Origin of the sequence: Alistipes senegalensis JC50, assembly GCF_025145645.1 — a bacterium.
Taxonomy (GTDB): Bacteria; Bacteroidota; Bacteroidia; order Bacteroidales; family Rikenellaceae; genus Alistipes; species Alistipes senegalensis.
On the sequence record NZ_CP102252.1, the window covers coordinates 3,574,757 to 3,805,442 of the forward strand.

The 230,686-nt window shown below is 59.6% G+C and carries 173 protein-coding genes, 4 tRNA genes, 1 other RNA gene and 2 pseudogenes (2 of these 180 cut by a window edge); 83 read left to right on the top strand and 97 right to left on the bottom strand.

The window, feature by feature from the left end; translation table 11 throughout:
* Window positions 1–1,703, bottom strand: the 5' portion of a protein-coding gene (locus NQ519_RS14270; RefSeq protein WP_227901085.1) for a DUF5689 domain-containing protein. Its footprint begins 412 nt before the window's first position; the window shows 1,703 of its 2,115 coding nt (coding positions 1–1,703); the start codon lies at window positions 1,701–1,703; the stop codon falls past the left edge of the window.
* A 21-nt stretch (window positions 1,704–1,724) separates the two neighbouring features.
* Window positions 1,725–2,840, bottom strand: coding sequence for a hypothetical protein (locus tag NQ519_RS14275; protein ID WP_019150483.1), 1,116 nt, complete (start codon window positions 2,838–2,840; stop codon window positions 1,725–1,727).
* Between the two features lie 310 nt (window positions 2,841–3,150).
* Between NQ519_RS14275 and NQ519_RS14280 the strand changes: the two genes are divergently transcribed.
* From NQ519_RS14280 to NQ519_RS14290, 3 genes are all read left to right on the top strand, one after another.
* A complete protein-coding gene (locus tag NQ519_RS14280) occupies window positions 3,151–4,845 on the top strand; it encodes a DUF6377 domain-containing protein (protein ID WP_044118614.1) in 1,695 nt (564 codons plus the stop codon).
* Window positions 4,845–5,756 (top strand): endonuclease/exonuclease/phosphatase family protein, encoded by a 912-nt coding sequence (locus NQ519_RS14285; RefSeq protein ID WP_161603976.1) that lies wholly within the window; start codon window positions 4,845–4,847, stop codon window positions 5,754–5,756. The genes NQ519_RS14280 and NQ519_RS14285 overlap by 1 nt, the downstream gene beginning before the upstream one ends.
* A 112-nt stretch (window positions 5,757–5,868) precedes the next feature.
* Entirely contained in the window at window positions 5,869–8,085 is a 2,217-nt protein-coding gene (locus NQ519_RS14290; protein WP_019150480.1) for a sodium-translocating pyrophosphatase, read from the top strand.
* Between the two features lie 57 nt (window positions 8,086–8,142).
* Here NQ519_RS14290 and NQ519_RS14295 read toward each other — a convergent pair whose 3' ends face one another.
* From NQ519_RS14295 to NQ519_RS14350, 12 genes are all read right to left on the bottom strand, one after another.
* A complete protein-coding gene (locus NQ519_RS14295; protein WP_019150479.1) occupies window positions 8,143–9,513 on the bottom strand; it encodes an MFS transporter in 1,371 nt (456 codons plus the stop codon).
* Window positions 9,514–9,534: 21 nt separating this feature from the next.
* Complete coding sequence (locus tag NQ519_RS14300; protein ID WP_019150478.1) at window positions 9,535–10,326, bottom strand: S1/P1 nuclease; 792 nt, start codon at window positions 10,324–10,326, stop codon at window positions 9,535–9,537.
* A 19-nt stretch (window positions 10,327–10,345) separates the two neighbouring features.
* Window positions 10,346–11,278 carry a glycerophosphodiester phosphodiesterase family protein gene (locus tag NQ519_RS14305; RefSeq protein WP_019150477.1) on the bottom strand — a complete coding sequence of 311 codons (933 nt, stop codon included), beginning with the start codon at window positions 11,276–11,278 and terminating at the stop codon, window positions 10,346–10,348.
* Between the two features lie 3 nt (window positions 11,279–11,281).
* Entirely contained in the window at window positions 11,282–14,992 is a 3,711-nt protein-coding gene (locus NQ519_RS14310) for a BACON domain-containing protein (protein ID WP_019150476.1), read from the bottom strand.
* 12 nt (window positions 14,993–15,004) lie between these two features.
* Window positions 15,005–19,240 carry a DUF4886 domain-containing protein gene (locus tag NQ519_RS14315; protein ID WP_044118613.1) on the bottom strand — a complete coding sequence of 1,412 codons (4,236 nt, stop codon included), beginning with the start codon at window positions 19,238–19,240 and terminating at the stop codon, window positions 15,005–15,007.
* 18 nt (window positions 19,241–19,258) lie between these two features.
* A complete protein-coding gene (locus NQ519_RS14320; protein WP_227901084.1) occupies window positions 19,259–21,715 on the bottom strand; it encodes a PL29 family lyase N-terminal domain-containing protein in 2,457 nt (818 codons plus the stop codon).
* A gap of 19 nt (window positions 21,716–21,734) precedes the next feature.
* Entirely contained in the window at window positions 21,735–25,049 is a 3,315-nt protein-coding gene (locus NQ519_RS14325; protein WP_019150473.1) for a PL29 family lyase N-terminal domain-containing protein, read from the bottom strand.
* A gap of 32 nt (window positions 25,050–25,081) precedes the next feature.
* Window positions 25,082–26,836 (bottom strand): RagB/SusD family nutrient uptake outer membrane protein, encoded by a 1,755-nt coding sequence (locus tag NQ519_RS14330; RefSeq protein WP_019150472.1) that lies wholly within the window; start codon window positions 26,834–26,836, stop codon window positions 25,082–25,084.
* A 19-nt stretch (window positions 26,837–26,855) separates the two neighbouring features.
* Entirely contained in the window at window positions 26,856–30,359 is a 3,504-nt protein-coding gene (locus NQ519_RS14335; protein ID WP_227901083.1) for a TonB-dependent receptor, read from the bottom strand.
* A 226-nt stretch (window positions 30,360–30,585) separates the two neighbouring features.
* Entirely contained in the window at window positions 30,586–31,578 is a 993-nt protein-coding gene (locus NQ519_RS14340; protein WP_026076462.1) for a FecR family protein, read from the bottom strand.
* Window positions 31,579–31,705: 127 nt separating this feature from the next.
* Window positions 31,706–32,263 carry an RNA polymerase sigma-70 factor gene (locus tag NQ519_RS14345; protein ID WP_019150468.1) on the bottom strand — a complete coding sequence of 186 codons (558 nt, stop codon included), beginning with the start codon at window positions 32,261–32,263 and terminating at the stop codon, window positions 31,706–31,708.
* Window positions 32,264–32,439: 176 nt separating this feature from the next.
* Entirely contained in the window at window positions 32,440–33,486 is a 1,047-nt protein-coding gene (locus tag NQ519_RS14350; RefSeq protein ID WP_019150467.1) for a DUF2776 family protein, read from the bottom strand.
* A gap of 189 nt (window positions 33,487–33,675) precedes the next feature.
* Between NQ519_RS14350 and NQ519_RS14355 the strand changes: the two genes are divergently transcribed.
* Window positions 33,676–34,263 carry an HAD family hydrolase gene (locus NQ519_RS14355; RefSeq protein ID WP_019150466.1) on the top strand — a complete coding sequence of 196 codons (588 nt, stop codon included), beginning with the start codon at window positions 33,676–33,678 and terminating at the stop codon, window positions 34,261–34,263.
* A gap of 67 nt (window positions 34,264–34,330) precedes the next feature.
* On the opposite strand, the gene NQ519_RS14360 is transcribed toward NQ519_RS14355, so the two are convergent.
* Complete coding sequence (locus tag NQ519_RS14360; protein WP_044118611.1) at window positions 34,331–37,606, bottom strand: TonB-dependent receptor; 3,276 nt, start codon at window positions 37,604–37,606, stop codon at window positions 34,331–34,333.
* A 341-nt stretch (window positions 37,607–37,947) separates the two neighbouring features.
* Here NQ519_RS14360 and NQ519_RS14365 point away from each other — a divergent pair, with 341 nt between their 5' ends.
* Both NQ519_RS14365 and NQ519_RS14370 read left to right on the top strand, forming a co-directional pair.
* Window positions 37,948–39,030, top strand: coding sequence for an AI-2E family transporter (locus NQ519_RS14365; protein ID WP_019150464.1), 1,083 nt, complete (start codon window positions 37,948–37,950; stop codon window positions 39,028–39,030).
* Window positions 39,031–39,162: 132 nt separating this feature from the next.
* A complete protein-coding gene (locus NQ519_RS14370) occupies window positions 39,163–41,019 on the top strand; it encodes a biotin/lipoyl-containing protein (protein ID WP_026076461.1) in 1,857 nt (618 codons plus the stop codon).
* A gap of 83 nt (window positions 41,020–41,102) precedes the next feature.
* Here the strand turns inward: NQ519_RS14370 and def are convergent, their stop codons facing one another.
* Window positions 41,103–41,711 carry a peptide deformylase gene (gene def, locus NQ519_RS14375; RefSeq protein WP_019150462.1) on the bottom strand — a complete coding sequence of 203 codons (609 nt, stop codon included), beginning with the start codon at window positions 41,709–41,711 and terminating at the stop codon, window positions 41,103–41,105.
* Between the two features lie 56 nt (window positions 41,712–41,767).
* Window positions 41,768–41,841: transfer RNA gene (locus tag NQ519_RS14380), tRNA-Met, on the bottom strand.
* Between the two features lie 134 nt (window positions 41,842–41,975).
* Between NQ519_RS14380 and NQ519_RS14385 the strand changes: the two genes are divergently transcribed.
* Complete coding sequence (locus NQ519_RS14385; protein ID WP_019150461.1) at window positions 41,976–42,659, top strand: potassium channel family protein; 684 nt, start codon at window positions 41,976–41,978, stop codon at window positions 42,657–42,659.
* A gap of 15 nt (window positions 42,660–42,674) precedes the next feature.
* On the opposite strand, the gene NQ519_RS14390 is transcribed toward NQ519_RS14385, so the two are convergent.
* Together NQ519_RS14390 and mscL are read right to left on the bottom strand one after the other, a co-directional pair.
* A complete protein-coding gene (locus tag NQ519_RS14390; RefSeq protein WP_019150460.1) occupies window positions 42,675–44,051 on the bottom strand; it encodes a sulfatase-like hydrolase/transferase in 1,377 nt (458 codons plus the stop codon).
* A 171-nt stretch (window positions 44,052–44,222) separates the two neighbouring features.
* The gene (gene mscL, locus NQ519_RS14395; protein WP_019150459.1) at window positions 44,223–44,708 is read right to left on the bottom strand and encodes a large-conductance mechanosensitive channel protein MscL; all 486 of its coding nucleotides are present in this window, start codon (window positions 44,706–44,708) and stop codon (window positions 44,223–44,225) included.
* 168 nt (window positions 44,709–44,876) lie between these two features.
* On the opposite strand from mscL, the gene NQ519_RS14400 reads away from it, so the two are divergent.
* From NQ519_RS14400 to NQ519_RS14425, 6 genes are read left to right on the top strand one after another with little or no spacing between them, the layout of a single operon-like run.
* Window positions 44,877–46,328, top strand: a complete 1,452-nt coding sequence (locus NQ519_RS14400; RefSeq protein ID WP_019150458.1) for a sodium:solute symporter — start codon at window positions 44,877–44,879, stop codon at window positions 46,326–46,328.
* On the top strand, window positions 46,318–49,311 hold the full coding sequence (locus NQ519_RS14405) for a golvesin C-terminal-like domain-containing protein (RefSeq protein WP_026076460.1): 2,994 nt from the start codon (window positions 46,318–46,320) through the stop codon (window positions 49,309–49,311). The genes NQ519_RS14400 and NQ519_RS14405 overlap by 11 nt, the downstream gene beginning before the upstream one ends.
* Before the next feature lie 30 nt (window positions 49,312–49,341).
* A complete protein-coding gene (locus NQ519_RS14410; protein ID WP_019150456.1) occupies window positions 49,342–49,791 on the top strand; it encodes a GatB/YqeY domain-containing protein in 450 nt (149 codons plus the stop codon).
* A 1-nt stretch (window position 49,792) separates the two neighbouring features.
* Entirely contained in the window at window positions 49,793–50,701 is a 909-nt protein-coding gene (locus NQ519_RS14415; RefSeq protein WP_019150455.1) for a transporter, read from the top strand.
* Window positions 50,698–51,891 (top strand): MFS transporter, encoded by a 1,194-nt coding sequence (locus NQ519_RS14420; RefSeq protein ID WP_026076459.1) that lies wholly within the window; start codon window positions 50,698–50,700, stop codon window positions 51,889–51,891. Before NQ519_RS14415 ends, NQ519_RS14420 begins: the two co-directional genes overlap by 4 nt.
* Window positions 51,881–52,543 (top strand): CatB-related O-acetyltransferase, encoded by a 663-nt coding sequence (locus NQ519_RS14425; protein ID WP_019150453.1) that lies wholly within the window; start codon window positions 51,881–51,883, stop codon window positions 52,541–52,543. The genes NQ519_RS14420 and NQ519_RS14425 overlap by 11 nt, the downstream gene beginning before the upstream one ends.
* Here NQ519_RS14425 and NQ519_RS14430 read toward each other — a convergent pair.
* From NQ519_RS14430 to NQ519_RS14440, 3 genes are all read right to left on the bottom strand, one after another.
* The gene (locus tag NQ519_RS14430) at window positions 52,502–52,867 is read right to left on the bottom strand and encodes a DMT family protein (RefSeq protein WP_019150452.1); all 366 of its coding nucleotides are present in this window, start codon (window positions 52,865–52,867) and stop codon (window positions 52,502–52,504) included. The two genes, NQ519_RS14425 and NQ519_RS14430, sit on opposite strands and share 42 nt — an antisense overlap.
* A gap of 6 nt (window positions 52,868–52,873) precedes the next feature.
* Window positions 52,874–53,533: an HAD family hydrolase gene (locus NQ519_RS14435; protein WP_026076458.1), complete on the bottom strand. Its 660-nt coding sequence runs from the start codon at window positions 53,531–53,533 to the stop codon at window positions 52,874–52,876.
* 62 nt (window positions 53,534–53,595) lie between these two features.
* The gene (locus tag NQ519_RS14440; protein ID WP_019150450.1) at window positions 53,596–56,088 is read right to left on the bottom strand and encodes a DUF5686 and carboxypeptidase-like regulatory domain-containing protein; all 2,493 of its coding nucleotides are present in this window, start codon (window positions 56,086–56,088) and stop codon (window positions 53,596–53,598) included.
* A gap of 82 nt (window positions 56,089–56,170) precedes the next feature.
* Between NQ519_RS14440 and ybaK the strand changes: the two genes are divergently transcribed.
* Window positions 56,171–56,662 (top strand): Cys-tRNA(Pro) deacylase, encoded by a 492-nt coding sequence (ybaK, locus tag NQ519_RS14445; RefSeq protein ID WP_019150449.1) that lies wholly within the window; start codon window positions 56,171–56,173, stop codon window positions 56,660–56,662.
* An 11-nt stretch (window positions 56,663–56,673) separates the two neighbouring features.
* Here ybaK and rfbB read toward each other — a convergent pair whose 3' ends face one another.
* The 9 genes from rfbB to NQ519_RS14490 form a co-directional block, all read right to left on the bottom strand.
* Window positions 56,674–57,732: a dTDP-glucose 4,6-dehydratase gene (gene rfbB / locus NQ519_RS14450; protein WP_019150448.1), complete on the bottom strand. Its 1,059-nt coding sequence runs from the start codon at window positions 57,730–57,732 to the stop codon at window positions 56,674–56,676.
* Window positions 57,729–58,589, bottom strand: coding sequence for a dTDP-4-dehydrorhamnose reductase (rfbD, locus tag NQ519_RS14455; protein ID WP_019150447.1), 861 nt, complete (start codon window positions 58,587–58,589; stop codon window positions 57,729–57,731). The genes rfbB and rfbD overlap by 4 nt, the downstream gene beginning before the upstream one ends.
* On the bottom strand, window positions 58,586–59,149 hold the full coding sequence (rfbC, locus tag NQ519_RS14460; protein WP_019150446.1) for a dTDP-4-dehydrorhamnose 3,5-epimerase: 564 nt from the start codon (window positions 59,147–59,149) through the stop codon (window positions 58,586–58,588). The genes rfbD and rfbC overlap by 4 nt, the downstream gene beginning before the upstream one ends.
* On the bottom strand, window positions 59,146–60,027 hold the full coding sequence (rfbA, locus tag NQ519_RS14465; protein WP_026076457.1) for a glucose-1-phosphate thymidylyltransferase RfbA: 882 nt from the start codon (window positions 60,025–60,027) through the stop codon (window positions 59,146–59,148). Before rfbA ends, rfbC begins: the two co-directional genes overlap by 4 nt.
* A gap of 178 nt (window positions 60,028–60,205) precedes the next feature.
* Entirely contained in the window at window positions 60,206–61,789 is a 1,584-nt protein-coding gene (locus NQ519_RS14470) for an ABC-F family ATP-binding cassette domain-containing protein (RefSeq protein WP_019150444.1), read from the bottom strand.
* A gap of 200 nt (window positions 61,790–61,989) precedes the next feature.
* On the bottom strand, window positions 61,990–64,437 hold the full coding sequence (locus tag NQ519_RS14475) for a heavy metal translocating P-type ATPase (RefSeq protein ID WP_019150443.1): 2,448 nt from the start codon (window positions 64,435–64,437) through the stop codon (window positions 61,990–61,992).
* 95 nt (window positions 64,438–64,532) lie between these two features.
* Window positions 64,533–65,060, bottom strand: a complete 528-nt coding sequence (locus tag NQ519_RS14480; RefSeq protein WP_019150442.1) for a helix-turn-helix domain-containing protein — start codon at window positions 65,058–65,060, stop codon at window positions 64,533–64,535.
* A complete protein-coding gene (locus NQ519_RS14485) occupies window positions 65,060–65,701 on the bottom strand; it encodes a nitroreductase family protein (protein WP_019150441.1) in 642 nt (213 codons plus the stop codon). Before NQ519_RS14485 ends, NQ519_RS14480 begins: the two co-directional genes overlap by 1 nt.
* A gap of 89 nt (window positions 65,702–65,790) precedes the next feature.
* A tRNA-Lys gene (locus tag NQ519_RS14490) sits at window positions 65,791–65,863 on the bottom strand.
* A 221-nt stretch (window positions 65,864–66,084) separates the two neighbouring features.
* Between NQ519_RS14490 and NQ519_RS14495 the strand changes: the two genes are divergently transcribed.
* The 7 genes from NQ519_RS14495 (at window position 66,085) to NQ519_RS14525 (ending at window position 75,102) form a co-directional block, all read left to right on the top strand.
* Window positions 66,085–67,275 carry a saccharopine dehydrogenase family protein gene (locus NQ519_RS14495; RefSeq protein ID WP_019150440.1) on the top strand — a complete coding sequence of 397 codons (1,191 nt, stop codon included), beginning with the start codon at window positions 66,085–66,087 and terminating at the stop codon, window positions 67,273–67,275.
* A gap of 341 nt (window positions 67,276–67,616) precedes the next feature.
* Window positions 67,617–68,015 (top strand): hypothetical protein, encoded by a 399-nt coding sequence (locus NQ519_RS14500; protein WP_019150439.1) that lies wholly within the window; start codon window positions 67,617–67,619, stop codon window positions 68,013–68,015.
* Window positions 68,016–68,210: 195 nt separating this feature from the next.
* On the top strand, window positions 68,211–69,350 hold the full coding sequence (nspC, locus tag NQ519_RS14505) for a carboxynorspermidine decarboxylase (RefSeq protein WP_019150438.1): 1,140 nt from the start codon (window positions 68,211–68,213) through the stop codon (window positions 69,348–69,350).
* Between the two features lie 19 nt (window positions 69,351–69,369).
* The gene (locus NQ519_RS14510) at window positions 69,370–70,662 is read left to right on the top strand and encodes a cysteate synthase (RefSeq protein ID WP_026076456.1); all 1,293 of its coding nucleotides are present in this window, start codon (window positions 69,370–69,372) and stop codon (window positions 70,660–70,662) included.
* Between the two features lie 20 nt (window positions 70,663–70,682).
* Window positions 70,683–71,783, top strand: a complete 1,101-nt coding sequence (gene pelA, locus NQ519_RS14515) for a pectate lyase (protein WP_019150436.1) — start codon at window positions 70,683–70,685, stop codon at window positions 71,781–71,783.
* Between the two features lie 205 nt (window positions 71,784–71,988).
* Window positions 71,989–73,977, top strand: a complete 1,989-nt coding sequence (locus tag NQ519_RS14520; RefSeq protein WP_019150435.1) for a TonB-dependent receptor — start codon at window positions 71,989–71,991, stop codon at window positions 73,975–73,977.
* A 246-nt stretch (window positions 73,978–74,223) separates the two neighbouring features.
* The gene (locus NQ519_RS14525; protein ID WP_019150434.1) at window positions 74,224–75,102 is read left to right on the top strand and encodes a DMT family transporter; all 879 of its coding nucleotides are present in this window, start codon (window positions 74,224–74,226) and stop codon (window positions 75,100–75,102) included.
* A 38-nt stretch (window positions 75,103–75,140) separates the two neighbouring features.
* Here the strand turns inward: NQ519_RS14525 and NQ519_RS14530 are convergent, their stop codons facing one another.
* Together NQ519_RS14530 and NQ519_RS14535 are read right to left on the bottom strand one after the other, a co-directional pair.
* A complete protein-coding gene (locus NQ519_RS14530; RefSeq protein WP_019150433.1) occupies window positions 75,141–75,977 on the bottom strand; it encodes an endonuclease/exonuclease/phosphatase family protein in 837 nt (278 codons plus the stop codon).
* Window positions 75,977–77,140, bottom strand: coding sequence for a MalY/PatB family protein (locus tag NQ519_RS14535; RefSeq protein ID WP_026076455.1), 1,164 nt, complete (start codon window positions 77,138–77,140; stop codon window positions 75,977–75,979). Before NQ519_RS14535 ends, NQ519_RS14530 begins: the two co-directional genes overlap by 1 nt.
* A 131-nt stretch (window positions 77,141–77,271) precedes the next feature.
* On the opposite strand from NQ519_RS14535, the gene NQ519_RS14540 reads away from it, so the two are divergent.
* The 8 genes from NQ519_RS14540 (at window position 77,272) to NQ519_RS14575 (ending at window position 87,274) form a co-directional block, all read left to right on the top strand.
* Window positions 77,272–78,606 carry a sigma-54-dependent transcriptional regulator gene (locus tag NQ519_RS14540; RefSeq protein ID WP_019150431.1) on the top strand — a complete coding sequence of 445 codons (1,335 nt, stop codon included), beginning with the start codon at window positions 77,272–77,274 and terminating at the stop codon, window positions 78,604–78,606.
* Window positions 78,607–78,999: 393 nt separating this feature from the next.
* On the top strand, window positions 79,000–79,080 hold the full coding sequence (locus NQ519_RS14545) for a potassium-transporting ATPase subunit F (protein ID WP_044118610.1): 81 nt from the start codon (window positions 79,000–79,002) through the stop codon (window positions 79,078–79,080).
* A 28-nt stretch (window positions 79,081–79,108) separates the two neighbouring features.
* Window positions 79,109–80,800, top strand: a complete 1,692-nt coding sequence (gene kdpA / locus NQ519_RS14550) for a potassium-transporting ATPase subunit KdpA (protein ID WP_026076454.1) — start codon at window positions 79,109–79,111, stop codon at window positions 80,798–80,800.
* A 14-nt stretch (window positions 80,801–80,814) separates the two neighbouring features.
* On the top strand, window positions 80,815–82,857 hold the full coding sequence (gene kdpB / locus NQ519_RS14555) for a potassium-transporting ATPase subunit KdpB (protein ID WP_026076453.1): 2,043 nt from the start codon (window positions 80,815–80,817) through the stop codon (window positions 82,855–82,857).
* A 15-nt stretch (window positions 82,858–82,872) separates the two neighbouring features.
* Window positions 82,873–83,442, top strand: a complete 570-nt coding sequence (locus tag NQ519_RS14560; RefSeq protein ID WP_083870986.1) for a K(+)-transporting ATPase subunit C — start codon at window positions 82,873–82,875, stop codon at window positions 83,440–83,442.
* Window positions 83,443–83,769: 327 nt separating this feature from the next.
* Window positions 83,770–84,420, top strand: coding sequence for a hypothetical protein (locus tag NQ519_RS14565; protein WP_019150426.1), 651 nt, complete (start codon window positions 83,770–83,772; stop codon window positions 84,418–84,420).
* A 4-nt stretch (window positions 84,421–84,424) separates the two neighbouring features.
* Window positions 84,425–85,552 (top strand): sensor protein KdpD, encoded by a 1,128-nt coding sequence (locus NQ519_RS14570; RefSeq protein WP_019150425.1) that lies wholly within the window; start codon window positions 84,425–84,427, stop codon window positions 85,550–85,552.
* A 3-nt stretch (window positions 85,553–85,555) separates the two neighbouring features.
* The gene (locus NQ519_RS14575) at window positions 85,556–87,274 is read left to right on the top strand and encodes a sensor histidine kinase (protein WP_019150424.1); all 1,719 of its coding nucleotides are present in this window, start codon (window positions 85,556–85,558) and stop codon (window positions 87,272–87,274) included.
* 58 nt (window positions 87,275–87,332) lie between these two features.
* Here the strand turns inward: NQ519_RS14575 and NQ519_RS14580 are convergent, their stop codons facing one another.
* From NQ519_RS14580 to NQ519_RS14590, 3 genes are read right to left on the bottom strand one after another with little or no spacing between them, the layout of a single operon-like run.
* Window positions 87,333–87,887: an IbrB-like domain-containing protein gene (locus tag NQ519_RS14580; protein WP_019150423.1), complete on the bottom strand. Its 555-nt coding sequence runs from the start codon at window positions 87,885–87,887 to the stop codon at window positions 87,333–87,335.
* Window positions 87,832–89,148, bottom strand: coding sequence for a DUF3440 domain-containing protein (locus tag NQ519_RS14585; protein ID WP_019150422.1), 1,317 nt, complete (start codon window positions 89,146–89,148; stop codon window positions 87,832–87,834). The genes NQ519_RS14580 and NQ519_RS14585 overlap by 56 nt, the downstream gene beginning before the upstream one ends.
* A complete protein-coding gene (locus NQ519_RS14590; protein WP_019150421.1) occupies window positions 89,145–89,552 on the bottom strand; it encodes a hypothetical protein in 408 nt (135 codons plus the stop codon). Before NQ519_RS14590 ends, NQ519_RS14585 begins: the two co-directional genes overlap by 4 nt.
* A gap of 380 nt (window positions 89,553–89,932) precedes the next feature.
* On the opposite strand from NQ519_RS14590, the gene NQ519_RS14595 reads away from it, so the two are divergent.
* On the top strand, window positions 89,933–93,085 hold the full coding sequence (locus NQ519_RS14595; protein ID WP_147513166.1) for a SusC/RagA family TonB-linked outer membrane protein: 3,153 nt from the start codon (window positions 89,933–89,935) through the stop codon (window positions 93,083–93,085).
* Window positions 93,086–93,097: 12 nt separating this feature from the next.
* The gene (locus tag NQ519_RS14600) at window positions 93,098–94,921 is read left to right on the top strand and encodes a RagB/SusD family nutrient uptake outer membrane protein (protein WP_019150419.1); all 1,824 of its coding nucleotides are present in this window, start codon (window positions 93,098–93,100) and stop codon (window positions 94,919–94,921) included.
* Window positions 94,922–94,973: 52 nt separating this feature from the next.
* Here NQ519_RS14600 and NQ519_RS14605 read toward each other — a convergent pair whose 3' ends face one another.
* The 4 genes from NQ519_RS14605 to NQ519_RS14620 form a co-directional block, all read right to left on the bottom strand.
* Complete coding sequence (locus NQ519_RS14605) at window positions 94,974–96,764, bottom strand: glycoside hydrolase family 15 protein (protein WP_019150418.1); 1,791 nt, start codon at window positions 96,762–96,764, stop codon at window positions 94,974–94,976.
* Complete coding sequence (locus NQ519_RS14610) at window positions 96,754–99,030, bottom strand: bifunctional alpha,alpha-trehalose-phosphate synthase (UDP-forming)/trehalose-phosphatase (protein WP_019150417.1); 2,277 nt, start codon at window positions 99,028–99,030, stop codon at window positions 96,754–96,756. The genes NQ519_RS14605 and NQ519_RS14610 overlap by 11 nt, the downstream gene beginning before the upstream one ends.
* A 173-nt stretch (window positions 99,031–99,203) precedes the next feature.
* Window positions 99,204–100,160 carry a PorV/PorQ family protein gene (locus NQ519_RS14615; protein ID WP_044118609.1) on the bottom strand — a complete coding sequence of 319 codons (957 nt, stop codon included), beginning with the start codon at window positions 100,158–100,160 and terminating at the stop codon, window positions 99,204–99,206.
* Window positions 100,161–100,173: 13 nt separating this feature from the next.
* Window positions 100,174–102,891, bottom strand: a complete 2,718-nt coding sequence (locus NQ519_RS14620) for a S8 family serine peptidase (protein ID WP_019150415.1) — start codon at window positions 102,889–102,891, stop codon at window positions 100,174–100,176.
* 197 nt (window positions 102,892–103,088) lie between these two features.
* On the opposite strand from NQ519_RS14620, the gene NQ519_RS14625 reads away from it, so the two are divergent.
* The 7 genes and pseudogenes from NQ519_RS14625 to NQ519_RS14655 all read left to right on the top strand — a co-directional run bounded on the left by NQ519_RS14625 (window position 103,089) and on the right by NQ519_RS14655 (window position 111,384).
* Window positions 103,089–106,070 (top strand): SusC/RagA family TonB-linked outer membrane protein, encoded by a 2,982-nt coding sequence (locus NQ519_RS14625; RefSeq protein WP_227901081.1) that lies wholly within the window; start codon window positions 103,089–103,091, stop codon window positions 106,068–106,070.
* Between the two features lie 3 nt (window positions 106,071–106,073).
* Entirely contained in the window at window positions 106,074–107,486 is a 1,413-nt protein-coding gene (locus NQ519_RS14630) for a RagB/SusD family nutrient uptake outer membrane protein (RefSeq protein ID WP_019150413.1), read from the top strand.
* Window positions 107,487–107,491: 5 nt separating this feature from the next.
* Window positions 107,492–108,175: a DUF4843 domain-containing protein gene (locus NQ519_RS14635; protein ID WP_019150412.1), complete on the top strand. Its 684-nt coding sequence runs from the start codon at window positions 107,492–107,494 to the stop codon at window positions 108,173–108,175.
* A gap of 39 nt (window positions 108,176–108,214) precedes the next feature.
* Complete coding sequence (locus NQ519_RS14640; protein WP_019150411.1) at window positions 108,215–109,744, top strand: hypothetical protein; 1,530 nt, start codon at window positions 108,215–108,217, stop codon at window positions 109,742–109,744.
* Window positions 109,744–110,038: pseudogene (locus NQ519_RS14645) on the top strand (hypothetical protein); the annotation flags it as partial. The gene NQ519_RS14640 and the pseudogene NQ519_RS14645, both read left to right, overlap by 1 nt.
* Before the next feature lie 289 nt (window positions 110,039–110,327).
* Window positions 110,328–110,696, top strand: a complete 369-nt coding sequence (locus NQ519_RS14650; RefSeq protein ID WP_147513165.1) for a hypothetical protein — start codon at window positions 110,328–110,330, stop codon at window positions 110,694–110,696.
* Window positions 110,697–110,802: 106 nt separating this feature from the next.
* Complete coding sequence (locus tag NQ519_RS14655) at window positions 110,803–111,384, top strand: hypothetical protein (protein ID WP_019150408.1); 582 nt, start codon at window positions 110,803–110,805, stop codon at window positions 111,382–111,384.
* Window positions 111,385–111,638: 254 nt separating this feature from the next.
* Here the strand turns inward: NQ519_RS14655 and NQ519_RS14660 are convergent.
* The 4 genes from NQ519_RS14660 to NQ519_RS14675 form a co-directional block, all read right to left on the bottom strand.
* Window positions 111,639–111,712: transfer RNA gene (locus NQ519_RS14660), tRNA-Asp, on the bottom strand.
* 55 nt (window positions 111,713–111,767) lie between these two features.
* Window positions 111,768–112,304, bottom strand: a complete 537-nt coding sequence (locus NQ519_RS14665; protein WP_019150407.1) for an RsmD family RNA methyltransferase — start codon at window positions 112,302–112,304, stop codon at window positions 111,768–111,770.
* Entirely contained in the window at window positions 112,295–112,909 is a 615-nt protein-coding gene (locus tag NQ519_RS14670) for a DUF3822 family protein (protein ID WP_227901080.1), read from the bottom strand. Before NQ519_RS14670 ends, NQ519_RS14665 begins: the two co-directional genes overlap by 10 nt.
* Window positions 112,887–113,522 carry a hypothetical protein gene (locus tag NQ519_RS14675; RefSeq protein WP_019150405.1) on the bottom strand — a complete coding sequence of 212 codons (636 nt, stop codon included), beginning with the start codon at window positions 113,520–113,522 and terminating at the stop codon, window positions 112,887–112,889. Before NQ519_RS14675 ends, NQ519_RS14670 begins: the two co-directional genes overlap by 23 nt.
* Before the next feature lie 48 nt (window positions 113,523–113,570).
* Between NQ519_RS14675 and NQ519_RS14680 the strand changes: the two genes are divergently transcribed.
* The 3 genes from NQ519_RS14680 (at window position 113,571) to mutS (ending at window position 118,435) form a co-directional block, all read left to right on the top strand.
* Entirely contained in the window at window positions 113,571–114,986 is a 1,416-nt protein-coding gene (locus NQ519_RS14680) for an ATP-dependent DNA helicase (RefSeq protein WP_026076451.1), read from the top strand.
* Complete coding sequence (locus NQ519_RS14685; protein ID WP_019150403.1) at window positions 114,979–115,554, top strand: uracil-DNA glycosylase family protein; 576 nt, start codon at window positions 114,979–114,981, stop codon at window positions 115,552–115,554. Before NQ519_RS14680 ends, NQ519_RS14685 begins: the two co-directional genes overlap by 8 nt.
* A gap of 217 nt (window positions 115,555–115,771) precedes the next feature.
* On the top strand, window positions 115,772–118,435 hold the full coding sequence (gene mutS, locus NQ519_RS14690) for a DNA mismatch repair protein MutS (RefSeq protein WP_371173663.1): 2,664 nt from the start codon (window positions 115,772–115,774) through the stop codon (window positions 118,433–118,435).
* 148 nt (window positions 118,436–118,583) lie between these two features.
* On the opposite strand, the gene NQ519_RS14695 is transcribed toward mutS, so the two are convergent.
* The 4 genes from NQ519_RS14695 to NQ519_RS14710 form a co-directional block, all read right to left on the bottom strand.
* The gene (locus tag NQ519_RS14695; RefSeq protein WP_147513164.1) at window positions 118,584–119,024 is read right to left on the bottom strand and encodes a hypothetical protein; all 441 of its coding nucleotides are present in this window, start codon (window positions 119,022–119,024) and stop codon (window positions 118,584–118,586) included.
* Window positions 119,025–119,451: 427 nt separating this feature from the next.
* A complete protein-coding gene (gene udk, locus NQ519_RS14700; protein ID WP_019150400.1) occupies window positions 119,452–120,072 on the bottom strand; it encodes a uridine kinase in 621 nt (206 codons plus the stop codon).
* A gap of 75 nt (window positions 120,073–120,147) precedes the next feature.
* Window positions 120,148–122,106, bottom strand: a complete 1,959-nt coding sequence (gene gyrB, locus NQ519_RS14705; RefSeq protein ID WP_019150399.1) for a DNA topoisomerase (ATP-hydrolyzing) subunit B — start codon at window positions 122,104–122,106, stop codon at window positions 120,148–120,150.
* Window positions 122,107–122,215: 109 nt separating this feature from the next.
* A complete protein-coding gene (locus tag NQ519_RS14710) occupies window positions 122,216–122,959 on the bottom strand; it encodes a cell division ATP-binding protein FtsE (RefSeq protein WP_019150398.1) in 744 nt (247 codons plus the stop codon).
* 225 nt (window positions 122,960–123,184) lie between these two features.
* On the opposite strand from NQ519_RS14710, the gene NQ519_RS14715 reads away from it, so the two are divergent.
* From NQ519_RS14715 to NQ519_RS14740, 6 genes are all read left to right on the top strand, one after another.
* Window positions 123,185–126,382: an ATP-binding protein gene (locus NQ519_RS14715; RefSeq protein ID WP_026076450.1), complete on the top strand. Its 3,198-nt coding sequence runs from the start codon at window positions 123,185–123,187 to the stop codon at window positions 126,380–126,382.
* 97 nt (window positions 126,383–126,479) lie between these two features.
* Window positions 126,480–126,883: a transfer-messenger RNA gene (ssrA, locus tag NQ519_RS14720) on the top strand.
* A 220-nt stretch (window positions 126,884–127,103) separates the two neighbouring features.
* Entirely contained in the window at window positions 127,104–128,273 is a 1,170-nt protein-coding gene (gene purT, locus NQ519_RS14725; RefSeq protein WP_019150396.1) for a formate-dependent phosphoribosylglycinamide formyltransferase, read from the top strand.
* Between the two features lie 54 nt (window positions 128,274–128,327).
* The gene (locus tag NQ519_RS14730; RefSeq protein ID WP_019150395.1) at window positions 128,328–129,461 is read left to right on the top strand and encodes an acyltransferase family protein; all 1,134 of its coding nucleotides are present in this window, start codon (window positions 128,328–128,330) and stop codon (window positions 129,459–129,461) included.
* Window positions 129,462–129,483: 22 nt separating this feature from the next.
* The gene (locus tag NQ519_RS14735; RefSeq protein WP_019150394.1) at window positions 129,484–129,924 is read left to right on the top strand and encodes a peptidylprolyl isomerase; all 441 of its coding nucleotides are present in this window, start codon (window positions 129,484–129,486) and stop codon (window positions 129,922–129,924) included.
* Between the two features lie 4 nt (window positions 129,925–129,928).
* The gene (locus NQ519_RS14740) at window positions 129,929–131,077 is read left to right on the top strand and encodes an acyltransferase family protein (protein WP_019150393.1); all 1,149 of its coding nucleotides are present in this window, start codon (window positions 129,929–129,931) and stop codon (window positions 131,075–131,077) included.
* Between the two features lie 121 nt (window positions 131,078–131,198).
* On the opposite strand, the gene NQ519_RS14745 is transcribed toward NQ519_RS14740, so the two are convergent.
* The 9 genes from NQ519_RS14745 to NQ519_RS14785 form a co-directional block, all read right to left on the bottom strand.
* Window positions 131,199–132,386 carry a pyridoxal phosphate-dependent aminotransferase gene (locus NQ519_RS14745; protein WP_019150392.1) on the bottom strand — a complete coding sequence of 396 codons (1,188 nt, stop codon included), beginning with the start codon at window positions 132,384–132,386 and terminating at the stop codon, window positions 131,199–131,201.
* A gap of 103 nt (window positions 132,387–132,489) precedes the next feature.
* Window positions 132,490–134,154, bottom strand: a complete 1,665-nt coding sequence (locus NQ519_RS14750) for a putative transporter (RefSeq protein ID WP_026076449.1) — start codon at window positions 134,152–134,154, stop codon at window positions 132,490–132,492.
* An 89-nt stretch (window positions 134,155–134,243) separates the two neighbouring features.
* The gene (locus NQ519_RS14755; protein ID WP_019150390.1) at window positions 134,244–134,942 is read right to left on the bottom strand and encodes an LrgB family protein; all 699 of its coding nucleotides are present in this window, start codon (window positions 134,940–134,942) and stop codon (window positions 134,244–134,246) included.
* The gene (locus tag NQ519_RS14760; RefSeq protein WP_019150389.1) at window positions 134,935–135,306 is read right to left on the bottom strand and encodes a CidA/LrgA family protein; all 372 of its coding nucleotides are present in this window, start codon (window positions 135,304–135,306) and stop codon (window positions 134,935–134,937) included. The genes NQ519_RS14755 and NQ519_RS14760 overlap by 8 nt, the downstream gene beginning before the upstream one ends.
* Before the next feature lie 33 nt (window positions 135,307–135,339).
* Complete coding sequence (locus tag NQ519_RS14765) at window positions 135,340–135,498, bottom strand: FeoB-associated Cys-rich membrane protein (RefSeq protein WP_019150388.1); 159 nt, start codon at window positions 135,496–135,498, stop codon at window positions 135,340–135,342.
* 3 nt (window positions 135,499–135,501) lie between these two features.
* Complete coding sequence (gene feoB, locus NQ519_RS14770; RefSeq protein ID WP_019150387.1) at window positions 135,502–138,024, bottom strand: ferrous iron transport protein B; 2,523 nt, start codon at window positions 138,022–138,024, stop codon at window positions 135,502–135,504.
* A gap of 107 nt (window positions 138,025–138,131) precedes the next feature.
* On the bottom strand, window positions 138,132–139,520 hold the full coding sequence (locus NQ519_RS14775; RefSeq protein ID WP_019150386.1) for an efflux transporter outer membrane subunit: 1,389 nt from the start codon (window positions 139,518–139,520) through the stop codon (window positions 138,132–138,134).
* Window positions 139,517–142,654: an efflux RND transporter permease subunit gene (locus NQ519_RS14780; protein WP_019150385.1), complete on the bottom strand. Its 3,138-nt coding sequence runs from the start codon at window positions 142,652–142,654 to the stop codon at window positions 139,517–139,519. The genes NQ519_RS14775 and NQ519_RS14780 overlap by 4 nt, the downstream gene beginning before the upstream one ends.
* A gap of 4 nt (window positions 142,655–142,658) precedes the next feature.
* Entirely contained in the window at window positions 142,659–143,768 is a 1,110-nt protein-coding gene (locus NQ519_RS14785; RefSeq protein WP_019150384.1) for an efflux RND transporter periplasmic adaptor subunit, read from the bottom strand.
* Between the two features lie 165 nt (window positions 143,769–143,933).
* On the opposite strand from NQ519_RS14785, the gene NQ519_RS14790 reads away from it, so the two are divergent.
* Window positions 143,934–144,107 (top strand): histone H1-like protein Hc1, encoded by a 174-nt coding sequence (locus NQ519_RS14790; RefSeq protein WP_019150383.1) that lies wholly within the window; start codon window positions 143,934–143,936, stop codon window positions 144,105–144,107.
* A gap of 54 nt (window positions 144,108–144,161) precedes the next feature.
* Here the strand turns inward: NQ519_RS14790 and NQ519_RS14795 are convergent, their stop codons facing one another.
* The 4 genes from NQ519_RS14795 to NQ519_RS14810 form a co-directional block, all read right to left on the bottom strand.
* Window positions 144,162–145,877, bottom strand: a complete 1,716-nt coding sequence (locus NQ519_RS14795; protein ID WP_019150382.1) for a phosphoethanolamine transferase — start codon at window positions 145,875–145,877, stop codon at window positions 144,162–144,164.
* A gap of 13 nt (window positions 145,878–145,890) precedes the next feature.
* Entirely contained in the window at window positions 145,891–147,084 is a 1,194-nt protein-coding gene (locus tag NQ519_RS14800; RefSeq protein WP_019150381.1) for a BamA/TamA family outer membrane protein, read from the bottom strand.
* Between the two features lie 6 nt (window positions 147,085–147,090).
* The gene (locus NQ519_RS14805) at window positions 147,091–147,609 is read right to left on the bottom strand and encodes a hypothetical protein (RefSeq protein WP_019150380.1); all 519 of its coding nucleotides are present in this window, start codon (window positions 147,607–147,609) and stop codon (window positions 147,091–147,093) included.
* A 103-nt stretch (window positions 147,610–147,712) separates the two neighbouring features.
* On the bottom strand, window positions 147,713–148,126 hold the full coding sequence (locus NQ519_RS14810) for a DoxX family protein (protein ID WP_019150379.1): 414 nt from the start codon (window positions 148,124–148,126) through the stop codon (window positions 147,713–147,715).
* A gap of 50 nt (window positions 148,127–148,176) precedes the next feature.
* On the opposite strand from NQ519_RS14810, the gene NQ519_RS14815 reads away from it, so the two are divergent.
* On the top strand, window positions 148,177–148,665 hold the full coding sequence (locus NQ519_RS14815; RefSeq protein WP_026076447.1) for a low molecular weight protein-tyrosine-phosphatase: 489 nt from the start codon (window positions 148,177–148,179) through the stop codon (window positions 148,663–148,665).
* On the opposite strand, the gene NQ519_RS14820 is transcribed toward NQ519_RS14815, so the two are convergent.
* Complete coding sequence (locus NQ519_RS14820; protein WP_019150377.1) at window positions 148,643–149,524, bottom strand: PorV/PorQ family protein; 882 nt, start codon at window positions 149,522–149,524, stop codon at window positions 148,643–148,645. The two genes, NQ519_RS14815 and NQ519_RS14820, sit on opposite strands and share 23 nt — an antisense overlap.
* Window positions 149,525–149,806: 282 nt before the next feature.
* A complete protein-coding gene (fabG, locus tag NQ519_RS14825; protein WP_019150376.1) occupies window positions 149,807–150,553 on the bottom strand; it encodes a 3-oxoacyl-[acyl-carrier-protein] reductase in 747 nt (248 codons plus the stop codon).
* A gap of 309 nt (window positions 150,554–150,862) precedes the next feature.
* Here fabG and glyA point away from each other — a divergent pair, with 309 nt between their 5' ends.
* From glyA to NQ519_RS14840, 3 genes are read left to right on the top strand one after another with little or no spacing between them, the layout of a single operon-like run.
* On the top strand, window positions 150,863–152,143 hold the full coding sequence (gene glyA / locus NQ519_RS14830) for a serine hydroxymethyltransferase (RefSeq protein WP_019150374.1): 1,281 nt from the start codon (window positions 150,863–150,865) through the stop codon (window positions 152,141–152,143).
* Between the two features lies 1 nt (window position 152,144).
* Window positions 152,145–152,825, top strand: a complete 681-nt coding sequence (locus NQ519_RS14835; RefSeq protein WP_019150373.1) for a DUF2461 domain-containing protein — start codon at window positions 152,145–152,147, stop codon at window positions 152,823–152,825.
* 1 nt (window position 152,826) lies between these two features.
* Window positions 152,827–153,768: an alpha/beta hydrolase family protein gene (locus NQ519_RS14840; RefSeq protein WP_019150372.1), complete on the top strand. Its 942-nt coding sequence runs from the start codon at window positions 152,827–152,829 to the stop codon at window positions 153,766–153,768.
* A gap of 76 nt (window positions 153,769–153,844) precedes the next feature.
* Here the strand turns inward: NQ519_RS14840 and glmS are convergent, their stop codons facing one another.
* From glmS to glmM, 5 genes are all read right to left on the bottom strand, one after another.
* The gene (gene glmS, locus NQ519_RS14845) at window positions 153,845–155,689 is read right to left on the bottom strand and encodes a glutamine--fructose-6-phosphate transaminase (isomerizing) (RefSeq protein WP_019150371.1); all 1,845 of its coding nucleotides are present in this window, start codon (window positions 155,687–155,689) and stop codon (window positions 153,845–153,847) included.
* A 122-nt stretch (window positions 155,690–155,811) separates the two neighbouring features.
* Window positions 155,812–156,594, bottom strand: a complete 783-nt coding sequence (locus NQ519_RS14850; RefSeq protein ID WP_019150370.1) for an inositol monophosphatase family protein — start codon at window positions 156,592–156,594, stop codon at window positions 155,812–155,814.
* Window positions 156,595–156,600: 6 nt separating this feature from the next.
* Entirely contained in the window at window positions 156,601–157,965 is a 1,365-nt protein-coding gene (locus NQ519_RS14855) for a dipeptidase (RefSeq protein ID WP_026076446.1), read from the bottom strand.
* Between the two features lie 4 nt (window positions 157,966–157,969).
* Complete coding sequence (locus NQ519_RS14860) at window positions 157,970–158,413, bottom strand: copper resistance protein NlpE (RefSeq protein WP_019150368.1); 444 nt, start codon at window positions 158,411–158,413, stop codon at window positions 157,970–157,972.
* Window positions 158,414–158,424: 11 nt separating this feature from the next.
* On the bottom strand, window positions 158,425–159,813 hold the full coding sequence (gene glmM, locus NQ519_RS14865) for a phosphoglucosamine mutase (protein WP_019150367.1): 1,389 nt from the start codon (window positions 159,811–159,813) through the stop codon (window positions 158,425–158,427).
* 112 nt (window positions 159,814–159,925) lie between these two features.
* Here glmM and NQ519_RS14870 point away from each other — a divergent pair, with 112 nt between their 5' ends.
* The 7 genes from NQ519_RS14870 to NQ519_RS14900 are packed head-to-tail and all read left to right on the top strand — an operon-like array spanning window position 159,926 to window position 166,272.
* Window positions 159,926–160,807 (top strand): nucleoside phosphorylase, encoded by an 882-nt coding sequence (locus tag NQ519_RS14870; protein ID WP_026076445.1) that lies wholly within the window; start codon window positions 159,926–159,928, stop codon window positions 160,805–160,807.
* 33 nt (window positions 160,808–160,840) lie between these two features.
* Window positions 160,841–161,965, top strand: coding sequence for a DNA polymerase III subunit beta (dnaN, locus tag NQ519_RS14875; protein WP_019150365.1), 1,125 nt, complete (start codon window positions 160,841–160,843; stop codon window positions 161,963–161,965).
* A gap of 10 nt (window positions 161,966–161,975) precedes the next feature.
* Window positions 161,976–162,743: a 3'-5' exonuclease gene (locus NQ519_RS14880; RefSeq protein WP_019150364.1), complete on the top strand. Its 768-nt coding sequence runs from the start codon at window positions 161,976–161,978 to the stop codon at window positions 162,741–162,743.
* On the top strand, window positions 162,740–164,566 hold the full coding sequence (locus tag NQ519_RS14885; protein WP_019150363.1) for a LysM peptidoglycan-binding domain-containing protein: 1,827 nt from the start codon (window positions 162,740–162,742) through the stop codon (window positions 164,564–164,566). Before NQ519_RS14880 ends, NQ519_RS14885 begins: the two co-directional genes overlap by 4 nt.
* Before the next feature lie 7 nt (window positions 164,567–164,573).
* Window positions 164,574–165,227: a redox-sensing transcriptional repressor Rex gene (locus NQ519_RS14890; protein WP_026076444.1), complete on the top strand. Its 654-nt coding sequence runs from the start codon at window positions 164,574–164,576 to the stop codon at window positions 165,225–165,227.
* Window positions 165,220–165,804: an FAD synthase gene (locus NQ519_RS14895; protein ID WP_019150361.1), complete on the top strand. Its 585-nt coding sequence runs from the start codon at window positions 165,220–165,222 to the stop codon at window positions 165,802–165,804. The genes NQ519_RS14890 and NQ519_RS14895 overlap by 8 nt, the downstream gene beginning before the upstream one ends.
* A gap of 54 nt (window positions 165,805–165,858) precedes the next feature.
* Window positions 165,859–166,272 (top strand): acyl-CoA thioesterase, encoded by a 414-nt coding sequence (locus NQ519_RS14900; RefSeq protein ID WP_026076443.1) that lies wholly within the window; start codon window positions 165,859–165,861, stop codon window positions 166,270–166,272.
* A gap of 118 nt (window positions 166,273–166,390) precedes the next feature.
* Here NQ519_RS14900 and htpG read toward each other — a convergent pair whose 3' ends face one another.
* Complete coding sequence (gene htpG / locus NQ519_RS14905; protein ID WP_019150359.1) at window positions 166,391–168,451, bottom strand: molecular chaperone HtpG; 2,061 nt, start codon at window positions 168,449–168,451, stop codon at window positions 166,391–166,393.
* A gap of 224 nt (window positions 168,452–168,675) precedes the next feature.
* Here htpG and NQ519_RS14910 point away from each other — a divergent pair, with 224 nt between their 5' ends.
* Window positions 168,676–169,203, top strand: coding sequence for a nitroreductase family protein (locus NQ519_RS14910; RefSeq protein ID WP_019150358.1), 528 nt, complete (start codon window positions 168,676–168,678; stop codon window positions 169,201–169,203).
* 40 nt (window positions 169,204–169,243) lie between these two features.
* Here the strand turns inward: NQ519_RS14910 and NQ519_RS14915 are convergent, their stop codons facing one another.
* Genes NQ519_RS14915 through dnaE form a run of 3 tightly spaced genes read right to left on the bottom strand, consistent with a single transcriptional unit; the run spans window position 169,244 to window position 174,409 of the window.
* On the bottom strand, window positions 169,244–170,236 hold the full coding sequence (locus NQ519_RS14915) for an aldose 1-epimerase (RefSeq protein ID WP_019150357.1): 993 nt from the start codon (window positions 170,234–170,236) through the stop codon (window positions 169,244–169,246).
* Window positions 170,237–170,238: 2 nt separating this feature from the next.
* A complete protein-coding gene (gene trxA / locus NQ519_RS14920) occupies window positions 170,239–170,553 on the bottom strand; it encodes a thioredoxin (RefSeq protein ID WP_019150356.1) in 315 nt (104 codons plus the stop codon).
* Window positions 170,554–170,596: 43 nt separating this feature from the next.
* Window positions 170,597–174,409 (bottom strand): DNA polymerase III subunit alpha, encoded by a 3,813-nt coding sequence (dnaE, locus tag NQ519_RS14925; RefSeq protein WP_019150355.1) that lies wholly within the window; start codon window positions 174,407–174,409, stop codon window positions 170,597–170,599.
* A gap of 158 nt (window positions 174,410–174,567) precedes the next feature.
* Between dnaE and NQ519_RS14930 the strand changes: the two genes are divergently transcribed.
* The gene (locus tag NQ519_RS14930; RefSeq protein ID WP_019150354.1) at window positions 174,568–174,777 is read left to right on the top strand and encodes a putative signal transducing protein; all 210 of its coding nucleotides are present in this window, start codon (window positions 174,568–174,570) and stop codon (window positions 174,775–174,777) included.
* Window positions 174,778–174,876: 99 nt separating this feature from the next.
* On the opposite strand, the gene NQ519_RS14935 is transcribed toward NQ519_RS14930, so the two are convergent.
* The 10 genes from NQ519_RS14935 to NQ519_RS14980 all read right to left on the bottom strand — a co-directional run bounded on the left by NQ519_RS14935 (window position 174,877) and on the right by NQ519_RS14980 (window position 185,819).
* Window positions 174,877–175,617: an energy transducer TonB gene (locus tag NQ519_RS14935; RefSeq protein WP_026076442.1), complete on the bottom strand. Its 741-nt coding sequence runs from the start codon at window positions 175,615–175,617 to the stop codon at window positions 174,877–174,879.
* Complete coding sequence (locus NQ519_RS14940) at window positions 175,614–176,354, bottom strand: shikimate dehydrogenase family protein (RefSeq protein WP_019150352.1); 741 nt, start codon at window positions 176,352–176,354, stop codon at window positions 175,614–175,616. Before NQ519_RS14940 ends, NQ519_RS14935 begins: the two co-directional genes overlap by 4 nt.
* Window positions 176,355–176,357: 3 nt before the next feature.
* Window positions 176,358–177,299, bottom strand: a complete 942-nt coding sequence (locus tag NQ519_RS14945; RefSeq protein ID WP_026076441.1) for a polyprenyl-phosphate transporter — start codon at window positions 177,297–177,299, stop codon at window positions 176,358–176,360.
* Between the two features lie 228 nt (window positions 177,300–177,527).
* Entirely contained in the window at window positions 177,528–177,824 is a 297-nt protein-coding gene (locus NQ519_RS14950; protein WP_019150350.1) for a DUF3276 family protein, read from the bottom strand.
* 105 nt (window positions 177,825–177,929) lie between these two features.
* Entirely contained in the window at window positions 177,930–179,501 is a 1,572-nt protein-coding gene (locus tag NQ519_RS14955) for a S41 family peptidase (protein ID WP_019150349.1), read from the bottom strand.
* 37 nt (window positions 179,502–179,538) lie between these two features.
* On the bottom strand, window positions 179,539–180,879 hold the full coding sequence (gene hisS, locus NQ519_RS14960) for a histidine--tRNA ligase (protein ID WP_019150348.1): 1,341 nt from the start codon (window positions 180,877–180,879) through the stop codon (window positions 179,539–179,541).
* Window positions 180,880–180,918: 39 nt separating this feature from the next.
* Window positions 180,919–182,595 (bottom strand): energy-dependent translational throttle protein EttA, encoded by a 1,677-nt coding sequence (gene ettA, locus NQ519_RS14965; RefSeq protein WP_019150347.1) that lies wholly within the window; start codon window positions 182,593–182,595, stop codon window positions 180,919–180,921.
* Window positions 182,596–182,744: 149 nt separating this feature from the next.
* Window positions 182,745–183,866, bottom strand: coding sequence for a glycosyltransferase (locus NQ519_RS14970; protein WP_227901078.1), 1,122 nt, complete (start codon window positions 183,864–183,866; stop codon window positions 182,745–182,747).
* A 180-nt stretch (window positions 183,867–184,046) separates the two neighbouring features.
* Window positions 184,047–184,625, bottom strand: coding sequence for a rubrerythrin (gene rbr, locus NQ519_RS14975; RefSeq protein WP_019150345.1), 579 nt, complete (start codon window positions 184,623–184,625; stop codon window positions 184,047–184,049).
* Window positions 184,626–184,736: 111 nt separating this feature from the next.
* The gene (locus NQ519_RS14980) at window positions 184,737–185,819 is read right to left on the bottom strand and encodes a CapA family protein (RefSeq protein WP_019150344.1); all 1,083 of its coding nucleotides are present in this window, start codon (window positions 185,817–185,819) and stop codon (window positions 184,737–184,739) included.
* Between the two features lie 37 nt (window positions 185,820–185,856).
* Here NQ519_RS14980 and NQ519_RS14985 point away from each other — a divergent pair, with 37 nt between their 5' ends.
* On the top strand, window positions 185,857–186,771 hold the full coding sequence (locus NQ519_RS14985; protein ID WP_026076438.1) for an EamA family transporter: 915 nt from the start codon (window positions 185,857–185,859) through the stop codon (window positions 186,769–186,771).
* 3 nt (window positions 186,772–186,774) lie between these two features.
* On the opposite strand, the gene NQ519_RS14990 is transcribed toward NQ519_RS14985, so the two are convergent.
* Together NQ519_RS14990 and NQ519_RS14995 are read right to left on the bottom strand one after the other, a co-directional pair.
* A complete protein-coding gene (locus NQ519_RS14990; protein ID WP_026076437.1) occupies window positions 186,775–187,077 on the bottom strand; it encodes a DUF4491 family protein in 303 nt (100 codons plus the stop codon).
* Window positions 187,078–187,280: 203 nt separating this feature from the next.
* Window positions 187,281–188,618 (bottom strand): DcaP family trimeric outer membrane transporter, encoded by a 1,338-nt coding sequence (locus NQ519_RS14995; protein WP_019150341.1) that lies wholly within the window; start codon window positions 188,616–188,618, stop codon window positions 187,281–187,283.
* A gap of 278 nt (window positions 188,619–188,896) precedes the next feature.
* Here NQ519_RS14995 and NQ519_RS15000 point away from each other — a divergent pair, with 278 nt between their 5' ends.
* The 6 genes from NQ519_RS15000 (at window position 188,897) to NQ519_RS15025 (ending at window position 196,083) form a co-directional block, all read left to right on the top strand.
* Window positions 188,897–190,054, top strand: a complete 1,158-nt coding sequence (locus NQ519_RS15000; protein WP_019150340.1) for a metallophosphoesterase — start codon at window positions 188,897–188,899, stop codon at window positions 190,052–190,054.
* Entirely contained in the window at window positions 190,045–191,121 is a 1,077-nt protein-coding gene (locus tag NQ519_RS15005) for a dihydrofolate reductase family protein (protein ID WP_019150339.1), read from the top strand. Before NQ519_RS15000 ends, NQ519_RS15005 begins: the two co-directional genes overlap by 10 nt.
* 110 nt (window positions 191,122–191,231) lie before the next feature.
* Window positions 191,232–192,686 (top strand): TolC family protein, encoded by a 1,455-nt coding sequence (locus tag NQ519_RS15010; RefSeq protein ID WP_019150338.1) that lies wholly within the window; start codon window positions 191,232–191,234, stop codon window positions 192,684–192,686.
* Between the two features lie 12 nt (window positions 192,687–192,698).
* Window positions 192,699–193,688, top strand: a complete 990-nt coding sequence (locus NQ519_RS15015; RefSeq protein WP_019150337.1) for an HlyD family secretion protein — start codon at window positions 192,699–192,701, stop codon at window positions 193,686–193,688.
* A gap of 3 nt (window positions 193,689–193,691) precedes the next feature.
* Entirely contained in the window at window positions 193,692–194,870 is a 1,179-nt protein-coding gene (locus NQ519_RS15020) for an ABC transporter permease (RefSeq protein ID WP_019150336.1), read from the top strand.
* Between the two features lies 1 nt (window position 194,871).
* The gene (locus NQ519_RS15025) at window positions 194,872–196,083 is read left to right on the top strand and encodes an ABC transporter permease (protein ID WP_026076435.1); all 1,212 of its coding nucleotides are present in this window, start codon (window positions 194,872–194,874) and stop codon (window positions 196,081–196,083) included.
* A gap of 149 nt (window positions 196,084–196,232) precedes the next feature.
* On the opposite strand, the gene NQ519_RS15030 is transcribed toward NQ519_RS15025, so the two are convergent.
* The 6 genes from NQ519_RS15030 to mazG form a co-directional block, all read right to left on the bottom strand.
* Window positions 196,233–199,220, bottom strand: a complete 2,988-nt coding sequence (locus NQ519_RS15030; RefSeq protein ID WP_026076434.1) for an outer membrane beta-barrel protein — start codon at window positions 199,218–199,220, stop codon at window positions 196,233–196,235.
* Window positions 199,221–199,452: 232 nt separating this feature from the next.
* Window positions 199,453–199,920, bottom strand: a complete 468-nt coding sequence (locus NQ519_RS15035; RefSeq protein WP_019150333.1) for a hypothetical protein — start codon at window positions 199,918–199,920, stop codon at window positions 199,453–199,455.
* Window positions 199,921–200,068: 148 nt separating this feature from the next.
* The gene (locus NQ519_RS15040) at window positions 200,069–200,830 is read right to left on the bottom strand and encodes a LytR/AlgR family response regulator transcription factor (RefSeq protein ID WP_019150332.1); all 762 of its coding nucleotides are present in this window, start codon (window positions 200,828–200,830) and stop codon (window positions 200,069–200,071) included.
* On the bottom strand, window positions 200,827–202,134 hold the full coding sequence (locus tag NQ519_RS15045; RefSeq protein WP_019150331.1) for a histidine kinase: 1,308 nt from the start codon (window positions 202,132–202,134) through the stop codon (window positions 200,827–200,829). Before NQ519_RS15045 ends, NQ519_RS15040 begins: the two co-directional genes overlap by 4 nt.
* Before the next feature lie 10 nt (window positions 202,135–202,144).
* The gene (locus tag NQ519_RS15050; RefSeq protein WP_019150330.1) at window positions 202,145–202,678 is read right to left on the bottom strand and encodes a gamma carbonic anhydrase family protein; all 534 of its coding nucleotides are present in this window, start codon (window positions 202,676–202,678) and stop codon (window positions 202,145–202,147) included.
* Between the two features lie 79 nt (window positions 202,679–202,757).
* Window positions 202,758–203,534, bottom strand: a complete 777-nt coding sequence (mazG, locus tag NQ519_RS15055; RefSeq protein ID WP_019150329.1) for a nucleoside triphosphate pyrophosphohydrolase — start codon at window positions 203,532–203,534, stop codon at window positions 202,758–202,760.
* A gap of 73 nt (window positions 203,535–203,607) precedes the next feature.
* Between mazG and NQ519_RS15060 the strand changes: the two genes are divergently transcribed.
* Window positions 203,608–205,767, top strand: a complete 2,160-nt coding sequence (locus tag NQ519_RS15060; RefSeq protein WP_019150328.1) for a beta-N-acetylhexosaminidase — start codon at window positions 203,608–203,610, stop codon at window positions 205,765–205,767.
* 71 nt (window positions 205,768–205,838) lie between these two features.
* Here NQ519_RS15060 and NQ519_RS15065 read toward each other — a convergent pair whose 3' ends face one another.
* Window positions 205,839–206,510, bottom strand: coding sequence for a hypothetical protein (locus NQ519_RS15065; protein ID WP_147513163.1), 672 nt, complete (start codon window positions 206,508–206,510; stop codon window positions 205,839–205,841).
* A gap of 218 nt (window positions 206,511–206,728) precedes the next feature.
* Window positions 206,729–209,194: a phenylalanine--tRNA ligase subunit beta gene (gene pheT / locus NQ519_RS15070; RefSeq protein ID WP_019150326.1), complete on the bottom strand. Its 2,466-nt coding sequence runs from the start codon at window positions 209,192–209,194 to the stop codon at window positions 206,729–206,731.
* Between the two features lie 335 nt (window positions 209,195–209,529).
* Here pheT and NQ519_RS15075 point away from each other — a divergent pair, with 335 nt between their 5' ends.
* Window positions 209,530–210,891 (top strand): TrpB-like pyridoxal phosphate-dependent enzyme, encoded by a 1,362-nt coding sequence (locus tag NQ519_RS15075; protein ID WP_019150325.1) that lies wholly within the window; start codon window positions 209,530–209,532, stop codon window positions 210,889–210,891.
* Window positions 210,892–210,937: 46 nt separating this feature from the next.
* Here NQ519_RS15075 and NQ519_RS15080 read toward each other — a convergent pair whose 3' ends face one another.
* From NQ519_RS15080 to lysA, 3 genes are all read right to left on the bottom strand, one after another.
* Window positions 210,938–211,513: a YdeI/OmpD-associated family protein gene (locus NQ519_RS15080; protein WP_019150324.1), complete on the bottom strand. Its 576-nt coding sequence runs from the start codon at window positions 211,511–211,513 to the stop codon at window positions 210,938–210,940.
* Window positions 211,514–211,535: 22 nt separating this feature from the next.
* Window positions 211,536–212,438 (bottom strand): DMT family transporter, encoded by a 903-nt coding sequence (locus NQ519_RS15085; RefSeq protein ID WP_019150323.1) that lies wholly within the window; start codon window positions 212,436–212,438, stop codon window positions 211,536–211,538.
* A gap of 120 nt (window positions 212,439–212,558) precedes the next feature.
* A complete protein-coding gene (lysA, locus tag NQ519_RS15090) occupies window positions 212,559–213,722 on the bottom strand; it encodes a diaminopimelate decarboxylase (RefSeq protein WP_019150322.1) in 1,164 nt (387 codons plus the stop codon).
* A 117-nt stretch (window positions 213,723–213,839) separates the two neighbouring features.
* On the opposite strand from lysA, the gene lepA reads away from it, so the two are divergent.
* From lepA to NQ519_RS15110, 4 genes are all read left to right on the top strand, one after another.
* Window positions 213,840–215,630 (top strand): translation elongation factor 4, encoded by a 1,791-nt coding sequence (lepA, locus tag NQ519_RS15095; protein WP_019150321.1) that lies wholly within the window; start codon window positions 213,840–213,842, stop codon window positions 215,628–215,630.
* Window positions 215,631–215,635: 5 nt separating this feature from the next.
* Window positions 215,636–217,543 carry an AMP-dependent synthetase/ligase gene (locus tag NQ519_RS15100; protein WP_019150320.1) on the top strand — a complete coding sequence of 636 codons (1,908 nt, stop codon included), beginning with the start codon at window positions 215,636–215,638 and terminating at the stop codon, window positions 217,541–217,543.
* A gap of 65 nt (window positions 217,544–217,608) precedes the next feature.
* Window positions 217,609–217,681, top strand: a tRNA-Gly gene (locus NQ519_RS15105).
* Window positions 217,682–217,961: 280 nt separating this feature from the next.
* Window positions 217,962–219,203 (top strand): site-specific integrase, encoded by a 1,242-nt coding sequence (locus NQ519_RS15110; RefSeq protein ID WP_019150319.1) that lies wholly within the window; start codon window positions 217,962–217,964, stop codon window positions 219,201–219,203.
* Window positions 219,204–219,999: 796 nt separating this feature from the next.
* On the opposite strand, the gene NQ519_RS15115 is transcribed toward NQ519_RS15110, so the two are convergent.
* Together NQ519_RS15115 and NQ519_RS15120 are read right to left on the bottom strand one after the other, a co-directional pair.
* Window positions 220,000–220,758, bottom strand: a complete 759-nt coding sequence (locus NQ519_RS15115) for a LytR/AlgR family response regulator transcription factor (RefSeq protein ID WP_019150317.1) — start codon at window positions 220,756–220,758, stop codon at window positions 220,000–220,002.
* A 5-nt stretch (window positions 220,759–220,763) separates the two neighbouring features.
* The gene (locus tag NQ519_RS15120; RefSeq protein ID WP_019150316.1) at window positions 220,764–221,816 is read right to left on the bottom strand and encodes a sensor histidine kinase; all 1,053 of its coding nucleotides are present in this window, start codon (window positions 221,814–221,816) and stop codon (window positions 220,764–220,766) included.
* 230 nt (window positions 221,817–222,046) lie between these two features.
* On the opposite strand from NQ519_RS15120, the gene NQ519_RS15125 reads away from it, so the two are divergent.
* From NQ519_RS15125 to NQ519_RS15165, 9 genes and pseudogenes are all read left to right on the top strand, one after another.
* Complete coding sequence (locus NQ519_RS15125; RefSeq protein ID WP_019150315.1) at window positions 222,047–222,472, top strand: hypothetical protein; 426 nt, start codon at window positions 222,047–222,049, stop codon at window positions 222,470–222,472.
* 218 nt (window positions 222,473–222,690) lie between these two features.
* The gene (locus tag NQ519_RS15130; protein WP_026076433.1) at window positions 222,691–223,227 is read left to right on the top strand and encodes a GNAT family N-acetyltransferase; all 537 of its coding nucleotides are present in this window, start codon (window positions 222,691–222,693) and stop codon (window positions 223,225–223,227) included.
* A 12-nt stretch (window positions 223,228–223,239) separates the two neighbouring features.
* Window positions 223,240–224,338 (top strand): annotated as a pseudogene (locus NQ519_RS15135) (efflux RND transporter periplasmic adaptor subunit).
* Entirely contained in the window at window positions 224,335–227,502 is a 3,168-nt protein-coding gene (locus tag NQ519_RS15140) for an efflux RND transporter permease subunit (RefSeq protein ID WP_019150312.1), read from the top strand. The pseudogene NQ519_RS15135 and the gene NQ519_RS15140 overlap by 4 nt, the downstream one beginning before the upstream one ends.
* Window positions 227,503–227,507: 5 nt before the next feature.
* Complete coding sequence (locus tag NQ519_RS15145) at window positions 227,508–228,857, top strand: efflux transporter outer membrane subunit (protein WP_026076432.1); 1,350 nt, start codon at window positions 227,508–227,510, stop codon at window positions 228,855–228,857.
* Window positions 228,858–228,971: 114 nt separating this feature from the next.
* A complete protein-coding gene (locus NQ519_RS15150; protein ID WP_019150310.1) occupies window positions 228,972–229,571 on the top strand; it encodes an RteC domain-containing protein in 600 nt (199 codons plus the stop codon).
* 384 nt (window positions 229,572–229,955) lie between these two features.
* Window positions 229,956–230,099, top strand: coding sequence for a helix-turn-helix domain-containing protein (locus NQ519_RS15155; RefSeq protein ID WP_371173655.1), 144 nt, complete (start codon window positions 229,956–229,958; stop codon window positions 230,097–230,099).
* 15 nt (window positions 230,100–230,114) lie between these two features.
* The gene (locus tag NQ519_RS15160) at window positions 230,115–230,435 is read left to right on the top strand and encodes a helix-turn-helix domain-containing protein (protein WP_019150309.1); all 321 of its coding nucleotides are present in this window, start codon (window positions 230,115–230,117) and stop codon (window positions 230,433–230,435) included.
* A 76-nt stretch (window positions 230,436–230,511) separates the two neighbouring features.
* Window positions 230,512–230,686: the start of an ATP-binding protein gene (locus NQ519_RS15165; RefSeq protein ID WP_019150308.1), read on the top strand. Its footprint extends 2,831 nt past the window's final position; the window shows 175 of its 3,006 coding nt (coding positions 1–175); the start codon lies at window positions 230,512–230,514; its stop codon lies off the right edge, out of view.

A 230,686-nucleotide genomic window follows, 5' to 3' on the forward strand; every position in this document is an offset into this window, starting at 1 on the left:
GTGTCCCACAGCAATTTATGGCCCCATGAGGCGCTGTTGAGCGTTTCTCCCTCCTTCGCCGAGTTCGCGCGGTAGGCGGACCCGATCGCCAGCCATCCGTAATGGCTCAGGAACGAGAGTCCGGAACCGGTCGAGGCGGGCCAGCAATGGGCTTTGCCCTCCTCGTTCGCCGGATGCGGGTACTGGGGGTACGCATAGGCGCGGGCGTCCTTGCCGTCGGGGCACCACTCCACCGCGATAGCCGAAAAGGCATTGGCGTCCGACTCCTCCAGTGCGATGTCCTGCCGCGTTACGTTGCGGATCTGATAACGGCCGATGTCGCCGTCCTTGACGAAGAAGGTGCAGGGTTCGTGCACGATGATGCCGGAGATCGTCCCTTCGCCGTCGGGCATCTCCTGGAACCGGTAGTCGCATCCGTGGTTGGTCATCAGGTGGATCATGTCGCCGTGACGGTCGAGTACGACCGAAGGGTAGTACATGTTGTAGTTGTTGACGTAGTTGATGTGCACGGGCATGAAGCGCTGGGTGCGGACGGCCATCTGGCAGCGTTTGAGCGTCACGAAGGTGTAGATGTCGGCGTCGGTCAGCTGGTCGATGAAACGGCGTTTGACGGGCACCTCTTCGGCTGTTCCCGCCGATTTGGTGATGATGTGGTCCTGCGTCACGCCTTGGAGCGTGTATCGCTCGGGGTCGCTCCGCTTGGTCAGCGTCAGCCCTTTGCACCAGAGTTTGAGTTTGTCGTAGCGGCTCAGGTTGTTTTGGCCGGCATCGGTCGTGACGAGGGCGATACCCAGCGAGGCGTCGGCGTTTTGCAGATAGGCCGTGCGGTCGTTGAGGGTCATGTCGGGTTTGGTCGCGGCCTTCGGCATCGGACTTCCGGCCATGTTGGGCGAGGTGTGGTCGCTTACGACCGTGCCGCTCACGGCGATGTCGCCGTCGATCGTGATCTCGCCTTCGGCCTCCGCGATCAGACTGCGCAGGTCGGCGAACGTCACCTCGCGGGTGTCGCTCGTGCCGCCCGGAATGCCCTGCCGGATCGTGCAGCAGGCCAGGTGCTGTCCGCCCCAGTCGTCCTCGAACTGCAACTGAATCCGGGCCTCACGGCTCTCGAACGCCGTGTTGTCGGCGATTCTGAACAGGAGACTTTTGTAATCCCCGGCGTATCGGATGCTGTCGATCCACTCCGTGTCCGATTCTCCGTATGTGACCTGACGGGCGATTTTCGAGAATTTGGAGATGGGAATGTTGGTGTCTATCGCAATGGAGTCGATGGTTCCCACCGACGAGAACTGCCTGTCCCCGTCCGAGAATTGCAGGAGCGGGGCTGTGCCGTACTGCATCAGGTACACCGTGTCGATCGCCTGCTGCGTGCCGGAGGCGATCAGGACGGTCCCTTTGCGCGGAAGCGTGTTGTTGGTTTTGTAGCTGACGGTGAACGCCCCGTCCATTTCACCGCTGTCGGCTCCGTCGATCGAGACCCAGAGTCGGGTGTCGGGCGTAAGCCGCACCTGCCACGCGCTGTTGGCTTTGACCCGGACGGTGCGCGAGCCGGCGTCGCTGGCGACGTAGAGTGTCCTGCTGCCGCCTTTCGAGCCTACGACCGGCTCGGTATCATCGTCGCTGCACCCCCCCCCTCCGAGCAGTAGTACGGAGACCGCGAGGGCGCATATCGGACTGAAACGCTTGGTAAAAAAGTTTTTCATGGTATCTGTTGCGGTTAGGTTTTATTTCCCCGATTCGTTCTTTTGCTGCTCCCAGGGCAGGCCCCCGAAAAGGTCGTCGTAGTCGTACCACCGGAGCCTGAAAATGTAGAAATCGTCGATAAAGATGCGGGTGTTGCCCGACTCCATGACGTAGTCGCCGGCCATGAGTTCGATGCGGGTGTTGCTCGTGAACGTGTTTTTGGGGTGCGAGACGACGATGAACTCCTGCCGGGAATTCTCCCACATGCTCTCCGGCAGCTCTTCGTCCGAGGGATCGAAATGATTCAGAACGAGTTTTTTCGAAGTCGCACCGTCGAGGAACTGCCCGCCGCCCTTGACCGTTACGGTCAGTTCGTTGGCGTCTTTCGTGCCGTCGGCCGCCGCATAGGCTATGGCGTTGAACCGGACCAGGACCGCCGTGTCCGACCGGATTTCCGGCTTGTAGGGCGACAGCAGGTTGGCCCCGTGTCCGAGGTCGTCGCCCAGCCTGACGTAGCCGTTTTTGCCGTAACAGTGGGCCGTGCCCTCCTCTTCGGCGGGGGTCGATTCCCAGCCTTTGTCTTTCTGTTCGGCGGTCCAGCCGGAGATCGCCGTTTCGCCGCGGGTTTCCAGCGGGTTGGCCGAGCCGTATTTCAGCCAGTCGAAATCGCCTTCGACGCGGGCCGGGAATCCCTGTACGATCGGAATGAAATCGTTCAGGTATTCGACCTCGGTGTGCAGCGAGATGCAGCCTTTTCTTTCCTTATAGGTGCCGGGATGCGGGGCCGCCTTGCAGAGCAGGCGGGAGATGCCCGGCAGGTAGTCGTGTTCGATCTTCACCAGTTCGAGCCAGGCGGGGGCCGCCGCTTCCCCGTTGTCTTCGTCCTCTTCGAACTCCACGGTCGCGGTGAAGGGTACGTTCGTCCTGACGTAGATTGCATTGCAGCCGTTCTCCGGCGAACCGTTGACGGAAAAATGGAGGATGTCGGGTTTCCTGTCGAATTCCGGAGTGTCCGACCATTCGATGTATTCCCTGCGGGAGTAGTCCTTGTCATCGTCGCAGGCGGTGCCCAGCGGGATCGCGGCGGTCAGCAGCAGGACCGCGATCGGCGATGTGACGCTCCTTTTGGGGATTTTCCGGGGTAGAATTGTTCTCATAGTGTTTTAAGGTTAATTGTTCTGAATCGATTCTGAATTTTTTTTGTAATTTTAGGGCAGATGTCGGAAATTTTTCATTACAAAGATACGCCTTTCTAAATTCGCGGAAAGCCCCCGATCGGAAATTGTAAATGATTGTAAATGTTAATGTATTCGATGTCAGGCGATTGCTGTTTTGCACCGTGGTGCATTATGTAAATCGGGAAACTGTATTGTTTTGCTTTTTAATGCTTTTGTAACATATGGTACGGATTTGTAATTTGTTTTTATATTATTTAAGTATTAGTTTTGTGCTAAACCGAAACCTGAAATGAAAATAATCCCATTCGCTGCAATCTTGCTCTCCGCCTTATCGGCGTTTCCGGTTTTCGGTAACGACGAAGCCGGATTGCAGGAGTTGTTCCGCCGGCTCGACCGGGCGATCGCCCATAGCGGGGAGTATGCCGCCCGGCGCGAAGTCCGTATCGACTCGCTCAAAAACGAACTGGGCCGCGAAGAACTTCCGCTGCGCACGTGTTTCGACCTGACCGAACAGCTCGCCGACATTTACAGTTCCTATCAGAGCGACTCCTCGCTGCTCTACTTCCGGCGGGGCCTTGAACTGGCCGAACGGATCGGCGATAACGATCTGACCATGCGCGCCCGTTCCTCGATCGCGCTGTGTTACAGTCTGGGAGGCCGTTTTTACGAGGCCGAGGAGATACTGAACGCCATTTCCGATACGGTGAGCGTCAGCCGCCGGGCCTTGCAGTCGTATTATGTGGCTCAGCACCGCAAGAACCGGGAACTCTGCTACCTGACCGAGCCCGGGGCGCGGCGCGATGTCTTCCGCCTGCGCGAACATTATTACGCACGGCGTGCGGCGGAGATCGGCGAGGACACCTTCACGCGGCTTTACTACGGTTATATGGATGCGATTCTTCGGGAAGACTGGCCCGAGGCGACGGCTCTGTGCGACAGTCTGCTGATCTCCCTGCCGTCCGATTCGCACGAGTACGCGAAGGCGGCCAACCACAAGGCGCAGCTCGAACGAAGGGCGGGCCGTCCCGATCGTGAATTGGCGTGGTTCGTGTGTTCGGCCCTGGCCGATATTCAGTCGGCGGTGCGCGATCACGGCTCGTTGTGCGCCGTTTCCGAAAAACTTCTCGATCGGGGGGATGTCGAGCGGGCCATGAACTATATCCGTGTGGCGATCAACGATACGCGCTTTTTCAACTCTCCGAGCCGTTCGTGGCGTGACATGGCCATCCTTCCGCAGATCGAGTCGGCGTACAGCGAGCGCAACGCCCGGTTGCACACGATGTATATCGTGCTGATATGCGTCGTGCTGCTGTTCTTCGTATCCGCCGCTGCCGCGGGGCTGTACGTGCTGTCCCAGAACCGGCGGCTTTTCGCCGTGCAACAGACTCTCCGCGAGTCGAACGACAAGTTGAACGAACTGGCCCGGAGCCTGCGCGAAACGAACGGCCGGCTGAGCTGCCAGAACATCCGCATCGCCGATGCCAACCGGATCAAGGAGGTCTATATCGGCGGATTCCTGCAAACCATCTCGGAATACATCAACAAGCTCTCGGCCACCTATCAGCATGTCAATAAAATGTTGCGCGACGACCGGATCGCGGAGCTTCGCCGCGAGTATGCCCGCAGTAATATCCGCAACGACGAACTGAAGGAGTTCTACGCTCTTTTCGACAAGACTTTTCTGGGGCTTTTCCCCTCCTTCATCGACGAGATGAACGCTTTGCTGGACGCCGAAGCCTGCACGGAGGGGCGCCGCGACGGGGAGCTCACCACCGTTCTGCGTATTTATGCGCTGATCCGTCTGGGCATTGCCGATACGGCGACCATCGCCGCCTTGCTGCATTGTTCGATCCGCACGGTCTATAATTACCGCTCCTTCGTCCAGCGCCACGTGCGTCCGGAGGTCGGCGATCTGGAACAACGGGTGCAGCTGATCGGCATCAACGGAAATTCCGACCATTCAACTCAAAATCCTGCAATATGATGACACGCAATCTGAGATTCGCAGCCCTGCTGTTGCTGGCGGGCGTTTTTGCGGCCGCCCCGGCCGTGCAGGGCGCCCGGCCCGGAAAGAAAAAGGCGCAGACGGTGCGCCTGATGGACTACAACATCGCCGACGGCATGTGGTACGACCAGTATAACCGTTACGACCGCTTCGTCGCGTGGGTCCGGACGCAGGACCCCGATGTTTTCGCCATCTGCGAAGGCGCGACGCATTGGAACGAGCACAAAAAGACCGTCAGCAAGGAGCAGATGCCGCGCTACCTGCCCGACAGCCTGCACCTGCTGGCCGAACGCTGGGGGCATCCCTATACCGCGATAGGCCCCTATCAGGACAACTATCCCGTGGCCTTCACCTCGAAATACCCGATCGAGGTGGTGCAGCGCATCGGCGAGGGGCTTTCCCACGGCGCCCTGCACGTGAAGATCAACGGCGTCAATTATGTCGTGCTGCACCTTTGGCCGCAGCGCTATTCGATGGGCGACAAGACCCGCAAGGACAACGGCGGCGAGGCTTTCCGCGTGGAGGAGATGCGCCGGATTCTCGATGCCACGATCCTCAATCCGAAATTCGCCGGTGAGAAACACTGGCTGATGATGGGCGATTTCAATTCGCATTCGCCGCTCGACAAACCGTTTCACGGCACGCGCAACTATGATGTGCACGATCTCGTGCGCAGCGCCTACTCCCACGACATCGTCGGCGATTGGTTTTCCGGGGAGTTCGTGCCCTCGACCACGGGCGGAAAGGCCCGCATTGATTTTATCTATTGCACGGACGGGATCTGGGACGGCGTGAAACGGGTCGAAACCGTTCACGACGCTTTTACCGACAAGGCTTCGGACCACCGTCCGATCGTCGTGGAGTTCCGTACCCCGAAAAAGACGAAATGATGCCTGTTCCGGCACTTTTTGTATCCCGGGCGTTGTTACGGTCGGGATATTTTTATATATTTGTTTCTGACTGCGACTGAAACGGAACCAACCAATCAAACTACTTTGCGATATGAACATTCCTTCGATTTTCTGGATCGTACCTGCCGCATCCGTCGTCGCCCTGGCCTTCGCCTGGCTGTTTTACAGCCTGATGAAGCGCGAGGACGAGGGTACGGAGCGCATGCGTGAAATCGCCGGGCACGTGCGCAAGGGCGCCATGGCCTATCTGCGTCAGCAGTACAAGGTCGTCGGCATCGTCTTCGTCGTGCTGGCGCTCTTCTTCGCCTACCTGGCCTACGGAGCCGGGGTGCAGAACGGCTGGGTGCCCTTCGCCTTCATCACGGGCGGATTCTTCTCGGGACTGGCCGGCTACTTCGGTATGAAAACCGCCACCTACGCTTCGGCCCGCACGGCCAATGCCGCACGGCAGTCGCTGGACCGCGGTCTGAAAGTCGCTTTCCGCAGCGGCGCGGTGATGGGTTTGGTGGTCGTGGGTCTCGGACTGCTGGACATCTCGTTCTGGTACGTGATTCTGACCTGGTTTGTCGATGCCGCAGGGCCGCAGAAACTCGTGGTCATCACGACGACGATGCTGACTTTCGGCATGGGCGCCTCGACGCAGGCCCTGTTCGCACGTGTCGGCGGCGGCATCTACACCAAGGCGGCCGATGTGGGCGCCGATCTGGTGGGCAAGGTCGAGGCGGGCATCCCCGAGGATGATCCGCGCAACCCCGCGACCATCGCCGACAACGTGGGCGACAATGTGGGCGACGTGGCCGGCATGGGCGCCGACCTTTACGAGAGCTATTGCGGCTCGGTGCTGGCCACGGCGGCGCTGGGCGCTGCGGCCTTTGCGTCGGCCGGCTCCGAAGCCTTGCAGATGAAAGCCGTGCTGGCACCGATGCTGATCGCCGCAGTGGGCATCCTGCTCTCGATCATCGGCATCTTCCTCGTGCGCACGAAGGAGGGGGCCACGATGCGCGAACTGCTGCACTCGCTGGGCGTGGGGGTGAATTTCAGTTCGCTGCTGATTGCTGTCGCCACCTTCGGCATCCTCTACCTGCTGGGCATCGGGAACTGGGTGGGGTTGTCCTTCTCGGTCATCACGGGCCTCGTGGCGGGCATCATCATCGGGCAGGCCACGGAGTATTTCACCTCGCACTCCTACAAACCGACGCAGAAGATCGCCGGAAGCGCCCAGACGGGACCTGCCACGGTCATCATCGCCGGGATCGGTTCGGGCATGATCTCCACGGCCGTTCCCGTCATAACCATCGGTGCGGCGATCGTTCTGGCCTATCTCTGCGCCATCGGCTTCGACGTGCAGAACATGATGGCTCCGCAGAATATGTCGTTGGGACTTTACGGCATCGGTATAGCCGCCGTGGGCATGCTTTCGACGCTGGGCATCACCCTCGCCACCGACGCCTACGGTCCTATCGCCGACAATGCGGGCGGCAACGCCGAGATGAGCGGTCTCGGCCCCGAGGTTCGCAGGCGCACCGACGCCCTCGATGCTTTGGGTAACACCACGGCCGCCACGGGCAAAGGCTTCGCCATCGGTTCGGCGGCCCTGACGGCCCTCGCGCTGCTGGCCTCGTATGTCGAGGAGATTCGCATCGGACTGATGCACAACGGCGTGACGATGCTCGAAATGTCCGACGGGTCGATGCGCTTCATTCAGGACGCCTCGATCCTCGATTTCATGGAGTACTACCGCGTTTCGCTGATGAATCCCACGGTGCTGGTCGGCGTGTTTATCGGCGCGATGATGTCGTTCCTCTTCTGCGGCCTGACGATGAACGCCGTAGGCCGTGCGGCTCAGAGTATGGTGGAGGAGGTGCGCCGCCAGTTCCGGGAGATCAAGGGCATCCTTACGGGCGAGGGAACTCCCGACTACGCCCGCTGCGTCGAGATTTCGACCCGCGGAGCGCAGCGTGAGATGTTGTTCCCGAGTTTGCTGGCCATCATCGTTCCGGTTGCCGTCGGCCTGATCTTCGGCGTGGCGGGTGTCATGGGGTTGCTCGTGGGCGGTTTGAGTTCGGGATTCGTGCTGGCGGTCTTCATGGCCAACGCCGGCGGCGCCTGGGACAACGCCAAGAAGATGGTCGAGGAGGGTCATTTCGGTGGCAAGGGTTCCGACAGTCACAAGGCTACGGTCGTGGGCGACACCGTGGGCGATCCTTTCAAGGATACGTCGGGGCCGTCGCTCAATATCCTCATCAAGTTGATGTCGATGGTTTCGATCGTGATGGCGGGGTTGACGGTCGCTTATCACCTGTTCTGACGGTTCCGCATAAAATGCCGGGAGCGCAGTTTCACAACTGCGCTCCCGGCATTTTCGTTATACTTCGGTCGGTTTCTTTCGGTTCATCAGCGGCAGCAGAAACGATATTATTGACGCTGTAATCCAGAATACGGCCACAGGTTCGAAGTCGTAGTGTTTGGCGCCATCTGCCGTTACGGTAATGTTCGCATCTATGAGCCATCCCGACGCGACATCCTGAATTCCCGCAGCACAGTAGGAGGCTATCCCCACCACTCCCAGCGCGGCCCCCGTCGCCTTTCTCGGCACGATGTCCACGGCCATGAGTCCTCCGAGGAAACAGATCAGCACTCCGATGGCTATTCCGAACAGGACCATCGAGAGGACATTCACCCACATGGCATTTCCTCCGTACAAGAACAGCGCCAGGGCCAGGGAGTTCAGTATGCCGAACAGCAGGGCGGGAATCTTTCGGTCTCCCTTGAAGAGTTTGTCCGAGAACCATCCCGAGAGCACGGTTCCGAGTATTCCCAGCAGGGCGTTTATCGAGACCACGGATATGGCCTCCACATCCGAGTATCCCTTGGCCTCTTGCAGGAACAGCACTCCCCATCCGTTTATGGCATAGCGGGATATGTACATGAACGCGCTCGCCGCCGCCAGCACCCATACCGCCGGGGTGCGGAGCACTTGTTTTTGAATCTCCCGTACGGATTTGTCCGCTCCCGGCGCTGGTTTCTCGTGGGCCAGGGCTTCTACGGGCGGCAGTCCTTTGGATTCCGGGGTGTCATGGAGCCAGCAGAGGACGATCACCACACCGATTGCTCCCGCCACGGCCGATCCGAAGAATCCTGCCTGCCATCCTGCGAATGTCACGATGGAGCCCACGAATAGGAATGAGAAGAATTCTCCGAGATTGTGGCTCGCCGAGAAGAATCCGTAGTAGGTTCCCCGTTCCCGGAGGGGATACCATCGCGAGAGGGATATGATGGCCGGGGGCGCTCCCATGGATTGTGCCCAGCCGTTGATCCCCCACATCACGGCGAACGTCACGAATATCACTGCCGTGGGAATTACGGAATGCGCCAGCCCCAGCAGTCCCATCAGGGCGTTCACCGCCGCCGAGAGGATGAGTCCCGTGGCCATGAAGCGTTTGATGTTGCAGTAGTCGGCAATGAATCCGTTTACGAATTTCCCGACGGCATAGGCGAACAGGAGTGCCGATCCGATCACTCCCAGTTGGGATGCATCGAGCGCTCCGCTGTCGAGAATGGGTTTCTTCATGACATTGAGACTCGTGCGGCAGACATAGTAGAGACTGTATCCGAGCGTCGCCGCCGCGAATGCCTGCAAACGCAGGCGGCGGTAGTATTTCGAGCGCGCGTCGGCATCCATCTCGCGGGCCGGGGCCGGGGGACTGATGCGGTAGAATTCCGTGAAGCGGTTCATGGGGTTCGGATTCGTCGTTGTTTAATCGAAAAGATCGTTCAATATGCGGGCGAGACGGTATCCGGCCTTTTGAATCTGGCTCTCGACCAGCGGCAGCGCCTTGTTCAGGAAATCCTGCCCCAGCCGTTCGTCGGGTTTGGCCCATTCGAACTGCACTTCGCAGCACACGGCGGCATCGTGGAGCCAGTCGCGGGGCGTTCCGGAGGCGATGGCCTGCCGTTCGGCTTTGGAAACCCGGTCGAGTTCGTCGGCCCATTCGCTGACGGACCAGATGCGTGCGGTGGTGATGATCTCGTTGTCCCAGACGCTGTGAACGTAGAATTTGTGCGGTTTGTGGTACTTGTCCTCGAACAGTACGTCGTATTTCATGTCGTGGGTCGTGTATTTGATGTGCGCCGGGCAGTGCATGTCGCCCACCAGGTGAATGACGTATTTGAGGTTGACAGCCACGGCCGAGTCGGTGAGACTGCGGTAGTTTTTCAGGTTTTCGACGGCCAGTTCCAGTCCGTAGATGGCGTTGCCCCGTTTCGGGTTCAGCAGCTCGTCGGTATAGCGGAGTCCGGCATCGACGGGCGCTGTGTGCCAGCCGTCGGTGAAGGCGTATTCGGGGGTCTTGCGGTATTCGTCCATCCATTTGGCGTAGTAGACGACGGAGTGTCCCCCGAGGTATTTTTCGATGCGTTTTTTAGCTCTCTTCGTCAGGTTGCGCTCGGCGATTTTGGCGATGGTTTCGTGCCCTTCGCGTCCCCATCCGAAAACGGGGCCGGCCTGAAGGAATCCGGTGCACAACAGCAGGAACAGTAATTTTTTCATAGCGGTCGATGGTTTGGGGTTAATCGTGGAGTCCGCGCGAGCGGAGATAGGAGATCAGCAGTTCGGGACGGTCGGTCTGGATCATGGTGGCACCCATATCGACGAGTTTTCCGTAGACGGCGGTGGGATCGCCCTCGAAAGCCCTGTCGTCGTCCAGTCCGCCGCAGAGCGATGCCCAAAGCGAGTTGACCCAGAGTTTCGAGCCTCCGGCGACGACTTCCCGCATGCAGGTTTCGACCTCGGGTGCCGGGCGGTCCCAGCAAATTTCATAGGCCAGCGGCACGATGCCTTTCTCGCGGTATTCGGCGAAGAGCGCTTTGCCTTGGGGCTTGAGGATGTCGATGATGGGCATGTACATCATGTTGCGGGGGTGTTCGGCGAATTTCGCGGCCACGATTTCGGGCGCGCGCTTGCCTTTGATGAGAATCTGCTCCGTGACGCCCAGCTCCTCGGTGATGGCCAGTACGAGGTCGTAGTATTCGTAGCCTTGGTCGATGTTTACCACGATACGGTCCTTGCAGACTTTGAGTGCTTCGCGCAGCGTCGGCATCCGCAGGCTGTCGGTGACGACGTTGTGAGCCCGGCGCAACTTGCAGCGGCGGATCGAGTCGTAGGTGATGTCGCGGACGCGGCCCTTGCCGCTGGTTGTGCGGTCGATGGTGTGATCATGGCAGAGCACCAGCACGCTGTCTTTGGTCAGTTTCAGGTCCAGCTCCATGATGTCTACGCCCATGCGGATCACCGATTCGATGGCCGGAATCGAGTTTTCGGGGTAGTTGCGCCAGTCGCCGCGGTGCGAAGCGACGAGGACTTTCCGCGAGGAGGGGTTGTGGATTTCGGCCACGATGGCTTCGGCGCGGTTGGCCGCAGTCGGCATCCCGGCCTGTTCCCCGCAGGCGGCTCCCGAAAGAGCCGCTGCGAAGATCAGCAGTTTGTTGATTTTTCGTATCATAGGTTATCGTTGGATTAAGTATTCGTTTTCATGTCCCAGTACGACCTGCTCGGCGACGCTGCGCAGGTAGGCGGCCTTCGATGCCTCGATGCCGCAGTCGGCGGGTGAGCTGCCGAACGCCTCTCCGTAGAGCACGAGGTAGTTGACGCAGGCTTTCAGATAGGCGCCGTAGACCGACTGGTGCTTGTTGTCGGTGTGGTAGAGGTTGATGCCCGAAGAGCCTTCGCGCACGATACGGAACGCCACGCCGATCGGCGATACCCACGTTCCGGCGGCTTCGGCCATGGCGTGTGCGCCTTTGGCGTTGTAGTTTTCGAAGGTTGCGAAGTCGGTGAATCCGCCGTAGCTGCTGGCCGAGAAGGTCCAGGTCTGTTCGAGAATGACTTTGCAGGAGGCCGATTTCGCCCGGATCTTGTTTGCCAGAGCCGTGCAGTTGGAGGCTATCGACGCTGTGCCGTCGCGCCCGTAGGTCGCGGGATTCTGGCTCTGGTCCTGGATGAAGGCGTAATCGTAGCCTCCGATGTCGATGGCGTCGGTCGAGAACGACAACTCCAGATGCTGCCCGAAATTCTGCGAACCCTTGAAGTGCCCTTTGACATTGAGGTAATGCCCCTCGTTCCAGGCGATTTCTTTGAGCATCCACGCCGGATTACTGTAATAGGAGAACGAGTTGCCGAGGCAGAGCACCTTCTTCGTGTCGCCCGGGATCGCCGTGCCGAGGTTCTGGACATAGGAGCCCGAGAATCCGAACGGCGGCAGCAGACTCGCCGAACTGCTCGCCGAGATGTTCTGCGTGCCTCCCGCGCAGGTGTAACGTCCCACGGCGCGGCAGCGGATCTGCACTGCTCCCTCGACGGGATCGGCGAACCGGACGGTCTGCATGACGCTGGCGTGCTGGTAGCCGCTTCCCGTGGCTGTGCCCGAGCACTTGTAGGTGTAGCGGATCGAAGGGTCTTCGGGTGCGGTGAGCAGGTCCTCTTCGACGCTCTTCCAGACACCTCCGTCGAGATACTCCACGATGAAGTATTTGGGCGAATTGGCCTCGCCGGCCATCGTGGCGTCGAATTCGACGGCCGTGCCGGCTTCGAGCCGCTTCACGGGCAGGGTGTAAAGCCAGTAGTCGCCCTCGACCATCGTCGAGACGGCGGGCTTGTAGGAGTTGACCGTGCGGGTGAATTCTCGTCCGGCATTGGCCTCGCCGCGCACGACGGATATGTAACCTGAGCTGCCCGAGGTGGCCGGGAGCATGTTCGACACGCTCCACGGGGTATTGTACTGTCCGACAGTCGATGCCGAGAAGATCCACTGGCTCGGGAAGGCCGGGTCTGCCGCCTCCTGCGTGACCGATACGGTCGCCGTCTGCGTCAGGTCCGTGGAGGCGAAGGTAACTGTTGCGGACCGCGGCTCGGTCTGCGGGTTCACGTCGGCCGTGATGCGGATTTGCTGGACGTAGGGGCTTTTCGTGCCCGCTGCGAGCGGCGTGTCGTTCAGGTCGGTGACCTTCACCCATTCGCTGCCGCCCGTGCTTACGGTCCAGTCGTAGTCGGCGGCCGAGAGGCTCACGACGGCGGCGTCGGTTCCCAGGGCGTTCAGTCCGACCGATCCGGGAGCGACGCAGAAAGTCGCCTCGGCGGGAGTGGTCGATCCGGCAGGGTAGTAGAGGATGTTCTCCCGCGTGACGTTGACAGCCGCAGCGCTGTGGGTCCCGAGGTAGTCCATGTAGTTGTCGGCATTGATTCCGACCATGACGTAATTGCCGTCGTTGTAGGTTCCCACGTCGCCCTGCGCGATGCAGTTGCGGAATACGGCGGCCTTGTTGCACTGCCCGAAGAAGCTGCCTTTGTATTTGTTGTTGTCACGGTCGGAGATGACGCGGCCGTAGTTCTCGCATCCCACGAACTCGTTGTCGTCGTGGTTCACGAGGCACACGATGCTGCCGCAGCACCCTTCGTTCTTGCAGATCACGTCGCCGCGGTTCACGACCTTGGTGAATTTGGCGCCTATGCCCGTGATGCAGGTGATGTTGCCGATGCGGGCGCCGCCTGCGGTGGCGAACTCGTTGAAATTGTTGCCGTAGTTGGCGCAGTCGGTCAGGTGGGTGTAGCGGTTGGCCGCCGCGACGATGCCCGATGCGCGGCCGACTTTGGTGGTGAGGTTGCCGCGGTTGACGCAGGCGGTGAACGCGACGGCGTTGGCCGAGCTGGCGTGGTTGGTGCTGAATCCGCAGATGCCGCCGATCTGTACGCCGGTTGCATCGCTCTTGCTGTTGCCGCCGTTTTCGGCCGTAAGGTCGGCTTCGTTGGTCAGACAGTCGAGCACGACCCCTTCGTTGGCGAACGCGAGTCCGATCATGCCCATCGTCATGCGGACGTTGCCCGCCGAGCCGTCGAACGACATCGGGGCTTCGTTGGTGACGTTGCGTACGGCGGCGTCGTAGACCAGTCCGGCGAGGATGCCGCAGTCGGTGGCTTTCGATGCCGTGATTTCCAGCGAGCAGGAGGAGTCGAAGACGAGGTTTTCGACGACGGCTCCGGGACCCAGTGCGCCGAAGAGTCCCCAGGCGCGGTTGGGGGTTGCGTTGTCGCACACCATTCTGAAATTGCTGATCGTGTGATCCTGCCCGTCGAAGAAGCCCGTGAAGGAGCGTCCTGAGCTGATCGTGAGTGCGTTGCTGGCCAGTGCGAAGGTCGCGTCGCCGATCGGCGTCCATGTTGTGACGCCCGTCATGTCTATGTCGTCGAGCAGTACGACGACGCCCTCCTCGTTCTGCCACGGGGCGAGGGTTTCGCCCGCGTTGACCGCTGCGGCGAACTCCACGAGGTCGTCGGCCGTCCAGATGCCGCCCGGAGGTGCGAAAGCGTAGAGCGCTTTCGCCAGATGGCGGGCCGAGAACACACCGTCCTTTTCGTAATAGGTGCGGATACCCGATTTATAGACGTTTTTCGTGTAGGTCTTGTCATCGGCGGTTGTCAACGTGAGTTTCAGTCCGGCCGGGGAGGTGAAGCGTCCAACGGGGAATTTGATGGTCTGGGGCTTGGTCAGATTGGCTCCTTCGGGAAAATCCAACGTCAGCTTCGTGCCGGTCCCGTCGGGTGCCGGGGTGAGGGCGAGCGTCGCGGGATCGACCGTGCCGGTGAAGGTCAGCCAGCCTTCGAAACCCTCTTCCGAGGCGGGTTCTACGGTGATCGACCGGGCCGGACTGTCCAGCTCTCCGGCGTCGATGCGCAATTCGACAACCGAGAAGATGTTGCGGAACGAGACGTGTAACGCCCCGTCCGAGAGGTTGTTTTCGAGCGGCGTGCCGACCAGCGGCGCGCAGGCCGTGTTGACCTGTTCCGCACCCTGGAACGAGATCGTGCGCCGGGCCTCCACGCCGACCGTGCCTTCGGCGGTCGTGGCGGGGTAGTAGGCTGTCAGCGGCTTGGACGCATCGTAGGAGGCGATGCCCGCTTCGCTGGTGAAGGTGGTCGTGGTGCCGGCTTCGGCGGCGGTGTATTCGTAGGCAGCGCCGTCGTATACGACCGTGATGCGGTCGCCGGCTTCCCACGTGCTCTTGCCTTCGTTGATGTCGGTGCGGGTCGCTGCCGTGCAGGCGGCTTTGATGATCAGCCCCGACGAGGCGGGAAGCGGGGCCGGGTCGGTGATTTCGGGGTCCCGGGTGCAGCCGGCGAGCAGCAGCGCCGCGCTTAACAGAATGATATGCAGTTTTTTCATGTCGGTCGGGATTTACTCTTTGTTCTTGTCGTCGTCGAATTCCGTATCCTCGATGCCGTTGTCGGGCTTCTTCTGGTCGATGTCCGACATGTCGGTCACGGCGTAGGGCGTTGCGAGGGCATAGCGTGCCGCCTGCAAGGCTATCGGGGCGTTGGCATCGGTGACGGGCGTCGAATAGCTGCCCGCCGTGGAGTTCGAGGTCGTGTAGCGGAACGTGTTGCCGTCGAGCGTCACGCTTCCGAATGCCGGAGAGATCAGTTTCTCGAAGACGGCGCACGAGGCGGCGTAACGCGCGATGCCGTAGTCCATGTGGTATCCGTCGCGGGTCATGTCCATCGAGTTCTGGAGCTTCGACGTGCGGAGGTTTTGCAGGACGGTTCCCGTGGCGATCACATCGTCGAACGAGACTTCGGCCATCACCTTTTTACCCTGCGCGACGATGGCGGCGTACATGTCCGCCTGCGACGAGGCGAAATTGTTGACGATCACCGTCTGCTGCGAGTAGCTGACGATCGCCGGGTCGCCGTAGGCTTGCGAGAGGATATAATAGAACTTGGGCATGGCTCCGGTCTGCGTCGATTTGACATTGTCGATCAGTCCCTGAAGGGCCTCCTTTTCGGTCGAAGTCCACGACCATGCGTTGACCTTGCCGGTGTGCTCCTGGATGGTCACGATGTCCCATCGGTCCGATGCGGCGACCTCTTTGATCGTCTTGTTCATCAGTTCGGTCCACCCGGCGGCTCCCGGGCCGCACTCGTAACAGCGGTAGTCGTTCACGGTGGCGAATCCGTTGTTGTACTCGGGGACCGTGCGGCCTCCGTAGTACATGTGCGTCATCTTCACCTTGTCGAGACCTGCGGCTTTCAGCATGCCGGGCAGATGCTCCACGGCGTCTTTCGTGAAACTGTTGCCGATGAAAAGGATGCGCAGTTCGGCATCGCCGCCCGTACCGCCCCCGCCCGTGCTGCCGATTTGGTAGACGATGTTCGTGAGCGTCGATTTGTTCGAGCCCTGCTTGCCCAGGTAGTTGGCCTGATCGGCTTCGGCGTAGGAGTCGAAGACGGGCGCGCCGTTGTTGTAGGTGCCGACTTTGCCGCCTGCGGTGCAGTCGGTCCATTGCGCAACGCCGTTGTTGTAGGCCCAGAAAACGCCGCGGCTGCCGTCGCTGAGGATCGTGCCGTAGTTGGCGCAGTTCTCGAACGTGGCGGTGTTCGATATCGACGTGATGCCGCCGCAGCGGGCGCCGGTCGTCGAGGTGAGGTTCCCGTAGTTCGTGCAGCCGCTCATCGACGAACCCGTGCCCATGTTGCAGGTGATGTTGCCCAGACGCCCGGCGTCCTCCTTGGGGCATGTGTTCATCTGGTCGCCGTGGTTGACGCAGTTGGTCAGCTGGGTGTAGCGGTTGGCTGCGGCGACGATACCCGATGTGCGGCCCGTCGCCGAGGTCATGTCGCCGTAGTTGATGCAGTCGGAGATGATGACTTTCTGCTGCGACGACCCGTCGTTGGAGGAGAATCCCACGATGCCGGCGATGTGGTAGCCCGTGGCGCCTCCGGCGGTGTTGTTGTCGCGGTTTTCGGCCGTGATCGCGCCGTTGTTGTTCACGTTGTCGATCGTGACGCCCGCCGTTTCGGCGAAGGCCGTGCCGATCAGGGCCATCGTGATGCGGACGCTGCCCGCCGTGCCCTGAAAGTGCATCGGTGCGCTGCTCGTGATGTCGCGCACGGTGGCGTCGTGGACCATTCCGGCCACCACGCCGTTCGACGAACCTGCCGTGGCCGTGACGGTCAGCGAACAGCCCGTGTCGAACGAGAAATTCTCGACCACGGCGCCCGGGGCCAAAGCCCCGAACAATCCGTATGTCGCGCCCGCCTCGCTGCCCGCGGCGACCATTTTCAGGTTGCGGATGCGGTAGCCCTGCCCGTTGAAATGCCCTGCGAAGGGCGTTCCCGTGAGGGTGAGTTTGTTGCTTGCAAGTTCGAAAGCCGCCTTGCCGATGGGGGTCCACTCCGTGATCGCCGACATGTCGATATTGGTCAGCAGGCACACTTCGCCGTCCTCGTTCAGCCATTCGTCGAGCGATTCTCCGGCGTTGACTGCCGCTGCGAAGGCCACCAGATCGTCGGCGGTGCGGATGCCCTTGGCCGTCGAGATGTCGCCTCCGTATTTGGTGTTGGTCACCTTGTCCTCATTGCCCGTCTTGATCAGGCCGATGTAGTCCATGTAGTTGGTTTCGTCGATCTGCACCATCACGTAGTTGCCGCCGTTGTACGATCCCACACCGCCTCCGGCGGTGTTGTTGTCCAGTTTCGCGCCGTTGTTGATGTTGGCCACGAGCGTTCCGCGGTAGGTCGTCAGGTCGGCGATTACATTGCCGTAGTTGGCCGAGTTGAGGACCTCGCTGTCGGCGGAGTTGGTCAGGCAGACCAGGCCTCCGGCGTGCGTCTTGGCGTTGGTGGCTACGATGTCGCCGTAGTTGGTGCAGCCGTCGACCACCGACGAGGTGCCGAGGATACAGGTGATGTTGCCCAGGCGTCCGCCGCCCGATTCGCCGTAGGTGTTCAGCATGTCGCCGTGGTTCTCGCATTCGGAGACGACCGTAAAGGTGTTCGCTGCGGCCACGATGCCCGAAGCGCGGCCCGTCGAGACGGTCATGTCGCCGTAGTTCGCACAGCGTGTGATGAGGTTTCTGAAAGTCGATGTGCGCGAGGTGTTCGAGACGCCCGCGATGCAGCCTGCCTGCGTCGAGGTGAACCCGTTGGCGCTGGCGGCTCCCGGCACGGCCTTCATGGCACCGTAGTTCTTCAGCCCGATGAGTTTCGTGACGGTTTCGTCGCTCGTGCCGGCTCCGTAGACGAAGCCTACGAGGCCCATGGTCATCAGTTTGTTCGAAGCGCCGTTGCCCAGACACTCCATCGGGAGGTAGCTGGTGCACTCCTCGATCGTCGATTCGACGCTGGCTCCGGCGATGACGCCCGTCGAGGTGACGCCGTTGCCCGAGACCTTGAACGACCCCGTGTCGCCGTTTTCGGCTCCCAGCACGAGGTTCTTGACTGTCGCGCCTTTCAGCACGCCGAACAGGCCGTATGCTTGGTTGTCGCCCGTGAGCGCCGCTTCCATTGTGAGGTTGCGCAGAGCGTATCCCTGCCCGTCGAACGTCCCTTCGAAGGCGGCTCCGGAAGGGGTGGACGCCGCCGTGGTGGCGGCGAACGTGCCGTTGCCGATGGGCGTCCACTGGGCAACGTCTTTCAGGTCGATGTCGTTCATCAGCACGGCGGTCATCAGCTGTGCGCCCGTGCCGGCGTTGACGTCGGCGGCGAACTGCACCAGTTCGGCGGCCGTCCGGATCTCGATGCGGTCGCTCGCGGCCTTTGCGAAGAAGACCGGGCGCAGCACCGTGTGCTCCATCATGTCGTAGGCCACCGCGATCAGGTGTCCCGCGCTGAATCCTGCCGGGAACGTGACGACGATCTGCTGCTGCTCCTTGTCGAGCGCGGCTTCGATGCCCTCGGCTGCGGCGATGCCGACCAATGCGTCGGCGGCGTGTTCGCCGTGCAGCGTGTATTTGACCGTCATCGGGGCGGATGTATCGACCACCGTGGTGTTGATCGCCGTCGAGAGCGTGAGGTTCAGCACCTGCTGGATGGGCAGCGTGATGACCTCCCCGTTGCCGAGCGTCAGCGACAGATTGCCGTTGGCGTCGCGGGCGATGCTTTTGAACAGACAGCTTTCGCCGTCGTTGGCCTCGATCGGGCGCCCTGCGGCGTCGTTCAGCCGTTCGCCGTTGACGGTCCAGAATCCCTGTTCATCGACCGACACCACGGGGGTGTGGCCGCTTACGGGAATCCGTTCGCCGTCTTTGTCCAGCAGCGGCGCGGTCTGTCCGTCGGCCGTCACCGTCCAGTAGTAGAGACCGCTTTCCGCATCGGGCTCCACGCCCAGCAGCGGAACGTTGAGCATCTGGTCAACGGTGGCCAGCACGACGCTCTTCTCCTCGTCCTTGTTGTCCTTGTAGGTGATGATGCAGTTGCCTTCGGAATCCTGCGTCATCGCGGTGATGACGTTGCCCGAGGTCAGCTCGCTCAGGTCGGCGAGCTGCTCGTTGAGCGATGCGATGCGGCTTTGGAGCCTGGCGATCCGCTCCTTGAAACCGTCGATGCGGCCGCCGAGTTCCGAATCGTCGTAGTCGCTGCAACCTGCCGCGAAGGTGACGGCGGTCAGAAGCAAGAAATATAGGAATCGTTTCATGAATGTCTGGATTAAGCGTTAGTAGTTCTGCGACGGATCGAAATATTCGCTGTTGCGGTAACACAGAGCGTTGTCGTTCGTGGCTTCGGGGGCGCCGCTCGGGTTGTCCTTGTAGGTGTCCCATTCGCCGACGCGGCCGCCCTTGGCGCATTGCGTGACGAGCCCCTTGGCGCTGTAACCGCAGGCCCATCCGGGACCGTGCTGCGGCGCTCCTGCGTCGTAGGTGATGTTGGCCAGGATCGTGCCCTTGTTCACGCAGCCGACGATCGTGGCCTGGTTGTGGCCCACGAAACCGCCCGTGCGGCATCCCAGCTGCGAGAAGACGTTGCCATTGTTGGTGCAGTACTCGATGCGGATGTTGTTGTTCGTCACCGTACCGCCTACCAGACCGCCCATGCGCTTGTAATTGTAGTAGTCCCTGCTGCCGCCGTACTGGCCCGCGGCGTCGTCCTGCACCGTGCCGTTGTTGACCGAGTTGCTGACCGCAGTGCCGTTCTCCTCGCTCGTCGAACCGCCCAGCGTGCCGACCAGTCCGCCGCCGCGTCCCGTCGGGGCGCTCACTTCGCCGTTGTTGGTGCAGTAGTCGATCTTGATGCCTGCGCCGAGCGTGAAGGCGCAGATACCGCCGACGTTCATGCCCGTGCCGCCGTTGGCCGTGTTGGTGATGCGCCCGGTCTTCACGTCGCCGTTGTTGACGACGGCGTCGGCTTTCGTTTCGCCGCCGATGACCGTGGATTTGGCGCATCCGGCGATGCCGGCGAGCATCATCAGCGTCGCGTCGGGGTTGTCGCCCGTGAGGATGACCGAAACGTTGTTGGTGACGGCGGTGATCGTCGAACCTTCGGCGTATCCTGTCAGCGCACCGACGGCCACGACGTTCGGACTGGCGCCCGTGACGGTGATTTGGTCGCCCGCGGCGCCCAGCTTGAGGTTCTTGACCGTGGCGCCCTTCAGCGCACCGAACAGGCCGTGGAGGTGGGTCGCCTCGCTTTCGGCGTCGAAGGTCCACTGAATGCCGCTGATCGTGTGGCCCTGACCGTTGAATACGCCCGAAAACGGGTTGACCAGCGTATTGTATGAGGGCGTTCCCGTGGCTTTGCCCGCTCCGATCGGGGTCCACTCGGTGAGCCCCGAGAGGTCGATGTCGTTGAGCAGCACCACTTCGCCCGAGGCGTTCTCCCAGCGGCTCGTGCTGCCGCCGGCGTTGACCGCTTTGGCGAAAGCCACCAGGTCGGCGCCCGTTGCGATGCCCGGTTCGGCCGGAGTGTCGGGAATGACGGGCGACTGGCGCACGCCGAGCGTCACGGTCACGCCGTAGGGACGGTTCGAGAAGGTGATCGACCCTTTGCGGTCGGCGCCGCTGTCGTTCTCATAGTAGTCGGCCACGAACGAATGGGTCGTGGTGACCATCTGCACGCGCGTCGCAGGGGCGGGTTTGAGCCACGACTGGCACTCCTCGGCGATCGTCACGTCGTATTCGATGTCGGCCGAGACTTTGATGTCGAACTCCGTGAATTCGCCTTCGAGCGTCACCTCGGTTCCGGTTCCGAACTGCGGGTCCCACGTCGGGGGTGCGATCTGGGCCGTTCCGTAGGTGAAGAAGAGGGGCTTGAGCACGGTGTTGCCTCCGGCTGAAACCAGGATGACCGTGTTGCCCTCTTCGGCTCCCTCGTCCAGTTTCACCGAGATCGTGCGGGTGTACTTGTCGATCTCGACCGTCACGTTCCAGGCCGTGAAATAGTCCACATACGCCTCTTCGGCTTCGCTGCCCGACACGGTGTATTTGATGTAGGCCGGAGCCGAACGGTCGGGGACGGCCGTCACGGGGGCGGCGTCGAACGTGATGCTCAGGGCCTCAAATACCGGAATTTCGAACGAACTGCCGTCGGCGAGCGTGAAGCGGACCATGCCGCTTTCCTCGTCGGTCTCGACCTTTTGGAACAACGTGTTGCTCACGTCATTGGCAAGCACGGGCTTTCCGTCCTTGCCCGTGAAACGCTCGCCGTTGACCGTCCAGAAACCCTCGGCGTCGATGCCCATCGTAGGCGACACGCCGCCTACGGGCATCATCTCTCCCGCAGCGTCCAGCAGCCATTCGTAGGTCTCGCCGTTGTCCGCGGTCGTGCGCCAGTAGAGTTTTCCGTCGGAGAACTCCCCGGCCCCGACGATCGGCGCGGTCACCACGTCCTTCTGCGTGGCGAGGGTGACGGTTTTCGTTTCGCCGCCGTGATCGCGGTAGCAGACGACGTAATTGCCCTTGTCGTCCTGTTTGAGGTAGGAGATGAAGCTGCTGTTGACGAGCGCCGTGAGCGAGTTCATTTCGTCGTTGAGTTCCGCGACGCGCTTTTCGGCCGCCGTAAGCTCCTGCTCGATGGCGTCGATGTTTTTCCGCAGCTCCCCGTCGTCGTACTCGTCGCATCCCCAGAGGAGGACGAAACCGGCGGTAAGCAGTATGATGTTCAATAACTTTCTCATTGTTCTCTCGTTTTAAGGGTTACTGTTTGATCCGCACGTGCATGTAGTTCATGCAGCTGCGTTCGCCTTTCGAGTCGGAGGGTTTGTTGACCACTTTGCCCGCGCCGTCGGTGTAGAGCCACACGGTCGTCGAACCGCCGCCGTCGAAACGGGTTACGTTCCAGCAGCCGAATTTCTGGGCGATGCGGACCATTTCGTAGAACTTCACGCCCATCGAAACCCAGTCCTGACGGCCGTCGATAACGAAGAAGTGGATTTTCGTTCCGGCCTGGTCCACGCCCACGTACGTCATCGGGTCGTAGACCGACGAGGAGAGGTTTTTATCCACGCCGTCGGCCAGCAGGTGGTACATCGTAGAGTTCTGCGTGACGATGGGTTTCGTAACGCCGTCCACCGCCACGTCGGCGCGGATGCGGAGCGTCGAGCCCACGGAGAGTTTCGCGGCGAACGCTTCGGCGGTGGCTCCGGTGAGCTGCACGGCCCATTCGTCGAGGGTCGTGAGGTAGGGTGCCTCGGCGAGTTCCGTCGTGCGGCCGTCCTCGATGCGGGTCACGGTGGCTTCGAACCAGCCGTCGTTGACCGTCATGGGGTTCCCCGAGGTGTTCTTCGCAACGACGTAGAGCGCTTTTTTGAGCAGCGGGTTGGTCAGCGACGGGGTTCCGGGGTGGGGCGTCTTCTTGTAACGTGCGGTGTAGAGGTTGGCTTCCTGCGAGACGCTGCCCAGACGCAGGATCGTGTCGTTGATCGAGTAGTACTCGTACTCGGTGCCGCCGACCTCGATCTTGCCCGTGAATACCTTCTTGCCGCAGCTTGCCGTGCGGTCCCTGAAGACGGTGAAAGCGTTGGCATGGTTGGTCAGCGACGTGCGCACGGTCTTGTTGTTGACGAAGTCGGGGCGTCCTTCCTCGATGTGCAGGCCGCGGGGGAATCCGTCGTGCGAGTTGAAGAAACCGGTGTTGAATCCGGCGACGATGTTCTGCCCCTCGGCGCGCTTGCGGGTGCAGTTCTCCGAGAGGGTTTCGCGGATATTCTTGCCGTTGTTGCCGTTGTTGTTGCCGTTGGGGTTGGGCACGATGTCGTCGGCCATCGAGGTTGCGATCTCCACGGCGTCGTTTGTCAGGTCCACCTCCAGTACGTGCATCTTGCGCGGCAGGTTGGTGAATTCGTAGTAGGTGTATTTTACGCCCGGGTGGAGCTGGACGGTCTGTTTGGACTCCCAGTCGTAGTAGGCCGGCAGCGACCAGTCAACGGTGTTCTCCTCGGTGTCGTAGTTCGACTGTTTGTGGCAGACGGCCGTGGTGTGCATGGCCGCGGGGGCCGTTGTCGGAGCGTCCTTGTAGGTGTCGTAGTCGCCGACGAAGCCGTTTCCGATGCAGCCCTTGATGAGCGATGCGCTCTGGTTGTAGCCGCAGGCCCAGCCGGGACCGTGCAGGTTCGAACCGTCGGTCGTCACGTTGCCGATAACGGCCCCGGTGTTCTTGCAGTTGCGGATCGTGCCGAGATTGTGGCCCGAGAAACCTCCCGTGCGGCATCCCAGGCGGGTGATGACGTTTCCGGCATTGGTGCAGTTCTCGATGATGCAGCCTGTCGTGGTCGAACCGCCGACCAGACCTCCCATGCGCTTGATGCCGTATTGGTCCTTCTGTCCGGCGTACTGCCCGGCGGCATCGTCCTCGACGAGGCCGTTATTCTGCGAATTGGCGATGGTTCCCTTCTCGAAGGTTCCGGCCAGCCCGCCGCCGCGTCCCGAAGGTGCGTTCACCCGTCCGTTGTTGGTGCAGTAGCCTATGAGATTGTTCTCCGCCGATTTGATGTAGGCGCAGATGCCTCCCACCTGCATGCCCGTCCCGCCGTTGGCGGTGTTGGCGATGGGACCCGTGGTGATGTCGCCGTTATTGACGCACGCCGCCGCTGCGGAGGTTCCTCCGATGGTCGTACCGGTCATCTGCCCGGCGATTCCCGCGAGCATCACCAGCACTCCGGCGGGGTCTTCGGCCTCGAACGAGATCGAGACGTTGTTGGTCACGTTTTCGATCACCGATTCCGTGGCGAACGCCGCCACACCTGCTACGGCCGTGCCGGCTCCGGCGGTTCCCCGGACGGTGAGCTTGTCGCCCTTGGCGCCGACCGTGAGGTTCCGGACGGTGGCCTGGTTCAGCACGCCGAACAGACCGTGGGCCGTCGATTTCGCGGCGTCGGCCGTCCAACCGATGTTTTTGATCGTGTAGCCCTTGCCGTCGAATTTGCCCGTGAAAGGATTCTCGGCCGTACCGATCGGCGTCCATTCCGTCGTGCCCGTCATGTCGATGTCGCCCAGCAGCACCACGTCGCCGCTCTCGTCGCGGTAGCGGTCGTAGCTGCGTCCGGAATTGACGGCCTCGGCGAATTTGCGCAGGTCCTCGGCGGTCTTGATGCCGTAGTATTCGGGCTTCGCGCTTTTGGCCGCGAGGTGCACGACGCGGATCAGGACGTTTTCCTCCGTGTCGCAGAGCATCACGGCGAAACTGCCCTCTTCGAACGCATCGCCGAAGGTGACGGCGATGGTTCCGGCAGCGGTGTCGGCCGCGGCCGCGAGTTTCTCGGTGCGCATGATTTTGAGGATCGTTTCGCCGGCCTTCTCGCCCGTGATCTCATAGCCGATCGTGAGCGGCTGCGAGGCGTCCTCGACGACGTATTCGTCCCCGAGCACCGTGTCGCCGACCTTGAAGACGATGTTGAAGGCGTCGAAGACCGGAGCCGACACCGTCGAGCCGTCGCCCAGCGTGAAAACTGCGTTGCCGGCGGCGTCGCGCGAAATGCCTGTGATGAGCGATCGTTCCTTGCCTTCGGCTTTCAGCGGACTGCCTGCCGCATCGGTCAGCCGACGGCCGTTGACGGTCCAGTAACCCTCCTTATCGACGGCCACTTCGGGCGTGCGTCCGGCGACGGGGATTTTGGCCCCGTCGGTGTCTTTCAGAAAGTCGGTTTTGCCCCCTGCGGTGGTCGTCCAGTAGAGCACGCCGCCCTCCTCCTTCGTGCCGAGGATCGGCGCAGTGGTCACGTCGTTCTTCGTGGCGACGGTGACGCTGTGTTCGACGTTGTCGGCGCCTTTGTAGCGGACGACGTTGTTGCCCTCGGCGTCCTGCGTGATCGAGGTTACGACCCCGCCGTTGACGACGGACGCGAGCAGCCGCACCTGGCTGTTGAGTTCGTCGGCCTGTTTTTCGAGTTCGGTGAGCTGGTTGTATATCTCATCGACGCCTTTCCACAGCGCGGAGTCGTCGAAGTTGTCGCTGCACCCGCCCGCGAAGAGGAGGACCGATGCCAGAAGCGTTGTTATCATGGTTCGTTTCATTGCCGTTTGTTTTTTCGTGGTTGCAAAAAGCATCAGTCGAAATTGGTGCTGTCGGTCCATCCGGGATTCTGGGTCAGCAGTCCGCCCGTCAGCACGCGCTGGTCGGCCGGAATGGGCCACAGGTAGTCGCGTTCTTCGTTCCAGGTGTATTTCAGGGCGTTCCACGCCACGACGTAGCCGCGGTTGTCGGCGGCTTCGGAGAGGATGATGTCCGAGCCGATTTTCAGTACCGTCAGTCCGTCGGCCGGGGTGCTGGTCTGCTGTGTGGCGTAGAGTTCCAGATCGTTTTTGCCGTCGCCGTCCATGTCGTAAAGGCCCGGGCCGGGGAAGTAGATGCCGTGGTAGGGTGCCGTTTCGTTGACCATCTGCGCACCCTCTTTCCAGCGGAACATGTCCCACATGCGCTGGCCTTCCATGACCATCTCCACGGTGCGTTCGCGGCGGATTTCGAGAATTACGCCCGTGTTGGCGCTCTTCGTGACATTGGGGTAGCAGGCCAGGAGGAACGGATCGGGATTGGCGTTGGCGGCCTCCATGTCGAGTCCGCCCATGCCGGCGCGTTCGCGGATCTTGTCGATCGAAACGGTCAGGTCGTCCTGCGTCAGCGTGCCCAGCTCGGCCTTGGCTTCGGCATAGTTGAGATACACCTCCGCCGTGCGGAACAACGGCCAGTCGGACGTGCCTTTCGAGGCACCGCTGTGGGCCGCCGTCGAGACGAATTTGATCGGCTCGTAACCCGTCATCGCGGTCATGTCGTTCGGCGTGGCTGCGCTTTCGCCCTTGGCGACGTATCCCGGGCAGAGCACCGTTTGCGCCATGCGCGGATCGCGGCCTGCGGTCTCTTCGGTGTAGAACATCGTTTCGTGGCCCTCCTTTTCGGTGAAGCGCGAGCCGTCGGCCATCAGATAGTGGTTCATGAAACGGCGCGTGAAGCCCGTCGCCGCATTGCGGATGTTGAACTGTACGCTGTGGGCGAGGTTCAGCCCCTCGAAATTGTAGAGACGGGCCAGAATGACTTCGCTCTGCTTGGCGTCGTCGCTGCAAAAGAGGTCGCGGTAAGGCTCCGTGCCCTCCTTGTAGAGCGAGTATCCGCTTTCGGCGATGAACGTCGCCGCGGCGTCGGCGGCCTGTTGCAGGTATTTGTCGGCGTCGGGCAGGCCGCGGTACTTACGCCACGTGCCTTCGTAGAGTGCGGCGCGCGACTTGAAGGCCAGCGCCGCCCAGCGGGTCACGCGGGCTACGTCCTTGTCGCGCGGGAGCATGTCGATCGCGTCGTCGAGGTCGGACATCACGTGGTCCATGATGATGCCGCGATCCTCGCGGGGCTTTTTCAGCAACTCTTCCTCCTCGGAACCGATCACCGTGTCGTACCAGGGCACGTCGCCGTAACGGCGCACCTTCACGTAGTAGAAATAGGCGCGGAAGAAATAGGCCACGCCGTCGTATTTGGTGCGGGCCGCCTCGTCGGTGCAGTTGTGGGAGTTTTGCAGGTAATAGTTGATCTTGCGCAGGGAAGTCCAGGTCCAGCCGCTTTCGTCGGAGGCCATGCGGGTTCCCGAGATCACGTCGCCCATGCTCTTGTCCACCATGTCGTCGGCGTTGAGCCCCGAGGCACTGTCGGGGGAGTCGAGCAGCGTGTAGAACTGATTGGTCCACAGGCGGAGGTCCACTTCCGACTGGAAATAGGTCTGCGGGGTGACCTTGTCTTCGGGAATGAGGGTCAGGTCGCAGCCCGAGCAGGCGGCGCCCAGCAGCAGGGTCGCCAGTATTTTGTGCAGTGTTTTCATCTGTCGTTCTCTTTATGCGTTAGAAGCTGATATCGACGCCTACCGAGAGGGTTTTGGGATAGGCGTATCCCGTTCCGGAGTCCTTCTTGCTGGTGCTCGACGATCCGGCGAGTTCGGGGTCGATGGTCTTGTTGTGCCGTTTCAGCGGCGACCAGTAGCAGAGGTTCTCGCCCGAGAAATAGACGCGGGCGCGGTCGATGCCGATCTTGCGTGTGAGTTTCTGCGGCACGGTGTAGCCGACCGTGAGGTTTTTCAGCCGCAGGTAGGCGAGATTCTGGATGTAGCGGTCGTTCGTCTCGCCCAGCGAGCCACCGGCATAGGCGTTGTAGCCGCGCGGACGGGGGAAGTAGGCGTTGCGGTTGTCCTCGGACCAGCACTCCGAATAGAAATCCTTGTGGATGAACGACGTGGGCGGGAATGCGTAGGGGCCCCAGAAGTCGTAGGACGCCTGCCCGGCGGCCGGATACCAGTCGCGGCGCCCGATGCCCTGGAAAAAGGCCGATACGTCGAAGCCCATCCAGTTGAATCCCACGCGGAACGAGTAGTTGTAGCGCGGCAGCGAGTTGCCGATGATGCGCTTGTCGCCCGGATCGTCCACCGTGCCCGAGCCTTCGGAAATCACGTTGTCGCCGTCGAGGTCGGCGAAGCGCACGTCGCCCGCCCGAAGGTAGTTGCCGGCCGGGCCCTTGCACTGATACACGCGGTTGTTGACCGCCTTGTCGTCGATCCTGGCCTGGTATTCGGCCGCTTCGCGGTCGGTCTTGAACAGTCCTTCGACGTGATAGCCCCAGATTTCGCCCAGCGACTTGCCTACGTAGTGGTCCGAGATCAGCCGGTCGGGGTTGTGGTATTTGGTGATCTTGGTGATGTAGTCGCCCACCGAGGCCGATACGTTGTAGGAGAAGGGGCTTCCTGCCAGCTGGAATTCATCCTGCCAGCTCAGGGTGATCTCCCAGCCCTTGGTGCGCAGGTTGGCGCAGTTGGCCTTCGGGGTCTTGGCGCCGAAAACGTCGGGCAGGGTGAGCGAGGTGGTGAGCATGTCCTTCGTGTCGCGGATGTAGTAGTCGCCCGTGAAATTGAGACGGCCGTTGAGCACTCCCACGTCGAGTCCCACGTCGTAGGTGGTCACGGTCTCCCACGTAAGTCCCGACGACAGCGGATCGGAGACGTTGGCGTAATAAGCCTTTTCCAGTCCGTCGAAGGTGTAGCTCATCTGGTTGTCGGTGCTGATCTGCTCGATGTAGGCGTATTCGGATACCTGCTGGTTGCCCAGGCTGCCCACCGAAAGACGCAGTTTGAGGTTGTTCATTACGTCGCGTACGGGCTCGAAGAACGACTCTTCGCTGATGCGCCAGGCGGCCGACGCCGAGGGAAAGAATCCCCAGCGGTGGTCGGGCTCGAAGCGCGACGAACCGTCGCCGCGGGCGCTCGCCTCGAAGATGTAACGCCCTTCGTAGTCGTAGTTCACGCGGCCGAAGAATCCCAGCGTGCGGTAGGCCAGGATTTCCTGTGAGAGGGTGATGGGGCCCGTCGCCACGGTGAACGAGTCGATGTTGTCGCTCGACAGGTCGGTCTGCTTCACGTCGAGCGACGTGGAACGGTAATCCTCGTACTGGCCGCCGGCGGTGGCTTTGAAATGGTGGCCGCCCCACGAATTCTCGTAGGTGCCGTAGATGTTGACGTTGTGGCCCTTGTAGCCGTAGTGCACCTCGCGGTAGGAGTTCTCGACCGATCCCGAGGTGAAGGTCTCCATGACGCCCTCCTGACGCGAGTATTCGAATGTGTTGTTGCGGTATTTGTAGAGCCGGTCGCGCTGGCGGTAGTCATAGGCCGCCGTGAGGACGAGTTTTTTGGCGATCGTGATGTCGAACTGGTTCGAAAGCGTCAGGTAGCGGTTCTCTTTCGAGTTCTTCGAACGGTCGGCGGTCATCTGCCCGCCGCGGCCGGCGCCGATCGGGGAGTTCTTGCCCAGCTGGTTGACGTACTGGACGATCGAGCCGTCGGGATTGTAGGGGAGGAATGCGGCGCAGATGTTCGATTGCAGGGCGTTGATCGTTCCCTCGTAGTCGTAGTGTCCGCCGTATTTGTAGCCCGAAGTGTCGAAGCTGATGTTGTTCGAGTATTTCAGCCACGGGGTCATCTGGGCCGAGACCTTGGTGCGGAAAGCGTAGTCGGTGTACTTGTCCTTGTTGATGTTGAACATGCCGTACTGCTGGTAGAAGCGGCCGCTGGCGTAGTAGGTCACCTTGTCGGTTCCGCCCGAGAGCGAGAGGTTGTGCTCCTGCTGCGAACGCACGCGGTTGTAGAAATAGCCGTACCAGTCGAAATTGCCGTAATAGTAGTACTTGCCGTCGTCGCCCACTTCGACCCACGGTCGGTCGGGATGTTCCGTGCGGTCGTTGCGGCGGTCGTAGAGCTTTTGCAGGCCGCCGTTCTCCTCGGTGTAGCGGAAGATGTTCATCGTGCCGTCCGACGAGTCGTTCATAAACTGGTTGACGATGCGCACGTGGTCGTAACCCGTGTCGATGAAATCGGTCGAGGTGGTGTTGCTGGCCCAGCCGAAGCGGCCGTTGTAGGTGATGCGCGCGCGTTCGCCCTTCTTGCCCGCCTTGGTGGTGATGAGCACCACGCCGGCCGATGCCTTGGCGCCGTAGATGGCGCACGACGAGGCGTCTTTGAGCACCGACACCGATTCGATGTCGTTGGGGTTGATCTGGCTGAGGCTCACCTCCACGCCGTCGGCCAGCACGAGCGGCGAACCGCTGTTGAGCGAGATCGAACCGCGGATGTTGATGGCGTAGGACGATTCGGGGGAGCCCGTTCCGAAGGTGATGTTCACCGAGGGGTCGGCGCCTTGCAGGGCGTTGGCGGCCGAGACCACCGGACGGGCGTTGAGATCCTTGCCGCTGATGGTCGCCACGGCGCCCGAGAGGTTGGCCCGCCGCTGCGTGCCGTAGCCCACGACGACCACCTCGTCCATCAGGTTGTCCGACTCTTTCAGGACGATTTCAAGCGGAGAATTTCCCCCCCCCTCCTTGACTTCCACGATCTGGGATATGTAACCCAGGTAGGAGACGTTGAGCTTGGCGGGGAATTTCATGTCCGCCAGTTCGAAATCGCCGTCCACCCCCGTCAGCGTACCTTTCTGGGTGCCCACGACGGCCACCGTCGCGGCGATGATCGGCTGTCCTTTGATGTCGGTCACCCGTCCGCGCACGGTGTTCGGTGCGGCGGCCGGCTTGGACGCTGCCGAGGGTTGTTTCTTGGTGACGGAGATGCGGTGTCCGTCGATGGTGCAGGTCACCTCCTGCCCGGCGAATACCTGGTCGAGGACTTCGCGGATGGTGGCGTTTTTGGCCGAAACGGAGATGCGTTTGGTGAGGTCCACCTCGTCCGAACTGACGATGATGGAGTAATTTTCCGTACGGTTCAGCGTGGCTATGGCCTCCTGAACGGTTACGTTCTTCAATTCGAGGTTGATTCTCTTCGTCTGGGCGAAAACCCCGGCGGGGCTGAGCAACATACAGAGAATAACCAGATAGAGGAGTCTCGCAAAGCGAGTTCCCCGACGATTGCAGTCGTTTCCCATGATAGGTTTATTTAAGGTTCGAGTTTAAGGCGGGTATGCCGGGATCGGTGGCATCCGGGCGGGTCACAGAGAAGGAACAGAAAAAGGAGGGCGGTGGGGCGGTCAGTCTTTCATAGGCATTTCGGGTTTGTGTGTGAGGTTCGTTTTTCGGCGTAAAAGTTTAGCGGGATCGGTTCGACGAGAGGTAGATGACTCCGTCGCGGCGCAGAATCTGCATCTTGCGATCGGAATTGATGGCGGAAAGTATCTGGTCCAGATTCTCGTTGTTGGTGAAATAGGCGAAATAACGGGCTTGGGCGAGCGCTTCGTCGAGGATGACGATGTGCGTGCCGAACAGCCGTTCGAGGTCCGAAGCGATGTCGCGCATGCGCAGGTTGAAGAAATGGATGGCCCGGTCGTCGGCGAAGGACTTGAAATGTCCGGGCTGGAACGTCGTGAGGTCGATGTCGCCCGTGGCGCGGTCGTACTGCACCATGTCGCCGGGCTTCATCGTCAGCTGTTGTTTGCGCGTCGGGGCGTCGATGTCGAACCGGACGGAGCCTTCGACCAGCAACACCTCGATACAGTCGGTATTCGCGTAGGACTTGAAGTTGAAGCGGGTTCCCAGAACGCGGATGCCGACTTCGCCCGACTGAATGATGAAGGGTTTGCGGGGATCTTTCGCCACGTCGGCGAATATCTCGCCTTCGACGAAAATCCGGCGCTCCTTGCCCGTGAAAGCCGACGGATAGGTGATGCGGCTGCCGGAGTTCAGGTGCAGTTGCGTGCCGTCGGGAAGTGTCAGGGAGGCCATTTCGCCGTACGGAACCTGCTGTTCGAGCCATTCCGCCTCCGGCTTGCGGTCGGCGTAGAGCAGCCAGACGGCGCACAGGAGCGGAACGACGAGCACGGCGGCGATCCTCTGGCTCCAGGCGACGATACGCGCACGGCGCGAAGGTGCGGACGGCTGCCCTCCGGCGATCCCGAGCCGGTGGGCGACGCGCCCGAAAGCCGCACGGGCCGCTGCGTCGTCGTCGATGTGCAGGCTGTCGAAAAGTTCGGCCAGCTGTGCTTCCGAATCCGGGCTGTCCCCGTGCTCGGCGAGCCACATCTGGACTTCGAGCTGCTCCTGCGCGGAGAGTTCATTGTCGAAATATTCGTTTAATTTGGTCATAGGTCCTTTTTCTCTGTTCGCCGCCGGATGCGGAGCCTCGCTCCGGTCATCCTGCTGTATAAAGAACAACCGAACGGCCCCAGTTGCGTAACCGGAACTGCAAAAAAAATCGAAAAAAACGGAAAAATCAACAGAGCGAGCTGTGGAGGTCTTTCAGCGCCAGTTCGATGTGCTTATCGACGGTGCGCACCGAGAGCCCCAGCCGTTCGGCGATCTCGCGGTTGGAGAGGTGTTCGTAGCGGCTCATGCGGAAGATCAGTTGTCGCTGGGGCGGCATTTTCGAGATGCCCTGCATCAGCAGCGCGTTCAGCTCCGTATAATTGTATTGTTCCTCGGCCGAGGCTCCGCGGTCCGCCACGTCGCGGTCGCTGAGCTGAGGCAGCAGCGAGAGCATGGTGGTGCGCTTGGCCTTGAAGATGTTGTATATCTCGTGCTTGGCCAGCACGAAGAGGTAGTTTTTGACCGACTGCGTGCTGTCGAGCTTTTCGCGGTGTATCCAGAGCTTCATGAAAATATTCTGGGCGATGTCCTCGGACATGTGGTCGTCTTTGAGCATGCCGCGGATGAAGTGCAGGAGCGTGGGGTAGTAGCGCACGAAGAGTTGTTCATAGGCGCCGACATCGCCCCGAATGATCGCGGAGATCAATTCGCTGTCGTTTTGCTGTCTGCCGAAAGTGAATTTCATGGACGTTTGTCTGGGTTTGCGTACGTGCCGTGCGGCGGCCTGCGGTTCAAAGATAAGAAAGTTTTTCACAAAGACGGAATACTTTCCTGTGACAAAATCGTAAAAAAACGGCCGGCATCGTAAAAAAATGCCGGCCCGGCGGATTTATCTCACTGTCCGTAACGCTGTTATGGGAACTATGCCTTTTTGCCGGCTCCGCTTTCGAGGATCGAGACGATGGAGTAGAGCGTGAAGCAGATGGCCCCGAAGCCTGCCAATACGCGTGCAGGGACGAAAAATTTGGCGTGGAAGAGGGCCTCTTCGTAGAGGAACGCCGCGAGGAACAGGCACGTCAGAGCCGTCAGCACGGGGATGATCGGGATGCGGTTGGCCAACGGGAAATCGGCGTGCCAGATCTTCGCCAGCAGGATCACCTTGCTCGAGATGCTCCAACAGATCAGCGCCAGGCCGATCAGCACGAATCCCACGAAATTGATCGTTTCGCCCCGGAGTGCGAATATCAGGATCAGCCCCAGCACGAAAGCCAGCGATCCCATCGTCAGCACGAGTCCCATCCATTTGCGCTTCTCGGCCATCGTATAACTGCCGCGGGCCTGCCGGGCGATGCTGGCGACCAACGCGATGAGCGACGTGCAGACGCAGGCGATGCCGAACATCACGCTGCCCGCGACGATGTGTGCCGGGAGCGTTCCGAACACGTAGAGCAGGATGCACCAGACCCAGGCTACGGCGGCGACGGCCGAGACGATGAAGATCAGCAGCGACGACTGCGCCCGGGTGAATCCGGCGGTGTTGACCGAAAAGGTGTCGTCGGCGGAGTTCTTGGGGATCAGGCTGAACCGTGTCGATGAGGTCGCCGCCGTGGCCACGCAGGCCGTGATGAGTCCCAGTCCGCAGACGACGTGTCCGGTGACGAGTGCTCCGGTCCATTGCGACGAGAGGATGAAGGCGCCGCTGACGAGCGTCAGCAGGGCGAACGTGTATCCGATTGCCGGAAAAAGGTATTTCGCGGCAGCGGTGTAAGTGCCGATGATCTGGCGGATGATCGTCGCCGCGGTGCAGTAGAGCGCGACGCAGATCGCCCCGAGGTAGAAGACGACGGGACCTGCCGTGAGGCGCGCCGTGTCGGTCCCGGCCGAAAAGATATAGGCCCCGTATGCGAAGCAGAAGGCGGCCATTGCGAGCGGAATGGCCCGGAAAAGAATGCTTATACCGTGATTCATAGCGATAAAGTTTTCCGGAGCCCTTGCAAATCCCGCACCAAGTCTCGGCAAAACCGCAAACATCGTTTGCATTCGCCCTCGGCTTGCACTATCCTTATCGGGGAAGTGCGTCCGATTTAGACAGGCTGCGCCTCGGCAAAACCGCAAACGTTGTTTGCATTTGCTCTCGGCTTGCACTATCTTTGCGGCATGAAAAACATCGTTTTCGATCTGGGCGGCGTGCTGTTCGCCCGCGATAAAAGCAAGTGCACTCCCGAACTGCTCGAATTTTTCAGCTTCCTCCGCGCTCCGCGGATGCCGTTCTTCTGGGAGGAGTACGACCGCGGCACCTCGACGCTGGACGAAGTGACCGCCACGATCAGCCGAATGACCGGGCGTTCCGTGGAGACCTGCTCCGCCGTCCTGCAACTGGCCATCGACCTGCAAGAACCCGTGAAACCCACCGAACGCCTCGTCCGTGACCTGAAAGCGGCGGGGTATAAGCTCTATGTGCTTTCGAACATGTCGCGCGAGTTCATCGACTTCCTGCGCCGCTTCCCCGTCTACGGGCTTTTCGACGGCGAGGTCGTTTCGTGCGAGGAGCACACCGTGAAGCCCGAACCGCGCATCTACGAGATTCTGCTCGAACGCTACGGCCTGAAGCCTTCGGAAACGCTCTTCATCGACGACCGCGAAGCCAATATCGAAGCGGCCGCGGCCCTCGGCATCCACGGTTTCCTCTTCGATCACCGCGATCCCGCTTCTGCGTGCGAGGCCCTGCGGAGCCGGCTGCTGTAATCGGACGTAATAAACAAGGAGGGCAGGTGAAAACCTGCCCTCCTTTGTCGTATGCGGTCCCGAAGGATCAGTTGAAGGTGTAGCGGATGCTGAACATCGCCGACCAGGTCGATACCGTGCTGGCATACTTCGACCATTTGGGTGCGGTGAACGTGTAGTTGCTGCCGTCCCATGCCAGGATCGAACTGGAGTTCATGCGCTTGATGTTACCCCAGTCGCGGTTGAGCATATTGGCCAGGTTGGTGACATCGAGGCCGAGGGAGATCGTGTTGCGCTTGCCTTTGACGTTGATGTAGAAATCCTGCGAGAAGCGGAAATTCAGCGTGTGATACCACGGCATCACAGCCCCCCCCCGCTTGGAGTACTCGCCGACGTGCTCGGACAGGTAGCTGTCTTTCTGGATGAAGTTCCAGAACGCCTCCTTGTTCTCGTCGCTCGTGAACGGCATGTCGTCGAGTTCCGAACGGGTCGGGATATAGAGCAGGTTCACGGCACCGCCGTCACCCGTTACGGCGTTCTGATATTTGCCGCTCTGCACGTACATCGTATAGGAGTAGCGCGAATAGGAGTAGCTGCCGATGTAGCCGAGCTGGCTGGCCTCGTAGTAAAGACCGAAATTCGAAGCGCCGTTTTTGTTGGCGAGGCGGTAGCCTACGTTGAGCAGGATACGGTGGGGCGATACGTAGGATGCGAATCCGGTTTCGGGTACGTTCGAACCGTTCTTGTTGAACGTGTTGGTGCTGAATGCCGAGGTTACCTGGTCGCCGATACCGTCGATCACGTTCTTGGCGCTCGAATAGGTGTAGGCCGCCATTACCGACAGACCGAAGCCCCACGTCTTCGACAGCTGCGCCGAGATCGAAGCATAGTATCCGTCCACGTCGTCGGTATTGGTGATCAGATAGGGGTTGATGGCCTTACCCTCTTTGTTCTTGATATTCTGGCTATTCCAGTAGACGCGCGCTTCGGGCTCGCCCGGGAGCTGGATGCCGCCCTCTTTCTCGACCATGCCGAGTTTCTTGACAGTCACCGAATTGATGTCCTTGTTATAGATACCCTCGATATTGAGGTTGACATCGCCCGGCAGTTTGAGGTCCAGAGCCAGCGAGGTTTTCCACGTCGAAGGCATTTTGAGCTTTTTGTCCAGAATGGTCGGCTGCGTGTTGGCTGCCAGGTCCTGTTTCTGATAGGTTCCGCCGTATACGTCTTTCAACATGTCGCCGACATTGGTATGGAACGAAGGCATCTTATTTTCTCCGACCTCGCTTTTGTAAAGCGTCAGACCGTTCTGGATGCAGTTGCTGTTTCCGGCAACAGATACGAGCCATACGAACGGCAGGCGGCCGGTGAAGATGCCCGTGCCTCCGCGGAGGATGTATTTGCGCTCGCCGGTCATGTCCCAGTTGAAGCCTACGCGGGGAGCCACCGAAAGACGTGCCTTGGGCATGTCCGAGGTCTTGTAGCCGCCGTAGTCGGCGAAAGCCTGCGTGAAGTCCTTGTTCTCGTTGTCGGAGATCGACGGATAGACCGGAACTTCGAAGCGCAGTCCGACCGTAGCCTTGAAACGCTCGCTGAAATTGATCTCGTCTTGCAGGTAGATCGAATACTGCATGTAGGTAAACTGGGGAAATGCCTGCGAGAGTGCGTCATTGTTGCCGTGGGCGATACGGAACGCCAGCGGCTTTTTGTTGTTTTTGAAATCGTCCCAGCTTTCGTATACATAGTATCCTGCGCCGCCTTGCAGATAGCCGTTCGTCGTCAGATTATGCTCGAATTGCAGACCGGCCACCAGATGATTCTTGCCGATGGTGTAGCCGATTTCGTCGGTCACGATGTGGGTCGATACTTCGCGGAGGTTGCCCTCGGTGAAGGGATCGAGACCGAACGAAGCGTACAGGGCGCTGACGCCTTTGTCCGTAGGCTCCAGAATATCCACTGTCGGGAAGATGCCGCCGTCGTAGCTGCGCGGCTCGTACTGATGCGAATAGGTGTAGCGCAGCGTGTTGGTCAGACGGCTGTCGAGGAAGCGCGAGTTCAGTTCGGCGGCTACCGACGTGAAATTCTGCTCCTGATAATAGCGCGAATTCTGGAAATACATGGCGTAGTTCGAGGTACGGCCGTAAGTGTCTTTGTCGTATGTATATTTGGCGTTGAGCGGGGAGATCGACGACGACGGGGCCGACGAATACTTGTTCTGGGTGCGGCTGAAGCGTACGTTGAGCGCGTGGTTGCGGTTGATGTTCCAGTCCACGCGGGCCATGAGCTTGTAGCCGGGAGTTTTCACCGAGTAGTTCTGATAAGCGCCGGGGTTGTAGCCGTAGGTGTCGATCAGGAACTGGCTCATCTCGTCGAGTTTCGAAGCCGTCGGACGGTTGTACTGCGTATTGCCGCCGAATTCTCCGGTGTCGTTGGTCCGGGCCAGACGCGAGTTGCCCGGGGTGGTGTTCCACTCGCGTTCGAAGTTGGCGAACACGAAGAGCTTGTTCTTGATGATCGGGGCGCCGATGCTGAATCCGAGCGTGTTGTCGCGCATCTCGCTCAGCGACAGCTTGCCGCCGTCGTACTTGTCGCCCTGAAGCTGGTCGCTCTTGGAATAGAGGTATGCCGATACTTTCAGGTCGTTGGTGCCCGACTTGGTGACGGCGTTGATGGCGCCGCCCGTGAAGCCGCTCTGGCGTACGTCGAAGGGAGTTACCGATACCGATACCTGCTCCAATGCGTCGAGCGAGATGGGCGATCCGCCTGCGGGCAGGTTGCCGCCGATGCCGAACATGTTGTTGAAGGCGGCACCGTCCACCGTCACGTACGACTGGCGGTAGTTGCCGCCGCCGATGGCCAGGCCCGACGTGGTGGACGAAGCCTGCGGCGTGAGTTTCATGATGTCGTTCATGCTGCGGTTCACCGTAGGCATCAGTTCGATCTGCTCGTTGGAGATGCTGGTGACGGCGCCCGCACGGTTGACATTCATCGAGCTGTTCTTGCCGTCGGCCTTGATGATCACGGCTTCGAGCTCCTGGCTGTCTTTGAGGAATGCGTCGCGCTTGAGGGTCTGGCCCAGCGACAGCATCAGTCCCGGGAACTCGACCGACTGGTAGCCCACGAACGAGAAGGTCACCGAGTAGGGACCTCCCGTGCGCAGGCCCTGCAAGTTGTAGTTACCGTTCTTGTCGGTCACCGCGCCGTACTGGGTGCCCGAAGGGGTGTGGACGGCGATGACCGTGGCGCCGACGAGCGGCTGTCCGTTCTGGTCAACCACCGTACCGTTCATTCCCGATGTCGTCACCTGCGCGTTCGCGGCGCAACAGGCGAAAATCGAGAGCATGAGTAGAAAAAGTTTCTTCATACGCTTGTGAGTTTAATGGATAATTGGAAAGGGTTGTTTGTTTTTTATCGTTCGTAAAAGCATCGAGGGACATCCCCTTCGACAGGAATATCCCTCTTTATTCTTCATTCTACACGGTATGATACCGCCGCTTTCGCCACATGGAACCCATATTGCGATGGTACCCGGATTTATGACAGACCGATACCCGGACGATGCCAACCATAATTTTCATGGCACAAATATAAATCAAATATTTATGCGCCGCAATAGAATATCGGGATTTTTATTGGACAATGTTTCAACAATTTGCAGAACCGGCCCCGGAGGCTTGCGGCACGTTACTTGCGTCGGGGCGAAGTATGCTTTCGATCCGGGAAAAATACTGGCATTACTCGCTTTTCGTCCTGATCGTCGGGTTGGGCGTGACGATCTTCGTCGAGCTGACACCCTTTCTGGGGGGCCTGCTGGGAGCCGTCACCATCTACGTGCTGCTGCGGCGGCAGATGTGGTTCCTGAGCGAACGGCGGCGCTGGAGGCGGAGCCTTGCGGCTTCGCTGCTGCTGGGCGAAGCGGTGCTCTTCTTCCTGATCCCGATCAGCCTGATCGTCTGGATGGTCGTTGACCGGATTCAGGGTGTCACGCTCGATCCCGATTCGATCCTGACGCCCGTGAAGCATGTCGCCGGGCTGATCCGCGAAAAGACGGGCTACGATGCGCTCCAAGAAGGCAATGTCCGGTCGCTCATGGCCTTCATCCCCCGGATGGGGCAGTGGATCGTCGGCGGCCTTTTCGACTTCGCCGTCAATGTCGTCGTGCTGCTGTTCGTGCTCTACTTCATGCTCATCGGCGGCCTGCGCATGGAGACTTACTGCCGCGAACTCCTGCCTTTCAACCGCCGCACGGCGCGCAGCGCGATGCGCGAGATACACATGATCGTCCGTTCGAACGCCATCGTCATTCCGCTGCTGGCCGTCTCCCAGGGCGTCGTGGCCTATGTCGGCTATTTGGTCTTCGGGGTTTCCTCGCCGCTTTTCTGGGGTGTGCTGACCTGCTTCTCGACGATCCTCCCCATCGTCGGCACGGCGCTCGTGTGGCTGCCGCTGGCACTCTACATGGGACTCGACGGCAACTGGGGCGCGGGGATCGGGCTGGCGATGTACGGCGGGCTGGTGGTCACGCAGATCGACAACCTCGTGCGGATGGTCATGCAGAAGAAGATGGCCGACACGCATCCGCTCGTCACCATCTTCGGAGTCTTCATCGGATTGTCGCTTTTCGGGTTCATGGGCGTCATCTTCGGGCCGCTGATGCTGGCGATGTTCATTTTCTGCGTCAATATCTTCAAGCGCACGTATCTCGACCGCAGGTCCGACCGAGAGCTTTCCGCTCCGGACGACGGCCCGGAACATCGGGGTGGTTTCTCGGATGTTTCGTCTCGGTGAGCGGGCGAATATGCCGGTTCCGTTGAAAATTTTCCGGAAAATGATTGCATATTCATAAGGGTTTATTACCTTTGTTATTGAAATAACAAAGGATTCATGCCAAGAACCCTTATAAATCAATAAAATACAAAAATGGCGAGAAATCTCAAAATCAGAGACCTTACGTTGCGCGACGGCCAGCAGTCGTCGTTCGCGACCCGTATGAACCAGGAGCAGATCGACCGCTGTCTGCCGTTCTACAAAGATGCCAATTTCTATGCTATGGAGGTCTGGGGCGGCGCCGTACCCGATTCGGTGATGCGTTATCTCAACGAGAATCCCTGGACGCGCCTCGAAACGATCTACAAGGCGGTGGGCGATGTCTCGAAACTCACGGCTCTTTCGCGGGGCCGCAACCTGTTCGGCTACTCGCCCTATACGGACGAAATCATCGACGGCTTCTGCCGCAATTCGATTCAGAGCGGCCTGGGGATCATGCGTATTTTCGACGCCCTGAACGATGTCGATAACGTGAAATCGACGGTCAAATACGTCAAGCAGTACGGCGGCATCGCCGACTGTGCGGTTTGCTACACGGTCGATCCGAAATACCCCGAACTGGGCTTCTGGGCCAAGTTGACGGGCAAATCGAATCCCAAGCCGGTCTTCACCGACGCCTATTTCCTCGACAAGGCCAGGCAGATGGCCGCGCTGGGCGCCGACATGATCACCATCAAGGACATGTCGGGACTCATCCCGCCGCGCCGCGTCGCCACGCTCGTGCGGTTGTTCAAGAAGAACCTTTCGATTCCCGTCGATTTCCATACCCATTGCACCCCGGGCTACGGACTGGCCTCGGTGCTCTCGGCCATCATCGCCGGAGTGGATGTCGTGGACACCAACTGTTGGTATTTCGCCGAGGGCACCGGAGCTCCGGCCATCGAATTGATCCACGTCTTCTGCAAGAAGCTGGGTATCGAGACGGGCGTCAATATGGAGGCCGTCGCCAAGATCAACACCCAGCTGCGCGACATCCGCAAGGAGCTCAACCAGTCGGTGTTCGGCGTCGAGAAACCCGAACCCAAGGCGTTCAATCCGCTGACCGACACGCTGCCCGACGAGATCGACGCACTGTTCGACAAGGCTATCGCCGCCGCCCAGCGCGACGACGAGGACGCCACGCTCGACGCCTGCCGCAAGATCGAGGCTTACTTCGGCTTCCCGGCTCCCAACGAGCTGGTCCAGAAGGCCGAGATTCCCGGCGGCATGTATTCGAACATGGTCGCCCAGCTCAAACAGCTCAAGGCCGAGGAGATTCTTCCCCGTGCTATGGAGCTGATCCCGACGGTACGCCTGGCCGCTGGCCTGCCGCCGCTGGTGACCCCGACTTCGCAGATCGTGGGCGCCCAGGCCGTCAACTGCGCCCTCGACGAGAAGGCCGGACGACCGATGTACTCCAACAAGTCGTCGCAGTTCGTGGGGCTGGTCAAGGGCGAATACGGCAAAACGCCGGTGAAGGTCGATCCCGAATTCCGCTTCAAGATCTGCGGTGTTCGCGAAGAGACGCCCTACGACACGTCGAAATACCAGATGCAGCCCAATCCCGAACTGCCCGAGGCCGGCGGTGTGAAGCTCGCGGCCGACGAGAAGGAGGTGCTGTTGCTCGAACTCTTCCCGCTCGTGGCCAAGACGTTCCTTACCAATATGAAAGTGAAGGCTTACGAGGCTTCGAAGCCTGCCGAACCCGCCGTGAAGGCCGAGGAGAAGCCCGCTGAAGCGGCGAAGGCCGTGATTACGGGCAACACCGTGACGGCTCCGCTGCCGGGGCGCGTGATCGAACTCAAAGTGAAAGTGGGGGATACGGTCAAGGCGAACGACGAGGTTCTCGTGCTCGAAGCCATGAAGATGGAGAACTCCATCACGACCGATTATGCAGGTACGGTGAAGCAGATTCTGGTCGCCGAAGGCCAGACGGTCGCCACCGATGCCGTGCTGATGGAGATTGAATAAGCTCTCTCCGCTTTTTGTGCGTATTTTTCCGTCCGCAGCGCCCGAATGCGTTGCGGACGGAATTTTTTGCGCCTCTTGCTGCTCTATTCCCGCTGCAAGGGCGTTCCGTCCATCCGGTCGGTGTAGAGGATGCCGTCGAGGTGATCGACCTCGTGCTGGAAAATGACGGCCGTGAAGCCTCCGATGCGCTCCGTCCGTTCGGCGAACTGTTCGTCGCGGTAGCGCAGCACGATCTGCTGCGCGCGCGTCACTTCGCCGTAGCAGCCGGGAATCGAGAGGCATCCCTCGCGTCCCGGAGCCGTTTCCGCAGAGTATTCGATGATTTCCGGATTCAGATAGATTTCGAAAGGCTCTCCCGGCTTGTCGAACCGCTGTACGGCGATCATCCGCCGCAGGATGCCCACCTGCGGGGCGGCTATCCCTACGCCGGTGTTCTCCGGGTCCCGTACCGTGGCGAGCATCCGGCGGCGCAGCGTTTCGTAGTCGTCCGAACGCTCCATGCCCTCGGCCATCGGGGCCGATTTGCGGCGGAGCGTCAGCGAATCGCTGCGGTCGGTGACCGTCAGTACGCGCATGATTCCGCCGTCTCCGGCATTTATGATCTCTTTCTCGGCGCTTTTGAATTTTTGCGAGCACCCTGCGAGCGCGAGTCCGGCGGCCGTGCCCAGACAGATTCTGCATAGTGTTTTCATGATGCAAATATAAAAAAGAAAACCGGAGGTCCGATACGACCTCCGGTTTTTCGAAGTAGCGGGTCCGAGACTTGAACTCGGGACCTCATGATTATGAATCATGCGCTCTAACCAGCTGAGCTAACCCGCCATTGCTGAAAGCGAGTGCAAAGGTAATAGAAATTTTCAATCGTGCAAAATCTTTCGGCAAAAAATCGCATGAAAAATTCACCGCGAAATGCTGTGGCATTGATTTTGAACCTCCTGCATGAAAATTTCAAACCTATGTCCCTTACCGATACCGCCCGTGACGGGCTTGCCGATACGCTCGGCGCCGTCAAAGTCGCCGCAGGACTGGTGCTTCTCGCAGCTCTCTCGTGGGAGATCATCGCCGGAGACCATGTCCACATGTCCGGAACGTACCTGACCATTCAGTTTATTGTCTGTCTCGTCTTTCTGTGCGATTTTTTTGTCCGCTGGACCGCAGCCGAACGCCGCACCCGTTTTTTCTGGCGCAACCTGCCGTTTCTGCTGCTGTCGGTTCCCTACCTGAACATTCTCGCGTGGAGCGGCCTGCGCATGACCCATGACTGGGCGATCCTCGTGGGGCTGATTCCGTTGCTGCGGGCTTTTTTGGCCATGATTATCATCGTGCGGTGGCTCGTCCGCGGCACCAAGATGCGGCGGCTGTTCGTCGCCTATATCTTTACCGTGGCGGTCTTCACCTATATTTCGGCTCTCGTCTTCTACGACTACGAGGCGCTCGCCAACCCCAAGCTCCACGGCTTCGGCAACGCGCTCTGGTGGGCGTGGATGAACGTCACGACCGTCGGCGCCGAGATCTTCCCCGTCACGGTCATCGGCAAGATCTTCTGCGTGCTGCTGCCGTCACTGGGCATGATGTTCTTTCCGATCTTCACGACCTATGTTTTGCAGGAGTATGCCCCGGACGAAAAGTCCGGCCAGTAGGCCGGACCCTTCGTGTCATTGCTGCGGTTTGGCGTCGTAGAAACTCTTGTAGTCGCCGTGGCGCGGCGCTCCGGGTTTGTCCGGATACCATCCCGGCAGTTCGTCAACCCGGGCTTTCAGCCGTGCGTGGAGCGCCTGCACCTCGGGCGTACAGTCCGCAATGTCGAGAGGATGCTCTTCCAGCGGGTCTTCGGCGTAGTGGTAGAACCGTCCGTCCCAGTAATATTTGTACTCCTTGTCGTAGGCGCACCGTGCGGCCCGCGGGTAGGTCTTGTGGGGCCACAGCGGGTTGAAGTGCAGTAGCGAGAACTCCCTTTCGAGCGGCTCCTGTCCGCAGAGCTCCGGGTAGAGCGATATGCCTTCCGCGCCCCACTCCTCGGGAATCTCGATCCCCATAGCGTCGGCTATCGTCGGCATGAAGTCCGTCAGATCCACCAGCCGGTCGCTGACCCGTCCCTCGCGGATCTTGTCGCCCCATGCGATCAGCAGGGGCACATGCGTTCCGTAAACCGTCGGAGAACCTTTTCCGCCCTCTATTTGCTGTCCGTCCTCCATCTGCGACGTGATGAGGGGGCAGGTGCCGTTGTCGCCGACGAAGATCAGGATCGTGTTGTCCCAGATGCCGCGTTCCTCGAGTTTCGCCACCAGCTGCCCGACCTGCTTGTCGAGATAGGCGACCATGTCCGGAAAATGGCGGGAGTCTTTCTTGAACCGTGTGTCCGGATCGTCGGTCCAGCACTCCGAATCGGGCGTGGCGACGTGCGGCGTGTGTACCAGCGGGGTGGGATAGTAGAGCAGGAAGGGTTTGCCGGCTTCGGTCTGCCGGTCGATGTATTCGAAGGCGTAACGCTGGAAATCGTCCGGCGCATAGTAGCTGAATTCGTAATGGCCGTTGTCATCGACGTAGGAGAATGCGTAGCGGTCCGTCGCCCGCTCTCCGGCCAGCTCCTTGTAGATTTGCAGCTGGGTGAGGCACCATTCGTCGAATCCGAGCTTGCCGACCATTTCGCGCGACCGTCCGAGCTGCCATTTTCCCACCACGGCCGTCGAGTATCCGGCCTGTCGGGCCAGATGGGCGAACGTGTGGTCGTCGTCGTTCATGTATCCGAAATTGACATAGTTGCGGTCGTTGTAGACGCCCGTCATCAGCTGCACGCGCGACGGGGTGCTGAGCGGTGTCGCGTGCATGTTTTCGTAGCGGATGGCCCGTTCGGCCAGCGCGTCGAGGTGCGGAGTGTTGTAACTGGTGCCTCCGTAGCATCCGAGACATTCGGCTCCCATGTCGTCGGCCAGTACCAGGATGATGTTGGGGCGCGTTTCCTGCTTCGGGGCGCATCCCGCGGCGGCGACCGCCAGCAGGCCGAGCCCTGTCGTTCTGAGTTCCCTGTTCATGGTTGGGTTTCGTTTTTATGGGTTTATGTTTCGCAAAAATAATAATTTTCGGCTAAACGACAATTGTTTCTTTCGGTTTTGTGTTTCGTTTTATTTTGAACCCGCTCGCATACATCGAAAAATCCGGCTCCCTCGGGGAAGCCGGATCGCCACAGGGCCGTTGCCGTGCGTTTATTTCTTCTGCTCTTTCAGCAGGTCGCGGATCTCCGTCAGCAGCAGTTCTTCCTTCGACGGTGCGGGCGGTTCGGGAGCGGGTGCCGGAGCCGCCTCCTTTTTCTTCATCAGGCGGTTCATCAGCTTGACCATCAGGAACACGCAGAGCGCCAGGATGGTGAAGTCCACGCACTGCTGGATGAATGCGCCGTAGTTCCAGTAAATCGGTTCCGCGGCGGCCGCAGCCTGTGCGGCGTCGCCTTGGGACACAATGCCCTCCACGGACTGCACGGCGCTCGACGTGATGTCGCGCACTTTCGAGATGTCGAGCCGGAGTTGCGAGAAGTCGGTATTCCCGATCAGTGCGCCGATCGGGGGCATGAGAATATCGTTTACGAGCGACGATACGATCTTGCCGAATGCGCCGCCGATGATGACGCCGACGGCCATGTCCATTACGTTGCCTTTGAGGGCGAACTCTTTGAATTCTTTGAGAAATGCCATGTCTGTTACGGTTTTAGTGTTTTAATTGAGAACAAAAATAGGAATTTTTTCCGGTTTTCCAATAAAATATACGATCTTCTGCCGGACTTATAAAATCGGCTTCGTACGTCCGCTGTGTTCCTATTTTTTGTATCTTTGGGGGCGTAAAGAGACTTTTTTTCCGTAATTATGACTCCTGCTGCTGTCATTGCCGCCGTTTTGGGCTACATAGCCGTCCTGTTCGTCGTGGCGTGGGTTTCGGGCCGCCGTGCCGACAATGCCGGGTTTTTCACCGGAAACCGCCGCACGCCGTGGTACATGGCGGCCTTCGCCATGATCGGAGCCGCCATGTCGGGCGTGACGTTCATCTCGGTTCCGGGCTCCGTGGCCGTCGATTCGTTCTCCTACATGCAGATGGTCGCAGGCTTCACGGTGGGGCAGCTCGTCGTGGCTTTCGTGCTGATACCCACCTTCTACCGGCTGCGGGTGGTCTCGCTCTACGAGTACCTCGACGACCGTTTCGGCGTCGCCTCGCACCGCACCGGGGCGTGGTTCTTCTTCATCTCCAAGATGCTGGGGGCCGCGTTGCGGGTCTATGTCGTCTGCGCCGTGATGCAGCTGCTGGTCTTCTCGCACTACGGCATTCCGTTTTGGGCCAATGCCTTGATAACGATGCTTTTCGTGTGGCTCTACACCCAGCAGGGCGGCGTGAAGTCGCTGATCTGGACAGATACGCTCAAAACCCTCTGCCTCGTGGCGAGCCTCGTGCTGTCGATCGTCTTCATCATGCGGGGACTCGGACTTTCGTTCTCCGATACGGTCCGTGAGGTTTCGGCCTCGCCGATGTCGCGGATTTTCTTCTTCGACGATCCCGCTTCGGACCGCTATTTCTGGAAGATGTTCGCCGCAGGCATCGTCCTGCTGGTCGCCATGACGGGACTCGATCAGGATATGATGCAGCGCAACCTGAGTTGCGCCACGCCGCGCGATTCGCAGAAGAACATCGTGCTGACGGCCGTGAGTCAGATTTTCGTCATCTTCCTTTTCCTGGTGCTGGGCGTGCTGCTGTACCTCTACATGGAGCGCAGCGGCCTGACACCGCCCGCCAAGAGCGATCAGGTCTTTTCGCTGGTCGCCGTCGATGGCGGACTGCCGCTTGTCGTTGGCATCCTGTTCGTTGTGGGGCTTATCTCAAGCACCTATTCGGCCGCCGGATCGGCCCTCACGGCCCTCACGACCTCCTTTACGGTCGATATTCTCGAAGGCACGAAACGCTGCGGCGAGGAGCGTCTCACGCGCCTTCGCAAAGGGGTTCATATACTGATGGCGCTGGGCATGGCCGCCGTGATCCTCGCTTTCGAATACTGGGCCGACGACAGCGTTATCAACCTGGTCTATAAGGTCGCCGGCTATACTTACGGCCCGATTTTGGGTATGTTCGCTTTCGGGATGTTCACGCGCCGCAAGGTCCGCGACCGCTGGATTCCGCTGGTTGCCGTCGCGGCTCCGGTGCTGAGTGCGCTGGTGCAGTGGTGGGCCCGCGAGGCGTGGGGCTACCGGATCGGGTTCGAATTGTTGATTTACAATGCCGCATTTACGATGATCGGCATGTCGTTGCTTGTTGAACGAGATGAAAAATAAAATTTTATCCCTGCTTATATCAATCTTTGCTTTAGGCGTTGTCTCTGCCGCCGAGGTCGGAACGGCCTCCCGTGCCGAAATCGCCCGGATGCTGTCGCGTGTCGTTTCCCGCGAGATCACGGGCGGCTATCAGAAAGCCGAACCGACCACCGTGCGGATCGAGGCCGTGAAAGCCTCGCGCAGCCGGGTGCAGATCTACGCCACGGTCGGATTGTCCTACTATCCGTTCCGCGAGGACAATGTGCGCGCCCTGCGCGATTCGGTGCGCGCGCTGCTGCCGCGGGAGTTCCGCAAGGCCCGCATCGAAATCTATACCGACCGGCGCGAGATCGGCGAACTGGTGCCGCTGGCCTGCCGCAACGCCGCGCTGCTGAAGAAGCAGATTGCAAAACGGCAGATCGTGCCGTTCACCAACCGTTCCGAACGGCCGCTGGTCACGCCGCTCTCGGCCGCCGCGACTCCGTCGAAAGGACTTTCGGGGCGTCATATCGCCCTTTGGCAGAGCCACGGACGCTATTTCGACCAGCCCGAAAACTGTTGGAAATGGCAGCGCGCGATGCTGTGGCAGACCTGCGAGGACCTCTATACGCAGAGCTACGTGCTGCCGTATCTGGTCCCGATGCTCGAAAACGCCGGGGCCTGCGTGATGCTGCCGCGCGAACGCGACGTGCAGAAATTCGAGGTGCTGGCCGACAACGACGCCGCAGGGCAGTATGTTGAGACGGGGAGCTGGGAGACTGGCGGCCCGGGCTTCGCACACCTGCGGCAGGTCTATCATACGGGTGAAAATCCTTTCCGCGAAGGTACGACACGTCGCACGCGGACCGTGTCGGACGATGCGACGGACCGTGCCGTCTGGCGGGCCGACATTCCCGAACAGGGCGAATATGCGGTCTACGTGAGCTATGAATCGACGCCCGAAAGCGCCGACGATGCGCATTATACGGTGCACCACCTCGGCGGCGAGACCGAATATGCCGTCAATCAGACGATGGGCGGCGGCACGTGGATCTACCTGGGGCGCTTCGCTTTCGCCCCGGGGCGTCAGGAGGTCGTGACCCTTTCGAATCGTTCGCGCACGGCGGGCCGCATCCTTTCGGCCGATGCCGTGAAGATCGGCGGCGGTTTCGGCAACGTCGCCCGCACGCCCTGCGACTCGCTGCGACTGCCCGACACGGAGTATGTCGAGGAGACCAGCGGCTATCCCCGTTTCTGCGAGGGCGCGCGCTACTGGCTCCAGTGGGCGGGTTTTCCCGAGGCGGTCTATACGCCGAAAAACAATACCGACGATTACAAGGACGACTACATGTCGCGCGCCCATTGGGTCAACGCCCTGATGGGCGGTTCGGAGCGTCTGCCTGACTCCGCGGGACTGCGCATTCCGGTCGATATGGCGCTGGCGTTCCACTCGGACGCAGGCGTCCGCGACGGCGACGGCATCGTCGGGACGCTGGGCATCTGCTACACCCGCGAGAACGGGGGCAAGTTCGTCGGCGGGGCAGACCGCTACCGTTCGCGCGACCTCACGGACCTCGTGCAGACGCAGGTCGTCGAAGACATCCGCCGCACGTTCGAACCCGACTGGCAGCGCCGCGGGTTGTGGAACCGCGCCTATTACGAAGCGCGTGTTCCGGGTGTTCCGACGATGCTGCTGGAATTGCTTTCGCACCAGAATTTCGCCGACATGCGTCTGGGCAGCGACCCGCGTTTCAAATTCCTCGTGAGCCGCGCCGTCTATAAAGGTATCTTGCGGTATATCAGTTCGCAATACGGATTATCTTATGTCGTGCAGCCGCTGCCCGTCGAGGCTTTCGCCGCGGAGTTCACGGCGGAAGATCGTGTCGCGCTGTCGTGGAGCCCGGTGATGGACCCGCTGGAAAAGAGCGCTGCGCCGACGGGCTATGTGGTCTATACGCGCGTGGACGACGGCGGATTCGACAACGGGCGTCCGGTCGATGAACCCGGTCTGGTCGTCGAACAGAAGCCGGGACATATATACAGCTACCGGGTGACGGCCGTGAACGAGGGCGGCGAGAGTTTTCCGAGCGAGACCCTCTCGGCCTGCCGCGTAGCGGACGAGAGGGGCCGGGTGCTGATCGTTAACGGGTTCGACCGTGTGAGCGCTCCGCTGAGCGAACGCAGCGATTCGCTCGCGGGCTTCCGCATGGAGATCGACGGCGGGGTTCCCGACCGGCAGGACATCGCATTCGCCGGGGCGCAGCATGTATTCGATCTTTCGCAGGCGCACTGCGATGTGGACAGCATCGCCCTCGGGGCCTGCGGGTGCGATTTCGAGACCGACGTGATCGGCGGCAACACGTTCGACTATCCGGCTCTGCACGGGCGTTCCGTGGCGGCGGCGGGCTACTCCTTCTGTTCGGCTTCGCTGAAAGCCGTGGAGCGCGGCGAGACGACGCTCGGGCGCTATCCGGCCGTCGATCTCATCCTCGGCAAACAGCGGACGACGACGATCGGCCGCGGTGTGCAGGACCCCGCGTTCGAAACCTTTTCGCCTGAATTGCAGAGCGTTCTGCGGCGTTATCTGGCCGACGGAGGTGCGTTGTTCGCTTCGGGCGCCTATGTGGTCTCGGACCTTTGGGCGGAGGAGGCCCCGGGCGGGGGGCGTGCATTCGCTGAGGAGGTGCTGCATTGTGCGCTCGACACCGGGCGGGCTGCCGAGAGGGGCCGGGTGCGGGTCGTGACGGCGCACAAGGACTTTTCGCGCGGCGAATACCGTTTCAACGACGAATACCGCCCCGACCGGTATATCGTCGAGTCGCCCGATGCGCTGAAGCCCGTGGGTGCGGAGGCTTTCGCCGTGATGCGCTACGTCGAGAACGACCGTACGGCGGCTGTGGCCTGCGAGGCGCAGGGGAGGACTTTCGTCGTGGGATTTCCCTTCGAAGCGATCCTCAGTCCTACGGAACGCGACCGGCTGATGCGCGACGCGCTGCGGTTCCTGCTGAATGAAAACATCAAATAATCGGTACAGTAAACTTAAAATCAAAATACTATGTCGCTGGAACAACAAATCTCGAAAGGGATCATGGAGGCCATGAAGGCCAAGGATACGGTGCGTCTGAGCGCACTGCGCAATGCCAAGAAGTACATCATCGAAGCCAAGACCGCAGGTCCGGAGATCGCCGAACTGCCCGATGCCGACGTGCTGAAAATCATCTCGAAGCTCGCCAAGCAGGGCACCGATTCGGCGGCGATCTTCACCGAGCAGAACCGTGCGGACCTGGCATCGGAGGAGTTGGCTCAGGTGGCCGTATATCAGGAGTTTCTGCCCAAGCAGCTGACGCCGGAGGAGCTGACCGCCGAAGTGAAGGCCCTGATCGCCGAAGTCGGCGCCACGTCGATGAAGGAGATGGGCAAGGTGATGGGCGTTGCGTCCAAAAGGCTCGCAGGCCGCGCCGACGGCAAGGATATTTCGGCCAAGGTGAAGGAGCTGCTGTCGTAAGATGCGCTTGCTGGAACACCTGCACCGCAACGTGAAGACCGTCGCCATGCCGACGGCTATGGTGGTCGGGGCGTTGCTGTGCCGTCCGATTTCGGCGCTCGAAGCGTGGACGCATCAGATGATCACCCCGACGCTGATCTTTCTGATGCTCTTCGTCACCTTTTGCCGCGTGAAACCCAGGCAGATGAAACCCTCGATGCTGCACGTCTGGCTGCTTTTGTTTCAGACGGTGGTCTGCATCGGGGTCTACCTCGCGCTGCGGCCTCTGAACGACATCGTGGCGCAGGGGACGATGATCTGCGTGCTGGCTCCCGTGGCGATGGCCGCGGTGGTCATCGGCGGCATGCTGGGGGCCAACGTCGCCACGATGGCCACGTACAGTCTGCTGTGCAACATGGCGGTCGCTCTGCTGGCTCCGGTGATCCTCACCTTTACGGGGACCGGGACGTGTACTTTCACGCAGATTCTGGCCCGCATCGCGCCGCTGTTGGTGATGCCTTTCGCCGCGGCGCAGTTCTGCCGTTTCGTCTTTCCGAAGGCGGCGCAGTGGGTCGGGGACCACAGTCAGATTTCGTTTTACATGTGGCTGGCGTCGCTGTTGGTGATCATCGGCCGCACGACGGCTTTCATCATCGACCTGCACGATGCGTCGCTCTCTACGGAGTTGTGGCTCGCTTTCGCCGCGTTGGTGATCTGCCTCGTGCAGTTCAAGGTGGGGCGCATGCTGGGCCGCCGTTACGGCGATCCCGCCGCGGGCGGACAGTCGCTCGGGCAGAAAAATACGGTGCTGGCGGTGTGGATGGCGCAGTCGTTCCTGAATCCCATTTCGTCGATCGCCCCCACGGCGTATATCGTCTGGCAGAACTTCGTGAACTCGTATCAGATATGGAGAAAGGACCGCGGGAAATGAATCGGGCGGGCAGGACGGTCTATCCGATCCTGCTGATGGTCTGCGCCACCCATCTGCTCAACGATATGATGCAGTCCGTCATTCCGGCGGTCTATCCGTTGCTCAAAGAGAAATTCGGCTTCACGTTCGCGCAGATCGGCCTCATCACGCTGGTCTTTCAGCTCACCTCGTCGCTCCTGCAACCTGTTGCCGGGCGGTTGGCCGACCTCCATCCGCGGCCCTATTCGCTGGCCGTGGGGATGTGTTTCACGCTGTGCGGGCTGCTCGCGCTCGCCGCCGCGCTCGGATTCTCGCTTATTCTGGTGTCGGTCGGACTGATCGGCTGCGGTTCGTCGGTCTTCCACCCCGAATCCTCGCGCGTGGCCCAGCTCGCCTCGGGAGGCCGCAAAGGACTGGCGCAGTCGATTTTCCAGGTCGGCGGCAATGCCGGAAGCGCCTTGGGACCCCTGCTGGCCGCGCTGATCGTGATTCCGTTCGGGCAGGCTTCGATCGGGTGGTTCGCGCTGGCTGCGCTGTTGGCTATCTTCATCCTCGTGAAGATCGGAAACTGGTACAAACGCCAGTTGGCCCTGTCGGCCCGCAGGCCGGCCGCTGCCGTGGATGCCGCGGGCCCCGGCCTTTCGAAACGGAAAATCCGGAATGCGCTCCTCATCTTGGGCGTGCTGGTCTTTTCGAAGTATTTTTATATCGCTTCGATGACCAACTACTTCACGTTCTTCCTGATGGAGAAGTTCTCGATGTCGGTGCAGGGGGCTCAGTACGCGCTTTTCGCGTTCCTCGCGGCTTCGGCGGCGGGGACTTTCATCGGCGGTCCGGTCGGCGACCGCGTCGGGCGCAAATACGTGATCTGGGGCTCGATCCTCGGCGCGGCTCCCTTTACGCTGATGCTTCCCTATGCGGGTCTGACCGGGACCATCGTGCTGGCCGTCGTCATCGGACTGGTCATCTCGTCGGCTTTCTCGGCCATTCTGGTCTATGCCACCGACCTGATGCCCGGCAAGGTCGGCATGATCGCCGGGGTCTTCTTCGGGCTGATGTTCGGACTGGGCGGCCTCGGCTCGGCCTTCTTCGGGTGGCTGGCCGACCGGACGAGCATCGAATTCATCTTCCGGGTCAGCACTCTGCTGCCCCTGCTGGGTGTCATCACGGGTTTTTTGCCGAACATCGAATTGAAAAGAGATGAAAAATAAGATATATCCCCGCGAGGGGGACCGGCAGACGGTCTATCTGAAAGAGGTCGTCAGCGACCCGAATATCGAGGTGGGGGAGTGGACGATCTACAACGATTTCGCGGCTGATCCCGTCGGTTTCGAACGCAACAACGTGTTGTACCACTATCCGGTGAACGGCGACCGGCTGGTCATCGGGAAATTCTGCTCGCTGGCCTGCGGCGCGCGGTTCCTGTTCAACAGCGCCAACCACACGCTCGGATCGCTGTCCACCTATCCGTTCCCGATCTTCTGGGGCGAGGAGTGGGGCATCGACAAATCGGAGGTGGCCTCGGCGTGGGACAACCGGGGCGACATCGTTGTCGGCAATGACGTGTGGATCGGTTACGAAGCGGTTGTGATGGCGGGCGTCACGATCGGTGACGGGGCGATCGTCGCCTCTCGGGCCGTCGTGACGCGCGACGTGCCGCCCTATGCCATCGTCGGCGGCGTTCCGGCCAAGGTCATCAAATACCGCTTCGATCAGGCGACGGTGGAACGCCTGCTTACGATAAAATGGTGGGAGTGGCCCGCGGAGAGGATTCGCCGGGCCCTGCCGCTGATCCGCGGCGGGAAGGCCGAAGAGCTGGCGCTATTTGCGGAAAATGAAGTAGACAGCCAGGATCAGGCATAGGAATCCTGCGAGGTGGTTCCAGCGCAGAGTGTCGGATTTCATGAAAACCAGCGCGAAGACGGTGAACACCGAGAGCGACACGACCTCCTGAATGACTTTCAGCTCCCAAATCGAGAACGGGCCCCCGAATTCGGCGCTTCCGATGCGGTTGGCCGGGACCTGGAAACAGTATTCGAACAGCGCGATGCCCCAGCTCAGCAGGACGATGGCGAGAAGCCCGAAGCGTTCGAGTCTGGATTTGAAGGCGATATGCCCGTACCACGCCAGCGTCATGAAAGCGTTGGAGACGACGAGCAGCAGAATGGTGGCGATTCCCTTGAACATGACGCACTAAGCCAGCAGGGCGCCGAGGTCGGTCAGCTCGGCGAAATTGTTGACGATCATGTCGGCCGGGGTTTCGCGCTCCAGCACCGTACGCGGCAGGGTGGTCGTGAGGGCCACGATGCGGCCCGCTCCGGCCCGGCGGGCGGCTTCCAGCCCCGCTTTGGCATCCTCGAAGATCACGCAGTCGGCGGGTGCGACGCCCAGCGCGGCGGCAGCCGTGAGGTAGATTTCCGGATCGGGTTTGCAGCGCGTGACCATGTCGCCCGAGATCTTCGCGTCGAAGTAAGGGCCTATGGCGCACTTTTCGAGCACGAAATCGACGTTGGCCTTGCATCCCGACGAACCCACGGCGCAGCGGACGCCCGCGGCGCGGAGCCGTTCGAGCAGTTCGACGAGCCCTTCCACGGGGTGGATGTCGGGGGCGTAGATTTCGCGGTAGATGGCCTCCTTCTCGTCGGCCAGCGCCGCGAGGCCCTTTTCGCGGATGATCTCTTCGGGCATGACGGCGCGCATGATGTCGTCGTTGCCCATGCCGAAGCTGTCGGCGAGTTTCTCTTTCCAGTCGGTCACGCCGTAACGGGCGCAGAATATCTCAAAGGCACGGACATGCACCGGGGAGTTGTCCACCAGGGTACCGTCCATGTCGAACAAGGCTGCTTTTTTCATCGTCGTTTTCATTTTGACAGCGCAAAGGTAGTCAAAATCCCCGACACCTCCGCGGGCGTAGGTCAGAATTTGAGCCGCAGGCTGAGGTTGACGGCGAAATTCTGCGTCTCCTGCCCGGGCGTGGGGTCGCGGTGGGTGAGCCTCCAGATGCAGTCCACGCGGAAAAGCCTGAAGATGTTCTCCACGCCGAATCCCATCTCCACATAGGGGTCCGACACCGAGGTCATGCCCACGGGGAACAGCAGGTCGGCTTCGGTTCCGGCCAGCGAGCCGTTGTTTTCTCTCGACAGCGTGCCCCAGACTCCTTTGCAGACCAGCACCTCGCGCCATTTGAGCTTTTTGATGAGCGGCAGGCGCCCCAGCAGGATGCCGTTGAAGTGGTGCTCCCAGAACCACGACACCCAGGTATCGGAGGCGAATTCGTAAAAATTCATGCACGAAAAGGCGTAGGGATCGTAGAAATAGGTGCCGTTGCCCTCGTGGAGTTTGAGCAGCAGGTAGGGAACCTTGCCGAAGATGCGGCCGCCCTGCACTGTGATGTCCGAATAGCCCACGGGCGGCAGTTCGGGGCGGTAGCGGATGCCGGCGTCGAGACGGTAGTATTCGGGACTGCCGGAGAGGGCGTCGCGTATCCCGGCCGTGAATCCGAGCGTGAGGACTGGGTAGGTCGATCCCAGGTACTGCTTGTCGAAAGGCATGCGGTAGACCGTCTCGTTCTTCGAAAGGCGCAGTCCGATGCTCGCCGCGACATCCGATACGGAGTTGACCGGCGTGCCGTCGGGCCTCAGCATCGGGACATAACGGTTGGCGAAGATGCGCTGCATGCGCGCCCCCGCGAACGCACTCACGCCGTGGCGCCATTCGTGCTCGTAGACCGCTTCGCCGCGGTTGACCATCGAGAGCCGCTGGTCGCCGCGCGAGAGGATCGACGAGAGTATGTTGCTTTCGGTCAGGGCGTTCTGTCCGGCGCCCAGCTGCATCACGTCGTGCCGGGCCGAGAGGGTCAGCTTGCGCGTCAGCCGTCGGTTGAAGGCCAGTTCGACGCTTCCGCCGCCCTTCACGTCTTCGTCGCGCGTGCCGTAGGCCACGTAGCCCCCGACGCGCACCGTGCGGCTGACGTTGGTGGTCGTGCGCCCTCCCAGCTGCATGCGGAAGCCTTCGAGTTTGTTGAAGCTGGCGAGTTTGTAGTAGGGGCCTATGCCGATGTATTTCGTGTTCCAGTAGCCGACGATGACGGTGTTGACGAAGGTGTAGATGTTGCGATAGAGGGGCACGTTCTGCACCGAATCGACCATCGAATAGATGCCCTTCTCCTTTTCGCTCAGCGCGTAGGGGCGTATGCGCTCCCAGTAGGCTTCGTCGTGCTGCCCGGGCCGGTCGTCGCAGACTACGACGTTGTTGTCCATGCGCAGGATTTCGTCGGGAATCGGTTCGCCGATCCGCACGTCGCTGTACGCCACCTCGCGCGTGCCGATGAACGACGTGAGCTTCGACGAGTCGGCCGTCGAGACAGAGAACTCCGCCGACACGCGGTCGCGGCTGCGGAACCAGCGGCCGCCGTCGGTCCGCCGGTTCTCGTTTTCGAGCATCAGGTGCCTGATCCAGTTGACGTTGACCCCTTTGGGCATGCGTGCCGATGCCGATTGCAGGGCGTAGGTTGCCGAGTCGATATTGACCTCGCCGTCGAGCACCGGGATCGTGTGACGCTTGGGATGGAAGCGGATTTTGTAGGTCTTGCGGCCCTCGTGCATCACGCTGTCCACGAGGAAATAGTTGTAGAACGAGCGGCCCCCGTCGGCCAGAGGACTGGCGAAACGCTCGTTGAAGATGTCGATGAAGTTGTCGTAGAAATTCACGTCGCCGTGCATCCCGCCCGTGAACTGCGCCACGGCGAAACTGTCCTCGACGCCCGAAACGCGGCTGGCGAGGATCACCTCGCGCTTGAACTCCGGACGGCTGCTGCGGTGGAGCTCGGCCGTCGATTCGGAGATCATCGCCGGAAGGTAAGCCTGCCCCGTGAGCGCCGAGGTGTCCACATAGTCGAACACGAACCCGAAGTTGCGTTGCAGGCGCTTGTTCCGGAACTGCGGCCTGATGTTGGTCAGGTCGAGTTCCATCTTGGTATAGGTGCGGCAGCTGTACGTGTCGTAGCGGTCGGGGTCGTTCTGCGGCTTGTTGCGGATCACGCCGTCGAGGATCGGGTGCGCGGGGTTCTCGCCGGGGGTGATGACCACCTGCCCGATGCCGAACTCCACGGCTTCGAGGGCGAAATCCACGTGGTTGAACGTCCCGGGCGTCACCGGGAGGGTTTGCGTGGCGTAGCCGACCATCGAGGCTTGCACGCGGCTCACCGTGTCGCGGGTTTCGAGGGCGTAGATGCCCTGCTCGTCGGTGGTGATGCCCGTCGTGGTGCCGGGGAATACGACGCTGACGAATTGCAGGGGCTTTCCGTCGGCGGCGTCGGTCACCCGTCCGCGGACACGTGTGGTCTGTGCCGAAGCTCCTGCCGCCCAGAGGATTCCGAGCAGAAACATGTTGATCGTCCTTTGCGTCATACCGCGGCAAATGTAGCAAAAATGTACACATTCGGGCAATTTGAATTACCTTTGCGGCAGATTAGCCGATAAAAGGAACAATATGGCACACGGGAGAATCGAGAAGACAAATGCCGCGCGGCTGCTCGACCGCGCGAAGATCGCCTACGAACTGATACCTTACCGGGTGGACGAGGAGCATCTCGCCGCCACGCACGTCGCCGAACAGCTGGGCGAGGATATCGCCTGCGTCTTCAAGACCCTCGTGCTGAAAGGCGACCGCACGGGTTATTTCGTCTGCGTCGTGCCGGGCGACCACGAGGTCGATCTGAAAGCCGCGGCGAAGGTCTCGGGCAACAAGAAGGTCGATCTGATTCCGATGAAGGAGCTGCTGCCAGTGACGGGGTATATCCGCGGGGGCTGTTCGCCGATCGGCATGAAGAAAGCCTTTCCGACCTACATCCACGCATCGGCTTCCGAACACCCCTTTATTTATATCAGCGCCGGGGTCCGCGGCTTGCAGCTCAAACTCGCTCCCGCCGACCTGGCGGCCTACGTGCGGGCGACGTTTGCCGAAATCAGCCGGCCGGCCTAAGACATCGGCTCTTATCGTCCCTGGTACATTTCCTCGTAATAGCGTTCGTATTCCCCGGAGGTGATATTGTCCATCCACGGCTGGTTGTCGAGATACCAGCGGACGGTCTTTTCGATCCCCTCCTCGAATTGCAGCGAGGGTTCCCAGCCTAATTCCTCGTTGAGTTTGCGCGAGTCGATGGCGTAGCGCAGATCGTGCCCCGCGCGGTCGGCGACGTAGGTGATCAGCTTCTCCGAAGCCCCCTCGGGACGCCCCAGCAGGCGGTCGGTGACCCGGATGACAACCCGTATCAGGTCGATGTTGCGCCACTCGTTGAATCCCCCGATGTTGTAGGTTTCGCCGTCGCGGCCCCGGTGGAAGATCGTGTCGATGGCCCGGGCGTGGTCCTCGACGTAGAGCCAGTCGCGGACATTTTCGCCCCGGCCGTAGACCGGCAGCGGTCTGTTGTGGCGGATGTTGTTGATGCACAGCGGGATGAGCTTTTCGGGGAACTGGCAGGGCCCGTAGTTGTTCGAGCAGTTGGTGACTACTGTCGGCAGCCCGTAGGTGTCGTGGAACGCCCTGACGAAATGGTCCGACGAGGCTTTCGACGCCGAATAGGGGCTGTGGGGGTCGTAGCGCGTCTCCTCGGTGAAGAGTCCGCCACCCAGCGGCAGGGCCCCGTACACCTCGTCGGTCGAGATGTGGTAGAAGCGCTTGCCCTCCCATGCGCCGTTCCAGGCTTCCCTGGCGGCTTGCAGAAGCGTGAGCGTTCCCAGGACGTTGGTCCGTGCGAAAGTGAACGGATCGCGGATCGAACGGTCCACGTGGCTCTCGGCCGCGAGGTGGATCACGCCGTCGATGGCGTGTTCCGCGAACAGCGCGCGCACGGCGTCGTAGTCGCAGACGTTGCCCCGGACGAAGGTATAGTTGGGGGCGTCCTCGATGTCGCGGAGGTTGGCGAGGTTGCCCGCATAGGTCAGCAGGTCGAGATTGACGATCCGGTAGTCGGGATATTTCGTGACGAACAGCCGCACGACGTGCGAGCCGATGAATCCGGCGCCGCCGGTTATGAGGATGGTGCGTTTCATGGTTGCATCGTTTTCAGACAATATAGCAGCGACTCCCGCCAGTGGGGGATTTCGATGCCGAACGTCGTTTTGAATTTGCCCTTGTCGAGGACCGAGTAGGCCGGGCGGGGGGCCTTGGTGGGGTACTCCGCCGTGCGGCACGGCTCGATACGGCATTTGTCGTGCCCGGCCGCCGCGGCGATCTCCACGGCGAAGTCGTACCAGGAGCAGACGCCCTCGTCCGAGAAGTGGTATAGTCCTTCGTGACCGCGCAGCTGTCCGCCCTCGATCACCGAGAAGATTCCCAGCGCGAGGTCTCCGGCGTAGGTCGGGGTTCCGATCTGGTCGAAGACCACCTTCAGCGACTCCCGTTCGGCCGTCAGCCGCAGCATCGTTTTCAGAAAATTATTCCCGAATGCCGAGTAGAGCCACGCCGTGCGCAGAATCAGATAGCTGCATCCCGACGCCTCGACGGCCTGTTCCCCGGCGAGTTTCGTGCGGCCGTAGACGCTCAGCGGCGCCGTCGGAGCCTGCTCGGTGTAGGGTGTGTGGGCCCTCCCGTCGAATACGTAGTCGGTCGAAATGTGGATCAGCGTGGCTCCCGTGGCCGCTGCCGCCGCCGCGAGGTTCGCAGGGGCAAGGCGGTTCAGGAGATCTGCCGCTGCCTCGTTCTCCTCGGCGCGCTCCACATCGGTGTAGGCCGCGCAGTTGACGATCGCTTCGGCGCGGGTCTGCTCCGCGGCCCGGCGAACGGCCCCGGCGTCGGTAACGTCGAGCTCCGATGCGTCGGTGAAGATGTAATTGTTGGGCGATACGGCGCCCAGACGCTGCATTTCGCTGCCCAGTTGTCCGTTGGCGCCCGTTACTAATATGTTCATGGTTTTCGGTATTCAAACAGTTCTTCGGCCTCGGCCAGCGTCTGACGGCGGCGGTCCTTCTCCGAGAGGACGACGGCGTCGGCCGGAAGCCGCCAGTCGATGCCCAGCGCAGGGTCGTCCCACGCGATGCCGCCCTCGCTCGCAGGGTCGTAGTAATTGTCGCATTTGTACTGGAACACGGCCTCGCCGCTCAGCACGGCGAATCCGTGTGCGAATCCGCGGGGGATGAAGAGCTGGCGGCGGTTTTCGCCCGAGAGCTCCGCCGCGACGTGGTGTCCGAAGGTGGGCGACCCGCGGCGGATGTCCACCGCCACGTCGAGCACCGTGCCCGAGACCACACGCACCAATTTGGCCTGCGCGGCTTCTCCGCGCTGGAAATGAAGCCCCCGGATGACGCCGTAACACGATTTCGACTCGTTGTCCTGCACGAAGTCCACCGCGCCTGCGGCCTCCTCGAAACGCCGCCGGGAGAAGCTCTCGAAGAAATAGCCCCGGGCGTCGCCGAACACCTCGGGTTCGAGGATCAGCACCCCTTCGATGTCGGTTCGGTATATTTTCATCGGTGTTCGTCGATAAGTTTGAGCAGGTATTGCCCGTACTGGTTTTTGAGCATCGGCGCAGCCAGCTCGCGGACCTTCCCGGCCGTGATCCAGCCGTTGCGGTAGGCGATGCCTTCGAGACAGGCGATTTTGAGCCCCTGCCGCTTTTCGATCACCTCCACGAAGATCGAAGCCTCGGCCAGCGAATCGTGCGTGCCCGTGTCGAGCCATGCGAAACCCCGCTGGAGGGGCTGCACCTTCAGCTCCCCAGCGGCAAGGAACGCCTGGTTCACCGAGGTGATCTCCAGTTCGCCGCGTGCCGAGGGCCTGATCGACTTGGCCACCCGGACCACCTTGTTGGGGTAGAAGTAGAGCCCCACGACGGCATAGTCGGATTTCGGATGCGCGGGTTTCTCCTCGATCGAGAGGCAGTTGCCCGCCGCGTCGAACTCCGCCACGCCGTAACGCTCGGGGTCCTCGACGCGGTAGCCGAAGATGGTCGCCCGGTTCTGCTCCTCGGCGCTGCGGACCGCTTCGCGGAGCATCCCCGTGAAGCCCGCCCCGTGGAAGATGTTGTCGCCCAGCACCAGACATACCGAATCGTCGCCGATGAACTCCTCGCCGATCAGGAATGCCTGCGCCAGTCCGTCGGGCGAGGGCTGTTCGGCATAGGAGAGGCGCACGCCGTAGTCCGAGCCGTCGCCCAGCAGGCGGCGGAAGGCCGGCAGGTCGGCCGGTGTCGAGATGACGAGTATGTCGCGGATGCCGGCGAGCATCAGCGCCGACAGCGGGTAATAAACCATCGGTTTATCGTAGATCGGGAGCAGCTGTTTGCTGACACCCTTGGTTATCGGATAGAGGCGCGTTCCCGAGCCTCCCGCCAAGACAATGCCTTTCATATCGTTGCGTGTTGATCACTCCCCGCGGTTCGCGCACAGGGGGAATTTCAGTCGAAGGTACGGCTTTTTTGCGAATTTCCGGTATTCAGGGGCCGACTTTTTTAATTGATTCCGTTGTGCAGGAGAGGGTGCGGACGGATATGCGGCTTTGAACCTGCCGTTGAAAACGCCGCTTCGCTCACAGCTTGATGGTCTTCGTGATGCCGACCTCCTCGGCGAAGCGGCTGTCGTGGGTGACCAGCAGCAGCGTGCCCCGGTAGCTGCGGATCGTGTCGGTCAGGATGCCGAGGCTTTGCAGATCGAGGTTGTTTGTCGGTTCGTCGAGGATGAAGAGGTCCGGCACGTGGTTTCCGATCATCAGGCAGCAGAGGTTCAGCCGCATCCGTTCGCCGCCGCTGAGCGTGTCGCACGCCTTGTCCCACGTTTCGGCGGGGAACAGCGCCCGGTGGAGCCGCATTTTCAGTTCGTGGTCTTCGAGGTGGCTGCGGTTGTACGCCTGCGCGGTTTCCAGCACCGTCGCCGGGGTGTCGAGACGGCTGTATTCCTGATCGAGGCAGACGTACGAAAATTCGCTCCGGCGGATTTCGCCCGCCGTGGGCTGCAATTCCCCGGTCAGCAGCTTGACGAAGGTGGTCTTGCCCGCTCCGTTGCCGCCCCGCAGGCGGATGCGCTCCCCGCTGCGAATCGCCGCGTCGAGGGGTTCGGGCCAGAGCGGCCTGCCTCCGGGGTAGGCGAAATCGACGCCCCGGAACTCCGCCAGCAGCTTGCCGTCGTGGAGCTGCGCATCGTCGAAATCAATCCGCAGCAGGCATTCGCGCTGCTGCCGGGCGCGCAGTCCGGCGATCTTCTCGCTGTCGCGGCCGATGATCTCGGCGTGCTGGTTCCGGAGGCGCGAGGCCGTCCGTTCGCCGCTGTCCTTCAATCCTTTGCGCAGGATGCGCGGAGCCTGGTCCTTTTTCCTTTCGCCCTGCGCCGCACGTTTTTCCTGCCGCTCGCGGATCTCCTGCGCCCTTCTGCGGGCTTGTTTCAGGGCGCTCTGCGCGGCGTCGATACGCTGTTCGAGGGCCTGCCGTTCGATTCGTTTCTGCTCCCGGTAGAAATCGTAGTTTCCGCCGTAGCGTTTCAGCCCCAGCGGCGAGAGCTCGTAGGTCGTTTCCAGCAGGTTCAAAAGCGTGATGTCGTGGCTCACGACCACCACGGTGGCCCGCGTGTCGCGGACGAAGGCGCAGAGCTGCCGCCGCCCCTCCTCGTCGAGGTGGTTGGTCGGTTCGTCCAGCAGGAGTATTTCGGGTTTGCGGAGCGACGCTCCCGCCAGCAGGAGTTTGGTCCTCTCCCCGCCGCTCAGGGTGTCGGCCGGGGTGTCCGGCCCTACGCGGTGGAGCCCCCAGCCGTCGAGCGCCGCACGGCATTTCGCTTCGATCTCCCAGTCGTCGCCCAGCGTGTCGTAATGGACCGGATCGGTGCTTCCGGCGCAAATGGCTCGCAGGGCCGCGATCTTTTCGGCAGCGCCCAGCGCCTCGGCGACGCTCAGGCCCGCCAGGTCGGGCTGTTGGGGGACATAACAGGGACGTGCGGCGCAGGCGACGCTGCCCGACACGGGCGTGAGTTCGCCGGCCAGCAGTTTCAGAAGCGTGGATTTTCCTGTTCCGTTGTTGCCGACGATGGCTGCCTTTCCGCCCGGCGGCACGGAAAATCGGATCGCTTCGAACAGCGACTGCCGGTTGGTATAGCGATAGGAGAGATCGCAGACGACGATATGCATGAATACACAATAAAATGGGGGTCTTGCGTGAAGACCGGTTAAACCGATGTTTCGTTCCGGGCGGATACGGCGTCGGTCCGACTGACCCCGATCCGTTTATTGTCGTATTCTCATCGCAGTGATTAATTGGTGGCGGCGCAAAGATACGGATAATTTCGGAAATTCCGCACCTTTGCGCCGTCTTTTGTCCCGGGAGCGCCTTACAGGGCTTTCAGCCGGTAGTCCCCGGCTTCGGCGACGGTCCGTTGCAACTCTTCGTCGGAGTACGTGCGGCCCGTGAACCGGACCTCGGCCGCCGGCGGGTCGAGCGTGACCGATGCCGATACGCCTTCCAGGGCGTTGAGCGCTTTTTCCACGTGCATGCGGCAATGGTTGCACATCATGCCTTCCACTCGATACTTTTTCATAGCAGGTTGTTTTTTATCGGTTTTTTCCTTGTGCAGTTTCGCACGTTTCAGACGCAGGCTGTTGCCCACCACGCTGACGCTGCTCATCGCCATCGCGGCCCCCGCGATCATGGGGTCGAGCTGAACCCCCAGCAGCGGATAGAGCGCCCCGGCGGCCACGGGCACGCCGATCAGGTTGTAGACGAACGCCCAAAAGAGGTTCTGACGGATGGTGCGCACCGTGAGGCGCGAAAGGCGGATGGCTTCGGCGATCTTCGTGAGGTCCGACGAGATGATCGTCACCGGGGCTGCCTCCATCGCAATATCGCTGCCGCGCCCCATGGCGATTCCGAGGTCGGCCCGGGCCAGCGCCGCGCTGTCGTTGATGCCGTCGCCCGCCATGGCCACCGTGTGCCCCTCTTCCTGAAGCGCGCGGATGAATGCCTCCTTTTGGTGGGGGAGCACTCCCGTGCGGTAGTTGTCGATGCCTGCCTTGCGGGCCACCTCGCGGGCGGCCGCCTCACCGTCGCCGGTGAGCATCCAGACCGCGATGCCCTGTTCGCGCAGCTCCCGGACAGCCTCCGCCGACCCCTCTTTCAGACGGTCGGTGATCCCCGCCACGGCCAGCGCCCGCTGCGCGTTGGCGAACCAGACGACGGTTTTGGCCTCCCCGGCTATCCGCTCCGCCGCCGTGCGGAGCTCTTCGCCGACGGCGATGCCGTGTTCGTCGAGCAGGGTTTTGTTTCCGGCGTAGTAGGTACGTCCGCCGACGGTGCCGCTCACGCCCCGTCCGGTAATGCTCTCGAACTCCTCGACTGTCACCGGGGCGCACCCTTCGAGATGCGCGGCGACGGCTCCGGCCAGCGGATGTTCCGAAAGTTTTTCGAGGGCGCAGAGAGTCTCCCGGTGCGTGTCGCCGCCCTCGGCCCACACGAGGTCCGTCACCTCGGGACGCCCTTCGGTCAGCGTTCCGGTCTTGTCCAGCACCACGACATCGACCCGGACGGCCGTTTCGAGGCTCTCGGCGTCCTTTATCAGAATGCCGTTCTCGGCCCCTTTGCCGATTCCGGCCATGATGGCCGTGGGCGTCGCCAGCCCCAGGGCGCAGGGGCAGGCGATGATGAGCACCGTGACCAGCGCCAGCAGTCCGTGCGAAAATCCGTTCTCCGGGTCCAGCAGCACCCACGCCGCGAACGAGACGAGGGCGATGCCGATGATCACGGGCACGAAGATGCCCGCGATGCGGTCCACGAGCTTCTGCACCGGGGCTTTGCTGCCCTGCGCCTCCTGCACCAGTCGGATGATCTGCGCCAGCAGGGTTTCGCTCCCGATCTTCGCAGCCGTGAAGCGGAAACTTCCCCGTTGGTTGACGGTTCCGGCGAACACCGCGTCCCCGGGGCCTTTGGCTGCCGGCACGGGCTCTCCGGTGAGCATGCTTTCATCGACATAGGAACTGCCCTCGGCGACGGTTCCGTCCACGGCGATCCGTTCGCCGGGACGTGCCAGCAGCAGGTCGCCGGGCCGGATTTCGGCGATCGCGACCTCGTGCTGCCCTCCGTTCGGCGCGATGCGGACCACCGTCGTGGGCTGAAGTCCCATCAGCTTGCGGATGGCCTCCGAGGTGTGGTCGCGGGCGCGGGCTTCGAGCAGGCGTCCCAGCAGGATGAAGGCGATGATGACGCTCGCCGCCTCGAAATAGACGTGGGGATGGATGCCCCGGGCCTCCCAGAATCCGGGAAAGAGCATGTTCGCCACGCTGAAAAGATAGGCGACTCCGGTGCTTCCGGCCACCAGCGTGTCCATGTTGGCCGAACCGCGGCGGAGCTGCCGCCAGGCGTTGACGAAGAAATCGCGTCCCAGCACGAATACCACCGGCGTTGACAGCAGCCACATGAACTCCTCGGCATAGGGCATTCCCATCCAGAACATCCCCACGACGACCACCGGCACCGACAGGGCTATGGCCCACACCGTGCGGCGTTTCAGCGAACGATAGCGTTCGCCCGCGGCCTTTTCGGCCTCCCGGGCGGCATCCCCGGCTCCGACGATCAGATCGTAACCCGCCTGCCGCACGGCCTCCCGCAGGGCGGCGGGGGAGCATTGCGCGGGGTCGTACTCCACCAGGGCGGTCGCCGCCGCGAAATTCACCGCGGCCCGGCTCACGCCCGGAACGCTGTTCAGAACTTTGTCCACCTTCGCCGCGCACGCCGCACAACTCATGTCGGTGACCGGGAAGGTCTGTTTTTCGCTGTGGTTTTCCATCTCCGTTACCTTGTTCGTGCTTCGTTGCAAAGGTAACGCCACGGGGCCGCGGAGCCGTTACAGAATTATGGAATAGATTTACAAGATTCCGACCGCTACACCTTGTCGAGGGGTTTCCGGTCGCCTTCGGACTGCTCGCTGAGGTGGGCGGCGCTCGAATAGTTCATCAGGTCGGCGATTTCGCCGAGCGACAGCTCGCCGTAGGCCAGCAGCTCTTTCACCCGCTCGATCTTCTGGGCGATGAAGTATTTTTCGACGGTCGTTCCGGTCGTCTCGGAAAAAAGTTTGCTGATCTGGCTGTATTCGTGTCGGGTGATTTCGGACAGCCGGTTGGAGAGATTGACTCGCAGGGCCCCGTTGTCGCGGTGCACCAGCCGGATGATCTCGGTCTTCACTTGCTCGACGATCCGCTGCCGGGGTTCGTCGAGGAGTTCGAATCCCAGCTCCCGCAGCCGTTCGCCCAGCCGTTTCCGCAACTCTTCCGCCACCGGAGCCGCCGTGCGCACCACGCCCAGCTCGACGGAGCGGGTTTCGATGCCGAGTTCCGCGAACAGCTCCCGCACGACCATCCGGCAGCGGTCGCACACCATGTTGCGGATATATATGGGTTCGTTCGTCTCCATCACTCGATCGTCAGATCCTCCGGACGGACTTTGGGAACGTAGTGCGTGCCGCCCTCGCGGTAGTAGGCGCGGTCGCCGTCCGCACCGATCGGCACCAGTTCGATCTTCTCGATGCCCCGGCCGATGGCGAGGATCAGCAGCGGCTCCCACTCCAGCCCGAACTCCTGCCGGATGCGCTCCTTGTCGAAAGCCCCGATGCAGATGCCGTTCAGCCCGATTTCCGCGGCTTGCAGCAACATGCTTTGAGCCGAGATGCCGAGGTCGATGTCCACGTAGCGGTCCTCCGCTGCGGTCGAACAGACGATGATGAAGGCGTTGGGCTCGGTGCCCGGCAGGGGGAGATGCAGGTGGGGCAGGGCCCCTCCGAGACGGATGTGCGCCAGCACCTTCTGCGCTTCGCCGGACAGCACGGGGCGGAACCTCAGCACCTGCTGGTTGCGTGCCGAGGGGATTTTGGCGTTTACGGCGATGATGCGCCGGAGCTGGTCTTCGCGGACGATGAAGTTCGCGTCGTAACCGCGGTGGCTGCGGTTTTTCAGCAGCAGTCGGCTGAGCGTCGCCAGGGGCCTGCGGCTGCCTTGTGCGGCCGCCGTCCGGGCCCGGTACTCCTCCATTTTCCGTTCCAGATAGTTGTCTGCCATGATTCGTTTCCGTTAGTCGAAGCAAAGATAGTACAAACCGGGTATAAAGACAAAAAAAGCGGCTGTCGTGCGACAGCCGCTTTTTTCCGTGAACCCGCTGGGGCTCGAACCCAGGACCCCAACATTAAAAGTGTTGTGCTCTACCTGCTGAGCTACGGATTCTCCGTGTGCCAAATAGGAATCGCTTCCGTTTTGGTGGTGCAAATGTACGGATTTATTTTTAATTTGCAACACCTGACCTGCAAAATTTGCGCAAAACCTGCTTTTTCGTGTTTCGGTCCGCCGGGACCGTGAAAATTGCTGCGCCGATTTTGATTTGCCGAAATAAAAAGATATTTTTGTAGGCGTTAACGCGAAATTAACTCTAAAATTCCAATAATTCTATGTGTAAAGCGCTGATTATCGGTGCGGGAGGCGTCGGCACCGTGGTGACCCAGAAGATCGCTGCCAATCCCGTGTTTACGGATGTGATGCTGGCCAGCCGCACCAAATCCAAATGCGATGCCGTGGCGGCCGCCATCGGCGGCAATCGCGTGAAGACCGCCGAGGTCGATGCCGACAACGTGCCGCAGCTCTGCGAACTTTTCCGCGCGTTCAAACCCGACATCGTGGTCAACGTGGCGCTGCCGTATCAGGACCTGACGATCATGGACGCCTGCCTCGAATGCGGCTGCAACTACCTCGATACGGCCAATTACGAGCCCAAGGACGAGGCGCATTTCGAATACTCGTGGCAGTGGGCCTATCAGGACCGCTTCAAGGCCGCGGGTCTCACGGCGATCCTCGGCTGCGGTTTCGACCCGGGCGTTACGGCCATCTTCACGGCCTATGCCGCCAAGCACCATTTCGACGAAATCCACTATCTCGACATCGTCGATTGCAACGCCGGCAATCACGGCATGGCCTTCGCCACGAACTTCAACCCCGAGATCAACATCCGCGAGGTGACCCAGAAGGGCCGTTACTACGAGAACGGAGAGTGGGTCGTGACCGAGCCGCACGAGATCCACAAGCCGCTCAGCTACCCGGGCATCGGCGAGCGCGAGTCGTACGTGATCTATCACGAGGAGCTGGAGTCGCTCGTCAAGAACTATCCCACGATCAAGCGGGCGCGCTTCTGGATGACTTTCGGACAGGAGTATCTGACGCACCTGCGCGTGATTCAGAATATCGGCATGGCGCGCATCGACCCGATCATCTACAACGGCGTGGAGATCGTCCCCATCCAGTTCCTCAAGGCGGTGCTTCCCGATCCCAAGTCGCTGGGCGCCAACTATCACGGGCAGACCTCGATCGGCTGCCGCATCAAAGGCGTCAAGGACGGCAAGGAGCGCACGTACTATATTTATAACAACTGCGACCACGAGGAGGCTTTCCGTCAGACCGGGACGCAGGCCGTGTCGTTCACGACGGGCGTTCCGGCGGCGCTGGGCGCTTCGATGTGGGCCAAGGGGCTGTGGCGCGGCGCCGGGGTGTTCAACGTCGAGGAGTTCGATCCCGATCCGTTCCTCGCCGAGCTGGGCGAGCAGGGGCTTCCGTGGCACGAGTTGTTCGACGTGAACCTGGAGGTCTGATTTCCCGGTTCTCGAATAAAAAATTGCGGATGCGTTTTACGTGTCCGCAATTTTCATTATATTTGCCTTGGAAACCAACTTATTTCAGCCTATGGTATAACCCAAATGAATTTCGATCGGGACGCCCGGACATAGGCGTCGAACATATAAAAGCGCATCGGCTTTTTTCTTACTCGCGAAAATTGGACACTTTCAGGATAGTAAGGAACAAAGGTTGATGCTCGCGCTGTTTTTCAGCGTGGGCATTGTCTTATATCCTGCTATCTGGGTCGTCCAATACCTCGCGAGTGGATATAATGATATGTCCACGTTTTTTTTATTGAACCAATCAATCGTTTATTATGAAAAGGTACATTTTGCTTGTCTTTTGCATCCTCCTGGGATTCGTCTATTTTTTCATACCGTTGGCCTACGTCGAAGGTGTCGTTGGGAACGGTGGGGCATATGGTTTCGGTCGCTACATTGAAATCAGCAATGCCAAAGGCGATGCCGTAGTGATGGTTGCTTTGCTGACTTCGCTGCTGTCCTATTTTCTGATTTTTGCGGCATTGCTGTTCCGATGGATTCGGGCCGCCAAATGGCTGAGCGTGCTGGCGCTCGTTTCTCCGGTTGCTGCGTTGTTCCAGCTCGATTTCGTAAGCGGCGTAAATTATGCCGGAGCGTTCGTTTACGTTTTGTTGAGTGTCGTGTTTTTTATTCTCTGTTTGACACTTAGATCCTCTGACAGGGAGCCGAAATAGCTCGTGTTATCCGGGCGAGTAGGTATAAATACCTATTTTTGCGTGAAATCATCGGACGGGCGTCGCTCCGTGCCGATGATTTTGCTATTTTTGCAACTGTTTTGGACGTTTTCGCTGAACGAGGGCGGAACCGGGCTTGCCCGGATTGTGCCGAGTGGAGAAAACGAAGGATGAAATCCAACTAAAAACGATTCGATGATTGACTTTCTGAAACTGCCGTCGCCGTGCTACGTCCTCGACGAGAAACTGCTCGATGCGAACCTCGGGACGATCGACCGCGTGCGCCGGGAATCGGGTGCCGAAATTATCGTGGCCCTGAAGGCTTGCGCCATGTGGAGCGTCTTTCCCGAACTGGCGCGGCACTCTGACGGTGCGACTGCGAGTTCCGCCGCCGAGGCGCGCCTTGTTTTCGAGGAGTTCGGAAAGCCCGCCCACACCTACGCCCCGACCTATACGGACCGCAATATCGACGAGATACTGCGTTGCAGCGACCATATCACCTTCAACTCCGTCTCCCAGTTCGAACGCTTCGGACAGCGGGCCCTTATCAGCGGCCTTTCGTGCGGCCTGCGGATCAATCCGCAGTATTCGCCCGTCGAAACGGACCTCTACAACCCCTGCGTTCCCGGCTCGCGGCTGGGCGTCACGGCCGAACAGCTGGCGGCGCACGGCGGACTTCCGGCGGGCATCGAGGGGCTGCATTTCCACGTCCTCTGCGAATCGCGCCCGGAACACCTGCGGAAAGCGCTGGAAGCCGTCGAGACGCATTTCGGGGCGTACCTCGATCGGATAAAGTGGCTCAATATGGGCGGCGGCCATCTGATGACCGCCTCGTGGTACGACTGCGACGAACTGATCGCCGTTCTGAAAGATTTCAGGTCCCGGCATCCGCACCTGCGGCTGATTCTCGAACCCGGCAGCGCCTTCACGTGGCGCACGGGCTATCTGGTTTCGACCGTCGAGGATGTGGTCGAGAACGGCGGGGTGCATACGGCCATGCTCGACGTGTCGTTCGCCTGCCACATGCCCGACTGCCTCGAAATGCCTTACAAACCGGCCATCGTCGGGGCGCACGAGCCCGCCGAGGGGGAGAAGCGCTGGCGTATGGGCGGCACGAGCTGCCTCGCGGGCGATTTTTACGGCGACTGGGCTTTCGACCACGATCTGAAGGTGGGGGAGCGCATCGTCTTCGAGGACATGATCCACTACACGATGGTCAAGACCACGATGTTCAACGGCGTCCAGCACCCCGCGATCGTCATTGCACGCCGTGACGGACGTGTCGATGTCATCCGCGAGTTCGGCTACGAAGATTTCAGAAACCGCATGTCGTAAACAATACAAACAACGATAAATGAAAGATTTTACACCTACTTCCTACACCTTGGAGTGCGTCGCCACGGGGCGCGAATTCGAGGACACCGGCTGGATGCTCGCCGATCCGCAGTACAAGGAACCGTCGCTCGTCCGCGCCAAATACGCCCGCAAACAGCTCGACGTGAAGCCCGCCGAGTGGGGGCTCTACCGCTTCTGCGACTGGCTGCCCGTGCGGCGCATCCTCAAGGGCTCGTCGGCTCCCGTGACCTACAAGAGCAAGGGGCTGGCCAAGCACCTCGGGTTGGAAAACCTCTGGATCACCTTTAACGGCTACTATCCGGCCATCGGAGCCACGATGACTACGTGTTCTTTCAAGGAGACCGAAGCCTATTCGGTCTGCGGCCGCGCCGCTGCCGACGAACAGCGCGTGCTGGTCGTGGCCTCGGCCGGAAACACGGCCCGCGCCTTCGCCAAGGTCTGCTCCGACAACAACATCAAGTTGCTGTTGTCGGTTCCCTACGACAATATCGACGCACTGTGGTTCGACGAACCGCTGAACCCCTGCGTGAAACTCATTTCGTGCGACAAGGGGGGCGATTATTTCGACGCCATCTACCTGAGCGACCTGGCGTTGAAAGGCCCGGGCTTCTATGCCGAGGGCGGGGCCAAGAACATCGCGCGCCGCGACGGCATGGCTTGCACGGTCCTCTCGGCCGTGACGACCATCGGCCGCATTCCCGACTATTATTTTCAGGCCGTGGGCAGCGGTACGGGAGCCATCGCCGCCTGGGAGGCCAACATGCGCCTGATCGAGGACGGCCGCTTCGGCACGAACACCATGAAGATCATGGTGTCGCAGAACGCGCCGTTCGTCCCGATGTACGACGCTTGGCGGGCCGATTCGCGCAAGATGCTGCCGTACGACGCCGACAAGGCGCGCCGCGATGCGGAGATCATCGACGCTAAGGTGCTGTCGAACCGCCGTCCGCCCTACGCCATCGCCGGCGGACTCTACGACGCGCTGAAAGCCACCGGCGGCGAGTTCTTCGTAGCCACGAACGCTATGGCCCGCAAGGCCCGCAAGCTCTTCCACGACCTCGAAGGCGTGGACATCTATTCGGCGGCCGGAGTCGCTACGGCGTCGCTCATCAACGCTGTCGCTGCCGGAAAGATCGAGAAGGACGCCACCGTCATGCTCAACATCACGGGCGGCGGCGAGGAGCACTTCAAGGAGGGCAAGGAGCTCTGGTACCTCAAGCCGAGCCACGTCTTCCCGCTCGACCCCGACCCTGCGAATGTGGTGGAGACGGTCGAGGCATTGTTCAACTGACGCTTCAGATCAACCGGGTTATGAAAAAGATTGTCATCGTTTTGGCTTTCGCAGCGGCGGCTGTTTCGGCCGCTGCCCAGACGCAGCCGGAGGTGTCGTCCAAGCGTTTCGCCGATGCCGTGAACCATTGGAACAAGGAGCACGGCAAGCAGACTTACGAACGCTACACGCCCGACCAGTTCCGCGGGATCGCCGACAATATCGTGGCTTACCAGAACGCCGACGGCGGCTGGCCCAAGAACCTCGACATGATGGCGAAACTCGATCCTGATTCGGTGAAAGCCTCCCTCAAGCCGCGCCACCGGCTTTCGACGCTCGACAATGCCAATGTCTACACGCAGGTCGAGTATCTTTCGAACGTTTTTCTGCTGACGGGCGACAGCGTTTACTGCCGATCCGCCCGCCGGGGCATGGAGTACATGCTTGCGACGCAATACTCCAACGGCGGCTGGCGGGGATGGGACGCCGACGCAGTGACCTTCAACGACGGCATCATCTGCGGCGTGCTTTCGACCTGGCAGGAGGTGCTCGCTGGAAAACCCCTCTATGCGTGGGTGGACGACGGTCTGAAAGCCCGGATACAGGCTTCGTGGGACCGGGGCATCGACCTGATCCTCAGAACTCAATGGGTGCAGGCGGGCGTGAAGACCGTCTGGGCTCAGCAGTACGACCACGAAACCCTGCAACCCGTCAAGGCCCGGGCTTATGAACTCCCGGGGCTGTCGGCTTCCGAGAGCGCCGACATCGTGATGCTGCTGATGCGCATCAAAAAGCCGTCGCCCGAGGTCGTCGAGGCCGTCGAGGCCGCCGCCGCATGGTTCGACCGCACGAAGATCACGGGCAAAAAGGTCGAGACCGTTTCGGTGCCCGAAGGGTTGGAAGAGGATCGGAAGATCAAAAAGGACCGGATTTTGGTCGATGATCCCGATGCCGCCCCGATTTGGCCGCGTTACAGCGAGTTGTCCGATAACCGGCCTTTCTTTGCCACGCGCGAGGGGGTGAAGGTCTACGATCTGCGCGAAGTCCCCGCCGAGCGGCGCGTGGGCTATTCGTGGTACGGAACGTGGGGCGGCAAGGTGCTGAAAAAATATCCCGAGTGGCATCGGAAACTCGGAAAATAGCCGCGCTTCGGGCGCAACTTCTCAAAACGGGTCCCAAGGACCCGTTTTTCGTCTGTGTGGCTATGCCTTGGATCTTCCTGCCCGGCAAAATGCGAGCGAGCTTGCTTTTGCGCTCGCTTATCCGTATCTTTGCGGCGGCTTGAGCCGAGGGGTGCAGCCGGACCGGCTCGAACCGCTGTTTTTTATTAACCCAAATTTCAAACACATGGAAAACATCCAGGCAAAACAATGCCCCGCTACTCACTGGCGGCGTTGGAACCGCAAGGGCTGGTCGGTCTTTGCGAGTCTGCGCCGCTGCTGGGCGATCGGGGTTCTCTCCGTCGGGATGTCGATCCTGTTGCTTGCGACGCAGGGTGCGTCCGCGCAGAATGCCGATACGGCCGCTGTCCTCAAAACGTGGAGGATACGGGAGGTCGGCATCACGGGGAGCCAGACGGCTCCCGTGCGCAGCGCCCAGTCGCACACCCCGCTTTTCGACCGGAAAGCTCAGGCCCCGGCGCCTGTCCAGACTCTGGAAGCCGCCCTGCGCCTCGCTCCTTCGGTCGATGTCCGCGAGCGCGGAGGCAAGGGAGCACAGGCCGACATCTTCATCCGGGGAGGCTCTTTCGACCAGACCATGGTCCTTCTCAACGGCATCGACTTCACCGATGCACGCACCGGACACCAGTCCCACGCGCTGCCCGTCGATCTCGACTGCATTTCGTCCGTCGAACTGCTCGACGGTGTGCCGGGCGTCGGCGCCTATGCCGGGGCGGTGAACATCCGCACCGCGCCGCTGCGGCCCACCTACCTGCGCTTCGAGGGTTCGGGCGGCCAGTACGGCTATGCCTATGCCAACCTCTCGGGAGCGGTGACCTCGGGCCGTTTTTCGGTGCTCGGGGCGGCCTCTTACCGCCGCAGCGACGGCTACCGGCACAACACCGATTTCTCGAATTACAACGCTTTCGTGCGTGCGACCTGCGACGGCGGGCCGGCCGGGTTCTTCGACCTGCAAGCCGGGTGGCAGGACCGCGATTTCGGCTCCAACGGCTTTTATGCGGCTTACAATCCCGACCAATGGGAGCACACCGCAACGGCGCTGGCGTCGTTGCGGTGGCTGAAGACCGCGGGCCGCTTCTCGCTGGGAGCCGCCGTGAGCTACCGCAAGAATTTCGACCGCTACGACTGGACGCGCGGAACGGCGATGAACCGTCACAACACGGACAATGCGGGTGCGAAAGCGTGGGCCGACTGCGATTGGGCGGCGGGTAAGACCTCGCTGGGCGCCGACTGGGCCTTCAACCATATTTACAGCACGAATCTGGGCGAGAAACTCGCGGTTCCCGAAGGGCACTACACCCACGCCAAGGCGCGCCATACGGGCAACATCTGGCTGCGGCACGCGAAGGAGTGGCGGCATTTCGATGCGGCCGCTTCGGCGGGCGTCAGCCTCACACCCTACGGCACATCGGCGTTGTGGAGCCTTTCGGCCGGGTGGACGCCCGTCGAGGAGCTGCGCGTCGGCGCAGGGGTGTGGCAGTCGATGCGCCTGCCGACCTTCACGGACCTCTACTACACGTCGCCGGCCCAGATCAACAATCTTGATCTCGTGCCGGAACACGCTGTGACATACCGTATCGGCGCCGATTATCTCAAGCATTGCTGGAACATTTCGGCGCAGGTTTACTACCGGGCCGGACGCGACATCATCGACTGGGTGTGGCGCGAGGATATGGGCGACAAATGGCACTCCGAGCAGTCGAGCCGTCTCGACACTTTCGGGGCCGAGCTGGCGGGCGGCTACGCCTCGGCGGAAGGCTTCCTGCGGCGCGTGACGCTCTCCTACGGCTACATCACGACCGACCGCAACGCGGATGTCATCGCCCGGAGCGCTATGGACTTCATGCGCCACAAGGCGGCATTGGCCGTCGAGGTGCGTTTCCTGCGGCGGATGTCGCTGGCGCTGACCGGCTCGGTCTACGACCGCAACGGCAGCTACACCCACTATCCGGTGGCGGGGGATGCCTCCGTCACCGAGGTCCGCAGCTACGAGCCCTATTTCCTGCTCGACGGGCGTCTGTCGTGGGAGAAGGGTATCTGCCGGCTCTATGTCGATGCCACGAACATCACCGACACCCGTTACTGCGACATCGGCGGCATTCGTCTGCCGGGTTTCTGGTGTACGGGCGGGGTGGTGCTGACCATCGGCCGCTGATTCTTTCCGGGCCGCGGACTTTTGTGAAACGCGGCTCTTCCCGGCTGCAACCGAGGGTTCGGCGCATCGCGCCGAACCCTTTCTGTTTTTTGCCGGATTGCCGGGAAGCCGGCATGCGAAGGGTACGATGTCGTGACGGAGACCTCGCCGTTTTGGCCGGAGCTTCGGCGGCCGTGCGGAAAAACGCCTCCGGGAGGTACGGAATGCGGATATATTGCTTACTTTTGCGGTCGTAAACGGAATCGTATGAATCGTGTCGAAGGTATTCTTTGGGCGGCCCTCTCGTCATCGACTTTCGGACTGGCTCCGCTGTTCACCCTGCTGCTGATCGGCGCGGGGTATTCGTCGTTTGAGGTGCTGACCTACCGCTGGGGCGTGGCGTCGCTCTGCTTGGCAGCCTACGGCGTGGCGACGGGGTGCAGTTTCCGGCTCGGCGGGCGTCAGCTGGGCACGGTGTTCCTGCTGAGCCTTTTCCGGGCCGCCACGTCGCTGAGCCTGGTGATCGCCTACCAGAACATCGCCAGCGGGATGGCTTCGACGATCCATTTCATGTATCCGCTGGTCGTGGCGCTGGCCATGATGTGCTTCTTCCGCGAGCGCGGCTCGGTGTGGACCTTCGCCGCCGTCGGCCTGTCGATCGTCGGGGCCGTGCTGCTGTCGCAGGGAAACGCTGGATTCGCACGCGGAAACACGACGCTGGGCATCGTGTCGTCGGTGGTGTCGGTCGTGGCCTACGGCGGCTACATCGTGGGCGTGCGTAAGAGCCGCGCCGTGGAGATCGACTCCACGGTGCTGACCTGCTATGTGATGGCTTTCGGTGCGCTGATGTTCATCGTCGGCGGATGTTTCACGGGCGGCATCCGTCTTGAAACCGATCCGCATACGTGGCTCTATATCCTCGGCATCGCCCTGCCCGCGACCGCCGTGTCGAACATGGCGCTGGTGCGGGCCATCAAGTGCATCGGGCCGACGCTGACCTCGATTCTCGGCGCTATGGAGCCGCTGACGGCCGTGGTGATCGGGGTGTGGGTCTTCGGCGAGCCCTTCACGGCGCAGGGGGCGGGAGGCATTCTGCTGATCGTCGCGGCGGTGACGACGGTGGTTCTGCACAGCCGGCGGGCCTGACGAAAAATCCCGGAGCGACGAGCTCCGGGATTCTTGTTTCACAGCGTGAAGGTCATGGCGATCGGGTAATGGTCCGAGATGAACGGCGCCCCGTAGTTGCCGTCGAGCGTCGTGAAACTCAGGCACCTGAGCTTGCCCCGCCAGTAGAGGTGGTCGATCACGATCGTGTCGGGGGCCGAGCCGAATCCGTTGAAGGTCCCTTTGCCGTCCGTCTTCGGCGCCTTGTCGCGGACCGATTTCATGTATTTGGCCAGCGGTCTGAAGATCGGGCTGTCAACCGGGGTGTTGAAATCTCCGCCCAGCACGGCCGTGCCCTTCGGGCCTGCTATGCGTTGTATCTCGCCGACGATCAGTTTGACGGACTCTTCGCGGGCGATCTTGCCGCGGTGGTCGAGGTGGGTGTTGAAGTAGAAAAACTCCTTGCCCGAATTTTTGTCGCGCAGTTCGACCCATGTCATCGTGCGGTTGCAGGCGCCGTCCCAGCCCCGCGACACCTCGGCAGGGGTTTCGCTGAGCCACAGCGTGCCGCTGTCCACCAACTCGAAGCGGTCGCGGAGGTAGTAGATCGCCATGATCTCGCCGCCTTCGGCTCCGTCGTCGCGTCCCACGCCGACACGGGCGTACTGCGGGCATTCGGTGTCGATGTATTGCAGCTGGTCGATCAGCCCCTCCTGCACGCCGAATACGTCGGGCGCCTCCTGCCGGATCATCTGCGGCGTGGCGTGGCGGCGTTTCATCCAGGCGTTGTCGCCGTCCCGGGCGCCGCTGTTGCGCAGGTTGTAGGAGATCAGTTTGATCGGCCGCGGGCCGTCGCCGGCGATTGCCGGCATGGAAAAACAGGCTGCGAGGAGCAGCAGAAGTGCGGTTTTTTTCATTATCGTAGAGTTAGTGCTTTTTTCAGTCGTTCGAGCCCGTCGGCCAGCAGCGTCCGCGGGCAGGCGATGTTCAGGCGGATGAATCCCTCGCCCGCCGCGCCGTAGATCGACCCGGGGTTGACGAAGAGGCGTCCGTCGGCGAGCAGCCGCGCCGCAAGCGCCTCCGAGGTCATGCCTGCGGCGCGGCAGTCGATCCACGCCAGATAGGTGCCTTCGAGGGGCAGCACGGGGTATTGCGGCAGTTCCCGGGCGAGGAAGTCCCGCAGGAAGAGGTAGTTTTCGTAGAGATAGGCGTTGAGCGCGTCGAGCCACTCGGCGCCCTCGTCGTAGGCCGCCGTAAGGGCTTCGATGGCGAAGGGGCTGATCTCTCCCGTTTCATTCAGCGCGAGCGCCTGGCCGATGCGCTCCCGGATTGCGGCATCCGCGGCGAAGATGTTGGCCACTTGCAGTCCTGCGAGGTTGAAAGCCTTGCTCGGGGAGGTGCAGGTGACCGAGCGGCGTGCGAATTCGTCCGAAAGCGAGGCGAAGGGCGTATGGCGGAATCCGGGCATGATGAGCTCGCAATGGATTTCGTCGGCGACGACGAAGACATCGTTGCGCAGGCAGATCTCGCCGATGCGCCGCAGTTCCTCCGGTGTCCAGACGCGCCCCGCAGGGTTGTGGGGATTGCAGAGAATCATCAGCTTCACCGCCGGATCGGCGGCCGTGCGTTCCAAAGCGTCGAAATCAATCGTGTAGGTGTTGTCGCGGCAGGTCAGTTCGCATTCGGCGGCCGCGCAGCCGCTGTTGGCGACGGAGATGAAGAAGTGGTTGTAGACGGGAGTTTGCATCAGCACCTTGTCGCCCGGGCGGGTCAGCGCCCGGAGGATGGCCGAGAGGGCGGGAATCACGCCGGTCACAGGGCGTATCCATTCGCGCGCGGGAGCCCATCCGTGCCTCCGTGCGAACCAGCCCGTAATTGCCGCATAGTAGCTCTCCGGGACCTTCGCATAACCGAAGATGCCGTGTTCGACCCTGCGGCGAAGTGCCTCGACGACGGCCGGGGCCGTCCTGAAATCCATGTCCGCCACCCACATCGGCAGGATGTCGTCGGCGGGTTTCTCGTCCCACTTCAGCGAGTGCGTGCCCCGCCGCGGGATCGGTTCGTCGAAATCGTAGTTCATCATACTATGTAATACGCAGAATTGCCACCGAAGGTTTCAGCGGCTGTTTTTATTTCCGTTTTTCGTTCCGCGCGATGGCGGGGTGTCGCTGAAATGATATATATTTGTGCCGGGAACGACTCTCGAAGACTATGGCAAAGATTCTGATTATCGACGACGAACAACAGCTGCGCGGGCTGCTGGCCCGGATCATCTCGCTCGAAGGGTACGATGTGACGGAAGCCGCGGACTGCGCCTCGGGGCTGAAAGCGCTCCGCCGCTGCGATCCCGACGTGGTGCTGTGCGACGTGAAGCTGCCCGACGGCAACGGCGTCGAGATGGTGGCGAAGATCAAGGAGACCGCACCGTCGGCCGAAGTCATCCTGCTGACGGCTTACGGCAACATCCCCGACGGGGTGCAGGCCATCAAGAACGGCGCCTTCGACTACATCACCAAGGGCGACGACAACAACAAGATTCTGCCCCTGCTGAGCCGTGCCGTCGAGAAGGCCCGGATGCAGCGGCGGCTGGCCCGCATCGACGACTCCCTGTCCGAACAGCACTCGTTCGACCGGGTCATCGGCCGTTCGGAATCCCTGCGCCGGGCCGTGGAACTGGCCCGCAAGGTCGCCGCCACGGACACCTCGGTGCTGCTCACGGGCGAAACGGGAACCGGCAAGGAGGTCTTCGCCCAGGCCATTCATCACGCCAGTCCGCGGGCCCGGGAGGCTTTCGTCGCGGTCAATTGTTCGGCCTTTTCGAAGGAGCTGCTCGAAAGCGAGCTGTTCGGCCACCGTGCAGGCAGTTTCACGGGAGCCGCCAAAGATAAGAAAGGACTCTTCGAAGAGGCCGACAAAGGCACGCTGTTCCTCGACGAGATCGGGGAGATGCCTGCCGAATTGCAGGCCAAACTGCTGCGGGTGCTCGAAAGCGGGGAGTTCATCAAGATCGGCGAAACACGCCCCACGCGGGTCGATGTGCGTCTGATCGCCGCCACGAACCGCGACCTCGAACGGGAGATCGCCGCAGGCGGTTTCCGCGGGGACCTCTTTTTCCGGCTGTCGGTCTTCCGTATCCAGCTGCCGCCGCTGGCAGAACGTCGGGGCGACATTCCCGAATACGTCCGCTTCTTCGCGACGCAGTTCGCTGCCAAAATGGGCAAACGCATCGACACGATCGACGACCGCTACATCGCGGCCCTCGAACGCCATCCCTGGCCGGGCAACGTCCGCGAACTGCGCAATGTCGTGGAGCGCAGCATGATCATGGCCGACGGCAACAGTCTCACGTTCGACTGCCTCGCCCCCGAGTTTCACACGGCGGCCGTCGGCTGTGCGCCCGATTCGCTGACGCTCGAAGACCTCGAACGCCGCCACATTCTCCGGGTGCTGGACCACACCGGGGGTAACAAGGCCGAAGCCGCCCGTCTGCTGGGCATCGGTATCGCCACGCTCTACCGCAAACTCGAAAGCTACGGGGTGAAATAACCCTCCGGGCTTTTCATTTCGAGAGGGCCGCCTTATCAAAATGATAGGGCGGCCCTCCTTTTTCGTGCGCATCGAAAAATCGCAACCGGTTATCCGAGAGCGACTTGCATCCGAAACTGCGGTTTTGGCACCGCCTTCGTATGCTATCCGGGCAAACCGAACGAGGAATTCGACATGGCAACTTTGATAACCATACTGCTGATCGCGCTGTTTTGCGGCGCCATGTTGCTGCTGGACCGGATGCTGTGCGGTTATGTAAAAATGATGTCTAACTCAAAAAAAACGAAGCGATGAACGCAATCGTACTTTTCATTCTGCTCTGCGCCCTGGGGGCGTTGTGCTACTGGTTCTATTTCAAATGTGTGGATTGGTTCGAAAAAATCTGAAGGAAAAATGTTTACAGGACTGCTTATTCTGAGCATTGTCGGATTCATCTATCTGATGTACGTGCTCGTAAAACCCGAAAAATTCTGATTGTCTGACCCGTAAAAAAAGCGAATAAATGAATACGGAAATTTTAGGCGTGATTTTGCAATGGGTGGCTCTGGCGGTGCTCTGCTATCCGCTGGGGCGCTACATCGCCAAAGTCTACCGCGGCGAGCGCACCTGGCTCGACTTCATGGCTCCGCTCGAAAGGGGCATTTACAAGGTCTGCGGCATCGATCCCTGCGAGGATATGGACTGGAAGAAGTTCCTCAAGGCTCTGCTGATGGTCAACCTCTTCTGGTTCTTCTGGGGCATGGTGCTGCTCTGCTGCCAGAGCTGGCTGCCGCTCAATCCCGACGGCAATGCCAACCAGACGCCCGATCTGGCGTTCAACACCTGCATCTCGTTCATGGTCAACTGCAACTTGCAGCATTACAGCGGAGAGAGCGGGCTCACTTATTTCACGCAGCTGTTCGTGATCATGCTCTTCCAGTTCATCACCGCGGCGTGCGGCATGGCCGCCATGGCCGGCATCATGAAGGCGCTGGCGGCGAAGACCACGAAAGCCATCGGCAATTTCTGGGTTTATCTGGTCAGGAGCACGACCCGCATCCTGATGCCCCTGTCGCTTCTGGTCGGCATCCTGCTGGTGATCAACGGCACTCCGATGTCGTTCGACGGCAAACAGACCATCACGACGCTCGAAGGCGCCGAGCAGGTCATCTCGCAGGGCCCTACGGCAGCCATCGTGCCGATCAAACAGCTGGGTACCAACGGCGGCGGTTACTTCGGCGTCAACTCCTCGCATCCGCTCGAAAATCCCAACGCCTTCACGAACATTCTGGAGTGCTGGTCGATTTTGATTATCCCGATGGCGATGGTCTGGGCTTTCGGCTTCTACATCCGTCGCCGCAAGCTGGCCGCCTGGATCTTCGGCGTGATGCTCTTCGCCTTCACGGCAGGTATTTTCGTCTCCGTTCCGCAGGAGATGGGCGGCAACCCCAATATCGACGAAATGGGCATTGCGCAGGATCTGGGCTCGATGGAGGGCAAGGAGATCCGCATCGGTTCGGCCGCATCGGCCATGTGGGGCATGGTGACGACCGTCACGTCGAACGGCTCGGTGAACTCGATGCACGACTCGCAGACCCCGCTCAGCGGCATGATGCAGATGCTCAACATGCAGATCAACTGCTGGTTCGGCGGCGTCGGAGTGGGGTGGATGAACTACTTCGCCTTTCTGATCATCGCCGTCTTCATCAGCGGACTGATGGTGGGCCGCACGCCCGAATTCCTCGGCCACAAGGTCGAGGCGCGCGAAATGAAGATCGCCACGCTGGTCGTGCTGATGCATCCCTTCCTAATTCTCGTCGGTACGGGCATTTCCGCCGCCGTGGCCGCCGCGAACCCCGAAATAGGGTGGCTGAACAACCCCTCGTTCCACGGACTGAGCGAAATGCTCTACGAGTACACCTCGGCCGCCGCGAACAACGGCTCGGGCTTCGAGGGACTCGGCGACAACACGCCGTTCTGGAATATCATGACCGGCATCGCCCTGATCATGGGCCGCTATTTCCCGATCGTGGGCCAGGTTGCCATCGCCGGCCTCCTCGCCTCGAAGAAATTCATTCCCGAGAGCGCCGGAACGCTGAAAACCGACACGTTCACCTTCTCGCTGATGACCTTCGCCGTCATCATCATCGTGGCCGCCCTTTCGTTCTTCCCGGCACAGGCTCTGGGTCCCATCGCCGATTATTTAAGTTTCTAATTCGGATTTGAAAAATGAAAAATCGAGTAAATAATTCGTTGTTCAACAAACAGCTTGTAAACGCAAGTTTCGTTGAGTCGTTCCGCAAGCTCGATCCGCGGGCGATGATCAAGAACCCGATCATGTTCACCGTCGAGGTCGTGACGTTCGTCATGCTGCTGCTGATCGTCTGGATCGCCGTGACGGGGAACACGTCGCAGGGTTCGCTGGGTTACAATATCGTGATCTTCCTGGTGTTGCTGGCTACGGTGCTCTTCGCCAATTTCGCCGAGGCTATCGCCGAAGCGCGCGGCAGGGCGCAGGCCGATTCGCTGCGCAAGACCCGTGAGGAGACCCCTGCCAAACGTATTGAGAAGGACGGACAGTCGCATATCGTCAGCAGTTCGGCGCTGCGCAAGGGCGACGTGTTCGAATGCGTTGCCGGCGACACCATTCCTGCCGATGGCGAGATTGTCGAGGGGCTGGCGTCGATCGACGAAAGCGCCATCACGGGCGAATCGGCCCCGGTGATCCGCGAGGCGGGCGGCGACAAGAGTTCGGTCACGGGCGGCACGAAGGTGCTCTCCGACCGTATTCTGGTGAAAGTGACCGTACAGCCGGGCGAGAGTTTCCTCGACAAGATGATCGCCCTCGTCGAAGGCTCCTCGCGTCAGAAAACTCCGAACGAGATTGCGCTGACCATCCTGCTTGCGGGCTTTACGCTCGTTTTCGTGATCGTTTGCGCCACGCTCAAGCCCTTCGCCGACTATGTGGGCGCCAACATCACCGTCGCGGCCTTCATCTCGCTGTTCGTCTGCCTGATCCCGACCACCATCGGCGGCCTGCTGTCGGCCATCGGCATCGCCGGCATGGACCGCGCCCTGCAAGCCAACGTCATCACCAAGTCGGGCAAGGCCGTCGAGACCGCCGGCGACATCGACACGCTGCTGCTGGACAAGACCGGCACAATCACCATCGGCAATCGCAAGGCCACCGAGTTCTATCCTGCGAACGGAGTGAATCCCAAGGAGTTCCTCCATCTCTGCGTCCTTTCCTCTGCGGCCGATGAGACTCCCGAGGGCAAATCCATCGTCGAACTGGGGCGCGAACACGGTTTCCGGCTCAGTCAGACCGATCTGGCAGGCGTGCGCATGGTGAAATTCACGGCCGAGACCAAGTGTTCGGGCGTGGACATGCCCGACGGCCGCCGCATCCGCAAGGGCGCTTCGGAGGCTATCCGTGCGATCGCGCAAAAAGCGGGCAACGGATTCTCGCCGGAAGTGGAGAAGATCGTGCGTACGATCTCGGAGAACGGCGGGACGCCCCTCGTGGTCTGCGAGAACGAACGGATCATGGGCGTCATCGAATTGCAGGACATCATCAAGACGGGTATCCGCGAGCGTTTCGAACGTCTGCGCAAGATGGGTGTGAAGACCGTGATGGTGACGGGCGACAATCCGCTGACAGCCAAATATATCGCCGAACAGGCAGGTGTCGATGACTTCATCGCCGAGGCCAAGCCCGAGGACAAGATGGAGTATATCCGCCGCGAACAGCGGGCCGGCAAACTGGTGGCCATGATGGGCGACGGTACGAACGACGCCCCGGCGCTCGCGCAGGCCGACGTGGGCGTTGCGATGAACAGCGGCACGCAGGCCGCCAAGGAGGCGGGCAACATGGTCGATCTGGACAACGACCCCACGAAACTGATCGAGATCGTCGAGATCGGCAAGCAGCTTCTGATGACGCGCGGTACGCTGACGACCTTCTCTATCGCCAACGACGTGGCCAAATACTTCGCCATCGTTCCGGCGCTGTTCATCACCTCGATTCCGGCGTTGCAGACGCTGAACATCATGCACCTGCATTCGCCCGAAAGCGCCATCCTCTCGGCGGTGATTTTCAACGCGGTCATCATTCCGCTGCTGATTCCGCTGGCTCTGCGCGGCGTCGCCTACAAACCGATCGGAGCTTCGGCCCTGCTGCGACGCAACCTCTTCATCTACGGCCTGGGCGGCATTGTCGTTCCGTTCATCGGCATCAAGCTGATTGACATGTTGGTAAGTGTGTTCTTTTAACGTATTGCTTGAATTATGAAAAATCTTTGGATTTCAATCAGGATAACGCTGGCGATGTGCGTCGTGCTGTTCGTCGGTTATGTATTGGTGCTGCGCCTCGTGGCGTGGGTGGCATCGCCCAATGACGGTGAGGCTCCCGTGGTGACCTATAACGGCCGGGTGGTCGGGGCAGCCAACGTGGGGCAGGTCTTCACGGACAGTGTCTATTTCTGGGTGCGTCCTTCGAACGTGGACTACAACGGCGAAGGCTCGGGCGGCAGCAACAAGGGCACGAACAATCCCGAATATCTGGCCCAGGTGGAGGAGCGCATCGACGCTTTCCTCGCCGCCCATCCCTACCTCTCGCGCGAGGAGGTTCCCGCCGAGATGGTGACCGCGAGCGGTTCGGGCCTCGATCCCGACATTTCGATCCGCGGCGCCGAGGTGCAGATCCGCCGTGTGGCTGCGGCCCGCGGCATGTCGGAAGCCGAGGTGAAGAAGATCGTCGAAGAGAATGTCTGCAAACCGTGGCTCGGACTCTTCGGCACCTATAAGGTCAATGTCTTGAAGCTGAACGTGGCGTTGGACACCGCACAGAACGAATAAAAGCGTGAGGAACTTATGGAAAAGCTGGATAAACCGGCCAGACGCTGGCTGATCGTGTTGATCGTATTTTTGGTCGTGTTTCTGGTCACGGACTTGATTTGACAATTCGGCCGGTTTCCGGCTTTCGTAAGTCGGACCATGCAAAACAAGCATTTCCCGTCGCGTACGCCCGGACCCGGAGACGGGTTTCGGGGCGCAACGGACGAAAAATAATTCGAATCGAACAAGAAGAAACCTATTTGAAAATTTATGAAACGCATTTTACTCGGAGCATTGGCCGCTGCGGCCTTGTTTGGAACGAATCACGTTGCCGCCCGAAACGAAGGAGTGTCGTTCGGCGGCGGTTCCGATCTCGTAAGTTCGTATTACTGGCGCGGTGTCAGGGAGTCGGGCCCGGCCCTGCAACCCGCGTTGACCATGACGGCCGGAAACTTCTCGGTGACGGCCTGGGGGTCGGTTGATTTCAGCGACAGCGGCTATAAGGAGATGGATCTCACGCTGGCCTACCAGCTGGGGCCCGTGACGCTTTCGGTGGCCGACCTTTATTGGACCGGACATGACGATGACCGCTATTTCGTGTTCGACAGCCGTTCTCCCCACCGCATCGAGGTGGGTGCCAGCTGGGTCGTATCGGAGAAACTGCCTTTCACGCTGTCGTGGTACACGATTCTGTTCGGCGCCGCCGACCGGAACCATAAGGGAGAACGCGCCTATGCTTCCTATTTCGAGGTGGCCTGTCCTTTCACGGTGAAGACGATCGACATGAAAGCCGGCGTGGGTATGGTTCCCTGGAACGCTGCCGCGACCTATAACTGCGGCGACCGCGATTTCTACGTACAGAATGTCTTCCTCAATGCCGGCAAAACCTGGGACATCAAGGGTGCCGACGGTATGAAAATTGGAATTTTCACCAATTTGATTTGGAATCCCGCTCTCGACGATGTTAACTTTGTCGGCGGATTCTCGTTCAGAATGTAGCTGTATGGATACCCATGACACCCGGAGGAGCGCCGAGCACTTTCTCGATCTGATCAAGGAGTCGCATCGCGGCAAGTTCAAGGTCTATATCGGCATGAGTGCCGGCGTGGGCAAGACTTACCGCATGTTGCAGGAGGCGCACCAGTTGCTCGACGCAGGTGTCGATGTGCGTATCGGATATGTTGAAACGCATGGCCGTGCGGAAACGGAAGCCCTCGTAGCGGGGCTTCCGTTCATTCCCCGGCGCAGGCTCTTTTACAAGGGCAAGGAGCTTGAAGAGATGGACGCGCAGGCGATCGTCAACCTGCATCCGGAGATCGTCGTCGTTGACGAATTGGCCCACACCAACATCGAAGGAAGCGAAAATCCCAAGCGGTGGCAGGACGTGATGCAGATTCTCGATGCGGGGATCAGCGTCATTTCCGCAATCAATATCCAGCATATCGAAAGCCTCAATGAACAGGTTCAGGAGATTACCGGTGTGGAGGTTCACGAGCGGGTTCCGGACAGCGTGCTGGCGATGGCCGACGAGGTGGTGAATATCGACCTGACGGCGGAGGACCTGATCGACCGTCTGAAAGCGGGCAAGATCTATAAGCCGGAAAAAATCCAGACGGCCCTGAACAACTTCTTCCGGCAGGAGCACATCCTTCAGCTGCGCGAGCTGGCGCTGAAAGAGGTGGCGCTCCGTGTGGAGAAGAAAGTTGAAAACGAGGTCGTCAATACGGCGCAGCTGCATGGCCGCATCCTGGCGGTGATCGACAGCAGCGAGAAGCGGGCCCGGAAGGTCATCCGCAAAACGGCGCGTATGGCCACGCATCTCAACGCCGGATTCACGGTTCTCTACGTCCAGAGCGACCGGGAGGCTCCGGATCGGATTCCGCTGGCGCGGCAACGCTACCTGATCAACAATTTCAATCTGGCGCAGGAACTGGGCGGCGAGGTGATGCGCGTGCATTCGAACCGGCATATAGATACGATTGTCGAGGCGTGTATCAACAGGAAGATCAGCAACGTCTGTATCAGCAAGCCGGAGTTTTCCCTTTATTCTTTGATCGTTACGGCGATACGACTGCGCTTTCTGCTGAACCGCCTGTCGCGTTTGAATATTGACTTAACCATTTTATCGTAATTTATGAAACTGCGTTACCGATTGACATTGGGTATCGGATTCCTGTTCGCCCTGATTCTGCTGCTGGGCATTCAGTCCGTCAGTTATGTGCGGCAGTTGTCGAAGTCGTCGAAGGAGATTCTCGCGGACAATTATAATTCCCTGCATTATGCCAAGGATATGCTGCGCTCGTTGGATCGCATCTCCCGGGATTCCGCTTCCCGGCAGACCCTGATCCGCAGCCTCGAATTGCAGCGGGAAAACATCACCGAAGCCAACGAGCGGGAAGTCACTGCGGCGCTGGGCGATAAGATTGCGGCGCTGACGGACAGCATGACGGATACTGAGATCAGATTGATTCGGGACGATCTCTATCGGATCATGGAGCTGAACATGACTTCGATCCGCATGAAAAGTTCCGATACGGCGACGAGGGCTGCGGATGCGATGTGGTCGCTGACGATCGTCTCCGTACTTTGCGTTTTACTGGCCATGATTTTCCTGATTCGTTTCCCGGCGATCGTATTGAGGCCCATCGACCGGCTGAAGCAGGGGATCACGCAGATCGCCAACCACAATTACGATCAGCGGCTCGATTTCGGCGACGACCGGGAGTTCGGGGAGGTGGCGCAGTCGTTCAACGACATGGCCGCCAGGCTGGACGAATACCGGCGCAGTTCACTTGACAAGCTGATGACTGCGAAGACCCGCGTCGAAGCGATCGTGAATACGCTGCATGAACCGATCATCGGTCTGGATTCGTCCCGCAATATCTTGTTCATGAATAACGAGGCTCTCTCCGTGCTGAATCTCAAAGAGGATGTCGTCGGACGCAATGCGACGGAAGTCGCGCTTTCGAACGACTTGCTGCGGCGTCTTGTCCGCGAACTTTACGGCGAACAAGAGAAAAAAGATGACCAGCAACCGCTGAAAATCTATGCCGACAACAAGGAGAGCTATTTTCAGGTGGAAAATACGCCACTTTACATTACGCCCGTAGGCAGTACGGCGCAACAGTTCATCGGCAACCTGATCGTGCTGAACAATGTGACGAAATACAAGGAACTGGATTCGGCCAAGACCAATTTCATCTCGACCGTTTCGCACGAGATGAAAACCCCGATCTCCTCGATCCTGATGAGTCTGCAACTGCTGGGCGACACCCGGCTGGGGCAGCTCAACGACGAGCAGAAACAGCTTGTGGGCAGTATCAAGGACAGCAGCGACCGTTTGCTGAATATTACGGGCGAACTGCTCAACATGACGCAGGTCGAGTCGGGAAAGCTCAAACTCATGCCCAAGGTCGTGAAACCTGTCGAGCTGATCGACTATGCCGTGCACGCCACTCAGATCTTGGCGGAGCGGTTCCATTGCTTCGTGGAGATCGATTATCCCGAAAAGATTTCGAAACTCTTCGTCGATAACGAGAAGATCGCCTGGGTCATCACCAATCTGCTGTCGAACGCCATCCACCATTCGCCCGAGAAATCGCGCATCATCATCGGCGCCGTGCAGCGTGAAAAGGCGGTGGAGATCTACGTGCGCGACTTCGGCCGCGGCATCGACCCGCGCTACCACAAGAGCATCTTCGAACGCTATTTCCGCGTTCCCGGGACCAAGGTGCAGGGCAGCGGGCTGGGGCTGGCGATCTCGAAGGAGTTCGTCGAGGCGCACGGAGGAACGATCTCGGTCGAAAGCGAGATCGGCAAGGGCAGCCGCTTTTCCATTCTGTTACCCGCCTGATCCGGTCAGGATTCCGCCGAAACGGTTCGGGGCCGTGGGGCGCATGCCGCAGAGCTGATCATTCGGCCGCATCTTCGTCGGCATCGCCGAGGCTGAACTCCTTGTCGGCGAAGAGTTCGGCGAGGCCCGTGATCTGTTTCAAACGCAGCAGTTCGTCGCGGTCCATGCCGATATGACGCATGATCCACTGGTCGGACATCCGCGCGCGGGTCAGTTCGGCGACGATCTCGCTCATCAGCTCGACGTTGTGCGTTCCCCGCGCCCGGTTGTGGCGGATGGTCGAGGCCATGCGGTTCGAAAGGTCCTTTTCGATCACGGTGACGGGCAGCAGCCCCCGTTCGCGTTCGTAGATGCGCTTCGAGGTTTTGAGCACCAGATAGCGGTGGTAGCCGTCCACCAGTTCGTAACGGTCCCTTTCGGCGTCGTAATAGCAGACGCACGGCATCGTGTAGCCGTCTTCCCAGATCGACAGTTCCAGCAGTTTCATTTCGGGCGGCGCCACGACATTGGGATTGTAGCTGTTCGCCACGATCTTCTCCACCGGTACGGCGCGGACGTTATAGACAGGGCTCCGGAAGTTCTTCTCGGTCGGATGTTCGTAATAGCGATTCATATTTTTCCATGATTTTCCTGCGGCGCTGCGTTTCGCTCTTGTTGGGCGAAAAACCCATGTATTTGCAGGCGTGGTCGTTTTTCAGGATGCAGATGCAGATGCGTTTGAACGTGGGCAGCTGGCTGAATTCCGGCAGGTCCGTGTCGTCGAGATACTCCATGCGCACCGGACGCTTGTCGGTGCGGTAGGCGCTTTTGTCGCCGACTTCGATGCGGATGCCGGCCTTTTGCAGTCTGGCGATGGTCTCTTCGGAGAGACATCCGCCCTTTTCGCGCCAGAAGCGGATGCTCACAGAGAGTTTTTCGAGGTAATTGCGCCGCGTCGGCTCCGGGAGCGTCGAGAGCAGGAAGTGCATGTAACGCTCCCACGTCATTCCCTTCGGCAGACGCACCGACTGCCAGCCGACGGCCGTCGTCCTGCCGTACAGCGCCGCGAAATTGGCTCCGTCAACCCGGCCGACCATGCGTCCCCACATGTCCGGATCTATGGCTTTGTAGAGGTGCAGGCTGGCGATGGCCGGCGAGATGAACGGACTGGCCACGCGCTGACTGTCGAGCGGCACGCCGGCCCGGTAGAAAAGGTCGTACAGCCGGTTGTAGGGCCAGCCGAAACGTCCGTTCGCCGTCCAGATGTCGGTCGTCAGCCAGTCGTAGAGCGGGTAGGCGTTGCAGATGCCCTTGCCGGTCCGCTGGCGTATCCACCGTTTGTCCGAGAAGCGGTGGTGGTTGCGGTCGCTGTATATCGTGCGCCAGCGGTTGAAGCTCTCCTGCGTGCGGATGCCGATCAGACAGCACGTGCGCGCCGCGCCGCTGCGTGCGTGGAGCCATTCGGCGAAGCGGTTCTGGAATTCGTAGTCCCACATTTCGTCGGTGAAGAACGGGAAGTCGCGCCGTGTGAGAGATCCTTCGGGCATCTCCCGCACCCAAATGTCCCGCTTCGACTCCTCCCACGGCCGCCAGTACTGCCGGAACATCGAGGTGCAGGTCTGGACCTTGAACGGCACGCAGACCCGGTAGACATCGAGAATGTCGGCGTTCGCGGCCAGCGTCCGGTCCACGTAGTCGAGCGTGTCGCGGTACTGGATTTCGTAATCCATGTGGAATACGCCGATCCGGCGGCGCAGTCCGTGACGCCGAATGTAGTCGATGCAGAGGTTGAGCAGCACGCCGCTGTCCTTGCCGCCGGAAAAGGAGACGTAGATGTTGTCGAAAAGGTCGAAGACCGTTTTCAACCGCCGCTGTGTCCGCTCGTAGACGTTCATGGCTGCCGTTTTTTCCCGTATTGCATCGTCACGTACTGCGTCCACTCCTTCGTGGGGACGAAGCCCTCGGTGCGGAACACCTCGGCGTGGCGGAGCAACGTCACGGAACGTATCGTATAGTCGCGGTGGTAGTATCGGATGATTTCGCGCAGGAAGCGCGACAGCAGCTGCGGATCGTCGCCCGAAACGTAGTAGTTGTTGATCTTGGCCACTCCGCCGTCGGTGATCTCCACGGGCATGAACCCGAAGACGGTCTCGCCTTCCCACGCGACGAACCACGTATGCGCACGCGAGGTCCAGAACGGATAGTTACTGTTCTGGCGCAGCACGCTGCGTCGCATGACCAGCGGAGCGACGAGTGTATAAAGGCGGGGCGAAGTGCCGTCCAGTTTCTCGATTGTCATATCCGAAAGGTTATAAAACGACCGAATGTTATATGTCTGGGACCGAATGTATTAAATACGCATTCGATCTTTACAAAGATACGGAATATCGGTCGTTTTCTCAAATTTTCCGGTTCGAAGCGTGTGCCGCCGGGGCTTCGATGGCCTCCTTCCGAAGCGGAACAGAGGCTGGCGACGCCGAACCGGTCCGCGGTATCGGGGCGGAGGGCCGGAGCTTTCCACATCCGGAGTGTGGAGTTTTTCCACACTCTTGTAGAGCTCTTCCACACGCTGCGGAGAAAGTTCCCCGCAGCAGGACTTTGATTTTCAGTCGATTCGCCGCTTCGTTCCTGCTTTGGCATCCCGATTGAGCCGGGTCCGGACAAACTCAAATCCGATTTATGAAAAGATGCTACTCCTCTCTTGCGGGCAGGCGGACATGCGTCCTCCTGCTCTTGTTGTGCTGTCTTTCCGCGTCGGCGCGTGCGGATGAGAAACCCGCGGCCGCCACGGCCGTCGAGGCGGCGCGGCCTGCCGAACGCACCGTTTCCGGCAAGGTGACGGACGAACACGGCAATCCGTTGATCGGCGCCACCATTGTCGTCAAGGATGCTCCGACCGTGAGCGGTACGATCACCGGTCCGGACGGCTCCTTCTCGCTGACGGTGCCCGCACGTTCGACCCTGCTCATCACCTACGTCGGCTACAAGAGCCTGACACTCCCGGTGCTGAACCGCGATGAATTGAAGATCGTCCTCGAAGAAGAGGCCGAACAGCTGGACAACGTGGTCGTCGTGGGGTACGGAACGCAGTCGAAATCGGATCTGACGGGCTCCATCGCTTCCGTGAAAGCGGATGATTTCAAGGACGTTCCGGCCCGTTCCGTGGCCGAGGCTTTGCAGGGCAAGGTGGCCGGCGTGATGGTCTCGAAGACCAGCGGCAAGCCGGGCAGCGGTTCGGACATCGTGATCCGCGGTGTCGGGTCGATCAACGGACTGAATCCACTGTTCGTCATCGACGGCGTGGCCTGCGACAACAACAGCAACTACAACCTGAACGACATCGAGTCCATCGAGGTCATCAAGGACGCCAGCGCCGCGGCGATCTACGGTTCGCGTGCGGCCGGCGGCGTGGTGCTCATCACGACCAAGAAGGGCAGTTTCAACGCCAAGCCCAAACTCTCGTTCACCAGCCATGTCGGCGTCTGGCAATATACGGACATGTACGATCTGCTGGGCACGACCGACTATATCCGCGTAAAGCAGGCGTTGGGCGAGAACTATCCGATCTGGTCCGATCCGGCGTCGCTTCCGAATACCGATTGGGTTGACGAGATCTACCAGTCGGGCATCGAGCAGAGCTACAACCTTTCGCTGACGGGCGGCAGCGAGAAATTCCGCTACTACCTTTCGGGGGCTTACGAACGGGAGAACGGGATTCAGATGAACAACTACTGGGAGCGCATCTCGGCCCGTCTGAACGTCGATTACAAGGTGAACAACTCCGTCACCGTCGGCACGCGCATCTATCTGGCCCGTCTGCGCGGGAATCCCTACACGGAGTCTTTCCCCTGGGTCTCGATTCCCTACATGAACGTCTACGACGAGGACGGAGGCTATGCGGCGGTTCCTTCGGGGATCGACTTCGACGGTTCGAATCCCGTGGCCGTCATCGCGCTCCAGCATCAGAAGCAGTCCGACCTGCTGGCCAACGCCGACCTTTTCGTTGACTGGGAGATCGTCAAGGGGCTGAAACTGAACCTCACGGGGTCGGCCCAGCTGGGCGGCGGCTACGACGACAACTATTCCGAGCCCAACAACCTCGGCCGTTCGCCCTCGAAGGACAGCTACACCAAGGCGCTCAATTACGACGAGCAGTACACCTTCACGGCCACGCTCTCCTATGCCCGCAAGTTCGGACGCCACGATTTCAAGGCGATGCTCGGCTGGGAGGCCAAGAACGCCCATTTCGCCGACCTGAGCGCCACGGCGACCGGTTTCCCGGTGAACGATCCGCTGTCGTTCGCACTCTCGACGAACATCAACAAGACCGCTTCGGGCGCCCTGAGCGAAGACCGCTTCCTCTCGCAGTTCGGCCGCCTGAACTATTCGTTCGACAACCGCTACCTGCTGACGGTCAATTTCCGCCGCGACGGATCGCCGAAATTCGGCCCCAAGAACCGCTGGGGCGTCTTCCCGTCGGTGTCGGTGGGGTGGAAGATCTCCGAGGAGCCCTTCTTCAAGTCCTGGAACCAGCAGTGGATCACCTCGCTCAAACCGCGTTTCAGCTGGGGAATCCTGGGCAACGACCAGGCGTTGAACAAGTTCGCCTACATGGCGGCGTTCCAGAACGTGACGGTGCATTCGTTCGACGGCACCACGGCCGTCGGCGGCTACAATAACATCAAGGTCATCAACGAGGACATCAAGTGGGAGTCGATCTACAACACGAACGTCGGTCTGGACCTCGATCTCTTCCGGAACCGCCTCTCGTTCTCGTTCGACTATTACCAGCGCATCACCAAAAACATGATCTACGCCCTTTCGACCCCCAATTCGGCGGGCATTACGTCGATGGGCGGCGGACTGACTGCGATGAGCACGATGCCGGTGAACATCGGCCGCATTGACAACGAAGGCTGGGAGCTGCTGGTCAGCTACCGTAACAACATCGGTTATTTCAACTATGCCGTCAGCGGCAACGTTTCGCAGAACCGCAACAGGGTGGTCGATCTGGGCCTTCCCACGGCCTATATCTATGGCGGCGGCGGGCATCCCAACACGGGCCCGAGTCCCTGCAAGACGGTCAACGGGCAGCCGATCAGCCAGTTCTGGGGACTGAAAACCGACGGGATGATCACCTCGCAGGAGGAAATCGACGCACTCAACGCCAAGGCGCAGGCCAACGGCCACGACTACTACCACCAGCGGCTGACGGGCATCGGTGACCTGAAATACGTCGATCTGAACAACGACGGCACGATCGACGACGAGGACTGCACCTTCATCGGCAATCCCTGGCCGAAGGTGCAGTACGGGTTCAACATCTCGCTCGAATGGCGCGGCATCGACTTCTCGGCCGACTTCACGGGCATCGCGGGCAACGACGTGATGAACCTTTCGAGGTCCTACACCGAGAGCGTGCAGCAGAGTTCCAACACCACGGCCGATGTCTTCGGAGCCTCCTATTTCCTGGGCAACGGGCTGACTTCGCGGCCGCGCATCGTCACGCCCGACCCGGCCAACGGCAACGCTCCGGTCAAGGACCCGAACTACAATTACCAGCGTTATTCCGACTATTTCGTCGAGGACGGCTCGTATCTCAAACTCAAGAATATCACGCTGGGCTACACCTTCCCGAAGCGGTGGACGCGCAAGGCGAAGATCGACCGCATCCGCATCTACGTATCGGCCAGCAACCTGCTCACCTTCACCGATTTCTCGGGCCTCGACCCCGAATTCTCGACGACGACCAAGACCGCTTACGGCATCTATTACGGCAGCACCTATCCGCAGACCAAGATGATCTCGTTCGGACTCGACATGAACTTTTAACCGTTTCCCGACATGAAAAAACTGATTGCATATCTTCGAATCTCCGCCCTCTCCGGTTGTGCGGCACTGGCGGTCTCCTGTACGAATTACCTCGACCTGAACGATCCAGATTCGCTCTCCAAGGGCAATTTCCCCACGTCGATCGGGCACATCGACCTGCTGGTGAACTCGGTCTACGGCGCCCAGCACCATTGGTGTTTTCTGGGCAACTACTGGGCCGGATACGTCATGTACTGCCTCGACCACACCATCGACCTCCAATGGCACAACGATCAGGGATGGGTCGATATTTGCTCCGGCGCCGTGAAGACCGGCAACAACAAGGTGACGGACCCCTGGACGGCACTCAGCATGGGTGTCTACTACGCCAATACGGTCATGGAGGAGATCGACGCCTACCGGGCCGCCGCTCCGGCGTCCGAGGCGGCATCGTTGGACAATTATGAGGGCGAATGTCTTTTCTTCCGGGCCTTCTACCGGTGGCACATGCTGTCGCTCTACGGTCAGCCCGACATGGACGGCGTGGGCATTCCCATCATCGACAAGGTTCCCAAGACGCTGGAGGAGATGTACGTCGGACGCGCGAAGACGGGCGCCTGCTACCAGGCCATCATCGACGATCTGGACCGGGCCGTGGGGCTTCTCACGCAGACCGACAACCACCGCGTGACCGTCTGGTCGGCCAAGGCTTTCCGGGCCAAGGCGTGCCTCTTCGCGGGACAGAACGACAAGGCGAAGACCGATCTCGAAGACTGTATCCATAACAGCGGCAAAACGCTGGAGCCGTTCGAACGCTACCGCATGATGTTCAACGGTTACGACGAGTACGAGTTCAACAGCGAATCGTTCTACGAGATGGCCAACAAGGCTGATCCGACCAACGGTTCGGCCTATGGCAATCAGAATACGGGTTCGACCCTTTCGCTCTACTACCCGCCGTTCTGCATCGCTCCCGACAGCACGCGGACGGCCATGTCCTACGGCAACCAGTACATGCACGACCGCAATCTGCCGCGCTTCGGCTACACCGACGCCGCGCCGCTCGCCGAAGGGCACGTCCTCTCGGAAACGAAGCCCGACGGTTCGCTGCGCTATTCGCTCAGCGAGGAGTATATGGATCAGCAGCTCGCCCACCGGAAGAAATTGGGCAGGTGGGAGCCGGGAGAGCCCGATCCGCGGCTCTTTATCTGCTCGCTGCAACCCTTCGTCGATTCGGTGCAGATGACCATCGACGGCGTGAATGCCTACCGCAAGGTCGCGCAGGTGGAGTTCAACAAATGGTGGGAGATGGACCCCAACACGGGCAACGACCCCGAGACCTTCTACGGCTGGCCCGTGCGGAAATACAACTATCTCGACGGCCATTTGGCCGACGCCACGCGCAACGTCGCCGGTTACAACATCTATTTCATCCGCCTGCCGGAGATTTACCTGATGTACGCCTATCTGCTGAAAGACTCCGATCCGGCCACGGCGCTGGAATATGTCAACAAAGTGAAGCGCCGCGCCTACGGCTATTCGCCCGACGGGGCCTCGCCCGTCGATTACGGGTCGCTGACCGACCGCACGCTGACCGCCGATGCGACCGACCATCTGGCCAACGATCCGCTGCTCTACGAGCTTTGGGCCGAGTTCTTCGGCGAAATGCGCTGGTGGGAGTACGTGCGGTTCCTGCGCCTGGGCAAGCAGGAGGCCGATTATTACAAGACGGTGTCCGGCCCGGGAGCGGCCAAGACGAACATTGTCTGGAAGGACACCAACTACGCCATGCCGATCCCGACCTCGGAATTCGAATCGAACCCCAATCCGGATATGGTGCAGCCCCCCGGCTATTGAGCGTATGTATCTGAAAAGAGGAAGCCCGCCTGTTCGCGGGCTTCTTCGGTTATTATGGCCGGATGAAATCCAGCCGTTCCTTCTCCTCGGCGAAAAGCAGTGCCGTGTTGACGATCGCCAGGTGCGAATAGGCTTGCGGGAAGTTTCCCAGTTGTTCCTTGGTGTCGAAATCGAGATGTTCGCTGAACAGCCCCAGGTGATTGCCGTATCGCAGGACCTGGCTGAAAAGTGTCTTGGCTTCGTTGCGCTGTCCCGTGACGAACAGCGCGCGGATGAGCCAGAAGGTGCACATCGTGAATGCCGAGCTGGGGACGCCGAAATCGTCCTCGCTGTTGTAGCGGTACATCAGCCCCTTGCGGAACAACGCCTTGCGGACGGCTTCGACCGTCTTGCGGTAGTGCGGGTCGTTTGCGGCGATGAATCCGTAGGGCTCCATGAGCAGCAGCGACGAATCGAGCGCCAGATTGCCGTAAGCCTGCGAAAAGCTCTGTATTTCGCTCTTCCAGCCGTGTTCCATCACGTCGCGGCGGATCGCTTCGGCCTCCTCGCGCCAGCGGGCCGCGAACTCCTCTTTTCCGAGTTTCGCCGCGATGCGGGCCCCGCGGTCGAGCGCCACCCAGCACATCACTTTCGAGGAGACGAAATGCTGCTCTTCGCCGCGGATCTCCCAGATCCCCTTGTCGGGATTGCGCCACTCTTCGGCGACGGTGGCGAGGATGCTCTTGACCATCTCCCACATGTCCTCGATTTCGTCGAGCGTGCCCGGCATCAGCCGGTAATACTGCCACACGAGGTCCATCAGGTAGCCGAACGAATCGTTCTGCTTCTGGTGGTAGGCGTCGTTGCCGATGCGCACGGGCTTCGAGCCCTTGTATCCGTCGAGATGTTCCAGAATCACTTCGGTCAGTTTCCGTTCGCCGCGGATGCCGTACATGATCTGGTAGTCGTGGCGTGACATGAACGAGGACTGGATGAACTTCATGAACCGCCGTGCGGCGCCGGTGTGTCCGACGCGGAACATCGTCTCGATGGACATCGAGGCATCGCGCAGCCAGCAGAAACGGTAGTCCCAGTTGCGCACTTCGCCTACGGTTTCGGGCAGGCTGGTGGTCAGCGCCGCCAGCATTGCGCCGTTGTAGTAGGAGAGCAGTTTCAGCACCAGCATGCTCCGTTCGACGACTTCGTTGTAGCAGGTGTATTGCCGGGTCCGGTTGGTCCAGTTGAGCCAGTAGACCAGCGTGCGGCAATATTCGATCTTTTCGCGTTCGATGTCGATCGGGATGACCTTCTCGTTGTACGACAGCAGCAGGAATTCGTCCTTTTCGAGCCGGATCTCCTCGCGGCCGGCGACGGCTTGCAGCGGAATCGAAGAGTAGAGATACTGGCGGTCCTTGTTGTCGGCGGAGCTGTAACTCTCGATGAATCCGGCGGTCCGGCGAATGCGCACTTCGCCCTGCGCATAGTTCGGGGCAGGGTCGTAGCGAATGCGGAAGCGGGGCCGCCCCTTCACGAAACGGATGTAGCGGTAGAGCTCCGCCGGCAGGTAGTGTTCCTTTTCGAACGAGCGGTAACAGGGCATGTAGTCGAGCACCTCGAATTCGCCTTCGTCCGACGCGAAGCGCGTCGAGAGGATGTTGGTGTGCGGGACGTAGCTCTGCCGGACAGCATAGCCGTCGGGTACGTCGAATCCGAACGATCCGCCTTTCGTGCGGTCGAGCAGGGCGGCGAACACCGAGGGCGAATCGAAGTCGGGGAAGCAAAGCCATTCGATGCTGCCCCGTTCGGAGATGAGCGCGGCGGTCCGGCAATTGCCGATGACGCCGTAATTGAGATTATTTTTCATCGTCGTATTTCTTGTTGGTCAGCAGGTTCCTCACGGCTTTCCAGACGGTCCGGACCCCTCGTGCGAACGTGTCGCGGACCGATCCGCCGGTATGGCCGTTTTGGGCGAACGTCGTGAGCAGCGGCAGTACGTCGGCCTGCCGCGGCAGATTGTAGCGGGCATATTCCGAAGCGGCGCCGACTTTCACCGTGACAGCCGCCCGGGGCAGGGCCCGGAACATGTCGTCGTCGGTCGTGTCGTCGCCGATTGCGAGGATGAAGTCGTAACGCTCCTGACGCAGCAGACGGCGGACCTCCGAACCTTTGGAATATTCGGCCGACTTGACCTCCACGACCTTGTTTCCGGGCATGATTTGCAGGTGCAGGCGCATGCAGAGCGGAATGAGGGCCGTCACCAGCTGTTGTGCCCGCAGCGTTCCCAGCCATTCGTCCGTTTCGCGGTAGTGCCATGCCAGAGCCGTCTGTTTCTGTTCGAGATGCGAACGGGGCGTCCGTTCGACAAAACGGTTCATCAGCTCCAGCAGCTCCGAATCCCATGCGGCACGATGCAGGTTTTCGTGCCATCCGCCCCGGCACTCCTTGTAGAATGCGCCGTGTTCGGCGGCCAGGGAGACGGGCAGTTTGCCGAACCATCGGTCCAGGGTCGCACGGTCGCGGCCGCTGCTGATCACCACGCGGTTGCTGCGGTCGGCAGCGAGGGTGCACAGCGCCTTGTAGAGTTCGCGTCCCGGCACGGCCGCCTCGGGGCGGCGGCAGATGGGCGCCAGCGTGCCGTCGTAGTCGAACAGCAGAAGACGCTGTCCGGTGTGCCGGTAGGTATGGAGAATTTGTTCCAGCGTCTCGGGTGTCAGTTGGCGCCGTCTGACCGAGCGGTTTTTGCGGCACACTTCGGCCAGTCCCGCCATGAAGTCCGCGGCCCACCGGTTCACGGTCTGTTCCGATACGACGGCCTGCATCCGTCGTATCCGCTGCAACTGCTCCCCGACGGGCATTTCCAGCGCCCGGACGAGCGCCGAAACGATCTGCTCCGTGTCGTTCGGATTGATCCGGATGGCGTCGGCCAGCTCCACGGATGCTCCGGCCATTTCGCTGAGGATCAATACGCCCGGATTGCCGTCCTTGACGGCGACGTACTCCTTGGCCACGAGGTTCATGCCGTCGCGCAGCGGAGTGACCAGAGCTATGTCGGCGACGTAGTACATGGCCGCCAGCTCCTCGAACGAAAAGCCGTGGTAGAAATAGCAGACCGGCGTCCAGTCCATCGTGGAGTAGCGGCCGTTGATGGCGCTGATCTCCTCGTCGATGCGGGTTTTCAGGTCGGCGTAGGAGCCGACCCGGTCGCGCGAGGGAACGATCACCATCGCCAGCGTCACCTTGCCCAGGTATTCGGGATGTTGTTTCAGAAAGGAGTCGAATCCGTGCAGACGGTGGCGGATGCCCTTGCTGTAATCGAGCCGGTCAACCGAAAGCACCAGTTTCCGGTCGCCGAAGTGGGCCCGCGTGCGGGCGATCAGCTGCCCGACGGCCGGCGAGGAGGAGATCCGGTGGAATTTTTCGTAATCGATGCCCATCGGCAGGGCATCGACCCGCACGAAACGGTTGCCGATCTGGGTTTCGTCGAGTTTGAAATCCATGTGCAGGACCCGTTCCGCCGTGCTGATGAAGTGGCGCATGTAGTCGTGCGTGTGGAAGGCGATCAGGTCGGCGCCCAGCACGCCCCGCAGCAGTTCGGCCCGTTCGGGCAGAATCCGGAACAGTTCGTAGCTGGGAAACGGGATGTGGTGGAAATAGCCGATGCAGAGCGTGGGCATGATCTCGCGGAGCATGCCGGGCAGCAGCATGAGCTGGTAATCCTGCACCCAGACGATGTCGTCGGGACCGGCCAGGTGGCGCACCTCCTCGCAGAAGAGCCGGTTGACTTCGCGGTAGCTTTCCCGGAAATCCTGCCGGTACTGCGTGTAGGAGAAGAAATAGTGGCACAGGGGCCAGATCGTGCTGTTGCTGTACCCTTCGTAGTAGTTTTCGATCTGTTCTCCGGTGAGGAACACGGGATGGAAGTCCAGTTTTTCCAGCTCTTCACGGATGTGCTGCCGGTCCCCGGCTTTTCCCACGTCGAGTCCCGGCCAGCCGATCCAGTGTTTTTCGTATTGGGTCTGCAATGAATCGAGCCCGGTTGCGAGTCCGCCTTCGCTCCGCGTGAAAAGAAGTTCTCCCTCCTTTTCCGAAACCTTCACGGGCAGTCTGTTGGATACGATAAAAAGTTTCATGCCGCAGAAGAGACCAACCGGAATGCCACATCGGGAAACTCACGCTATCTGCCTGACTGCCAGTATGCGTCTCTTTCGCGCCTGCCGTGAAACTGTTTCAAAATGAGAACTTCCATTCTCATTTTGAGATGCCGCTCGCGCTGCCAGATCGTTTGCCTCTGAAACGCACGGGATTACCAGCTGAACAGGATGGTCAGCATCCACGTGTCGTGCAGCGGGGAACTCTCTCCGGCGAGCAGGTAGGCCGCATCGGCCGCGACGTATTTCCAACGGAGGCCCGCGCCGACCGATCCGTAACGCTGTTCGCCCGCTGAGCGGTCGCCCAGGCGGTAGCCTCCCCGCAGGGCCGCGATTCCGCAGCATCGGTATTCAGCCCCGAAGCGGCCCGACCACGCCCGCGACTCCGCAGGCCGGAGCCGCCAGTCGGCTTCGGCGGTCAGTGTCAGGCGGTGTGCCTGCGCCAAGGCGAGGTCCGCGGCAACGCCCGCTTTCAACCGCCACGGCAGCGGCTGCCCGCCGCCCCCGCAGTCGATGCCGCTGCCGAAATTCGCCGCCTGGAATCCGACGTTCAGCGCATGCGACCGGGAGAGCGTCTGCCGGTAGAAGAGCCCGGCATCGAAAGCGACGGCGTTTCCCGTATGGCCCGTTCCCGCATCCGAACGGACGTAACGCCCCGTAAGGGCCGCGGAGAGTCCTTTGGCGACCGTGCGGGAGTAACCGATGTCGAAAGCCATGTCGCGGGGACGCTGTCTCCCGAGCACATTGCCGTTGTCGTCGGTGCGTTCCGAGCCGTATTGGGTGAAGTGGCGGAACCCGAGCGACACGGCCTGTTTTGCGTTGGGCTTGAAGTAGGCCGCTGCGGCATGCAGGGTCGTTTCGGGAATCAGACTGCGCATCCACGGCAGATAGGTGTAGCCTCCGCCGGCCCGCGTTTCGGCGGAGGACAGCGGGGCGGCATTGCGGAAAACGGAGAAGGCATCGGCGGAGAGTGCCGTGCCGGCGCCGCCCATCGCTGCGCTGCGGGCGTCGGCGGGAATGTCGAGAAAGGCCGCGGCCCCCTGAGCCGCTGCGGCGCAAGGCGCAAGGAGGAGGGTAGCGGCGAGTAGTGTGCGGAGAGATGACGAATGCATGACGTTGTTGTTTTCAGAGTTTGACGATGGTGCGTGTGAGCGATCCGCCGGCATGTTCGAGGCTGATGGTGTAGGCGCCGCTGCCGAGCGCCGAAAGGTCGATCTCGGCGGGTTCCGTGGGGGCGATCCCTACGGTGCGCCGCAGCACCGTGCGTCCTGCGGCGTCGTAGAGCGTAACGCCGAGCTCCCCCTGGACGCTGCGGCCCATGCGGATCGTCAGGAGGCTTTCGACCGGATTGGGGTAGAGGTCCGCCTCGCGGGAGTCGTCGCGGCACAGTACGGCGAACGAATTTCGGGCTGCGAGGCCCTCCTCGTCGGTCGCCGTGACGGTCACCTCCGAACGGCCGTAGCGCAGGGGCATGATCCGGTATCCGCCGCCCGCGGTGGCTTGCAGGTAGAGTGCGTCGGTATCGTATTCGAGTGCATAGGTCACCGTCTCCGGGATTTCGTCGTCGAAACCTGCGGCGGGCGTGAACTCCGCGGTTTCCTGCATCGAACCGAGGTATACGGGCGCGAAGGCGTTGTTCGGAACGGGCGGCAGGTTGGGCTGGAGCGTGAAATCGAATGAGGCCGCGTCGGAGGCCCCGAAGCTGTCGGAGACGGTGATCCGGGCCGTGTAGCTGCCCGGCACGCGCTTGTAGTTGCGGATGTCGAGATAGAGACGTTCGTCGTCCTTGCGGGGCGTGACGGCACCCGAAGGGTCCTGCAATTCATAGGTGAATCCGTGGCTGTCGGGGTCGGAGACGAGGAACGCGACCGTGCGGGTCTCGTTGTAAGGGATGCTTACCGCCGTATCGCCTTCCCGGACGAGCGTCGGCGGGGTGTTCGCCGGGGTCCCGAACGAAATGGCGCTCGTCGAAGAGCGGTTGCCCCAGGGATCGACGGCGATGACGGCCACGACATAGCGGGTTCGTTCGGCGATGTCGGTCAGTATGTAGGAGATCGTCTCCCCGGCCTGTTTGTCGCGTACCGGAACGGTGGCCGTGAAGGTACCCTCGGGCAGGTTGTCGGGATCGGGGTTTTCGAGCGTCCCGACCCGCCACATCAGGATGAACGAGTCTGCGCGTCCGTCGTCCCCGTCCTCGGGAACGCTCCACGTCAGTTCGACTTCGCCCGCCGTATCGCTGTGCCGCAGGTCGGTGACCGGATCGGGGTCGATGCCCCGGTCCATCGACACGGCGAGGTAGGCGTCGATCAGTCCTGCGCCCAGACGCCCCTTGTATTCGGGGTTGTAGCTGTCTACCTCGTGCACGCCGCGTTCGAGGTAAGTGCGCAGCTTGTCGGGGGTGAAGCCCGGACCGCCGTATTTCGCCACGGCCAGCGCGGCGATGCCCGAGACATGGGGGCAGGCCATCGAGGTCCCCTGCATGTAGCCGTACTTGTCGCCGGGGAGCGTGCTGTAAACGGCGCATTCGTCCGAATAGCGGCCGTTTGTCCGGTAGGTCCCGCCGGGGGCGGCCACGTCGATCCATGACGAGAAGTTCGAATACCAGCTCTTTTTGTAGTCGGGGGCGAGGGCGGACACGGCGACGACCTTTTCATAGCAGGCCGGATAGCTCATGTAGTCCCTTTCCTCGTTGCCGGCGGCGAAGATCACGATGCCTCCCTTCATCGGGCCGACCTGTTCGCCGTTCTCGTCCGTGCCGGCGTATTTGATGAAGTATTCGATGGCCTCCTTGGTGACCTCGGGCATCGAATAGACGTTGGTGTAGCCCCAGCTGTTCTGACTGATGACCGCACCCGCATCGGCGCCGTATTTGAGTGCGGCTACTTCGTCGCCGTTGTCGCTCTTGTTCTCGGTGAACATCTGGCAGCTGATGAGGCGCACGCCCGTATGGCCTCCGCGGCCTCCGGCCACGCCGCAGACCCCCTTGCCGTTGTTGTTCTCCGCGCCGATCGTTCCGGCGACGTGCGTGCCGTGCTCCACCGGGGTGATCTTGTTCGAACCGTAAGGGTAGGCCGATGAATAGATGAAGTTCCAGCCGTAGATGTCGTCCACATAGCCGTTGCCGTCGTCATCCACACCCTCCTGTCCGTAGAGTTCGGCCCGGTTGCCGACATTGCCCGACAGGTCTTCGTGCCGGAAGTCGATGCCCCCGTCCACCACCGCTACGACCACCTCCGGGGCTCCGGAGGTCACCTCCCAGGCCCGGAACAGATTGATGTCCGCTCCGGCCACGGCGTCGGTCAGGGTGCCGTCGTTGTCGTAGTGCCATTGCAGGGCCAGTCCGGGATCGTCGAACGGAGCGGCTGCCGCGCGGGAGGCCGGGGGAGCCGCCGGAACGGCCGTGCCGGAGAAACCGATCGGGCGGGTCGTATAGACCGGTTCCACCCGTTCGACGCCCGGCAGCTGCGAAAAGTCGCCGGCCGCCCGTGTCACGGGCGTCACCGAGTCGAACCAGACATCGTACCAGCGGTGAAGCCCTTCGCGGCGCGTGCGCTCCTCGAAGCGCCCCGCAGGCGGGAATACGCGCTGCATGCGAGTGACGCCGAGGCCGGCCGCAGCCCGGTCGAATTTTGCAAGTCCGGTGCGGATGCCGCTGCGGGTTTCGGCGACGGCTGCGGGCTCCTCGCCCTCCCTGAATTTGAGGCGTATGCGGCCGCCGCATACGGCGGTCGTTTCGAATTGCGGAACGGACGGCTCCACGCCGTCGGATGTCTCCCGGAGTTGCTCCGAGGTGCAGGCGGAAAGCAGCGCTGCCGCGCAGAGAGCCGTTTTTGACCAGTGCATAGCGTTTGATTTTGAAGCCTCAAAATTAAGCTCTTCCGCCTTTTCGCACACTCCCCATTTGTCGGTATATTGCATTTGCGAAATACCGAATCATACCGATAGGAGTGCGCGGTTTCTTGTTCTATTTTTGCGCCGTTATCCTTTCGTGTGATTCCGATATGACGCATATCTATAAAGGTGTTTGTATTCTGTTGTGCATGCTGACGGTTACGGGCCGTATCGCGGGACAGCAGCGCGCTGCCGCGGTGCGGCTCGGCGGTTCGGTGACCGACGAGCAGGGGCGGCCCGTGGTCGGAGCCAACATCGTCGCCTACGACGCCGGGCGCAAGCCGCACGGCACGGTGGCCGACGCCGCGGGCCGCTTCGTCTTCGACTGTCCGGCCGGGGCTTCGGAATTCCGTGTCCGCATGCTGGGCTACCGCGAGCGGGTGGTGAAGATCGTCGCCGGAAAGAGTTCCTACGACGTTCGCCTGACGGAGAGTTCCGAGAACGTCGCCGATGTCGTGGTCACCGGCTATGTGGACAAGAAAAAGGAGAGCTACACGGGCGCCACGCACGTCATACGCCGGGAGGAGATCGAAGCTCTGGTGCACACCAACGTGCTGAACATCATTCAGCTGCGCACGCCGGGGTTCGAAATCTTCGACGACATCGCCAACGGCTCCGACCCCAATAAGGTTCCCGATATGGTGCTGCGCGGCCGCAGCAGTTTCATCGAGGGCGACCGGACCAATGTCCCGCTTTTCATCCTCGACGGGACGGAGGTGGACATCTCCTATGTTTTCGATATGCCTTCGGACGACATCGAGTCGATCTCGGTGCTGAAAGATGCCGCGGCGACTTCGTTCTACGGCTCGAAAGCCGCCAACGGGGTGGTGGTCATCACCACGCGCCCGACGCAGGCCGGGCGGCTGCAAGTCAGCTACACCGGGAACTTTCAGGTCAGCGTTCCCGATTTGTCGGACTACCGCCTGCTCGATGCGCACGAGAAGCTCGAATACGAACGGCAGGCGGGTGTCTACGGCGATTTCTCGGGGAGCAGCAGCAGCGATGTCGAGCGGCAGAAGCAGTATTACGAGCGGCTCGCACGGGCCAATGCCGGAGTCAACACCGACTGGAAGCGGATGGCCCTGCGCACGGGATTCAACCACATCCACAACCTGATGCTTTCGGGCGGCAGCCAGGATTTCCGCTATAACGTTTCGGGCAGCTGCAACTCCACGACGGGTGTCATGGAGAAGTCGGACAAGGAGGTGGCGTCGCTGCGCATCAACCTTACCTACGGCGACATGAACAGGCTCTTTTTCCAGAACATCGCTTCGCTGAGCCGCAACGCCTCGGACGACGTGCCTTACGGGAGCTTCTCGGACTATGTTCGGCTCAACCCTTACGACAGCCCCTACAATGCAGACGGATCGCTGAATAACGACCTGGCGTTCTACGCCGCCAATCCGCTTTACGAAAAGAACCTGAGCAGTTACATCAGAAGCCGTTCGGGCAGTTTCATCGACACGTTCCGCATCCGCTGGACGATCCTCTCCTCGCTGCGCGTCGAAGCCTCCTTCTCCTACACGCAGACCAAAAGCGAGGGCGAAACCTTCTACTCTCCGCTTTCGAAACGCTTCTACGACAAGGATGCGGCCAAACGGGGCAGTTTCGACGTGTCGAACGGCACGGCCGTCACGCTTTCGGGCAATGCCTTCGTGGTCTTCAACAAGGGCTGGGGCTGCGATAATGCGAACCTGCTGAGTCTCACGGCGGGCGTCAACGTCGAGTCTGCGCAGTCCGAAAGTCATTCGTTCAGTGCGCTGGGTGTGCTCTCGGATAAGCTCGAACACCCCTCTATGGCTACGGGATTCGCCGAGAGCAGCCATCCCGGCGGCAGCGAGGACCGTTCGCGCATGCTGGGCTGCTACGTCAATGCCAACTACATCTGGGGCAACCGCTATTTCGTCGATCTCTCGTTCCGTTACGAAGGTTCTTCGAAATTCGGCGACGACAACAAATACGCTCCGTTCGGTGCGCTGGGCCTCGGCTGGAACCTCCACAAGGAGCGTTTCATGCGGGGCACCGCGGTCTCCCTGCTCAAACTGCGCGCCAGCATCGGCTATGTCGGCAATGCCGGATTCAGCCCCTATCAGGCGCAGCTGGCCTACCAGTACAGTTCGGATCTGCTCTATAACGGCAGCATCGGTGCCGTGCCGGTGTCGATGGTCAATCCCCGCCTGAAGTGGGAGCGCAGTCTCAAACGGAATTTCGGCGTCGATTTCGGGTTTTGGAACGACCGTGTGAACGGCAGCGCGGACATCTATTACGACACGACCAACGATCTGGTGATGACCATCGCCAAGCCCGATCACATCGGTTTCTCGAACGCCAAGGAGAACCTGGGCAAGATCCGCAACAGCGGCGTGGAACTGTCGCTGCGCGGCAATGTGCTTCGGCGCAGCCGTTCGAACCTGAATCTCTATCTCAACATGAGCCACAACCGGAACCGGATCGTGGAGATCAGCGACTACCTGAAAAACAAGAACAGGGAGAACGAGGAGAGTGCCGTTTCGTCGCTTCCGGCGGCTTTTTACGAGGAGGGCGAGTCGATGACGGCGCTCAAGGTAATGCGTTCGGCGGGAATCAATCCGGCGAACGGGCGCGAGGTTTTTATCCGCAGGGACGGTCAGCTGACCTACGAGTACGACTACCGCGAAAAGCAGGTCGTGGGCGATACGACGCCCAAAGTGCAGGGCTCGTTCGGATTTTCGTTCGGCTGGCGGGCGTTCGACCTCTCGGCGACGTTCGCCTACCGCCTCGGGGCCACGGTTTACAACCAGACCCTCGCCACGAAGGTCGAGGGAACGGACCCCACGGCCAACGCCGACCGCCGGGTGTTCTACGACCGCTGGAAGGCTCCCGGCGACCGGGCGCTCTACAAGAACATCGCCAGCCGGGAGACCACGCCTCCGACCGACCGGTTCGTCGCTGCGGAGTATGCCCTTGAAGGTTCGTCGCTCAAACTCTCCTATTCGCTGCCGGACAGCTTCTGCCGCCGTCTTCACCTGCGGCGCATCCGCGTGGCGGCCTCGACGGGCGATTTGTTCAATATCTCGACCATTCGCCGCGAACGCGGTCTGGACTATCCCTTTGCGCGCGTCTTCCAGGCGTCGCTGACCGTAAACCTCTGACCGATGAAAAAACGCATCGTACTCCTTTCCGCGCTTCTCCTCTCCTCGGGCCTCGTGTCGTGCGATTTTCTCGACATCGACACCCCGGGCATCGTGAATAAGGACAAAATGTTCGAGAACGAGCAGGGATTCATCGACGCCATGAACGGCGTCTACGCCTCGTTGGCCGACGGCGATCTCTACGGCGAACAGCTCTCGTTCGGCTTCGTCGATGAGATCGCACAGCTTTACTACAACGACTACGAGGCCAGCGAAACGGTGCTCAACCGCACGTACGACCTCAAATACCGCGACGAGGACGTGCGTGCGAAAGTCGATGCCGTCTGGTCGCGGGGCTACAACGTCATCGCCTCGGTGAACAGCGTGCTCGACAATGCCGCAGGGCGGGACTACGCGATTCTGCCCCGCATCCGCGGCGAGGCGCTGGCCATCCGGGCCTTCGTGCATTTCGACCTGCTGCGGCTCTTCGCTCCGAACATCGGGCGCGGCGATGAAAAGGCGATTCCCTATGTCGAGCACTTTTCGATCGACCCCGTTCGGCGGGGAACCGTGCGCGAGGTCTATGCACACATAGTCGGCGACCTGACCGAGGCCCACGAGCTGCTGCGGCAGGCCGGGCCCGTCGCAGGGCGCACGCCCGAAGAGCTCTACGTGACGCAGTATGCCGCCGCGGCCCTGCTGGCCCGCGTCTCGAACTGGGGCGGCGACCGCGAGACGGCCGAACGCTATGCCCTCGAAGCGCTGAAAGGCGGCTTCTCCTTCATCCGCGAGGAGCAGGTGAAAAACCTCTTCATGGGCTACACCGCCCGGACGGAGTGCATCTGGGGCCTGCACGCCCCCAAAATGTACCTCGACATCCGCAGCCGCCTCTATCCGACCCGGCTGACCGAGACCTTCAACATGGTGCGCGACAACTACCAGACGATTTTCCGGGTCTCCTCGTTCACCTCGGTCAACAACGACTACCGTTACCAAGCCTATTTCACCCGCACCAAGTGGGAGCATTCGGTCGTCACGCTGACCAAACTCTACGACAAGAACTACGACGAAGAGCAGACCGTGCCGAGCGGCCGCACGCCGGGCATCAATCTCGTGCGTCTGCCGGAACTCTTTTACATCCTCGCCGAATCGGTCTACGACCGCGATCCTGCGGCGGCGCTGGACTACCTGAACCGGGTCGTCACGGCCCGCGGCCTGCTGCCGCTCGAAGCCGGGGATATCGACACCCCCGGGAAGTTCCGCGACGAGCTGATCAACGAGATCACCAAGGAGTACTGGGGCGAGGGGCAGATCTTTTTCACCAACAAGCGCTTCTGGCTGGCGATGGAGGGCGTGAACGGCAAGCGTCACGCGGCCAGCGACGAGACCTATGTGCTGCCGCTGCCGGAAAGCGAAAATTCGGAAGGCATAAACTGACGACGATGAAGACAACCCGCACGATTCGACTCTTTTTCGCTGCCGCGGCGCTGCTTGCGGCGGCCTGCGGCTACAAGGAGAGTTTTCCCTATTCGGGCGACGACAGGATCAATTTTACCGCCGATTCGCTCTACTTCTCTTTCGGTGCGGAGCCCTTTTCGGTGACCGACACCACCTTGATCGTCGGGGTCGAGATCGTCGGCTCTCCGCGCGAATACGACCGGGAGTACCGCATTGCGCTCGATGCGGAGCATACGACGGCTCGCCAGGGAGATCATTACGACGCCCTCCGGGAGTTGTATACGCTGCCGGCGAACGCCTCTTCGGCGGGCGTTCCGGTGCATGTCCACCGCCTGAATCTCGACGACGAAACGGTCTATGCCGTGCGGCTGCAACTGGCCGAGACCGGGGATTTCCGGTTGGGCGTGGCTGAAAACCGGGCCGTCAAGGTCTGCTTCACCAACCGGCTCGACTGTCCCGGCTGGTGGAACGAACTCTCCAAGTGGCTCGGAGAGTACAATGTCCGCAAATACCAGAAATTCATAGAACTCTACGGCCGGCCGATCACCGACAAGGACATTGCGGAGAACCGGTACGGCATCCTGCGCGTTTTCAGGCAGGTGAAGGCGTATTTCGACGAGAATCCCGAATACGGGGTCCTCTTTCCCGATGTTGCATGGCCCGTCTGATCATATCGAACCGAATGTCTAACTCAAATAATTTGCACCATGAAAAAAATCTCTCTCCTGTTTCTGATCGCAGCCTTTGCGGGCTTTGTCTCCGTATCTTGCAGCGACGATCCCGAAGAAAAAGTCGTTCCGCCCGATGTCGAATCCGTGGCGGGCATCGAGCCGAGCTATGCCAAGGGCCAGCACGAATACCTCGAAATAACGCCCGACGTGTCGCTTTCGAACGACAACGAACAGGGCGTGACCTACGAGTGGAACATTGATTACAAAGTTGTCGGAACCGAAAAGGCTCTATCGTACAAGTGCAGCGAGCTGGGCGATTTCAAGGGCTATTTCAAAGCCTCCAGCTCGACGGGCGCCAAGATCGTCGAATTCACGCTCCGCGTCTCCTCGCCCTACGACCGGGGACTGTTGCTGCTGAGCGAGACCTCCGAGGGTTCGATGCTCTCGTTCAAGCGTCTCGACGTGATGGAGACCCCGGTCAGCCCCTCGGCGTTCAAGGATAACAATCCCACACTCTCGCTGGGAAAGACTCCGCTGGCGCTCTGCTGGAAGGGCGAAGGCATCACCTCGCCGAATGCGGCGTCGCTGACCGACGAAGATTATGAAGTGGTGATCGGCACGGGCGATCCGACCACGGTCTATACGCTCGATTCGAACACGCTGGAAGTCAAGAATACGATCGTTTACGACGGAGCGGGCGAATTCCATCCCAACCGCATTCTTTGTCCGCTGGGCGTGCAGGAGGTCTTGTGGCAGGGAGCGCTCTACTTCGTCGGCGGAGGGCGCGATTACATCATGACCGGAGAGAAAACGTTCGTACTGCCCGAAGAGGACGAAAAACTGCCCGACGGGGCGCAGATCGCCGATCATACCTGCTCGCTGATAACCGAATACGACGACCGCGTGCGCGTCTATTTCAACAACAGCACCAAAAAGCTGCTCTATGTATCGGCCGTGTTCGGTCTCGAAGTGGAGGAGGGCAGCACGGTCTGCGATGTCGAACCGATGAACCTGATGGCCTGCGACGGCATGTATTACAATCAGCGTTACGATCCGGGACATGTGATGCTGGTGGGCTCGAACGGCAGCAGTGTGAAGGTGTTCCGTTTTGCGACATCGGTCGGTATTGCCGATACCGAGGAGAAACTCAGCGAGATAGATGCCACGGGGCATATCCTGCCGACCTCGGCCACGGGTGTCAACCCCGTCAAACCGATGCTCTATTACTCGCGCGGGGGCGACATCTACCGGCTCAACTACGACGGCGGCAATTTCGATGCTTCGCCCTATATCTCGCTGGGCGGCGATTTCGACGTGAAGCAGATCGTTTTCAACCCCTTCGATGCCAACACGGTCTATATCGCCGCGGATAATCTCGGCGAGGCGGGCGAGATGAAAGCCTCGGTGTTTGTCTACGACGTGTCGGACAACACCTCGGCCGAAAAACTCTTCGAAGGCCATCGGGCCGGCGGCTCGGTCAAACAGTTGATCTACAAGGGTAACGGCAAGGAATACGAGTCGATTCCCGAAAGCGGGCAGTCGGCGTTGAGAAAACTCTTCCGCTGATCAGGCCCGATCCTGTCATCGAATGCCGGAAGCTGACTCACCGTTACGGCAAACGGCTGATTTATGAAAACCCGAGTTTCGAGGTCCCGCCTGCGCGGGGCCTCGAACTTTTGGGTAGGGACAGCACGGGCAAGATCACGACTATCGACATTCAGGGCGCTTACCCGGGTCCGGAACCCCGGTCTGCTGGTGTTCGATGATTTTTCGATGGGGCTCGACCCCGGCTATCAACGTCTGTTCGTGGAGTGCCTGCGCGACTATGCCCGCGGCGAAGAGAAGCCTATTTTCCTTTCGCCGCCCCGATATGCTGCTGCCGTGGAACGCGTTGTTGGCCGTCTGCACATCCGGCGGGGATGCCAGAACTAATGCCGATTCCATGATGATGCGAACAAGCTCTGCATAAATCTCTTTTTTGAGGGCGCGAAGCTAATGTGTGCCGATCCGCTGAAAAGAGGTCGTTTTCTTTGTTATGTTGGATGATTCTTTATATCCAATCACGTTTATCTGATTTTTGCACTATCTTTATGGTCGGAATGATCGAATGCGTATGATGAAACGGAGTATAGGGACCTTATGCCTTGCCATGATATGCGCTGGTCCGCCCGCCCTCTGTGCGCAAGAGTTGTCCGGAGGAGTTTCGGCCGTGACCGTGAGCGTCGGCGCAGACGAGGCTTCGTCGTTCGGCATCGGGATGATCGGACTGATCAACACGACCTCGCCGTGGCCCGTATTCCCGATGCTGGTCTACCGGCATCGTTTCGATAAGAGATGGTCGATGGAGATCATGCCGCCGCAGTTCCGCCTGACTTGTGCTGTGAACCCGTCCAACCGGATTACGGCCGGGCTGGCCATCGACGGCGACCGCTTCTATGTCACGCCCCGCAATCCGCAGCTGCCGAAGGTCTGTCTGTACAGCAAAAAGCCTTATGCGGTCGGAATTGAAATTGAATAAAGTTCACTCGATTGCCCCGTCAAATCGGGATCAGGTTAATTTTGTACCAGGTATGGAACGCCGAAAGTGTTGCTCCCTTTAGAGAATGCTAAAATTAGTTGTTTTTATGGAAAAACCGAAACGTATTGTCACCAAGATCGGGAATGTGTTCTGTGTGCAGATCAGCCCGCATGAAAAGAAATATTTCCAATACATTGCCAATGATATGTTACAATTGAACAGCAGCGTTATAAGAGTTTTCGAACGCACTTATCCGACTGATCAAGAGCCCAAACTGACCGATGTGGTGCAGGGGGAGGTTGAATTCTATGCGCATACGGTACTGAGTTGGGGTATTCGTTTGGAGAAATGGACAAAAGTAGGTAAAGTTCCCTTTGAAGAACCGGTTATTGATGTCTGGTTTATGAATTGGTGTAGTGATGATATGACTAATATCCCAATCCGTTTACATATTTCGCCGCAAAAAAGATGGCGTATTTGGCGTATTGGAGATGCAGACTTTTCGTATGTTGAAAATGAAGCCTTTTCATACGATGGTTATGACCTTCATGTCCATAGCCCACTATTTAAGAATGAAAAATATCTTGAGGTGGGAAGCGTGATACCTGCGGTCGATATTGTTCATCGTATGCAGACCGGACGATATTATTACAAGAGACTCTGGCCACGGATGGATAAGGATGAATAAAATCCTATCTTTTTGATAATAATATATATTAGGGCTTACCCGGACCCATGACAAGATGTTCATTGTGAAATGAAATATTGAAGGAAGCCGACAGCAAACATCCGATCTGACGAACGCAAACTACATATAAATCTGCGATCTTTGCTTTGTGTATGTATCAGATATGAAAAATACAAAACCAACACCCAATTTCACATTTTCGGATGTAAAATTGGGTGTCGATTTTATAAAAGATTGATTTTCAATCTTCCTTGCGGTGCGTAGGGGACTCGAACCCCTGACCCCGTGCGTGACAGGCACGTATTCTAACCAGCTGAACTAACGCACCATTCCGGTTATTGCGAGTGCAAAGATAATGGAATTTTTTGAATCGGCAAATGCTTTTACGGCTTTTTGAAGAAAGAAAATTGCACGCTTCCGTAACTCCTTAATTGCCAGAACTCGGGATAAGCCGAAAAATCCATTTTTTTCGAGTGCTCGAAAATGAGGATGCCGCCCGGACGCAGCAGATCGCCTTCAAGGACCAGTTTCACGACCTGTTCGCTGCCTTCCAGATCATAGGGGGCGTCCGAAAAAATGATGTCGAACTGCTTCGGACAGCTTTTCAGGTAGAGGAACACATTGGCTTTCACCGGGTAGAAATTCCCGATTCCCAACTGTGCGGCGGTTTGCCGGATGAAATTGTAGTGGACGGCGTTGATCTCCACTGAAGTGACGCTCCGCGCCCCGCGCGATGCGAATTCGTAGCTGATCGACCCGGTGCCGGCGAAAAGGTCGAGCACGTCGCACCCTTCGAAATCCACCAGGTTGCCCAATACGTTGAAGAGGTTCTCTTTGGCGAAATCGGTCGTCGGCCGCGCCCGCAGGTTTCGGGGCGGATTGATCGCCCGGCCCTTGTATTTTCCGCTTACTATTCGCATGTCGCTTGTTTGAAACGTTTTCCCAGCAGTCTGCGGGCCGCCTTGGGGGAGTCGCCCGCGATGCGCAGTTCGAACCCCGCAAGCGGGAAACAGCCGTTCAGCCGCTCGAAGAAGTAGGCGAGGTCGGCATCCGACCTCGCGGGAACCACCTCGGCCAGTTGCAGGGCCCCGTCGTCGTATACCTTTATATATAACAGTTCCGCGCGGCGGCACATCCATACGGTTTTGGTCGCATCGTGCGGCGTATGGAGCAACGGGGTGGTGAACCGGGCCCGGTCGCCGAGTTTTTCCTCGATCTGCCGCAGGATTTCGCGGTTAATTGCCGCGACGGCCGCATATTCCTCTTCCCGGCCACAGCATACGGCGCATTCGTCCGCTGCCGGGGGCATCCCGTTCGCCGCGAGCAGCTCGGCGGCGTGTTTTTCGTCGAACAACTCTGCGGGGACGAGCATCGTGCGGGGAAGCAGCAGTTCGACCTGCACGGCCGTGCGGTCCGCAGGGATGTCCGACAGCGCAGGGACCGAAAAAGAGTGTCCATCCAACGAGCGCTGAATGGACACCGTATAGCCTGCCTGCGGCGTGTTACTCCCAGTTACCGGCCTCATTGTTTCCGGAATCCATCGAGCCGAACTTGACACCGGCATAGCGGTTGAAGTTGTTCTCCTCGTCGTCGATCAGGTTGATGACCTCCTGACGGTAGGTGACCGTGTCGAGGAACATCTTGTAGGGGGCGCGGCACTCCACGACCGGGACTACGACCTTGGACTCGGTCGTGATGACGCCGGCTTCCATGATGAACTCCGCCTTCTTGTCGGTTCCGGGGATGTAACGGAAATTCTCGACATCCTCGCGGCTCACCTTCTTGGGAGCGAAAATGGTGTCGATCACGGCTACCTTGAACTTCTCGATGTTCTTCTTGCCCGATTTCTTCAGCATGGCCATTGCCACCGAGTCGTCCTCGTCCACGATCTTGCGCTCCATTTCGAGCGTGTCGGTGAGTACGAAAGCGGTCAGCGAGTCGAAGCTGCCGGTGAAGTGCTGGTATTTCGACTTGAATGCGCGCTGTGCGGTACGGATGTCCTTGATGCGGTCGATAACCTGTGCCTTCTTCGTCTTCATTTCCTGATCGAAACGAATCGGGGTGGAGATCTGGACGTAGATAACGTAGATCAGGCCCACGATAGCTACGGCAAGAATGATTTGAACGAGTTTTTTCATTTTAATAGATATTTGTTATTAATTTTGCACTAAATTAAAAACCGACGCATGCTCAGCACACGTATCGCGACCCAAATTTACGCTAAAATTTGTTTCGAAACAACTCCCGGGCAAAAAAAAATCATAGAAAAGTTGTCCGAATATCTTGCAGACGACGATTTTTCGAGGATTTTCGTGCTGAACGGTTATGCGGGCACCGGAAAAACGACGCTCATCGGGGCTTTGGTCGGGGCGCTTAAAGATTTGGGAATCAAATCCGTGCTGCTGGCGCCCACGGGGCGGGCCGCCAAAGTGCTGGCCCAATACGCTCAGGAAAAGGCTTTTACCATCCACAAACGCATCTACCGCCAGCGCACGAACGCCGATTACGAATCGAAATTCTCGCTCGATTTCAACCGGGAGTGCGGGGCGGTGTTCATCGTTGACGAGGCTTCGATGCTCTCCGATGCGTCGGGCGGCGGGGCGGTTTTCGGCAGCGGATCGCTGCTTTCGGACCTGGTGGAGTATGTCCGCAGCGGCCGCGGGTGCCGGCTGGTGCTGGTCGGCGACAGCGCCCAGCTGCCGCCCGTGGGGGCCGATTTCAGCCCGGCGCTCGATCCCGCGTCGATGGACGCCTACGGCGACATCATTTACGGCACGATGGACGAAGTGGTGCGGCAGGAGGCGCAGTCGGGCATCCTGTTCAACGCCACGGTGGTGCGCTGTATGCTGGAAAACGGCCTTTACGAGATTCCCCGCTTCCGGCTCGGCTTCCCGGATGTCGAGCGGATCGAGGGCGGCGAGTTCCTCGAAAAATTGCAGGACTGCTACGCCCTTTACGGCCGCGACGAAACGATCGTCGTCACGCGGTCGAACAAGCGCGCCAACCGCTACAACGAGGGGATCCGGCGCAACGTGCTCTGCGCCGAGGAGGAGATCGAGAGCGGCGATATGCTGATGGTCGTCAAGAACAACTACTATTTTCCCGAACATACGGAGGATTGTCCGATGAACTTCATCGCCAACGGCGACATCGCGCGGCTGAAGCGCCTGCGCCGCTTCGAGGATTTCTATGGCTTCCGCTTCGCCAACGCCGTGCTCGAATTTCCCGACTACGACGGCGCGGAGATCGAGTGCAAGATACTTCTGGACACGATCGCTTCGGAATCCCCGTCGCTCACGCGCGAAGAGTCCACGCGCCTTTTCTACGAGGTCGAGAAGGACTACCTCGACATCAAGAGCAAGCTCAAGCGCTTCAAGGAAATCCGTGAGAATCCGCATTTCAACGCCGTTCAGGTGAAGTTCTCCTACGCCGTCACGTGCCACAAGGCGCAGGGCGGCCAATGGCGGGCGGTCTTCATCGACCGCTGCCTGTTCGGCGACGAACCGATGACGCGCGACATGCTCCGCTGGCTCTACACGGCGCTGACGCGCGCCACCGATAAATTATATCTTGTAAATTTCGACGACCAATTCTATGAATAGCGAACAGCATCCCCTCGAACCCTTCCTGCCCGAAAATGCCCGCCTGCTGATGCTGGGCAGCTTCCCGCCCAAGCGCATCCGCTGGTCGATGGAGTTCTTCTATCCCAATCTGCAAAACGACATGTGGCGCATCGTGGGCTACTTGGCCGCGGGCGACAAGACGCACTTTCTGGAGCCCGGCGGACGGCGTTTCGACAAGGAGCGCATCGAGGCGTTCTGCCGCGAGCGGGGTATTGCGCTCTACGATACGGCAGTAGAGGTTATCCGACTGAAAGACAACGCTTCGGATAATTTTCTTCAAGTGGTGCGCGAAGTGGATCTCGCAGCCCTGCTGGCCCGTATTCCCGCCTGCGGGAACATCGTCACCACGGGGCAGAAAGCCACCGACACGCTGCGCGCCGTCACGGGCTGCGACGAGCCCGCAGTGGGCGGGTGGGTGCCCATGCACTTTGCCGGACGCGACCTGAAACTGTGGCGCATGCCCTCCTCGTCGCGGGCTTATCCGCGGCCGGTGGAGTGGAAAGCCGGGTTTTACCGGAAAGTCTTCGCCGAAAGCGGGATCATCTGACGCTGCTGCCGGAAAAACAGCCGGAAAAAGCGAAAAAAAATTGAGTTCCGGCTTTGCACGGCATCCAAAAAAGGGCTATCTTTGATGGCGTAACGATGCTTTTATATGCCGGGCGGTTTTACGGCTCCGCTGGCAATCGGCTATTGCAAAGGTCCGATTTTTTTGTATCTTTGCCGTATAATTTATACAATTTTTTATTTTGGCCTCAGACAAGAAAATCGACAAAAAATATGTCGAGACGCCCCTGATGAAGCAGTATTATGCCATCAAGGCGGTGCATCCCGACGCCATACTGCTGTTCCGCGTAGGCGACTTTTACGAGACCTTCGGCGACGACGCGATCAAGGCCAGCGGCATCCTGGGCATCACGCTCACGCGCCGCGCCAACGGATCGGCGACGTACGTCGAGCTGGCGGGATTTCCCTACCATGCCATCGACACCTATCTGCCCAAGCTGGTGCGGGCCGGCGAGCGCGTGGCCATCTGCGAGCAGTTGGAGGACCCCAAGCTGGTGAAGGGGCTCGTCAAGCGCGGCGTCATCGAGCTGGTGACCCCGGGCATCGTGCTGGGGGACAACATCCTGGCCAACAAGGAGAACAACTTCATCGCGTCGGTCTATTTCGGCCGGCAGATCACGGGCGTGGCTTTTCTGGACATTTCCACGGGCGAATTCTACGTGGCCGAAGGCTCGGACAGCTACGTCGATAAGCTGATTTCGAATCTCCAGCCCAAGGAGGTGGTCTATCAGCGCGGCTATGAGGACCGTTTCTCCGGTTCGTTCGGCTCGAAACTCTACACCTACCGCCTCGACGAATGGGTCTTTTCGGAGGAGGTCAACCGCGAGAAACTCTGCAAGCAGTTCGGGACCAAATCGCTGAAAGGCTTCGGCGTGGAGCAGTTCACCAGCGGCATTTCGGCCGCCGGGGCCATTCTCTACTACCTCGAATTCACCGAGCACCGCGAGACGGGGCACATCGCCTCCATCGCCCGCATCGACCAGGACGACTACGTGTGGGTCGATAAGTTCACGATCCGCAACCTGGAGCTTTTTTCGTCGAACGGCGCACGCGAGAAATGCAGTTTCGCCGAAGTGATCGACCGCACGCTGACACCGATGGGCGGACGCCTGCTGAAACGCTGGATCGCCATGCCGATCAAGGACCCGGTGCGGATCAACGAACGGCTGGACGTGGTGGAACGCTTCATCAAGGATGCCGACCTCGCTGACGTTATCCGCGAGCAGGTAGCGCTGGTGGGCGACCTCGAACGCATTGCGGGCCGTATCGCGGCCCAGCGGGTCACGCCGCGCGAACTGGTACAGCTTAAAAACTCGCTGGGGGCCATCGACACCCTTAAAGCCGCTCTGGAATCCACCGACGACGACCGCCTGCACGCGCTGGCGGGACAGATCGACCCGCTGGCGGAGGTCCGCGAACGCATTGCCCGCGAGATCTATCCCGATCCGCAGAATAATCAGATACAGAAGGGCGGCGTGATTGCCGACGGGGTCGATCCCGAGCTGGACGACCTGCGGCGCATCGCGCTCCACGGCAAAGATTACCTTTCGCGCATTCAGCAGCGCGAAAGCGAGGCCACGGGCATCCCGTCGCTGAAGATCAGCTACAACAACGTCTTCGGTTACTATATCGAGGTCCGCAACGCCCACAAGGAGAAAGTCCCTGCGACGTGGATTCGCAAGCAGACCCTCGCCAATGCCGAACGTTACATCACCGAGGAGCTCAAGGAGTACGAGGAGAAGATCCTCGGCGCCGAAGAGAAGATGCTCGTGCTCGAACAGCGCATCTATGCCGAGATCATGGCGTTCATTTGCGGTTCGCTGGCACCGATGCTGCGCGACGCGGCCGTGGTGGCGCGCATCGACTGCCTGCAATCCTTCGCTCGGCTGGCCTGCGAGCGGCGTTACGTGCGTCCGGTGCTCGACGACGGCAAGCGCATCGACATCCGGCAGGGCCGCCACCCGGTGATCGAGACCCTGATGCCCGTGGGGGAGGAGTACATTCCCAACGACGTGATGCTCGACGACAAGCAGCAGCAGATCATGATGATAACCGGTCCCAACATGTCGGGTAAGTCGGCGTTGCTGCGTCAGACGGCGCTCATTATCCTGATGGCCCAGATGGGTTGTTACGTACCCGCGAAATCGGCCCATATCGGCGTCGTGGACAAGATTTTCACCCGCGTCGGGGCTTCGGACAACATCTCGCAGGGCGAATCGACCTTCATGGTCGAGATGCTCGAATCGGCCAGCATCCTGAACAACATCTCCGACCGCAGTATCGTGCTGCTGGACGAGATCGGGCGCGGAACCTCGACCTACGACGGCATTTCGATCGCCTGGGCGATGGTCGAGTATCTGCACAACCATCCGACGGCGCACGCCAAGACCCTCTTCGCCACGCACTACCACGAGTTGAACGAGATGGAGCAGATGTGCCCGCGGGTGAAGAACTACCACGTTTCGGTCAAGGAGATCGGCAACCAGATCGTCTTCCTGCGCAAGCTGGAGCGCGGCGGCACGGAACATTCGTTCGGTATTCACGTGGCCCGCATGGCCGGTATGCCGATGTCGGTCGTTTCGAGAGCCGACGAAATTCTGCGCAACCTCGAACTGGTCTACGGCAACAACGAGATCGTGCCGAGCCGCAGTCTGAAGGAGCGGGGACGCAAATCGGCGGCGCAGGCCGTGAAGGAGGCAGCCGAGAGCACCGGACCTCAGAACATGCAGTTGTCGATGTTCCAGCTGGACGACCCCGTGCTAGTGCAGATTCGCGATCAGATCAAGGGCCTCGACATTAATTCGCTGACACCGATCGAGGCATTGAACAAACTCAACGAAATCAAGAAGATAACCGGCATCTAACGAAGCGATGCTTGAGGTAGGATATGCAACGAGCCCCGGACTTCTCGAAAAGAGGTCCGGGGCTCGTTGTATGTCAAACAATCGCCGTATAAATGATAAACGAGCGGCAATATATACATTGCCGCTCGTTTATCGCTAAATTAGAAATCTATTTTTTCGTGTATGTCTCTTTGTTGTAATATTCATAGCTGTATTCCGGTTGTATTTTATGAGTGACTAAAACCAATACCGAGGATGATATATTTTCTACGGAATAAATATGCATATCCCCGGCATCCACATATTCAACGGCCAAAGTTCTGCCCGTCGTATTGTATTCCCATTTTATAAAGGCAGTCGAACTGTATTCTTCATCAGAATGTTCGTAATAGGTATACTTTCCCGTATTATCACAATTGAAAACATAAGTGGCATCGAAGTCATCCGATTTATTCCACTCTTCTTTATTATCTCCGCTTATTTCATATCCCTCCTGCTTGGTCAGTTCCCATTTTCCAACGAGAGCGCTTTTGTCATTGCAACCATTATCGTCAGATGAAGAACATGCTGACATAAAAACGGCGAGTACAATAAATAGTAATTTTTTCATATAAAATTCAGTTTTAATTTATGCTTCTATTTTTATAGCCCCAATCCGCTGTTGTAAGACAAATAAAAAGCGCGGGCTAAATTGCCATATCTGGTATCTGCGGTCTTGGACTACCTACATCCCCGAATAATGGAACAAAGCCCACGCAAAATGAATGCGTGAGCGTCGCTTTATTCCACGGGGATAATGTGAAAGTGTCCAAGTTTCAGATACCCGAAATGAGCTAACGCTTTTATTTATATGTCTTCTAAACTTTATCTATCCATAGGCATATTCAGATTTCACGTCAAAAGTACAAATTTTTCAATTCTGATATTTGTTTGTCGCCTTAGATCTTCAAAAAGAGATTATGTTAAAGACTGTTGTGTTATTCTATTCAGTCTCATCATCTCTTTATGGTCTCTTTTTTACATCCTCTCTAACAGCTCTATTTACGCTCGATCAGCGAGCGGATGTTCTGTATCAGCATCGTGACGGCCACCGAATTGAAGCCGCCTTCGGGAATGATGACATCGGCGTATTTCTTCGACGGCTCGACGAATTCGTCGTGCATCGGCTTCACGGTCGAGGTGTACTGCGTGATGACCGACTGCATCGTCCGTCCGCGTTCGCAGACATCGCGCAGAATACGCCGCGCCAGCCGGATGTCGGCATCGGTGTCCACATAAACCTTGATGTCCATCAGTTCGCGCAGCTCGCGGTTCTCGAAAATCAGGATGCCGTCAACGATAATCACCTTCGAGGGTTTCACGCAGACGGTTTCGCCGGTGCGGTCGTGGTCCACGAACGAGTAGACCGGATGTTCGATGGGCACGTTGTTTTTCAGCGCCTTGATATGCTCCACCAGCATCTCCGTGTCGAAAGCCTGCGGATGGTCGTAGTTGAGCTTTGTGCGCTCCTCGTAGGTGAGTTCCGGATGCGCCTTGTAATAGTAGTCGTGGCAGAGCGTCACAACGTCATCACCCACGAATGCCTCTTGCAACCGTTTGACGAGCGTTGACTTCCCCGAGCCTGTGCCACCGGCGACTCCGATTACCGTTACGTTCATTGTGTCAGAATTTTAGGCTAACTATATAAAGAAAAGGATCACCCATACGGGGCAATCCTTTTCCATGTTTGTCGCTTATGCGTCGATGTTCGCGTAGTGCGCGTTTTTCTCGATGAATTCGCGGCGGGGCGGAACCTCGTCGCCCATCAGCATCGAGAAGATGCGGTCGGCTTCGGCGGCGTTCTCGATGTTCACCTGACGCAGGATGCGCGTATCGGGATTCATCGTCGTCTCCCACAGCTGGTGGGCGTTCATCTCGCCGAGACCTTTGTAACGCTGTACGTGCGATCCCTTGCCGAATTCGGCCGTGATGTCGTCGCGCTCCTTCTCGGTCCAGCAGTAACGCTCCTGCTTGCCCTTCTTCACGAGGTAGAGCGGCGGGGTGGCGATATAGACGTGGCCGTTCTCGATCAGCTCCTTCATCTTGCGGAAGAAGAATGTCAGCATCAGCGTGGCGATGTGGCTTCCGTCAACGTCGGCATCGGTCATGATGATGATCTTGTTGTAGCGCAGCTTTTCGAGATTCAGGGCTTTCGAGTCCTCCTCGGTGCCGATCGTCACGCCGAGGGCCGTGAACATGTTCTTGATCTCCTCGTTCTCCCACATGCGGTGTTCCTGAGCCTTCTCGATGTTCAGAATCTTACCGCGCAGCGGCATGATAGCCTGGAAGTTGCGGTCACGGCCCGATTTGGCCGTACCGCCTGCCGAGTCACCCTCGACGAAGAAGATCTCGGCGATCGAGCGGTCGCGGCTCGAACAGTCGGCCAGCTTGCCCGGAAGTCCCGCCCCCGACAGCACGGTCTTGCGCTGCACCAGTTCGCGGGCGTGGCGTGCGGCATGGCGCGCCGTGGCGGCCAAAATCACCTTCTGCACGATGGCTTTGGCGTCCTTGGGGTTCTCTTCGAGATACTGTCCCAGCGCCGAGGCCATGGCCTGATCGACGGCGGCCGAAACCTCGTCGTTGCCCAGTTTGGTCTTGGTCTGTCCCTCGAACTGCGGCTCCTGCACCTTCACCGATACGACGGCCGTAAGTCCCTCGCGGAAGTCATCGCCGTTGATGTCGAACTTCAGTTTGGCGAGCATGCCCGAATCCTCGGCGTATTTTTTGAGCGTGCGGGTCAGCGCACGGCGGAATCCCGTCAGGTGCGTACCGCCCTCGATGGTGTTGATGTTATTTACATAGGAGTGGACGTTCTCCGAGAACGAATCGTTGTACTGCATGGCCACCTCCACCGGAACGCCGTTCTTCTCCGTGTCGAGGTAGATGATCTGGTCGATGATCGGGGTGCCGCGCGTGGCGTCGAGGTACTTCACGAACTCTTTCAGACCCTCTTCCGAATAGAAATGATCCTCGCGCGTCTTGCCCTCCTCGTCGGGACGTTTGTCGTAGAGGTTCAGACTGATGCCCTTGTTCAGGAACGCCAGTTCGCGCAGACGGTTGGCCAGAATCTCGTATTTGTATTCGGTGGTATGGGTGAAGATCGAGCCGTCGGGCTTGAAGGTGATGATCGTACCGCGGTCCGTACATTCGCCGACCACCTCGACCTGCGAGGTCGGGGCGCCCTTGCTGTACGTCTGGCGGTAGATTTTGCCGTCGCGGCTGTGAATCTCGGCGATCAGCAGCGTCGAAAGCGCGTTCACGCAGGATACGCCCACGCCGTGAAGGCCGCCCGAAACCTTGTAGCTGCCCTTGTCGAACTTACCGCCGGCGTGGAGCACCGTCAGCACCACTTCGAGCGCCGATTTGCCCTCCTTCTCGTGGTAGTCGGTCGGAATGCCGCGGCCGTTGTCCTTGACGGTGATCGAGTTGTCCTCGTTGATCGTCACGTCGATGTCGGTGCAGTAGCCTGCCAGCGCCTCGTCGATCGAGTTGTCCACGACCTCATAAACCAGGTGGTGAAGACCCTTTTCGCCGATGTCGCCGATGTACATGGCAGGACGCTTGCGCACCGCTTCGAGGCCCTCGAGGACCTGGATGTTCGACGCGGAGTATTCTTCTTCTTGTTTTTTTACGTTTTCTAATTCGGTACTCATCGTAGTCTGTAAAATATCGTACAAATATACGAAATGTTTCCGGATAAAACAAGCGTCCGGAAAAGCCTTTGCATTCTATTTTTTCGTCTGTTTGTCCGCTTTGCGGATGCTACGCCAGTTCGGCTTTGAGGTCCACCTCGCGGATTTTGCCCTGCGCGAAGAGGACGGCCCGGGCGGGGTAGTTCTCGATCAGCGATGTGTTGTGCGTTGACATCACCACGGCGCAGCCCCGTTCGGCGATCTTCTGGAACAGCTGCATGATGCCGTCGGCCGTCACCGGGTCGAGGTTGCCCGTGGGCTCGTCGGCCAGCAGCACCTGCGGGTCGTTCAGCAGGGCGCGGGCGATCACCAGCCGCTGCTGCTCGCCGCCCGAGAGTTCGAAGGGCATCTTGTAGCTCTTGGCGCCGAGTTCCACCAGCCCCAGCACCTGGTCGATGCGTTCGCGGATCTCCTGCTCGCGCTTCCAGCCCGTGGCTTTCATCACGTAATAGAGATTCATGAAGACGTTGCGGTCGGTGAGCAGCTGATAATCTTGGAAGACGATCCCGATGCGGCGGCGCAGGTAGGGGATGTCCCGGCGGCGCAGTTTGCGGAGGTTGAAACCGGCGACGTATCCCTCGCCCGTGAGCAGCTGCATTTCGGCATAGAGGGTTTTGAGCAGGGAGCTTTTCCCGCTTCCGACCCGGCCGATCAGGTATACGAACTCACCCGGGGCGACCGAGAGGTTTATCTCCGAAAGAACCATCTCCCCGCGTCGCAGGAGTTTTTTTTCCGGACGGCTGCCGAAAGGATCGTCGGCGTGGTAAATCGCCGCGTCACGGAGTCGGACAACATATTTGTTATCTGTCTGCATGCTGATAAAAGTGTCGTTGCGACATCAAAGATAAGCAAAAAATCGTCCCCGCGAAGCACCCCGGGGCAAAAAAAGCACCATCGGAACTTCCGTACGCATTCGGTCCGGGAAAAAGGGCCGAATGCCGTTGTTAACGGGCGTTTTTGTCTACAAAACCGCGCGTTTTTATTTTGCAATTCCGACGGCGGATACCTATTTTTGTCTAAATATCTAAGGGAATCATAGATGAAAGAAAACGAGATACTGCGAGCGGTATTGCAAGATACCGGGACCGGCTGGTGGGAGGCGGATATGACGAGGCGGATATTTCACATGTCCGATTTTTTGCAGAGGCTGCTTCGGTATTCCACCCCGGAGGTAGGATTCGACGAAATGAAAAGTCTGATCCCGGAGGCTTATGCCGAAATATTCGGACCGGGGAATTGCCTGTTGCAGGATGCGCATACGCCCAAACGCGCCATTCCCCTGATCGCGCCCGACGGGCGCCGGCTGTGGCTGCAATGGAAGGTGCTCGGCCGGGAAACGACTCCCGACGGCCGTGACGTTATGACCGGCTATGTACAGCAGATCGAATTCGAACCGCCTTCGGAGAACGGACGCGACCGCGTCCGGATCGACAACCTGCTCTACCGGCTCAACAGTATTTCGCATACGCTGCTCGCGCTGCTGCACAGCGGCAGGACCCGGGACACGGTCAACAAAATCCTCTACGAGGTGCTCACGATGTTCCGCGGCGACAGGGCCTACATCATCGAGTTCGACTGGGAGCAGCGCACCCACAACTGCACCTACGAAGTGACGGCCGCGGGCGTTTCCTGCGAGCAGGAGCGGCTCAGTTCGCTTTCGATGGAGGATTTCCCGTGGTGGACGGAGCGAGTCACCAAGGGCAATTCCATCATTCTTTCCGACATCCGCGATCTGCCTCCCGAGGCGGCGGGCGAACACGGCCTGCTGGCGGCGCAGAAGATCAAATCGCTGCTTATCATGCCGCTGGCCTCGCGGGACAAGGTTTGGGGCTATGCCGGCATCGACATCGTTGACAGACGCCGCGAGTGGACCGACGAAGACTGCCAGTGGTTCGCATCGCTGGCCAACATCATCGGGCTGTGCCTCGATTTGCAGCGTTCCGAACAGGCGGCGCAGGCCGACCGGCTCTATCTGCAAAACCTCTATCGGCATATGCCGATGGGGTATCTCCGGATGAAGATGATCGGCGACGAAGCGGGCCGGCCGCGCGACTACCGGGTGATAGATACGAACGATGCCGCGGACAAGATGCTGAACCTTCCGCGCGAATTCTACGTCGGTCACCTGGCCTCGGAACTCGGCGGCGAGCTGGCTCCGGTGCTGGAAGACGCCTCGGAGGTGCTCCGGACAGGACGATACGTCGAGGGGCACATCGGTTTGGAGCGGGACGAAAAACTTTACCTCAATTACATCCTCTACTCTCCGTGCGCCGAGGAGGTCGTGGCCTTCTTCTCGGACCTGACCGAGGTGCACAAGGCCCACGAGGTGCTCTACCGCAACGAACGTTTCCTGCGCAATATTTTCGACAACATTCAGGTCGGGGTGGAGCTTTATGCCCCGGACGGCACGCTGATCGACATCAACAACAAGGACATGGAGATCTTCGGCGTGACCCGCGAAGAGGCTCTCGGGCTCAACTTCTTCGAGAATCCGCTCGTGCCGCAGGATGCGCGCGAGGGGGTGCGCGCCGGACTCGAACAAGCCTTCTATGTCAACTATCCCTTCGAACGGCTCAACGGTTATTACACCTCGTCCAAGACCGGCTTTTGGGAGATCTACACCACGGTCAACATGCTCTACGACATCGAAGGGAACATCTCCAACTTCATGCTGATAAACATCGACAACACCGAGATCAACCGCGCCCACACGCGGCTGGCGGAGTTCGAGAGTTCGTTCGCGCTGGTGAGCAAACTGGGCAAGATGGGCTTCTGCCGCTTCGACCTGTTGACGCGGGCCGGCAGCGGGGTGCCCCAATGGTACCGGAACCTCGGGGAGCGGCCCGATACGCCGCTCGACCGGATCATCGGCGTCTACGACCACGTCGATCCCGTCGATAGGGCGTCGATCCTCGAAAATATCGCCCGCGTCAAGGCCGGGACATCGGACAGCTTCAACCTCGACCTGCATATCCTGAACGACGACGGCACGGAGAAATGGACACGCATCAACGTGGTGCGCAATCCGATGAACAACGATCCGTCGAAGATCGAGATGGTCAGCGTCAACTACGACATCACGGAGCTGAAAATGACCGAACGGAACCTGATCGAGGCCAAGAACAAGGCCGAGGTCAGCGACCGGCTCAAATCGGCCTTTCTGGCCAATATGAGCCATGAAATACGCACGCCGCTGAACGCCATCGTGGGATTCTCGAATCTGCTGACCGAAACGGACGATCCCGAAGAGCGGCGCGACTACCTGCGCGTGGTCGAGGAGAACAACGACCTGCTGCTCACGCTGATATCCGACATTCTCGACCTTTCGAAGATCGAGGCCGGAACATTCGAGTTCAACTACGGACCGGTCGATGTGAACCAGATGTGCGAGGAGGTGGTGCGCTCGCTGAGCCTCAAAGTGCAGGGTCGTCCCGTCGAACTGCGCTTCGTCGGTCCCGGAAGCCCCTGCTTCATCCTGGGCGACAAAGGCCGCCTGACGCAGGTCATCACCAACTTCATCAACAACGCCGTCAAATTCACCGCCGAGGGCAGCATCACGCTGAGCTATGCGGTCGAAGGGACCAGCATACGCTTTGCGGTCGAGGATACCGGTTCGGGCATCGACAAAGAGCATCTGGACAATATCTTCGAACGCTTCGTCAAACTGAACAGCTTCGTGCAGGGCACGGGTCTCGGTCTGTCGATCTCGAAGTCGATCGTCGAACAGATGGGCGGACGGATCGGCGTCGAGTCGGAACCGGGCGAGGGAGCCTGTTTCTGGTTTACGGTGCCGATGGGGACTCCCGAGGCGCTTCCGGATTCCGACACGGCCTGTCCGCCCCGGATGACTGCGCAGCCGGCATCCCGCGGCGGACGCCGCCCCGTGCTGCTGATCGCCGAGGATACCGACAGCAACTACCTGCTGTTGTCGCTGATGCTCAGAAAGGAGTATGAAGTGATCCGCGCCGGCGACGGCGAGGAGGTCGTGCGGCTGTGCGAACAGATTCAGCCCGACGCCGTGCTGATGGATATTCAGATGCCCGTGATGGACGGCCTGAAAGCCACGCAGCAGATTCGCCGGAGCGGGAGCCGGGTGCCGATCATCGCCGTGACGGCCTACGCCTACGACCGCGACCGTCAGAAAGCCCTCGAAGCGGGATGCGACGAATACCTCGCCAAACCCCTCACGGGCGATACGCTGCGGCAGACGCTGCACAGACTGCTGGCGGGAGAATGAGCGGCCGGAGAGCGGAAATTTTCCGCCATGACCGATATTTCGGAAAAAAGCACTATCTTTGCATCGGTTTCCGATTGGCTTTGCGCCGGAAAAACCCGGGGGTGCCCGGTTTTGACAGCAGGCAGAGTTTGATTGTAAGCACGTCGAGCGCTGTGCGGCGGCTCGTTAATCCCGATGCTCGAACTACAAATGGCAATAACAGCCTTGCACTCGCTGCCTAATTTTCAAGGAAAATTGGCTTAATCACCGAAGCCCAGGCGCTTTGGCGACGAGTATCCCGAAGGGGCGTTCCGCTCTTTAACGGCTCTTCATACGGGGTATCATTCATTTAGAGATAGTGCGGCGGAGTGTTCCGGCCGTCGTGCGAAATTTTAGGAACTGGGCCCTGTGTTCGGTCGCTGCCTGCCAGGCACGGGGAGAAGGATCAAATGGCGGCTAAACGTGTAGAAAGCTTTCGGGTTCCCTGTTTGGACGCGGGTTCGACTCCCGCCACCTCCACGAAAAGACGAGCGATACCGCTCGTCTTTTTTTGCGGAGCCGATAGACGCTCCGGCCGGTGCGAAGGTTCTCCGGTCCGCCGCACGGAAGCCGCCGTCGAAGAAATGGGGAAAAGAGACGGAAAATTCGGCCGAAAAGTTTATCTTTGCGTTGCGAAACGCCCGGCGGGATGCCGATTCCGCAGGCGAAATGGATTCGATACCGTTTTTAATTACATACCTTTATGAAAAAGATACTGCTTCTGGGCTCGGGCGAACTGGGCAAGGAGTTCGTGATTGCGGCTCAGCGGCTGGGCCAGACCGTCGTGGCATGCGACAAATATGCGGGAGCTCCCGCGATGCAGGTGGCCGACGCCTTCGAGGTCTTCGACATGCTCGACGGCGACGCACTGGCGGCGGCGGTCGCCAAACACCGTCCCGATGTCATCGTTCCCGAAATCGAGGCTATCCGCACCGAACGTCTCTACGATTTCGAACGGGCCGGGGTGCAGGTGGCGCCGAGCGCCCGGGCCGTGAATTTCACGATGAACCGCAAGGCCATCCGCGACCTGGCGGCCAAGGAACTGGGACTGAAAACCGCCCGTTATTTCTATGCCACGTCGTTCGAGGAGTTGCAGCAGGCCGCCGAAAAGATCGGCTTCCCCTGCGTGGTGAAACCGCTGATGTCCTCCTCGGGCAAGGGTCAGTCGGTGGTGAAGGCTCCCGAAGAGCTGGAACAGGCATGGCGCTACGGCTGCGAAGGTTCGCGCGGCGACATCCGCGAACTGATCGTCGAGGAGTTCATCCGTTTCGACAGCGAAATCACGCTGCTGACCGTCACCCAGAAGAACGGCCCGACGCTGTTCTGCCCGCCGATCGGCCATGTGCAGAAGGGCGGCGACTACCGCGAGAGCTTCCAGTCTCCCGAGATCGCTCCCGAACACCTTGCCGAGGCGCAGCGCATGGCTGCGGCCGTCACCGAAGCGCTCACCGGCGCCGGGCTGTGGGGCGTGGAATTTTTCCTGAGCCACGACAACGGGGTCTATTTCTCCGAACTGTCGCCCCGTCCGCACGATACGGGCATGGTGACGCTGGCCGGAACGCAGAATCTCAACGAGTTCGAACTCCACCTGCGGGCCGTGCTGGGGATTCCGATCCCGGCCATTACGTTCGAGCGGCTGGGCGCCAGCGCCGTGATCCTCTCGCCCGTGGCGACGCAGACGCCGCATTACGAAGGCGTGGAGGAGGCCGTGGCCGACGATCCCCGCACCGACATCCGCATTTTCGGGAAGCCCGTGGCGCGCGTGAACCGCCGCATGGGCGTCGTCGTGGGCTACGAGCCGCTGGGCAGCGATCTCGACGCCCTGCGCGACCGCGTGAAGGCCGCCGCCGCGAAGGTGAAAGTGACGGAGTAGCGACCGGGCGTCCCGGCGCGAGGAGAGACAAGAACGACCCCAAAAACAGATAAGATGTCAGACGTTTCGGCAGCCGCATTTGCGGATACCAAACCGCATTATAACATTCTCGACGGACTGCGCGGCGTGGCCGCGTTGACGGTCGTGTGCTTTCATCTGTTCGAGGCTTATGCGACCAGCCACCTCGACCAGCGGATCAACCACGGCTACCTGGCCGTCGATTTCTTCTTCATCCTCTCGGGTTTCGTCATCGGCTACGCCTACGACGACCGTTGGACGAAGATGACGGTCGGGGAGTTCCTCAAACGGCGTTTCATCCGCCTGCACCCGATGGTCGTCATCGGCGCCCTGATCGGCGCCGTGATGTTCTATTTCCAGGGATGCTCCGTCTGGGACGTATCTACGGTGTCGGTCGGGGCGCTGCTCCTCGCCACGCTGATGAACGCTCTGCTGATTCCGGCGACCCCCGGGGCCGAAATCCGGGGCGTGGGGGAGATGTACCCGCTGAACGGCCCCAGCTGGTCGCTGTTCTTCGAATACATCGGCAACATCCTTTATGCCTTCTTCATCCGGCTGCTTCCGACCCGTGCGCTCGCCGTTCTGGTCCTGCTGACCGCCTGCGGACTGGCGGCATTCGCCGTCTGGGGACCGCTCGGCGACTTGTGCGTGGGGTTCGCGCTGACGGAGGAGAACATCCTCGGCGGTTCCCTGCGTCTGCTGTTCGCATTCCCGGCAGGTCTGCTGCTGGCACGGATATTCAGACCCGTAAAGATTAAAGGTGCGTTCTGGATCGGTGGTATCGCCATCGTCGCCATCTCCGCCGTGCCGCGCATCGGAGGCGGCGAGCACCTGTGGATGAACGGAATTTACGATGCCGTCTGCGCCATCGTCCTCTTCCCGGCGATCGTCTGGCTGGCGGCTTCGGGCAGGACCACCGACCGGATAACCACGCGGGTCTGCAAATTCCTGGGCGACATCTCCTATCCGCTCTATATGGTCCACTATCCCTTCATATACCTTTATTATGCGTGGGTCAAGAACGAAGAACTGACTTTCGCTGAGTCCCTGCCCGGCGCTGCGGCGCTGGTCGCGGGCTCGGTTCTGCTGGCATGGCTGTGTCTGAAACTCTACGACGAACCCGTCCGCCGCTTCCTGTCGAAGCACCTGCTGCGGACCGAAAAAAAGTGATACACATCAATCAAGCGACGATATGAAAAAATACGCAATCATTTCGACCGAAAAAGGGGTGATGAAAGCCGAGCTTTACGCCGCCGAAACTCCCGGAACCGTGGCCAATTTCGTCGAGCTGGCCGAACACAATTTCTACGACGGACTGACGTTCCACCGCGTGATTCCCGACTTCGTGATCCAGGGCGGATGCCCCAAGGGCGACGGTACGGGAGGTCCGGGCTACACCATCAAGTGCGAGACTTCGGCTCCGCGCCAGCGTCACGACCGCGGTGTGCTCTCGATGGCCCACGCCGGGCGCGACACGGGAGGTTCGCAGTTCTTCATCTGCCACAACCGCGAAAACACCCGACATCTCGACGGCCGCCACACCTGCTTCGGACAAGTGGTCGAAGGATTGGACGTGATCGACGACATCCGTCCCGGCGACAAGATTCTATCCATCCGAATCGTCGAAGAGTAAGCCTATGACTGCAACCTCTGCCGGTTATCTGGCCTCCAAACCTCGCTACGAGATCCTCGACGGACTTCGCGGCGTGGCGGCGCTGATCGTGGTGGCCTTCCACCTCTTCGAGACCTACTCCGGGGGACAGGCTTTCCAGATTCTCAACCACGGCTATCTGGCCGTCGATTTCTTCTTCGTGCTTTCGGGCTTCGTTATCGGCTATGCCTACGACGACCGCTGGAACCGCATGTCGCTCAAAGATTTCTTCAAACGGCGGCTCATCCGCCTGCATCCGATGGTTGTCATGGGGTCGGTCATCGGGGCGCTTTTCTTCTATTTCCAGGCCGCGGCGTTCCCGATGATCGCCGACGTGGCGTGGTGGAAAGTGCTGCTGATCTGCCTGCTCGCCTGCACGATTCTCCCCGCGCCTCCGGCGTGGGACATCCGCGGGTGGGGTGAAACCAGTCCGTTGAACGGTCCCGCGTGGTCGCTGCTCTACGAGTACATAGCCAACATCCTCTATGCGCTCGTCATCCGCCGTTTTTCGAAACTCCTGCTCGGCTTCTTCGTGGCCGCAGCCGCGGTGCTGACCCTCGATCTCACGCTGAACCTCAATCTCTTCGGCCTGCTTTCGGCCGACCGTTCCGTGGCATGGACCGTCATCGGCGGATGGAGCGTCACTCCGGAGCAGATTTACATCGGCTTCTCGCGCCTGCTGTACCCCTTCTTCGCGGGACTGCTGCTCTCGCGCCTCGGGGCATTGATCCGGGTGCGGGGCGGATTCTGGTGGTGTTCGCTGCTCATTGCGGCGGCGTTGGTCATGCCTCATGTCGGCGATCCCTCGACACCGTGGTTCAACGGCGTCTATCAGGCGCTGGTGATCCTGCTCGTCTTCCCGCTGATCGTCTCGATGGGTGCCGGAAGCCGCGTCACGGATGCCAAATCCATCGCCGTCTGCAAATTCCTCGGCGAAATATCCTATCCGCTTTATATCACGCATTATCCGCTGGTCTATATGCAGATGGCATGGGCTGCGGGCAATCCCGATGCGCCGCTCAGCACGCATATCTTCGTCAGCGTCTCGGTATTCATCATGTCTGTCGGACTGGCCTGGGCCTGCCTGAAGCTCTACGACCTGCCCGTCCGCGAGTGGCTCACCCGTCCCCGCTAAAAGGCAGGGCTTAGAGGCGATAACGCTATCCGGCCTGTTCTGCGCTTCCGCCGTCGAACATAACAAAACAGAGAGCCGCTCCTTTTCGGGGGCGGCTCTCTGTTCTCGTATGTCGCGGCGTTTACTTGCCGAAAGCGATCTTGATCTTGTCGGTGGCCTTTTTCAACAGCTCCTCAGGGCAGCAGAGGGTGATGCGGATGTAGTGCTTGCCCTCCGATCCGAAGATTCCGCCGGGGGTCAGGAACACGTCGGTCTTCTCCATCACCTCGTCCGAGAATGCAAAGCTGTCGCCCTCGTAGCCCTCGGGCAGCTCGGCCCACACGAACAGGCCGGCCTGACCCTTGCGGTAGCGGCATCCCAGCGCGTCGAGCAGTTCGTATGCCTGCTTCTCGCGGCCGTAGTAGATGTCGTTCAGCTCCTTGAACCACTCCTCACCCAGCGACAGCGCCGTGGCGGCAGCGGCCTGAATGGGGTAGAACATACCCGAGTCCATGTTCGACTTGAAGGTCAGGATCGAGTCGATCCACTCCTTTTTGCCCACCACGACGCCCACGCGCCAGCCGGCCATCGAGTGGCCTTTCGACAACGAGTTCATCTCCAGCGCCACATCCTTCGCGCCCTCGGCCTCCATGATCGAGATCGGGTGTTCGGCGTTGCGGATGAAGCTGTAAGGATTGTCGTGCACGATCAGGATATTGTGCTTGGCGCCGAAATCGACGATCTTCTGGAACAGCTCCATCGAGGGCGTCTGTCCCGTCGGCATGTTGGGATAGTTGACGAGCATCATCTTCACGCCGTCGAGCCCGGCCTTTTCGATCGCGTCGAAATCGGGGTAGAAATTGGTCTGCTTGTTCAGCGCATAGGGCAGCATCTCGCCGCCTGCCAGACGCACGGCAGCCGAATAGGTGGGGTAGCCGGGGTTCGGGACGAGAACCTTGTCGCCCTTATTGAGGAACGTCATGCAGATATGCATGATACCCTCCTTCGAACCGATCAGGGGCAGCACCTCCGATTTGAAATCGAGCTCCGTGCGGTACCATTTCTTGTACCAGTCGGCAAAAGCCTTTCGCAGGATGGGTTCGCCCTGATAGGACATGTATTTGTGCACGTCGGGACGCTGCGCCTCTTTCGCAAGGCGGTCGATCACGGAGTGGTGGGGCGGCAGGTCGGGGCTGCCCATGGCCAGTTTTACGATCTGGCGGCCCGTTGCCGCTTCGATCTCGGCGATCTCGCGCAGACGGCGCGAAAAATAGTACTCTCCGATGCCGTCCAGCCGGTGCGAACGGGCGATGTTGACTGCTTTTGCCATAGCTTGAATTATGTTTGGGATTATGATTTCCGGACAAAGATAGGAAATAATGGAAATATTAAAAAATTATAGGAACAAAAAAAGCGGCCCGGGCCGCTTTTTGTTACAATGCGAACAGTATGAATATTTGCGCTGTCAGGACCCGCAGGAACATCACTACGGGATAGACCGTCGAATAGCCCACGGCGGGCATGTCGTTTCCGGCCGTGGCGTTGGCATAGGCCAGCGCCGGGGGATCGGTCATCGCGCCGGCGATCATTCCCATGAGCGTATAGTAGTTCATTTTCAGCTTCAGCCGTGCGAAGAGCGAGACGATCAGCAGGGGTACGACCGTGATGATCACGCCGTAGCCGATCCAGCGGTAACCGCCTCCCGCAATGGCGTCGATGAATCCGTCCCCGGCGCCGATTCCCACGGCTGCGAGGAACAGCGCGATGCCGATTTCGCGCAGCATGAGGTTGGCGCTCATGGTGGTATAGGTCACCAGGTGGAAGTGGGTTCCGAAGCGTCCGATCAGGATCGCCACGATCAGCGGACCGCCCGCCAGACCCAGTTTCACGGGCTGCGGAACGTTCATCAGGGGAATCGATCCCAGCAGCACTCCGAGGGCGATGCCCACGAAGATCGTCACCAGATTGGGCTGGTTGAGCTTTTTGAGCGAGTTGCCCAGCACGTCGGCCACCTGTGTCACGGCCTTCTCGGGTCCCACGACCATCACGCGGTCGCCGACCTGCAATTCGAGCCCCTGATAGGGGATCAGATCCACTCCGGCGCGGTTGACGCGGGTGATCGTGATTCCGTATTTGGTCCGCAGGCGGAGATCGGAGAATTTCTTGCCGTTGATCGACGATTTGGTGATCAGGATGCGCCGCGAGATCAGCTCGGCATTGGGCGTGTTGTTGCCCCAGTCCTCGTCGGTGAGCTCCACGCGATGCCCGAAGAAAGCCACGACGGCTTCGACATCCTCGGCCTGACAGATGATCCACAGCTTGTCACCCAGACGGAGCACGCTGTCGGCGTCGGCCATCGTGATCTCCCCGTCGGTGTGCCTGATGCGCGAAATCACGAACTGACGGTTGACCAGATCGCGCATGTATCCCACCGTGCGTCCGTCGAGCATCGAGTTGGTGAACTCCACGGAGACTTTCTCGGCGAATTTCTGCTCCTTGGAGAGTGCGGCCAGCGCCTCGTCCTCTTTTTCGAATTTCACACGCAGGGCATAGCGGATGAAGATCATCGTGAAGATGATGCCCACCACGCCCAGCGGATAGGCCACGGCGTAGCCCAGCGCGACGCTGGGATCGCTGAATCCCGAGGCGTCGGCATAAGCCTGCTGTGCGGCGCCCAGTCCGGGGGTGTTGGTCACGGCGCCCGAGAGGATGCCGACCATCGTCGGAATGGGCGTTCCGGTCACGACGTGGATGACATAGGCCGTTGCGACGCCCAGCAGGACGATCGCCGTGGCGCATCCCACGAGAGTGATTCCGCCGTGCTTGAACGACGCGAAGAATCCCGGGCCGACTTGCAGTCCGATCGAAAAGACGAAAAGGATCAGTCCGAATTCCTGCACGAAGTGCCTCACTTCACCGTTGACGGTCATCCCGAAATGGCTGAACAGGATGCCGACGAACAGTATCCATGTGACACCCAGCGAAATGCCTCCGATTTTAACTTTTCCCAACAGAATGCCGATGGTGATTACCAACGCGAAAATAAGTACGGCATGGGCAATGCCGTTGCCGAAAAACAGGGTATACAACCACTCCATATTAACCTAATTTTGTGCCTTTTGTCGAGTCGGGCGCAAAATTACTACTTATCGCAGAAATAAAAAACTTTTCGGGAAAAGAATTTTCCTCAATACAGATACTTCTCCATCAGCGGCATCAGCAACGCCGTCGCAAGCCCCATCAGGGCCATCGCCAGGCCGCTCAGAGCCCCTTCGGCGGCCCCCATTTCGATGGCCCGGGCCGTCCCGATGCCGTGTGCGGCGGCTCCGAGCGCGAATCCCCGCGCCTCGGGATCGCGGACGCCGCAGCGGCGCAGTATCCATTCGCCGAAGATGCTGCCGAAAATTCCCACGCAGAAAACCACCACCGATGTTACCGACACGTTGCCGCCCAGCGGTCCCGAGACCGACACGGCGATCGGCACCGTGACCGATTTGGGGGCTATGGAGGTCAGTATCTGGCGTTCGGTGCCGAACATCATGGCGATGTAAACCACGCTCAGCACCCCTGCGACGCATCCGACGAGGGTGGCGATGCCCACGGGCAGCAGGCTCCCGCGCAGGCGTTCCAGTTGTTCGTAGAGGAGGTATCCCAGTGCCACGACCGACATCCCGAGGGCGAAATTGAGTACGCCCGTCGCCTCTTGATAGCGCGCGTAGCCGATTCCTGCACAGCGCAGAAAGACGATCACGGCGACGAAAGTCAGCAGCACGGGGTGCAGCAGCGGCAGCCGCGTGCGGCGGTAGATCGCGCCGCCCAGACAATAAAGCCCCACGGTGAGGGTCAGCAGAAAGAGGTCCGAGGAGAGGAAAGAGGCGTCAGGCATCGTGGCGGAGATGTTTGATGTGCCGCAGACGGGCGCGGCGGTTCAGGCTCTGGAAGGTCTTGCCCGTGATGAGCAGCACGACGATCGTGGAGACGATTCCCGAGACGACGATGGCCCCGAGATTTTCGAGGATCACGCGGTAGGAGTCCATCAGCCCCACGCCGTAGGGCACGAAAAACAGCGCCATGACCCCCAGCAGGAAGCGCGCCGCGGGACGCACCGTTTCGGCCCGCACCCAGCGCATGCACAGCGCCGCGAAGAGCAGGATCATGCCGATGATGTTCCCCGAGACATATCCTCCGGTCACGAGGCTCAGCGCATTGCCGATGAGCCAGAAAAGCAGGATGTAGAAAAGTCCGACCACGTTCGTTTTTGTTTGCGGCCGCAAAGATAAGATTTAATTCTTTCGGTTGTGCTTTTTCAGCGGACATTGTTCCGAGGCGCACGACGCACAGCCTCCCCGGCGTTTCCCGCACGCGAGCCTCCACAGCCGCAGGGCCGCTGCCGCCACCGCGGCGATCCCGATAGCCCCCACGATATAATCCTGCCAGTCCATCGTTCAGAATAACAGGACGATGCGGTAGACGATCCATGCTACGAGCCAAGCCATCGCCGTGTTGTAGACGACCGACGCCGCGGCCCATTTCCATCCGGCTTCGGAACCGATGGCGACCACCGTGGCGATGCAGGGGACGTAGAGCAGGATGAAGACGAGGAACGCCAGCGCCGAAGCGGTCGAGAAGTCGCCGCTCGCCAGCAGCCGCTGCGACAGCGAGGCCGTTTCTTCGTCCCCGGCGGGCTCGGAGGGCTCTTTCGCCGCGGATTCCGCGACGACGATCTCGGTCGTGCCGTCCGCACCGCCGATGATTTCTCCCTCAGCGGGCGTCGTCACGGCGCCTTCGGAGTAAAGCACGCCCAGCGTCGAGACCACGATCTCCTTGGCCGGAAGCCCCGACAACAGCGCCACGCTGGCCTTCCAGTTGAATCCCAGCGGGCTGAACACCGGTTCGCACCCCTTGCCCAAACGTCCCAGATAGGAGTTTGCGTAGTGGTTCTCGGTTCCGGCAGTCTCGTCCGTGCGGGGGTAGTAACTCAGAAACCAGACGATCACCGAGGCGATCAGGATCATGCCGCCCATCTTTTTAAGGTATTGCGCGCACTTGTCCCACATGTGCGTGAGGGTCGTTTTCCACGTCGGGAGACGGTAGGGCGGAAGTTCCATCACGAACGGCGTTTCGTCCACCGGGAAGAGGAACCGCCGCATCAGCCGCGCCGTGACGACGGCCAACACGATGCCCAGCACGTAGAGCCCCAGCATCACCGACCCGGCGTTCGCGGCAAAGAACGTCCCCGTCAGCAGCAGGTAGATCGGAATTCGAGCGCTGCATGACATGAATGGCGTAATGAGTATGGTTATCAGGCGACTGCTTCGGCTTTCGATGGTCCGCGACGCCATGATCGCGGGGACGTTGCAGCCGAATCCCATGATGAGCGGGATGAACGACTTTCCGTGCAGGCCGATGCGGTGCATCACGCGGTCCATGATGAACGCCGCACGGGCCAGATAACCCGAATCCTCCATGAACGAGATGAAGAGGTAGAGAATCATGATGTTCGGGAGGAAGACGATGACGGCGCCCACGCCGCCGATGATGCCGTCCACCAGCAGGTCGCGCAGCGGTCCGGCGGGCAGCAGGGCGTCCACGCCGCCGCCGATCCATCCCACCAGCGCGTCGATCCACTCCTGCGGATAGGCTCCGAGGCTGAACGTGCACCAGAACATGAACCACATCAGCGCGAAGAAGATCGGGAATCCCCACAGCTTGTGCGTCACGAAGGTGTCGATCACGGCCGTCGTCGTGACCTCCTCGCGCCGCCCGGGGGTGAAAGTCTCCTTCAGGGCTCCCTGGATGAATCCGTATTTCTGGTTGGCGAAGGCCGTTTCGACATCCTCGCCCAGCGCTTCGGTGATGCGCCGGGCCTCGCGGTCGCGGATTTCGGCCCACTCGGGGTAGCTCCTGCATTCGCGGAGACTCTTTTCGGCCTCGGCGTCGCCTTCGAGCATCTTCATCGCATAGTAGCGGGGCGGGAAAGCCTTGGGCAGTTCGTCGCGGTGGTCGCTCATGTCGCCGTTGAGTCTGCGCAGCCCCTCTTCGATCACGGGACCCATGTTGATATGGATATGGCGCACGCGCTCGTCGCGGTTCTCGTAGACATCGATCACGGTGTCCAGCAGAGTGTCGATGCCGCGGTGGTTGCGCGCCTCGACGGGCACCATCGGCACGCCCAGCATGCGGCCCAGATTCTCGTAGTCGAGGGTGGCTCCGCTGGCTTGCAGCTCGTCGTACATGTTGAGCGCCACGACCATACGCGGGTTTATGTCGATCAGTTCGGTGGTCAGGTAAAGATTGCGTTCCAAATTCGAGGCGACCACGGAGTTTATCACCACATCGGGGATGCTCTCAGCCAAATGATGACGCACGTAACGCTCCTCGGGCGTGTAGGCCGAGAGAGCGTAGGTGCCGGGCAGGTCGGTGACCTCGAAGCGGTAGCCGCGGTAGACGCAGCTGCCGATCTTGGCGCCGACGGTCACGCCGCTGTAATTGCCCACGTGTTCGTGACCGCCCGAGATGGCGTTGAACAGCGAGGTTTTGCCGCTGTTGGGATTGCCTACCAGCGCCACCGTGATGGTCCGCGTGCGGCGTGTCACCACTTCGTCGATGCTCGTGCAACATTCTGCGCCGGACTCCGCAGCTCCGAATGCGTCGTTCCGTTCCGGTTCCCCGCCGGGGCCGTGATGATGGTGATGCTCGTGATGATGGCGGCGATGTCCGCCTTCGAGGTATTCGGTGGCCTCGCTGTCGGTGAGCACCTCGACCATGTCGGCCTCGCTGCGCCGCAGCGAAATGTCGTAGCCCATGATCTTGTATTCGATCGGGTCTTTCAGGGGCGCATTCAGAAGCACTTCGACCCGCTGTCCGCGGACGAATCCCATCTCCATGATGCGGCGGCGGAAGCCTCCGTGGCCCATCACCTTGACGATCGTCCCCGATTCGCCGGTTTTAAGTTCGGATAGACGCATTTTCTTCTATTTTGCGTCCCAAAGGTACTATTTTACCGCGAAATACACAATCCCTACAAATAGGTATAGTTCCACTATTCTGACAACATACTGTCAACGTAAAATTTTCATTCCTGATTCTCAATTGTGTCGTTCCAGCCGCCGCCCAGCGCCTTGCAGAGCGTGACGTAGTTGATATACTGCTGCGCCACGAGGTTCACCAGCTCCATTTGCGTCTGGTAGAGGCTGCGCTCGGCGTCGATCACATCGAGGTAGTCCGACAGTCCGCTGCGGTAGAGTGCGCGGGTCATCGTGGCGACACGGTCGTTCGAGAGCAGCAGTTCGCCCGTGCGCCCGGTCTGGTCGCGGTAGGTCGTGATGGCCACCAGCGCCTTTTCGACATCGGCGAAGGCCGTCAGCACGGTCTGCTCGTAACTCTTCGCCGACTGCGTATAGGCCGCCATCGCGGCCCGTTCGGCATTGCGGAGCTTTCCGAATCCGAAGATCGGTTCGGCCACGGACCCCAGCGCATCCCATGCCCAGGGATTCGCAGCTGTTAAACCTTTGATCGAGTTGGATGCCACTCCGCCTTTGGCTGTCAGCGAGATGGACGGGAAACGGGCGCTCCGCGCCTGCCCGGCCTGCGCAGCGGCTCGCAGCATGTTGAAATGCGCTTCACGGATGTCGGGACGCCGTTTCAGAAGCTCCGACGGCAGACCCACGGGAATCTCTGCGGGCAGGCAGTCGGTCAGCAGGCGCTGGCCCGCTCCGGAGAGCTGCACCCGCGAGGGCGTTTCACCCAGCAGTATGCCCATCGAAAGCCACGTCTGCTCCACGGCGCGGCTGTATTGCGGAATGTCGGCCTCGGCGGTGTAGACCAGACTCCGGGCCTGCTCCAGCGCCACGCCGTCGGACATGCCGTAGCGGAACATCGAGTCGATCAGCGCGGCCGATTCGCGCCGCAGCCGAAGGGTCTGACGGGCGATCGAAAGGTCGCGCTCGTACTCCAGCAGCGTGAAATAGGTCGTGGCGACCTCGGCGGCCAGCGAGAGGCGGACGCCCGCCAGTGCCCATTCGGTCGAGGCGATCTCGGCCTTTGCGGCGCGTTTGGCGTTGCGCAGGGCTCCGAAAAGCGACAGCTCCCACGAGAGGGTCGGCTCGACGGCATACGACTGCTCGATCTTGGTTTCGGGGGTGTATTCGCCCTCGGCCGAGGCCCCGATGCCGATCTGCGGCAGGTATTGCGCCCGCACGGTCCGGAGGTTGGCCCGGGCCTCCTCGACCCGTGCGGCGGCCGCGGCCACGTCGCGGTTGTTAGCCAGCGCCCGTTCGACGAAGGCGTTGAGCGTCGTGTCGCCGAAGAGTTCCCACCAGCGTTCGCCTACGCCCGTCGTGTCCTGCGAGAACCCCTCGCCGTAGAGATAGTTTTCGGGCGTGGCGACCTGCGGCGGATAGAATTTCGGGGTGCAGGCGGCCAGCATCACGACGGCGGCGGTGATCGTAAGTTTCGTTTTCATTGTGCTTCCTCCGTTTTTTGACGTTCGCGGCGCTGTTCGAAGCGGCCGATCTTCCCGACGAAATAGTACAACGCAGGGTAGACGAAGATGCCCAGCAGGGTGGCGAACAGCATGCCGCCCACGAGGGCCACGCCCATGATGTTGCGGGCCGTGGCGTAGACGCCGCTGGCAAAGACGAGCGGCATGACGCCCAGGATGAAGGCGAAGGCGGTCATGATAATCGGCCTCACGCGGAGTTTCGCGGCCCCGATGGCCGCATCCATCAGCGACGCGCCCTGCTCGCGGAACAGCCGGTCGGCGTATTCGACGACCAGAATGGCGTTCTTGGCCGCCAGTCCGATCAGCATAACGAGCGAAATTTGCATGTAGATGTCGTTGACATAGAGCGCATTCATCAGGTGCGTGCCGCCGACGAACAGCACGGCCCCGAGCACCGCCACCGGGACGCTCATCAGAATCGCCAGCGGCAGTCCCCACGATTCGTACAGGGCCGCCAACGCGAGGAACACGAACACGAGCGCCAGCGCATAGACCAGTCCGCCGGTCTTCGAGGCGTTGGCCTCCTGATACGAGGTGCCGCTCCATGCCGTGCCGATGTCGTCGGGCAGCACGGCAGCGGCTGTCGCCGTGATCTCCTGCATGACGGTCGTCGTCGAAGCCCGTGCGGCGGGGGTGACGGTAAGCGATACGGAGCGGTAGAGGTTGAACTGCGAGACGTACTCCACGCCCACGGTGTCGGCCACCTCGACGAGTGACGCCACGGGGACGCTTTCGCCCGATGCCGAGGTGACATAGTAGCTGTCCAGCGAACGCCGGTCGAGGCGGTAGTCGGGCGCGGCCTGCACGTAGGTCTGATAGAGCTTGCCGAAGCGCGTGAAATTGTTGATGTAGGTGCCGCCCAAGAGGGTGGTCAGCTCGCCGTACAACGTCCCGAGATCCACGCCCGCGGCCAGCGCCTGCTGTTTGTCGATGCGCAGCCGCCGCTGGGGCACCCCGGCGTCGAACTGCGTGGTGACCGAGGCGACGGAGGGGCTTTTGCGCAGCGAGTCCATCAGCCGTTCGGCGTTTTCCAGCAGGTAGGCCGTGCCGCGCCCTTCGAGGTCCTGCACCTCGACCGAGACGCCCGACGTGACGCCCAGCCCCGGAATCGAGGGCGGAATGAAGGCATAGCATTCGGCCCCGGCGACCGCCACGTAAAGTTCGTCGGTGAGTTTTTGTGCGATCTGCATGGCCGAGAGCTTTCGGTCGGAGTAATCGACGAGTTTGACGAAGATGATGCCGCTCGAGGTCGAGGCGATGCCGGCCATCATGTTGAACCCTGCGGCGAACGACGTGGAGGCGACCTCGGGAAGCGTGCGGATCACGGTATCGGCGTCGGTCATGGTCTTTCGGGTCACTTGCAGCGACGAGGCTTCGGGCGTCGAGACCATCACCATCACATAACCCTGATCCTCTTCGGGGAGGAATCCCGCGGGCAGTTTGCGCCACACCACGAAGATCGCCCCCAGAACCACGGCCACGAACAGCCCCGTGCGGGCGACGTGGCGCATCAGCGTCGGAGTGAAGGCCGTATAGCGGTCCATCTGCCGGGCGAACCAGCGGTTGAAAGCCGCGAAAAAGCCTTTCTGCGACGGTTCCCGGTGGCGGAGGAGCAGGGCGCAGAGCGCCGGAGAGAGGGTCAGGGCGTTGAATGCCGAGATGACCACCGACACGGCGATGGTGACCGAAAATTGTTGGAACAGCCGTCCCGTGATGCCGCCCGTGAACGACACGGGGACGAAGACGGCCAGCAGCACGACGGTCGTGGCGACGATCGGCGAAGCCACGTTGCGCATGGCTTCCAGCGCCGCCGCACGGGGTTTCATGCCCCGTTCGATATTCACCTGCGCAGCCTCGACGACCACGATGGCGTCGTCCACGACCAGTCCGATGGCCAGCACGAGCCCCAGCAGCGAGATGATGTTGATCGAGAATCCGAGCAGGGGAAACAGCGCGAAGGCGCCGACGAGCGACACGGGTATCGCCACCAGCGGAATCACGGTCGCCCGCCAGTCCTGCAAGAAGAGATAGATGATGAAGATGACGAGCAGGAGCGCGATGATGAGCGTGCGGAAGATGTCCCTCACGCCGGCGTCGATGCTCGTCGTGGTATCGACGATCGTGGCGGCTTCGATGCCGTCGGGAAAACGCTCCGCGAGCCGTTCCATCGCGGCTTTGATCTTGCCGCCGACGGCCACGGCGTTGCTGCCCGGCTGCTGGTAGATGACGATCATGGCCGTCGGATCGCTCTCGTAGGACGAACTGACGCCGTAGGTCTGGCTTCCGAGCGACACCTCGGCGATGTCGCCCAGACGGATCTGCTCGCCCGAGGAGGTCGTGCGCACGACGATGTCGGCGAACTCTTCGGCGGTGGAGATCTGCGGCGGCATGGTCACCGTATAGGTGTAGGCCACGCCGTCGGGAGCCGGTTCGGCCCCGAACTGCCCGGCGGGGTAGATGCCTCCCTGCTGTTCGATGGCCGCCGTCACCTCGTCCACGGCGATGCCGTAGTATTTCAGCACGTCGGGCCGCAGCCAGATGCGCATGGCGTACTCTCCGGCGCCCATGATCGAGACTTTGCCCACGCCGTCGATCTTCAGCAGTTCGTTTTGCAGGTTGATATAGGCGTAGTTCGAGAGGAACTCCCCGTCGTAGCGGCCGTCGCTGTGGAGCGAGTAGACCATCAGGAATCCCGTCATGGTCTTGCGCGTGGTGACGCCCTGCCGGGTGACCGTCGCCGGGAGTTCGGCCGTGGCCGACGAGACGTTGTTCTGAGTGAAGATGGCGTCCAGATCGAGATCGGAGCCGATGTCGAACGTGACCTGCAAGGTCATCGACCCGTCGTTGGCCGAGGTGGCCTGCATGTAGAGCATGTCGCTGACGCCCATCACGGCCTGGGCCACGGGCGTCGCCACGGCGTTGTTCACCGTTTCGGCATCGGCGCCGTCGTAGGTCGCCGAGACCTCCACGACCGGGGGCGTGATGTCGGGATACTGTTCGATCGGCAACTGCGTGATCGAGATCAGCCCCACGAGCACGATGACGATGGCCAGCGAGATGGCGAAGATCGGACGCGAGATGAAAAATTTCTCCATAGGGCTATCTCTTTTCGGGAATCACTTTCGCGCCGTTGCGCAGCTTTTGCTGCCCGGCGACCACGATCCGTTCGCCCGGTTCCAGCCCCTCGTCGATGCACCACAGCGCGCCGTAGGTGTCGCCCGGGATGACGCGGCGGTAGTGCGCCGTGCTGTCGGCCGCGACTACCCACACCGAACTGAGGCCCTGGGCCTGGCTCACACCCTGCTGAGGTACGACGACACGCGGCCGCACGGGGCCCACGTTGGCCTCCACGCGGGCGAACTGCCCGGGCTTCAGCGCCTCGTCGGGATTGGGGAACATCACCACCAGCACCAGCGTTCCCGTGGTGCTCGACACGTCCTTGCGCGTATAATCGTAGCGTCCCTCGTGGGGATACTGCGTGCCGTCGGCCAGCACGAGGCGGATGTTCGAGAGCAGCCCCTCGTTGTCATAGATCGAGGTCCGGTTGCCGGCATAGCGCAGGTATTGCGACATCGGGATCGCCACGTCCACGGTCACCGTGTCGATGTTCGACACGGTCGTCAGCACGCTGAACTGCGTGCCGGGACCCACGTAGTCGCCCACGTGCGCCGCCGTGTGTTCGACGATGCCGTCGATCGGAGAGCGCAGTTCGGCATAGCCGACGTTCATCCGGGCGCTGCTGAGCGTCTGTTCGGCGGCGCGTACCGAGGCTTCGGCGGCCTTCCATTGCGCGGTGTACTGGTCCAGCTGCGCCTGGCTGATGGCATTGATCTTTGCCAGCGGCACCGCACGGTCGTAGTTGTTGCGCGCTTCGATGGCCTGCGCCCGAGCCGATTCCAGCTGGGCTTCGGCCGCCAGCATCGAGGTCGAAAGCTGGTCGGGGTCGATGGTGAACAGCAGCTGCCCCCGTTTGACGGGCATGCCGTTGCTGTAACGCTTCGACGACAGGTAGCCGTTCACGCGCGGCTGGATCACGGCGTCGAAATTGCTCGCAAGGTAGCCGATGAAACTCATCCGGTTGGGAACGGAGTCCACGACGGCCTCGGCCACCTCGACCCGCAGGGGAGGCATCTCCTGCCGGGAAGCATGTTTTCCGCAGCCCGCGAGGAGCGCTGCAAAGAGGCCGGCTGTAAGGTAGAATTTATCCATAGAAGGGGATGTTTTACCCCCGGACGAGGGCAAAAAACGTACCGTCACCCCCGTAAAACGGACTTTTTTAATGAAAAAACGCTGTTTTTTCGTGTCCCGGGAGATGGAGTTTAGAATATTTTTATATCTTTGCGTTGATAACAAACCCAATTAACAAATAAAACCATGAAAGAATTAGTAGCAAAAATCAACGCAGAGTTCGAGGTATTTGCAGCCAACGCAGCTGCTCAGGTCGAGAAGAACAACAAGGCTGCCGGCACCCGCGCACGCAAATCGGCCCTGGAGCTTTCGAAGCTGATGAAGGAGTTCCGCAAGGTTTCCGTAGAGGCTGCGAAATAATTCGAACCCGAATTTCGCAATAAAGGCTGTCCGCAAGGACAGCCTTTATTGTTTTCAGTTCAGTTCAATTCCGTAACGCCGGAACACCTCCATATCTTCGGGCCGGAGTCCCGTCTTGCGGTAGGGTACCGCTTCGTTGTGGTCGTTCAGATAGCGACGCGGGGCCGTGCGGTCGAAATCGGGACTCACGAGCGACACCTTCGTCGTGAGGAACCGCCCCCGGATCGAAGCCATGTCGGCCATGGTGTGAAACAATGCGTGCGTCGTGGCCGGAGCCGTCGCATTGGCCTCGGCGGCGGCGACCTTTTCGGGGAAGCGTTCCCGGTAGCTCTCCGAGAACCACGCCAGCGACGCCACGTAGAGCTGATAGGCCGTAGTGGTGGGCGAGGCGTGAAGGAAGCGCTCCCGGTGGTCGTCGATCAGGTCTTCTCCGTGGTCGGCGCAGTAGAGCAGCGCCGAGGAGGTGTTTTCGAGCGACCCGAGGTAGTCGATGATCTTCGACAGCACGTAATCCGTATAGCGGACCGAATTGTCATAGGCGTTGACCAGCATCGGCCGGTGCTGTTTGGCGATCGCCACATCGTTGTCGGGCTGGAAATATGCGAACTCCCGCGGGTAACGCTGGTGATAGCTGAAATGAGACCCGTAGCAGTGGAGAATGAAGAAAAGTTTCCGGGAGGTGCTTTTTTCGATTGCCTTGCGCATCTCGTCGAGCAGCTGCGTGTCGTGGCGCGGCGAACGGATGTAAATCAGATGCTTGGCGTCATGGGCCAGATGGTCGATCATGGCGCCCTGCCGCGACTGGTTGGAGATGAACCACGTGTCGAAGCCCGCCTCGTTGAACAGCGCCGGAAGTCCCTTGCGGCGGTACAGTTCGTCGTGTTCGTCGGTGGCCACCGACGAAAGGATCAGCGGCACGCTCTTGTGCGTGGTGTTGCTCTGGGTCAGCACGTCGCGGAACACCACCAGCCCCTCTTCCTGCGACAGCAGGGGATTGGTCTCGCGCCCGTAGCCGTAGAGCTGCCAGTTCATGGCCCGCGAGGCTTCACCTATAATATATACATAGACCTCGCGTCCGGGGACTTCGGCCGTGCGCTCGGCTTCGTAGCTGAATCCGGCGGAGGTCTTTTCGTAGTTGAACGACTTGCGGAATTCCGAGCCGCTCAGTCCGAGGTTGTAGAGAACGTTCAGGGGGAAGATTTCGTCGCGCAGCACGTGCCGATCCTCGCTCACATGGTAGGCGGGCCACAGGGCCAGCAGTCCCAGCGCGAAGAGCGCCGCACCGGTCAGTCCGATGTTCATGCGCGCCGTGCGCGTGATGTAGCGTTTGTGGCCGATCTCGCGCGCCGCGAGCCACAGCAGCGGCAGGTAGATGACGCATACCAGCACCACCGAAGGGTAGATGTTGCCCAGCAGTTCGCCCGCCTCGCCCGGATTGGTCGTCAGGAGGTTGGTGAACATGTCGGTGGCGATGATCGAGTTGCCGAAGAGGTATAACAGCACGATCTGGAAGGCGCAGAAGAAGATGAACGGGAACGCCAGCCAGATCATCACGCCCGAACGGCGCAGGGCCACGCTCCACATCATGTAGAATCCCAGCGGCATGAGGATCAGCGCCTCGACGGTCCACACCGAATAGGGTTCGGTGTTGGCCAGCACGCAGTTGGGAATGATCAGCGCCACGAAGAAATAGACGGTCAGCAGCGTCGTGAAGCGGCTGCGGGTCTTGACCGTTTGCCGTCTGTTTTTCCGGTTCGTATCAGCACTCATAAGCCAAATAGCTCTAAAAAGCCTCGTTGATGCTCAGCAGGAATCCGCTTGTCTTCTTGCCGAATCCGTAATCGAGGCGAACGTTAACTCTTTTTTTGAGCTCCCACCGGAAGCCGATTCCGTAGTTGGGGAGCGTCTGCGACCAGTCGAATTCGCCGAGCGACGGAAACACGTTGCCCGCACCGCCCCAGACCGCGCATCCGATCCGCCGCCAGATCCGCTGGCGCAGTTCGATCTGCAAGGTGATCATGTCGTTGTCCGTATAGCGGCCCTGGTAATAGCCGCGCATCCGCTGGCTGCCGCCCAGCCGGGCGAGCATCGGCCACGGCGTGCCGTCGGTGTTGAACACCGCGTAGAGGTCGGCGGCGAGGATGCCGTCTTTCCACACCCGCTGGTAGGCATCGGCCGTGAAAGTCGTGCGCCACAGCGTTTTGCCGCAGTTTCCGAGCCCCTTCGGGAAAAGCGTCTCCTGAAAACTCACGTAGAGACCCCGGAACGGATTGGGAATGAAGTCGCGCGAATCGTATTCGAGGATCGCTCCGATGCCCGTCGCCGTATAATGCAGCTTTTCTCCGTGCAGATACTCCTGCTTGGAGAATTTCAGACCCCGCGTGTGTTCGAAACTCACCAGTCCGCCGACATAGGTATGGGGCAGGAACTCGTGCAGATAGCGCCCTTCGACCAGATAGCGTTTTTCGGAATAGGTGCTTTCGGGATTGTGGCGCCCCGCATCATAGCCGATGCCCCAGAAACTGCGGGGCGCCGAGGCGAACATCACCGTATAGTTCAGACGGCGTTTGTTGTGCGAGAAAATGGTGTTTCCCGTCACGCCCAGCGCATAGAACCCCGACACCGAAACGTTGGCGAAGATCGAGATGTCCGACGGCGCCGTGATCGAATCCGTACGGTCGAGGCGGAACAGTCCCGCCGCCAGCAGACCGATGCCGAAGCTCGTGTTCTTCGAATAGCTGGGGCCTCCGGCGAAGGTGAAGTCGATCTTCTTTTCGAAGGTCTTGTCGGTGGTCGATTCTCCGAAGTAATCGACTACGCGGCGCAGGAAAGGTTTCCTTCGGGGAGCCTCCTGCGGCAGCGGGGTGTAGGTGTAGTGCAGCGTGTCGCCGTCTGCAACACGGGTGCCCTCCTGGGCCCGCCCCGTGAGGAGCGAACCTGAGAGCACGAGGATCAGGACAACGATTCTGCGCACCATCGAGATCTATTTGTACTTCTCGACGGTCTGGTAGAAAGCCTCCTTGTCCGCGTCGGAGAGGATGCCCTTGCGCACGAACACCAGTTCGCCCTCCTTCGATACGATCATCAGCACGAACTGGTTGTTGCAGTCGCCCAGCCCCCAAGCCTTGCTCAGGATGCGGTCCTGATCGGCCAGCACCGTGGCGCCGTTCGAGGCCGTGCGTTTCTTGGCCATGCTGCGGGCCATGCCGTTGGGTACCATCGGGGCGTCCTTGAGGTTCATCACCCCGAAGCCGTAGATGTTTTCGCCCGACGCGCGTCCGTTCTTTTCCAGTTCGATGGTGAAATCCTCGTTCTGTTTGTGGCGGTCGGGGTCCACGTAGAATATCATCAGGTTCTTTTCGCCGAAATGGGGCAGTTTGGCCGGTTTTCCGTCCAGGTCGAGCACCTCGACGTTCTGCACCTTGCGGGGCAGTTCCTGCGCCGCGGCGGCCGATGCGGTCAGCGCGAAAGCCGCCAGCATCACGATCACTTTCATCTTCATTACGTTCTGTTTTTGCGGTTTCTAACGAAAACAAATCGTGTCAAAGATACGACATTTCTCCGAACATCGGGAATGTCGGCACTCCTATTTATTGTCCGATTGGTCACTTTTTTCTACCGGCAGCGGCTATGGCGGTGTCGAATCCGTAAAATCCGCCTCCCGAGATGATCAGGAAGACATAGACGCCGAGCCATACGAACTCCTGTTCCCCGGCTCCGAATCCGCCCCAGACGAACATCAGGAGAATGCCCGCCGCCATCAGAAATGCCGCAGGACGCACCCACAGCCCCATGATGATAAGCACGGCCAGCAGCACTTCGACGACCGTCACGATGACGAACACGGCGGCGGGCTCGATGTGAAGCAATGCCGGATATGATCCGATTATTTCGTTGTAGTTCTGTATTTTGCCGATGTTGTGAAACAACATCATGGCGCCCGTGAACAACCGCATGTAGAACACGGCCCAGTCCATACGGCGGTATTCTCCGATCCGTCCTGTCATTTTCTTCTCCATATCCCCGGGTCCTGCAATTCGCGTTCCGAAAAATTCGCTATCTTTACGGCATGGAACCGAAAACAAGAATCTTATTCGTCTGTTTGGGCAATATCTGCCGCTCTCCGGCCGCCGACGGCATCATGCACGACCTCGTGGAGAAGCGGGGATTCGCCGACCGTTTCACGATCGACTCGGCGGGCACCTACGGAGGCCACCGGGGCGAACTGCCCGATCCGCGCATGCGGAGCGCGGCTTCACGCCGCGGCTATGCGCTGACGCACCGTGCGCGGCAGGTGAGCGAAGCGGATTTTGACCGCTTCGACATGATCGTCGGGATGGACGACATGAATTACGAAACGCTGTATCGCATGGCGCCCTCCCCCGAGGCCGCCCGCAAGATATTCCGCATGACGGAGTTCTGCCGCCGCCATCCCGACCGCACCTATGTTCCCGACCCCTATTATGAGGGACACGAGGGTTTCGAGCTGGTGCTCGACATGCTGGAGGACGGCTGCGAAGGGATTCTGGAATATCTTAGAAATCCAGTCCGAAACTGATGCTGTACGTATTGCGCAGGAGCGTGTGCTTCTTGGCGAAAAGATAGGCGAAGTCCAGCCGCAAGTGGAGGATGCGCACGCCGGCGCCGACGGTCCAGTAGCTCGGATAGTAGTCGCGCCGCTCGCCGTAGTGGTAACCCGTGCGCAGTTGGACCAGTTGCATCAGGTTGTATTCGGCACCCACCGACATTTGGAATCCGCGGACCGACGACGGCGAGAAATAGTATCCCAGGTCGGTGCCGACGGTGATTTCGTGCGCATCGGTGAGGAACGTGTCGAGGGCCGCCCCGACGGTGAAATCCATCGGCAGCGTGTAGTCCGTATCGTGGACGTATCCGCCCAGATTGCCCAGCTTGGCACCTGCGCGCAACGTCGAGTAGCTGCCGACGTTCTCCAGCGGCAGCTGGTAGGCGGCGCTGAGATCCACGGCCAGGGCGTCGGCCGAAATCTCCGGGCGTTTCAAGTGCATGTAACGCGCCACGATGCCCAGAGCCCAGTTGTCGCCCATGCGGCGCGAATAGCCCAGATCGACGGCCATGTCGTTGTTGCCGTGTTCGCGGAGATACTGGCGCCAGCCGATCTGCGCGAGGTTGACGTTGTCGAAGCGGCAGAAGCCCGACACGGCGTAATAGTCTATATCTTCTTGCCCGTAGTAGGACGACGAAATCTGCGACGGCATGCGCGAAAAAACCGCCATCGCCGAGTTGTTGTAGATGGCGTGCGAGCCCGAAAGGGTGGTCATCATCAAGCCGCCCATGCCGATCGCCTTGGCGTCGGGACTGGGGAGCGTCGCCTCAATTCTTTGGGCGTATGTCTGGAATACGGCCAAGGCCGCGATCAAGGTTACGAGTCGTTTCATAATTACAAATATAGTAAAATGCAAAATGAATTGCATCCGGTCCGACAGAACCATTCAACTGCAAAAAGCGTCGTTACGGCGTCAAAGATAACAAAAAAATGCAAGTTGCGACAATTACGGCATACGCTCCGTTTTCGTGCCGTGATTGTCTGCGGCGCTTCGGACGCGAAAAGAAGGCTTCCTGCGGAATAAACAAAAGTGCCCGACAAGTTTACTTGAACGGACACTTTTGTTTTCAGAAGATGCTTTGCGGCATCCTTTCTTTTCGCTTCTCTCAGCTTCTTAGCAGTTCATCGCGCCGCAGCAGTGGATGACCTGACCGCTGACATACGACGAAAGATCCGAAGCGAGGAACAACGCCACCTTGGCAACGTCCTCGGGCGTGCCGCCGCGGCGCAGCGGAATCTGCTTGTACCAGCCCTCTTTCACCTCGTCGGGCAGCTTGGCGGTCATTTCGGTCATGATGAAGCCGGGGGCGATGGCGTTGGCACGGATACCTCGCGGGCCCATCTCCTTCGCAATGGATTTAGCCAATCCGATCATGCCGGCCTTCGACGCCGAGTAGTTGCACTGTCCGGCGTTGCCGCTGACACCCACCACCGACGACATGTTGATGATCGAGCCGCCTTTCTGCCGCGCCATGACGGGCGTTACGGCGTGGATGAAGTTGAACGCCGATTTGAGGTTCACGGTCAGCACGGCATCCCACTGAGCCTCGGACATGCGCATCATCAGGCCGTCTTTCGTGATTCCGGCGTTGTTGACGAGGATGTCGATGCGTCCGAAATCCTTCACGATCTGGTCGATGACCTGATGCGTCTCTTCGAAATTCGCGGCGTTCGAGGCGTATCCTTTGGCCTTTACGCCCAATGCGGCGATCTCGGCCTCGGTGGCTTTGCCGTTCTCGTCGATCACGAGGTCGGTGAACGCCACGTCGGCACCCTCTTTGGCGAATTCGAGTGCGATGGCCTTGCCGATGCCGCGTGCGGCGCCGGTCACAACGGCCACTTTTCCATCCAGTAATTTCATAATGTTATACTTTTTAAGGTAATATCTGCCAATTTTGCGGCACAAAGATAGTGCAAGGCGAGAGGAATGCCAAATTTATTTGAGCATTTCCGAGCCGCAGCCTATCTAAGGCGAAGCCAAAAATAGTACAAGCCGAGGGCAAATGCAAACTTCGTTTGCGGTTTTGCCGAGGCGCAGCCTATCCAAGACCGGGTTTTGCCCGGTCAAATATAGGAAAAATATCTTAAACCGTTTTTCGACGAACCCATTTTCGGCATTTTTGCTTATCTTTACCCGCTGTAAAAGCATTTCACAAAATCCCTAACGATAATGAAAAGAGATTCCCAGATTTTCGATTTGATTGCCGCCGAGCGCAGCCGCCAGATGCACGGCATCGAGCTGATCGCCTCGGAGAACTTCGTCAGCGACCAGGTGATGGAGGCCATGGGCTCGGTTTTGACCAACAAATACGCCGAAGGCTATCCCGGCGCCCGCTACTACGGAGGCTGCGAGGTCGTGGACAAGGTCGAGTCGCTGGCCATCGAGCGCATCTGCAAGCTCTACGGCGCGGAATACGCCAACGTGCAGCCCCACTCGGGCGCGCAGGCCAACATGGCCGTTTTCTTCGCCTGCATGCAGCCGGGCGACACTTTCATGGGGCTGGACCTCGCACACGGAGGGCACCTCTCGCACGGTTCGCCGGTCAACATGTCGGGCAAATACTTCCGGGCAGTAGGCTACCAGCTCGACGAGAAGACCGGCACGATCGACTACGACGCCATGGAGCGTAAAGCCCTGGAGTGCAAGCCCAAACTGATCGTCGGCGGCGCCTCGGCCTATTCGCGCGAATGGGACTACAAGCGCATGCGCGAGATCGCCGACAAGGTGGGGGCCCTGCTGATGGTGGACATGGCCCACACGGCCGGACTGATCGCCGCCGGGCTGCTGGACAACCCCGTGAAATACGCCCATATCGTCACCTCGACGACCCACAAGACCCTGCGCGGACCCCGCGGCGGCATTATCCTGATGGGCAAGGATTTCGAGAATCCCTGGGGGCAGACCACGCCGAAGGGCGCCGTGAAGATGATGTCGCAGATCCTCAATTCAGCCGTATTCCCGGGCATCCAGGGCGGTCCGCTGGAGCACGTCATCGCCGCCAAGGCCGTGGCTTTCGGCGAGGCGCTGGAGCCTGCCTACAAGGAGTATCAGACTCAGGTGCAGAAGAACGCCGCCGCGATGGCCGCCGCTTTCGTGAAGCGCGGTTACAAGATCGTATCGGGCGGTACGGACAACCACCTGATGCTGGTCGATCTGCGGACGAAATTCCCCGAACTGACGGGCAAGCTGGCCGAGAAATGCCTCGTGGCCGCCGACATCACCACCAACAAGAACATGGTGCCGTTCGACAGCCGCTCGCCGTTCCAGACCTCGGGTCTGCGCTTCGGCACCCCGGCCATTACGACCCGCGGTCTGAAGGAGGACAAGATGGATTACATCGTCGAGCTGATCGACCGCGTGCTGCACGATCCGGAGAACGAGGCGAATATCGCCGCCGTCCGCAAGGATGTGAACGCCCTGATGGCCGACTATCCGCTTTTCGCGTGGTAAGATGAAAGAGGTTATCGACTTCTTCCGCCGCCTGCACGACGACAATACCCGGGAGTGGTTCGACGCCCACCGCGCCGAATGGACCCGGGTGAAAGGGCGGTTCGCGGATTTCACCGGACAGTTGATCGAGGGCATCTCGTCGTTCGATCCTACGGTGCGGGGCCTGCGTCCGCAGGACTGCACCTACCGGATCGCCCGCGACACGCGCTTTTCGAACGACAAGTCGCCCTACAAGACCCATATCGGAGCCTACATCGCCCCGAAGGGCAAGAAATCGGGCTTCGCGGGATACTATTTCCACATCGAGCCCTGCGCCGATTCGCTGGTGGGGTGCAACCTGCTTTCGGCGGGTCTTTACTGCCCCGAACCGACGGTGCTGCGATCGGTGCGGGAGGAGATTCTCGATAACGGTGCGGAGATCGAGGCGGCCGTCGGCAAGGCCCGGGGATTCCGGCTCTACGAAGGCAACAAGCTCAAACGCATACCGACAGGATTTCCCGCCGACAGCGAATACGCCGAGATGTTGAAATTGAAGGATTTTTACCTCGAACGGCCGATCACCGAAGAGTACCTGCTCGCTCCGGACCTGCTGGAGCGCACCGTCGAGGAGTTCCGCCGTACGCAGCCGTTCATCGCCATTCTGAACCGCGCCGTGCAGTACGCCTACGACGAAATGATGTAGCATGAAACGGTTGATTTTACTTGCCGCGCTATGGATTGCGACGACGGCCGGCGCACAGGAGATCCGAAAGGAGACTTTCGCCTATGCCGTCCGCGAGTCGGATACGCTGAGGCTGGACCGCTATGCCGCCCTCACGCCCGACAGTCGGAAAAGACCCTGCCTGATGTTTCTCTTCGGCGGCGGTTTTATGACCGGAACGCGGGATAACCGCCGTTTCCGGCCCTTCTTCGACTACTACGCCCGCAAGGGTTTCGTCGTCGTTTCGATCGACTACCGGCTGGGGATGAAGCGGGCGAAAGCGGCCGGCCTGCTCGATGAGGCTCATTTCGCGCAGGCGCTGGATTCGACGCTCTCGATGGCGATGGAGGACCTCTACGACGCTACGGCCTATGTCTGCGAACGCATGTCCGATGTCGATCCCACCCGAATCGTAACGTGCGGATCGAGCGCCGGGGCCATCACGGTCCTGATGGGCGAATACGGACTGTGCAACGGTCATCCGCTGACCCGCGGCAAGTTCGGTCGGGACTTCGGCTACGCCGGGGTCATCGCCTTCGCGGGGGCTGTTTGCGATCGCCGGGATACGCTGCGCTGGGACCGCGATCCTGCACCGATGATGCTTTTCCACGGCGACGCCGACCGCAACGTTCCCTACGGCAAGATCGGCTTTGATGGGGTGTGGCTCTTCGGATCGGAAAGCATCGCCGAAGATCTCGCGCACCGCGGAATTCCGTATTGGTTCCATTCCGTGTCCGACACCGATCATTCGATGGCGTGGCGGCCGATGCGGGAAAACCGTGCGGAGATCGACGCATTCCTCGAAAAACTGGTCTTCGGCGGACAGCGGCAGGCGGTCGAAACCCGCATAAGGCCGCTCGACACTCCCCGGAAGCCGAAAGACTTCAAGATCGCCGACTACATCGACGCCAACTACGGCCACTAAAGCGCCTCCCGGCGCATGAAAAATCCGCAGTCCTCTTTCCGAAGACTGCGGATTTTTTCGTCGCCCGGACGGAGATTCACTCCACGGTCACCGATTTGGCGAGGTTGCGGGGCTGATCGACGTTACGGCCCTTGTAAACCGCAATGTAATAGGCCAGCAATTGCAACGGCACCGATACTACGACCGGCATGAGACATTCGGCGATGACCGGAACCTCGATCACGTAATCCGCCGAACGGCGCACCTGCTGGTCGTCACGGGCGACGACGGCGATGATCTTGCCGCCCCGGGCCCGAATCTCCTCGATATTCGAGGCGCTCTTTTCGTAAGTGTGATCCGGCGTGGCGATGGCTACGGTAGGCATTTCGGCGTCGATCAGCGCGATGGGGCCGTGCTTCATCTCGGCGGCGGGGTAGCCCTCGGCGTGAATGTAGGAGATCTCTTTGAGTTTCAAGGCGCCCTCCAAAGCCGTAGGGTAGTTGTATCCGCGGCCCAGGTAGATGAAATTGTGGGCGTAGGTGAATATCTTCGCCAGGTCGGCGACCTGCGGCGCGACCTTCAACACCTCCTCCAACGTTTCGGGCAGGTGGAGCAGGGCGCTCGAAACTTCGTGGTAATATGCGTCCGAAACAGTTCCCTTTTCGCGACCCACGGCCAGCGCCAGCATCGCCATCACGGTCACCTGCCCGGTGAAAGCCTTCGTCGAGGCGACGCCGATTTCGGGACCTACATGGATATAGGCCCCCGAATCCGTCGCCCGGGCGATGGACGATCCCACGACATTGCAGATACCGAAGACGAAAGCCCCGGCCTTGCGGGCCAGCTCCACGGCGGCCAGCGTGTCGGCCGTCTCTCCCGACTGCGACACGGCGATCACGATGTCGTCCTCGCGGATGATGGGGTTGCGGTAGCGGAACTCCGAGGCGTATTCCACCTCGACCGGGATGCGGCAGATCGACTCGATGAGGTGTTCGCCGATCAGCGAGGCGTGCCACGAGGTGCCGCACGCCACGAAGATGATGCGCCGGGCGGCGAGGAATTTGTCGCGGTGGTCGATCACTCCCGAGAGCTTCACCTCGCACGTGTCGGGATTGATGCGCCCGCGGATGCAGTCCACGAGCGTCGAGGGCTGTTCGTAAATCTCCTTGAGCATGAAATGGGGATAGCCGCCCTTTTCGAGCTGCGAGATGGAGAGCTGGAGCTTGCGGATGTCGATCTTCCCCTCGTGGTTGTCCAGCGTCACGACTTTCAGGGGTTTGTCGCGTTCGATCACGGCGATCTCCCCGTCGCCCACATAGACGAAATCCTGCGTGTATTCGATGATCGACGCGGCGTCGGACGAGAGGAAATACTCGCCCTCGCCGATGCCCACGACCATCGGACTGCTCTGCCGTGCGGCGATGATCCGGTCGGTGTTTCCCTTCTCGACGACGGCGATGGCATAGGCCCCGACCACCTGACGGAGCGCCTGCTGCACGGCTTCGAACAGCGTGCAGCCGTTCGTCCGGCGGACGTATTCGATCAGATTCACCAGCACTTCCGAATCGGTGCTGCTGCGGAACGTGTAGCCGTTCTCGACGAGCGCGTCTTTCAGTACGCGGTAGTTTTCGATGATGCCGTTGTGTATCAGGGCGATCTGCTCCGATTCGGAGTAGTGGGGATGGGCGTTGGCGTCGTTCGGAACCCCGTGCGTGGCCCAGCGCGTGTGGGCGATGCCGATGGTTCCGCCGAGGTCCTTGCCTTCGAGGAAGTGTTCCAGGTCCGAGACCTTGCCTTTGCATTTGAAAACGTGAAGGGCCCCCGTCGCATTGACCAGCGCGATGCCCGCGCTGTCGTAACCCCGGTATTCGAGGCGGTGCAGACCCTTCACCAGAATCGGGCAGGCGTCACGCCGGCCGACATATCCTACAATTCCGCACATCTGTTTTTTTCGTTTTGTCCGGGATAAAAATAGTAAAATATTTTACGAATACCGGCAAAAAGAGGGCGGGAATTTACACCCGCCCTGTCGATTTTTTGGAAACAAAACTGTTTTTCAATCGGTTACCTGACGTATTTCCGAATCTCCTCCACGATTGCGGCATTGCCCGCTACGATCGAGATGCCGCGGTCGCGGCGGAGTTCGCAGACGACGCCTCCAGCCTCCCGCAGAATCAGTTCGGCGGCGCAGATGTCCCATTCGTGGAGCGCCAGCTCCCAATAGCCGTCCAGCAGTCCCGCGGCGACGCAGCTGATGTCGTAGGCCGCCGCTCCCAGCCGCCGGACATCCCGCACGTAGGGGATGATCCGGGCGATGTTGTCGCTGTTGTTGTCCGGATTCACGTCCTTGTCGTAGGGAAACCCCGTGGCGATCACCGATGTGGCGAGCGTCCGTTTCTCCCCGACGCGAATGCGTTCGGGCTCCCGCGAAGCGTATTGCAGATGCGCTCCGCCGCCCTTTACGGCGGTGAACAACTCTCCCAAATACGGGGCATAGACTACGCCCACGACCGTTTCGCCCTTGTGTTGCAGGGCGATCGAGACCGCGAAAACGGGCAGTCCCTGACTGTAATTGGTCGTACCGTCCAACGGATCGACCACCCAGCGCCAGTCGCTCTCCGCACAGCCGCGGCTGCCACCCTCCTCGCCCAGAATGGCGTGGTCGGGATAGCGCTCCGCGATCATCCCGGCGATCAGTTCTTCGCTCTCCTTGTCAGCGCGCGTCACCACGTCATAGACGTTGGATTTGGTCCGCACGGCGAGTTCGTCGCCCCGGAAATAGGCGAGCTGTATCTTCCCGGCCTCCCGGGCCATCCCCACGGCAAATTCCAGCAGTTCGTCGTACATCGGCTGTCAGCTTTCGGCGAAATACTTGTAAAACAGCGGAATGGTCTCCACGCCCTTGTCAAACTGTTCGAGTCCGTAACTCTCGTTCGGCGAGTGGATGGCGTCCTCGGCCAGCCCGAATCCGATCAGGATCGACTTGATGCCCAGAATCGACTCGAACCCGCTGATGATCGGAATCGAACCGCCCGAATAGAAGGGCAGGGGCTTTTTGCCGAAGGTCGCTTCGACGGCCTTTTCTGCCGCCTTGTAGGCCGGCATATCGGTCGGGGAGACGTAGGGCATGCCGCCGTGAAGCGCCTTCACCGTCACTTTCACGCTCTTGGGCGCAATGGCGTTGAAATGCTTTTCGAAGAGCTCCGAAATCTTGCGGTAGTCCTGGTTCGGGACCAGGCGCATCGAAATCTTGGCCGAGGCTTTCGCGGGGATCACCGTCTTGGTGCCTTCACCTGTGTAGCCGCCCCAGATGCCGTTGACATCGAGCGACGGACGCACACCCGTGCGTTCCAGCGTCGTGTAGCCCGCTTCGCCCTCCACATCGCCGATTTCCAGCGATTTTTTATAGTTTTCCATATCGAACGGTGCCTTGTTGAACGCCTCGCGCTCCCCGGGCGTCAGTTCGCGCACATCGTCGTAGAAGCCGGGGATCGTCACACGGCCGCTATCGTCTATCAGACTGGCCACCAGCCGCGTCAGCACGTTGGCCGGATTGGCCACAGCACCGCCGAAGAGCCCCGAGTGGAGGTCCTTGTTCGGCCCCGTCACTTCAACCTCCATGTAAGCCAACCCGCGCAAACCGCATGTGATAGAGGGCGTTTGCATCGAGATCATCGAGGTGTCCGACACCAATATAATATCGGCTGCGAGCATCTCCTTGTTCTGCTCGCAGAAGCCGTAAAGGCTCGGCGAACCGATCTCCTCCTCGCCTTCCAGCATGAATTTGACGTTGCAGGGCAGCGTGTCCGTGGCACACATCGCCTCGAAAGCCTTGGCGTGCATCCACAACTGGCCCTTGTCGTCGTCCGCTCCGCGGCCCCAGATGCGGCCCTCCTTGATGACGGGCTCGAACGGCTCCGTGCGCCACTCGCCGCGCGGGTCCACGGGCATCACGTCGTAGTGGCCATAGACCAGCATCGTTTTGGCCTTCGGATCGACGATCTTTTCGGCATAAACCACCGGATTGCCCTCCGTGGGCAGTACATCGGCACGGTCGGCGCCGGCCTTGGCAAGCGCCGCGGCGAGGAACTCCGCGCAACGCTGCATGTCGGGTTTGTGTTCGCTCTGCGCGCTGATCGACGGAATACGCAGAAGATCGAACAACCCGCTAATAAACCGTTCCTTATTCTCCTTTATATAAACTTTTGCTTTATCCATTCGCTTACTTGATTTTTTGCAATACGTAATTCTCCGCCAACGCTCCCGTGACGGGTTGTTTCTCGGCGTCGAGCATGCGCAGCCGGTTTTCCTCTACCTTGTAATACTCTTCCGATCCGTCGTCGAGCTGAGTCAGGGTCAGCAGATTTTCCTTGACGCTGAAAACGCCTTTTTCGTCGAACTCAGCGTCGCGGTCGATGTATTTCATGTGCAACTCGTATGTCCCGTCGGGATTGAGCGTCAGCGTCGTTTGGATTCCCGGGCAGTCCGCCGCCGGCAGGGTGCCTTCGTAGGTGCCCAGGTAGTCGAGCGACGTTTCGGCGGTGTGCATGTCGGGCGCCGCCGCGGTCGTAGTCTGCGTTTCGGCGGCAGTTTTCTTTTTCGGGGCGTTTCCGCCGCAGGCGACCAGCGCGAGGGCTGCGGCAAGGATCAATACGTTCTTTTTCATGGTCTTAGATATTAGATATGACAGATTTCTTTGATTTCAGCAATGAACCGCTGCGCCAGCGCGTCGGCCTCGTCCATCGACTTGGCTTCGGTGTAGACGCGGATGATCGGCTCGGTGTTCGATTTGCGCAGGTGAACCCAGTTCTCCGGGAAGTCGATTTTTACGCCATCTATATCGTTCACGTTTTCACCCGCATAACGGGCCTTCACTTCACGCAGCACTTTATCCACGTCGATAGCCGGCGTCAATTCGATCTTGTTCTTCGAAGCGTAGTACGAAGGGTAGGTCGCACGCAGCTGGGTCATGGTCATTCCCTTCTTCGCCAGCCACGTCAAAAAGAGTGCCGTGCCCACCAGCGCATCGCGTCCGTAGTGCAGTTCGGGGTAGATGACTCCGCCGTTGCCCTCGCCGCCGATCACGGCGCCGACCTCCTTCATTTTCGTCACGACGTTGACCTCGCCGACAGCCGAAGCGTAGTATTTGCCTCCGTAACGTTCAGTAACGTCGCGCAGGGCCCGCGACGAGGAGAGGTTCGAGACCGTGTTGCCGGGCTTTTCGGAGAGGATGTAGTCGGCGACGGCCACCAGCGTGTATTCCTCGACGAACATCGAACCGTCTTCCGAAACGAATGCCAGCCGGTCCACGTCGGGATCGACCACGATGCCCACATCGGCCTTTTCGCGCACGATCACCTCCGAAATCTCCGTGAGATTCTGCGGCAGCGGCTCGGGGTTGTGGGCGAATTCGCCCGTCGGCTCGCAGTTCAGCTCCACGACCTCGCAGCCCAGCTCGCGCAGCAGCTTCGGCATGACGACTCCGCCCACCGAGTTCACGGCATCGACTACCACCTTGAAACGGCGTTTGCGCACAGCTTCGGCATCGACCAGCGGCAGCGCCAGCACGCGGCGGATATGCTCGTCGTTGAAATCCTCGCGCGAAAGGACATGTCCGATAGCGTCGATCGCGGGGTAGTCGTAATCCTCCTCCTCGGACATGGCCAGCACCTGCTTGCCCTCGGCGTCGTTCAGGAATTCGCCGTCGGAGTTCAGCAGTTTCAGGGCGTTCCATTGGCGGGGGTTGTGCGAGGCGGTGATGATGATACCGCCGTCGGCCTTTTTCGTGATGACCGCCATTTCGGTTCCCGGGGTGGTGCACAACCCGACGTTGATGACATCGGCGCCGCAGGCCAGAAGGGTTCCTTCGACGAGATTCGAGACCATTTCGCCCGAAATCCGGGCGTCGCGTCCTACGACTATGGTAAGTTTTTTGCCCGGTGTGCGGCGGGCGATCAGACGCACGTAGGCCGTGGTGAATTTCACGACATCGGGCGGCGTCAGATTCTCCCCCGCGGGGCCTCCGATAGTGCCCCGGATGCCCGAAATGGATTTGATAAGAGTCATGTTTTATTCGGTTTTGGATATACTTTATATTTATGAAAAATTAGCGTCGAAGTTTTGATATTCGAGGTAAATATATTACTTTTATGCCAATTATGGAAATTAAAAAACGACAATTATGAGGACGATTCCCGCTTCCGAATTGATAATCAACGACGACGGTTCGATATTCCATCTCCACCTGCTTCCCGAGCAGCTGGCCGACACCGTGATATTGGTCGGCGATCCCGGCCGAGTGGCCCTCGTGGCCGGATTTTTCGACACGAAGGAGTGCGAAGTGGCGAACCGCGAATTCAAGACCGTGACGGGGACCTACAAAGGCAAGCGCATGACGGTCCTTTCGACCGGCATCGGCATCGGCAATATCGACATCTGCGTCACGGAGCTCGATGCGCTGGCCAACGTCGATTTCGCCACGCGGCAGGAGAAGGCCGTGAAAAAACAGCTTACGCTGGTCCGCCTCGGCACCTCGGGGGCCATTCAGCCCGACATCAAGGTCGGTGAATTCGTCTTTTCGCGCACCTCGTGCGGTTTCGACGGTCTGCTGAGCTACTACAAGGGCCGCGACGCAGTCTGCGATCTGGCGCTCGAAGAGGCTTTCGTAAAGCACACGGGCTGGTACGAGAAGATGCCGCGACCCTATTTCGTCGATGCCGACAAGACGCTTTTCGAGCATTTCAGCGACGTTACGCGCGAGGGCATCACCATCGCCGCCCCGGGCTTTTACGCCCCGCAGGGCCGCTGGGTGCGTCTCGAACCGCACGACGCGCATCTGAACGAGAAGATCGAGTCGTTCGGCTACGAAGGCCGCCGCATCACCAATTTCGAAATGGAGGGTTCGGCGCTGGCCGGGCTCGCGGCGCTGATGGGCCACCGCGCCGCCACGATCTGCACGATCATCGCCCAGCGCATCGCGCAGGACGTGAACACGGACTACAAACCGTTCGTGAAGGAGATGATCCGGACGGCCCTCGACAAACTGGCTATTTTAGAGTAAAAAACCATAAACAGAAAAAACAGAGAAAAACGTATGAAATTTTCCGTATCAAGCTCGGCACTGCTTTCGCTCCTGGCCACCACCGGCAAGGTTATCAGCAATAAGAACACGCTTCCCATTCTGGACTACTTCCTGATGGAACTCAACGGCAACACCCTGAAAGTCACGACTTCGGACCTCGAAACGACCCTGATCGGCTCGATCGAGGTGGACAGCGTGGAGAGCGAGGGCACGATCGCCGCGCCGGCCAAACTGATGCTCGACTCGCTGAAAGAGTTTCCCGAGCTGCCGCTCGTGATCGACGTTAACGACAAGAACTGGGAGATCAAGATCAACTGGAAGAGCGGTTCGCTCTCGATCCCCGGAGCCAGCGCCGTGAGCTATCCCGCCGTGCCGCAGCTGAGCGCCGAAAAGAAAGAGCTTTCGATGGACGTGGACACGCTCGTCAACGGCATCAACAAAACCATCTTCGCCACGGCCGACGACGAACTGCGCCCCGTGATGAACGGCATCTATATCAATCTGGCGCCCAATGCGCTGACGTTCGTGGGCACCGACGCCCACAAGCTGGTGAAATACGAGTCCGAGACCCCCAACGAGGTGACTGCCTCGTTCATCCTGCCCAAGAAGCCCGCCAACCTGCTGAAATCGGTGCTGCTGAAGGAGGACGACGCGATCGAGATGGCGTTCGATTCGAAGAATGCCCTGTTCAAGCTCAAGAGCCATACGCTCGTATGCCGCCTGATCGAGGGCAACTACCCGAACTACAACGCCGTGATCCCGGCCAACAACCCCAACAAGGTGCTGGTGGACCGCATCGAACTGGTCAACGGCATCAAGCGCGTGGCCGTCTGCTCGAATCCCACGACGAACCTCATCCGCATGGACATCGCCGACAACAAGATCAACCTCACGGCCCAGGACATCGACTTCTCGGTGTCGGCCAACGAGACGATTTCGTGCAGCTACGACGGTCAGCCCATTTCGATCGGCTTCAAATCGACGTTCCTCGTCGAGATCCTCTCGAACATGGAGACCCCGACGGTGGTGGTGGAGCTGGCCGATTCGACCCGTGCCGGCGTCTTCAAGCCCGTATACGACGACAAGCAGTCGAGCGCGACGCTCATGCTGCTGATGCCGATGATGATCAACGCATAACGGCGGCCAGATGAAGCTGAACCTCAAACGACCGATCATCTTCTTCGACCTCGAAACCACCGGCATAGACACCGCAAAGGACCGCATCGTCGAAATTTCGATGGTCAAGGTCATGCCCGACGGCGAGGAGATCACCAAAACCCGCCGGATAAATCCCGGAATGCACATTCCCGAGGAGGCTACGGCCGTACACGGCATCACGGACGAGGACGTGAAGGAGTGCCCGACGTTCGCGCAGGTCGCCAAGTCGCTCGAACAGTTCATCCGGGGCTGCGACTTCGGCGGTTTCAACTCGAACCGCTTCGACCTCCCGGTGCTGGTCGAGGAGTTCCTGCGGGCGGGTGTCGATGTGGATTTCAAACGCCGCAAGTTCGTTGACGTACAGAACATCTTCCACAAGAAGGAGCAGCGGACGCTGGTCGCGGCCTACAAGTTCTACTGCGACAAGAACCTCGAAGACGCCCACTCGGCCGAGGCCGACACGAAAGCCACCTACGAGGTGCTGATGGCCCAGCTGGACCGTTACGACGACCTGGAAAACGACATCGACAAGCTGGCCGAATACTCGTGCCGCGCCGAAGCGGCGGACTACGCCGGGCGCATCCTCTTCAACGAAAAGGGCGAGGAGGTCTTCGGATTCGGCAAGTACAAGGGACGTTCGGTGGCCGAGGTGTTCCGCATCGAACCCAGTTACTATGCGTGGATGATGAACGGCGATTTCCCGCTCTACACCAAGAAGGTCATCACCGAAATCCGGATGCGCGATAAACTGAAATGACGATGAAACGACTCTGTGCCACAGCCCTGACGATCGCGTGGGCTCTCTGCGCCCTTGCGGCGGAGAAGTCCGGAACGATCGTCTACATCAACGGCTCGAAGTACTACATCCACACCGTCCAGCCAGGAGAAACGCTCTACGGACTTTCGAAAACCTACGGCGTGGGCGAGAAGGTGATCCTCGAAAACAACCCTTCAATCGCCCGCGGGCTGAAAACGGCCGAAAACATCAAGATACCTTTCGTGAGCGACGTTCCCGAGCCGAAGTCGGACAGGAAACTGCGCAAGACCTTCGATTTCCATTTCGTGTCGAAGGGCGAAACGCTTTACGCCATTTCGCGGCAGTATGAAATTCCCGTGAAAACCCTTCTGGAGGACAACCCCAACCTCGATCCGCTGCACATGCGCCTCGGGGAACGCATCCTGATCCGCAAGAAGCAGATCGGTTCGGAGGACGAAGCCGGCACGAAGGAGCAGTGGGAGGAGTACCGCCAGTCGCTGAACAGCGTGGCCGACGAGGGTACGGCCTATCACATCGTCCATCCGGGCGAAACGTTCTACTCGCTGTCGCGCCGCTTCGGGATTACGGAGACCGAGCTCAGCGCGCTCAACGACGGACTGAAACCCGCGGACCTCAAAGCCGGGGCGATGATCAAAATCCCGCAGCCGGACGGCGCCGTGACGGCGGAAGCTGCCGACAGCCTGCGCCGGGACAGCGTGGCCGCCTCGGAACGGCAGGTCGTTCCCGTCGAATTCCGCGCCCTGCGCCGCAGCGAACCGCTTCATGTGGCGCTGCTGCTGCCCATCGCCACGGGCGGCGAGGCCAACGGCAATTACCTGGAATTCTATCAGGGATTCCTGCTGGGGCTCGACAGCGTTAAAATCCGGCAGGGCATTTCGGCAGAGGTTCATCTCTACAACACGGCCCGCGACACGGCCCGCATCCGCGAGATCGTCGAGCGGGACGAGGCGTTCCGCAAATCGGATCTGATCGTCGGACCGGTCTACGAAGAGGGGCTCACTCCGATAATCCGCTTCGCCGAGGAGAAAAAGGTGCCCGTGGTGTCTCCGCTGGCGCATATCGTCAACCATAACAGCGACGTGCTGTTCCAACTGGCGCCCGATCCGGCTCACAAATACGAGAAAGCGGGGGATCTGGTGGGCGGCGACAAGCACGTGACGCTGATCTACACCGCCTCGACCGACAAGGAGTTCGAGCGCGAGATACTGGCGCTGCTGGGCGACTCGGAATACTCCCGCTACACCTATAAATACGAGCATCCGTCGGCGCGTTCGGCCAACAGCCCGAGCGACCTCACGCCGCTGCTGGAGAACGGGCAGGACAACCTTTTCGTGATCCTGTCGGACAACAGCGTCGATGTGGAGCGGATTCTCGCGGCCCTGGCGTCGGCCGATACGAGCATCACGAGTCGCGGACGCACGACGCCCCGTTTCTCGGTGCTGGGCAACCCGCGCTGGAACCGTTTCGGGGGAATCGACCGCGCCATCTATTTCAAGGACCGCGTGGTATTCTTCTCGACCTATCATGCCAAACGCGACTCCGAGGTGGTGAGGACCTTCGACAGCGCCTACATCCGCGCGTTCGGCGCGCTGCCGACGCTCTATTCCTACCGGGGTTACGACACCGCCGTGATCTTCGCCCCGGCCATGTACGGTGACATTGAGTACGACCTCGAAGACCGCCGCTATACGCCGTTGCAGACGACCTATCTGTTCGGACAAGGCGAGGGACGCGAAAACCACGTCAACCGCAACTGGATGCGTGTCAACTACAACAGCGACTTCACGATAACCATCGAATAGCAGAATCATGGCAACTTTGACCAACAATACGATCCCCGAGAAGACCATCGAGCGCCTGAGCGAATACCGCCGCACGCTGCTCGCCAGCCACAAGCAGGGCATCACGCACATTTTTTCGCACGTGCTGGCCGGCATCCACGGCATCACGGCCGTGCAGGTGCGCCGCGACCTGATGCTGATCGGATTTTCGAGCGATACGAAGAAGGGCTACGACGTGCAGGTGCTGATCGAATACATCAGCCGGATTCTCGACAGCCCCTCGCCGATGAACATCGCGGTGCTGGGCATGGGCCACCTGGGACAAGCCATCACCAAGTATTTCAACGGCAAGGGCCTCAAGCTGAAGATCACCGCGGCGTTCGATGTCGATCCCGAGAAGGTCGGCAAGACCATCGACGGCATTCCGTGCTACCACATGGATACTTTCGAGGAGGTGGTCGAAGACCGGGACATCTCGATCGTCATCGTCTCGTCGCCGACGAAGGTCGCCCCGACGCTCGTGCTGCCGATCATCAACGCCGGTATCAAGGGCGTGTTGAACTTCACCTCCACGCCGCTGAACTTCCCGCAGGGAATCATCGTCGAGAACTACGACATCACAACGCTGCTGGAAAAAGTCGCCTATTTCGTCAAAGAGAACGAGGAGAACAGCAATGCCTGAGAGGGAACAACAGGGCGGCATACGGGTATTCCACGGTTTCGACGCGCTTCCGCGCTTCGTCCATCCGGTCGTGACCGTCGGGTCTTACGACGGCGTGCACCGGGGACACCGGGCGTTGATCGAGCGACTTATCGCCGAAGCCCGCGCCATAGGGGGAGAGTGTGTCGTGCTGACTTTCGAGCCGCATCCGCGCATCACGCTCGGCAGGGACGAGGGGCTGCGGCTGCTGACGACCCTCGACGAAAAGATCGCCCTGCTCGGAGAACTGGGCGTGGACAATGTAATCGTCATCCCTTTCGACCGGGCTTTCAGCGCCCTGACGGGTGCGGAGTTCGTCGAGGAATACCTGATCGGAAAGGTCGGCGCCGAAACGCTCGTCGCGGGCTACAACCACCGCTTCGGCCACGACCGGCTCGACTGCGACGCCCTCGCGGCGACGGGACGACTGCGGGTCGTGAAAGTGGGACCGTGTACGGTTGACGGCGTACGTGTCAGCTCGACGCTGATCCGCCGGTTGCTGGAAGAGGGCAAGACCGAGGAAGCCGCCCGCCTAAGAGGCGCCCGCTTAAAAAGTTAGGGGATTGCTTTGACCTGCTCTGCCAAACTGAAAGCAAATAAAATAAGGAAAAATATGTTAAGCCACGATTGTCAGATACGGGTGTGGTACAAACACACCGATCAGATGGCCATTTGCCACCATTCGAACTACATCTGCTACTACGAAGCGGCCCGCAGCGAATTTCTGCGTGCGCTGGGCATGTCGTTCGCCGAGGTCGAACGGCGGGGCATCATGATGCCGATTCTCGAAGTGCAGTCCAAATACCGCAAGCCGGCCTATTTCGACGAGCTGCTCACGGTGCGCATCATCCTCCGGGAAATGCCCTCGACACGCATCAATTTCTTTTACGAAATCTACAACGAGCGGGGCGACCTGCTGAATACGGGCATGACCCAGCTGGGATTCATCCACAGCGATTCGCGTCGTCCCTGCCGCTGTCCCGAGTGGTTTCTCGACCTGCTCCGGAAGGAGTGGACCGAGGAGTAAACGCCCCGGCTATGTTGAAAAAACGGACCTTCCGCGATGGAAAGTCCGTTTCGTCTTATAGACTCAAAAAGAGCCGTGTCCCCGTCAGGACACGGCTCCGTCATTCGGCTCGGCCGGGTTATTTCTCGATCAGCGAGATCGACCGCTGGATGAAATCCGTGAGATTCTTGCCTTTCAGCATGCCGTTCGTGAGCAGGGCCAGGTCGATGATCTGCTTGACGAGGCGGTTTTCGCCACCGATCTCGCGCAGACGCTGGTTGCGCTCGTCGCGCAGGGTGACGACCTTCTTCGACAGCTCCTCGCGGGTGGATTTCTCCTCGGGAGTCAGCTCCTCTTCCTTCTTGCCCTTCACGACCTCGTCGAAACGCTTCTCCTCGGCCACGGCGGCGTCGATCTTCTTGGTGACGGTCCGGAGCTTGTCGCCATAGGCTTTCTCCACGTCAGCGAGAATGTCGATGACAATGGGGTGGTTGCCGTTTACCGCAATGGTGAAGTTGTCGGGCATCTGACCGTAGAACTGGCTCATGCCTCCGCCGCCCATCGCAGCCATCTCCTTCATGCGGCGCATGAACTCGTTCTGGGTGATGACCACCGGAGCTTCGTCGGGCGACATGGCTTCGAACGAGATGTTGTAGTGTATCTTGTCGTCCTTGGGCATCTGGCTCTCGAACACCGGTTCCAGCAACTCCTGCTGCGCCTCGGTGAGCGACATCTTGACGTTCTCCTCCTTCTGGATGAGCTTGTCGATGACATCGCTGTCCACGCGCACGAACCGCGTCTCCTTCTCTTTCGATTCATACCAGTTGATGTAGTGGCTGTCCAGCTGGCCGTCCATCACCAGCACGTCGTAGCCCTTGGCCTTGGCCGCCTCCAGCGAGGTGTATTTCGCCACGGGATCGTCCACGTAGAGGAACACCACGGTCTTGTTCTTGTCGGTCTGGTTCTCCTTCACCTTCTCGGTGTACTCCTTGGGGGTGAAATACTTGCCCTCGGTATTCTTCCAGAGCATGAAATCCGAGGCTTTCTCGGCGAACTTCTCGTCGGTCAGAATGCCGTACTGGATGAATACCTTCAGATCGTCCCACTTCGACTCGTAGTCCGCACGCATGGTGTTGAACAGCTCCTGCAAACGGTCTGCGACCTTGCGGGTGATGTAGCTCGAAATCTTCTTCACGTTGGAGTCGCTTTGCAGGTAGCTGCGCGACACGTTCAGCGGGATGTCCGGCGAGTCGATCACGCCGTGCAGCAGCGTCAGATACTCCGGCACGATGCCCTCGACCTGATCCGTGACATACACCTGGTTCGAATAGAGCTGAATCCTGTTCTTCTGAATCTCGAAATTGTTGTGGATTTTCGGGAAATAGAGGATGCCCGTCAGGTGGAACGGGTAGTCGATGTTCAGGTGGATCGAGAACAGCGGTTCGTCGCTCATGGGGTAGAGCTCGTGGTAGAACTCCTTGTACTGCTCTTCGGTGATGTCCGCGGGCTTGCGGGTCCACAGCGGTTCGACGTTGTTGATGATGTTGTCCTTGTCGGTGTCGACGTACTTGCCGTCCTTCCACTCCTTGACCTTGCCGAAAGCGATCGGAACGGGCAGGAAACGGCAGTATTTCTTCAGCAGCCCCTCGACTTTCGAATCGTCGGCATACTCCAGCGCATCTTCCGAGAGGTGCAGCACGATGGTCGTACCGCGGTCGCGGGCCTCGTCGGTCTCCTCCATTTCGAACTCGGGGGTCCCGGTGCAGCTCCAATGCACGCTCTTCGCTCCCTCGCGGAATGACCGGGTGAAAATCTCGACCTTATCCGACACCATGAACGCCGAGTAGAACCCCAGTCCGAAGTGACCGATGATCGCCTGGTTCTTGTACTTCTCCATGAACTCTTCGGCACCCGAGAAGGCGATCTGGTTGATGTACTTGTCGACCTCCTCGGCCGTCATGCCCACACCGCGGTCCGTTACGGTCAGCGTCTTCTTCTCCTTGTCCGCGGCCACATGGATCGTCAGGTCGCCCAGCTCGCCTTTGGCTTCGCCGATCGACGAGAGGGTTTTCAGCTTCTGGGTGGCATCCACGGCGTTCGAAATCAACTCGCGCAGGAAAATTTCATGCTCCGAATAGAGGAATTTCTTGATGACGGGGAAGATGTTCTCCGTCGTAACTCCGATTTTTCCGTTTTTCATACTGTTATCGTTGTTGTTGTATTGATTTCCGCGGGAATAATCAACAAACGGTGTGCCAGCGATTTTTTTCTGCCATTCTGTCAGCCGGGTCTGCCAAAACCTGTACACCGGCGCGATTTTTTCGTACCTTTGCAGACACAATACGCCGGCTTCAGGGCGCGGTACGGTTTCGGATTCCGGAACCCGGGCTGCGCATCCGGCGGGAACCCCTTAATTTACCGATCATGGAGACGTTCGATTTTCTGAAACTGGCGAAGAAGCGGTATGCCTGCCGCAAATATTTCGACAAGCAAGTGGAGCCGGAGAAACTGGCCCGAATACTCGAAGCGGGGCGTGTAGCTCCTACGGGCGCCAACCGGCAGCCCCAGCGGTTGCTGGTCGTGCAGTCGAAGGAGGGGATGGAGAAACTGGCGCGCTGTACGCGCGACTTCGGGGCTCCGACAGCCATCGTCGTCTGCGCCGACACCTCCGAGGCGTGGACCCGCAAATACGACGGCAAGGTGATCGGCGACATCGACGCCTCGATCGTCACCGACCATATGATGCTTTGCGCCGCATCGCTGGAGCTCGACACGCTGTGGGTCTGCATGTTCAAGCCGGAGGCCGTGCGCGAGGAGTTCGCACTGCCTCCGCATGTGGAACCCGTGAACATCCTGCTCGTCGGCTACGGCGACGGCATCCCGGCCGATCCCGACCGCCACGACACGCAGCGCAAGCCGCTGGACGAAACGGTTTTCCACGAACATTTCTGAAACGAAAAAGGGGATCGGCAACCGATCCCCTTTTTTCAACCTATTTCGCGTAGAGCCGGAACACCATGCGCCACGACTCGCCCGGGGCGATGGTCCGGAACCCTTCGGCCGAAGGATTCGGCAGATTCGGAGCGTTCGTGGTCCACGACTGCGGTTCGGGACAGCAGTAGGGCACCCGGCCCCCGTTGTTCCAAATCGTCCAGTAGGTCGTCTGGGAATCCACCTCGTAGAAGATCCGCGCTCCCGTGCGCACATTCTCGACCAGCGCCCCGCGGAACGACTTGCCGTTCACGTCGATCTCTTTCAGCGTGAAGCCCGCTTCGATAGGGTCGCACTCGGTGACCCGGAGCCCGCCCTCGCGCAGCTTGGCGAATTGCTCCGACAGCGGCAGCTTGCGGCCCGTCGGGAGGTTGCGCTCGTTAAGTTCGACCTGCTCGCCGACGGCAACGCGCATCACGTAATCCGCGGCGTCGCCTCCGGCAAAGGGAATCGACAGCGGAGTGTGAAATCCCACGCCCACGGGCATCCGCAATTTGCTGCGGTTCGAGAACATCACCTCCTGCTCCAGCCCGTCGGCCGAGAGCCAGTAGGTGATCTTGCACTTGAACTCGTGCGGAAAATCGCGGAAAACGGCGTCGTTACCCGCATTGGCGTAGTAACGGCACTCGACCATCACCTCCTCGGCCGTTTCGCTGGCCTTCGAGACGATGAAAGCCTCGCTTTTGAGCACCCCGTGGTGGTAATTGTGCTCCTTCTCGATGGTGATGGGGTACTGGTAGGTGCGGCCCTCGAAGGTGTAACGCCCGTCGGCGATGCGGTTGGGCGGGAACAGAATCGGCAGACCGAACACCTGCGGACGGCCCTTGAACACCTCGATCTCATCGGCTCCGGGCGTGCGCAGGATCTCCGCGCCCAGCCGCGTATTGGCCAGCCGCACGAGGTTCGCGCCCATTCCGGGAACCAGCAGGGCCGTGTAGTCGCCCTTGGAGAATTCGACGGCTTTCAGGCCGTGGAAATCGACGGTACGCAGCATCCTCAGAACAGTTTTTCGATCTTCGCTTTCAGGGCGTCCTTCGAGCAGGCGCCCACCTGCTTGTCAACGACTTCGCCGCCTTTGAGGAAGATGATCGTCGGGATGTTCCTCACGCCGTACTTCATCGTGATATCGTCGTTTTCCTCGACATCGCATTTGCCGATGACCGCTTTGCCGTCGTATTCGGCGGCCAGTTCGTCCACGATGGGCGACATCGTGCGGCAGGGACCGCACCATTCGGCCCAGAAGTCGATGACTACCGGCTGGTCGCCTGCGAGCAGCCCTTCGAAATTCTCTTTGTTGATTGCCAATGCCATTGCTTTGTGTTTTTTGTTGATTATAATAGATTGATATACGGTTCTATGCGATTGAATAGTTGATGTTGTTGTCCTCCAAATATCCGACCAAAGACTGCGTGAGGCTCACCTTGTGGCTCTTCGAGAAGAGGCGCAGCGAAACCTGCGCTTCGCGGTCGTAGACGCTCAGACGCAGCAGCGTGTCGCCCTTCGACTCGCGGACCTTCGCTGTCAGATCGCGGATCAGCATCTCCGTCACATCCTCGACCGGCAGCAGCACGACCATCTCCTTGATCATCGTGTCGCGCATCTCCTGCAACTGGACCATCGAGGTGATCTTGAACTCCAGCTCCTTGTCGTTGTAGGGCTTGGGCTGGACCTTGCCGCGGATAAAGAGGAAGTAGTCCGCGAAGAGGTATTTGCGGAAATTCTCGTAATCCTTGCCGAAGAGGGCGAATTCGTGGGAGCCGTTGTAATCCTCCAACTTGAACTTGCCCCACGGCTTGCCGGTCTTGGTCATCAGGTTCTGCACGCTCACGACCATTCCCGCCACGGCGATCTCCTGCCCCTTGATGGCGTCGAGATTCTCCAGTTCCGAGAGCTGGGTCTTGCACATGTGGTCGATGATGACTTTGTAGTCGTCCAGCGGGTGCGCCGAGAGGTAGAGTCCCACCATCTCGCGCTCCTTCGTGAGCTTCTCCAGCTGGCTCCATTCGGCGCAGGCCGGAAGCACCGGACGCTGAATGTCCACATGTCCCTCGCCGCCGAACAGGCTTTGCTGGGCGTTGTTCTGCTCGGTCTGGAACCGCTGTCCGTAGCGCATCAGCTGTTCGATGAAGGTGATGCCGTTGGCGTCGCGGGCATCCACGCCGAAGAACTTGCAGCGCGAGAAATCCGAGATCGAGTCGAAAGCTCCTGCGTAGGCGAGGTTTTCGAGACATTTGCGGTTGACCAGCGAGTAGTTCACCCGCTCGATGAAGTCGTAGACATCCTTGAACGGACCGTTGGCCTTGCGTTCGGCGATGATGCTCTCCACGGCAGCCTCTCCGACGCCCTTCACGGCGGCCAGTCCGAAACGGACATCGCCGGCCAGGTTGGCCGAGAACTGCCGCATCGACTCGTTGATGTCGGGCCCCAGCACACTGATTCCCATGCGCTTGCACTCGTTCATGTAAAGCGTCAGCTGCTCGATGTTCGTGAGGTTTCGGCTCAGCACCGCAGCCATGTACTCCGAAGGGTAGTTGGCTTTGAGATAGGCGGTCTGGTAGGCCACCCACGAATAGCACGTGGCGTGCGATTTGTTGAACGCATAGGAGGCGAATTTCTCCCAGTCGGCCCATATCTTTTCGAGCACCTTCGGGTCGTGGCCGTTTTTCTTGCCGCCCTCGATGAACTTGGGTTTGAGGTGGTCCAGCTTGTCTTTGAGCTTCTTACCCATAGCCTTGCGCAGCGTGTCCGACTCGCCGCGGGTGAAGTTGGCCAACAGACGCGACAGCAACATGACCTGCTCCTGATAGACCGTGATGCCGTAGGTGTCTTTCAGGTACTTCTCCATCACCGGAATATCGTACTCGATGGGGCTGCGGCCGTGCTTGCGGGCGATGAAGTCCGGGATGTAGTCCATCGGGCCCGGACGGTAGAGGGCGTTCATCGCAATCAGGTCCTCGAAGGTCGAGGGCTGCAATTCGCGCAGGTACTTCTGCATGCCCGCGGACTCGAACTGGAACGTTCCGACGGTGCGGCCCTCGCCGTAGAGCTTGTAGGTCGCCGGGTCGTTGATGATCGTGAAATCGTCGATGTCGATCTTCACGCCCTTGGTCAGGCGGACGTTCTCCACGGCGTCCTTGATGATCGAAAGGGTCTTCAGCCCCAGGAAGTCCATCTTGATAAGTCCCGTGTCCTCGATCACCGAGCCTTCATACTGCGTGACGAGCATCTTTTCGCCGGTCTCCTTGTCGTCGGCCGTCGAGACGGGCACCCAGTCGGTGATGTCGTCGCGGCAGATGATCGTACCGCAGGCGTGCACGCCCGTGTTGCGGACGTTGCCTTCGAGCATCTTGGCATAGCGGATCGTGTCCCTCACCACGGGGTCGTCCGACTGCTCGGCGGCTTTCAGTTCGGGCACATAGTCGATGGCGTTCTGCAAATTGAGCTTCTTGTCCGGAATCTTGTCGGGAACCAGCTTGCAGAGGCGGTCCGACTCCGAGAGCAGGAGTTTCTGCACGCGCGCAACGTCCTTGATGGCCAGTTTTGTGGCCATCGTGCCGTAGGTGATGATGTGCGCCACCTTCTCCTTGCCGTATTTCTGCGTCACCCAGTTCAGCACGCGGCCGCGGCCGTCGTCGTCGAAGTCCACGTCGATATCGGGAAGCGAAATACGGTCGGGGTTCAGGAAACGTTCGAACAGCAGGTCGTAGGCGATGGGGTCGATCTGCGTGATGCCGAGACAGTAGGCCACGGCCGAACCTGCGGCCGAGCCACGGCCCGGTCCCACCGAAACGTCCAGTTCCTCGCGTGCGGCGCGGATAAAGTCCTGCACGATGAGGAAGTAGCCCGGGAAACCCATCGTCTTCATAATGTGCAGCTCGAACCGCAGCCGCTCTTCCTGCTCCTCGGTCAGATGTTCGCCGTAGCGCCTGTGTGCGCCCTCCATCGTCAGTTTGGCGAGGTAGTCAGCCTCGAACTTGATGCGGTACAACTTGTCGTACCCGCCCAGTTTTTCGATCTTTTTGCGGCCTTCCTCCTCCGACATCACCACATTGCCGTTCTCGTCGCGCGTGAATTCCTCGAAGAGGTCCTGCTCCGTGAGCCGAGCGCGGTACTCCTCCTCGGTGCCGAACTCCTTGGGGATCTCGAAGTTGGGCATGATCGGCGCATGGTCGATCGAATAGCACTCGACCTGATTGCAGATGTCCACGGTCGTCGCCATCGCCTCGGGGTCGGTTTCGCCGAAGATCGCAGCCATCTCGGCCGTCGTTTTCAGCCACTCCTGCTTGGAGTAGAGCATGCGCTTGGGGTCGTCGAGGTCCTTGCCCGTCGAGAGGCAGATCAGACGGTCGTGCGCCTCGGCGTTATCCTCGTCCACGAAGTGCACGTCGTTGGTGCAGACCATCCGCACGTTGTGCTTCGCGGCCAGTTCGCGCAGGTGTTTGTTCACATGCAGCTGCATGGGGTAGGCTTCGTGGTTGGCCCGCTCGACGGTGGCTTTGTGCAGCTGCAATTCGAGATAGTAATCGTCGCCGAAAACTTTTTTGTGCCACAAGATCGACTCCTCGGCCTTTTCGAGGTCGTTCGCCGTGATGGCGCGCGGCACCTCGCCGGCCAGACAGGCCGAACAGCAGATCAGCCCCTCGTGGTACTTCTCCAGCTCCACGCGGTCCGTTCGCGGACGCATGTAGAAACCCTCGGTCCACGCTTTCGAAACGATCTTTATCAGGTTGTGATAGCCCTTGAGGTTTTTGGCCAGCAGGATCAGGTGATAACCGCTCTGGTCGGGCTTTCCCTCCTTGTCGTGCAGCCGGCGGCGCGCCACGTAGACCTCGCAGCCGATGATGGGCTTGAAAGCCAGCTTGCGGCGCAGCTCCTCCAACTGCCTCTCGCACTTGGCGATCTCCGCAGCGGGGTCCGCCGAAGCCTCCGTACCGTCTTTGAGGGCGGCGATCCGGGCCTCGCATTCGGCGGCTTTGTCCTTGAATTTGCCCTTGACCTTCTTGACGTAGTTGTAGAACTCCTTGATACCGAACATGTCGCCGTGATCCGTCACGGCGATGCCGGGCTGACCGTCGTTCATGGCCTTGTCCACGAGCCGCTGGATGCTGGCCTGTCCGTCGAGAATCGAATATTGGGTATGTACGTGAAGATGTACGAATTGCGTCATAGCTGCGTCGCTGTTAATATAGATAGTATAAGCCTATCCAGGCAGGAGGTTTATCCTTTTGCAAAGGTAGCCTTTTTTCCGGTAATTTCTATGGCAGGACTCTTGCATTTTATCAACAAAATGCTTAACTTTAGATATCCAACCAAAACCGGAAAATTATGCAAGACGACACGCTGGTTGTACTGGCGGAGTACAACACCATCACAGAGGCCGAAATCACCAAGTCGATGCTCGACAGCGCCGGCATCTGGTCCATGATCCGCAACGAATACATGTCGGCCATCTATCCGATCGGCACCATGCCCGCCCAAGTCGTCGTCCGCGAGGAAGACTTCGAAAAGGCCCGCACGATGCTGCGCCACAGGTAAGGGAATAAAGAAAAGGCTTCACGATTGCGGTGAAGCCTTTTTATATGATCGGATAGCGCCGGAACCGTCGGCCGCCCCTAAAACCGGCTTAGAAGCCGGTCAGTGGCTTTCGGGGATGTAATTGCAGCGGAACTGGTAGGCCGTGCGCTGGGGTACACCGCGAACCTTGCGGGGCGTCCATTCGCCCCGGCTGTTGCGGATCACGCGGATCACCTCCTTCGTAAGACGCTCGTCGGGCGATTCGATGACATCGCCGATGGTGATCTTACCGTCGGGCTCGACGTAGAAGCGGACGTGAACCACGCCGCCGACATTCCTGAACCGGTCGTCGTAACGCACGCGCGTGCGCACCCACTCGAAGAAATTGGTATTCGGGTCCTCGCCCTGGAAAAGCAGGGGATCGGGGTCCTGCATGCGGACGATCTTCTCGACCGGCAGGCGCAGCGTCAGCCGCAGCGTATAATCGACCTTGCGGCCCGCGGCATCCACCGCAGGCATCCAGCCTTCGAGGTGCGAAAACGCCTCGGTCATCGCCCCGCGGGTCGCTTCGCTGGCGGGCGGAAGATCCGTGCGGTCACGCCCCTCGGAAGCGTTGTCGCGGAACCGCCATTCGCTGACGCCGCCCGTGCTGTCCACTTTGAACGCCACCGCTACGCGCATCGAGATCTCGGCGGCGGGAATCCGCCGCTCCACGGCGACCTTTTCGAACTCGCCCACGAGGCGGCGCATGAAATACTCCACGTCCGCACCATTGAATTTGGGCGGCGTCAACTCTTGCTGGGCGAAAGCCCCGGTCCAGAGAGCCGCAAACAGAGCGGCAAGCAACAATTTCATTTTCATCGTTCGTTCCAGATTCGCCATGCCGCTTCGGCCTGCCCGACGAACATCGTCCGGCCGTTCAGCACATGGGCCCCGCGCTGCTGCCCGTAGGCGAGAAACTGCGTCAGGGACGGATTGTACACCAGATCCAGCATATAGTGCTCCGGCGTGACGTAGCCGTAGGGGATGCGCGGGGCGTCATCGACGCGGGGATAGGTGCCGACGGGCGAGGCGTTGACGATCAACCGACTCTCCTCCACGACTTCACACGGCAAGTTGTCATAGGTGTTATTGCCTTTCGATGCGTCGCGCGAAACCAGCGCGAAGGGAATGTCGCGTTCGGCAAGGGCGTACTGCACGGCCTGCGAAGCGCCTCCCGTGCCGAGAATCAGCGCCGACGAAGGCTGTTCGCCGCCCAGCAGTTCGTCCAGTGCGGCCCGCAGGCCGACGATGTCGGTGTTGTAGCCCGTGAGGCTTCCGTCCGCCGCACGACGGATGCAGTTGACGGCCCCGATGGCCTGCGCCTCGGGCGACACGGCATCCAGAAAGGCCATCACCTCGCGTTTGTAGGGAATCGTGACGTTCAGTCCGCAAAGCTCGGGCAGACGCTCCAACAGAGCGGGCAGCTCCCCGATCGAGGGCAGTTCGTAGAGGGCGTATTCGCAATCGCCCAATCCCTCCCGGGAAAATTTTTCCGTGAAGTAGGCCGCCGAGGCCGAATGGCCCAACGGACGGCCGATCAATCCGAAACGCCGCATGGTCTATTCCTCCTGTTTTTTGACGATCATGCGGGCGACGAGCTCGATGCCGTAAATGACCAGAAATCCCACGATGCCGAGCAGAATAGCCTGCACGAGCAGCGAGGGTTGCCCCGTGAGCTGTTCGAAAGTTCCGGGGGCGATGTTGTTCTGCACGAGCGGCTGCGCGACGCCGTGGCTGTCGAGATAGGTCTCCACGGTCTCCTTCCACGGCCACACCTTGTTGAGCGACCCGACCATGAAACCCATCAGCACGGCCACCGTAACGTCGTGCCAATGTTTGAGCAGCCACGACAGCAGATGCGAAAACGAGATGATGCCCGCAGCGGCTCCGATCACGAAAACCGCGATGACGGGAATATCGAACTCCCCGACAGCGTGCATGATATACTGGTATTTGCCCAGCAGCAACAGGATGAAAGCTCCCGAGATGCCGGGGAGAATCATGGCGCAGATGGCAATGGCGCCCGAGAGCATCACGAACCACCAATCGTCAGGCGTTTCGGCGGGCGTTGCGACGGTGATCCACCACGCCGCGGCGGCCCCGACGACGAAAGCCAGCACAGTCCGCCAATCCCAGCGGCCGATCTGTCTGGCGACGAGCAGCGCCGAAGCCACGATCAGTCCGAAGAAAAACGACCAGATGGCAATGGGGTGGTTCGTAAGCAGATAGGTCATCAGCCGCGCCAGCGAGAAGATCGCAACGGCGATGCCCAGCAGCACGGGCAGCAGGAAGCGGCCGTTGATATGGCGCCAGAACTCGGCCAGACGGAAGCGGAGCAGCAGCCTGAGAGCCGTGGCATCAACGCTGCGGATCGAATCGAGCAGCTCCTCGTAAATACCTGATATAAAAGCGATCGTGCCGCCCGAAACGCCGGGAACGACATCGGCCATACCCATAGCGCACCCTTTGAGCGCAAGTACGATGTACCGGGAAAATTTCATAAATCTGTCTGCGTGTTTTTGATTTAAGCACAAAGATAGTGCAAGCCGAGCGCAAAAGCAAGTTTACGTGCATTTTGCCGAGGCGCAGCCTGTCTAATAACAAAAAGCAGAACGGATGAAAAAACGAATCGCACCCGGTCTTTCCGACAAATAATATTAAGGATATGAAAAATCTCCGGACGCCGATACGCGTCCGGGAATTTCATCATTCAGTAACCCGGTGCGGGATCATTTCTCCGGCTCGGGAATCCCTTTGGTGCGGCGGATGAATTCGACGACCTCGTTGAATCCCTCGGCGAATTTCGTAAAGTCCTCCTTGTACAGGAATATCTTGTGGCGGTCGTAGGTCGCCGAGCCGTCGGGCCCCGTGATCTTGCGGCTCTCGGTGATGGTCAGGAAATAATCGTCGCCGCGCGTGGCTCTGACATCGAAGAAATAGGTGCGCCGGCCCGCTTTCACGGCCTTGGACAGAATCTGATCGGCGTAGTCCTCGCCTTCGCGGCGGACCTGAACTTGGGGTAGCATGGAGTCGGTTTTTGAGGGTTAGTCTTACACTTGATGCGAATTCGTCGGTTGTATAACGAATTTACACAAAAAATCGCAAACCTCCAAATACTTACAGTACTATTTTCAGGGTTCCAGCACGGGAGCCCCCAGTTCGTCCCACGCTTCGAGAATGGACAACGCCCGGGCGTAGGCCGGACTCAGGGCGGGATTGACGACCCGGAAATAGGCTCCGGTCCCGAACAGACGCTGTGCGGCGAGGGCTTTGAGCTGGGCCCGCATGACGGGTTCCGAAACGGCGAATCCCGCAGCGTCGAACTTCACGCCGCGCTCGCTGCCGAGCCGTGCGAGACCGTCGAGAACGGTGTCCGAGGGGGTGTATCCGGCGTCGAAGGCTTCGAAAGCGGGGTAGAGACGCGACAGACTGTCGCGCGAACGGTCGAGCCAGTCGCCGACGAAATCGGCCACGATGCCCCGGCGGATCAGCTCGGCATAGTAATCCGAAAATCCCGTCGTATCGGCCTCGACAAGCACATCCGGACGGATGCCGCCGCTCCCGTAGACCGTGCGGCCCGTGCGCAGCGTGCGGTAGGCCGGAGCCCCGGCGTCGAGCGAGTCGCGCGTGGCATCGTCGTAGCGGCGCAGGTGGTCGAGGTAATATTCGCGGCGTTTGCCCTGCTCGTAAGGACGCTGGATGACGCGCCCCGACGGGGTGTGATAACGGGCCACGGTGATGCGCACGGCCGAACCGTCGGGCAGCCCGATCTGCCGCTGCACCAGCCCTTTGCCGAAGCTCGGACGGCCCACGACGACACCCCGGTCCCAATCCTGCACAGCCCCTGCGACGATCTCCGACGCCGACGCCGAGGCTTCGTCGATCAGCACCGCGAGGCGTCCTTTGAGGTCCGTGCCGTCGCTTTGGGCGCGGAACGTCATCGCCGGCACGGCGCGTCCCTCGGTGGAGACGATCGCGGCGCCGCGCGGCAGGAAGAATCCCGCCATCTCGACGGCCTGTTCCAGCAGTCCGCCGCCGTTGCCCCGCAGGTCGAGAATCAGACTCCGCGGCTCGCCCAGCTTGCGGTAGGCGTCCGTGAATTCGTTCATCGTGGTGCGGCCGAAGCGGTTGACCTTGATATATCCGATGCCGTCGCCGGCCATGTAGGCGGCATCGACGGTATTCAGCGGAATTTTGTCGCGCACGATCACGAAATGCAACCGTCCGGGGGTGCCGTGGCGGACAACGTCGATTTCGACCTTCGTGCCGCTCTTCCCGCGCAGGTATTTCGGCACGTCGGCGCGCCCCATGCCCACGGCATCGAGCGTGTCGATGCGTACGATGCGGTCGTTGGCGCGCACGCCGACCCGCTCGGCAGGTCCTCCGGCAATGGTGTTCACGACGATGACCGAGTCACGCAACACGTTGAACTCGACGCCTATGCCGCTGAACTCCCCGTCGAAACTCTCCTGCACGCCCTTCATCTCCTCAGCGCCGATGTAGGCCGAGTGGGGGTCCAGCTCTTCGAGCATGCCCGCAATGGCCCCCTCGACGACGGGTTTCATATCCACTTCATCGACATAAAGTCCCGAAAGGTAGCGGAAAACCTGTGCGAGTTTCTGAAACTGCTGCGCGTCATCCGCATTCTGCGCCGTGAGGGGCAGAACGCAGAGAACGGCGAGTATGACGAGTAATCGGCGCATGCTGCGATTCGTTTGTCGGCCCGCGGAGGGGCCGGGATTATTTTACAAAGTCGGCGACCCGGTCGAAAGGCACCTGCTGCTGTTCGCCCGTGCGCATGTCCTTGACGGTTGCGGCCCGGGCTTCGAGCTCCTGCGATCCCACGATCACCACGTAGGGGATGCCGCGGCGGTTGGCATACTCCATCTGCTTCTTCATCTTGCCCGCCTCGGGGTAAATCTCCGATGCGATCCCCTCTCCGCGCAGCGTGCGCAGAATGGGCAGCACGGCGGCCTCCTCCTCGGCGCCGAGGTTCACGAACAGCACGCGGGTCGAGCAGTTGACCTCTTCGGGGAAGAGGTTCAGCCCCGTCATCACGTCGTAGATGCGGTCCGCGCCGAACGAGATGCCCACGCCCGAGGTGTTGGGCATGCCGAAAATGCCCGTCAGGTCATCGTAACGGCCTCCGCCGCAGATCGAACCGATGGCGAAATCGAGCGCCTTGACCTCGAAGATCGCACCGGTGTAGTAGTTCAAACCGCGTGCCAGCGAAAGGTCCAGTTCGACCGTCAGGTCGATGCCCAGCCGCTCCACATAGCCCAGAACGGTTTCCATCTCCGCAATACCTTTCATGCCCGTTTCCGACACGGAAAGCACATCTTTCAGCTGATTGAGCTTTTGCGCATTATCGCCGCTCAATTCGAGTATCGGTTGAAGTTTTCCGACGGCTTCCTGCCCCAATCCGCGCTCCATCAGTTCGGCCTTCACATTGTCCAGTCCGATCTTTTCCAACTTGTCGATGGCGATGGTGATGTCCATCATCTTGTCGGCGTGGCCGATGGCCTCGGCGATACCGAAAAGAATCTTGCGGTTGTTCATCTTCAGCGCCACGCGGATGCCCAGCGCCTTGAAGACCCGCTCGACGATCTCCACCAGCTCGACTTCGCACAGCAACGAGCGCGTGCCGATCACATCGACGTCGCACTGGTAAAATTCGCGGTAACGGCCCTTCTGGGGACGGTCGGCGCGCCACACGGGCTGAATCTGATAGCGTTTGAAAGGGAACGTCAGTTCGCCCTGATGCTGTACGACGTAACGGGCGAAAGGCACCGTAAGGTCGTAGCGCAGCCCCTTTTCGCAGATTTTCGACGCGGAGCGAACCTCCTCGTCCGACAGTCCGGCGGCGTAGTCGCCCGAATTGAGAATCTTGAACAGGAGCTTGTCGCCCTCGTCGCCGTACTTGCCCAGCAGGGTCGAGAGGTTCTCCATCGAGGGGGTTTCGAGCGGTGCGAATCCGTAGGCGCGGAAGACGCGGCGGATTGTATCGAAAATATACTGGCGGCGCATCATCTCCGCCGGGGAGAAATCGCGCGTGCCCTTGGGAATAGACGGTTTTTGCATGCAAAAACAATTTTTAATATTTCATTCTTAATTTTTCAACTAATCGGCGATCAGTTTTTTGTATTTCACCCGGTGGGGCTGCGTGTCGCCGCCCTGAGCCTTCTTCCACGCCTCGTACTCCGAGTAGGACCCCTCGTAGAAGACCACCTTCGAGTCGCCCTCGAACGAAAGGATGTGCGTGGCGATACGGTCGAGGAACCAGCGGTCGTGCGAAATGACGACGGCGCATCCGGCGAAATTTTCAAGACCTTCCTCCAGCGCCCGCAGCGTGTTCACGTCGATGTCGTTGGTCGGCTCGTCCAGCAGCAGCACGTTGCCCTCCTCTTTCAGGGCGAGGGCCAGGTGGAGACGGTTGCGCTCGCCGCCCGACAGCATGCCGCACTTCTTCTCCTGATCGGCACCCGAGAAATTGAAACGGGCCACATAGGCGCGGGCGTTGACCTGCCGGTTGCCCAGCGTCATCAGATCCAGACCGCCCGAAATCACCTCGAAGACCGTCTTTTCGGGGTCGATCGACTTGTGCTGCTGGTCCACATAGGCCAGTTTCACCGTGGGACCCACGCGGAACGAACCGCTCGTGGGCTCTTCGAGGCCCATGATCATCCGGAAGAGGGTGGTTTTGCCCGTACCGTTGGGGCCGATGACGCCCACGATGCCGGCCGGGGGCAGCGAAAATTCCAACCCCTCGTACAGCACGCGGTCGCCGAAGGCTTTCGAAACGTCGTGCGCCTCGATCACCACGTCGCCCAGACGCGGACCGTTCGGGATGAATATTTCGAGTTTTTCCTCTTTCTGCTTCGTGTCCTCGTTCATCAGCTTGTCATAGGCCGACAGACGGGCCTTCGACTTGGCGTGGCGGCCCGAGGGCGACATGCGCACCCACTCCAGCTCGCGTTCGAGGGTCTTGCGGCGCTTCGACTCCTGCTTTTCCTCCATAGCCATGCGGGTGGTCTTCTGATCGAGCCAGCCCGAATAGTTGCCCTTCCAGGGAATGCCCTCGCCGCGGTCGAGTTCGAGAATCCATCCGGCGACATTGTCGAGGAAATAGCGGTCGTGGGTCACGGCGATCACCGTACCCTTGTATTGTTGCAGGTGCTGTTCCAGCCAGTCGATCGACTCGGCGTCGAGGTGGTTGGTGGGCTCGTCGAGCAGCAGTACGTCGGGCTGCTGCAACAGCAGGCGGCAAAGAGCCACGCGGCGGCGCTCACCGCCCGACAGGTGCGTCACCGGCTCGTCGGGATCGGGACACCGCAGGGCGTCCATCGCACGCTCCAGCACGCTGTCCAGCTCCCAGCCGTTGCACTGGTCGATCTTCTCGTACAGCTCGCCCTGACGCTCGATCAACTTGGCCATCGCATCGTCGTCCAGCGGCTCGCACAGCTTCATATTGATCTCCTCGTACTCTTTCAATAGAGCCACCGTCGCCGCGCAGCCCTCTTCGACGACCTCGCGGACCGTCTTGGCATCGTCGAGTTTGGGCTCCTGTTCGAGATAGCCCACCGTGTAGCCGGGCGAAAAGACCACTTCGCCCTCGAAATTCTTGTCGATGCCGGCGATGATCTTCATCAGGGTCGATTTTCCCGAACCGTTCAGACCGATGATGCCGATCTTGGCACCGTAGAAAAATGAAAGGTAGATGTTGTTGAGCACCCGTTTCTGGTTGGTGAAGGTCTTGCTTACGCCGACCATCGAAAAGATGATTTTTTCGTCTGCCATATCTGTATTTGAATCGTTCGAAATCTGAATTCTCGCAAAGATACAACGAAAATCCGGATTTTCGGGTCTCCGGAGCCGGATATTTAATGAAAGAAACCCGAAAGGGGAGCACACTCCTTTTCCGGGTTTCTTCCTTGGGATTTGGGGTTCTATTCGCCGGTCAGTTCACCGAGCATTCGGTCCCACTCCTGTCCGATGCTCTCCAGTGAAAAATCGGAAACCGAGGCGATCATTGCCGGTTGCATCGAACAGCGCAGCGCCTCGTCGCGCATCAGCGCAGCCAACTCCGCGGCATACTGTTTTTCATCGAACGGCGCAACCAAAATTCCCTTACGGCGGTCGCTGCCCACGATGCGGCGAACACCTCCGGAACACGCGAATGCAATCGGCACCACACCCGCGGCCTGCGCTTCGATCAACACCAAGGGCCACCCTTCGAATGAAGAAGTCATACACAAAATTGCGCCTGTGGCGTAATGCACCTCCACGCAGGTCGAATGACCGCAAAAACGCACCCTTTGCAATCCGGACTTCACAGCCTGCCGTTCGAGATTCGCGCGTTCACTACCGTCGCCGACGATTTTCAATTCCCAGTCGGGAAAATCAGCCTCGACTCTGCGCCAAATTCTCAACAGCCTATCGACACGTTTATCGGCATAGCTCAACCGACCGACATACAGCACCTCCTTGCGCTTTTGCAATTCGGGGACAGGACGCTCGGTGAGCGGATTGGTCAATGCCCGAACCTTCGAATCAGTTGGGGAGACCCTTACAATCCGCTCGATCCGGCGGCGATATTCTTCGCATAACACGAGATAGAGATCCGTCGAGGCGTAAACCCGGCGGCATAAATCCTTATAGTGCCGTGCAATAGGTCTGAACAAAGTCTCTTTGGGTTTGCGGAGCAGATGCCATTCCAGAATCTTCAGCCACGAACCGCTCATTTCCGCTCTGCACTGCTTGACCGCCAAATCATTCGCCACCTCCCACAACGGACATCCGTGATGATAATATATGAATTTGCATCGGTTTCCAGTCTCCTTGCGAATCATATCCATATATTCCAGCGGTTGAACCGAAACGACCAGAATGTCAATGGACAACTCCAAAATGTGCCGGACGATCCAATATGCCATCGCTTCGGACTGGAATGGCAATTCCTGCGGCAGTTGAACGGTCTCCACTTTCGCAGGTCCGCCTGAAAACTCTTTATGAAAATTCTTTACAAAAATGCAGGGCTTGTATTTCCCCCCCCCACAAAATAGGCGCACAGGTCCGATGTTACTTTCTCGGCTCCGCCCAAAGGGTATCCTTCGTGAATGAATGCAATATTTTTCATGATTCGACAAAAATAGAAAAAATATTGTGATTTCATTTCGAAAAGCAGCGAAAAGCGACAAAAGTGGAATCTAAAGGATTCCACTTTTGTCGCAAGGCACGGATCGTCCGGCCTAATAGTTCTCTTTCTTGGGCTCGAAATAAGCCTGCGGGTGCTTGCAAGCGGGGCAGAGCTTCGGAGCCTCCTCGGCCTCGATGACGAAACCGCAGTTGCGGCACTGCCACCAGATTTTGCCGTCGCGCTTGAAGAAATTGCCGTCCGTCAGGCGGCTCAGCAGTTTCAGATAGCGGCGCTCGTGCTCGGCCTCCACCGTCGAAATCATCTTGAATGCGGTGGCTATTTCGGTGAATCCCTCCTCCTCGGCTACGCGACCGAATTCGCGGTAGAGGACATCCCATTCCTCGTTCTCGCCCTTGGCGGCAGCCAGCAGGTTTTCGGCCGTCGTGCCGATGGGGCCGGTGGGGTAGCTGGCCGTGATCTCCACGTCGCCGCCCTCGAGGAACTTGAAGAAACGCTCGGCGTGCTCCTTCTCCTGCTCGGCAGTCTCGGCGAAGACACCTGCGATCTGCTCGTAACCCTCTTTCTTGGCCTTGCTGGCGAAAAAGACATAACGGCTGCGGGCCTGGCTTTCGCCGGCGAAGGCTTTCAGCAGATTCTGTTCGGTACGGGTACCTTTGATGCTCTTTTCCATAATCTATAATGTTTTAAGTGTGTGCGTTTTTACTGTTACAAAGATAACGATTTCCCGAAACAATCTCCAAGAAATAGCCATCGTTTCTTTCGATAGGACTATTCGGTTTACTTATAGGTCGTTTCCCGCCAGTGCGTCCACGTCGGCACGGAAGACGCCGTAGGCTGCGGGCAGCGCCATCGTGTCGGCGGCCTCGGGCGGCAGGATGCGGTAGCCGGGCAGCGCGACCCACACGGGAGCGGTCTCAAGCCGGTAGTCCATGCGTCCGTCGGCATGGCGGACGGCTTCGACGGCAGCCACCAGTCCTCCGTCGGTGTAACGCCGCCGCTGGTTCGAAACCAGATTGCCCAGCGAGTAAAGCACCACATGCGACGAATCGGCCCTCCAGGGCTGCACGACGTGCGGATGGCTTCCGACCACCACACCGACGCCGTTGCGACGCAAAAATGCGGCCAGACTTCGTTGTCCGACGTTCTCCCGACGCTCGTACTCATTGCCCCAATGGAGGCAGGCGACGATGAAATCGACCCCGGAGGCCCGGGCTTCGGCCAGGTCCGCGGCCATGCGCACGGTGTCGATGAGATTGACGATCGTGCCCGCGGGAACGGGCATGCCGTTGGTGCCGTAGGTATAGTTGACGATCGCCAGCCGCATGCCGCAACGGTTCAAGTAAAGCGGATTATTCTTCTTGTAGTCAGCGCTGTCCGCGAATACGCCCGTATGGAGTATTCCGCAGCGGTCCAGTTCGGCTACCGTCGTGCGGATGCCTTCGGCGCCTCCGTCGCAGCAATGGTTGTTGGCCAGCACGGCGACATCCACACCCGCATCGCGCAAGGCGTCGGCCAGCGCCACCGGCGACCGGAACAGCGGGTAACCCGTGTAACGGCCGCGGCGGGTGAGGGTGGTTTCGAGATTCACGACCGTGAGGTCTGCCGCCCGCATCCGGGGCGCAAGAGCCGCGAAGACGGGCCGATAGTCGAACCGTTCTCCGCACCGCGCCGCCTCGACCTGCGGCATGTGCTGCATCACGTCTCCTCCGAACCACAGCTTCATCCGCTGGGGCGGCGGAACCTGCCCCGGCCCCGTCCAGCCCGCAGGCTGCGGCCAATCGCGCCGCGCGGGACCTCCCGCAGGCGTGCAGCAGACCGCGACGAAGACCACGGCGGCCAGAATATGTATCCGACGGACTCGCATGATAATTGCGGTGCAAAGTTACGCTAAAAAAATGTCGATGCGCAATTTCAAAGGTATAATTTACGCCGTCGTCTCCTCGGCGACATTCGGACTCATCCCGCTGTTTTCGATTCCGCTGCTGCAAGCCGGCATGGCCTCCCCGGCGATACTCTTCTACCGGATGCTGCTCTCAGCGGCGATGATGGGCCTCGTGGCGCTCGTCACACACCGCAACCTCCGCATTTCGGGCCGTGACGCCGCCGTGCTGGGATTGCTGGCCGTGATGTATGCCGCCACGTCGCTGGGATTGCTGCGCTCTTACGATTATATCCCGAGCGGAGTGGCCACGACCGTCAATTTCCTCTATCCGCTGGTGGTGGCGATCGTCATGGCGCTCTTTTTCCGCGAACGCAGCTCGGTGTGGATCGTCGTCGCCATCTTCATCTCGCTGGTGGGCGTGGCCCTGCTGGCGTGGGGCGATGCCGGACATCGGGCCCCCGCGCGCGGACTGGCTTTCGCCGGAATGACCGTCGTGACCTATGCCGTCTACATAATAGGGGTGATGAAAAGCCGCACCGCAATACTCGATCCGCTGGTCGTGGCCTTCTACGTGCTGACCTTTTCGGCAGCGATCTTCCTGGTCTACGCCCTCTCGACCTCGGGACTCGGGGTAGTCCACACGTGGCCGACGTGGCGCAGCCTGCTGTTGTTGGCGCTCCTGCCCACGGTGCTGTCGAACTACACCCTCGTGCAGGCCATCCGGCACATCGGGCCCACGATGACCTCGATCCTCGGGTCGATGGAGCCGCTGACGGCCGTGCTGGTCGGGGTGGTGCACTTCGGCGAGCGGTTCGACCTCGACGCCGCGGCGGGGCTGATCCTCGTGATCACGGCCGTGATCATCGTCATTCTACAAACGCACCATACGCCGCCCGCACCTCCGGCTGATATCCCGACGCAGCCGCAGGAGTGACCCTTATTTCCGGTTGGGATTTTTGGGGAACCAGCCTTTGGCCACGCGCTTGCGCTGTTCGAACAACTCGCCGATAGACCAAAGCGACGAGGCGCCCCACACGGCCAGCAGCGTGGACCAGAGGAGATGCCGCACGGCGATCGAACCGATGACGGCGGCGACGCCCATCACAAGGAACAGCCACCAGATCTTTACGCCGAACCAGTATTCGCCTTTGATGACCAGCGGATGGAAAATGCCGATTATCAGGAAAGTGGCAACGCCGATGACGATGCCGGTGAGATTGTATTGCGCTAAAAATTCCATATTGCACCATTGTTTTGAATCGGGTCCGACACTCGGATCGCGGTCGGAGGAACGCCGGTAACTGCGCAGCCCGAAAGCGGGAAGGGCAGCCAGCCGGCGAAACACGTCCCAGTCGGTCCGGGAACAAAGATAGTAAAATAGGCGGTCAAAAAAAAGCGGCTCCCGAAAAGGAACCGCCTGTACGCAAGCCGTCAGGCCGGCGTTCAGAAATTATACTGCAACATCACGTTCACACGGTTGGCGTGTCCCTTGTCGTTGTTCATGTCCTTGCGCGAACCGTAGAGGTATTCGCCGGCCACCTTGCAGCGCGGGGTGAGCGAGTAGAAGACATTGCCGAAGATATACTGTCCCTGCTTGTACTGATCGTCGGTGTAGTAGCCGTGGCTGCGCTGCACGCGGACCGTCGAGTAACCGCCCGAGATGAACAGCCGGCGGGTCAGGTTGATCTGCGCGGCGGCCTGCCAGCCCCACATCGGCATCATGCGCACGAGCGAGGGGTCCTCGGGATTGGGCGTGAAGTCGAGTCCCGAACCCGTCAGATCCTGAATATAAGGCGTGATGCCTTCGCCGTAGACGCCGTTCATGAAGAGGCGCAGGGGCTTGCAGACCTTGATCGTGCCGCTGAACTGCACGCCCCAGCCCAGCAGCGAGGTATTGGAGTCCTTCGACACTTTATACATATAGGGATTGCGCAGCACGCCCGAAGCGCGGATGTGGCTGCTGCGGTCGGCGCCCCACGCATACTGGAAATACATCGGAACGTCGGGCACGCGCTGGTGCATGGGCTTGAAATTGTCGCCGTAGGTGGCGCTCACCTCGGGGAGCTCAGCGGCGATTCCGAACTTGAGGTGGTTGTCCGCAAAGGCGTATTCGTAGCGAATCAGCGTGGCGAAGTTGAAGTTATAGGCGTTGGGGCCTTGGAAGTCGATGGTCGTGGGGGCTGCCGAAAGGTCGCAGAAGGTCGTCACGTCGCGTCCCAGCGTGAGGCCCAGGAACGACACGTAAGCCGAACGCACACAGGGCGTATAACTGCCCTCGGCACCTCCGCGGAAGTCGGCGTCCATGAAGATCACCACGCGGCCCAGCGCCTGGGTGTTGGTGATGGCCTTCATGAAGATCCGCGAGGTCGAAGCGTCCATCATCAATTTCTGTTTCGTGTTGTAATTGCCGTGGACGGGGATGTCGTAGGTCACGAAGTCGATGTTATCGACGATGCCGTCGAAATCGTATCCCGCACGGAGGCTGACGAAGCCGCCCAGCGAGAACGAGAAGCGGTTGTTCTTCGTGGCGAAGACGAACTGCGGTTTCTCGACCTGCTGGAAGCCGGGGCGGTGGGTGTCGATATAGTCCTGCGTGGCATTGTCCATGGACATCCGGTTGAGCGCCGCAGCCTGCCGCAATGCGGCGGGATCGTAGTTGTAGAGGGTGTCCACCTCGCGCACGGAGATCAGGTAGACCGTCGGCGAATATTCGCCGCGCATGGCCCTGCGTTCGAACCGCTGAGCCGACGCCGTACCCGCAAGCAGCAGAGCTACAATCAAAAGTCGAAAAGTTTTCATAAGCTGAATGAATTTGGTTTTTAATGTTTTTGCTCCTGTTCGGAGTGTCAATACCCAGCCGCCGTTTCCGCAACTTACATGCCAACCCGCCGGCGCAAGACGCCGGATTTAGGGGCGAACGGTTCGTCCGGCCGTTTTCTATCCGCTTCTGCGCCTCTTTGGCTCCGCCTCAGACACTTCCGCGCGCTAAAAATGCAAACACGTTTGCTCTTACCCTCGCTTATGCGTATCTTTGTCCCCGAATAAATATATTAAGGTATATGCTTTTTCTGTCGATGTTTCTCCTCGCCCTGACAGCCATTGTTGCGGATTTCATCCATTTCCGGCGCAACCGGCACCGGCATGTTTCGCGGCGCAAGGCCCTGATCGCATGGGCCGCCGCGACGGATGCCCTGCCGCTCGTTTCGTCGGTCATCAACGTCCTCAGCCCCGACAACGGCACGGGACTGATGTATCTTTATATGTGGCTGTTCTGGGGATGGATCGTCACCGTACTGCCGCGCCTGGCGTTCTACGTCTTCAATTTCCTGCACCTGCGCCGCACGGGTTATGCCGTCGCCGCGGGCCTCACGCTCTTCTTCCTCTGGGGCGCGACGTGGGGCCGCACGTCGATCCGCGTGAGCGAAGTCGAAATCTGCTCCGACCGCATTCCCGAGGCGTTCGACAGCTACCGGTTCGTGCAGATCAGCGACATCCACGTGGGCACGATCGTCCGGCCCGAACACGACCTCGCACGCCTCGCGGAGTGTATCAACTCCCAGCATCCCGACGCGGTATTCTTCACGGGCGACCTCGTGAACATCCGTGCCGAGGAGCTCGACGAACGCACGCGAACGCTTCTGCGGCAGATCGAAGGCCCCGTCTGGTCGGTGACGGGCAACCATGACGTAGGCACCTATATCAAGGATTCGGTGCGCTTTCCGGCCGCCGTTCAGGCCCGCGAGGTGGTCGCCCGCCAGCGTTCGATGGGGTGGCGCGTGCTGGAAGACACGACCGTCTACCTGCGGCGCGGCACAGACAGCATCTCGCTCACGGGGATTTCGTTCGACCCCGCGCTGCGTGACCGCCGCCACGACCGCAATCTTCCGGCTCCGGCGCTCGGACGGGCTTATGCGGGCGTTCCCGATTCGCTCTTCAACATCACACTGGTCCACCTGCCGCAGCTCTGGGGGCAGATTCTCGAAACGGGTCACGGCGATCTGACCCTCTCGGGACACGTCCATTCCATGCAGTTCAAAATCCGCCCGTGGGGGCGCGGATGGTCGCCCGCATCCTGGATCTACGAACATTGGAGCGGACGCTACGATGCGGACGGACGCACACTTTATGTCAACGACGGCACGGGATATGTTGCATACCCCATGCGACTGGGCGCATGGCCCGAAGTCACCCTCTTTACCTTGAAGCGATGCGAGTAACACTATCCTTTGCCACGACGGCCGACGGTTATCTGGACGACAACACGCCGGAACGGCTCATTCTGTCCACTCCCGGGGACTGGGAGGCGGTGCTGCAACTGCGGGCTGCGCACGACGCCATCCTCGTCGGGGCCGAAACGTTGCGACGCGACAATCCGGCGCTGCTCCTGCGCGACCCCGCGGCCCGCGCACGCCGGGCAGCTTCGGGGCTGCGGCCCGACCTGACGAAAGTGACCGTCACGCGCTCGGGACGAATCTCCCCGGAGCTGCGGTTTTTCACCGAAGGGGATGCCGACCGCTACGTGTTCTCGCCGACGGAAATTCCGGAACTGAACGGAGTTGCGGAGGTTATCTCGACCGACGGTTCAATTACGGCCGCCGGGATCGTCACCGAGCTGGAGAAACGCGGTGTCGGCAATTTGCTGGTCGAGGGCGGTGCGCAGATGCTCGGCATGTTCCTCGCCGAAGGGATGGCCGACGAAGTGCGCCGGGCAGTCAATCCGCGGCTGACGCTCGGACCCGAAAGGGGAGGAGCGCGGTTCGTGTTCACGCCTCCGCCGGGCGCCGAATGCCGGCACGAGGAGGTGGACGGCATGGAGGTCACGACCTGCGTGCTGCGGCCCGACACCTCGGCCGAAGACCTGGGCTATCTGGCTCAGGCGGTCGCCGCAGGGCGTCTGTGTACGCCGAGTGCCACTTCCTACTGTGTGGGAGCCGTGGTCGTACTGCCCGACGGACGCACGTTCACAGGCCACACCCACGAAACTTCGCCCACGCACCACGCCGAGCAGGAGGCCGTCCGCAAGGCACTCGACGCCGGCGCCGAGCTGCGCGGTGCCACGATCTACTCCTCGATGGAACCGTGCTCCCGGCGCAGCAGCGAGCCCGAAAGCTGCACGCAGCTGATCCTGCGCCACGGCTTCGCCCGCGTGGTCTTCGCGCTGTACGAACCCGACCGTTTCGTCCGCTGCCGCGGGGCGCAGACCCTGCGCGAAGCGGGCGTCGAGGTGCGGGCGTATCCCTCGCTGGCGGGCGGTGTCCGCGAGGCCAACGCCCATCTGCAATGACAATTCGGCTCATTTTGTGTCCATAAAGGTCTATAAATGTCCTAAATGACATATGGACTGTCGAATATATCGGAAGAACATCTATATTTGCTCCATAAACGAATAAAGCTATGAGAAAAGCAGTCAAGATCGCCTTCGTGGCGGCGGCGATGGTTCCGGCGCTCGCACTGGCGCAGGGAGAGCGCCGGATGCTCTCGCTCGACGAGGCGATCTCCGTCACCCTCACGGAGAACCCCGCGATGAAGGCCGCCGCCTACGAGGAGCGCGCGGCCCAGCAGGAACGCCGCGCGGCCATCGGCCTCCGCATGCCGCAGATAAACGTCACGGGCGCCTATGCCTACATGGCCAAGGACATCGGATTCGATTTCAACGACATGAAAGGTCCGGCCAAGGACCTGACGGGCAAAATCCTCGGCAGCGGGCTGATCACCGACCCGACGATCATCCAGGGCATCCAGGGATTGCTGAACCCGATGATGAACGCCGACTGGTTCCTCAAAGTGCAGGACCGAAGTCTGGGCTTCGTGGGCGGCGAGGTGACGCTCCCGATCTGGATGGGCGGCAAGATCAACGCCGCGAACCGGGCCGCGAAGATCAACGAGAAGAGCGCCGCGGAACAGGGCAACCAGACCCGCAACGCATTGATCTCGGAACTGGTGGAGCGCTACTTCGGACTGGCTCTCGCCACGCAGGTCGTGGAGGTGCGCCGTCAGGTGGTCGAAGGCGTGCGCAAACACCTGGAGGATGCCGTTGCGCTCGAAAAGAACGGCATGATCGCCCAAAGCGAACGGCTCTACGTCGCTTTCAAGATGGCCGAAGCCGAACGCGAGCTGGCCAATGCCGAATTGCAGGCCGCGACCATCGCCAGCGCCCTTTCGAACACGCTGGGACGCGAAAACGAGTGGCAGCCCGTAACGTCGATGTTCATCCTTTCGAAAGTCGAGGAGCTGGACTATTATCAGGACCTCGCGCAGATCCGCAACCCGCTGCTGAGCCAAGTATCGCTCAAACGCCAGCTGGCCGAGGAGGGCGTGCGCGTCCAGCGCGCCGACTTCCTGCCGCAGGTGGCGGCCATCGGCGGCGGCTCGTTCTACAACTATCAGGTCGCAGGGCTCGTGCCCCGCTGGGCCGTGGGCGTGGGGGTCAACATCAAGATCTTCGACGGTCTGAACCGCGAATACAAATATTCGGCGGCCAAACAGACGGCGCGCCGCGTGAGCGAGTTGCAAAACAAGGCCGGCAAGGATATTTCGGTGCTGGTGGAGAAGCTCTACAACCAGATGATGAACTACCGCAACCAGATGACCTCGATCGACGCCTCGCTGGCATTCGCCGAAGAGTACCTGCGGATGAAGAACGCCGCGTTCCTCGAAGGCATGAGCTCCTCGTCGGACCTGATCGACGCCGAACTGAATCTTGCGGGAGTCCGCACCGAACGCCTGCAAGCGGCCTACAACTACGACCTGCTGCTGGCCCAGCTGCTCGAAGCCGCGGGCATCAGCGACGAATTTCCGGCCTACGCGCGCCGCAATGACGCGCAGCCCGTTTTCTTTGACAAAAAATAAAAAACATACGCTATGAAACGAAGCAACGTAATCGGAATTCTGGCTGCCGCGGCGGTCATCGTTCTCTCGGTCGTACTGATCAGCTGGTACCTCACCAAACGTACCCCGACGCTGATTCAGGGAACGGTGGAGTGTACCACCTACAAAGCCTCGTCGAAGGTCCCGGGACGCATCGACGACATGAAGGTCGAGGAGGGCGACCGCGTGGAGAAAGGGCAGCTGCTCTACACGCTCTCGACGCCCGAACTGGATGCCAAACTCCAACAGGCCGAGGCCGTGAAGAGCGCCGCTGCGGCGCTGGACGCCGCCGCCGTAGCCGGTGCGCGCATCCAGCAGATCGAGGCCGCGCTGAACATGTGGGAGAAGGCTCAGGCAGGGCTGGAACTGGCACGCAAGACCTTCGAGCGTGTGCAGAACCTCTACAACGACGGGGTGGTGCCCGCCCAGAAGCTCGACGAAGCCTCGGCCAACTACAAGGCAATGGAGGCGACGGCGCAGGCCGCCAAAGCGCAGTATGACCTGGCCTCGGACGGAGCCCGCAAGGAGGACAAGGAGGCCGCAGCGGCGCGTGTCCGCCAGGCCGAAGGCGCCGTCAGCGAGGTCGAGTCGTACCTCAGCGACGCGATGGTCTACTCGCCCGTCACGGGAGAGATCTCGACGATCATCGCCGAACAGGGCGAGCTGGTCGGCAGCGGTTATCCCGTGGTGGCGATCCTCGACATGAGCGACATGTGGGTGACTTTCAACATCAAGGAGACGCTGATGCCCGGTATCCGGATGGGAATGCGCATGAACGGATACGTGCCGGCGCTGGATGCCGACGTGGAGTTCGAGGTGACGTATATCTCCCCGCAGGCCGATTTCGCCACGTGGGCCGCGACCCGCACGCAGGGAGGATTCGACATCCGCACCTTCGCCGTGAAGGTCAAGCCCGTTTCGCCGGTCTCGCACATGCGTCCGGGAATGAGCGTATTGGTGGACTGGGACAAAATCGAACGATAGGCGATGCCCGGATTCCTGAGCCATACCGGAGCCGTCATGCGGCGCGAAATGCACAGGCTGACCCATCAGCCGATGTATTTCGTGCTGATGGTCGTGCTGCCCGTGGTGTCGTTCGCATTCTTCGCCCTGCTGTTCAACAAGGGCGCGATACGCAACATCCCGATCGCCGTGCTGGACGAAGACCATACGACGCTCTCGCGCAAGGTCGCACAGATGATCGACGATACGCCTACGGCGATGGTCGCATACGACATTCAGTCGATGGACGAGGGCGAGCGGCTGATGCGCGAAGGAAAGATCATAGCCATCGTGCAGATCCCGGCCTTCTTCGAAAAGAACATCCTGAGCAACAGCCAGACCCATCTGGAGAATTACATATCGGGAACCAACATATCGGTCAACGGACTGTTGTCGAAGGACATTCAGACCGCCGTGACGACCTTCACGGCCGGCGTCCAGCTCCAGGTGCTGATGAAGCAGGGGCTCACCCAGCGGCAGGCCATGGCCCAGCTGATGCCCGTGCGTTTCGACCGCCACGTGCTGTTCAATCCCCACATCAACTACGGATACTATCTCTCGCCGAGCTTCATGCCCATGATGCTGATGATCTTCGTGGTGATGGTGACCATCTTCTCCATCGGCACCGAACTCAAACACGCGACCGCCCGCGAATGGATGGCCGCGGGCAACGGCTCCGTCTGGGCAGCCCTGCTGGGCAAGGTGCTGCCCATCACGGCCATCATGTTCCTGATCTCGCTGGTGATGCTTCTGATCAATTTCAAGATCGTGGGAACGCCCCTGAACGGCAGTCTCACAGTCATTCTCATCGGCACGCTGCTGTTCATCCTCAGCTATCAGTCGATCTCGGTGCTGATCGTCTCGCTGCTGGCCAATCTGCGGCTGTCGCTCTCGATCGGCGGCGGATATTCGGTGCTGGCGTTCACTTTCTCGGGACTCACGTTCCCGATCATGGCCATGTGGGAGCCGATGCAGTGGGTGAGCAAGATCTTCCCGTTCACGTTCTACACCGACATCTTCGTCGATCAGATGCTTCGCGGAGCGCCGTGGGTCTACTCGCTGCCCGATCTGGGATATATGATGCTCTTCATTGTCTTACCGCTCTTCTGCCTGCCGCGTCTGAAAAAGGTATGCACGGAGGAAAAATTCTGGGGGAGGTTATAGTATGAGTCGATTCACACACCAGATGGCCTCCTATTGGAAGCAGTTGGGGGCGGTCATCCGCAACGAGTTCCAGACGATCTTCAAGGACGGCGGCGCCATGCTGATCCTGATTTTCGCGCTCATCATCTACGCCACGGCCTATTCGCTGGCCTACGGTTCGCAGGTGCTGCGCAACGTGCCGATTGGCGTGGTGGACGAATCCCGCACGCCGACCAGCCGCAGTCTGATCGACACCTTCAACGCCGGGCCCAACACCTACGTCGCCTACACGCCGACCTCGATGGAGGAGGCCCGGGAGTTGTTTTACGCCCGCAAGATCTACGGCGTGGTCTACATCCCCGCAGACTACGAAAAGAAGCTCTACGGCGGCGAGCAGGCCAATGTGGCGATCTACTGCGACGCCAGCTATTTTCTGATGTACCGGCAGGTGTTCCAGGAGGTCGTGACCTCGATCGGCAAGACGGGGGCGATGGTCGAATTCCAGCGCCTGATCGCCAAGGGAGCCAACATCCCGCAGGCGCAGGCCACGACCCAGCCCGTGATCTACCAGTCGCACAACCTCTTCAACCCCTATCTGGGTTACGGGACGTTCGTCATGCCGGCCATCATCATGGTCATCATCCAGCAGACGATGCTCATCGGCATCGGCATGATCGGCGGCACATGGCGCGAATTCGGACTCTACCACAAACTCTGCCCCGCAGGACGGCGGCGGATGTCGACGCTGCCGATCGTCCTGGGACGCGGGCTGGTCTACGCACTGATCTACGCCGTGACCTGCACCTACATCCTCGGGCTTCACTACCGGCTGTTCCACTTCCCGATGAACGGCACGACGGGAGCCGTGATGCTCTTCATGGGGGTCTATCTGGCGGCCTGCATCGCCATGGGAATCGCCGTTTCGACGTTGTTCCGCTACCGCGAAAACTCGCTGCTGCTGTTGCTGTGGACTTCGATTCCGATACTGATGCTCAGCGGCGTGTCCTATCCGCAGCAGGGCATTCCCGACTGGCTTTTCAACCTCGGACAGCTGTTCCCGAGCAGCCACGGCGTCAACGGCTTCATCCGCATTCAAACGATGGGGGCTACGATCCCCGAGGTCTTCGCCGAGATCAAGTGGCTCGTCATTCTCACGGTCGTCTACGGCGGGCTGGCCTGCATCGGCATTCATCAGGTGATCCGCCGCGAACACAGAGCCAAGAGTTCCGTTTAAGAGCAACGGGGAGATCACACAATCCGCCGCCCGCGCAAGAAACGGGTTTTAGGAGGCGACGGGCAAGTACACGCTAACGATCCGGTTCTGCGCCTATCCTCAAACAAAAACGTCAGGTAGAAACCTGACGTTTTTGTTATTTGCCATTGCTAAAATCCTCCGGGGCCTCCACCGTGGAAACCTCCCGGGGGAGGTCCGCCGGGACCGCCGGGACCCATGCGGCGCTGGCTGCCGGACTGCTGCTCCACGCCGTAATCTTTGAGATTGCGCGAACCTTTCTTGCCGAAGCGGCGCAGGTTGTAGGTGAACTGCACCATGTAGTAACGTCCGATGACGCTGTTGGTGGAGTTCTGCGTATAGCCCGAACCCGTCGTGCGCGAGAAGGCCCGGTTCTGGTTGAGAAGGTCGTTGACACCGATCATCACCTCGCCGCGCTTGTTCCTGAAGACCTTTTTGCCCAGCCATGCGTTGCAGAGCAGGTAATCTTCCGAGTAATCGTTCGTGAAACCGATATACTGCGAGTAGGCCGCGCTCGCCGTGAAGGTGAAGCCCAGCGGGAAGACCACTTTCAGGTTGCCCTGCGCCGTGTGGTTGAAATAGCGGTTCTTCGACTTGTCCGTGTTCAGCGAGTTGGTCGCCTCGTTGTAGGTGCCGTTCCACGAGAGGGTGAAGTCGACGTTCTCCGAAATGTTGCTGCCCAGCACGGCCCGGAAATCATAACCCATATTCTTGGTGTCGTTGCGATCTCCGCCCGAAATCATGCCGGTCGCAGCGTCCACCGTGCCGCCCAGCATGCTGGGGGTCTTGGTGTAGACGACGCCTGCCATGACGTTGAAATTCGATTTGAGGAACCCGATCGGCAGTCCGTAGCTCAGGTGGGTCCGCAACTGCCAGTAACCGTCGAGGTTGGTGGTCGTCGAGTAGAAATTAGGCGTATAGAGCTGTCCGTCGATGGTGATGTCACCGGGCCGCTGCACCAGGTGCGAAGCCGTGTAATCCAGCGTCGTATTCATCGAGAACATCCACATGAAAGTCCGGCCCTTCTCGACGTTGGAGTTGGTGTAGTGGAAATTCACCCGGTGCGAATAGGTCGGTTTCAGATTCGGATTACCGTGGGTGATATTTTGGGCGTCGGAAACGTCGTAAACGCTCTGCAAATCGGTGATCGACGGGCTGTCGGTGTAGGAGGAAACGAAGAGCCTCAGCGAGTTTTCGCGGTTGATGTTCAACTGCCCCATCATGAAATAGGTCACGTTGTTGTAGGCATGTTTGATCTTCTCGGCATCGTCGCGCACGATCTGTCCGTCGAGGGCCGAACGCTGGTAGTAGACGTTGGCGATGAACGTGTTGCGCTCCTTCGAAAAACGGAAGCCGGGGCCCACGCTCTGCGTCAGATAGCCGCTTTCATAGGAGTTCGACAGCGAACGGTCGGGGATAAGCCCGGCGATCGAGAAGTCGTCGCCCGTGATGTAGGAACGCTTGTCGCGCTCCTGCGAGTTATAGGACACGCGGTACTGGAAGCTCACCTGCGCGTACTTGGCCACAGGTTCGGTATAGGTGAGGCTGCCTCGCAGGCTGTACGACGACGAAGGCGCCAAATTGCGCAGGTAGCGCAGTTCGGTGTAATTCTCCGGGTTCCAGACGCCGGTTGCCGGGTCGATCGCCGGCCGGTCGGGCAGGGTGCCGAGAACGTTCGACCACGAGTTCGAATTGTTCGTGTTGTCCGAGTAGCTGAACGAACCGTCGAGGGTGATCGTGCGGCCGTTCTTACCCAGCTTGGCCCGGTAAACGGCGCTCGTCCCCACGTTGTAGCCGTGGCGCAGGGCGTCGCTGAAATTGTCCGTACGGCTGTAACCGCTGCCGCCGTCGGCGGGGGCGCCGAACTGCCATCCGGTCGTGCGGCTCCACGGGTCGTTGGACTGGTAGCTGAAACGCGGACGGATCATCAGGTTCTGATTCTCGGAAATCTTCCACTCCAGACGGGCGTTGAACCGGTGGTTGTAGCCCTTCGTGTCGGAATAGCCGTTGGTCATCAACGTATCGAGACGCATCGGAGCCTCGTACCACTTTTCCACCGTCGAACGGTTCTCGGTATTGGTGTTGTTGAAGAAATAGCTGCCCTGGAACGTCACCTGGTCGCGCTTGCCCCACGAGTCGGAGTAGTTGATGCCGATGGCGTTGACCGTCGCCACGCCGCTCTGCGGACGCATCATGTACTGGCCCACGCTGCCGCGGCGTCCGCCGCCTCCGCTGCCCGAAACGCCCAAAATGTCCTCGAACGAGAAATTCTGTTGGTTGACGTTGTTGAACAGCCCGATGAGCGAAATGCGGCTGTCGCCGCTGAATATGTTGGCATTGCCGCCGGCGATGTATTTGAATTTGTCCTCGGTCTCGGTGTCGGCATCGTATCCGAATCCGGCATAGAGCTTGCCGAACTGCCCCTGCCGCATGCCCGGACGGGTGACGATGTTGAGCGCCTTGTAGCCCTCGCCGTCGTCCATGCCCGAAAATTCGGCCGCGTCGGAGAGTTTGTTATAGACCTCCACGCGATCGACGGCCTCGGCCGGAAGCGATTTGATGGCCGTAGTGACATCCTCGCCGAAGAACTCTTTGCCATCGACGAAGATCTTCTTGACCGTTTCGCCCTGCGCCTCGACCGTACCGTCGGTAACGGTGATGCCGGGCATTTTTTTCAGCAGTCCTTCGACATCGGCGTCGGCGACGACCTTGAACGCTCCGGCGTTATAGCTCACCGTATCGCCTTTCTGCGAGGTGCGCAGCGCCTTGGCCTCCTTGACGACCGTCTCGATCTGCACGCCCGGTTTGAGTTTCAGCACGCCGAGATTGAGTTTCGGGGCCGAAACCCGAAACGTCGTGTCAAGGTTGTTGTAGCCGATGAACGACACCGAAAGTTTGTATTCTCCGTAAGCGAGCGACGGCATGGAAACCGCGCCTTTGAATGCCGAGGTGAAGCCCTGTTGCTTCTCCGGGGTCTTGACGGGTGACACGATCAGCACGGCCCCGGCGACGCTTTCCCCGGTGTCGGCATTGACGACCGTGGCCGTCACGCTGCCCCTCTGGGCGAAAGCCGCTGCCGTACAGAACGTCAGCAGGGCAGTCAGTAGTATTCTTTTCATGTTTGCCTGTATGTGTATATCTCTTTTTCGTAGAAGCGCAGAACCGGATTGAAAGGGTCCATTCATTCCGCCGCCCCTAAATCCCGGCTCTTGGCCGGGTTAGCCGGATTAGCCGGGCAAAAATAGTATTTTTGCAGCAAATTCACGCCTGCCGCACGGGCGAATCGGCAAAAAAAGGGTGCCAGTCGCCCGGACCGGCACCCCGACTGCTACAAGCCTGAGAATCCTAACCTCACTCCTTTCCCTTTTTGTCCTTCGCCGGACGCGGCTTGTCGCAGTTATCCTTGCATTCGGCGTTTTTCTTACCGTCCTTGCCGCCCTTGTGCATCGCCTGCGGACCGTGACCGCGCTGGCCCGACATACGCATCTGCTGCTGTTGCTGCATCTGCGACCACTGCATGAACTGCTCGGTCGTCAGGATCGACTTCATCTTTTCGGCTTCGGCCTTGCGGGCGGCCTCCATCTTCTCGCGCTGGGCGATCATCTCCTTGATCTGCGCGAGGTTGATCGCATAGACCTGCTTGGCCTGCGCCTCGGTGAGCTTCAGCTGCTCGGTCATCCTGTCGGTCTTGCGCTGAGCCATCTGCTCGGCCGTCGGACGCTCCTTCGGAGCATCGGGTTTATTCTGCTGCTGTGCGAAAACGCTCGTTCCTGCCATCAGGCAGAGGGCCGTGACGGCCGCAAAAATCTTCTTTTTCATAACTTTCGAAATTAGGTTGTACATCACTATATAAAAAATGGCTCGTTTCCGGAAATCCCTTTTCCGGGGTTTGGTACAAAGGTAAAGCCAAAATGAAAAACCCGGAGCGGAACTCCGGGTGAAACGACAGAACGGCGCGGTCAACCGCCTATTCGACAGGGTGAACCGACTTCAGCCACTCCTTGAATTCGGGGGCCCGGGCCTTGGATATGACGATCCGCTCGGGCGTTTCGACCGTAAGGTGCAGCGTGAGGCGGCTCCCGAACCACACGGCGATCTCCTTCACCGCGCGGCGTGCGATGATGAACTGGCGGTTGGCCCGGAAGAAATCGGCCTCGGGCAGCAGGGCCTGCAACGCTTCGAGGGTCTTATCCAGCGGGTAGGCCGTGCCGTCGTAGCCGTAGGCCGTGACCTTCTCGTTGAACGTATAGCAGAAAGCGATCTGTTCGCGCCGGAGGGGGATGATCCGGTCGCGCACATGCACCAGGAAGACATCCTCGTGACGGCGGACGGCCATCGTGCGGACACGTGAACCGTAGTCGCTGCGCTCGGTGGAGGTCAGGCGGCGCAGTTTGGCGAGGGCGCGGCGAACGTCGTCCGTATTGAGCGGTTTGAGCAGATAGTCGATGCTGTTGACCTTGAACGCTTCGAGGGCGTACCGGTCGTAGGCCGTGGTGAAAATGACCGGAGCGGTGATCTCCACGGCATCGAAAATGCGGAACGAATCGCCGTCGGCCAGGTGGATGTCCATGAACAGCAGGTCGGGCTGGGGGTTCGCACGCAGCCATTCGATGCTCTCGGCGACGCTTTCCAGCGTCGCCACGATCTCCATCGAGGGCTCTTCCTGACGGAGTATCGCCGCGAGGTTGCGCGCGGCGGCGGTTTCGTCTTCGATAATCAGGGCTTTCATCCGGCAGTGGGGTTTTGCAGCGGCATACGCACGGTGAAGGTCCGGCCGTCGTCGTCAATCTCGATACTGCGGCCCGTGATCAGATGCCAGCGGTTGCGCAGGTTCTCCAATCCGATGCCGGTCGAGGGTTCGGGTTCGAGCTTCGGAACCTTGGGATTCGAGACCACCAGCCGGTCGCCCTCGGTGCGCACCGAGATGTGGAACGGATTGCTGCGGGTGATCGAATTGTGTTTGACGGCGTTGTCGATCAGCGGTTGCAGCGAGAAGGCCGGGAGTTTCCACCCGAGGTACTTCTCATCGACATCGACATCGAAAAAGAGCTTGTCGGCATAGCGTATCTTGAATAGATAGCTGTACGCTTCGAGGAATTTCAGCTCCTCGTCGAGCGTCATCAGCATGCTCTGGCCGTTCTGGATGATGTAGCGGAACGTGTACGAGAGCTGGTCGATGTAGGTCAGCGCCTTCTCGTCGTGCTTTTCGCGCACGAGCATCGCCAGCGAGTTGAGCGAGTTGAAGAAGAAATGGGGGTTGATCTGCCCGACGAGCATGTTGTAGCGCGTGGTGAGATTTTCGTTTTTGAGACGTTCGTTCTCCACGACGACGGCCTGCCGCTGCGAGATCAGCACGTAGATACGCCCGTAAAGCATCGACACCACCACGGCGAACGAACATTTCAGCAGCAGCATGTAGTCGAACATCCGTCCGCCCATAAAATTCATCTGGATACGGCCCGTGTGCCACTCGGTGACCGGAGCCACGCAGTAGAGCGCCACGGCGGCCGCGCAGCACCACAGGCAACGCCGCACGAAGCGGGCCATCGAGTAGTTGCGGCGCACGGAGGTCAGGATCGAGAGCATGACGAACGACACGACGAGGTAATAGAACAGTTGCAGCAGCAGTTCCGTACTCTTCGAAGGGCCGTTGTAGAGTTTGCCGTAATCGAACTCCTCGCCGTTGTGGCTGCGGACCTCCGCCAGCATCGGATGGGCATTTTCGGAACGAGGCAGCACCAGATCGGCCACGATGCGGTCGCCGGGGGCGATGCCCAGCCAGCGCATGCGCCGCGAAGGGACGTAAACGCTGTCGCCGTTCTCGTAGACGAGGTAGCCGTACCCGTCGGGATGCACCGCGAGCACACCTTCGTCGGTCCGCTCCACGATCCGTTCGCCGGCAGGCCGGGGCTGGTTGTCGCTGTTCAGGTCCACGAGCATCAGCAGCACGTAGGAGAAATTGACCACCAGGCTGATCGCCACGGCGACCAGCAGATTCAGAATCAGATCGGCGTATTTGGGCTGCAATTTCATGGGGTTGCCGTTATTCGTCCTCCTTATACCACGATGCGTAAAGCATATAGTCGCGGGCCGTGCGGCGGATGATCTCCTCGCGCTGTTCTTCGGTCACCTCCTTGACCTTTTTGGCCGGAACGCCCGCATAGACCGAATTAGGTTCCAGCTGCGCATTGGAGAGCACCAGCGCGTTGGCCGCAATGATGCAGCCCGAGGGGATATGGGCGTTGTCCAGCAGGGTGGCGCCCATGCCGATTAGGCAGTTGTCCCCGATGACCGCGCCGTGGATGATGGCGTTGTGGCCCACCGAAACGTCGTTGCCGATGATCGTCTGCGAAGGGTGCTTCGCCTTGTCGTAGATGGTGTGGAGCACTACGCCGTCTTGGATGTTCGTGCGGTCGCCGATGACGATCCGGTTCACATCGCCGCGCAGTACGGCGTTATACCAGATCGAACAGTCGCGGCCGATGGTCACGTCGCCCAGAATGACGGCCGTTTCGGCCAGAAAGGTGTTTTCACCGATTACGGGCTCATGCCCGCGGACTTTTCGTATAAGTGCCATATATTTCCTTAATTTTTACAAGTATCGCCGCCGACAGCGCAAAGCACACTAACCGGTCGTCGCCCCTAAATCAGGCGTTTTACGCCTGTTTGGCCTCCTGCCACAGTCGCTCCATGTCGTCGAGCGACATTTCGTGAAGCGTATGACCCTTTGCGGCAGCCTGTTCCTCCATGTAATTGAAGCGCCGCATGAACTTCTTGTTCGTGCGCTCCAGCGCCGATTCGGGGTCCACGCCGTAGAGGCGGCAGGCGTTGACGAGCGAGAACAGCAAGTCGCCGAACTCTCCTTCGAGGTCGGTTTTATTCCCCGACTTCATCTCGGCCTCGACCTCGCCCAGCTCCTCGCGGACCTTGTCCCAGACATCCTCCTTCTTCTCCCAGTCGAAACCCGCTCCCGCGGCCTTCTCGCCGACACGGTAGGCTTTGACCATCGCCGGGAGCGACCGCGGAACACCGCCCAACGTGCCGCTCTTGCTCTTCTTCTTGCGGAGTTTCAGCGCCTCCCAGTTCTCGATGACCTCGGAGGGCGTGTTGGCGTGAATGTCGCCGTAGACGTGCGGATGACGGTAGATCAGTTTGTCGCACAGGGCATTGGCCACGTCTCCGAAATCGAACGCACCCTCTTCTTCGCCCAGCTTCGAATAGAACACCACGTGCAGGAGCAGGTCGCCCAGCTCCTCCTTGATGCCCTCCATATTGTGATCGGTGATGGCGTCGGCCAGTTCGTAGGTCTCCTCGATGGTGTTGCTGCGCAACGAATCGAAAGTCTGCTCGCGGTCCCAGGGACATTCGCGGCGCAGCGTGTTCATCACCTCCAAAAGACGGGCCGTAGCCGCCAAACGTTTGTCTTTTTCCATTAATGTCGTTCAATTAATTGGAACAAAGGTAACAAAAAAGTAACTTTGTTGCATACAAATTTCACGATTCGCCATGAAACTACGATTTCTGCTGCTCCTCGCGGCACTTCTCTGGGGACTCCTTTTCGCTTCGGCGCAGCCCGCACCGAAAAAGACTACGCTCCGCGCCGGACACTTCACGTTCGGCCCCGGAACGACCGTCGCCGCCGACAGCGGATTGCAGCCGCTGGCCCGTTATGCCGCCGAATACCTCGGCTGCGAGGTCCGCAACGGCGTGGCGGGAAACGGAGCCGTCGTGCTGACGCTCGACGCGGCGGACGGCGGCAATCCCGAGGCGTACCGCCTCGACATCACGCCCGAATACATCCGCATCGGCGGCTCGACCTACGGCGGAGTCTTCAACGGCGTGCAGCAGTTGTTCCGGCTCCTGCCGCCCGAGGTCTATGCCCGGAAAGGCGTCGCCGCGGGAACGCAGGTCGCCTGCGCGGAGATCGAAGACGAGCCGCGTTTCGCCTACCGAGGAATGATGCTCGACGTGGCCCGCACGTGGATCGACGAATCTAAAGTGAAACGTTATATAGACTTGTTTTCCTATCATAATATCAATAAATTGCACCTACATCTTTCGGACGACGAAGGATGGCGCATCGAGATCAAGTCGCACCCCGAGCTGACGGAGATCGGCGGATTCCGCGGCGGCGATTCGCCCGTAAGGCCCGTATACGGCAAATGGTCAGAGAAATACGGCGGTTACTTCACGCAGGAGGAGATGCGCGGACTGATCCGCTACGCCGCCGAGCGGAATATCGAGATCATTCCCGAGATCGACCTCCCGGGACACAGCCGCAACATCGCCTCGGTGCATCCCGAAATCCGCTGCAACTACCCGCCCGACACGGTATCGACCAACGGATACGATTACCGTTCGGCGTGGTGCGTGGCCCGTGAAGCGAATTACGCGCTGTTGGAGGATATTTTGGGCGAGTTGTGCGAGCTGTTCCCCTCGGAGTATATCCATGTGGGCGGCGACGAGGTCGAAATGACCCAATGGACCCGCTGCCCCGACTGCCGGACGCTGATGGCGCGCCTCGGGACGGACGATCCGCGCCGGTTGCAGGACCTCTTCATGGAGCGGACGGCGGCGATCCTCGCGGCGCACGGCAAGCGGCCCGCGATGTGGAACGAAGCGGTGCGCACGGGAGCCTTCACGAAAGCGTGCCGCGTGCACGGCTGGGAGAGCGTGAAAGCCTGCCTCGACGCCACGGCGAAAGGGTACCGGACGGTGGTGATGCCGGGCGAATATTTCTATTTCGACATGCGCCAGACACCCCGCGAGGACGGCCACGACTGGGCGGCGATCTTCGATGCCAAAAAGGTCTACGGATTCGATTTCAGCGGATTCACCCCCGAGCAGATGCGCCGCGTCGAAGGGTTGCAGGGGGCGTTCTTCAGCGAAGCCTATGTTTCGCACGAGCCCGAGAAGCCCGACTACCTCGACTATATGCTCTTTCCGCGCGTCTGCGCCCTGGCGCGCATCGCGTGGAGCAACAACGGCGAGGGCTGGGACGCCTATTACAAAGAGCTGAAAGGGAAACATTACGACCGCATGGCGGCGATGGGGATTCGTTTCCGCCTCTTCCCGCCACGTCTGAGCTACAAGGAGGGGGTGTTCACGGCTTCGGCAGACGACGGTTCGGAGATCTTCTACCTCACGGACGGCTCTGCGGAGGAGCATCGCTACACGGGTCCGGTCCGCACCGCGCAGCCGCACCGATACCGCTTCTTCACCCGCTACAAGACGGCCCGGAGCCCCTATGCGGCCGACAAATCCTACTGGCGGACCGTCACGCCCGCCGTGGCGATCACGACCTCGATGGGCGAAAGCGAGAAATTTCCCTATTCGAATGCCGAAGGTTACCGCGGGCTGTCGCGGACGCGACGCGCCTGCCGGCAGCAGGACTGGATTCTCTACACGTTCGAACAGCCGGTGAAGTGCCGCGAGATGTACTTGCAGACGGGAAACCGCCAGCTGCCGAAGACCATCGTGACGACGGGTTACGCCGAAATCTCCTACGACGGCACCCGGTTCGAACCCGCCGGGGAGCTGCTGATGGGCAGCATCACACTGCATCCCGAACGCGCGGTGAAAGCCGTGCGGATCGTCTCGACCTGCGACGACAACGGCACGCCCTACGTCACGATTCAGCCTCCGGTCGTAAAACCACGACTCTGAAAATCCGAGTTGAGGCAAAATTTCCTCAACTCAATACAGTAAAAGAGAGTTGTCGGGAACCAAATAGATGCTCAATAGCCACTATACGAAGCGCTCGCTCCATTCGGATCAGAACATGAAAAACAAACCGATCCATAGGTGTTAGATGCAGCCAATGCAACCGAGACCGAGGTGTTCGACCACGGACTACCGACAGCAGAATTCATATTGGTGACACCAAAAGAGTTGGTCTTGCATTTGTATGTACAAACCAGAGCAGCATTACATCTGCACCTAAATTCGAATCCTAACATGCCATCCGGTAGCCACAAGAATGCCTCTGCCTCATCATCCGGGCCATTCCCATTTACAGAAAACGATCCCCCAGGATATTGAACTTTGCCAGCGGCAACCGAAACGGCTGGGGATTGAAATGTTGGCAAATCTATCTGAACCGGAACACCTTCGTCATTCAACTTCCGGATTTCCTCGTTTGTCCGCCGGATGTCATCGATAGCTCGTTCGTAAAATTCGTCAGGAATACCTAATTTTCTCGCATCTTCCAAGGATATATCCAAGTAAACGAGTTTGTTTTCATCCACTTTGACATATTTGATCAAAATACGATTGGCATCTCTTTCATTCTGAACATTGGAGCGTGTTTGTCCTTCCAGAAGACCATTTTCGGATTCCCGAACCTGCGAACAAGAAATACTGATCAATATTACAAATAGGATTTCCAAATAGAGAATTAGTCTTTTCATAATTTTGATTTTTTGTTTATCAAATGTAAACAAATTCTCTACAATATCGATAGATTCTAAAGTACAATTACCAATCATCGGACAAGATTTGCGCAGATTGTACGATTTTATTGTACCACAGCAATATTCGGACGACCGAAGTACAAACAGAGTCGGTCCGAATCAAAAGCCGCCTGACTCGTTGCGGGTCAGGCGGCCGTTCGATTGTTCAGCCCGCGTCAGGCCCGAACCTGAGCGCCGCAACGCTGTTCGAACTGGCGGGTGAGATTCGACATCACGCGCTCGATAGTCTTGTCGTCGAGCGTGCGGGTCTTGTCTTCGAGAATGAAGCTCAGAGCATAGGATTTCTTGCCCTCGGGAAGTTTGTCGCCCTCGTAAACGTCGAACAGCGAAACGCTCTTCAGCAATTTGCGCTCGGCGGCGAAGGCCGCGTCGCGCAGCGCCGCAAAGGTCACCTGTTTGTCCACCAGCAGGGCCAGGTCGCGTTTCACTTCGGGGAACTTCGAAAGCTCCTCGGCTGCGATCTTCTGCTTCTTCGTGGATTTCACGAGGGCGTCGAAATTCATCTCCAGGTAGTAGACCTCCTGCTTGACATCGGTCAGACGGCGGATTTTCGCAGCGACGGAGCCGATTTGCAGCAGCTCCTTGCCGTTGAGCGACATCGAAAGTCCTTCGCTGAAAAGATCGCTTTCGAGCGGCTCGGTTTTCAGGGCGTAGATGTCGATGCCGAAGCGGCGCAGGAGCTTTTCGGCGACGGCCCGCAGGGTGAAGAACGACGCCTTTTCGGGCTTCGCGTTCCACGACTGGGGGGTCGAAACTCCCGTGACGGCGATGGCGAGCCGATACTCCTCGGAGTAGGCCGCAAGGCGGTTCTCCTCCGAACGCTTCGCCTCGTCGTAGAAATAGCAGTTGCCGAACTCATAGAGGCACAAATCGCCGTTGCGGCGGTTGGCATTCAGCGCGACGGCCTCCAGCATGTTGAACAGCAGGGTCTGGCGCATGACGTTCAGATCGGCGCTCAGCGGATTGAGGATGCGCACACAACGATCGGCGGGGCAGGAGGTCAGCCCCTCGTAATACGAGGCCTTCGTCAGCGAGTTGGACATGATCTCGGTAAACCCGTTGGCCGTCAGAAAATCGGCGGCGAGGTTCATCAGCTTGCTGCGGTCGGGTTTCGGCGCGTAGGAGAGCGTCGAACGGACCTGCCGGGGAACCTCGACGTTGTTGTAGCCATAGATGCGGAGGATGTCCTCGATCAGGTCTGCCTCGCGCTGCACATCCACCCGGTAGGGCGGAACGGCGACCGTGAGCACGCCCTCTTTCTCTGCGAGGACCTTCACCTCCAGCGCCGCGATGATCGTGCGGACGGTTTCTTCGGGAATCTCCTTGCCGATCAGCGCATTGACGCGCGCCAGCGAGATGTCGAAGACGAAATCGGCGATCGGCGCAGGGTAGATGTCCGTGATGTCGCTCGAAATCGTTCCTCCGGCCAGCTCCTTCATCAGCAGGGCGGCGCGCTTGGCGGCGTAGACCTGCATGTTGGGATCGACGCCGCGTTCGAAGCGGAACGAAGAGTCGGTGTTCAGGCCGAAGCGCTTGGCCGTCTTGCGCACCCACACGGGGTTGAAATAGGCGCTCTCGATAAACACGTCGGTCGTGGTGTCGCTCACGCCCGAATCCAGTCCGCCGAAGACGCCGGCGATGCACATCGGACGTTCGGCGGAGCAGATCATCAGGTCCTTGTCCGTCAACTTGCGCTCCACGCCGTCCAGCGTCACGAACGGCGTACCCTCGGCGCAGGTGCGGACCACGACTTCGCGGCCTTCGATCTTCGCGGCGTCGAAAGCGTGCAGGGGCTGGCCCAGTTCGAACAGCACGAAATTGGTGATGTCCACGAGGTTGTTCTTGGGGTTGATGCCCGCGACGCGCAGACAGTTCTGCATCCAGTCGGGCGAGGGGCCGATCTTGCACCCCGTGACCGTGACGCCCGTATAGCGGGGTGCGGCCTCGGCGTTTTCGACGCGGATTTTCACATTCAGATCGTGGTTGTCGGGGGCGAAAGCCGAAACGTCGGGCAGCTTCACCGAAACGCGCTCGCCGCGGCTTTGCAGGTAGGCCGCCAGATCGCGGGCCACACCGATGTGCGACGCGGCATCCACGCGGTTGGGCGTAAGGCCGATTTCGATCAGGTAGTCGTCCTCGATATGCAGGTACTCCTTGGCCGTCATGCCCACGGGAGCGTCGGCCGGAAGCTCCATGATGCCATCGTGCGAGGCTCCGATACCCAGTTCGTCTTCGGCGCAAAGCATGCCCAGCGACTCCACGCCGCGGATTTTCGAACGCTTGATCTTGAACTCCTCGTCGCCGCCGTCGGGGTAGAGCACCGCGCCGACCGTCGCGCAAAGGACTTTCAGACCCGCGCGGCAGTTGGGGGCACCGCAGACGATCTGCAACGGTTCGGCGGCGCCGACATCGACCGTGGTCAGGTGCAGGTGGTCCGAATCGGGATGGTCCGTGCAGGTCACGACCTCGCCGACGACGACGCCTGCAAGGCCGCCTTTCACGGTCTCGATCTTCTCGAAGCCCTCGACCTCGAGGCCGATGTCGGTCAGTATTTCGGCCACTTTTTCGGCCGGGAGATCGGTGTCGATATAACGTTTGAGCCAGTTATACGAAATATTCATATCGTTGAGTTTTGAATTTGCGGATAATTATGCAAAAGTATAAATTTTTCCGCAAAATACGGTAAAAAATCCGACATATATAGGTACTGAAAATAATTCGTAAAAAATTTGCTTTTTACGAACCGACCGCATATATTTGCAGACGCAAACCCAAGGCGATGATTCATAATTTCAACATAAAGGCATGGTGGTGGCGCCCGCAGGCTCTCGTGAACAATGAGTGCGGAACCCCGCGTGTATGATTGAAACCGAAAAATACACAAGCCCGTTGTTTACGAAAGGTAAGCAGCGGGCTTTTTCGTTAAGCACATCAAATTCAAAAACCTATAACGACAATGAAAACCAAGAAATTCTGCCTCTCCGAAAACCAGATGCCCACGCAATGGTACAACATCGTGGCCGACATGCCCACCAAACCGCTGCCGCCGCTGCACCCCGCGACGAAACAGCCCGTCACCAAAGAGCAGATGTCGGCGATCTTCGCCGAGGAGCTGATCGACCAGGAGATGTCCACCGAACGCTACATCGACATTCCCGAAGAGGTGCAGGAGATCTACAAGATATGGCGTCCCACGCCGCTCGTGCGCGCGACGGGGCTGGAAAAGGCCCTCGAAACGCCGGCGAAGATCTATTTCAAGAACGAGAGCGTGTCGCCCGCGGGTTCGCACAAGCCCAACACCGCCGTGCCGCAAGCCTACTACAACTACAAGCAGGGCATCAAGCACCTGACGACCGAGACCGGCGCCGGACAGTGGGGCGCTTCGATCGCCTTCGCGGCCAAACACTTCGGCATCGACCTGCAAGTGTTCATGGTCAAGGTCAGCTACGACCAGAAACCCTACCGCCGTCTGATGATGAACACCTGGGGCGCGGAGTGCGTGGCGTCGCCCTCGACGCTGACCAATTCGGGACGCGCAGCGCTGGAACGCGACCCGCACTGCTCGGGAAGCCTCGGACTGGCGATTTCGGAGGCCGTGGAAATGGCCCTGCGCCGTCCGGAGGATACGCGCTACTGCCTGGGCAGCGTCCTGAACCACGTGGTGCTGCACCAGACGGTCATCGGACAGGAGGCCGTGAAGCAGATGGAGATGGCCGATGCCGAGCCCGACATGGTGATCGGATGCTTCGGCGGCGGCAGCAACTTCGCCGGCATCGGGTTCCCGTTCCTGCAAAAGAACCTCACCGAAGGGAAGAAAATCCGCGTGATCGCCGTGGAGCCCGAAGGGTGCCCGAAACTCACGCGCGGCGAATTCCAGTACGACTTCGGCGACGTGGCCGGATTCACGCCCCTGCTGCCGATGTACACGCTGGGGCATGATTTCCAGCCCTCGGACATCCACGCCGGAGGTCTGCGCTACCACGGAGCGGGTTCGATCGTCAGCCAGCTGATGAAAGACGGACTGATCGAAGCGCAGGCGATGCCGCAGGTCGAAACCCTCGCAGCGGGCGTTCTCTTCGCCCAGACCGAAGGCATCATCCCGGCTCCGGAATCGACACACGCCATCGCCGCGACGATCCGCGAGGCGCTGAAAGCCAAGGAGGAGGGAGTGTCGAAGACCATTCTGTTCAACCTCTCGGGCAACGGCGTGATCGACCTCTACGCCTACGAACAGTATCTGGCCGGAGCGCTGAAAGACTTCTCGCCGAGCGACGAGGAGATCGCAAAGACGGTCAACCAGTTGGAGCATCTGATCTAAAACGACGCTTCAGGAAGAAAAGACGGGCTGTCGAAGCCCGTCTTTTTTATTTCGAATAGTATTTCTCGATTCCGCCGAATCCGGTTATCATTCTGTTCTCCCTGGTTTTGGCGATGAAGTGGTTCAACCGCTTTCCGAACTCTTCGGGACGCATCCTCGCGGCTTCGACGTACGCAATCCGGATGCGTTTGTAGGTTTCGGGAAACTGCCGGTAGTTTTTCCACACGGTTTCATCTTCTCTCAGCCTGTCGATTATATCTTCGGGAAAGACGAAAGGTTCGGATAAGACGGCCCGTATCTTCTTCTCGAACACGGGGTGAATCATTCCATTCGCCGACAGCCATTTGAGTCTCTCCTTGTTGGCCTGCGAATAGGTGCTCTTAGGATTTCTGGGCGAGAACCGCTGAATCTTATGCGCTTTGTCGAGGGACTTCACCGTGCTGTCGATCCATTCGAAACAAAGGGCCTCCTCGACCGCATCGTTGTACAGAACGCTTTTTTCGCCCGACGACTTGCAGGGAAACACGAACCAGACGCCGGGAGCCGTGTCGAAATTGCCGGCCAGCCATTTCCGCCACTCCTCCCGACTCTCAAAATACCGTATTTCAAGTTCCGTTGCCATAATAATGCCATAAACCCGGCCCTTAGGCTTTGGAGCCCAACCAGAGGAAGATCATGCCGACGAGGATGAAGGCCAGATCGACGGCCTTCGAACGCAGGTTGCGCTCGCGGAACAGCACCGCGCCGCAGAGGAACGACACCACGACCGAACCGCGGCGGATCATCGAGACGACGGAGATCATCGCATCCGGATCGCGCAGGGAGTAGAGGTAGGCGAAATCGGCCAACGTGAGGAATACCGAGATCAGCGGAATAGACCAGCTCCAATGAAACGGGGTGGTGCGGCCGCGCCGGGGCCACCAGACGACGGCGACCACCACGGCCATCATCGCCAGCTGGTAGAGGTTGTACCAGCTCTGCACGAAGACCGGATCGAGGCGCGTCATGATGTATTTGTCGTAAAGGCCGCTAATGGCGCCCGTAACGGCCGCCAGAGCGACGAGCAGAATCCAAATGTTATGGGTGAAGACGACCCCTTCGCGGCGGCTCGAACGGCTCAGCAGAAAGAGCGACACGAGAGCCAGCACGACGCCGGTCCACTGGTAGGCGTTGAGCCGCTCGCCGAAGATCAGCAGCGCACCGACGAGCACCATCACCGGGCGCGTGGCGTTGATCGGGCCGACGATGGTGATGGGCAGATGCTTCATGCCGAAGTAACCGAAAATCCACGAGGTGAGGACGATGCACGATTTCAGAATGACCAGCCGGTGCGCCTCCCACGACCCGGGGGCCGTGGCCAGCACGGTATGGTCGAACCAGCCGAGGCCGAACTCCGCCGAGAGGATCGCAGGCAGGAAAATCAGCGTCGAGAAGAGCGTGTTGAGCAACAGCACGGGGAGCACGGCATTGTCGGTGAGGGCCTTTTTCTTGGCCGCGTCGTAGAAGCCGAGCAATGCCGCCGAAGTGAATGCCAGAGTGAGCCACATGGTGGAATTAAAAATGAAAAATTAAGAATTAAAAATTACACATACATCGTAAAAAAATTCGGGACCCCGAAAAACACGATTCAGTTGGTCCCGAAATTTTTCACTTCTCATTTTTAATTTCTACAACTCGTCGCTGTAAACGGCTCCGGGGAGATCGTGGAGGTTGTAGCGCGAGGCCATCGACATGCCGTAGGCCCCGGCGGATTTGATCGTCAGCAGGTCGCCGCGGCGCGTCTTGCGCAGGCTGACGTTCTCGTCGAAAACGTCCGTCGATTCGCAGGCCGTGCCCACGACCGTATATTTTTCGCTGGGAGCCTCCTCCTCGCGGGCCGTGATGTTCTCGATATTGTGGTACGAGCCGTACATCGCCGGGCGGACCAGCTCGGTCATCGAAGCATCGACGATCACCAGTTTGCGGCCCGTGGCGGTGGTCTTGTTGAACAGCACCGTCGTGATCAGCTCGCCGCATTCGGCGACGATCGAACGCCCGAACTCGAAGTGAACCTCGCGGTCGCCGATGCGCAGGTGGTTGTGGACGATCGAGAACAACGACGCGAAATTGGGGATCGGCTCGTTCTCGGGAACGTCGTAGTTGACGCCCAGACCGCCGCCCACATCGACGAAGCGGAACTTGCAGCCCAGCTTTTCGAGATTCTCGACGATGACGTTGACCTTGTTGCACATGTTCTCGAAGACGTGCAGCTCGCGGATCTGCGATCCGATGTGCAGGTGCAGGCCGATGATGTTGATGTTCTTGAACGCCCGGATCTCCGCGGCGTGTTCGAGCACCTCTTCGTAGGAGATGCCGAACTTGCTGTCGGCCTGGCCCGTGTCGATGCAATGGTTGGTCTTGGGGTCGATGTCGGGGTTGATGCGCAGCGCAATGTCGGTCACCTTGCCCATCTCGGCCGAGAAAGCGTCAACGAGTTCCAGTTCCTGAATCGACTCGCAGTTGATGGCGAGGATATTCTGCTCGATGGCGTATTTCAGTTCCTTGTCGCGTTTGCCCACGCCGGCGTAGACGATGCCCTTGGGATCGAAACCCGCCTCGACGGCCTTGCGGAGCTCGTTGCCCGAAGCGCAGTCGATGCCCAGTCCGTATTCGCGGATGATGGCCAGCAGGTGGTCGTCGTAGTTGGCCTTGATGGCGTAATGTACCTTATAACCGTATTTTTTCGACTCGTAGACGACGCTTTCGAGAGTCTGGCGCAGCAGCGCCGTGTCATAAAGGTAAAACGGGGTTTCATAGCCCCGGAGCTTGGATGCGATTTGTCTGCTTAACATCTTAAACCTAACTTGTTGAAGTTGCAAATATAAGCAATTTGCGTCATTCCGGCAAATCGGGGGCTTCCTATATATTCAAAAATTTGTGTATATTTGCGACAGATTTTACCCTTATCTATGAAAAACATCCGCAATTTCTGCATCATAGCCCATATCGACCACGGCAAATCGACGCTCGCCGACCGGCTGCTGGAAAAGACCAACACGCTGAACCAGCGCGAAATGCAATCGCAGGTGCTCGATGACATGGACCTCGAACGCGAAAAGGGCATCACCATCAAGAGCCACGCCATCCAAATGGAGTACACGGCCCGCGACGGACAACGATACACGCTCAACCTGATCGACACCCCGGGACACGTGGACTTCTCCTACGAAGTGTCGCGCGCCATCGCCTCGTGCGAAGGGGCGCTGCTGGTGGTCGATGCCACGCAGGGCATTCAGGCGCAGACCATCTCGAACCTCTATCTGGCCGTGGGACACGATCTGGAGATCATCCCCGTGCTGAACAAGATCGACATGGACTCGGCGATGATCGACGAGGTGAAGGATCAGGTGATCGACCTCATAGGATGCAGGGAGGAGGATATTCTGCTGGCATCGGGCAAGACGGGACTGGGCGTCGAAGAGGTGTTGGAAGCGATCGTAAACCGCATTCCCGCTCCCACGGGCGACGAGAGCGCGCCGTTGCAGGCGCTGATCTTCGACTCGGTGTTCAACCCCTTCCGCGGCATCATCGCCTATTTCCGCGTCTTCAACGGCACGCTCCGCAAAGGCGACCACGTGAAGTTCTTCAACACGGGCAGCGAATACGACGCCGACGAGATAGGCGTGCTGAAACTCAAAATGCAGCCCCGGCAGGAGATCAAGGCCGGAGACGTGGGGTATATCTGCTCGGGCATCAAGACCTCGGAGGACGTGAAGGTCGGCGACACGATCACCTCGGTCGCAAATCCCGCCCAAGAGGCCATCGCCGGATTCGAGGACGTGAAGCCGATGGTCTTCGCGGGCGTCTACCCGGTGGAGGCCGACCAGTACGAGGACCTGCGCGCGTCGCTCGAAAAATTGCAGCTCAACGACGCCTCGCTGACGTTCGAGCCCGAAAGCTCGCTGGCGCTGGGATTCGGATTCCGCTGCGGATTCCTCGGGTTGCTGCACATGGAGATCATCCAGGAGCGGCTGTACCGCGAATTCGACATGGATGTCATCACGACCGTGCCCAACGTGTCGTACCGCATCACCACGACGCAGGGCGACGTGGTGGAGGTGCACAACCCCTCGGGGTTGCCCGAAGTGACGAAGATCGCCAAGATCGAGGAGCCCTACATCCAGGCGCAGATCATCACCAAGTCGGAGTTCCTGGGCAACGTCATCAAGCTGTGCATCGACAAACGCGGCGTGATGAAAAACCAGACCTTCATCACGCAGGACCGCGTGGAGGTCAATTTCGACATGCCGCTGTCGGAGATCGTCTTCGATTTCTACGACAAACTCAAAAGCATCTCGAAAGGGTATGCCTCGTTCGACTACCACCGCACGGGATTCCAGCTCTCGAAGCTGGTCAAGCTCGACATTCTGCTCAACGGCGAGCCGGTCGATGCCCTCTCGTCGCTGACCTATACGGACCACGCCTACGACTTCGGACGCAAGATGTGCGAGAAACTCAAGGAGCTGATTCCCCGCCAGCAGTTCGACATCGCCATACAGGCGGCCATCGGCGCCAAGATCATCGCCCGCGAAACGGTCAAGGCCGTGCGCAAGGACGTGACGGCGAAGTGTTACGGCGGCGACATCTCGCGCAAGCGCAAGCTGCTCGAAAAACAGAAGAAAGGCAAGAAGCGCATGCGCCAGATCGGCAACGTCGAAGTTCCCCAGTCGGCTTTCCTCGCCGTGTTAAAAATGGACTAAGCGTCATGAAAAAGACCATCATCGACCTCTTCGAAGCCTCCGTCGAAAAGTACGGGGCCAAAACTTTCCTGCTCGAGAAACGGCACCGCAAATTCGAGCCCACGACCTATGCCGAAACCAAAGAGCAGGCGCTCGAAGTCGGTGCGGGCCTCGCTTCGGCGGGGATTCGCCCGGGCGACAAGGTCGCCATCCTGGCCGAAGGCAGCAACGCGTGGATCATCTCCGAACTGGGACTGTTCTACGCCGGGGCGATCAGCGTGCCGCTGTCGGTGAAGCTCGAAGAGTCGAACGACCTGCTGTTCCGCATGCGGCACGCCGAGGTCAAGGCCGTTTTCGTGTCGAAATACCAACTGCCGAAAATCCGCCGCATCCGCGCCGAACTGCCGCAGCTGGAGCATGTGATCGTTCTCGGACACATTCCGTTGGAATCCGGAGAGACGGCTTACGGTACGCTGAAACGCTTGGGCCGCGACTATCTGGCCAAAAACCGGGAGGAGTTCTTGAAAACAGGCCAGGCGATCCGGAACGACGATTATGCGACGATCACCTACACGTCGGGCACGACGGCCGACCCCAAGGGCGTGGTGCTGACGCACCGCAACTACACGGCCAACGTCGAACAGTCGCTGTCGCGCATCGACATTCCGTCGCATTACCGGACGCTCATCATCCTACCGCTGGACCACTGTTTCGCGCATGTCGTGGGATTTTACATCATGATCGCCTGCGGCGCCTCGGTGGCCACGGTTCAGATCGGGGCGACGCCGATGGAGACGCTCAAAAACATTCCGCAGAACATCCGCGAGGTGCAGCCGCACTTCCTGCTGTCGGTGCCCGCGCTGGCCAAGAATTTCCGCAAGGGAATCGAGAGCTCCATCCGGGCCAAAGGCAAATTCACCGAGTGGCTCTTCCGCCTCGCGCTTCGCACGGCCTACGCCTACAACGGCGACGGATACAGCCGCGGCCGCGGCTGGCGCATCGTGCTGAAACCTTTCGTGGCGCTGTTCGACGCCGTGCTGTTCCGCAAGGTCCGCGAGGCGTTCGGCGGCAGCATGAAATTCTTCGTCGGAGGAGGGGCGCTGCTCGATTCCGAGTTGCAACGCTTCTACTACGCCATCGGCATCCCGATGTTCCAGGGATACGGGCTTTCGGAAGCCACGCCCGTCATCTCGACCAATTCGCCCAAGCATCATTGGCACCGTTTCGGCTCGTCGGGCAAGATACTCATTCCGCTTGACCTGAAGATCCTCGACGAAGCGGGCCGGGAGGTTCCCCGCGGACAAAAGGGCGAGATCGTCATCCGCGGCGAAAACGTCATGGCCGGGTACTGGAAGAATCCCACAGCCACAGCCGAAACGGTGCGCGACGGATGGCTGCACACGGGAGACATGGGGTATGTCTCGGAGGATGATTTCCTCTATGTGCTGGGACGCTTCAAAAGCCTGCTGATCGCCTCGGACGGTGAAAAGTACAGCCCCGAAGGCATGGAGGAGGCGATCGTGGACAAGTCGCCCTACATCGACCAAATCATCATCCACAACAATCAGAGCCCCTTCACGGGGGCGATCGTGGTTCCCAACCGCGAGGCTTTGCGGCGCGAGTTGGAAGCCCGCAGAGTTCCGGAAGGGGAGCGTGCCGCCGCTGCCGCCGAGATTCTCGGTGCCGAGATCGACCGTTACCGGACCGGCGGGGTCTATGCCGGGGAGTTCCCCGAACGGTGGCTGCCGGCGGGACTGGCCATTGTAGACGAAGCGTTCACAGAGCAAAACGGACTGGTGAACAGCACGATGAAGGTCGTGCGCGGCAAGGTCGAGGAGCACTTCCGCAGCCGGATCGACTACCTCTACACCCCCGAAGGCCGCGGGCTGAAAAATCCCGAGAACCTCGCGTCGCTGAAAAAAATCGTGGATTGAACGCAATTTTCGGGGCTCGAAAACTTGACAAATAAAAAAAACGGAGTAACTTTGTACTCCGTAATGCGGAAATAGCTCAGTCGGTAGAGCATCAGCTTCCCAAGCTGAGGGTCGCGGGTTCGAATCCCGTTTTCCGCTCACGAGGTCCTTTTCGGAGGACCTTTTTTGTTGGGCAAGATTGCGCAATGCGAAGCAAACGATTCTGTATATCAATGATATGCGGAATCGTTTCGTTTTTGTGTCGTAGCAAAAGATAGCAGACGGAAGCATCTTTCTCATGTGCCGAATCGTGGTACATGGGTGCGAGCGGTAGAAATGTACCACACTTTTTCAGCAGTGCGTTGAATTACATCGGTTTGCGCCGAACGTTCCGGGCTTTTCAATCGTATGATTGTCAAACTCAAAATGTATTCGGACGATGGAAAGAAAACGATTCGGCGTGACCTATTTTCTGCGTAAGGCACGCACCAACAAGGCAGGCTTAACCCCTATTCTGGCCCGCATTACCACCAACGGTGTCTCCAAAGAGATCTACATCCAGTGTTCGGTTCCTGCCGACAAATGGAATCAATCCAAAGAGCGGGCGACCGGCAAGGGCAAACTATGTCAGCAAGTCAATTCTTATTTAGACGATTACCGCGCAAGGATTCTCGCCGTGCGGCAGGAGTTGATTTCCAAAGGCTACGAGGGTAATTGTATTCAGATTAAGGAGCGGTTGCAGAATCCCTCCACTCTTTCGATTATGTTTCTTGCAGAATTAGAAAAATACTGCGATAAACGACAGGCAGAGGTCGGCGTGCGGATTACTCAATTGACAGCGAACAAATACCATCGGGTACTGCGGTATCTGAAAGAATATGTCGCCGCACATTACAAGAAAGATGATATTTTGCTTTCAGCTGTCGGTTACGAGTTTCTCGACGGCTTCAATACTTTCCTGCAAACAGCCCACAACTGCAAGCACAACGGCGCTGTGAATCTGCTCGATTGCGTCAAGAACTTCACCCGTTATTGTCTGCGCAATGAATGGATCGAAAAAGACCCGTTTCGGAACTACAAACTCAAGGAGGAGCACAACAAGGAGAAAGACCATCTCACGCGTGAAGAGTTGGAGACGCTGCTGCGAAAGAGATTGCCGAACGAACGATTGGATCGGATTCGGGATATTTTTGCATTTTGTTGTCTGACAGGGTTGGCATTCACAGATGCGGAACATCTGAGGCGGGAACATATCCGCACGGATGACAACGGAACGACATGGATTTATAAGCCACGAGAGAAGACGGCCGTCATGAGTCGTATTCCGTTGTTGCCCTATCCGATGATATTGCTGGAGAAATACGAACGGGATGCGGAGTTACGAGCGACAGGGAAACTGCTGCCGGTTCCGAGTAATCAAAAGATGAATGCCTACCTGAAAGAGATCGCCGACATTTGCAACATCCCGAAGAACCTGACCACACATTGTGCAAGACATACGTTTGCTTGTTTGGCCGTGGAGCACGGAATGCCTATCGACGTGCTGGCGAAGATTCTCGGACACTCGAATACCAACATGACGCGGCACTACGCCAAATTCTCGGAGCAGTTGATCGGGCGCGAGATGCGGAAGATGAACGAGCAGATGTTTTCAAAAGATGTATTATTGTTGAATCAATAAGCGGCAATTCCGATGAAAAGAGAATATCTTACAATAGACGAGCATGGGCAGTTATCTATGCCTATTGGCTGCGATAGAATTTGGATGACAGAGGTAGAGTTGGCGGAGTTGTTCGGGGTGCTTGTTCCGACCATTCGGGCTGTGATTAGCACACTTTACAAAAGCGGTATCGTGCGGGAATCGGAGACAAAGCGATGTATTCGCCTGCCGAGCGGAAACAGAGTGGATGTCTATAATCTCGAAATGATCTTCGCGTTGGCATTTAGGCTGAATAGCCGCCATGCGGCAATCATTCGACGATGGCTGCTGCACGTAGCGACGACACGTTCCCGAGCGACCGTACCGATCATGATCCCCATAACGCATGGTAAACTTTGCTGAACGACGATGGGCAGGTAATTCCTGCCCGTCGTTATTGTTCTACAATTGCAAATCGGTTGGTACGTACCAATGTTGCGATGTACCAATCAATCTGCGGATATATATTTCACTCAATGTTTTTTCAATTTGTGTGATAACACGTAAAACAGGTTTTATATTTTGTTAGCATCGGCTAACAGCAAGGTGTGTATCGAGTTACTCGATACCTTTTGAGTAACTCAAAAGCCTTGCCCTAACGGGAAGCAATCGCACCTCCGAAGTCGGACGATTGAAAGAGGATGAATTCCCGAAGCCGTGCAGGAGCAGTAGACTGACGGCGGAATAGTACTGACGCAATCGCTGCCGACCGAAGAAGAGACGATAACGGAACCGCCCGCTGATATGAATGAAACCTTTTGTTAAAGCAGGTCGGAGACTACCTGTCGATCCACTCCTTGAGACGCTGGGCCTTCTCCTTGCTGACGATTATTTCGGCGTCGGGATAATGGTGCAGGCGCAGGACGAGTTTGCCTCCGAAGTAGTTGCCCAGATAGCGGATACTCTCCATGCAGACGATGTACTGGCGGTTGGCTCGGAAGAAGCGGGCCGGGTCGAGCTGGCGTTCGAGTTCGTCCATGCTCACGGAAACAGCCTCCGACGTGCCGTCGTTCAGATGCAGGCGCACGATTTTGTTTTCGGTGGATATGTGGTTTATCTCCCTTGCCGAAACGGTCTTGTAGCCATCGCGGTACGGCAGCAGGAACCGCTCGCGGTAGCGGCAGCCGCCCTGTTGCAGGGCCTCGAAGAGCTGGCGCAGGTGTTCGTCCGATGTGTTGCGGCCGCTGCGTCCGACCTTCTCGATTGCAGCGGCGAGTTCGTCAGCATCTATGGGTTTGAGCAGATAGTCGAAGCTGTTGTACTTGAACGCCTGCACGGCATAGTCGTCGTAGGCTGTGGTGAAGATGATCGGCACGGCGGGCGGCGCTTCTTTCAGCGCTTCGAAACTCAATCCGTCTGAGAGACGGATGTCCGCAAGGATGAGATCGAGCGCCGGAGCCTTGCGCAAGTATCCCGCCGCCGCTTCGATGGTTGCCAGCGGGCCGTCGATACGCGCTTCGGGCACGATCTCTTTCAGCAGCCGGACGAGTCGGTTGGCATTGCGCTGTTCGTCTTCAAGAATAAGGATATGTTTCATACTGTTTAATTTTCGAGAATGGGCAATTTGACGGCATAGGTGCGCGATGTAAAGCTGACGAGCATCTGTCGGTCACTGAGCAGCGCGTAGCGTTCGGCGATGTTCTTCTGACCGATACCCGTCGAAGGCTCCGCCGCCGAGAACAGCGGTGCGAGGGGATTGCAGACCGATATATAGTCCCCTTCGCGCCGGATGTCGATATGCAGCGGCTGCTCGGCCGAGTGGCGGTTGTGCTTGATGGCGTTCTCGACCAGCAGTTGCAGACAGGCGGGCGGCATACAGCCGTCGGCGATACGCACGTCGTTTTCTATGTGGACGACGACGGTTTTCCCGTAGCGCATTTCAATCAGGTAGAGGTAGGCATCCAAGAAAGCGATCTCCTCGCCGACGGGCACTTTGTGGCGCTTCATATTCTGGATGATGTAACGATATACTTTCGAGAGGTTAGCGAGGAACTTTCCTGCCAGCACGCGGTCCTCCTCGATTAGCTCGGCCAGAATGCTGAAATTGTTGAACATGAAATGGGTGTCGATCTGTGATTTCAGCGCGTCGAGCTGCGACTGCAACGCTACCTCCTGCTCCTTGAGCAGGGCGATCTCCAGCCGCCGCTTCTCATCCTCGGTGCGCATGTAGGTCTCCAGATAGAAGGCGTTGGAGTAGATGCAGGAGACGAACGTGGCGATCATGCCATAGGTGTAGATGCCCTGCAAGCGGAACAGCTCGTCGCTTCCGTCGCCCCATATCGTATCGCATAGGACGGTCATCGCATAGGCCATCGCGTTGTTGAGCAGAAAGAGGATGCAGACCATAAGCAGCAGACGCACATAGGGGCGGTCGTGCATCGGCAGAATCCGCAGAATGGTACGGCTGTAAAGCAGCGAAAACCCGACGAAGAGTACGCACATGCAGAAATCGACCGTCATCTCGACGACGAAGTGCGGTCCCGAATCGTACCATGTCTCGTCGTCTATAACCAGCCACAGCATTGCGTAGAGCGCATAGCTGACGAGCGACAGCCATACGATATTTTTCCAATCCAGTATTTTCGCAGCATTCATTCTCACAAAGTTATTGTTTTCATGCAAAGTACGGAAATAAGACGCATGCAAACACACGAAAAATGACCGAACCGGCGAAATCCGCCTTCGAAACGGGTGCAGAAGACGCCGAAAAGTTCGAAAGGCCGATTCGCCGATTCGGAAGTCATTTCAGTCGGTTGGGATATTTTTCGCTTGCGGAGTAAGCCCCTTTCGTACTAATATTGCCGCGAATCGAATAATATACACGTATGAAACTATTGAAATACGGCTTTTGCTTACTTGCGATCGCAGCATCGGCAGTATCGTGTACCCATAAGGACGGCGATTGGTATCCGATCAAGACGGACTGTCGGGAAATAACCGTTCCGCCGCAGGGCGGCTCGGCTGTCGTGACGATGAAAAATTACAAAGGCTGGTGGATTTCCACCGTCCAATACGAAGCGAACGGAGAAAACCAGATGATTCACGGCGAGGATTTCGGGTTTATGAAGTTCGAGAACGAGTGGTGCGAAATCGTCGTGCCGTCTGAAAGTCCGAACAAACTGTATGTTGCCTTGAAAGAGAACGGAAGTCGGGAGCCGAGGAAAATCGGTATAGGAATGACGGTAGGCGATGCTTTTACAAGTATCTATATTACACAGGAAAGCACACTTCTGACAGCTCCGAACGAATGATTCTGGCGTGCATTATCTGCATCTTCCTGTCGTATCGGCGGCGAAGGCGGCTGTTCGGAAGCAAGTGAACAGATACCTCCGAAATTGTTTCGAAGGCGGATTCGGGCGATTGCGAAGCCGATTTCTCCGTTTCGGTAAGATACGGATTGTGCATATAATTCATGCAAAATATTTTTGCAGACTCGAATAGTATAACCATTGAAATGAAACAAACAGAAATACGCATCGAGACCGAAAGGCTCGTGATTCGCAACTTCCGACCGAAAGATGCCGCAGGAGTGTTGGAGTACCTCTCCGCTCCGCGTGTGAACTGCTTCGCCGATGAACGGGTTCGTTCTTTGGAGGAGGCCCTCGCCCGCGTGACGCATACGCCCGACGGCCTGCTGCGCTATGCTGTGAGCCTGAAAAAGAGCGATTCCCTGATCGGCGAGGTATTCGCCATGCGGGAAGCGCCGGACACGTACAACGTGGGCTGGCTTTTCAACGCACGTTTCGAGGGCAAAGGGCTTGCCCGCGAAGCTGCGACGGCGTTTCTCGACCACCTGTTCCGCGCGGACGGAGCACGCCGCATCTACGGCTATGTCGAGGAGGATAACCTGCGCTCGCAGCGGTTGTGCGAACGTCTCGGTATGCGTTGCGAGGGGTGTTTCGTGGAGTTCGTATCGTTCGTCACGAACCCCGACGGCACACCGAAGTACGAAAACACGCGCGTCTATGCCGTGCTTCGCCGCGAATGGGAATCGAATCGAAGATAAAAACGACATGATATGAACCGAAGAATCATCCTATCGGCAGCTCTGCTGCTTCCGCTCGTCGGGTGCAGGTCCGCAGGCGGCGGACACGAAACGGCGCATCGCTATGCGGCGATGGAGGTCGTGCGCAAGCCCGTAGAACTTCAGGAATCCTACACTGCGTCGATCCGCGGACGACAGGACATCGACATTTACCCGCAGGTCGCGGGAACGATCGTCCGTCTCTGTGTGAAGGAAGGGCGAGCTGCTTTTCGTCATCGACCAAGTACCCTATCAGGCAGCCTTGCGGCGTGCCACGGCCGACGTGCATGCCGCCGAGGCGCAGGTGGAAACGGCCCGACTGGATTACGAGAGCAAACAGATGCTGCTGCGCGAAGAGGTCATCTCGGAATACGAACTCTCGACGGCGCGCAATGCACTCGCCGCAGCCGAAGCGGCTGCCGAGCAGGCGCGGGCACAGGAGACCGACGCACGGAACAGCCTATCCTACACCGAGGTGCGGAGTCCGTCGGATGGTACAGTCGGCACGCTGCCGTTTCGTGTCGGGGCACTGGTCGGCCCTACGATGGCGCGTCCGCTGACCACCGTATCGGACAACGCGGCGATGTACGTCTATTTCGCCATGACCGAAAACCGTCTGCGGTCGCTGGTGCGCAGCTACGGAACGCCCGAAGAGGCAATCGAGCGCATGCCGCCCGTCGCGCTGGTGCTGGACGACGGCACGACCTACGAAGCGAAGGGACGCATCGAGACCATCAGCGGCATCGTCAGCGAACAGACCGGCACGGTGCAGGTGCGTGCCGTCTTCCCCAATGAAAAGCGCCTGCTGTGGAGCGGCGGCAGCGGCAATGTCGTCATCGCCCGCATCGAAGCGGATGCCCTTGTCATCCCGCAGAGTGCCACGAACGAGTTGCAGGACAAAATCTTCGTATATAAAGTCGTGGACGGCAAGGTCGTCGCTACGGAGATTACCGTAGACCGTCTGAGCGACGGCCGCGAGTACATCGTGCGGTCGGGTCTCGAAGCAGGCGAGGTGATCGTGACCGAAGGGGTCGGAATGCTGCGCGACGGTATGGAGATGGAAATCGAAATCGGGAAGGAGGCGGAGCGATGAATCTGAAACTCTTCATCGACCGTCCCGTTCTGTCGATCGTACTTTCAATTGCCATCGTCCTCGTGGGGACCATTGCGCTGCTGTCGCTGCCTGTCGAGCAGTATCCCGACATTGCGCCGCCCACAGTGCAAGTCTATGCCACCTATCCGGGAGCTAACGCCGAAACGGTGCAGAAAGCCGTCATCGTGCCGCTCGAGGAGGCGATCAACGGTGTGGAAAACATGTCCTACATCACTTCTACGGCATCGAACAACGGCGATGCCACCATCAACGTCTACTTCAAGCAGGGGACGAACGCCGACATGGCGGCCGTGAACGTGCAGAATCGCGTGAACACCGTGTTGAGCCAGCTGCCTGCCGAGACGACCAAGACGGGCGTGACCACCGAAAAGCAGCAGAACGCCGAACTGAAGACTTTCGCGCTCTACTCGCCCGAGGACAAGTTTGACCGGCAGTTCCTGAACAACTACATGAAGATCAACGTCGAGCCGAAGATCAAGCGTATCGGAGGCGTAGGCAACATGACGCTTTTCGGCACGAACTACAACATGCGGCTGTGGCTCAAACCCGACCGCATGGCGCAGTACGGGCTGGTGCCGTCGGACATAGCGAACGTACTGGCACGGCAAAACATCGAGGCGGCAACGGGGGCGTTCGGCGCCAACCATGACAATGCGCACGAATACACGATGAAGTACAGGGGCCGTCTCTCCCAGCCCGAGGAGTTCGAGCAGCTGGTGGTCCGCTCGCTTCCCGGCGGGGAGGTGCTGCGTCTGAAAGAAGTGGCCGACGTGGAGCTGGGCGACGAGTATTACAACTACAGCACCGATGTGAACGGGCACGAGGGTGCCGTGGCGATGATCTATCAGAAGGCGGGGTCGAACGCTTCGCAGACCATCGAGGAGATCGACGCGGTGCTGGTCGAAATCGCACGCGACCTGCCCGAGGGCATGGAGTTCGTGACATTGAGCGACACCAACCGATTCCTCTACGCATCGATTCGGGAAGTAGTCAAGACGTTGCTGGAAGCCATTTTGCTCGTCGTACTTATCGTTTACATCTTTCTGCAGGACATCCGCTCGACGATCATTCCGACCCTTTCGATTTTCGTGTCGATCATCGGTACGTTCGCCGTCATGTCGCTGTTAGGGTTCTCGATCAACCTGCTCACGCTCTTCGCCCTCGTGCTGGCCATCGGCACGGTGGTGGACGATGCGATCGTGGTGGTCGAAGCCGTGCAAGCGAAGTTCGACGCGGGTTACCGTTCGCCGTATCTTGCGACCAACGATGCCATGAAAGGGGTAGCCTCGGCGATTCTGACCTCCACGGTCGTCTTTATGGCGGTCTTCATTCCCGTGTCGATGATGGGAGGTACGTCCGGTGCATTCTATGCGCAGTTCGGTTTGACGATGGCCGTCGCCGTCGGGATCTCTGCCGTCAACGCCTTTACGCTCTCGCCGGCGCTGTGCGCATTGATGCTCGAACCCTATACGGATGAGCACGGCAACGCTAAAAACAACTTCGCGGCCCGCTTCCGACAGGCATTCAACGCCGTATTCGATGCCATGACCGCCCGTTATGTACGCGGCGTGCTGATTTTCATCAAACGGAAATGGCTTCTGTGGACGACGCTCGCGGCGTCGCTGCTGCTACTCGTCGTGCTGGTGCGGAACACGAAGACAGGCTTGATTCCCGACGAGGATACGGGATCGGTGATGGTCAGCATGAGTTCCAAGCCCGGAACCTCCATGGCACGCAACCTCGAAATCATGAGCGCCGTCGATGCAGAACTCGAAAAGATTCCGGAAATCGACTACCGTGCCGGGGTCGCAGGATTCTCCTTCACAGGCGCGGGGCCATCGAAAGGCATGTATTTCATGTCCTTGAAGAACTGGGACGAGCGCAAGGGCAAGGGACACTCCGTCAAAGATGTCGTCGACAAAATCAATGCTTTCGCACCGAATATCCCCGATGCGACCCTTTTCGCCATGGCCCCGCCGATGATTTCGGGTTATGGTATGGGAAGCGGCATAGAGCTTTACTTGCAGGACAAGGCCGCAGGCGACATCGAACTCTTCAAAGAGGTGGCGGACAAATTCGTCGAGGCACTGTCAGAACGTCCCGAGATCGGCGATGTCTATACGGAGTTCGATACGGGCTATCCGCAGTTCTGGGTCGATACGGATGCCGCGCAGTGCGAGCTGGCGGGACTCTCGCCCGCCGAGGTGCTCTCGACGCTGGCGGGCTACTATACGGGGGAGTATATCTCCGACTTCAACCGCTTCTCGAAGCTCTACCACGTCACGATGCAGGCCGCACCGGAGTACCGCGTGACACCCGAATCGCTCGGGCACATCTATGTGCGGACAGCCTCGGGCGAAATGGCGCCGCTGAGCCGCTTCGTAAAGCTCACGAAGACCTACGGTCCTTCCGACCTCTCACGCTTCAATCTCTACAACTCCATCTCCGTAACGGGTGCGACAGCCGCCGGGTACAGCTCGGGCGATGCGCTGCGCGCCGTGGCAGAGGTGGCAGCACAGGTGCTGCCGCTCAATTATACCTACGAGTTCGGCGGCATTTCGCGTGAAGAGAGCCGCACGACGGACAATACGACGATCGTCTTCGCAATTTGTCTGATACTTATCTATTTGATTCTATGCGCTCTCTACGAGAGTTTCTTCGTGCCGCTGGCCGTCATTCTCTCCGTTCCGTGCGGACTGTTGGGCAGCTTCCTGTTCGCATGGCTGTTCGGATTGGAAAACAACATCTACATGCAGACGGGTGTCATCATGCTGATCGGACTGCTGGCCAAGACAGCCATTCTCCTGACAGAGTATGCCGCGGAACGACGTAAAACCGGCATGTCTCTCCCGCAAGCGGCATACAGCGCGGCGAAAGCACGTTTGCGTCCGATTCTGATGACAGCCCTGACGATGATCTTCGGCCTGCTGCCGCTGATGGTGGCGCACGGCGTAGGAGCCAACGGCAGCAGCTCGCTCGCCTCGACAGCCGTAGGAGGTATGATCGTCGGCACGCTCGCCCTGCTCTTCATCGTCCCCGGATTGTTCATCGTCTTCCAATGGATGCAGGAGCGCACGATAAGAAAGAGAGATGAAACGGAGCCGCAGGACTGGCGGTGGTCGATGAATGAAGATTTCGAATGACGATTATGAAACATACGATATTGATTGTTTCCGCCGTCCTCTGTCTGTCGGGCTGCGGAGTGTACAAACCCTATTCACGCCCGCAGGTCGAGACCGACGGTCTGTATCGGGATATTCCTGTGGAAGATACCGTAACGATGGCCACGCTGTCGTGGCGCGAGCTGTTTACTGACCCGCAGTTGCAAACGCTTGTCGAAGAAGGGCTGGAAAGGAATACCGATCTGCGTATCGCCCGCCTGCGTGTCGAAGAGGCGGAAGCCGTGCTGAAGAACGCACGTCTTTCCTATCTGCCGTCCATGTCGCTGAATCCCGAAGGGGGCATCGGCCGTTACGACGGAGTGACGACCAAGACCTACAACCTCGGGGCGTCGGCCGCTTGGGAAATCGACATCTTCGGCAAGGTGACCAACGCCAAACGGGGAGCGCGGGCAGCCCTCGAAAGCAGCAGGGCTTACGAACAAGCCGTGCAGACGCGGCTCGTGGCGACCGTGGCGAACAGCTACTATACGCTGCTCATGCTCGACAGGCAGCTCGCTGTCAACGAGCGGACGCTTGCCACGTGGGAAAAGTCCGTTAAGGTGCTCGAAGTGCTGAAACAAGCCGGCAAGTCGAACGATGCGGCTGTCTTGCAGGCACGGGCGAACCGCATGGCGCTCGAATCGTCGGTGCTTGCGCTGCGGCGGAGTATCCATGAGACCGAGAATGCCCTCTCCGTATTGCTCGCTATGCCGCCCGCAGCCATCGAACGCGGGACGCTGAACGGGCAGCGGTTTCCCGAGGAGATGTCCGTCGGCGTGCCGTTGCAACTGCTGGCCAACCGTCCCGACGTGAGGCAGGCGGAATACAATCTGGCACAGGCGTTCTATGCCGTCAATGCCGCACGGGCGGCTTTTTATCCGAGCCTTACGCTTTCGGGATCGCTCGGCTGGACGAACAACGGCGGAGCGGTAACGAATCCGGCAGCATGGCTGGCCAATGCGGTCGGCTCGCTCGTGCAGCCGCTGTTCAATCGCAGCGCGAACCGCGCCAACCTGAAAATCGCCAAAGCACGTCAGGAGGAGGCAACCCTGCTGTTCCGGCAGTCGCTGCTCGATGCGGGCAAGGAGGTGAACAATGCGCTGACGGCATGGCAGACGGCACGGCAGCAGGTCGATATCGCCGGCAGTCAGATAACGGTCTTGCGGGAGGCCGTGCGAAAAACGGAACTGCTGATGCGCCACTCGCCGACGAACTATCTGGAGGTGCTGACGGCGCAACAGTCGCTGCTCGCCGCCGAACAGGCCGAAGTACAAGCCCGTTTCGCCGAGATACAGGGCGTCATAGACCTTTACCATGCGCTGGGAGGCGGAATGTAATTGCCGATACGCAAACCGATAAATAAGAGTCATTGGCCTTTTAAGGAATAAGTCTCCACCGTAGATTTTTCTGCAAAGCATTGAAACAACGAGATTTTATTACTTAAAAGAAGAATGATTATGATACATTATATTACGGCAGATCATTTGGTCGATGCCGCCACGAAAGCCGTTACGGAAGAACTCTTCCGTGAATTCGACAAAGCCTTGCAATCGTTTTGCAATGAAGAACAAGATAGAATAGTTGTTTTCCGAACCTTGCGTTATACCCGAATCCGCCTGCACGTTCTGCGGAGATACTTGCCCCAAAAAGATACATCACCATACGACGCGCAAAACCGTTTCTTGGAAATAGCGCTCGGTTATATCAATACGGAATTAGACTTGTTACGTCGTTATGACAACGAACAAGAAGCAATAGCCCCGAAAACACTGCACCGCTGGACGGGAACACTCGTCGAAATGGTCGAGCTGATTTACGGCTTGCAAGAGATGCGTTGTATCGACGACGGAGATACTCCGATCAATGAGCTGTTCGCTTTTTTCGGCTCGCAGTTCGGACTGGAAATAAAAGTTCGGAATTGCTACGATACCTATCTGGACATCAAACGCCGCAAGAACGATAGTCGGACATACTTTCTCGACAAGATGCGCGAACGACTGAACCTGCGAATGCAACGAGACGATGAAAAAGAACGAGAACGGCACAGATAACCAACCGCGCGGGACAAATTACTGTCCCGCGCTTTTCGTATAGTTCGATGCCAATTGGTCGCATTTCGACGCCACAAGCTATCAGCATATTCCGATTCAATAGAACTTCACAAAATCCGATTTACCTTGTACTCGAAACCCAATTTATCGAGTATGAAACGCGGAGCGAATCGGATTAGAGATACATGAAGGCAGTTGCAGACTACCGGAATCGAATCTATAATCTGAAAAATTACGAAGATGAATTACCTTTTAATCGAAGAGCGCGCATGGACAAATTTACAAGCCTACGCCTGCCAACTGATCGACACGATACGCCGACTCGACCGCCATTTCAATCCCGCTGCCGAAAGCGGCTGAATAGATAATATCGAAGTTTGTCGTTTGTTGCACATCTCCAAACGGACATTGCAATACTTGCGTACCAGCGGGAAGTTACCGTACTCGACAATTGGCAACAAATGTTATTACAAGCCCGAAGATGTGCGGGCATTGCTCGACAAGAACCTGACGACCAAATGCAAATAAACGCTGAACAGGATTATGACAATTAACGAGGAATGTATCATTACGTGCGATACACCCGAATACAAAGCGTTGGCTGAAGCCATGCGCTGCGCAGTACAAACAGCCGACAGAATGATCGCAGAAGTCGAACCTTCACTGTTGGGCGAACGCTATCTGACAACTGAGCAGGTAATAACCCGTTTCCACATTTCCCGCCGTGCCTTACAAAACTATCGGGACAAAGGAATTATCCCTTATACTTCTATCGGCGGAACACTCCTCTATCCCGAATCCAAGATCAACGAGGTGCTGGAGAAGAACTACTACAAACCGGCAGGCTGTAAAGAGCTGAAATGAAAAAGATAAGCGGGCATTGCCCGCTTATCTTTTACTATCTTTTGTATCTTTGTATGAAACTTAATTTACGTTGATTATGTCGGCTGCGCTATTTCCGTCTTGGGATACTTTCAACTATAAATACGGGACAAATAAACAAGATGCTTTGGAAAATCTTGCCAGAGCGTTATTTTGCGAACAATTTGGAATATCTACCGGTATATTCCAGCGCATAAATCATGCGGGAAACGAAACAAATACGATTACGAAAA

Excerpts from the sequence above, each read along its gene's own strand:
- NQ519_RS14275 (WP_019150483.1), bottom strand. The coding sequence starts at position 2,840 with ATGAGAACAATTCTACCCCGGAAAATCCCCAAAAGGAGCGTCACATCG.
- NQ519_RS14280 (WP_044118614.1), top strand. The coding sequence starts at position 3,151 with ATGAAAATAATCCCATTCGCTGCAATCTTGCTCTCCGCCTTATCGGCG.
- NQ519_RS14285 (WP_161603976.1), top strand. The coding sequence starts at position 4,845 with ATGACACGCAATCTGAGATTCGCAGCCCTGCTGTTGCTGGCGGGCGTT.
- NQ519_RS14290 (WP_019150480.1), top strand. The coding sequence starts at position 5,869 with ATGAACATTCCTTCGATTTTCTGGATCGTACCTGCCGCATCCGTCGTC.
- NQ519_RS14295 (WP_019150479.1), bottom strand. The coding sequence starts at position 9,513 with ATGAACCGCTTCACGGAATTCTACCGCATCAGTCCCCCGGCCCCGGCC.
- NQ519_RS14300 (WP_019150478.1), bottom strand. The coding sequence starts at position 10,326 with ATGAAAAAATTACTGTTCCTGCTGTTGTGCACCGGATTCCTTCAGGCC.
- NQ519_RS14305 (WP_019150477.1), bottom strand. The coding sequence starts at position 11,278 with ATGATACGAAAAATCAACAAACTGCTGATCTTCGCAGCGGCTCTTTCG.
- NQ519_RS14310 (WP_019150476.1), bottom strand. The coding sequence starts at position 14,992 with ATGAAAAAACTGCATATCATTCTGTTAAGCGCGGCGCTGCTGCTCGCC.
- NQ519_RS14315 (WP_044118613.1), bottom strand. The coding sequence starts at position 19,240 with ATGAAACGATTCCTATATTTCTTGCTTCTGACCGCCGTCACCTTCGCG.
- NQ519_RS14320 (WP_227901084.1), bottom strand. The coding sequence starts at position 21,715 with ATGAGAAAGTTATTGAACATCATACTGCTTACCGCCGGTTTCGTCCTC.
- NQ519_RS14325 (WP_019150473.1), bottom strand. The coding sequence starts at position 25,049 with ATGAAACGAACCATGATAACAACGCTTCTGGCATCGGTCCTCCTCTTC.
- NQ519_RS14330 (WP_019150472.1), bottom strand. The coding sequence starts at position 26,836 with ATGAAAACACTGCACAAAATACTGGCGACCCTGCTGCTGGGCGCCGCC.
- NQ519_RS14335 (WP_227901083.1), bottom strand. The coding sequence starts at position 30,359 with ATGTTGCTCAGCCCCGCCGGGGTTTTCGCCCAGACGAAGAGAATCAAC.
- NQ519_RS14340 (WP_026076462.1), bottom strand. The coding sequence starts at position 31,578 with ATGACCAAATTAAACGAATATTTCGACAATGAACTCTCCGCGCAGGAG.
- NQ519_RS14345 (WP_019150468.1), bottom strand. The coding sequence starts at position 32,263 with ATGAAATTCACTTTCGGCAGACAGCAAAACGACAGCGAATTGATCTCC.
- NQ519_RS14350 (WP_019150467.1), bottom strand. The coding sequence starts at position 33,486 with ATGAATCACGGTATAAGCATTCTTTTCCGGGCCATTCCGCTCGCAATG.
- NQ519_RS14355 (WP_019150466.1), top strand. The coding sequence starts at position 33,676 with ATGAAAAACATCGTTTTCGATCTGGGCGGCGTGCTGTTCGCCCGCGAT.
- NQ519_RS14360 (WP_044118611.1), bottom strand. The coding sequence starts at position 37,606 with ATGAAGAAACTTTTTCTACTCATGCTCTCGATTTTCGCCTGTTGCGCC.
- NQ519_RS14365 (WP_019150464.1), top strand. The coding sequence starts at position 37,948 with ATGCTTTCGATCCGGGAAAAATACTGGCATTACTCGCTTTTCGTCCTG.
- NQ519_RS14370 (WP_026076461.1), top strand. The coding sequence starts at position 39,163 with ATGGCGAGAAATCTCAAAATCAGAGACCTTACGTTGCGCGACGGCCAG.
- def (WP_019150462.1), bottom strand. The coding sequence starts at position 41,711 with ATGAAAACACTATGCAGAATCTGTCTGGGCACGGCCGCCGGACTCGCG.
- NQ519_RS14385 (WP_019150461.1), top strand. The coding sequence starts at position 41,976 with ATGTCCCTTACCGATACCGCCCGTGACGGGCTTGCCGATACGCTCGGC.
- NQ519_RS14390 (WP_019150460.1), bottom strand. The coding sequence starts at position 44,051 with ATGAACAGGGAACTCAGAACGACAGGGCTCGGCCTGCTGGCGGTCGCC.
- mscL (WP_019150459.1), bottom strand. The coding sequence starts at position 44,708 with ATGGCATTTCTCAAAGAATTCAAAGAGTTCGCCCTCAAAGGCAACGTA.
- NQ519_RS14400 (WP_019150458.1), top strand. The coding sequence starts at position 44,877 with ATGACTCCTGCTGCTGTCATTGCCGCCGTTTTGGGCTACATAGCCGTC.
- NQ519_RS14405 (WP_026076460.1), top strand. The coding sequence starts at position 46,318 with ATGAAAAATAAAATTTTATCCCTGCTTATATCAATCTTTGCTTTAGGC.
- NQ519_RS14410 (WP_019150456.1), top strand. The coding sequence starts at position 49,342 with ATGTCGCTGGAACAACAAATCTCGAAAGGGATCATGGAGGCCATGAAG.
- NQ519_RS14415 (WP_019150455.1), top strand. The coding sequence starts at position 49,793 with ATGCGCTTGCTGGAACACCTGCACCGCAACGTGAAGACCGTCGCCATG.
- NQ519_RS14420 (WP_026076459.1), top strand. The coding sequence starts at position 50,698 with ATGAATCGGGCGGGCAGGACGGTCTATCCGATCCTGCTGATGGTCTGC.
- NQ519_RS14425 (WP_019150453.1), top strand. The coding sequence starts at position 51,881 with ATGAAAAATAAGATATATCCCCGCGAGGGGGACCGGCAGACGGTCTAT.
- NQ519_RS14430 (WP_019150452.1), bottom strand. The coding sequence starts at position 52,867 with ATGTTCAAGGGAATCGCCACCATTCTGCTGCTCGTCGTCTCCAACGCT.
- NQ519_RS14435 (WP_026076458.1), bottom strand. The coding sequence starts at position 53,533 with ATGAAAAAAGCAGCCTTGTTCGACATGGACGGTACCCTGGTGGACAAC.
- NQ519_RS14440 (WP_019150450.1), bottom strand. The coding sequence starts at position 56,088 with ATGACGCAAAGGACGATCAACATGTTTCTGCTCGGAATCCTCTGGGCG.
- ybaK (WP_019150449.1), top strand. The coding sequence starts at position 56,171 with ATGGCACACGGGAGAATCGAGAAGACAAATGCCGCGCGGCTGCTCGAC.
- rfbB (WP_019150448.1), bottom strand. The coding sequence starts at position 57,732 with ATGAAACGCACCATCCTCATAACCGGCGGCGCCGGATTCATCGGCTCG.
- rfbD (WP_019150447.1), bottom strand. The coding sequence starts at position 58,589 with ATGAACATATTAGTAACGGGCGCCAACGGACAACTGGGCAGCGAAATG.
- rfbC (WP_019150446.1), bottom strand. The coding sequence starts at position 59,149 with ATGAAAATATACCGAACCGACATCGAAGGGGTGCTGATCCTCGAACCC.
- rfbA (WP_026076457.1), bottom strand. The coding sequence starts at position 60,027 with ATGAAAGGCATTGTCTTGGCGGGAGGCTCGGGAACGCGCCTCTATCCG.
- NQ519_RS14470 (WP_019150444.1), bottom strand. The coding sequence starts at position 61,789 with ATGCATATCGTCGTCTGCGATCTCTCCTATCGCTATACCAACCGGCAG.
- NQ519_RS14475 (WP_019150443.1), bottom strand. The coding sequence starts at position 64,437 with ATGGAAAACCACAGCGAAAAACAGACCTTCCCGGTCACCGACATGAGT.
- NQ519_RS14480 (WP_019150442.1), bottom strand. The coding sequence starts at position 65,060 with ATGGAGACGAACGAACCCATATATATCCGCAACATGGTGTGCGACCGC.
- NQ519_RS14485 (WP_019150441.1), bottom strand. The coding sequence starts at position 65,701 with ATGGCAGACAACTATCTGGAACGGAAAATGGAGGAGTACCGGGCCCGG.
- NQ519_RS14495 (WP_019150440.1), top strand. The coding sequence starts at position 66,085 with ATGTGTAAAGCGCTGATTATCGGTGCGGGAGGCGTCGGCACCGTGGTG.
- NQ519_RS14500 (WP_019150439.1), top strand. The coding sequence starts at position 67,617 with ATGAAAAGGTACATTTTGCTTGTCTTTTGCATCCTCCTGGGATTCGTC.
- nspC (WP_019150438.1), top strand. The coding sequence starts at position 68,211 with ATGATTGACTTTCTGAAACTGCCGTCGCCGTGCTACGTCCTCGACGAG.
- NQ519_RS14510 (WP_026076456.1), top strand. The coding sequence starts at position 69,370 with ATGAAAGATTTTACACCTACTTCCTACACCTTGGAGTGCGTCGCCACG.
- pelA (WP_019150436.1), top strand. The coding sequence starts at position 70,683 with ATGAAAAAGATTGTCATCGTTTTGGCTTTCGCAGCGGCGGCTGTTTCG.
- NQ519_RS14520 (WP_019150435.1), top strand. The coding sequence starts at position 71,989 with ATGGAAAACATCCAGGCAAAACAATGCCCCGCTACTCACTGGCGGCGT.
- NQ519_RS14525 (WP_019150434.1), top strand. The coding sequence starts at position 74,224 with ATGAATCGTGTCGAAGGTATTCTTTGGGCGGCCCTCTCGTCATCGACT.
- NQ519_RS14530 (WP_019150433.1), bottom strand. The coding sequence starts at position 75,977 with ATGAAAAAAACCGCACTTCTGCTGCTCCTCGCAGCCTGTTTTTCCATG.
- NQ519_RS14535 (WP_026076455.1), bottom strand. The coding sequence starts at position 77,140 with ATGAACTACGATTTCGACGAACCGATCCCGCGGCGGGGCACGCACTCG.
- NQ519_RS14540 (WP_019150431.1), top strand. The coding sequence starts at position 77,272 with ATGGCAAAGATTCTGATTATCGACGACGAACAACAGCTGCGCGGGCTG.
- NQ519_RS14545 (WP_044118610.1), top strand. The coding sequence starts at position 79,000 with ATGTTTACAGGACTGCTTATTCTGAGCATTGTCGGATTCATCTATCTG.
- kdpA (WP_026076454.1), top strand. The coding sequence starts at position 79,109 with ATGAATACGGAAATTTTAGGCGTGATTTTGCAATGGGTGGCTCTGGCG.
- kdpB (WP_026076453.1), top strand. The coding sequence starts at position 80,815 with ATGAAAAATCGAGTAAATAATTCGTTGTTCAACAAACAGCTTGTAAAC.
- NQ519_RS14560 (WP_083870986.1), top strand. The coding sequence starts at position 82,873 with ATGAAAAATCTTTGGATTTCAATCAGGATAACGCTGGCGATGTGCGTC.
- NQ519_RS14570 (WP_019150425.1), top strand. The coding sequence starts at position 84,425 with ATGGATACCCATGACACCCGGAGGAGCGCCGAGCACTTTCTCGATCTG.
- NQ519_RS14575 (WP_019150424.1), top strand. The coding sequence starts at position 85,556 with ATGAAACTGCGTTACCGATTGACATTGGGTATCGGATTCCTGTTCGCC.
- NQ519_RS14580 (WP_019150423.1), bottom strand. The coding sequence starts at position 87,887 with ATGAATCGCTATTACGAACATCCGACCGAGAAGAACTTCCGGAGCCCT.
- NQ519_RS14585 (WP_019150422.1), bottom strand. The coding sequence starts at position 89,148 with ATGAACGTCTACGAGCGGACACAGCGGCGGTTGAAAACGGTCTTCGAC.
- NQ519_RS14590 (WP_019150421.1), bottom strand. The coding sequence starts at position 89,552 with ATGACAATCGAGAAACTGGACGGCACTTCGCCCCGCCTTTATACACTC.
- NQ519_RS14595 (WP_147513166.1), top strand. The coding sequence starts at position 89,933 with ATGAAAAGATGCTACTCCTCTCTTGCGGGCAGGCGGACATGCGTCCTC.
- NQ519_RS14600 (WP_019150419.1), top strand. The coding sequence starts at position 93,098 with ATGAAAAAACTGATTGCATATCTTCGAATCTCCGCCCTCTCCGGTTGT.
- NQ519_RS14605 (WP_019150418.1), bottom strand. The coding sequence starts at position 96,764 with ATGAAAAATAATCTCAATTACGGCGTCATCGGCAATTGCCGGACCGCC.
- NQ519_RS14610 (WP_019150417.1), bottom strand. The coding sequence starts at position 99,030 with ATGAAACTTTTTATCGTATCCAACAGACTGCCCGTGAAGGTTTCGGAA.
- NQ519_RS14615 (WP_044118609.1), bottom strand. The coding sequence starts at position 100,160 with ATGCATTCGTCATCTCTCCGCACACTACTCGCCGCTACCCTCCTCCTT.
- NQ519_RS14620 (WP_019150415.1), bottom strand. The coding sequence starts at position 102,891 with ATGCACTGGTCAAAAACGGCTCTCTGCGCGGCAGCGCTGCTTTCCGCC.
- NQ519_RS14625 (WP_227901081.1), top strand. The coding sequence starts at position 103,089 with ATGCTGACGGTTACGGGCCGTATCGCGGGACAGCAGCGCGCTGCCGCG.
- NQ519_RS14630 (WP_019150413.1), top strand. The coding sequence starts at position 106,074 with ATGAAAAAACGCATCGTACTCCTTTCCGCGCTTCTCCTCTCCTCGGGC.
- NQ519_RS14635 (WP_019150412.1), top strand. The coding sequence starts at position 107,492 with ATGAAGACAACCCGCACGATTCGACTCTTTTTCGCTGCCGCGGCGCTG.
- NQ519_RS14640 (WP_019150411.1), top strand. The coding sequence starts at position 108,215 with ATGAAAAAAATCTCTCTCCTGTTTCTGATCGCAGCCTTTGCGGGCTTT.
- NQ519_RS14650 (WP_147513165.1), top strand. The coding sequence starts at position 110,328 with ATGATATGCGCTGGTCCGCCCGCCCTCTGTGCGCAAGAGTTGTCCGGA.
- NQ519_RS14655 (WP_019150408.1), top strand. The coding sequence starts at position 110,803 with ATGGAAAAACCGAAACGTATTGTCACCAAGATCGGGAATGTGTTCTGT.
- NQ519_RS14665 (WP_019150407.1), bottom strand. The coding sequence starts at position 112,304 with ATGCGAATAGTAAGCGGAAAATACAAGGGCCGGGCGATCAATCCGCCC.
- NQ519_RS14670 (WP_227901080.1), bottom strand. The coding sequence starts at position 112,909 with ATGAGGCCGGTAACTGGGAGTAACACGCCGCAGGCAGGCTATACGGTG.
- NQ519_RS14675 (WP_019150405.1), bottom strand. The coding sequence starts at position 113,522 with ATGAAAAAACTCGTTCAAATCATTCTTGCCGTAGCTATCGTGGGCCTG.
- NQ519_RS14680 (WP_026076451.1), top strand. The coding sequence starts at position 113,571 with ATGCTCAGCACACGTATCGCGACCCAAATTTACGCTAAAATTTGTTTC.
- NQ519_RS14685 (WP_019150403.1), top strand. The coding sequence starts at position 114,979 with ATGAATAGCGAACAGCATCCCCTCGAACCCTTCCTGCCCGAAAATGCC.
- NQ519_RS14695 (WP_147513164.1), bottom strand. The coding sequence starts at position 119,024 with ATGAAAAAATTACTATTTATTGTACTCGCCGTTTTTATGTCAGCATGT.
- udk (WP_019150400.1), bottom strand. The coding sequence starts at position 120,072 with ATGAACGTAACGGTAATCGGAGTCGCCGGTGGCACAGGCTCGGGGAAG.
- gyrB (WP_019150399.1), bottom strand. The coding sequence starts at position 122,106 with ATGAGTACCGAATTAGAAAACGTAAAAAAACAAGAAGAAGAATACTCC.
- NQ519_RS14710 (WP_019150398.1), bottom strand. The coding sequence starts at position 122,959 with ATGCAGACAGATAACAAATATGTTGTCCGACTCCGTGACGCGGCGATT.
- NQ519_RS14715 (WP_026076450.1), top strand. The coding sequence starts at position 123,185 with ATGAAAGAAAACGAGATACTGCGAGCGGTATTGCAAGATACCGGGACC.
- purT (WP_019150396.1), top strand. The coding sequence starts at position 127,104 with ATGAAAAAGATACTGCTTCTGGGCTCGGGCGAACTGGGCAAGGAGTTC.
- NQ519_RS14730 (WP_019150395.1), top strand. The coding sequence starts at position 128,328 with ATGTCAGACGTTTCGGCAGCCGCATTTGCGGATACCAAACCGCATTAT.
- NQ519_RS14735 (WP_019150394.1), top strand. The coding sequence starts at position 129,484 with ATGAAAAAATACGCAATCATTTCGACCGAAAAAGGGGTGATGAAAGCC.
- NQ519_RS14740 (WP_019150393.1), top strand. The coding sequence starts at position 129,929 with ATGACTGCAACCTCTGCCGGTTATCTGGCCTCCAAACCTCGCTACGAG.
- NQ519_RS14745 (WP_019150392.1), bottom strand. The coding sequence starts at position 132,386 with ATGGCAAAAGCAGTCAACATCGCCCGTTCGCACCGGCTGGACGGCATC.
- NQ519_RS14750 (WP_026076449.1), bottom strand. The coding sequence starts at position 134,154 with ATGGAGTGGTTGTATACCCTGTTTTTCGGCAACGGCATTGCCCATGCC.
- NQ519_RS14755 (WP_019150390.1), bottom strand. The coding sequence starts at position 134,942 with ATGCCTGACGCCTCTTTCCTCTCCTCGGACCTCTTTCTGCTGACCCTC.
- NQ519_RS14765 (WP_019150388.1), bottom strand. The coding sequence starts at position 135,498 with ATGGACTGGCAGGATTATATCGTGGGGGCTATCGGGATCGCCGCGGTG.
- feoB (WP_019150387.1), bottom strand. The coding sequence starts at position 138,024 with ATGCGTCTATCCGAACTTAAAACCGGCGAATCGGGGACGATCGTCAAG.
- NQ519_RS14775 (WP_019150386.1), bottom strand. The coding sequence starts at position 139,520 with ATGAAAACGAAACTTACGATCACCGCCGCCGTCGTGATGCTGGCCGCC.
- NQ519_RS14780 (WP_019150385.1), bottom strand. The coding sequence starts at position 142,654 with ATGGAGAAATTTTTCATCTCGCGTCCGATCTTCGCCATCTCGCTGGCC.
- NQ519_RS14785 (WP_019150384.1), bottom strand. The coding sequence starts at position 143,768 with ATGGATAAATTCTACCTTACAGCCGGCCTCTTTGCAGCGCTCCTCGCG.
- NQ519_RS14790 (WP_019150383.1), top strand. The coding sequence starts at position 143,934 with ATGAAAGAATTAGTAGCAAAAATCAACGCAGAGTTCGAGGTATTTGCA.
- NQ519_RS14795 (WP_019150382.1), bottom strand. The coding sequence starts at position 145,877 with ATGAGTGCTGATACGAACCGGAAAAACAGACGGCAAACGGTCAAGACC.
- NQ519_RS14800 (WP_019150381.1), bottom strand. The coding sequence starts at position 147,084 with ATGGTGCGCAGAATCGTTGTCCTGATCCTCGTGCTCTCAGGTTCGCTC.
- NQ519_RS14805 (WP_019150380.1), bottom strand. The coding sequence starts at position 147,609 with ATGAAGATGAAAGTGATCGTGATGCTGGCGGCTTTCGCGCTGACCGCA.
- NQ519_RS14810 (WP_019150379.1), bottom strand. The coding sequence starts at position 148,126 with ATGGAGAAGAAAATGACAGGACGGATCGGAGAATACCGCCGTATGGAC.
- NQ519_RS14815 (WP_026076447.1), top strand. The coding sequence starts at position 148,177 with ATGGAACCGAAAACAAGAATCTTATTCGTCTGTTTGGGCAATATCTGC.
- NQ519_RS14820 (WP_019150377.1), bottom strand. The coding sequence starts at position 149,524 with ATGAAACGACTCGTAACCTTGATCGCGGCCTTGGCCGTATTCCAGACA.
- fabG (WP_019150376.1), bottom strand. The coding sequence starts at position 150,553 with ATGAAATTACTGGATGGAAAAGTGGCCGTTGTGACCGGCGCCGCACGC.
- glyA (WP_019150374.1), top strand. The coding sequence starts at position 150,863 with ATGAAAAGAGATTCCCAGATTTTCGATTTGATTGCCGCCGAGCGCAGC.
- NQ519_RS14835 (WP_019150373.1), top strand. The coding sequence starts at position 152,145 with ATGAAAGAGGTTATCGACTTCTTCCGCCGCCTGCACGACGACAATACC.
- NQ519_RS14840 (WP_019150372.1), top strand. The coding sequence starts at position 152,827 with ATGAAACGGTTGATTTTACTTGCCGCGCTATGGATTGCGACGACGGCC.
- glmS (WP_019150371.1), bottom strand. The coding sequence starts at position 155,689 with ATGTGCGGAATTGTAGGATATGTCGGCCGGCGTGACGCCTGCCCGATT.
- NQ519_RS14850 (WP_019150370.1), bottom strand. The coding sequence starts at position 156,594 with ATGTACGACGAACTGCTGGAATTTGCCGTGGGGATGGCCCGGGAGGCC.
- NQ519_RS14855 (WP_026076446.1), bottom strand. The coding sequence starts at position 157,965 with ATGGATAAAGCAAAAGTTTATATAAAGGAGAATAAGGAACGGTTTATT.
- NQ519_RS14860 (WP_019150368.1), bottom strand. The coding sequence starts at position 158,413 with ATGAAAAAGAACGTATTGATCCTTGCCGCAGCCCTCGCGCTGGTCGCC.
- glmM (WP_019150367.1), bottom strand. The coding sequence starts at position 159,813 with ATGACTCTTATCAAATCCATTTCGGGCATCCGGGGCACTATCGGAGGC.
- dnaN (WP_019150365.1), top strand. The coding sequence starts at position 160,841 with ATGAAATTTTCCGTATCAAGCTCGGCACTGCTTTCGCTCCTGGCCACC.
- NQ519_RS14880 (WP_019150364.1), top strand. The coding sequence starts at position 161,976 with ATGAAGCTGAACCTCAAACGACCGATCATCTTCTTCGACCTCGAAACC.
- NQ519_RS14885 (WP_019150363.1), top strand. The coding sequence starts at position 162,740 with ATGACGATGAAACGACTCTGTGCCACAGCCCTGACGATCGCGTGGGCT.
- NQ519_RS14890 (WP_026076444.1), top strand. The coding sequence starts at position 164,574 with ATGGCAACTTTGACCAACAATACGATCCCCGAGAAGACCATCGAGCGC.
- NQ519_RS14895 (WP_019150361.1), top strand. The coding sequence starts at position 165,220 with ATGCCTGAGAGGGAACAACAGGGCGGCATACGGGTATTCCACGGTTTC.
- NQ519_RS14900 (WP_026076443.1), top strand. The coding sequence starts at position 165,859 with ATGTTAAGCCACGATTGTCAGATACGGGTGTGGTACAAACACACCGAT.
- htpG (WP_019150359.1), bottom strand. The coding sequence starts at position 168,451 with ATGAAAAACGGAAAAATCGGAGTTACGACGGAGAACATCTTCCCCGTC.
- NQ519_RS14910 (WP_019150358.1), top strand. The coding sequence starts at position 168,676 with ATGGAGACGTTCGATTTTCTGAAACTGGCGAAGAAGCGGTATGCCTGC.
- NQ519_RS14915 (WP_019150357.1), bottom strand. The coding sequence starts at position 170,236 with ATGCTGCGTACCGTCGATTTCCACGGCCTGAAAGCCGTCGAATTCTCC.
- trxA (WP_019150356.1), bottom strand. The coding sequence starts at position 170,553 with ATGGCATTGGCAATCAACAAAGAGAATTTCGAAGGGCTGCTCGCAGGC.
- dnaE (WP_019150355.1), bottom strand. The coding sequence starts at position 174,409 with ATGACGCAATTCGTACATCTTCACGTACATACCCAATATTCGATTCTC.
- NQ519_RS14930 (WP_019150354.1), top strand. The coding sequence starts at position 174,568 with ATGCAAGACGACACGCTGGTTGTACTGGCGGAGTACAACACCATCACA.
- NQ519_RS14935 (WP_026076442.1), bottom strand. The coding sequence starts at position 175,617 with ATGAAAATGAAATTGTTGCTTGCCGCTCTGTTTGCGGCTCTCTGGACC.
- NQ519_RS14940 (WP_019150352.1), bottom strand. The coding sequence starts at position 176,354 with ATGCGGCGTTTCGGATTGATCGGCCGTCCGTTGGGCCATTCGGCCTCG.
- NQ519_RS14945 (WP_026076441.1), bottom strand. The coding sequence starts at position 177,299 with ATGAAATTTTCCCGGTACATCGTACTTGCGCTCAAAGGGTGCGCTATG.
- NQ519_RS14950 (WP_019150350.1), bottom strand. The coding sequence starts at position 177,824 with ATGCTACCCCAAGTTCAGGTCCGCCGCGAAGGCGAGGACTACGCCGAT.
- NQ519_RS14955 (WP_019150349.1), bottom strand. The coding sequence starts at position 179,501 with ATGCGCCGATTACTCGTCATACTCGCCGTTCTCTGCGTTCTGCCCCTC.
- hisS (WP_019150348.1), bottom strand. The coding sequence starts at position 180,879 with ATGCAAAAACCGTCTATTCCCAAGGGCACGCGCGATTTCTCCCCGGCG.
- ettA (WP_019150347.1), bottom strand. The coding sequence starts at position 182,595 with ATGGCAGACGAAAAAATCATCTTTTCGATGGTCGGCGTAAGCAAGACC.
- rbr (WP_019150345.1), bottom strand. The coding sequence starts at position 184,625 with ATGGAAAAGAGCATCAAAGGTACCCGTACCGAACAGAATCTGCTGAAA.
- NQ519_RS14980 (WP_019150344.1), bottom strand. The coding sequence starts at position 185,819 with ATGCGAGTCCGTCGGATACATATTCTGGCCGCCGTGGTCTTCGTCGCG.
- NQ519_RS14985 (WP_026076438.1), top strand. The coding sequence starts at position 185,857 with ATGCGCAATTTCAAAGGTATAATTTACGCCGTCGTCTCCTCGGCGACA.
- NQ519_RS14990 (WP_026076437.1), bottom strand. The coding sequence starts at position 187,077 with ATGGAATTTTTAGCGCAATACAATCTCACCGGCATCGTCATCGGCGTT.
- NQ519_RS15000 (WP_019150340.1), top strand. The coding sequence starts at position 188,897 with ATGCTTTTTCTGTCGATGTTTCTCCTCGCCCTGACAGCCATTGTTGCG.
- NQ519_RS15005 (WP_019150339.1), top strand. The coding sequence starts at position 190,045 with ATGCGAGTAACACTATCCTTTGCCACGACGGCCGACGGTTATCTGGAC.
- NQ519_RS15010 (WP_019150338.1), top strand. The coding sequence starts at position 191,232 with ATGAGAAAAGCAGTCAAGATCGCCTTCGTGGCGGCGGCGATGGTTCCG.
- NQ519_RS15015 (WP_019150337.1), top strand. The coding sequence starts at position 192,699 with ATGAAACGAAGCAACGTAATCGGAATTCTGGCTGCCGCGGCGGTCATC.
- NQ519_RS15020 (WP_019150336.1), top strand. The coding sequence starts at position 193,692 with ATGCCCGGATTCCTGAGCCATACCGGAGCCGTCATGCGGCGCGAAATG.
- NQ519_RS15025 (WP_026076435.1), top strand. The coding sequence starts at position 194,872 with ATGAGTCGATTCACACACCAGATGGCCTCCTATTGGAAGCAGTTGGGG.
- NQ519_RS15030 (WP_026076434.1), bottom strand. The coding sequence starts at position 199,220 with ATGAAAAGAATACTACTGACTGCCCTGCTGACGTTCTGTACGGCAGCG.
- NQ519_RS15035 (WP_019150333.1), bottom strand. The coding sequence starts at position 199,920 with ATGAAAAAGAAGATTTTTGCGGCCGTCACGGCCCTCTGCCTGATGGCA.
- NQ519_RS15040 (WP_019150332.1), bottom strand. The coding sequence starts at position 200,830 with ATGAAAGCCCTGATTATCGAAGACGAAACCGCCGCCGCGCGCAACCTC.
- NQ519_RS15045 (WP_019150331.1), bottom strand. The coding sequence starts at position 202,134 with ATGAAATTGCAGCCCAAATACGCCGATCTGATTCTGAATCTGCTGGTC.
- NQ519_RS15050 (WP_019150330.1), bottom strand. The coding sequence starts at position 202,678 with ATGGCACTTATACGAAAAGTCCGCGGGCATGAGCCCGTAATCGGTGAA.
- mazG (WP_019150329.1), bottom strand. The coding sequence starts at position 203,534 with ATGGAAAAAGACAAACGTTTGGCGGCTACGGCCCGTCTTTTGGAGGTG.
- NQ519_RS15060 (WP_019150328.1), top strand. The coding sequence starts at position 203,608 with ATGAAACTACGATTTCTGCTGCTCCTCGCGGCACTTCTCTGGGGACTC.
- NQ519_RS15065 (WP_147513163.1), bottom strand. The coding sequence starts at position 206,510 with ATGAAAAGACTAATTCTCTATTTGGAAATCCTATTTGTAATATTGATC.
- pheT (WP_019150326.1), bottom strand. The coding sequence starts at position 209,194 with ATGAATATTTCGTATAACTGGCTCAAACGTTATATCGACACCGATCTC.
- NQ519_RS15075 (WP_019150325.1), top strand. The coding sequence starts at position 209,530 with ATGAAAACCAAGAAATTCTGCCTCTCCGAAAACCAGATGCCCACGCAA.
- NQ519_RS15080 (WP_019150324.1), bottom strand. The coding sequence starts at position 211,513 with ATGGCAACGGAACTTGAAATACGGTATTTTGAGAGTCGGGAGGAGTGG.
- NQ519_RS15085 (WP_019150323.1), bottom strand. The coding sequence starts at position 212,438 with ATGTGGCTCACTCTGGCATTCACTTCGGCGGCATTGCTCGGCTTCTAC.
- lysA (WP_019150322.1), bottom strand. The coding sequence starts at position 213,722 with ATGTTAAGCAGACAAATCGCATCCAAGCTCCGGGGCTATGAAACCCCG.
- lepA (WP_019150321.1), top strand. The coding sequence starts at position 213,840 with ATGAAAAACATCCGCAATTTCTGCATCATAGCCCATATCGACCACGGC.
- NQ519_RS15100 (WP_019150320.1), top strand. The coding sequence starts at position 215,636 with ATGAAAAAGACCATCATCGACCTCTTCGAAGCCTCCGTCGAAAAGTAC.
- NQ519_RS15110 (WP_019150319.1), top strand. The coding sequence starts at position 217,962 with ATGGAAAGAAAACGATTCGGCGTGACCTATTTTCTGCGTAAGGCACGC.
- NQ519_RS15115 (WP_019150317.1), bottom strand. The coding sequence starts at position 220,758 with ATGAAACATATCCTTATTCTTGAAGACGAACAGCGCAATGCCAACCGA.
- NQ519_RS15120 (WP_019150316.1), bottom strand. The coding sequence starts at position 221,816 with ATGAATGCTGCGAAAATACTGGATTGGAAAAATATCGTATGGCTGTCG.
- NQ519_RS15125 (WP_019150315.1), top strand. The coding sequence starts at position 222,047 with ATGAAACTATTGAAATACGGCTTTTGCTTACTTGCGATCGCAGCATCG.
- NQ519_RS15140 (WP_019150312.1), top strand. The coding sequence starts at position 224,335 with ATGAATCTGAAACTCTTCATCGACCGTCCCGTTCTGTCGATCGTACTT.
- NQ519_RS15145 (WP_026076432.1), top strand. The coding sequence starts at position 227,508 with ATGAAACATACGATATTGATTGTTTCCGCCGTCCTCTGTCTGTCGGGC.
- NQ519_RS15150 (WP_019150310.1), top strand. The coding sequence starts at position 228,972 with ATGATTATGATACATTATATTACGGCAGATCATTTGGTCGATGCCGCC.
- NQ519_RS15160 (WP_019150309.1), top strand. The coding sequence starts at position 230,115 with ATGACAATTAACGAGGAATGTATCATTACGTGCGATACACCCGAATAC.